At 55.1% G+C, this 226,435-nt stretch carries 230 protein-coding genes, 4 tRNA genes, 1 other RNA gene and 2 riboswitches (1 of these 237 only partly in view); of the genes, 48 read left to right on the top strand and 187 right to left on the bottom strand.

What is annotated here, in order from left to right; translation table 11 throughout:
• Window positions 1–202 precede the first annotated feature (202 nt).
• Window positions 203–685 carry a TlpA family protein disulfide reductase gene (locus ACPT9Q_RS10390; protein ID WP_427365787.1) on the bottom strand — a complete coding sequence of 161 codons (483 nt, stop codon included), beginning with the start codon at window positions 683–685 and terminating at the stop codon, window positions 203–205.
• 162 nt (window positions 686–847) lie between these two features.
• Here ACPT9Q_RS10390 and ACPT9Q_RS10385 point away from each other — a divergent pair, with 162 nt between their 5' ends.
• Window positions 848–1,822, top strand: a complete 975-nt coding sequence (locus ACPT9Q_RS10385) for a hypothetical protein (RefSeq protein WP_427365786.1) — start codon at window positions 848–850, stop codon at window positions 1,820–1,822.
• Here the strand turns inward: ACPT9Q_RS10385 and ACPT9Q_RS10380 are convergent.
• The gene (locus tag ACPT9Q_RS10380) at window positions 1,773–2,273 is read right to left on the bottom strand and encodes a ribonuclease H-like YkuK family protein (protein ID WP_017873235.1); all 501 of its coding nucleotides are present in this window, start codon (window positions 2,271–2,273) and stop codon (window positions 1,773–1,775) included. The two genes, ACPT9Q_RS10385 and ACPT9Q_RS10380, sit on opposite strands and share 50 nt — an antisense overlap.
• A gap of 40 nt (window positions 2,274–2,313) precedes the next feature.
• Here ACPT9Q_RS10380 and ACPT9Q_RS10375 point away from each other — a divergent pair, with 40 nt between their 5' ends.
• Window positions 2,314–3,018, top strand: coding sequence for a protein-L-isoaspartate(D-aspartate) O-methyltransferase (locus ACPT9Q_RS10375; protein WP_427365785.1), 705 nt, complete (start codon window positions 2,314–2,316; stop codon window positions 3,016–3,018).
• Here ACPT9Q_RS10375 and ACPT9Q_RS10370 read toward each other — a convergent pair.
• Window positions 2,968–5,253 (bottom strand): hypothetical protein, encoded by a 2,286-nt coding sequence (locus tag ACPT9Q_RS10370; RefSeq protein WP_017873237.1) that lies wholly within the window; start codon window positions 5,251–5,253, stop codon window positions 2,968–2,970. The two genes, ACPT9Q_RS10375 and ACPT9Q_RS10370, sit on opposite strands and share 51 nt — an antisense overlap.
• Window positions 5,254–5,296: 43 nt before the next feature.
• Between ACPT9Q_RS10370 and dut the strand changes: the two genes are divergently transcribed.
• Complete coding sequence (gene dut, locus ACPT9Q_RS10365) at window positions 5,297–5,731, top strand: dUTP diphosphatase (protein WP_017873238.1); 435 nt, start codon at window positions 5,297–5,299, stop codon at window positions 5,729–5,731.
• Between the two features lie 16 nt (window positions 5,732–5,747).
• Window positions 5,748–7,475: an alpha-glucan family phosphorylase gene (glgP, locus tag ACPT9Q_RS10360; RefSeq protein ID WP_427365784.1), complete on the top strand. Its 1,728-nt coding sequence runs from the start codon at window positions 5,748–5,750 to the stop codon at window positions 7,473–7,475.
• Window positions 7,476–7,522: 47 nt separating this feature from the next.
• On the opposite strand, the gene ACPT9Q_RS10355 is transcribed toward glgP, so the two are convergent.
• Window positions 7,523–7,723, bottom strand: a complete 201-nt coding sequence (locus tag ACPT9Q_RS10355) for a cold shock domain-containing protein (RefSeq protein WP_017873240.1) — start codon at window positions 7,721–7,723, stop codon at window positions 7,523–7,525.
• A gap of 82 nt (window positions 7,724–7,805) precedes the next feature.
• Here ACPT9Q_RS10355 and rpmB point away from each other — a divergent pair, with 82 nt between their 5' ends.
• Entirely contained in the window at window positions 7,806–8,108 is a 303-nt protein-coding gene (gene rpmB / locus ACPT9Q_RS10350; protein ID WP_017874030.1) for a 50S ribosomal protein L28, read from the top strand.
• Window positions 8,109–8,132: 24 nt separating this feature from the next.
• Here the strand turns inward: rpmB and rpe are convergent, their stop codons facing one another.
• The 11 genes from rpe to ACPT9Q_RS10295 are packed head-to-tail and all read right to left on the bottom strand — an operon-like array spanning window position 8,133 to window position 18,169.
• Window positions 8,133–8,795 (bottom strand): ribulose-phosphate 3-epimerase, encoded by a 663-nt coding sequence (gene rpe, locus ACPT9Q_RS10345; protein WP_427365783.1) that lies wholly within the window; start codon window positions 8,793–8,795, stop codon window positions 8,133–8,135.
• A 14-nt stretch (window positions 8,796–8,809) separates the two neighbouring features.
• Window positions 8,810–9,850 carry a PASTA domain-containing protein gene (locus ACPT9Q_RS10340; RefSeq protein ID WP_427365782.1) on the bottom strand — a complete coding sequence of 347 codons (1,041 nt, stop codon included), beginning with the start codon at window positions 9,848–9,850 and terminating at the stop codon, window positions 8,810–8,812.
• Window positions 9,847–11,154, bottom strand: a complete 1,308-nt coding sequence (locus ACPT9Q_RS10335; protein ID WP_427365781.1) for an RsmB/NOP family class I SAM-dependent RNA methyltransferase — start codon at window positions 11,152–11,154, stop codon at window positions 9,847–9,849. The genes ACPT9Q_RS10340 and ACPT9Q_RS10335 overlap by 4 nt, the downstream gene beginning before the upstream one ends.
• Window positions 11,155–11,157: 3 nt before the next feature.
• Window positions 11,158–11,835: a zinc metallopeptidase gene (locus ACPT9Q_RS10330; RefSeq protein WP_427365779.1), complete on the bottom strand. Its 678-nt coding sequence runs from the start codon at window positions 11,833–11,835 to the stop codon at window positions 11,158–11,160.
• Between the two features lies 1 nt (window position 11,836).
• The gene (gene fmt, locus ACPT9Q_RS10325; RefSeq protein ID WP_427365778.1) at window positions 11,837–12,784 is read right to left on the bottom strand and encodes a methionyl-tRNA formyltransferase; all 948 of its coding nucleotides are present in this window, start codon (window positions 12,782–12,784) and stop codon (window positions 11,837–11,839) included.
• Window positions 12,785–12,786: 2 nt separating this feature from the next.
• Window positions 12,787–13,293 carry a peptide deformylase gene (gene def / locus ACPT9Q_RS10320; RefSeq protein WP_017872717.1) on the bottom strand — a complete coding sequence of 169 codons (507 nt, stop codon included), beginning with the start codon at window positions 13,291–13,293 and terminating at the stop codon, window positions 12,787–12,789.
• A gap of 13 nt (window positions 13,294–13,306) precedes the next feature.
• Window positions 13,307–15,310: a hypothetical protein gene (locus ACPT9Q_RS10315; protein WP_427365777.1), complete on the bottom strand. Its 2,004-nt coding sequence runs from the start codon at window positions 15,308–15,310 to the stop codon at window positions 13,307–13,309.
• A complete protein-coding gene (gene coaBC, locus ACPT9Q_RS10310) occupies window positions 15,307–16,518 on the bottom strand; it encodes a bifunctional phosphopantothenoylcysteine decarboxylase/phosphopantothenate--cysteine ligase CoaBC (RefSeq protein ID WP_017872719.1) in 1,212 nt (403 codons plus the stop codon). The genes ACPT9Q_RS10315 and coaBC overlap by 4 nt, the downstream gene beginning before the upstream one ends.
• Entirely contained in the window at window positions 16,515–16,709 is a 195-nt protein-coding gene (gene rpoZ / locus ACPT9Q_RS10305; RefSeq protein ID WP_017872720.1) for a DNA-directed RNA polymerase subunit omega, read from the bottom strand. The genes coaBC and rpoZ overlap by 4 nt, the downstream gene beginning before the upstream one ends.
• 9 nt (window positions 16,710–16,718) lie before the next feature.
• On the bottom strand, window positions 16,719–17,291 hold the full coding sequence (gmk, locus tag ACPT9Q_RS10300; RefSeq protein WP_017872721.1) for a guanylate kinase: 573 nt from the start codon (window positions 17,289–17,291) through the stop codon (window positions 16,719–16,721).
• Window positions 17,292–17,296: 5 nt separating this feature from the next.
• Window positions 17,297–18,169, bottom strand: coding sequence for a YicC/YloC family endoribonuclease (locus tag ACPT9Q_RS10295; protein WP_017872722.1), 873 nt, complete (start codon window positions 18,167–18,169; stop codon window positions 17,297–17,299).
• A 75-nt stretch (window positions 18,170–18,244) separates the two neighbouring features.
• Here ACPT9Q_RS10295 and ACPT9Q_RS10290 point away from each other — a divergent pair, with 75 nt between their 5' ends.
• Window positions 18,245–19,900: an Rqc2 family fibronectin-binding protein gene (locus ACPT9Q_RS10290; RefSeq protein ID WP_427365776.1), complete on the top strand. Its 1,656-nt coding sequence runs from the start codon at window positions 18,245–18,247 to the stop codon at window positions 19,898–19,900.
• On the opposite strand, the gene ACPT9Q_RS10285 is transcribed toward ACPT9Q_RS10290, so the two are convergent.
• The 42 genes from ACPT9Q_RS10285 to fabZ form a co-directional block, all read right to left on the bottom strand.
• Window positions 19,887–20,804 (bottom strand): RluA family pseudouridine synthase, encoded by a 918-nt coding sequence (locus ACPT9Q_RS10285; protein ID WP_017872724.1) that lies wholly within the window; start codon window positions 20,802–20,804, stop codon window positions 19,887–19,889. The two genes, ACPT9Q_RS10290 and ACPT9Q_RS10285, sit on opposite strands and share 14 nt — an antisense overlap.
• The gene (gene lspA / locus ACPT9Q_RS10280) at window positions 20,776–21,237 is read right to left on the bottom strand and encodes a signal peptidase II (RefSeq protein ID WP_017872725.1); all 462 of its coding nucleotides are present in this window, start codon (window positions 21,235–21,237) and stop codon (window positions 20,776–20,778) included. The genes ACPT9Q_RS10285 and lspA overlap by 29 nt, the downstream gene beginning before the upstream one ends.
• Window positions 21,238–21,241: 4 nt before the next feature.
• Window positions 21,242–21,808: a DivIVA domain-containing protein gene (locus ACPT9Q_RS10275; RefSeq protein ID WP_427365775.1), complete on the bottom strand. Its 567-nt coding sequence runs from the start codon at window positions 21,806–21,808 to the stop codon at window positions 21,242–21,244.
• A 1-nt stretch (window position 21,809) separates the two neighbouring features.
• Complete coding sequence (gene proC, locus ACPT9Q_RS10270) at window positions 21,810–22,607, bottom strand: pyrroline-5-carboxylate reductase (RefSeq protein ID WP_017872727.1); 798 nt, start codon at window positions 22,605–22,607, stop codon at window positions 21,810–21,812.
• Window positions 22,608–23,309 (bottom strand): YggS family pyridoxal phosphate-dependent enzyme, encoded by a 702-nt coding sequence (locus ACPT9Q_RS10265; protein ID WP_017872728.1) that lies wholly within the window; start codon window positions 23,307–23,309, stop codon window positions 22,608–22,610. It lies immediately after the preceding gene.
• Window positions 23,248–24,927 (bottom strand): radical SAM protein, encoded by a 1,680-nt coding sequence (locus ACPT9Q_RS10260; protein WP_427365774.1) that lies wholly within the window; start codon window positions 24,925–24,927, stop codon window positions 23,248–23,250. The genes ACPT9Q_RS10265 and ACPT9Q_RS10260 overlap by 62 nt, the downstream gene beginning before the upstream one ends.
• Window positions 24,890–25,945 (bottom strand): cell division protein FtsZ, encoded by a 1,056-nt coding sequence (ftsZ, locus tag ACPT9Q_RS10255; RefSeq protein WP_026137245.1) that lies wholly within the window; start codon window positions 25,943–25,945, stop codon window positions 24,890–24,892. Before ftsZ ends, ACPT9Q_RS10260 begins: the two co-directional genes overlap by 38 nt.
• A 23-nt stretch (window positions 25,946–25,968) precedes the next feature.
• Complete coding sequence (gene ftsA, locus ACPT9Q_RS10250) at window positions 25,969–27,192, bottom strand: cell division protein FtsA (RefSeq protein ID WP_017872731.1); 1,224 nt, start codon at window positions 27,190–27,192, stop codon at window positions 25,969–25,971.
• Between the two features lie 35 nt (window positions 27,193–27,227).
• The gene (locus ACPT9Q_RS10245) at window positions 27,228–27,836 is read right to left on the bottom strand and encodes an FtsQ-type POTRA domain-containing protein (protein WP_017872732.1); all 609 of its coding nucleotides are present in this window, start codon (window positions 27,834–27,836) and stop codon (window positions 27,228–27,230) included.
• Window positions 27,837–27,939: 103 nt separating this feature from the next.
• Complete coding sequence (gene murB / locus ACPT9Q_RS10240; protein ID WP_427365773.1) at window positions 27,940–28,833, bottom strand: UDP-N-acetylmuramate dehydrogenase; 894 nt, start codon at window positions 28,831–28,833, stop codon at window positions 27,940–27,942.
• An 8-nt stretch (window positions 28,834–28,841) separates the two neighbouring features.
• On the bottom strand, window positions 28,842–30,155 hold the full coding sequence (gene murC / locus ACPT9Q_RS10235; RefSeq protein ID WP_427365772.1) for a UDP-N-acetylmuramate--L-alanine ligase: 1,314 nt from the start codon (window positions 30,153–30,155) through the stop codon (window positions 28,842–28,844).
• An 80-nt stretch (window positions 30,156–30,235) separates the two neighbouring features.
• Window positions 30,236–31,333, bottom strand: a complete 1,098-nt coding sequence (murG, locus tag ACPT9Q_RS10230; RefSeq protein ID WP_017872736.1) for an undecaprenyldiphospho-muramoylpentapeptide beta-N-acetylglucosaminyltransferase — start codon at window positions 31,331–31,333, stop codon at window positions 30,236–30,238.
• A complete protein-coding gene (gene ftsW / locus ACPT9Q_RS10225) occupies window positions 31,334–32,506 on the bottom strand; it encodes a putative lipid II flippase FtsW (protein ID WP_017872737.1) in 1,173 nt (390 codons plus the stop codon).
• On the bottom strand, window positions 32,469–33,824 hold the full coding sequence (murD, locus tag ACPT9Q_RS10220; protein WP_017872738.1) for a UDP-N-acetylmuramoyl-L-alanine--D-glutamate ligase: 1,356 nt from the start codon (window positions 33,822–33,824) through the stop codon (window positions 32,469–32,471). Before murD ends, ftsW begins: the two co-directional genes overlap by 38 nt.
• Window positions 33,825–33,829: 5 nt before the next feature.
• Window positions 33,830–34,792, bottom strand: coding sequence for a phospho-N-acetylmuramoyl-pentapeptide-transferase (gene mraY / locus ACPT9Q_RS10215; protein WP_427365771.1), 963 nt, complete (start codon window positions 34,790–34,792; stop codon window positions 33,830–33,832).
• On the bottom strand, window positions 34,785–36,179 hold the full coding sequence (locus tag ACPT9Q_RS10210; RefSeq protein WP_427366764.1) for a UDP-N-acetylmuramoyl-tripeptide--D-alanyl-D-alanine ligase: 1,395 nt from the start codon (window positions 36,177–36,179) through the stop codon (window positions 34,785–34,787). The genes mraY and ACPT9Q_RS10210 overlap by 8 nt, the downstream gene beginning before the upstream one ends.
• The gene (locus tag ACPT9Q_RS10205; protein WP_427365770.1) at window positions 36,163–37,683 is read right to left on the bottom strand and encodes a UDP-N-acetylmuramoyl-L-alanyl-D-glutamate--2,6-diaminopimelate ligase; all 1,521 of its coding nucleotides are present in this window, start codon (window positions 37,681–37,683) and stop codon (window positions 36,163–36,165) included. Before ACPT9Q_RS10205 ends, ACPT9Q_RS10210 begins: the two co-directional genes overlap by 17 nt.
• Window positions 37,680–39,371, bottom strand: a complete 1,692-nt coding sequence (locus ACPT9Q_RS10200; RefSeq protein ID WP_427365769.1) for a peptidoglycan D,D-transpeptidase FtsI family protein — start codon at window positions 39,369–39,371, stop codon at window positions 37,680–37,682. Before ACPT9Q_RS10200 ends, ACPT9Q_RS10205 begins: the two co-directional genes overlap by 4 nt.
• 2 nt (window positions 39,372–39,373) lie before the next feature.
• The gene (locus tag ACPT9Q_RS10195) at window positions 39,374–39,712 is read right to left on the bottom strand and encodes a hypothetical protein (RefSeq protein WP_017873619.1); all 339 of its coding nucleotides are present in this window, start codon (window positions 39,710–39,712) and stop codon (window positions 39,374–39,376) included.
• Window positions 39,709–40,599 (bottom strand): 16S rRNA (cytosine(1402)-N(4))-methyltransferase RsmH, encoded by an 891-nt coding sequence (rsmH, locus tag ACPT9Q_RS10190; protein ID WP_017873620.1) that lies wholly within the window; start codon window positions 40,597–40,599, stop codon window positions 39,709–39,711. The genes ACPT9Q_RS10195 and rsmH overlap by 4 nt, the downstream gene beginning before the upstream one ends.
• On the bottom strand, window positions 40,596–41,027 hold the full coding sequence (gene mraZ, locus ACPT9Q_RS10185; RefSeq protein WP_017873621.1) for a division/cell wall cluster transcriptional repressor MraZ: 432 nt from the start codon (window positions 41,025–41,027) through the stop codon (window positions 40,596–40,598). Before mraZ ends, rsmH begins: the two co-directional genes overlap by 4 nt.
• 80 nt (window positions 41,028–41,107) lie before the next feature.
• Window positions 41,108–41,869 carry a PHP-associated domain-containing protein gene (locus ACPT9Q_RS10180; RefSeq protein WP_017873622.1) on the bottom strand — a complete coding sequence of 254 codons (762 nt, stop codon included), beginning with the start codon at window positions 41,867–41,869 and terminating at the stop codon, window positions 41,108–41,110.
• On the bottom strand, window positions 41,859–42,218 hold the full coding sequence (locus tag ACPT9Q_RS10175; RefSeq protein ID WP_427365768.1) for a DRTGG domain-containing protein: 360 nt from the start codon (window positions 42,216–42,218) through the stop codon (window positions 41,859–41,861). Before ACPT9Q_RS10175 ends, ACPT9Q_RS10180 begins: the two co-directional genes overlap by 11 nt.
• Window positions 42,181–43,542: a [Fe-Fe] hydrogenase large subunit C-terminal domain-containing protein gene (locus ACPT9Q_RS10170; protein WP_427365767.1), complete on the bottom strand. Its 1,362-nt coding sequence runs from the start codon at window positions 43,540–43,542 to the stop codon at window positions 42,181–42,183. The genes ACPT9Q_RS10175 and ACPT9Q_RS10170 overlap by 38 nt, the downstream gene beginning before the upstream one ends.
• 9 nt (window positions 43,543–43,551) lie before the next feature.
• Window positions 43,552–43,995 (bottom strand): ATP-binding protein, encoded by a 444-nt coding sequence (locus tag ACPT9Q_RS10165; RefSeq protein WP_017873554.1) that lies wholly within the window; start codon window positions 43,993–43,995, stop codon window positions 43,552–43,554.
• Window positions 43,992–44,345, bottom strand: coding sequence for a DRTGG domain-containing protein (locus tag ACPT9Q_RS10160; protein WP_017873555.1), 354 nt, complete (start codon window positions 44,343–44,345; stop codon window positions 43,992–43,994). Before ACPT9Q_RS10160 ends, ACPT9Q_RS10165 begins: the two co-directional genes overlap by 4 nt.
• Before the next feature lie 13 nt (window positions 44,346–44,358).
• Window positions 44,359–44,937, bottom strand: a complete 579-nt coding sequence (locus ACPT9Q_RS10155) for an SPOR domain-containing protein (protein WP_017873556.1) — start codon at window positions 44,935–44,937, stop codon at window positions 44,359–44,361.
• Window positions 44,934–47,582 carry a valine--tRNA ligase gene (locus ACPT9Q_RS10150; RefSeq protein WP_427365766.1) on the bottom strand — a complete coding sequence of 883 codons (2,649 nt, stop codon included), beginning with the start codon at window positions 47,580–47,582 and terminating at the stop codon, window positions 44,934–44,936. Before ACPT9Q_RS10150 ends, ACPT9Q_RS10155 begins: the two co-directional genes overlap by 4 nt.
• 6 nt (window positions 47,583–47,588) lie before the next feature.
• Window positions 47,589–48,839 (bottom strand): ATP-dependent Clp protease ATP-binding subunit ClpX, encoded by a 1,251-nt coding sequence (gene clpX, locus ACPT9Q_RS10145; protein ID WP_017873558.1) that lies wholly within the window; start codon window positions 48,837–48,839, stop codon window positions 47,589–47,591.
• Window positions 48,826–49,464, bottom strand: coding sequence for an ATP-dependent Clp endopeptidase proteolytic subunit ClpP (gene clpP / locus ACPT9Q_RS10140; RefSeq protein ID WP_017873559.1), 639 nt, complete (start codon window positions 49,462–49,464; stop codon window positions 48,826–48,828). Before clpP ends, clpX begins: the two co-directional genes overlap by 14 nt.
• Window positions 49,461–51,104, bottom strand: coding sequence for a trigger factor (gene tig, locus ACPT9Q_RS10135; protein ID WP_017873560.1), 1,644 nt, complete (start codon window positions 51,102–51,104; stop codon window positions 49,461–49,463). Before tig ends, clpP begins: the two co-directional genes overlap by 4 nt.
• A gap of 155 nt (window positions 51,105–51,259) precedes the next feature.
• Window positions 51,260–51,688 carry a PCC domain-containing protein gene (locus tag ACPT9Q_RS10130; RefSeq protein ID WP_017873561.1) on the bottom strand — a complete coding sequence of 143 codons (429 nt, stop codon included), beginning with the start codon at window positions 51,686–51,688 and terminating at the stop codon, window positions 51,260–51,262.
• 14 nt (window positions 51,689–51,702) lie between these two features.
• Window positions 51,703–52,680 carry an NAD-dependent epimerase/dehydratase family protein gene (locus ACPT9Q_RS10125; protein ID WP_427365764.1) on the bottom strand — a complete coding sequence of 326 codons (978 nt, stop codon included), beginning with the start codon at window positions 52,678–52,680 and terminating at the stop codon, window positions 51,703–51,705.
• Between the two features lie 12 nt (window positions 52,681–52,692).
• Window positions 52,693–53,658, bottom strand: coding sequence for an L-threonylcarbamoyladenylate synthase (locus ACPT9Q_RS10120; protein WP_427365762.1), 966 nt, complete (start codon window positions 53,656–53,658; stop codon window positions 52,693–52,695).
• Between the two features lie 2 nt (window positions 53,659–53,660).
• Entirely contained in the window at window positions 53,661–54,731 is a 1,071-nt protein-coding gene (locus ACPT9Q_RS10115) for a sugar phosphate nucleotidyltransferase (RefSeq protein ID WP_017872849.1), read from the bottom strand.
• A 326-nt stretch (window positions 54,732–55,057) separates the two neighbouring features.
• A complete protein-coding gene (locus ACPT9Q_RS10110) occupies window positions 55,058–56,131 on the bottom strand; it encodes a Clp1/GlmU family protein (RefSeq protein WP_427365760.1) in 1,074 nt (357 codons plus the stop codon).
• Window positions 56,101–56,787 carry a polysaccharide deacetylase family protein gene (locus tag ACPT9Q_RS10105; RefSeq protein WP_427365759.1) on the bottom strand — a complete coding sequence of 229 codons (687 nt, stop codon included), beginning with the start codon at window positions 56,785–56,787 and terminating at the stop codon, window positions 56,101–56,103. The genes ACPT9Q_RS10110 and ACPT9Q_RS10105 overlap by 31 nt, the downstream gene beginning before the upstream one ends.
• A 10-nt stretch (window positions 56,788–56,797) precedes the next feature.
• Window positions 56,798–57,133, bottom strand: coding sequence for a thioredoxin (trxA, locus tag ACPT9Q_RS10100; RefSeq protein WP_017872844.1), 336 nt, complete (start codon window positions 57,131–57,133; stop codon window positions 56,798–56,800).
• Window positions 57,093–57,731, bottom strand: coding sequence for a glycerol-3-phosphate 1-O-acyltransferase PlsY (gene plsY, locus ACPT9Q_RS10095; protein ID WP_038304549.1), 639 nt, complete (start codon window positions 57,729–57,731; stop codon window positions 57,093–57,095). The genes trxA and plsY overlap by 41 nt, the downstream gene beginning before the upstream one ends.
• A 5-nt stretch (window positions 57,732–57,736) precedes the next feature.
• Complete coding sequence (gene fabF, locus ACPT9Q_RS10090; RefSeq protein WP_017872842.1) at window positions 57,737–58,978, bottom strand: beta-ketoacyl-ACP synthase II; 1,242 nt, start codon at window positions 58,976–58,978, stop codon at window positions 57,737–57,739.
• A 14-nt stretch (window positions 58,979–58,992) separates the two neighbouring features.
• A complete protein-coding gene (locus ACPT9Q_RS10085) occupies window positions 58,993–59,970 on the bottom strand; it encodes a beta-ketoacyl-ACP synthase III (protein ID WP_427366763.1) in 978 nt (325 codons plus the stop codon).
• 2 nt (window positions 59,971–59,972) lie between these two features.
• Entirely contained in the window at window positions 59,973–60,422 is a 450-nt protein-coding gene (fabZ, locus tag ACPT9Q_RS10080; protein WP_427365758.1) for a 3-hydroxyacyl-ACP dehydratase FabZ, read from the bottom strand.
• A gap of 136 nt (window positions 60,423–60,558) precedes the next feature.
• Between fabZ and ACPT9Q_RS10075 the strand changes: the two genes are divergently transcribed.
• Both ACPT9Q_RS10075 and ACPT9Q_RS10070 read left to right on the top strand, forming a co-directional pair.
• Window positions 60,559–61,608, top strand: a complete 1,050-nt coding sequence (locus ACPT9Q_RS10075) for a SurA N-terminal domain-containing protein (RefSeq protein WP_427365756.1) — start codon at window positions 60,559–60,561, stop codon at window positions 61,606–61,608.
• Window positions 61,605–62,792: a VanW family protein gene (locus ACPT9Q_RS10070; protein WP_427365755.1), complete on the top strand. Its 1,188-nt coding sequence runs from the start codon at window positions 61,605–61,607 to the stop codon at window positions 62,790–62,792. The genes ACPT9Q_RS10075 and ACPT9Q_RS10070 overlap by 4 nt, the downstream gene beginning before the upstream one ends.
• On the opposite strand, the gene ACPT9Q_RS10065 is transcribed toward ACPT9Q_RS10070, so the two are convergent.
• Both ACPT9Q_RS10065 and ACPT9Q_RS10060 read right to left on the bottom strand, forming a co-directional pair.
• Window positions 62,740–63,780 (bottom strand): uroporphyrinogen decarboxylase family protein, encoded by a 1,041-nt coding sequence (locus ACPT9Q_RS10065; protein WP_427365754.1) that lies wholly within the window; start codon window positions 63,778–63,780, stop codon window positions 62,740–62,742. The genes ACPT9Q_RS10070 and ACPT9Q_RS10065 overlap by 53 nt on opposite strands.
• Window positions 63,777–64,391: a hypothetical protein gene (locus ACPT9Q_RS10060; protein ID WP_427365753.1), complete on the bottom strand. Its 615-nt coding sequence runs from the start codon at window positions 64,389–64,391 to the stop codon at window positions 63,777–63,779. Before ACPT9Q_RS10060 ends, ACPT9Q_RS10065 begins: the two co-directional genes overlap by 4 nt.
• A 78-nt stretch (window positions 64,392–64,469) precedes the next feature.
• On the opposite strand from ACPT9Q_RS10060, the gene ACPT9Q_RS10055 reads away from it, so the two are divergent.
• The gene (locus ACPT9Q_RS10055) at window positions 64,470–64,862 is read left to right on the top strand and encodes an OsmC family protein (RefSeq protein WP_017872836.1); all 393 of its coding nucleotides are present in this window, start codon (window positions 64,470–64,472) and stop codon (window positions 64,860–64,862) included.
• Here the strand turns inward: ACPT9Q_RS10055 and ACPT9Q_RS10050 are convergent.
• The 11 genes from ACPT9Q_RS10050 to ACPT9Q_RS10000 all read right to left on the bottom strand — a co-directional run bounded on the left by ACPT9Q_RS10050 (window position 64,859) and on the right by ACPT9Q_RS10000 (window position 73,948).
• Window positions 64,859–65,584, bottom strand: coding sequence for a DUF72 domain-containing protein (locus tag ACPT9Q_RS10050; RefSeq protein WP_427365752.1), 726 nt, complete (start codon window positions 65,582–65,584; stop codon window positions 64,859–64,861). The two genes, ACPT9Q_RS10055 and ACPT9Q_RS10050, sit on opposite strands and share 4 nt — an antisense overlap.
• Entirely contained in the window at window positions 65,575–66,402 is an 828-nt protein-coding gene (thiD, locus tag ACPT9Q_RS10045) for a bifunctional hydroxymethylpyrimidine kinase/phosphomethylpyrimidine kinase (protein ID WP_017872834.1), read from the bottom strand. Before thiD ends, ACPT9Q_RS10050 begins: the two co-directional genes overlap by 10 nt.
• A gap of 6 nt (window positions 66,403–66,408) precedes the next feature.
• The gene (thiL, locus tag ACPT9Q_RS10040) at window positions 66,409–67,407 is read right to left on the bottom strand and encodes a thiamine-phosphate kinase (RefSeq protein WP_427365751.1); all 999 of its coding nucleotides are present in this window, start codon (window positions 67,405–67,407) and stop codon (window positions 66,409–66,411) included.
• Window positions 67,394–68,035 (bottom strand): thiamine phosphate synthase, encoded by a 642-nt coding sequence (gene thiE / locus ACPT9Q_RS10035; protein ID WP_017872832.1) that lies wholly within the window; start codon window positions 68,033–68,035, stop codon window positions 67,394–67,396. Before thiE ends, thiL begins: the two co-directional genes overlap by 14 nt.
• On the bottom strand, window positions 68,032–68,838 hold the full coding sequence (thiM, locus tag ACPT9Q_RS10030) for a hydroxyethylthiazole kinase (protein WP_427365750.1): 807 nt from the start codon (window positions 68,836–68,838) through the stop codon (window positions 68,032–68,034). Before thiM ends, thiE begins: the two co-directional genes overlap by 4 nt.
• Window positions 68,835–70,076, bottom strand: coding sequence for a putative hydroxymethylpyrimidine transporter CytX (cytX, locus tag ACPT9Q_RS10025; protein WP_427365749.1), 1,242 nt, complete (start codon window positions 70,074–70,076; stop codon window positions 68,835–68,837). The genes thiM and cytX overlap by 4 nt, the downstream gene beginning before the upstream one ends.
• Window positions 70,070–70,582 (bottom strand): energy coupling factor transporter S component ThiW, encoded by a 513-nt coding sequence (gene thiW, locus ACPT9Q_RS10020; RefSeq protein ID WP_051040754.1) that lies wholly within the window; start codon window positions 70,580–70,582, stop codon window positions 70,070–70,072. The genes cytX and thiW overlap by 7 nt, the downstream gene beginning before the upstream one ends.
• Before the next feature lie 44 nt (window positions 70,583–70,626).
• A riboswitch (TPP riboswitch) is annotated at window positions 70,627–70,737 on the bottom strand.
• Between the two features lie 38 nt (window positions 70,738–70,775).
• Window positions 70,776–71,825: an NAD(P)-dependent alcohol dehydrogenase gene (locus ACPT9Q_RS10015; RefSeq protein WP_427365748.1), complete on the bottom strand. Its 1,050-nt coding sequence runs from the start codon at window positions 71,823–71,825 to the stop codon at window positions 70,776–70,778.
• Window positions 71,826–71,839: 14 nt separating this feature from the next.
• Window positions 71,840–72,484, bottom strand: coding sequence for a protein disulfide oxidoreductase (gene pdo / locus ACPT9Q_RS10010; protein ID WP_017872275.1), 645 nt, complete (start codon window positions 72,482–72,484; stop codon window positions 71,840–71,842).
• 10 nt (window positions 72,485–72,494) lie between these two features.
• Window positions 72,495–73,463 (bottom strand): DJ-1/PfpI/YhbO family deglycase/protease, encoded by a 969-nt coding sequence (locus tag ACPT9Q_RS10005; protein WP_427365747.1) that lies wholly within the window; start codon window positions 73,461–73,463, stop codon window positions 72,495–72,497.
• A 2-nt stretch (window positions 73,464–73,465) separates the two neighbouring features.
• Window positions 73,466–73,948 carry a ferritin family protein gene (locus ACPT9Q_RS10000; RefSeq protein ID WP_427365746.1) on the bottom strand — a complete coding sequence of 161 codons (483 nt, stop codon included), beginning with the start codon at window positions 73,946–73,948 and terminating at the stop codon, window positions 73,466–73,468.
• 67 nt (window positions 73,949–74,015) lie between these two features.
• On the opposite strand from ACPT9Q_RS10000, the gene ACPT9Q_RS09995 reads away from it, so the two are divergent.
• Window positions 74,016–74,570 carry a DUF4416 family protein gene (locus ACPT9Q_RS09995; protein WP_427365745.1) on the top strand — a complete coding sequence of 185 codons (555 nt, stop codon included), beginning with the start codon at window positions 74,016–74,018 and terminating at the stop codon, window positions 74,568–74,570.
• On the opposite strand, the gene ACPT9Q_RS09990 is transcribed toward ACPT9Q_RS09995, so the two are convergent.
• Genes ACPT9Q_RS09990 through ACPT9Q_RS09905 form a run of 18 tightly spaced genes read right to left on the bottom strand, consistent with a single transcriptional unit; the run spans window position 74,522 to window position 97,419 of the window.
• Window positions 74,522–76,267, bottom strand: a complete 1,746-nt coding sequence (locus ACPT9Q_RS09990; RefSeq protein WP_427365744.1) for an ABC transporter ATP-binding protein — start codon at window positions 76,265–76,267, stop codon at window positions 74,522–74,524. The genes ACPT9Q_RS09995 and ACPT9Q_RS09990 overlap by 49 nt on opposite strands.
• Complete coding sequence (locus ACPT9Q_RS09985) at window positions 76,260–77,369, bottom strand: hypothetical protein (RefSeq protein ID WP_017872280.1); 1,110 nt, start codon at window positions 77,367–77,369, stop codon at window positions 76,260–76,262. The genes ACPT9Q_RS09990 and ACPT9Q_RS09985 overlap by 8 nt, the downstream gene beginning before the upstream one ends.
• Window positions 77,362–78,465: a lipid-A-disaccharide synthase gene (locus ACPT9Q_RS09980; protein ID WP_427365743.1), complete on the bottom strand. Its 1,104-nt coding sequence runs from the start codon at window positions 78,463–78,465 to the stop codon at window positions 77,362–77,364. The genes ACPT9Q_RS09985 and ACPT9Q_RS09980 overlap by 8 nt, the downstream gene beginning before the upstream one ends.
• Window positions 78,462–79,250 (bottom strand): UDP-2,3-diacylglucosamine diphosphatase LpxI domain-containing protein, encoded by a 789-nt coding sequence (locus tag ACPT9Q_RS09975; RefSeq protein ID WP_017872282.1) that lies wholly within the window; start codon window positions 79,248–79,250, stop codon window positions 78,462–78,464. The genes ACPT9Q_RS09980 and ACPT9Q_RS09975 overlap by 4 nt, the downstream gene beginning before the upstream one ends.
• Window positions 79,225–80,043 carry an acyl-ACP--UDP-N-acetylglucosamine O-acyltransferase gene (gene lpxA, locus ACPT9Q_RS09970; RefSeq protein ID WP_017872283.1) on the bottom strand — a complete coding sequence of 273 codons (819 nt, stop codon included), beginning with the start codon at window positions 80,041–80,043 and terminating at the stop codon, window positions 79,225–79,227. The genes ACPT9Q_RS09975 and lpxA overlap by 26 nt, the downstream gene beginning before the upstream one ends.
• Entirely contained in the window at window positions 80,033–80,866 is an 834-nt protein-coding gene (locus tag ACPT9Q_RS09965) for a UDP-3-O-acyl-N-acetylglucosamine deacetylase (RefSeq protein WP_427365742.1), read from the bottom strand. The genes lpxA and ACPT9Q_RS09965 overlap by 11 nt, the downstream gene beginning before the upstream one ends.
• A 2-nt stretch (window positions 80,867–80,868) precedes the next feature.
• Entirely contained in the window at window positions 80,869–81,900 is a 1,032-nt protein-coding gene (gene lpxD, locus ACPT9Q_RS09960) for a UDP-3-O-(3-hydroxymyristoyl)glucosamine N-acyltransferase (protein ID WP_017872285.1), read from the bottom strand.
• Window positions 81,897–82,466 carry an OmpH family outer membrane protein gene (locus ACPT9Q_RS09955; protein WP_017872286.1) on the bottom strand — a complete coding sequence of 190 codons (570 nt, stop codon included), beginning with the start codon at window positions 82,464–82,466 and terminating at the stop codon, window positions 81,897–81,899. Before ACPT9Q_RS09955 ends, lpxD begins: the two co-directional genes overlap by 4 nt.
• Window positions 82,467–82,490: 24 nt before the next feature.
• The gene (locus ACPT9Q_RS09950) at window positions 82,491–84,167 is read right to left on the bottom strand and encodes a BamA/TamA family outer membrane protein (RefSeq protein ID WP_017872287.1); all 1,677 of its coding nucleotides are present in this window, start codon (window positions 84,165–84,167) and stop codon (window positions 82,491–82,493) included.
• Window positions 84,168–84,189: 22 nt separating this feature from the next.
• Window positions 84,190–87,684 (bottom strand): translocation/assembly module TamB domain-containing protein, encoded by a 3,495-nt coding sequence (locus ACPT9Q_RS09945; RefSeq protein ID WP_427365740.1) that lies wholly within the window; start codon window positions 87,682–87,684, stop codon window positions 84,190–84,192.
• Window positions 87,685–87,707: 23 nt separating this feature from the next.
• Window positions 87,708–89,291 carry a SpoIVB peptidase S55 domain-containing protein gene (locus tag ACPT9Q_RS09940; protein WP_427365739.1) on the bottom strand — a complete coding sequence of 528 codons (1,584 nt, stop codon included), beginning with the start codon at window positions 89,289–89,291 and terminating at the stop codon, window positions 87,708–87,710.
• A 3-nt stretch (window positions 89,292–89,294) separates the two neighbouring features.
• Window positions 89,295–90,311 (bottom strand): rod shape-determining protein, encoded by a 1,017-nt coding sequence (locus tag ACPT9Q_RS09935; RefSeq protein ID WP_427365738.1) that lies wholly within the window; start codon window positions 90,309–90,311, stop codon window positions 89,295–89,297.
• A gap of 16 nt (window positions 90,312–90,327) precedes the next feature.
• On the bottom strand, window positions 90,328–91,617 hold the full coding sequence (gene murA / locus ACPT9Q_RS09930) for a UDP-N-acetylglucosamine 1-carboxyvinyltransferase (RefSeq protein ID WP_051040741.1): 1,290 nt from the start codon (window positions 91,615–91,617) through the stop codon (window positions 90,328–90,330).
• Between the two features lie 17 nt (window positions 91,618–91,634).
• Window positions 91,635–93,779, bottom strand: a complete 2,145-nt coding sequence (locus ACPT9Q_RS09925) for a DNA topoisomerase 3 (RefSeq protein WP_427365737.1) — start codon at window positions 93,777–93,779, stop codon at window positions 91,635–91,637.
• A 13-nt stretch (window positions 93,780–93,792) separates the two neighbouring features.
• Entirely contained in the window at window positions 93,793–94,635 is an 843-nt protein-coding gene (locus tag ACPT9Q_RS09920; protein WP_017872294.1) for an SDH family Clp fold serine proteinase, read from the bottom strand.
• Between the two features lie 2 nt (window positions 94,636–94,637).
• Complete coding sequence (locus tag ACPT9Q_RS09915) at window positions 94,638–95,246, bottom strand: FumA C-terminus/TtdB family hydratase beta subunit (protein ID WP_017872295.1); 609 nt, start codon at window positions 95,244–95,246, stop codon at window positions 94,638–94,640.
• Window positions 95,240–96,082 carry a fumarate hydratase gene (locus tag ACPT9Q_RS09910; RefSeq protein WP_017872296.1) on the bottom strand — a complete coding sequence of 281 codons (843 nt, stop codon included), beginning with the start codon at window positions 96,080–96,082 and terminating at the stop codon, window positions 95,240–95,242. The genes ACPT9Q_RS09915 and ACPT9Q_RS09910 overlap by 7 nt, the downstream gene beginning before the upstream one ends.
• On the bottom strand, window positions 96,079–97,419 hold the full coding sequence (locus ACPT9Q_RS09905; protein ID WP_427365736.1) for an NAD(P)-dependent malic enzyme: 1,341 nt from the start codon (window positions 97,417–97,419) through the stop codon (window positions 96,079–96,081). Before ACPT9Q_RS09905 ends, ACPT9Q_RS09910 begins: the two co-directional genes overlap by 4 nt.
• A 96-nt stretch (window positions 97,420–97,515) precedes the next feature.
• On the opposite strand from ACPT9Q_RS09905, the gene ACPT9Q_RS09900 reads away from it, so the two are divergent.
• The gene (locus tag ACPT9Q_RS09900; RefSeq protein WP_038304320.1) at window positions 97,516–98,730 is read left to right on the top strand and encodes a TIGR04013 family B12-binding domain/radical SAM domain-containing protein; all 1,215 of its coding nucleotides are present in this window, start codon (window positions 97,516–97,518) and stop codon (window positions 98,728–98,730) included.
• Here ACPT9Q_RS09900 and ychF read toward each other — a convergent pair.
• From ychF to ACPT9Q_RS09820, 16 genes are all read right to left on the bottom strand, one after another.
• A complete protein-coding gene (gene ychF, locus ACPT9Q_RS09895) occupies window positions 98,714–99,811 on the bottom strand; it encodes a redox-regulated ATPase YchF (RefSeq protein ID WP_017872299.1) in 1,098 nt (365 codons plus the stop codon). The genes ACPT9Q_RS09900 and ychF overlap by 17 nt on opposite strands.
• Window position 99,812: 1 nt before the next feature.
• Window positions 99,813–100,034 (bottom strand): DUF951 domain-containing protein, encoded by a 222-nt coding sequence (locus ACPT9Q_RS09890; RefSeq protein WP_427366761.1) that lies wholly within the window; start codon window positions 100,032–100,034, stop codon window positions 99,813–99,815.
• An 18-nt stretch (window positions 100,035–100,052) separates the two neighbouring features.
• A complete protein-coding gene (locus ACPT9Q_RS09885; RefSeq protein ID WP_017872301.1) occupies window positions 100,053–100,568 on the bottom strand; it encodes a nitroreductase family protein in 516 nt (171 codons plus the stop codon).
• A 30-nt stretch (window positions 100,569–100,598) separates the two neighbouring features.
• Window positions 100,599–103,097, bottom strand: a complete 2,499-nt coding sequence (locus ACPT9Q_RS09880; protein WP_427365735.1) for a hypothetical protein — start codon at window positions 103,095–103,097, stop codon at window positions 100,599–100,601.
• 200 nt (window positions 103,098–103,297) lie between these two features.
• A complete protein-coding gene (locus tag ACPT9Q_RS09875; protein WP_427365734.1) occupies window positions 103,298–104,122 on the bottom strand; it encodes a hypothetical protein in 825 nt (274 codons plus the stop codon).
• Window positions 104,123–104,133: 11 nt separating this feature from the next.
• Window positions 104,134–104,655 carry a DUF2148 domain-containing protein gene (locus tag ACPT9Q_RS09870; protein ID WP_017872304.1) on the bottom strand — a complete coding sequence of 174 codons (522 nt, stop codon included), beginning with the start codon at window positions 104,653–104,655 and terminating at the stop codon, window positions 104,134–104,136.
• Window positions 104,656–104,671: 16 nt separating this feature from the next.
• The gene (locus ACPT9Q_RS09865) at window positions 104,672–105,544 is read right to left on the bottom strand and encodes a radical SAM protein (protein ID WP_017872305.1); all 873 of its coding nucleotides are present in this window, start codon (window positions 105,542–105,544) and stop codon (window positions 104,672–104,674) included.
• On the bottom strand, window positions 105,538–105,870 hold the full coding sequence (locus tag ACPT9Q_RS09860; protein ID WP_427365733.1) for a cupin domain-containing protein: 333 nt from the start codon (window positions 105,868–105,870) through the stop codon (window positions 105,538–105,540). The genes ACPT9Q_RS09865 and ACPT9Q_RS09860 overlap by 7 nt, the downstream gene beginning before the upstream one ends.
• A gap of 11 nt (window positions 105,871–105,881) precedes the next feature.
• Window positions 105,882–107,030, bottom strand: a complete 1,149-nt coding sequence (locus ACPT9Q_RS09855) for an iron-containing alcohol dehydrogenase (protein ID WP_017872307.1) — start codon at window positions 107,028–107,030, stop codon at window positions 105,882–105,884.
• Window positions 107,030–107,425: a secondary thiamine-phosphate synthase enzyme YjbQ gene (locus ACPT9Q_RS09850; protein WP_017872308.1), complete on the bottom strand. Its 396-nt coding sequence runs from the start codon at window positions 107,423–107,425 to the stop codon at window positions 107,030–107,032. The genes ACPT9Q_RS09855 and ACPT9Q_RS09850 overlap by 1 nt, the downstream gene beginning before the upstream one ends.
• A gap of 39 nt (window positions 107,426–107,464) precedes the next feature.
• On the bottom strand, window positions 107,465–108,040 hold the full coding sequence (locus ACPT9Q_RS09845; protein ID WP_427365732.1) for a LexA family protein: 576 nt from the start codon (window positions 108,038–108,040) through the stop codon (window positions 107,465–107,467).
• A gap of 5 nt (window positions 108,041–108,045) precedes the next feature.
• On the bottom strand, window positions 108,046–108,279 hold the full coding sequence (locus ACPT9Q_RS09840; protein ID WP_017872310.1) for an Lrp/AsnC ligand binding domain-containing protein: 234 nt from the start codon (window positions 108,277–108,279) through the stop codon (window positions 108,046–108,048).
• Between the two features lie 12 nt (window positions 108,280–108,291).
• Complete coding sequence (locus tag ACPT9Q_RS09835) at window positions 108,292–109,536, bottom strand: SufB/SufD family protein (protein ID WP_427365731.1); 1,245 nt, start codon at window positions 109,534–109,536, stop codon at window positions 108,292–108,294.
• A complete protein-coding gene (locus ACPT9Q_RS09830) occupies window positions 109,533–110,264 on the bottom strand; it encodes an ATP-binding cassette domain-containing protein (protein ID WP_017872312.1) in 732 nt (243 codons plus the stop codon). The genes ACPT9Q_RS09835 and ACPT9Q_RS09830 overlap by 4 nt, the downstream gene beginning before the upstream one ends.
• Window positions 110,265–110,295: 31 nt before the next feature.
• Window positions 110,296–111,450: a type III PLP-dependent enzyme gene (locus ACPT9Q_RS09825; protein WP_427365730.1), complete on the bottom strand. Its 1,155-nt coding sequence runs from the start codon at window positions 111,448–111,450 to the stop codon at window positions 110,296–110,298.
• Window positions 111,451–111,560: 110 nt separating this feature from the next.
• Window positions 111,561–112,817 carry a hypothetical protein gene (locus tag ACPT9Q_RS09820; RefSeq protein WP_017872314.1) on the bottom strand — a complete coding sequence of 419 codons (1,257 nt, stop codon included), beginning with the start codon at window positions 112,815–112,817 and terminating at the stop codon, window positions 111,561–111,563.
• A gap of 60 nt (window positions 112,818–112,877) precedes the next feature.
• Between ACPT9Q_RS09820 and ACPT9Q_RS09815 the strand changes: the two genes are divergently transcribed.
• A complete protein-coding gene (locus ACPT9Q_RS09815) occupies window positions 112,878–113,111 on the top strand; it encodes a hypothetical protein (protein ID WP_427365729.1) in 234 nt (77 codons plus the stop codon).
• Between the two features lie 88 nt (window positions 113,112–113,199).
• Here ACPT9Q_RS09815 and ACPT9Q_RS09810 read toward each other — a convergent pair whose 3' ends face one another.
• Genes ACPT9Q_RS09810 through ACPT9Q_RS09800 form a run of 3 tightly spaced genes read right to left on the bottom strand, consistent with a single transcriptional unit; the run spans window position 113,200 to window position 114,063 of the window.
• The gene (locus tag ACPT9Q_RS09810; protein ID WP_017872316.1) at window positions 113,200–113,430 is read right to left on the bottom strand and encodes a hypothetical protein; all 231 of its coding nucleotides are present in this window, start codon (window positions 113,428–113,430) and stop codon (window positions 113,200–113,202) included.
• Entirely contained in the window at window positions 113,403–113,918 is a 516-nt protein-coding gene (locus ACPT9Q_RS09805; protein WP_427365728.1) for a hypothetical protein, read from the bottom strand. Before ACPT9Q_RS09805 ends, ACPT9Q_RS09810 begins: the two co-directional genes overlap by 28 nt.
• A 40-nt stretch (window positions 113,919–113,958) precedes the next feature.
• Window positions 113,959–114,063, bottom strand: a complete 105-nt coding sequence (locus ACPT9Q_RS09800; protein WP_427365727.1) for a 30S ribosomal protein THX — start codon at window positions 114,061–114,063, stop codon at window positions 113,959–113,961.
• A gap of 109 nt (window positions 114,064–114,172) precedes the next feature.
• Here ACPT9Q_RS09800 and xseA point away from each other — a divergent pair, with 109 nt between their 5' ends.
• Together xseA and xseB are read left to right on the top strand one after the other, a co-directional pair.
• Complete coding sequence (gene xseA / locus ACPT9Q_RS09795) at window positions 114,173–115,483, top strand: exodeoxyribonuclease VII large subunit (RefSeq protein ID WP_427365726.1); 1,311 nt, start codon at window positions 114,173–114,175, stop codon at window positions 115,481–115,483.
• On the top strand, window positions 115,470–115,688 hold the full coding sequence (gene xseB / locus ACPT9Q_RS09790) for an exodeoxyribonuclease VII small subunit (RefSeq protein ID WP_017872320.1): 219 nt from the start codon (window positions 115,470–115,472) through the stop codon (window positions 115,686–115,688). The genes xseA and xseB overlap by 14 nt, the downstream gene beginning before the upstream one ends.
• Here xseB and ACPT9Q_RS09785 read toward each other — a convergent pair.
• The 3 genes from ACPT9Q_RS09785 to ACPT9Q_RS09775 are packed head-to-tail and all read right to left on the bottom strand — an operon-like array spanning window position 115,672 to window position 117,507.
• Complete coding sequence (locus tag ACPT9Q_RS09785) at window positions 115,672–116,610, bottom strand: cation diffusion facilitator family transporter (protein WP_427365725.1); 939 nt, start codon at window positions 116,608–116,610, stop codon at window positions 115,672–115,674. The two genes, xseB and ACPT9Q_RS09785, sit on opposite strands and share 17 nt — an antisense overlap.
• A complete protein-coding gene (locus ACPT9Q_RS09780) occupies window positions 116,607–116,999 on the bottom strand; it encodes a class II SORL domain-containing protein (protein ID WP_427365724.1) in 393 nt (130 codons plus the stop codon). The genes ACPT9Q_RS09785 and ACPT9Q_RS09780 overlap by 4 nt, the downstream gene beginning before the upstream one ends.
• Window positions 117,000–117,012: 13 nt before the next feature.
• On the bottom strand, window positions 117,013–117,507 hold the full coding sequence (locus ACPT9Q_RS09775; protein ID WP_026137188.1) for a ferritin family protein: 495 nt from the start codon (window positions 117,505–117,507) through the stop codon (window positions 117,013–117,015).
• A gap of 141 nt (window positions 117,508–117,648) precedes the next feature.
• Here ACPT9Q_RS09775 and ACPT9Q_RS09770 point away from each other — a divergent pair, with 141 nt between their 5' ends.
• Genes ACPT9Q_RS09770 through ACPT9Q_RS09750 form a run of 5 tightly spaced genes read left to right on the top strand, consistent with a single transcriptional unit; the run spans window position 117,649 to window position 123,681 of the window.
• Window positions 117,649–117,804 carry a hypothetical protein gene (locus tag ACPT9Q_RS09770; RefSeq protein ID WP_017872325.1) on the top strand — a complete coding sequence of 52 codons (156 nt, stop codon included), beginning with the start codon at window positions 117,649–117,651 and terminating at the stop codon, window positions 117,802–117,804.
• Between the two features lie 39 nt (window positions 117,805–117,843).
• Window positions 117,844–118,644, top strand: coding sequence for an aldo/keto reductase (locus tag ACPT9Q_RS09765; protein WP_427365723.1), 801 nt, complete (start codon window positions 117,844–117,846; stop codon window positions 118,642–118,644).
• Window positions 118,644–119,945, top strand: a complete 1,302-nt coding sequence (locus tag ACPT9Q_RS09760; protein ID WP_427365722.1) for an alkaline phosphatase — start codon at window positions 118,644–118,646, stop codon at window positions 119,943–119,945. Before ACPT9Q_RS09765 ends, ACPT9Q_RS09760 begins: the two co-directional genes overlap by 1 nt.
• A gap of 21 nt (window positions 119,946–119,966) precedes the next feature.
• Window positions 119,967–120,437: a SoxR reducing system RseC family protein gene (locus ACPT9Q_RS09755; RefSeq protein ID WP_427365721.1), complete on the top strand. Its 471-nt coding sequence runs from the start codon at window positions 119,967–119,969 to the stop codon at window positions 120,435–120,437.
• Complete coding sequence (locus ACPT9Q_RS09750) at window positions 120,421–123,681, top strand: PAS domain S-box protein (RefSeq protein ID WP_427365719.1); 3,261 nt, start codon at window positions 120,421–120,423, stop codon at window positions 123,679–123,681. Before ACPT9Q_RS09755 ends, ACPT9Q_RS09750 begins: the two co-directional genes overlap by 17 nt.
• On the opposite strand, the gene ACPT9Q_RS09745 is transcribed toward ACPT9Q_RS09750, so the two are convergent.
• From ACPT9Q_RS09745 to ACPT9Q_RS09715, 7 genes are read right to left on the bottom strand one after another with little or no spacing between them, the layout of a single operon-like run.
• Window positions 123,662–124,960, bottom strand: a complete 1,299-nt coding sequence (locus ACPT9Q_RS09745; protein ID WP_427365718.1) for a radical SAM protein — start codon at window positions 124,958–124,960, stop codon at window positions 123,662–123,664. The genes ACPT9Q_RS09750 and ACPT9Q_RS09745 overlap by 20 nt on opposite strands.
• Window positions 124,961–124,965: 5 nt before the next feature.
• A complete protein-coding gene (locus ACPT9Q_RS09740; RefSeq protein WP_017873495.1) occupies window positions 124,966–125,208 on the bottom strand; it encodes a hydrogenase/urease maturation nickel metallochaperone HypA in 243 nt (80 codons plus the stop codon).
• Window positions 125,201–125,644: a hydrogenase 3 maturation endopeptidase HyCI gene (locus ACPT9Q_RS09735; protein ID WP_427365717.1), complete on the bottom strand. Its 444-nt coding sequence runs from the start codon at window positions 125,642–125,644 to the stop codon at window positions 125,201–125,203. Before ACPT9Q_RS09735 ends, ACPT9Q_RS09740 begins: the two co-directional genes overlap by 8 nt.
• A gap of 7 nt (window positions 125,645–125,651) precedes the next feature.
• A complete protein-coding gene (locus ACPT9Q_RS09730) occupies window positions 125,652–126,995 on the bottom strand; it encodes a nickel-dependent hydrogenase large subunit (protein WP_017873497.1) in 1,344 nt (447 codons plus the stop codon).
• On the bottom strand, window positions 126,973–127,752 hold the full coding sequence (locus tag ACPT9Q_RS09725; RefSeq protein WP_427365716.1) for a cytochrome B: 780 nt from the start codon (window positions 127,750–127,752) through the stop codon (window positions 126,973–126,975). The genes ACPT9Q_RS09730 and ACPT9Q_RS09725 overlap by 23 nt, the downstream gene beginning before the upstream one ends.
• Window positions 127,749–128,585 carry an FAD/NAD(P)-binding protein gene (locus ACPT9Q_RS09720; RefSeq protein ID WP_427365715.1) on the bottom strand — a complete coding sequence of 279 codons (837 nt, stop codon included), beginning with the start codon at window positions 128,583–128,585 and terminating at the stop codon, window positions 127,749–127,751. The genes ACPT9Q_RS09725 and ACPT9Q_RS09720 overlap by 4 nt, the downstream gene beginning before the upstream one ends.
• Window positions 128,586–128,596: 11 nt before the next feature.
• A complete protein-coding gene (locus ACPT9Q_RS09715) occupies window positions 128,597–129,643 on the bottom strand; it encodes a 4Fe-4S dicluster domain-containing protein (RefSeq protein WP_427365714.1) in 1,047 nt (348 codons plus the stop codon).
• A 127-nt stretch (window positions 129,644–129,770) separates the two neighbouring features.
• On the opposite strand from ACPT9Q_RS09715, the gene ACPT9Q_RS09710 reads away from it, so the two are divergent.
• Window positions 129,771–129,848 (top strand) — tRNA-Pro (locus ACPT9Q_RS09710).
• Between the two features lie 260 nt (window positions 129,849–130,108).
• Here the strand turns inward: ACPT9Q_RS09710 and ACPT9Q_RS09705 are convergent.
• The 25 genes from ACPT9Q_RS09705 to ACPT9Q_RS09585 form a co-directional block, all read right to left on the bottom strand.
• Window positions 130,109–131,404: an RNA-guided endonuclease InsQ/TnpB family protein gene (locus tag ACPT9Q_RS09705; RefSeq protein ID WP_427365713.1), complete on the bottom strand. Its 1,296-nt coding sequence runs from the start codon at window positions 131,402–131,404 to the stop codon at window positions 130,109–130,111.
• Between the two features lie 47 nt (window positions 131,405–131,451).
• Window positions 131,452–131,640: a hypothetical protein gene (locus ACPT9Q_RS09700; RefSeq protein WP_427365711.1), complete on the bottom strand. Its 189-nt coding sequence runs from the start codon at window positions 131,638–131,640 to the stop codon at window positions 131,452–131,454.
• A 151-nt stretch (window positions 131,641–131,791) separates the two neighbouring features.
• On the bottom strand, window positions 131,792–132,007 hold the full coding sequence (locus tag ACPT9Q_RS09695) for a hypothetical protein (RefSeq protein WP_427365710.1): 216 nt from the start codon (window positions 132,005–132,007) through the stop codon (window positions 131,792–131,794).
• 1,573 nt (window positions 132,008–133,580) lie between these two features.
• Entirely contained in the window at window positions 133,581–133,865 is a 285-nt protein-coding gene (cas2, locus tag ACPT9Q_RS09690; RefSeq protein WP_427365709.1) for a CRISPR-associated endonuclease Cas2, read from the bottom strand.
• Window positions 133,859–136,144 (bottom strand): CRISPR-associated endonuclease Cas1, encoded by a 2,286-nt coding sequence (cas1, locus tag ACPT9Q_RS09685; RefSeq protein ID WP_427365708.1) that lies wholly within the window; start codon window positions 136,142–136,144, stop codon window positions 133,859–133,861. The genes cas2 and cas1 overlap by 7 nt, the downstream gene beginning before the upstream one ends.
• A gap of 9 nt (window positions 136,145–136,153) precedes the next feature.
• The gene (gene cas6 / locus ACPT9Q_RS09680; protein WP_427365707.1) at window positions 136,154–137,104 is read right to left on the bottom strand and encodes a CRISPR system precrRNA processing endoribonuclease RAMP protein Cas6; all 951 of its coding nucleotides are present in this window, start codon (window positions 137,102–137,104) and stop codon (window positions 136,154–136,156) included.
• 157 nt (window positions 137,105–137,261) lie between these two features.
• Entirely contained in the window at window positions 137,262–137,501 is a 240-nt protein-coding gene (locus tag ACPT9Q_RS09675) for a CRISPR-associated protein Csx3 (protein ID WP_427365706.1), read from the bottom strand.
• A 12-nt stretch (window positions 137,502–137,513) separates the two neighbouring features.
• Entirely contained in the window at window positions 137,514–138,335 is an 822-nt protein-coding gene (locus tag ACPT9Q_RS09670; RefSeq protein WP_427365705.1) for a hypothetical protein, read from the bottom strand.
• A gap of 42 nt (window positions 138,336–138,377) precedes the next feature.
• Window positions 138,378–139,028, bottom strand: coding sequence for an HD domain-containing protein (locus ACPT9Q_RS09665; protein ID WP_427365704.1), 651 nt, complete (start codon window positions 139,026–139,028; stop codon window positions 138,378–138,380).
• Between the two features lie 21 nt (window positions 139,029–139,049).
• Window positions 139,050–142,268: a tubulin-like doman-containing protein gene (locus ACPT9Q_RS09660; RefSeq protein WP_427365703.1), complete on the bottom strand. Its 3,219-nt coding sequence runs from the start codon at window positions 142,266–142,268 to the stop codon at window positions 139,050–139,052.
• 13 nt (window positions 142,269–142,281) lie between these two features.
• A complete protein-coding gene (locus ACPT9Q_RS09655; RefSeq protein ID WP_427365702.1) occupies window positions 142,282–144,354 on the bottom strand; it encodes a vWA domain-containing protein in 2,073 nt (690 codons plus the stop codon).
• Between the two features lie 1,443 nt (window positions 144,355–145,797).
• Window positions 145,798–146,775, bottom strand: a complete 978-nt coding sequence (gene cmr6 / locus ACPT9Q_RS09650; protein WP_427365701.1) for a type III-B CRISPR module RAMP protein Cmr6 — start codon at window positions 146,773–146,775, stop codon at window positions 145,798–145,800.
• A gap of 2 nt (window positions 146,776–146,777) precedes the next feature.
• Window positions 146,778–147,203: a type III-B CRISPR module-associated protein Cmr5 gene (gene cmr5 / locus ACPT9Q_RS09645; protein WP_427366760.1), complete on the bottom strand. Its 426-nt coding sequence runs from the start codon at window positions 147,201–147,203 to the stop codon at window positions 146,778–146,780.
• Complete coding sequence (gene cmr4, locus ACPT9Q_RS09640; protein ID WP_427365700.1) at window positions 147,184–148,143, bottom strand: type III-B CRISPR module RAMP protein Cmr4; 960 nt, start codon at window positions 148,141–148,143, stop codon at window positions 147,184–147,186. Before cmr4 ends, cmr5 begins: the two co-directional genes overlap by 20 nt.
• Window positions 148,136–149,347 carry a putative CRISPR-associated protein gene (locus ACPT9Q_RS09635; protein WP_427365699.1) on the bottom strand — a complete coding sequence of 404 codons (1,212 nt, stop codon included), beginning with the start codon at window positions 149,345–149,347 and terminating at the stop codon, window positions 148,136–148,138. Before ACPT9Q_RS09635 ends, cmr4 begins: the two co-directional genes overlap by 8 nt.
• 5 nt (window positions 149,348–149,352) lie before the next feature.
• A complete protein-coding gene (gene cmr3, locus ACPT9Q_RS09630; RefSeq protein WP_427365698.1) occupies window positions 149,353–150,450 on the bottom strand; it encodes a type III-B CRISPR module-associated protein Cmr3 in 1,098 nt (365 codons plus the stop codon).
• Window positions 150,451–153,132, bottom strand: a complete 2,682-nt coding sequence (gene cas10, locus ACPT9Q_RS09625) for a type III-B CRISPR-associated protein Cas10/Cmr2 (RefSeq protein ID WP_427365697.1) — start codon at window positions 153,130–153,132, stop codon at window positions 150,451–150,453.
• A gap of 11 nt (window positions 153,133–153,143) precedes the next feature.
• Window positions 153,144–154,205 carry a type III-B CRISPR module RAMP protein Cmr1 gene (gene cmr1, locus ACPT9Q_RS09620; RefSeq protein WP_427365696.1) on the bottom strand — a complete coding sequence of 354 codons (1,062 nt, stop codon included), beginning with the start codon at window positions 154,203–154,205 and terminating at the stop codon, window positions 153,144–153,146.
• A gap of 87 nt (window positions 154,206–154,292) precedes the next feature.
• Window positions 154,293–154,952 (bottom strand): hypothetical protein, encoded by a 660-nt coding sequence (locus ACPT9Q_RS09615; RefSeq protein WP_427365695.1) that lies wholly within the window; start codon window positions 154,950–154,952, stop codon window positions 154,293–154,295.
• A gap of 18 nt (window positions 154,953–154,970) precedes the next feature.
• Window positions 154,971–157,829, bottom strand: coding sequence for a protein kinase domain-containing protein (locus tag ACPT9Q_RS09610; protein WP_427365694.1), 2,859 nt, complete (start codon window positions 157,827–157,829; stop codon window positions 154,971–154,973).
• A gap of 46 nt (window positions 157,830–157,875) precedes the next feature.
• Window positions 157,876–159,486: a hypothetical protein gene (locus tag ACPT9Q_RS09605; RefSeq protein WP_427365693.1), complete on the bottom strand. Its 1,611-nt coding sequence runs from the start codon at window positions 159,484–159,486 to the stop codon at window positions 157,876–157,878.
• Window positions 159,483–160,001, bottom strand: a complete 519-nt coding sequence (locus ACPT9Q_RS09600) for an FHA domain-containing protein (protein ID WP_427365692.1) — start codon at window positions 159,999–160,001, stop codon at window positions 159,483–159,485. The genes ACPT9Q_RS09605 and ACPT9Q_RS09600 overlap by 4 nt, the downstream gene beginning before the upstream one ends.
• Entirely contained in the window at window positions 160,001–160,615 is a 615-nt protein-coding gene (locus ACPT9Q_RS09595; RefSeq protein WP_427365691.1) for a 4Fe-4S single cluster domain-containing protein, read from the bottom strand. Before ACPT9Q_RS09595 ends, ACPT9Q_RS09600 begins: the two co-directional genes overlap by 1 nt.
• Complete coding sequence (locus tag ACPT9Q_RS09590; RefSeq protein WP_427365690.1) at window positions 160,582–162,432, bottom strand: AAA family ATPase; 1,851 nt, start codon at window positions 162,430–162,432, stop codon at window positions 160,582–160,584. Before ACPT9Q_RS09590 ends, ACPT9Q_RS09595 begins: the two co-directional genes overlap by 34 nt.
• 18 nt (window positions 162,433–162,450) lie before the next feature.
• On the bottom strand, window positions 162,451–163,194 hold the full coding sequence (locus ACPT9Q_RS09585) for a PP2C family protein-serine/threonine phosphatase (RefSeq protein ID WP_427365689.1): 744 nt from the start codon (window positions 163,192–163,194) through the stop codon (window positions 162,451–162,453).
• A 27-nt stretch (window positions 163,195–163,221) separates the two neighbouring features.
• On the opposite strand from ACPT9Q_RS09585, the gene ACPT9Q_RS09580 reads away from it, so the two are divergent.
• Complete coding sequence (locus tag ACPT9Q_RS09580) at window positions 163,222–163,602, top strand: hypothetical protein (protein ID WP_427365688.1); 381 nt, start codon at window positions 163,222–163,224, stop codon at window positions 163,600–163,602.
• Window positions 163,603–163,620: 18 nt separating this feature from the next.
• Here ACPT9Q_RS09580 and ACPT9Q_RS09575 read toward each other — a convergent pair whose 3' ends face one another.
• From ACPT9Q_RS09575 to ACPT9Q_RS09565, 3 genes are all read right to left on the bottom strand, one after another.
• Window positions 163,621–163,809 carry a tetratricopeptide repeat protein gene (locus tag ACPT9Q_RS09575; RefSeq protein ID WP_427365687.1) on the bottom strand — a complete coding sequence of 63 codons (189 nt, stop codon included), beginning with the start codon at window positions 163,807–163,809 and terminating at the stop codon, window positions 163,621–163,623.
• 1,246 nt (window positions 163,810–165,055) lie between these two features.
• Window positions 165,056–165,265 (bottom strand): hypothetical protein, encoded by a 210-nt coding sequence (locus ACPT9Q_RS09570; RefSeq protein WP_427365686.1) that lies wholly within the window; start codon window positions 165,263–165,265, stop codon window positions 165,056–165,058.
• Complete coding sequence (locus ACPT9Q_RS09565) at window positions 165,223–166,449, bottom strand: AAA family ATPase (RefSeq protein WP_427365685.1); 1,227 nt, start codon at window positions 166,447–166,449, stop codon at window positions 165,223–165,225. Before ACPT9Q_RS09565 ends, ACPT9Q_RS09570 begins: the two co-directional genes overlap by 43 nt.
• A 391-nt stretch (window positions 166,450–166,840) precedes the next feature.
• Between ACPT9Q_RS09565 and ACPT9Q_RS09560 the strand changes: the two genes are divergently transcribed.
• From ACPT9Q_RS09560 to ACPT9Q_RS09540, 5 genes are all read left to right on the top strand, one after another.
• Window positions 166,841–167,083 carry a hypothetical protein gene (locus ACPT9Q_RS09560; RefSeq protein WP_427365684.1) on the top strand — a complete coding sequence of 81 codons (243 nt, stop codon included), beginning with the start codon at window positions 166,841–166,843 and terminating at the stop codon, window positions 167,081–167,083.
• Between the two features lie 50 nt (window positions 167,084–167,133).
• The gene (locus ACPT9Q_RS09555) at window positions 167,134–167,352 is read left to right on the top strand and encodes a hypothetical protein (protein ID WP_427365683.1); all 219 of its coding nucleotides are present in this window, start codon (window positions 167,134–167,136) and stop codon (window positions 167,350–167,352) included.
• Complete coding sequence (locus ACPT9Q_RS09550) at window positions 167,337–167,522, top strand: hypothetical protein (protein WP_427365682.1); 186 nt, start codon at window positions 167,337–167,339, stop codon at window positions 167,520–167,522. The genes ACPT9Q_RS09555 and ACPT9Q_RS09550 overlap by 16 nt, the downstream gene beginning before the upstream one ends.
• A 99-nt stretch (window positions 167,523–167,621) precedes the next feature.
• A complete protein-coding gene (locus tag ACPT9Q_RS09545; RefSeq protein WP_427365681.1) occupies window positions 167,622–167,852 on the top strand; it encodes a hypothetical protein in 231 nt (76 codons plus the stop codon).
• 193 nt (window positions 167,853–168,045) lie between these two features.
• The gene (locus ACPT9Q_RS09540; protein WP_427365680.1) at window positions 168,046–168,750 is read left to right on the top strand and encodes a hypothetical protein; all 705 of its coding nucleotides are present in this window, start codon (window positions 168,046–168,048) and stop codon (window positions 168,748–168,750) included.
• 933 nt (window positions 168,751–169,683) lie between these two features.
• Here ACPT9Q_RS09540 and ACPT9Q_RS09535 read toward each other — a convergent pair.
• A tRNA-Glu gene (locus ACPT9Q_RS09535) sits at window positions 169,684–169,760 on the bottom strand.
• 66 nt (window positions 169,761–169,826) lie between these two features.
• Window positions 169,827–170,009: a 4Fe-4S domain-containing protein gene (locus tag ACPT9Q_RS09530; RefSeq protein WP_017873501.1), complete on the bottom strand. Its 183-nt coding sequence runs from the start codon at window positions 170,007–170,009 to the stop codon at window positions 169,827–169,829.
• A gap of 70 nt (window positions 170,010–170,079) precedes the next feature.
• On the opposite strand from ACPT9Q_RS09530, the gene ACPT9Q_RS09525 reads away from it, so the two are divergent.
• Window positions 170,080–170,373 (top strand): hypothetical protein, encoded by a 294-nt coding sequence (locus ACPT9Q_RS09525; protein WP_427365679.1) that lies wholly within the window; start codon window positions 170,080–170,082, stop codon window positions 170,371–170,373.
• A gap of 75 nt (window positions 170,374–170,448) precedes the next feature.
• On the opposite strand, the gene ACPT9Q_RS09520 is transcribed toward ACPT9Q_RS09525, so the two are convergent.
• On the bottom strand, window positions 170,449–170,799 hold the full coding sequence (locus ACPT9Q_RS09520) for a metallopeptidase family protein (protein ID WP_026137325.1): 351 nt from the start codon (window positions 170,797–170,799) through the stop codon (window positions 170,449–170,451).
• A gap of 974 nt (window positions 170,800–171,773) precedes the next feature.
• A complete protein-coding gene (locus tag ACPT9Q_RS09515; RefSeq protein WP_427365678.1) occupies window positions 171,774–172,781 on the bottom strand; it encodes a CGNR zinc finger domain-containing protein in 1,008 nt (335 codons plus the stop codon).
• A 63-nt stretch (window positions 172,782–172,844) separates the two neighbouring features.
• On the opposite strand from ACPT9Q_RS09515, the gene ACPT9Q_RS09510 reads away from it, so the two are divergent.
• From ACPT9Q_RS09510 to ACPT9Q_RS09485, 6 genes are all read left to right on the top strand, one after another.
• Window positions 172,845–173,048 (top strand): helix-turn-helix domain-containing protein, encoded by a 204-nt coding sequence (locus ACPT9Q_RS09510; protein ID WP_427365677.1) that lies wholly within the window; start codon window positions 172,845–172,847, stop codon window positions 173,046–173,048.
• 46 nt (window positions 173,049–173,094) lie between these two features.
• The gene (locus ACPT9Q_RS09505; RefSeq protein WP_427365676.1) at window positions 173,095–173,454 is read left to right on the top strand and encodes a hypothetical protein; all 360 of its coding nucleotides are present in this window, start codon (window positions 173,095–173,097) and stop codon (window positions 173,452–173,454) included.
• Entirely contained in the window at window positions 173,432–176,224 is a 2,793-nt protein-coding gene (locus ACPT9Q_RS09500; RefSeq protein ID WP_427365675.1) for a phage/plasmid primase, P4 family, read from the top strand. Before ACPT9Q_RS09505 ends, ACPT9Q_RS09500 begins: the two co-directional genes overlap by 23 nt.
• A 110-nt stretch (window positions 176,225–176,334) precedes the next feature.
• A complete protein-coding gene (locus tag ACPT9Q_RS09495; protein ID WP_427365665.1) occupies window positions 176,335–176,577 on the top strand; it encodes a hypothetical protein in 243 nt (80 codons plus the stop codon).
• Window positions 176,578–176,627: 50 nt separating this feature from the next.
• Window positions 176,628–177,017: a hypothetical protein gene (locus ACPT9Q_RS09490; protein WP_427365664.1), complete on the top strand. Its 390-nt coding sequence runs from the start codon at window positions 176,628–176,630 to the stop codon at window positions 177,015–177,017.
• 102 nt (window positions 177,018–177,119) lie between these two features.
• On the top strand, window positions 177,120–177,350 hold the full coding sequence (locus tag ACPT9Q_RS09485) for a hypothetical protein (protein WP_427365663.1): 231 nt from the start codon (window positions 177,120–177,122) through the stop codon (window positions 177,348–177,350).
• A gap of 50 nt (window positions 177,351–177,400) precedes the next feature.
• Here ACPT9Q_RS09485 and ACPT9Q_RS09480 read toward each other — a convergent pair whose 3' ends face one another.
• From ACPT9Q_RS09480 to ACPT9Q_RS09455, 6 genes are all read right to left on the bottom strand, one after another.
• Entirely contained in the window at window positions 177,401–177,697 is a 297-nt protein-coding gene (locus ACPT9Q_RS09480) for a hypothetical protein (RefSeq protein ID WP_427365662.1), read from the bottom strand.
• Between the two features lie 21 nt (window positions 177,698–177,718).
• Window positions 177,719–177,979 (bottom strand): hypothetical protein, encoded by a 261-nt coding sequence (locus tag ACPT9Q_RS09475; protein WP_427365674.1) that lies wholly within the window; start codon window positions 177,977–177,979, stop codon window positions 177,719–177,721.
• 139 nt (window positions 177,980–178,118) lie between these two features.
• Window positions 178,119–179,051 carry a tyrosine-type recombinase/integrase gene (locus ACPT9Q_RS09470; protein WP_427365673.1) on the bottom strand — a complete coding sequence of 311 codons (933 nt, stop codon included), beginning with the start codon at window positions 179,049–179,051 and terminating at the stop codon, window positions 178,119–178,121.
• A gap of 98 nt (window positions 179,052–179,149) precedes the next feature.
• A tRNA-Arg gene (locus ACPT9Q_RS09465) sits at window positions 179,150–179,226 on the bottom strand.
• Window positions 179,227–179,284: 58 nt separating this feature from the next.
• Complete coding sequence (gene thiC / locus ACPT9Q_RS09460; RefSeq protein WP_017874145.1) at window positions 179,285–180,580, bottom strand: phosphomethylpyrimidine synthase ThiC; 1,296 nt, start codon at window positions 180,578–180,580, stop codon at window positions 179,285–179,287.
• Window positions 180,577–181,371, bottom strand: coding sequence for a sulfide-dependent adenosine diphosphate thiazole synthase (locus tag ACPT9Q_RS09455; protein ID WP_026137406.1), 795 nt, complete (start codon window positions 181,369–181,371; stop codon window positions 180,577–180,579). Before ACPT9Q_RS09455 ends, thiC begins: the two co-directional genes overlap by 4 nt.
• Before the next feature lie 58 nt (window positions 181,372–181,429).
• Window positions 181,430–181,540: riboswitch (TPP riboswitch) on the bottom strand.
• 106 nt (window positions 181,541–181,646) lie between these two features.
• Here ACPT9Q_RS09455 and ACPT9Q_RS09450 point away from each other — a divergent pair.
• Window positions 181,647–181,723: transfer RNA gene (locus ACPT9Q_RS09450), tRNA-Lys, on the top strand.
• Between the two features lie 81 nt (window positions 181,724–181,804).
• Here ACPT9Q_RS09450 and ACPT9Q_RS09445 read toward each other — a convergent pair.
• Both ACPT9Q_RS09445 and ACPT9Q_RS09440 read right to left on the bottom strand, forming a co-directional pair.
• A complete protein-coding gene (locus ACPT9Q_RS09445; RefSeq protein ID WP_427365672.1) occupies window positions 181,805–182,944 on the bottom strand; it encodes a tyrosine-type recombinase/integrase in 1,140 nt (379 codons plus the stop codon).
• Window positions 182,922–184,370, bottom strand: coding sequence for a hypothetical protein (locus tag ACPT9Q_RS09440; protein WP_427365671.1), 1,449 nt, complete (start codon window positions 184,368–184,370; stop codon window positions 182,922–182,924). The genes ACPT9Q_RS09445 and ACPT9Q_RS09440 overlap by 23 nt, the downstream gene beginning before the upstream one ends.
• A gap of 156 nt (window positions 184,371–184,526) precedes the next feature.
• On the opposite strand from ACPT9Q_RS09440, the gene ACPT9Q_RS09435 reads away from it, so the two are divergent.
• From ACPT9Q_RS09435 to ACPT9Q_RS09395, 9 genes are all read left to right on the top strand, one after another.
• Window positions 184,527–184,661, top strand: coding sequence for a helix-turn-helix domain-containing protein (locus ACPT9Q_RS09435; RefSeq protein ID WP_427366758.1), 135 nt, complete (start codon window positions 184,527–184,529; stop codon window positions 184,659–184,661).
• A complete protein-coding gene (locus tag ACPT9Q_RS09430; protein ID WP_427365670.1) occupies window positions 184,648–185,130 on the top strand; it encodes a virulence-associated protein E in 483 nt (160 codons plus the stop codon). Before ACPT9Q_RS09435 ends, ACPT9Q_RS09430 begins: the two co-directional genes overlap by 14 nt.
• Window positions 185,109–186,839, top strand: a complete 1,731-nt coding sequence (locus tag ACPT9Q_RS09425; protein WP_427365669.1) for a hypothetical protein — start codon at window positions 185,109–185,111, stop codon at window positions 186,837–186,839. The genes ACPT9Q_RS09430 and ACPT9Q_RS09425 overlap by 22 nt, the downstream gene beginning before the upstream one ends.
• Complete coding sequence (locus ACPT9Q_RS09420) at window positions 186,820–187,242, top strand: hypothetical protein (RefSeq protein WP_427365668.1); 423 nt, start codon at window positions 186,820–186,822, stop codon at window positions 187,240–187,242. Before ACPT9Q_RS09425 ends, ACPT9Q_RS09420 begins: the two co-directional genes overlap by 20 nt.
• Window positions 187,220–187,645: a hypothetical protein gene (locus tag ACPT9Q_RS09415; protein ID WP_427365667.1), complete on the top strand. Its 426-nt coding sequence runs from the start codon at window positions 187,220–187,222 to the stop codon at window positions 187,643–187,645. The genes ACPT9Q_RS09420 and ACPT9Q_RS09415 overlap by 23 nt, the downstream gene beginning before the upstream one ends.
• A 3-nt stretch (window positions 187,646–187,648) precedes the next feature.
• Window positions 187,649–187,918 (top strand): hypothetical protein, encoded by a 270-nt coding sequence (locus ACPT9Q_RS09410; protein WP_427365666.1) that lies wholly within the window; start codon window positions 187,649–187,651, stop codon window positions 187,916–187,918.
• 84 nt (window positions 187,919–188,002) lie between these two features.
• A complete protein-coding gene (locus ACPT9Q_RS09405; protein WP_427365665.1) occupies window positions 188,003–188,245 on the top strand; it encodes a hypothetical protein in 243 nt (80 codons plus the stop codon).
• Between the two features lie 50 nt (window positions 188,246–188,295).
• On the top strand, window positions 188,296–188,685 hold the full coding sequence (locus ACPT9Q_RS09400; protein ID WP_427365664.1) for a hypothetical protein: 390 nt from the start codon (window positions 188,296–188,298) through the stop codon (window positions 188,683–188,685).
• Window positions 188,686–188,787: 102 nt separating this feature from the next.
• Window positions 188,788–189,018, top strand: a complete 231-nt coding sequence (locus ACPT9Q_RS09395; RefSeq protein WP_427365663.1) for a hypothetical protein — start codon at window positions 188,788–188,790, stop codon at window positions 189,016–189,018.
• A 50-nt stretch (window positions 189,019–189,068) separates the two neighbouring features.
• Here the strand turns inward: ACPT9Q_RS09395 and ACPT9Q_RS09390 are convergent, their stop codons facing one another.
• The 3 genes from ACPT9Q_RS09390 to ACPT9Q_RS09380 all read right to left on the bottom strand — a co-directional run bounded on the left by ACPT9Q_RS09390 (window position 189,069) and on the right by ACPT9Q_RS09380 (window position 191,601).
• Entirely contained in the window at window positions 189,069–189,365 is a 297-nt protein-coding gene (locus ACPT9Q_RS09390) for a hypothetical protein (RefSeq protein ID WP_427365662.1), read from the bottom strand.
• A gap of 21 nt (window positions 189,366–189,386) precedes the next feature.
• A complete protein-coding gene (locus ACPT9Q_RS09385) occupies window positions 189,387–189,521 on the bottom strand; it encodes a hypothetical protein (RefSeq protein ID WP_427365661.1) in 135 nt (44 codons plus the stop codon).
• 628 nt (window positions 189,522–190,149) lie between these two features.
• Complete coding sequence (locus ACPT9Q_RS09380; protein ID WP_427365660.1) at window positions 190,150–191,601, bottom strand: glucuronate isomerase; 1,452 nt, start codon at window positions 191,599–191,601, stop codon at window positions 190,150–190,152.
• A gap of 269 nt (window positions 191,602–191,870) precedes the next feature.
• On the opposite strand from ACPT9Q_RS09380, the gene ACPT9Q_RS09375 reads away from it, so the two are divergent.
• Window positions 191,871–192,419 (top strand): NAD(P)H-dependent oxidoreductase, encoded by a 549-nt coding sequence (locus tag ACPT9Q_RS09375; RefSeq protein ID WP_026137381.1) that lies wholly within the window; start codon window positions 191,871–191,873, stop codon window positions 192,417–192,419.
• A gap of 110 nt (window positions 192,420–192,529) precedes the next feature.
• Here ACPT9Q_RS09375 and ACPT9Q_RS09370 read toward each other — a convergent pair whose 3' ends face one another.
• On the bottom strand, window positions 192,530–193,486 hold the full coding sequence (locus ACPT9Q_RS09370) for a WD40 repeat domain-containing protein (RefSeq protein WP_427365659.1): 957 nt from the start codon (window positions 193,484–193,486) through the stop codon (window positions 192,530–192,532).
• 1,032 nt (window positions 193,487–194,518) lie between these two features.
• Here ACPT9Q_RS09370 and ACPT9Q_RS09365 point away from each other — a divergent pair.
• Entirely contained in the window at window positions 194,519–194,722 is a 204-nt protein-coding gene (locus tag ACPT9Q_RS09365) for a hypothetical protein (RefSeq protein ID WP_427365658.1), read from the top strand.
• Window positions 194,723–194,763: 41 nt separating this feature from the next.
• Here ACPT9Q_RS09365 and ACPT9Q_RS09360 read toward each other — a convergent pair whose 3' ends face one another.
• From ACPT9Q_RS09360 to rbsK, 17 genes are all read right to left on the bottom strand, one after another.
• The gene (locus ACPT9Q_RS09360) at window positions 194,764–195,222 is read right to left on the bottom strand and encodes a prepilin peptidase (RefSeq protein WP_427365657.1); all 459 of its coding nucleotides are present in this window, start codon (window positions 195,220–195,222) and stop codon (window positions 194,764–194,766) included.
• A gap of 382 nt (window positions 195,223–195,604) precedes the next feature.
• Window positions 195,605–196,120 carry a type II secretion system protein gene (locus tag ACPT9Q_RS09355; protein ID WP_427365656.1) on the bottom strand — a complete coding sequence of 172 codons (516 nt, stop codon included), beginning with the start codon at window positions 196,118–196,120 and terminating at the stop codon, window positions 195,605–195,607.
• A 72-nt stretch (window positions 196,121–196,192) separates the two neighbouring features.
• On the bottom strand, window positions 196,193–197,434 hold the full coding sequence (locus ACPT9Q_RS09350; RefSeq protein WP_427365655.1) for a type II secretion system F family protein: 1,242 nt from the start codon (window positions 197,432–197,434) through the stop codon (window positions 196,193–196,195).
• Window positions 197,434–198,501 (bottom strand): type IV pilus twitching motility protein PilT, encoded by a 1,068-nt coding sequence (locus ACPT9Q_RS09345; RefSeq protein WP_427365654.1) that lies wholly within the window; start codon window positions 198,499–198,501, stop codon window positions 197,434–197,436. Before ACPT9Q_RS09345 ends, ACPT9Q_RS09350 begins: the two co-directional genes overlap by 1 nt.
• Before the next feature lie 61 nt (window positions 198,502–198,562).
• The gene (gene pilB, locus ACPT9Q_RS09340) at window positions 198,563–200,269 is read right to left on the bottom strand and encodes a type IV-A pilus assembly ATPase PilB (RefSeq protein WP_017872502.1); all 1,707 of its coding nucleotides are present in this window, start codon (window positions 200,267–200,269) and stop codon (window positions 198,563–198,565) included.
• Window positions 200,270–200,271: 2 nt separating this feature from the next.
• Window positions 200,272–201,126: a shikimate dehydrogenase gene (gene aroE / locus ACPT9Q_RS09335; protein WP_427365653.1), complete on the bottom strand. Its 855-nt coding sequence runs from the start codon at window positions 201,124–201,126 to the stop codon at window positions 200,272–200,274.
• A complete protein-coding gene (locus ACPT9Q_RS09330) occupies window positions 201,119–201,625 on the bottom strand; it encodes a YqeG family HAD IIIA-type phosphatase (protein WP_017872500.1) in 507 nt (168 codons plus the stop codon). Before ACPT9Q_RS09330 ends, aroE begins: the two co-directional genes overlap by 8 nt.
• Window positions 201,622–202,587: an endolytic transglycosylase MltG gene (gene mltG / locus ACPT9Q_RS09325; protein ID WP_427365652.1), complete on the bottom strand. Its 966-nt coding sequence runs from the start codon at window positions 202,585–202,587 to the stop codon at window positions 201,622–201,624. Before mltG ends, ACPT9Q_RS09330 begins: the two co-directional genes overlap by 4 nt.
• Window positions 202,584–202,994 (bottom strand): Holliday junction resolvase RuvX, encoded by a 411-nt coding sequence (ruvX, locus tag ACPT9Q_RS09320; RefSeq protein WP_026137211.1) that lies wholly within the window; start codon window positions 202,992–202,994, stop codon window positions 202,584–202,586. The genes mltG and ruvX overlap by 4 nt, the downstream gene beginning before the upstream one ends.
• Window positions 202,972–205,605: an alanine--tRNA ligase gene (alaS, locus tag ACPT9Q_RS09315; RefSeq protein WP_427365651.1), complete on the bottom strand. Its 2,634-nt coding sequence runs from the start codon at window positions 205,603–205,605 to the stop codon at window positions 202,972–202,974. Before alaS ends, ruvX begins: the two co-directional genes overlap by 23 nt.
• Window positions 205,602–206,594, bottom strand: a complete 993-nt coding sequence (locus ACPT9Q_RS09310) for a hypothetical protein (RefSeq protein ID WP_017872496.1) — start codon at window positions 206,592–206,594, stop codon at window positions 205,602–205,604. Before ACPT9Q_RS09310 ends, alaS begins: the two co-directional genes overlap by 4 nt.
• Window positions 206,591–208,537 carry a S1 RNA-binding domain-containing protein gene (locus tag ACPT9Q_RS09305; RefSeq protein WP_427365650.1) on the bottom strand — a complete coding sequence of 649 codons (1,947 nt, stop codon included), beginning with the start codon at window positions 208,535–208,537 and terminating at the stop codon, window positions 206,591–206,593. Before ACPT9Q_RS09305 ends, ACPT9Q_RS09310 begins: the two co-directional genes overlap by 4 nt.
• Window positions 208,538–208,552: 15 nt before the next feature.
• Window positions 208,553–208,710: non-coding RNA, 6S RNA (ssrS, locus tag ACPT9Q_RS09300), on the bottom strand.
• Window positions 208,711–208,800: 90 nt separating this feature from the next.
• A complete protein-coding gene (gene aspS, locus ACPT9Q_RS09295; protein WP_017872494.1) occupies window positions 208,801–210,552 on the bottom strand; it encodes an aspartate--tRNA ligase in 1,752 nt (583 codons plus the stop codon).
• Window positions 210,546–211,814 carry a histidine--tRNA ligase gene (gene hisS / locus ACPT9Q_RS09290; protein WP_017872493.1) on the bottom strand — a complete coding sequence of 423 codons (1,269 nt, stop codon included), beginning with the start codon at window positions 211,812–211,814 and terminating at the stop codon, window positions 210,546–210,548. The genes aspS and hisS overlap by 7 nt, the downstream gene beginning before the upstream one ends.
• Window positions 211,815–211,829: 15 nt before the next feature.
• Window positions 211,830–212,480, bottom strand: a complete 651-nt coding sequence (locus ACPT9Q_RS09285) for an MgtC/SapB family protein (protein ID WP_038304417.1) — start codon at window positions 212,478–212,480, stop codon at window positions 211,830–211,832.
• A 7-nt stretch (window positions 212,481–212,487) separates the two neighbouring features.
• Window positions 212,488–213,453, bottom strand: a complete 966-nt coding sequence (gene rbsK, locus ACPT9Q_RS09280) for a ribokinase (protein WP_017872491.1) — start codon at window positions 213,451–213,453, stop codon at window positions 212,488–212,490.
• Window positions 213,454–213,565: 112 nt separating this feature from the next.
• Between rbsK and purH the strand changes: the two genes are divergently transcribed.
• From purH to hydF, 3 genes are read left to right on the top strand one after another with little or no spacing between them, the layout of a single operon-like run.
• Window positions 213,566–215,119 (top strand): bifunctional phosphoribosylaminoimidazolecarboxamide formyltransferase/IMP cyclohydrolase, encoded by a 1,554-nt coding sequence (gene purH, locus ACPT9Q_RS09275; RefSeq protein WP_017872490.1) that lies wholly within the window; start codon window positions 213,566–213,568, stop codon window positions 215,117–215,119.
• A 6-nt stretch (window positions 215,120–215,125) separates the two neighbouring features.
• A complete protein-coding gene (locus tag ACPT9Q_RS09270; RefSeq protein ID WP_017872489.1) occupies window positions 215,126–216,553 on the top strand; it encodes an aspartate ammonia-lyase in 1,428 nt (475 codons plus the stop codon).
• Window positions 216,534–217,796, top strand: coding sequence for a [FeFe] hydrogenase H-cluster maturation GTPase HydF (hydF, locus tag ACPT9Q_RS09265; RefSeq protein ID WP_427365649.1), 1,263 nt, complete (start codon window positions 216,534–216,536; stop codon window positions 217,794–217,796). The genes ACPT9Q_RS09270 and hydF overlap by 20 nt, the downstream gene beginning before the upstream one ends.
• 2 nt (window positions 217,797–217,798) lie before the next feature.
• Here hydF and ACPT9Q_RS09260 read toward each other — a convergent pair whose 3' ends face one another.
• The 9 genes in view from ACPT9Q_RS09260 to ACPT9Q_RS09220 are tightly spaced (at most 13 nt apart) and all read right to left on the bottom strand, a layout consistent with a single transcriptional unit that may run on beyond the window.
• Complete coding sequence (locus ACPT9Q_RS09260) at window positions 217,799–218,620, bottom strand: hypothetical protein (protein ID WP_017872487.1); 822 nt, start codon at window positions 218,618–218,620, stop codon at window positions 217,799–217,801.
• Window positions 218,621–218,633: 13 nt separating this feature from the next.
• The gene (locus ACPT9Q_RS09255; RefSeq protein WP_017872486.1) at window positions 218,634–219,485 is read right to left on the bottom strand and encodes a hypothetical protein; all 852 of its coding nucleotides are present in this window, start codon (window positions 219,483–219,485) and stop codon (window positions 218,634–218,636) included.
• Between the two features lie 12 nt (window positions 219,486–219,497).
• Window positions 219,498–220,298: a dihydropteroate synthase gene (locus ACPT9Q_RS09250; RefSeq protein ID WP_017872485.1), complete on the bottom strand. Its 801-nt coding sequence runs from the start codon at window positions 220,296–220,298 to the stop codon at window positions 219,498–219,500.
• Window positions 220,292–221,629, bottom strand: coding sequence for a bifunctional folylpolyglutamate synthase/dihydrofolate synthase (locus tag ACPT9Q_RS09245; RefSeq protein ID WP_427365647.1), 1,338 nt, complete (start codon window positions 221,627–221,629; stop codon window positions 220,292–220,294). Before ACPT9Q_RS09245 ends, ACPT9Q_RS09250 begins: the two co-directional genes overlap by 7 nt.
• A gap of 2 nt (window positions 221,630–221,631) precedes the next feature.
• Window positions 221,632–222,459, bottom strand: a complete 828-nt coding sequence (locus tag ACPT9Q_RS09240) for an FAD/NAD(P)-binding protein (RefSeq protein ID WP_427365646.1) — start codon at window positions 222,457–222,459, stop codon at window positions 221,632–221,634.
• Entirely contained in the window at window positions 222,449–223,405 is a 957-nt protein-coding gene (locus ACPT9Q_RS09235; protein WP_427365645.1) for a 4Fe-4S dicluster domain-containing protein, read from the bottom strand. Before ACPT9Q_RS09235 ends, ACPT9Q_RS09240 begins: the two co-directional genes overlap by 11 nt.
• A complete protein-coding gene (locus tag ACPT9Q_RS09230; RefSeq protein ID WP_427365644.1) occupies window positions 223,389–224,312 on the bottom strand; it encodes a 4Fe-4S dicluster domain-containing protein in 924 nt (307 codons plus the stop codon). Before ACPT9Q_RS09230 ends, ACPT9Q_RS09235 begins: the two co-directional genes overlap by 17 nt.
• Window positions 224,299–224,733 (bottom strand): hydrogenase iron-sulfur subunit, encoded by a 435-nt coding sequence (locus ACPT9Q_RS09225; RefSeq protein WP_017872480.1) that lies wholly within the window; start codon window positions 224,731–224,733, stop codon window positions 224,299–224,301. Before ACPT9Q_RS09225 ends, ACPT9Q_RS09230 begins: the two co-directional genes overlap by 14 nt.
• On the bottom strand, window positions 224,711–226,435 hold the 3' portion of the coding sequence (locus ACPT9Q_RS09220; protein WP_427365643.1) for an FAD-dependent oxidoreductase. The gene runs 2,733 nt beyond the window's last position; 1,725 of the gene's 4,458 nt are visible here — the last part of the coding sequence; the start codon falls outside the window, past its right edge; the stop codon is at window positions 224,711–224,713. Before ACPT9Q_RS09220 ends, ACPT9Q_RS09225 begins: the two co-directional genes overlap by 23 nt.

Genomic DNA, 226,435 nt, shown 5'->3' with positions numbered 1-226,435 from the left:
CCAGCACCACACCACCAAAGAGCCGTTTCACAACTACACCCCCCCTAAAAGTGTTTTAGTGTTTTTAAACCCCATTTGCAACGGGGTTCACACTGAAAATAATAGGAGAAAAATTTCCAGAAGTCAACGAGGTCTTATAAAAAGTTTTCCAAAAGTGGGGAAGCTTCTGAGAGGAAGAGAAACAACTGTTTCCGTCTCAACCTCAAAGAATGGATTCAAGGTATTCCCTAAGCTTTTCAGGAGAGACTTTTCCTGTCGCTGCGGAAACAATTTTCCCCTGCCGGTTGAAGAAAACCAGGTGAGGAAGGAAAAAGACCCCAAAGTCCCTGCTCACGGAGAGATCCTGATCCACCACCACAGGATACCGGATGCCCTGGCGCTCGGCGAACTCGCGTACTTCCTCGGGGTACTTGACACCAACACCGACGATAACAAGGCCTTCCTCCCTGTAGGCTTCGTAGAGCTCGTTAAGGAGTGGAGCTTCTTCTTTACAGTCCTTACAGCGAGGAGAAAAGAAATACACAATAAGAGGGCGGCCGGAAAAACGGCTCAGACGAATACGGCGATTGTTGAGGTCGTAAAGGGAGAAATCTTTCTCAAGATGAGGCCGGGAAAGGGAGAAAAACGCATACACCCCTGCGAAAATCGCAATTCCGGCAAGAACCCAGAAAACGCGACGCCCCACTCTTCTCACTCCATTTCCTACCATGATGATAAGTCCAGTAAGAATTATTTCAGGGCTTCCTCTTCTCGTCAAGACCAAGAAGGAAAGAAAAAGAAACCCTCCAGAAGACTTGCCCCACAGGGGGCACAATGGCTATAGTTGTTCTGGAAAGGAGGACAGCCTATGGTCACCATAGAACGTGTTGCTCTCTGGGGATGGAAGAACAACATCCGCATCACCAATGGCACCGTGGAGGTTGTGGTCACTACAGATATCGGTCCCCGAATTCTCGTACTTCGTTTTGTCAACGAAAAGAATCTCTTCAGGGTTCTCGAAGAGGAGTGCGGAATTTGTGGAGGGAACGAATGGCACCTTTTCGGAGGACATCGTCTCTGGCACGCCCCGGAAGCTCGCCCTCGCTCGTATTCTCCTGACAATGACCCAGTCGCTTTCACCCCTAAGGAGCGGGGAGGAATCTTCACCCAAAGGGTTGAAGCGCTCACTGGAATTGAGAAGGAAATCGAGGTGGTCATGGATGACGAGGGGAACCACCTCACGGTCATACACCGCCTCACCAATCGAGGGGTCTGGCCTGTGGAACTTGCCCCCTGGGCTCTTTCGGTCATGGAACGGGGAGGAATAGCTATCATCCCTCAGGAACCCTATCAGAGCTGGTCGGAAAACCTTCTGCCTGTACGGTCATTAGCCCTCTGGGGGTATACCGATATGTCTGACCCCCGCTGGCTCTGGGGAAAAAGATATGTCACCCTGCGGCAGGATCCCGAAAAGACCTCTCCACAAAAAGCAGGCTTTGGCAACCGGTTCGGGTGGGGAGCATACTTCCTCGAGGGGTACCTCTTCGTCAAATATACACCGTACCTCCGGGGCGCCCTCTACCCCGACATGGGTTCTTCCTTTGAAATATACACAGACCACCGCTTTCTTGAACTCGAAACCCTAGGACCTCTTGTCCGTCTTGAGCCTGGGGAAACAGTGGAGCATCAAGAAGACTGGTTCCTGTTCAGGGGCGTCACCTGCGAAGACACCGAGGAGAGTATTGCCGAAAACATCCAACCCCTGGTGGAAGAAGCCCTTAAGGAAGGAAGCTTTATGTGTGACGGTGGGCAATATGAGAGGCACCAAAGGATTCGGGTTTGACCTTGGCCACAAAACCCATGCTCTCAATCATACCCACAACCTCACGAATCAGATTCCGGGTAGGACCATTCTGGCCAACGTCGATGTGGATTTCCACATTGTAGTTTGAAAGGTGGTTCCCGGGGAAGCGGTGGAGAAAGTCCACAAGCTTCTGAGACACCTGGAGCGAGAGGTAAGCTTCATGGTAGATGATGTCACGAATGGTCCGCACGTCTTTCAGATACACTCTCCTCCAAAAGTACCGCCCTCCAAAACCCACCCGGTGGATAATGAGGGCGGTAACGAATGCCCGAACAGGGGGAGTTTCCTGAACATCCTTCGAATCGGTGCCAATGATAATCCGATACTGGCGCTCCGGTTCTTCCCGGATGAACTCGAAGAGAGAAGAAACAACAGCCTCAAAGTCAAGCACCCCATATGTTGGACTGTGAAAAAGCAACTCCTGCATCATGGTCTTATTCTACCACGCTTCAGGAAAGGAGGTTGAGGAAGTGAAAAAATTTCTCTGTCTTTTCTTCCTTGCCTTTTTCACTCTTCCTGCCTTCTCCCAAGAAGATCCCTTCGCCCAGGCGCGGGAGAAAATGCTTGAGCAAGATATCATCGCACGGGGTATTACTGACTCCCGAGTCATTGAAGCCCTGCGCCGCGTTCCTCGCCACCTCTTCGTCCCCAAAGAACTGGAGAAGCTGGCCTACGAAGACACCCCACTTCCTATCGGACACGGACAAACCATCTCCCAGCCTTACATTGTGGCCCTCATGACTGAAAGCCTCAGGGTACGGCCAGGTGAGAGAATTCTTGAAGTGGGCACTGGCTCCGGGTACCAGGCAGCAATCCTCAGCGAAATAGGATGCGAGGTGTACACAGTGGAAATCATCAAGACTCTGGCTGACGAGGCACGGGAACGCCTTCTTCGACTTGGGTACAGGAACGTTTTGGTGCTCTGGGGTGATGGGTACCTTGGCTGGGAAGAAAAGGCCCCTTTTGACGGCATCATCGTCACCTGCGCTGTGGACCATCTCCCTCCTCCACTCCTTCAACAGCTCAAAGAGGGCGGAAGGATGGTTATCCCTGTCGGCCCACCCTGGAGCATTCAAAGCCTCCTTGTTGTGGAAAAACGCAAGGACGGCATCGTCACTGAGGACTTAGGAGCGGTTCGCTTTGTTCCCCTCACCAGGGAAAAAAGGATAGAGTAATAGGGAAAAAGCCAGATAGGCGAGAATGGCGAAAAACAGGGCTATCCAGAGCCCCCAGAAAAGCGAAACGAGGTGGGCGAGGAGAGAGGAAAATACCGAGAAGAATCCGTTCCAGGCAAAGACTTCTCCAAAAAGGTGAGGCGCAGTATGCTGGATGCCCTGGGAAAGGAGGGGGAAGGGAAAGCCGAGGAACCACCCCACAAGAGCAAGAATCGGCAACACAACACAGAGACTCCCCAGGGACGAGAAACCAAGCAATGTCTCCCGAAGACCAAAAAGACCAAGGAAACACCCGAGAAGAACAGCAGCATGGCTCAAAAGGAGGAATCGAGGGAAAGCCGTCCCTTTACAAAAGACGAAAAAGCTGCCAAGACCGGAAAAGAGAAGAAGCGCACCAAGAAGCAGGGAAAAGGCGTACAGAGGGAATCCCAGAAGCATGTGGAGGTAAACGATGAGAGGAATTTCCACAAACATGAAACCCACACCTGTGAGCACTCCTCCCAGGGAAAGCCGGAACCGGTACCTGGAGGGTGGGCGTTTCCTGAAAAAACAGGGAAGGAGGATGAAGAACCCTGAGAATCCACCCATCACAGCGAGTGTAAAGAGGACAACGAGAAACCCTGCTCCTCCAAAGGGGAGCCAGCGCTTTCCCACCTCCTTTAAGGCTTCCGCAAGGGCTGAAAGACGTAAGAAATTCCCGAAATACGGTCGGCTGTCCTGGGGAGGCCGAAGGTCAAAGAGCTTGCTACCTTTTCCTTCTAAAGCCGCACATACGGCACGGTAATACCGCTTTCCAGTGTGGAACACCTTCTCCATTTCTTCCTCGTTCCACGGACCATACACAAAGTCAAAAGCGTATTTTCGAACCAGAGAAAAAACGTTTTCAAGGTCGTCCCGAGTCCAGGGAGTCTTTTTCACAAGAAGGAGAGCAAAGTCAAGGCTCTTCACCACAAGGAGGCGTTCCCGTAGCTCTTCTCCCAGGACCTCTCTTAAAAGAAGAACGAGTTTGGGAAGAACAGAAGGAGGATTCTGGAGGAAAAACGAGAAAACCACGACTCCCCGGGCATCCAGAGCCTGAAAGAGATCCCTGACTCCTTCAACGGTCAGAAGGAAATTCTCCTCGAAAGAAAACCCTCCTGGAAATACCGTGGCTCTTCCCACAGGAACCCGAAGGACCACCATGTCCCAGAAAGCACGCCTTGCAGCGATGAACTTCCGGGGAAGACCCACATGAACACGGGCAGGAAAGAAAGGAACATGCTCCTTGAGAAAGGTGGAAAACAGAGAGGACTTCGTAATAAAGTCAACGGCCTGTACTCCTGCTGCCCATGCGGCATACACCGCAAGGCCATCTCGCTCTTCCACCACCAGGGCGCGACCTGGTCGAAACGCCTGAAAAGGAAGGGACATGAGGAGGTGTTCGAGAAAGTCGGAGTCCACCCTCTGGGGGAAATAAGCGGTGGTTACGTGATCGTGTATCAGGATGAAACTTTCGGGAGGAAGCCTCTGAAAAAGCGGACTCAGCCCCAAACCAAAACGCGCATGAGGAGAAGCAAATACCTCGAGATACTCTGCAGGATTCCGGTAAACCCCAAGGAGATAGGTATCGGGCAAAGCGGTGATCGCCCGGGAAGGGGCATAGGGGGAAAGGAAAGGCTGTAAGGGAAGAAACAGAAAGGGAAGGAAACACAGAGCAAAAAGCCTCTTCTTCCCCCGGTTTCCTGCAAAGGTAAGAAGGACAAGCAACGCAAAAAGCGCACGGAGCTCGTCAAGCACAAAAAGGAGCAGGAAGGCCCCACCCACCCCGAGTGCAGACCCGACGAAATTCAAGGCATAGAGAGAAGGGAAAAATTCTGGGAAAAGTTCAAAAGCAGTGACCTGAAGTAGGCCGTGGAAGAAAAAGGGAAAGAAGACAACGAAAAGGAGTCCCCCGAGATACACCCACTGCAGTGGGTGTACAAAGAACTGGTATACGTCAAGGGGGAGAAAAAGAAAGACTGCAGCAGAGGCAAGGAGGGAAAGTCCAAAAAGAGGAAAGATAAAACGCCGGAAGCGCTCTGAAAGCAAGGGATAAAGGGTTCCCGATGCCCCGTATCCCAGGGTGGCTAAAGCCACAGGAAGCGAAACGAAATGGTGCCCAAAAAGGAAAGCAAGAAGCCGAAAAAGGACCATTTCTCCTGCCAGGCAGATGAAAGCCACGAGAAAAACACGCTGTGCCAGGACTTTCCTCTCCATCTTCCCTCCCCTCCGGTATAATATTACCAGAGGACCGAAGCACATGAGGAAAGAAGTCGTCATACGATTCAAGCGGCTTACAGAACGAGCACGCCTTCCTCAGTTCGCTTACGAGGATGATGCCTGCTTTGACCTTTTCAGTCCCTGCGACCTCACCATCCCTCCGGGAGAAAGCGCGGTTGTCGACCTTGAAATCGCCTCCGAATTCCCCACAGGTTACGAGGTCGTCATTCGCCCCCGAAGCGGCATGGGAATCCGTCATGGCATCATGATTCATCCGGGGACCATTGATGCTGGGTACCGGGGAAGCTGGGTTGTGCGTCTTTTTAACTTCGGCACTGCTCCATACCGCATCTGCCAGGGGGACCGCATCGCTCAGGGAGCTCTCCGGGAAGTTCCAAGAGTACGGATCGTTGAAACCTCTACCCTCTCCCCTACCCAGAGAGGAGAACGGGGCCTTGGATCAACAGGAAGATGAGGAAGGAGGACACCTTATGGAGATTCTGGAAAGCCTCAGGAGAGAGCCAATTATTGCTTATCTCTCGATGGAAATCGCTCTTTTCAATGACATCCCAACCTACAGCGGTGGCCTTGGCGTCCTTGCCGGAGATACGGTACGGTCTGCGGCTGATCTCTCTTTGCCCTTTGTAGCGGTAACCCTTGTGAGCCGCAAGGGATATTTCCGGCAGGAAATCACCCCCGAGGGGTGGCAGGTCGAGCATCCGATGGAATGGGATGTGGAAAAAATCCTCACTCCCCTTCCTCAAAAGGTCACGGTCACCATAGAGGGCCGAAAGGTTATGGTAGGAGCCTGGGTGTATTTCTGGCGAAGCTTTATCGGAAGCATCGTTCCGGTCGTTTTCCTTGATACGGACCTTCCGGAGAACAACCCTGAGGACCGGACCATTACGGACTTTCTCTATGGCGGCGATCGGCGATACCGGCTGAAACAGGAGATTGTCCTTGGTGTCGGAGGGGCCCGCATGCTCAAAGCCTTAGGATTTGAGGTGCGAAAGTACCACATCAATGAAGGCCACGCAGCCCTCATCACGCTGGAGCTCCTCCGACAGAGCCCCCAATTTGACCCAGAGTTCGTGCGAGCCCGCTGTGTCTTCACCACCCACACCCCTGTGGAGGCAGGACACGACAAGTTCGCCTACGACCTCGTTCGCGAGGTCCTTGAGGAGCTTGTTCCCTTCCCTGTACTCCAGAAATACGGAGGAGAGGACCACCTCAACATGACCCTTCTTGCCCTCAACCTCAGCGGCTATGTAAACGGGGTTGCCCGTCGCCACAGCGAGGCCTCCCGTCACATGTTCCCTGGGTACGCCATCCACTCTATCACCAACGGTGTCCACAGCTTCGCCTGGACGAGCGAGAGCTTCCGCGTGCTCTTTGATCGGTATATCCCTGGATGGGCATATGAGCCGAGCTTCCTCTCCCGGGCGGACATCATTCCCGACGAGGAAATCTGGAGGGCACATCAGGAGGAAAAGCGGAAACTCCTTCAGTTCGTGAAAGAAAAAACTGGTGTCGAAATGGATGAGAATGTCCTGACCATCGGTTTTGCCCGGCGGATGACAGCTTACAAGCGACCGCTCTTCATTTTTTCCGACCTCACACGTCTTCGAAGGATCAAGCGAAAAGGGCCATTCCAGATTATTTTCGCCGGGAAAGCGCATCCTCAGGACTGGGAGGGGAAACGGTGCATTCAGGAAATCATTCGTCTTTCTCGGGAACTTGCCGCGGACATTAAAATCGCTTTTCTCGAGAACTATGACCTTGACACCGCCAAAAAAATGGTGGCGGGGGTTGATGTGTGGCTCAACACCCCCATGCGGCCCCTTGAGGCTTCAGGAACAAGCGGCATGAAAGCCGCCCACAATGGCGTGCTCCACTTCAGCGTTCTCGATGGATGGTGGATTGAAGGGCACGTTGAGGGAGTGACAGGCTGGTCTATAGGGCCAGAGAGTGAGGCAGGGAAAACCCCCCAGGAACTCCTTGAGGAGGAAGTGGACGACTTCTACAACAAACTGGAGTACCTCATCATTCCCCTGTACTACACACAGAAAGACCACTGGCGACAGCTTATGAAAAATGCCATTGGAAAAGTCGCCCCGTACTTCAACGCCCACCGCATGATGCGCCGCTATGTGACCGAAGCCTATTTCCACCAACCCCTCCTTGCGAATCACCTTGTCCAGGAGGAAACGGCAAGCTGAAACAAAAAAGCCCCGGCGCATGCGCCGGGGCTCCTCTTTTCGAGGACTCAGAGTTTTCTCACCCGCACTGCCTGAGGACCCTTGGTACCCTGCTGGACTTCGAACTCCACTGCCTGTCCCTGTTCCAGGGTCTTGAAGCCACTCCCCTCAATAGCCGTGTAGTGAACAAAAACGTCTCCACCTTCGTCAGACTCGATGAACCCGTACCCTTTCGTCGCACTGAACCACTTCACCTTACCGGTTGGCATTGAAACTGAAACCTCCTAAAAAGAAAATTCAGGGTTTGCGCAAACCCAAAAGCATGGTAGCACGGTGCGCTGTCGCCTGTCAATGGAAGTTGGAAAATTTTGTCTCCTCAGGAGCAATTTGCAGGGGCTTGAAGCTTCTCAAGAAAGCTGGTATATTTGTGGGCAGTTCACCAAAAGAAAGCGGGGATTGGACATGGCAAAGTGCGAGATCTGTGGGAAAAAGAGCTCTTTCGGGAATCAAATCAGTCACTCCCATCGGGTGAGTCGCAGGCTCTGGCGACCGAACGTGCAACGGGTACGAGCCATAGTGGAAGGAAGGGTTCAGCGCCTCTACGTGTGCACTTCGTGCCTTAAAGCAGGAAAAGTACAGAAAGCAGCCCGATAGGGGAGTCTCTATCGGGCTTTTCCTTCAGTAAGCCCGTATTCTCTCCGAGAGACGACGCACCGTTCCCCGAATGTCTTGTGCTGAAAAAACGAGAGACCCCGCCACGATAATGGAAGCACCGCAGGAGGCAAGGAACTCGATGTTCTCCTCCTTTACTCCTCCATCGATTGCAATCTCTACTCTGAGCCCTTTTTCCTGAATTCTTCGTCGAAGGGCGCGAATCTTCTCCTCCATCCCGGAAATGAACTTCTGGCCTCCAAATCCCGGGTTCACCGTGAGGAGAAGAACAAGGGAGAGCTTTCCAAGGACATGATCAAGGATTGTGAGGGGTGTTCCAGGACAGAGGGCAAGGCCACTCTTTTTCCCCACCCTGGCAATGTCCTGGAGTACGGCGTCGAAATCCTGAACCGCCTCGGCGTGGAAACTGATGAGGTCAGCTCCAGCCTGAGCAAAATCCCGAACAAAGGCCCGGGGATTGTCCATCATAAGGTGAACGTCGATGAAAGCTTCGGGAAGCACCTTCCGGACAGCCTCAACGATAAGAGGACCAAAGGTGAGGTTGGGAACGAAATGTCCGTCCATCACGTCGACGTGGATGATCTCTGCTCCCCCCTCCCAGGCTTCAAGGAGCTGTTCTCGAAGCCGGGAAAAGTCACAGGACAGAATCGATGGAGCAAGCTTCGCCATAAGTCTCTCCCCCGTTAGTCAATCTTCTTCTCCCAGTAGTAGTATCCGTTCAGGAAAATGGTGACCTTTCCTCGCCCCTTGGTGAGCGCAGAAACCTCCACAAGGTCTTCGCCTCTGTGTTCCCGCTCGTACACTACCCGTTCTCCCAGCTCGTCCTGCACCACCACCTGAACAGTGATGGGATTCTGGGAAGAGGGCAGGACAAAACGGAGGTTGAGGGTTTTCCTCCCATCGGCTTCCGCTTGCGGACGTTCCTGGGCCCTGGTGACCTGAAGGCGAAGGCTCTCCCCCCGGGGAACAAGCTCCCCCGCTTGTGGGTTCTGCCCCACCACGATTCCTCCAGGACGTCCCTCCGAGGAGACCTCCTCAACGCTCCCCACCACAAGGCCATTCCGGGCAAGGACCTCCTGAGCTTCCTCAAGCCGGAGTCCAACGACATCGGGGACCTCGACTTCCCCAGTCCCTCCTCCCTTTCCCGCAGAGATAAGAAGGTGCACAAGGCTTCCCGGAGCCACTTCCGTTTGAGAAGCAGGATTCTGGGAAATGACGTATCCCCGGGGGAGCGTGTCATGGCTCACCTCCACAACCCTCCCCACCCGCAGGCCGCTCCCCTCAAGGATGCTCTGCGCCTCTTCAAGACTCTTCCCCCGAACGTCAGGGAGAGATACCTGACCTTTTTGAGGAGTCACCGGCACGCCTTCTGAGAGCGTTCCGTTCACCACCACCTGGAGGCGGGTGTTCCTCTTGGCCCGGGCCCCAGGAGGCGGATTCTGATCAAGGACGGCAAGAGGAGGAGCACCGGGGTCAGAGGTAACCCTCTCCACTTCAAGGCGCAGGCCAAGGCGGGTTGCCTTATTGATGGCTTCAAGAAGCGTCATGTTTCGCACATCGGGAACAGGAACGCTTCCGCTGCCGACATATCCCTCAAAAAGCACAAAACCCACAAAAAAGCTCACAAAAAGGCCAAGGCCAAAAAGCAGTGCTGCCCCAAACACCCTTCCCAGGAACTCAAGAAGTCGTGACTTTTTCTGGTCCTCCCTGCGCTCCTGCCTCACGCCTTCTTCCTCCAGATAGCCACGAAAAACCCGTCACAGAAAAGATCATGGGGCCAGAGGAAAACAAAACCATCTCTGACCCTTCCCGGAACCTCCCCCTCAGGCTCCACCCGCACCAGTGCAGGCCCCTTCTCCTGCTCAAAAGCTTCTGCAACCCCAACGGTTTCCTCCCAGGTTAAAGTGCACACAGAGTATACCATGAGCCCCTGGGGTCTGACCACCTGAAAGGCTTCGCGGAGAAGCTCAAGCTGCAGCGAGGCACACTGCCTGACGCTCTCCGGTGTGGCTTTTAAAAGGGCTTCCGGATTGCGGCGAACAGTCCCCAGGTTCGAGCAGGGCGCATCAAGGAGAAGACGGTCCGCCACGAACCAGAACCTTTCGGGAATCCGGAGACAATTGAGAACCTCAGGCTGGACGATTAAAACGCCACTTCGCCGCATAAGCCCTTTCAGAACTTCAATCCGCCGCTTTTTCTTATCCCAGGCAAAGAGCTTTCCTTCATTCCCCATAAGCTGAGCCAGAAGGAGAGTCTTCCCTCCCACCCCACAACAGGCGTCGACCACAACCTCGCCGCTTTTTGGTGCTACGAGGTGCCCGACAACCTGGGAACCGAGATCCTGGGGATAGAAAAGACCCTGGGCGTACTCCGGAGTACGCACGAGTGCAGAATAACTGGAAACCACTTCCAGTGCCCCACTGATGCGGCTTCTCCTGCTGGGAATACCTCGCTGAGCAAGGAGCTTTTGGAGTTCCTCCTCTCCTATTCGCAGCGTGTTGACCCGAATGTAAAGGGGCGGTGGAAGAGCAAGAGACCTCAGGAGAACGTGTAATTCCTCCTCAGGCAAAACCCTCCTCCACTCTGCTTCAAGCCAGGCAGGGAGGTCAATACCCCACTTTTCAGCCTGAGCACGATGGGCCGCAAGATCCCGTTCCACATTCCGCAGAACTGCATTGACGAGGGGGACAAAGGCGACCTGGCCAAAGGACCGCACCACTTCGACCCATTCGTGAACAACAGCGAAGGGAGGAACACGGGTGTGGAAAAGAAGCTGGAACATCCCTAACCGAAGGGCATTCTGAATCACAGGGGGAAGTCGTTCCCATTTTGGAAGGTACGTCCTGGCCAGGGTATCGAGCTTTTCCCGAAACTTCACCACTCCCCGCACAAGGCTCACCAGCAAATCTCGCTCGTGGGGGGAATACCTCAAAGAGCAGGCCGTGTAGGCCTGATCCAGGAAAGCAATCCGTCCCTCGTAGAGACGGATGAGAATGGACAGCGCGTCACGACGGTACCTGTCGACCAACCCTTACTCCCTGCTCTCCCGGAGAAGCAAGAGCCTCACAAGCTGTAAGGCAGCTATGGCAGTTGCAGCAACATAGGTCAGAGCTGCAGCGCTGAGCATCTGTCGTACCAGGGGTTTCTCCTCGGGGGCAATGAAGCCCAGGCGATCCAGAACTCCATAGGCCCTCCGGCTGGCGTCGAACTCCACGGGAAGGGTCACAAGCTGGAAAAGTACCGCAAGGCTGAAGAAAAGAATACCAAGATCCATCAGAGGCCGAAGGGCAAAGAGAAAGCCGAGGAAAAAGAGAGGAAGCGCGAGTTGGGACCCAAACCCGGCAACGGGGACAAGGACACTCCGAAGGGCAAAGGCAGAATACCCTTCACGCTTCTGCAGGACATGCCCCACTTCGTGGGCAACGATGGCAAGGTCAGCCACCGAGGTTCCCCGGGCAACAGACCGGGAAAGTCGCAGGGCCTCCCGGGAGGGATCGTAGTGGTCCGTCAAAGCCCCAGGGATTTCCTCAATCTTCACCCGAAGCCCAAGATGCTGCACGAGTTCCTCCGCAACCTGAAGACCGGAAAGACCCACCCGGGCTCTCTTCCGGGAAAGGAGAGCATAGGTCTGCGTCACCTTGGTGTGAGCATACAGGGCAAGAAGAAGCGCTGGAATGAGTATCAAAAAGGTCGGGTCAAGGAAGAACACTTCACCTCACCTCCTCACCCATTCTCTGACCCACGGACAAGCGATACCCGCACACGAATTCCCATGAAGACATGACTCGCCTCCCCTCAGGCTGGAGCCTGCGAATGACCACTAAACCTTCTCCAGCGCACACCACAATACCTTTTTCTTTCTCTATACGATGAATAGTTCCGGGAGGACAAGGAGTTCCATTGTTCTCTTCCCAAAAGGCCTCAAGAATTTTCAGGCGTTTCCCGGCAAAAAAAGTATACGCCCCGGGAGAGGGGAAGAAGGCCCGAACCTGACGGACGATATACCATGCGGGACTTTCCCAGTTAATACGGGCTTTCTCCTTTTCCACCACCGGAGCATACGACGGCTCTCCTTCCTGGGGACAAGGCGTAATGCGCCCCTCCTTCCAGGCCGGGAGGACTTCCCGGAGGAGCTTCCCGCCCAGAGTTCCGAGCTTCTCAGTCAGGGAAGCATAGGTGTCCTTGGGCAGGACAGGGAGTGACTTCTGAGCAAGGATGGGTCCTGTATCAACGCCCTCGTCCATAAGCATGATGGTCACCCCTGTTACCTCTTCACCGTTGAGGAGCGCCCAGCGGATGGGGTCCGGACCCCGGTATTGAGGGAGGAGCGAGGCGTGGACATTGATGCACCCAAGAGGTGGCAGGGAAAGGAGGTCTTTCTTCAGAATCTGCCCATACGCAGCAACCACGATAACGTCACATCGCAATGACCGCAAAAACTCCACAAAGTCGGGACGGTTAACCCGCTCAGGTTGCCATACTGGAAGTCCCAGGCGTTTCGCTTCGCAGCACACCGGAGGGGACACAGGGCGCAATCCACGCCCGGCCCTCCGGTCCGGGCGGGTGACAACCCCAAGGATTTCCAACTCTCCATCTCCAACGAGTTCCGTCAGCACCCTGACCGCAAAAGAAGACGTTCCCATGAAGACAACTCTCAACTTCAGGAGGCTCCCTCCCGGGCAATCCTTTTCAGTTTGCTGCTCAAAAGCAATCTCTTTGCCGGGTGCAAACGATCCACAAAAAGAACACCATCGAGGTGGTCAATCTCGTGCTGGAAGATACGGGCAAGAAGACCACCGGCCTCGATTTCCACATCCTTTCCCCCAAGGTCAATCCCCCGCACCAGGACACGGGAAGCCCGCTCAACCTTTCCGTAGACCTCAGGAATGCTCAGACACCCTTCCTCGCCGACTTCCCGCTCCGCACTCATTGCGACAATTTCAGGATTGAGAACCACAAGGTCCTGTCTGGTTTCCGGGTGGAGGACAACGATGATGCGCAGAAGCGCCCCAACCTGGTTCCCGGCAAGGCCTATACCCGAAAACGCATGCATGGTTTCCCGCATGTCCTGTGCCAGAGCCACAATGTTCCCATCTATGCTGGTTACAGGCTGTGCTTTTTTACGAAGCAGAGGGCTTCCATACCTCTCAAGAACCCGAAGCGCCACTGGCCATTCCTCCTCAGGACAGAACAAACTCAAAAGACCACTGCATCCCCGACAAAGGGAAAATCTCCACACACACGTCAAAGGCTTCTGCAACGTCTTCCTCGGGATATCGAGCGACGAGTTCTGCGCTTTTTGCCCGTTCCCGCCGAGGCCGCACACTCGGGAAAGGCCCGAGGACCTGAATCCCCCGTGCTTCAAAGAGCTCCTTTGCATGGAAAAGAACCCGAAAGACGGCTTCCTTATTCCGGGAACGAACAACGAACCGAACAAGCCGCACGAAAGGAGGATACCGAAGAGACCTCCTTTTTTCAAGAGCATCGGCATAGAAAAGGGACCAGGGTTTCAGGAACTCTGGAAACCGTCTCAAGCTTTCCCGGCTCCCCTGAACAAGAACCTGAGCGTCCGGGGGGAGGAGACGCAATACCTTTTGCAGGCGGATGTACAGCTGTTCCCAGGCACCGATTTCCGGCAGAGATAGCCACTCATCGAGAGAATGCACCACGAAAAGGGAAACCCGGGGGAGAAGGTCTTCCCTCAAAAGAGCACTGGTGCCCACAAGAATTGAAGGGGCTGCAACCTTCCCCATCCATCCTTCCTCTTCGATTTCGGGGTCTACTCGCTCAGAAGGTACACCAGGAAAGGTTCGCTGTACCTCCTCAAAAACCCTCTCCACTCCCTGCCCCCACTCTCCCCACTGGATTCCCCCACACGACGGGCAGGTACTCTCAGGAGTCAGGCGGAAGTGACAGAGGGGGCAGACAAGCAGCGCAAGATCCTTGTGATACCGCAGAGCAATACCACAGGAAGGGCAGGTATAGTAGAAACCACATTCCCGGCAACCCAGGGCCGTGGCGTACCCGGTTTTCTGCACCCATATGAGCACAATCCCCTTCCTTTCCACCACCGAGACAATAGCCCGTCGAACAGGCGGGAAAAGGGCGAAATTCCTCCACAAGCCTCTGGCGACAACTCCCTGAACGTTCCTTGTACCAGAAGACGGGATAACCCCTCCGGGTTTCACCTTTCCCTCCCTCCACCGGAAGTACACCCGCAGAGAAGGAAGAGCACACACGATGTGCAGGCATTCCCCAAAGTGATGTGCCCGCTCTTCCATAACCTCTCCAATATCGTAATGGGGTGCTCGATCGGCAACGTATCCCTTCTCCTCAGGATCAAAGAGCACAGAAAGGCCAAGACTCTGGCAGGGAAACACGAAGGCCGAAAGCCGAGTTCCCACCACAGCGTCGAAATCACCCTCGAGAATTCGCCAGAAAGCAACGACTCTCTCCTTGGGACGCAGACGACTGTCATAGCGGATGAGCGACATGGAGGGGAAGTGCTCTCTAAGGAAAGCGCAAAAAGCATCCACCTTTTGCAAATCGGGGAGAAGGAGAAGGGCCTTTTTCCCCTCTTCCCAGGCTTTCACTAAGATATCCCGAAGGAAGGCCTTCCGTTCCTCAAGACGAGGGATTTCCCAGAAAAAGCACTCCCCAGGGGTACGAGGAGAGTCTCCAATTTTCAGAAATTCTCTTTCCAGACGGAGAATGCCATCCTTGAGGAATCGCTCGAGGTCCTTAGCGGAGACACGGAATCGCTCGAGGAAAAGGAAGAGATTCATTCCCTGGGGCGGCAATACACCAAACCTTTTGCAGCACTCCTGGACGTTCTCCCCCGCAAAAACTCGAAATCCCAAGTACTTCCTGGCGGATTTCCCAAGGGGGGGAAAGAACGATGCCAGTACTTCCCCCAAGGGAGAGAGGTACAGGAGAGAAAGCCTTCGGGAAAACCCAAGAAGGGTAGAGGGAAAGGGAGGAAAAGGAAGCACCTCGCGAATTTCCTTGAGGCCCGGGAGTTCCTCGCCCCCCTCCTCCACCACCCATCCGGTCAGGATCTGACCGTGGAAATCCACTTCCACGGTGCTTCCAGGAAAGACCTTGTCCTGGAGATCCAGGGGAACAGCATAGGAGAAGGTCCGAAAAAGAGGTAGAGGAAGAGCGACTTGGACAATACGCCTCATGAGAGGAAGTGGGATACCAAGTGCTCAACAATCTTCTCCGCAACATCTACCTTCTCAAGAAGCGGAAACGCTACCTCATTCCCCTTCCGATCAACAATCCACACCCTGTTCGTTGAGGTAGCAAACCCGCTCTTCTGACCAACGAGGTTGGCAACAATCATGTCCAGGTTTTTCGCCACAAGTTTCCGCCTTGCTTCTTCAAGGACGTGGTCTGTCTCAGCACAAAACCCCACAAGAACCTTGTTCCCCTTCTCCTTCCCAACTTCTCCAAGAATATCGGGATTCGGAACAAGGGGAAGCACCAGGGGTTCATGACCTCGCTTGATTTTCGTAGGAGCGAAAGAGGCGGGGCGGAAATCGGAAACTGCGGCGCTCATCATAAGCACATCGCACCAGTCAAAAGACGCCAAAACTGCTTCCCGCAGCTCCAGCGCACTTTCCACCCTGGTGAGTTCTATTCCCGAGGGGGGACGAACGGAAAGTGCCCCGGAGATAAGCCTGACCTCTGCTCCCCATGCTCGACACGTGCTGGCCAGAGCACATCCCATAAGCCCGGTTGAGGGGTTAGAGAGAAAACGTACTGGGTCAATCCACTCCCGGGTGGCCCCTGCGGTGACCAGGACCCTCTTTCCCGCAAGAGACCGGGGAACATGGAGGGCACAGAAAACCTCTTCAACGAGCTCCTCAACTTCCGGTAACCGCCCTTCCCCTTCCTCCCCACAGGCCAGCCTTCCCGAAGCGGGAGGGACAATCCGTACACCCCGCTCCTGCAGAATCCTCAGGTTCTCCTGAACCACCGGGTTTCTCCACATACTGACATTCATTGCCGGCGCCAGAAGGACCTTTCTCGGTTCCACAAGGAGCAGCGTACTCAGGAGGTCATCAGCGATCCCGTGGGCCATCTTTCCAATGATATTGGCTGTTGCAGGGGCCACAAGAATCAGGTCATGGTTTCGAGGAAGGACAATATGCGCAAGGGATGCTCCTTCCTCAAAAGAATCCACGTATACCCTCTGGCCCGTTACTGCCTCAAAGGGCGCCTTGCCGACTATCTGGAGAGCATGCCGCGTCATACAGACGGTAACCAGAGCTCCTTTCTCTGCCAGATATCTTGCAAGACTCACAACCTTATAGGCCGCAATGCCCCCGGTGACCCCAAGAAGGATTCTCTTCCCCTGGAAGAAGGAGGAGGGATGGTAGGCGATCATTCTTCGGCAAACTCGAATTGAATTTTGTCCTCAAGGAATTCCTGGAGAGCAATAAAAAGCGGCTTATGAGGTTCTTTGAGCTCCACAAGGGGATGGGCACCCTCGTTCAGCTGTCGGATACGTCGTGCCACAACCAGCGAGAGAATATAAGCATTCCCTGCCTTCTTCACCAGGTCATCGATGGAGAACATCACATGCCTTCACCTCTCTCGAATCCGGCAACGCTCGGCAATGATGATGGCGCAGAGTCGCTGTACAGCCTCCTCAAAGTCATCATTCACCACGAGGTAATTGTAATCCTTTATGTGCGCCATCTCAAGATTGGCATTGGTCATCCGGAGAAGGATTTCGTCCTCAGGATCTGTATTCCGCTTACGGAGCCGTTCCTCGAGCGCCCGAAGTGACGGGGGAGCGATGAAGATGAAAATCCCTTCCGGGCAACTCTTCTTTACCTGGAGCGCTCCTTGAACATCGATTTCCAGGATAACGTCAAACCCTTCCCGCCACCACTCCTCAATAGGACGGCGAGGAGTTCCGTAGTAGTTCCCGTGGACTTTCGCCCACTCAATGAACTCCCCCCGCTCTTTCATCTCTTCGAAGGCTTCAGGAGTCACAAAGTAATAGTCAACCCCCTCCACTTCTCCCGGACGGGGAGGGCGCGTGGTGCATGAGACAGAGTATTTCAGGCCACTGCAGCGGTTCATGACCTCCTTTCGAAGGGTGCTCTTCCCCACTCCTGAAGGCCCAGAGATAACAAAGAGGAGACCCGCCATCGCACCTACTCCACGTTGTGGACTTGTTCCCACATGCGCTCAAGAATTGCCTTGACATCCACCACAAGAGAGGAAATCTCCGCACAGGGAGACTTCGAGCCTATGGTGTTGATCTCACGATGCATTTCCTGAAGAAGGAACTCGAGTTCCCTCCCCAGAGGCCTGTCCTGGTGAAGGAGGCTTTTTGCCCTCTCCATATGGGCTTTTAGCCGAACAATTTCTTCATGGATATCGCTTCTTGTGACGTAGAAAAGAACCTCCTGGAGCAGGAGCTGCTGGTCCACTTTCTCCTGGGGAACGACCTCCTGAACCCGTCTGAGGAGCTTCTCATAGTAGTAATCCCGAACCGCGTTCGACTTATCCTCAATGGCAAGGACCTTTTCCTCTGCTTCGGCAAGCCGTCGCTCAAGATCTTCGCGGAGTCTCTCACCCTCCTGCTTTCGGTGTGCCAGAAAGGCCTGCAGAGCCTTTTCAAGAGTGGGGAGAAAGCGATCCCACTCCTCAACCCAAACTCCCGTGTCCTGCTTAAGCTCCACAAGGTCCCCAAGCTCGAGAAACCATTCCACCTTGGGCTCAAAAGGTAGGGCCAGGGTCTCCGAGAGCTTTCGAAGTGCCGCAAGGTAAGCCTGCGCCAGAGGAATGTTAACCTCGACCATCGAAGCCTCATCACGGGGCTCAAAATCAACCCGGAGCTCGACTTTCCCCCGGGACACATGCTGCCGAACAAGGGTGCTGATTTTTTCTTCCCAGAGCACGAGCTCTCTGGGGAGCCGCAAGGCCACTTCGAGAAACCGGTGGTTCACGCTCTTCACGTACACCCGGTAGGCGCCTAGAGCGCCCTCTCCTTCAGCATATCCGAACCCCGTCATGCTGCGCATTGGAGAAACTCCTTTACAAAAAGACAACTTGCCACTATATTATGGGAAACCACAATGCTCTGTCAATGAGAAACCATGAGGACCTTAGAAGGTCTTGCCCTGCGGAGACTCGTCCAAGAAGTCAAAGCTACTGCGAGTGGAGGGAAAATCCAGAGGGTAACCTTTCCCAGTGACTGGGAAATCAGTATTGACCTTGCCACATCCTGGGGACCGCGAGGGCTCCTCGTGAGTGCCCATCCAGAGCTCAGCGTTTTCGCCCTTTGCCCTTCCTTCGAAAAAGGGGAACCCCCAAAGACTGCCTGGCAGAAACTCCTCCACAAGTACCTCGTGGGAGGGAAAATCCTCTCCTTTGCCCAAGTTGGGTGGGACCGGGTGGTGGAGGTACTCATCTACAACCCCACCCTGTGGGAGAAGGAAACCGAATTCGTCCTTTTTCTTGAGCTCACCGGTCGGAATGTTAACCTGATTCTTGCCCGGAACGATCCGGAAAGGACGATTCTCGGAGCCCTTCGGCAGGTGACACCTGAAGAAAACCGCTGGCGGAGTATTCTCCCTGGAATTCCCTATACCCCTCCTCCAAGACAGAACAAACTCGACCCCCTCGAGTTTGCCAGAAATCCTTCCCTTCCCAGAGTGAATGACGTCGCTCACTGGTGCCTGCGCAACCTCGACGGCTTTGGCCCCTTTCTCTCCAGTGCGGTGGCCGAGCTCTCCGAACGCTTAGAAGGCGGATTTCAGGAGGCCTTGAGGCAAGTCCTCAAACCCCTTGAGGAAGAAACGGGGACTTTTCTGGTTTTCCTCTCCGAAGAGGGGCAGCCCCTGGGTGTCTTCTGGGAAAATACCTCTCTCCTCTCTTCCCCCCACGTGTACTCCTTCTCCTCTCTCAACGAGGCCACCGCCTTTCTGCTTTTCACCTTCCGGGAGTATATTCTCGAGGAGACAGCAAGAAGACAGCAGAAAAAAAACCTCCGGGAAGACCTGGAATTCATCACCAGGGAAATCCAGAAAATTGACGCTCTCCTTCCCAGAGAAGAGGATATTGAACTCCTCCGCCTCAAAGGCGAACTCCTCAAAATCCTGCCACATCTTGAGGTCCTTGAGAGAACCAGCGAGGGCATACGAGTCCGAAATCCCCTTACCTCCTCTCCAGTCGAGGTTTTCATTGCCCTTTCTCCTGCCCTCTCCCCTGGGGAGAACATGCAGGAGTACTTTAAAAAATATCGAAAAATGAGAGAGCGGCTGGCAAGACTTCAAAAGAAACGGCAAGAGCTTGAGGCAAGGAAAGAGAGGATACTCGCCCTCCTTGAAAACCCTCAGGCTCTCGAGAGTACTGCGCAACCAAAGGAAGACCGGAAAGTTGCCACTGGTATCATCCGTTTCCGCACACCCTCGGGAAACGAAATATGGGTGGGGAAAAACGCATGGGCAAACCGCCTCCTCGTGCGCATGGCATCGCGGAACGATTACTGGTTCCATGTCCGGGACCTGCCGGGAGCCCATGTCATCCTCAAAGCTTTCCATCCCGAGACACTCCACGAGGACATCCTCAGAGCAGCCCAGGTAGCTGCGCACTTCTCGGCAGGGAAATTCGAGGGAAAGGTTGAAGTGGCCTGTACCCAGGTAAAGTACCTCCGGGCCCTTCCAGAAAAGGCCGGGGGGAAAATCCTCTATGAGCGAGAAGAAACCTTCCTTGTCGCCCCTTCCTGTCCCCAGGAACTCACAAGAGTCTAAGCAATTGGAAATAGGAGCTCAAAAACCCCCTCATATCCTCGGGAAGAGCAGCAGCAAACACCATCCGCTTGCCTGAGACAGGATGCCGGAAAGCAAGGGTAAAGGCGTGAAGTGCGGGACGAGTGAAAAACTCTCCTGAGCGCTGACTCCCATACAGCACGTCTCCAGCAATAGGAGTACCCAGGGCGCTGAGATGTACCCGGATTTGATGCGTCCTACCGGTTCTGGGCTGCACAAGAAGGAGGGAAAAGCCTTCTCCTGAGACCAGGGGGATAATACGAGTTATGGCACTCTTTCCCCCGCTCTGCACCGCCATTCGCAGCGGGTTTCGTGTGTCCCGCCCGATGGGGAGGTGAATGGTGCATCCCTCTCTAAACTCCCCTTCTACAACGGCGAGATACGTTTTTTCGACTTCCCGGTTTTTAAAGGCCCGCACAAGCTCCACATAGGCCAGATCCGATTTTGCCACCACCATAACTCCTGAGGTATCCTTGTCCAGACGATGCACGATACCCGGGCGCAGCGGAGCACCATACCGAGCAAGAGGTACGCGAAGATACACCAGAGCGTTCACCAGGGTTCCTCGCTGGAAAGGAGAGACCGGATGCACAGTTACTCCGGGTCTTTTATTGAGCACAAGGATATGGTCGTCCTCGTAAAGGAAGTCAAGAGGGAGCTCCTCGGGAAGGACGAGAAGTTCACCCCCCTGGGGCCAGGTGATTTCCAGAAGGTCCCCGGGGCGCACCAGGGCACTGGGCTTTCTCAGAGGGGTTCTGTTACAGGAAACGTACCCTTCTTTCACCATGCGGGCGAGAAAGGCCCGGGAGAGGTGGGGAAAGTGCTCTCGAAGCCACACATCAACTCGTTTAAAGCCCTCATAAACCAGGATCTTTTCTTTCCTCACGATGGAGAAAACTCCAGACAATCCCTATAACGCCAGCAACAATAAAGATGTCAGCCACGTTGAACGTCGCCCAGAAAGATGGTTCGATGAAATCCACAACATACCCGCGCCACAGACGATCAATGAGGTTTCCCCAAGCCCCTGCGAGGTACAGAGACCCCCCAAGGAAGAACGGCAATGAACGAGAATGTCTTCTGGAAAAAAGGGCAAGGAGCAGGAAAACCGTAACGCCCACCGTCACCACAACGTGCTGGGGACGGTCCAAGAACTGCAGCCCAAAAGCACTGGCAAAATTTTTTCGAAGACGCAACTCAAGGACCCGGGAAATGACCGGAACGCTCACCCCTTGAAGACGCTCTTCAGCCCACCACTTCGTTATCTGATCGCAGAACACGCCCAAGAACCAGAGAAGAAAGAACGCTATCTTTCCCACTGCCCTACTTGCTCATCCTTCCTTCATCGTGCAAATCCTTTAGGGAGAAACGGACCACTTCAGGTGCCTCGTCTTTTTCCTGAGGCTCTTCCCTCTTCTCCTCTCGGAATTCCTCACTCAGGCTTTCTTTCTCAATACTCTCAATAAAGGTCTGCAAGAGGGACTTGAAACGAATCTGGAAAAGACGGTACCTCTCAAAGAGACCCCGGTATGCGGCTTCGATTTCCCGTTTCCGTTCCAGGGCTTCGTCGACAATCCTTTGTGCCCGGAGTTGAGCTTCTTTGACAATCATCTGCGACTCACGCTTGGCCAGTTCTTTTTCCACTTCGACCTGCTTTTTCCATTCCTCAAGCTGGAGTTGCATTTTCCGCAGGTACTCTTCTTGTTCGGAAAGCTTCCGACGAAGCTCGCGGTTCTCTTGAAGCATCTTTTCCTTCTCTTCAAGAAGGAGAGCAACCTGTGTCGCCACCTCTTCCAGAAATTCCCGGACTTCCTCCTCGTTGTATCCCCGGAAAGACCGGCTGAACTCCACTTCCACAATATCCTCAGGTCGTAGCGCCAATGCCCTCACCTCACCCCAAGGAAAGCTCCTGAGCCCTCTGATACGCCGCCTTTACTCCCTCCATAAGAATCCCACGAAAACCCGCTCGTTCAAGAACGGAAAGGCTGGCTATTGTCGTTCCCCCGGGAGACGCCACGAGATTCTTCAAAACTCCGGGGTGAAAACCCTTCTCCTTGAGAAGGAGTGCTGTCCCGAGAACCACCTGCGTGACAAGACGCAAACTCTTTTCCCAGGAAAGACCAGCCTGTACCCCTCCGTCCATCAATCCTTCAACAAAGAGCGCCACAATACCGGGACCGCTCCCACTCAAAGCGGTAAGCAGGTTTATTTCCTCCTCGTTTGTCTCAAAGACCCACCCCAGTGAAGCAAAGAGAAAAAGAAGCTCCTCCCGGTATGACTCGGGGATCTCAGGAGAAAAGACAACAGGAACAACTCCCTCTCCCACCTCCACACAGAGGTTTGGCATGATCCGGACAACGCCCACAGAGGGCGCGAGGTACTCCCGCAAATTCTGAAGAGGAACTCCAGCAACAACCGATACCAGAACTCCTTCCTGCCACGAAGAGAGAAGTCGAGCCGCTTCGGGAACATCTTTGGGCTTCACCGCAAAGAAGACGAATTTTGGGGAATAGAGAAGAGGGTGTTCCACCCACTCAACACCGCAGGAGGCTGCAAGGTTTTGAGCTCGTTCCGGCACGCGATCAAAGAGGAGAAAACGGTATTTCGTATGCCACTTGTCCCGGACAAGACCTCGAACAAGAGCACTCCCCATATTGCCACATCCAATAAACAGGATATTTTCCCTCATTCATGTCCTCCTCTCGCCGAAAATTGCCCTTCCCAGACGAATCATCGTTGCTCCTTCAAGAATGGCCAGATGGTAATCGTCGCTCATCCCCATGGAGAGTTCTGTCAGGAAGACCCCAGGGATATTCAGGGCGTTCACCATGTCTTTGAGCTCCCGGAGGCGTCGGAACACCCGACGGATGCTCTCCTCACTCTCCCCCAGGGGTCCGATGGTCATCAGCCCCACAATGCGCAGTTCTGACAAAGTGGCGATTGCCCTCACAAGTCCAGGGAGCTCTTCCTCTCGCACTCCCCCCTGGGTTTCCTTTCCTGTGAGATTTACCTCAAGAAGCACCGGATATCCACCCCGTCCAGCACTTCTCAGGCGATGACTCATCTCCTTCCCGAAATCTTCCCGGTCCAAGGAATGGACGCAGTGGAAGTGCTCGAGAATCTTTTTAATTTTATTCCGCTGAATACGACCAATGAAATGCCACTCCACATCCATCCCCGCAAAAACAGGCATCTTCTTCATTGCCTCCTGGACGCGGTTCTCACCGAAAATGCGTATCCCGCATGCCAGGGCTTCTGCCATGCACTCCGTATCCACACCCTTGGTCACGGCAACAATCTTCACTTCCTGAGGGTCTCTCCCAGCCTTTTCACAGGCGGCAGCAATGGTTTCCCGCACCCGTTCGATGTTCCGGCCCACAGAGTCCTTCATGTGACCGTCCCTCCCCATCCCTAAGAGCCCAAAGACGTACAACGCTCCAGGGTTTCAACCCTTCTCTCCAGGGAAGCCTCGGCCACTCATGCTCATCCCGCCCCAAGGCAGAAAGGATTCTCCGCCAGGAGGGAAGGGAAAGGAATCGTTCACCCTCAAGGAGTTCAGGAAGGCATCTTGCAAGCGCTCGATCCCCCCGGGCAAGGATGAGCTCCACCCATGCCCTGCGAGGGCTTTCTCCAGAAAAAGCAACCCGCATTTTTCGAAGCCCACGTTCGAAAACCTCCTTTTCCCTCTTCCAGCGCCCAAAGGACTCGGCCCTGCAATCCTCCAAAAACGTGTGGGGCTTGGGGATGAGGAAACTGTAGGAAACCCAGAGCCGAGAAGGAGAAGGAATAAGGCGAACAAGACGGGCCAGGAATTCAAGGTCGGCTTCAATGGATGTTGCATCAGGCTTCCCAAGCATAAAGTAGAGCTTCACCCTGGCAAAACCTACCCTGAGGCATTCGAGAATCAGTTCCAGCCAGTCATCGTTGGAAAGCCCCTTCCCCAGAAAAAGTCGGAATGAAACGTCCCCAGTCTCTGGAGCAAGGGTGATGGTCTCAAGTCCTCCTTTGCGAAGGAGCTCCAGAAGGTCACTTCGCCCATAAAGGTCCTTCCCCACAAGGGACGAAAGCGTAAGCTTTTTCCCAGAACTCCGGAGGAAATGCACCACTTCAGGGAAAGCGGGATACCCCAGAACATCAGAACCCACAAATCCGACTTTCTCCGGTTGCCACTCCAGGACCTTACGAATCATGCTGAGGACGAGCTCCAAAGACCTCTGGCGGAAGGGTGCGTAAATGCAGCTTCCAGCGCAGAAACGACAGCGGTACCGGCAACCCCTGTTGAGTTCCACAAGAGCTGTGTTCCGGAAATACGCAAGGGGAGTGTAAATAAAGGTCCGCGTCTCGAAATCCTCGAGGTTCGCCCACTGACGGCACACAGGGAAAGGCACTCCATGGGACGTCTCGAAGGCCCGAAGGACACCTCCCTCATACACAGGGGTGTAGAACTCCGGGACATAAACCCCGGGAATACGGCTCAGGGCAAGCTTCACTTCCTTCCGAGTCGCTCCCCTTGCTCTCCAGAAAGCCCACACCGCGAGAATCTGAGGAAGAATGACTTCTGCCTCTCCAACAACTGCGACATCCACAAAGGGAGCCACAATCTCTGGATTCAGCATAACCAGTGGACCACCGACGAGGACAAGAGGGTCTTCTTCCTGTCGCTTCTCGACAAAGAGGGGAATGTGTGCCTGCTGCAGCATGAGAAGGAAAGGAAAGACATCGAGCTCAAAGGAAAGGGAAAAAGCAGCAAGATGAAACTCCCTCAGAGGCAAATGTGCAACAAGGGACCGGGAACCGGTGTCGCTGAAAAACCGATCCCCCCACCACCCTGAAGCCTCAGAAAGAATACGAAAAAGCGACTGGAAACCAAGATGTGCCATTCCGAGACTGTAAGCCCCAGGAAAACAGAGGGCAAGACCGTACTGTCCGCTTCGCGGAAGGGGAAGGCCCCGCTCATTTACCACAGCAATTCTACGGCTTTCTGGTTTTACGGAGAAAAGCTGGTGCATCAAGGTCCTCAGGAGGAAATGCCTCGGAGAATTCCGGGGGCTGGGTTTCTTCCATCTCCTGGGCATGGTCAAATCCCGTGGCAATAACCGTGATTTCGAGCTCGTCCTTGAGGTGGTCATCGATCACCGCGCCAAAGATGATATTCGCCCCTTCCGAAGCAGCACCGCTTATGACTTCAGCGACCTGACTCACTTCCCAGAGCGTGAGATTCGCTCCCCCCGTCACGTTGAAAAGAACCCCCTTGGCTCCACGGAAGGGAATCTCAAGAAGAGGGCTTTCCACAGCCATGCGGGCGGCTTCTCTCGCTTTGTGCTCCCCCGACGCTCTCCCCACTCCCATGAGGGACATCCCAGCGTTTTCAAGAACTGCCCGCACGTCAGCGAAGTCCAGGTTGATGATTCCCGGAACCGTGATGAGGTCAGCAATGCCCTTCACACCCTGAAGCAGAACATTATCCACAATGCGGAATGCCTCCTTAAGGGAGACCGAACTATCCACAACCTGGAGTAACCGGTCATTGGGAACAACAATAAGGGCATCGACGTTCTGCCGCAAAAGAGCAATACCCTCCTCAGCCTGACGCATCCTCTTCGGGCCCTCGAAAGAGAAAGGTTTTGTCACCACAGCAACGGTGAGAATGCCCAGCTCCTTGGCAATTCTCGCAACAACCGGTGCACCTCCTGTACCTGTTCCCCCTCCCATGCCTGCGGTGATAAAAACCATGTCGGCTCCCTCGAGAACTTCAAAAATTTTGTCCCGGTCTTCCTCTGCGGCCTTCCGTCCGATTTCAGGATTGGCCCCCGCCCCAAGCCCCCGGGTGAGCTTTGCCCCAATTTGGAGCTTCACATCCGCCAGGGAACGGCGCAGCACCTGCACATCGGTATTCACGGCTACAAAGGTCACACCTTTGAGCCCGGCCTCAACCATCCGGTTCACCGCGTTTCCGCCGCCCCCACCGACACCGATGACCTCTATCCTTACCTCTCCATTGGTCGATTGACTCCGCCGTAACGCCATTTTCCCCAACCCCCGTCCATTCCTCACTCCATCATAAAGTAGTCTCTGAGGCGTTCCACAAACCAGAATCTCGCACGATGCAAACCCTCAAAAAGGTTTGATCGCCTCTTCTGCACGGCTTCAAGAACAGCAAGCTGCAGAAGTCCACAGGCGGTGGAAAATATCGGGCTGGTGATGGCCTGCACCATGCCAACGTAATTCGTGCTTTCGGGATACCCCAGTCGAACAGGAACTTTCAAGAAGGACGAAGCAAATTCCGCAATACCATCAAGGAGCGCCGTGCCTCCGGTGAGCACTATGCCCCCCTGAAGGAATTTCCCCCATCCTGACGAGCGAAGTTCCTGGGCAAGAAGGGCAAAAATCTCCCGGACTCTCGCCTCGATGATCTCACAGGCATATTTCCGGCGCACCGCCTGGAGTGCCGCTCCTCCAAGGTTCCGCACTTCCACAACCTCGTCATCAGGAATGTGTCGGCTGAAAGCACAGCCATAGTGAACCTTTATCCGTTCCGCCTCATCCCGTGATGTGCGCAGACCAACGGCAAGGTCAGAGGTAATGTGTTCTCCCCCAACAGGGAGTACTTTGGAGAAGCGCGGGCTCCCTCCGTAGAACACTGTGACGTCCGTTGTCCCACCCCCAATGTCCACCAGAGCAACACCGATTTCCTTCTCAGTGGAGGAGAGCACGGCCAAGGCAGACGCGAGAGGCTGGAAAGCAATCCTCGTCACATCAATGCCCGCCTGCTGAAAGCTTTTCATGAAGTTGTGGAAGTGGTTTTCTTGAGCAAGAACGAGGTGGGTACGTACCCGAAGCTGCGTCGCCACCATGCCTACAGGATCAGCAACACCTTTCTGGTCGTCCACAATGAACTCCTGCGGGAGGAGATGCAGGACTTTTTGCGCTTTCAGGTCGACCTTGGTCTTGGTGCTTTCAATGACGTTCTCTGTATCCCTTTCAGTAATTTCCCGCCCTCCTCGCCCCAGAAAGAGTTCACCTTCGAGATTCAGAGAAACCACACAATCACCGGCCATACCGGCATAGACAACGTCAGGGGGAACCTGGGCAACTTCCAGGGCTGCAAAGAACGAGTCCCGGAGGGCCCGTGCCACTTTCCCGATATCGACGATGCGACCCTTCCGGATTCCCTGAGAGCTACTCAAACCGACCCCCAGAATTTCAAGAGCAGAGCCTCGCTTTCTCCCAATGAGTGTACAGATCTTGCTCGTGCCGACATCCACAGCCCCCACGGTAAGAGAGCTTCCTTGAGTCTTTGACCAAGCCTTCAAAAGCCCTCACCTTCACCCGGTGCAATCACCATGTCCTCCCCTGGACGGAGATCAAATCCCCGGACTCTCAGGGATTTTATCCGCACGTCCCGCAAGTAAGACCGGAGGAGTACGGCTTTTTTTCGAACGTTCGAGGCCCCCTCGCATTTTATAACTATACCATTTTGGAGCCGCAAAATAAACAGCCTCTCATTTACCGCCTCGATTTCACGAAGCGCCACGTCGAATTCCTTCTGCCACACTTCAACAAGGTCCAGAACCTCAGAGAGCAGTCCTCCCTCCTGGGAACGAAGCACCACCCGTATGAGCTCGTCCTCAGCAACCCCCACACAGGGCACCTTGACCCCTTCCCGATCAAGACAGAAGGGTGCTCCCTTCCCCTCAACCAGGATTTCAGGCCTGCGCTCCTCGATAACCACTCGAAGTTTGTGGGGGAAAACCCTTTCTACTCGAACCCACCGAATCTGGGGAATCTGTTGCAACCGCCGCTCGATTTCCCAGGATCGGACGGCGAAGATGTTCGTCCTTCCTTCTTCAATCTGGAGGAGTTTTCGAATACTTTCCTCCTTGAGGAACTGACACCCCACAACTTCCACAACATTCACGCGGAAAAGAGCACTTCTGAAAAGAAGCGCAAAAACCCCGAAAGAGATGCAGCCCACAAGGAGGTAAAAAAAAAGATTTCAAAGAAGGCAAAGGTTCTTCTGGTCATCGCCAGAGTTCCACCTCGTTCTCAAGCCATATTCCCGTCCGGCGATAGACTTCCCTCCGAACCCACTCCATAAGGTACTCAACCTGCCAGGCTCGAGCTCCCCCAAGGTTCACGATGAAATTCGAATGCTTTGGAGATACCTGGGCCTGGCCAAGGCGAAGCCCTTTACAGCCGGCCTGCTCAATGAGACGGGCAGCGTACTCCCCAGGAGGGTTGCGGAAAACGCTTCCTGCCGAGGGCAACTCAAGAGGCTGGGAATTCTTCCGCAGAAGAGAGAAATATCGGACCTTTTCCTCGGCCTGCTTTCTCTCTTCCGGAAATAGCTGGAACACTACCTTAACAACAACCATGAACCCTTCTCTGAGATTCGACCCCCGGTAGGAAAAGGAAAGCTCGTCTCTCCCCCACCAGCGCATTTTCCCATTCCTCTCTCGCACAAGCACCCGCTCAACGAGCTCCCCCACCTCTTTTCCAAAACATCCCGCGTTGAGGACGACCGCACCCCCAACGGTTCCTGGAATTCCTGCAAGGAACTCACAGCCCCCAAGACCATGCTCCATGGCAAACTGCACCAAATGGCCCAGAATCACCCCTCCACCCGCCTCTACCTGTCCCCCAGAAAGAAGCGAGCACTCGGCAAGGCGGCCTCCAAGGCGGACCACAATCCCTCGAAAACCTCGATCGCTCACCAGGATGTTCGACCCTCTCCCCAGAACCCGCCAGGGAATCTCAAGCCGGTCACAATGGTCAAGAACCGTGGTGAGTTCTTCTTCACTCCTCGCCTCAACAAGGGCGAGGGCTTTTCCCCCAATACGCCAGGTCGTCAGTGCCCACATCTCGGGGCCTTTCAGCCACCAGATTCCAGAAAAAGAACGCAGTAACTCCTCCACTCTCTCCTCTATGCTGTGAGCATTGTTCCAACCTTCCATACGTCTCCCGCACCTATGGTGAGGATTGTGTCGCCCTCCCGAGCCATCCGGAGGCATACTGCTGCAGCTTCTTCAAAGGTTGAAGCAAGATGAACGTGGGGGAAACCTGAGTTCACAAGTACCCGAGCAACGAGCTCCGTCGAAACCCCCGGGATGGCTGGTTCTCCCGCAGAGTAAATTGGGAGCAGCACTACATAATCCGCGAGTTCCAGGGCTCTGGCCATCTCTCGATACAGCCTCTTCGTTCGGGTATACCGGTGAGGCTGAAAAACCACCACAACTCTCCCTGAGGTTTGCTCCCGGGCCGTCTGGAGAACCACTCTGATTTCCGTAGGGTGGTGGGCGTAGTCATCCACCACCATGGCACCGTTCACCGTCCCCAGGCGCTCGAACCTCCGCTTGACCCCTCGGAAAGCCTCCAAAGACCTGGCGATAACCCTTACTCCAATACCAAGTTCCATCCCCACAGCAATACAGGCCAGGGCGTTGCTCACATTGTGGCTTCCAGGAACGCGGAGCGAGAAAACAGCTACACGCCGGTTGTGACGAAAAACTTCAAAAGAGGATCCTCCCTCTCCCCTGGCAATGACGTTCCCCCGATACTGCACTCTGGGGTTCTCCATGCCATAGGTGATCAGGGAGGGGAAGCTCTGTGCTCCAAGGACATCCTGGATACCGGGATGGTCTCCACAGACTACCCGGAACCCGCCTTCCTTCACGTTCCCCAGAAAACGGGCAAAAGCCCTTTTCTCCTCCTCCATGCTCCCGTAGAACTCCACATGGTCATCCTCGATATTCGTCACTACCGCACAGAAGGGGCGAAGCTTGAGAAAGGAGCCATCACTTTCATCGGTCTCGGCAACGAAGAATTCTCCCTGTCCTGATTTCGCGTTCCCCCCAATGTCCTCAAGTTCTCCCCCCACAAGGACGGTGGGACTGAAACCTGCAACCTCAAGGAGAAGGGAAATCATGGACGTTGTGGTTGTCTTCCCGTGGGTTCCAGCCACGGCGATACCCTTTTTCGGGTTAAATAGGAGGGCCAGTATGTCCCCCCGGTGGAGCACCGGAAGTCCCCTCTCCCGGGCTGCCACAAGCTCCTCGTTCGAGAGAGGGATAGCTGAAGATACCACCACTGCCTCCACACCCTCAATCTGTTCCGGTCGATGACCAACAAAAACCTGTACACCTCGAGCCCGGAGGCGGCGCACGGCTTCATTCTCCACAAGGTCTGACCCGCTGACAATGTGTCCCCGTTCGTGGGCCAGAAGGGCAAGCCCACTCATGCCTGTTCCCCCAATGCCGATAAAATGCAGCCGCCGGGGGAGAACACTCCAACTTTCAGAACTCTCAGAAAAAACCCCGCTCAACATCCTTCCTCCCCTGGTAGATCAAGGATTTCCCGAGCAATGCAGGCAGCACTCTTTCGAAATTGCACACGTCGACTTTCGCTTTCCGGAAAACCCGAGGGCCTGTTGAGCAATCGCAGGAGCTCCCGTGCCAGAAGAGGCCCCCGGAGCTCTTCCTCAGAAAAGACCACGGCAAGGCCCTGTTTCACGAGCCACTGGGCATTATACCACTGGTGATTTTCCGTCGCCTCCCGGTAAGGCACAAGAATGCTGGGGATACCAAAGAAAAAAAGCTCCGTGACGGTGTTGGCCCCGGCCCGGCAAAAAGCAACATCTGCGGCAGCATAGGCCATTCCCATGGCATCCAAAAACGGAAACACGCGATAAGGAAAGGGCTGTTTTTCAGCGTATTCTGCGATCGGGGCAAAGTCTTCTACTCCGGTGATATGGACCACTTGGATCATCTCTTTGGGAAGAAAGTCAAGGGCTTCAAGGAAGACTCGATTCAGGAAGCTCGAACCCCGGCTCCCTCCAGCAACAAGAAGAGTTTTTCTCGATTTGGAAAGACCAAGAAGAGCACAGGCCTCCTCTTTTTTTCCTTCCCAGGCCACAACTTCCTCCCGAAGAGGATTCCCTGTCACTTCGACCCTCCCCCGAGTCCTCAGGTACTCCTTCGTCTCCTCAAAGGAGAGGAAAACCTTCCTCGCCCATCGAGCAACAACACGATTGGCAAGACCAGGATAGACATTCTGTTCGTGAAGGTAAATAGGAACACGAAGAATTTTTGCCCAAAGTCCTCCCAGAAGAGAGAGGTAGCTCCCCATGGCAAAGAACGCCTGGGGACGATACCAGAGAAAATACCAGCCCATGGCACAGAATCCCAGAAAGTTCTCTCCGAGCATTCGGAACATTTGCAGTCCAATGCGCCTGTTCCAACCCCGTGCCGAAACGTAGAGAACCGGAAAACCACGGGAAGCAACAACCCCGGCCTCAAGACCTCTCCGGGTACCGAGGAAGAATACCTTGTGGTCTCCAAGCTCTCTAAGCTTTTCCGCCACGCAAAGAGACGGGAACACATGGCCTCCCGTTCCCCCTGCAGCAATGAAAATCCTCACCTACTCCACCTTCCGCTTTCTCCTTCGAGCAACGTTGAAGAGAATCCCAATTTCTCCAAGTGTCACAAAAAGCGAAGAGCTCCCGTAACTCACAAGGGGTAGGGTAATGCCCGTCACCGGGAGAAATTTGAGCACTGCTCCCATGTTGATCAGCGCCTGGAAGAGAATGCTCGCCACAATTCCCATGCTGAGAAGCGCTTCGAATTCATTGTCGCTCTGCAGAGCGATACGCCATCCTCGCCAGAGGATGACGCCAAAGAGGACCACCACAAGCGCCGTTCCTACGAAACCAAGCTCTTCTCCAATGATAGCGTAAATAAAGTCAGTGTGCCGGTCGGGCAGAAAGAAAAACTTCTGGCGACTCTCCCCCAATCCCCTCCCCCACAGTCCCCCGGACCCCAAAGCAACAAGGGACTGGAGAATATGGAATCCCTTTCCCCGGGGGTCGCTCCAGGGGTTGAAGAAGGCTATAATGCGGTCCATCCAGTAATCCTTTCCGAAGAAGAGGAGGAAAAGCCCCAGGGGGGTAAGCACAGCGGCGACAAGGAAGAGATGGGTGATATTCCCCCCACCGAGGAAAATCATAACCAGAGCCAGAAAAAGCAGGAATAAAGCTGTACCGAGGTCCGGTTCAAGAAGAACGAGAAGACACATCGTCCCGACGAGGATGAGGAAAGGCACCACACCCCTCCAGAAGTCCCGCACCCTTTCCCTGTAGGTCACAAGCGCATCTGCCATGTAGAGGATAATGGCGAACTTCGCAAGCTCTGAAGGTTGAAAGTTCAGCGGTCCAAGGTCAATCCAGCGGTAGGCACCGCCTCCAGCCCGTCCTATTCCAGGAACAAAGACGAGAAGAAGCAGCAGGAAGACGAAAAGGAGGAATTTTTCGCTCATCTTCCGGAGGCGTTCCAGAGAAAGAAAAGTCGTCCCAAAGCATCCCAGCATCCCAAGGCCAAGGGCAAGGAGATGGCGTTTGAGGAAGAAAAAGACGTCTCCATAGGCGTAGAGCGCAGTAGTCATGCTGGCACTGAACACCATAAGGGACCCAAAAAGAGAAAGGATGAGAACGGCCCAGAAAAGCACCGGATCGACTTCCCACCACCACTGCACTTTCCAGAGCCGAGCCTCATACGCCTCAAGAAGGCTCCGGAAATGGACCTTCCTCCAGAGCATGGACAAGGGCTTTGAAATGTTCCCCTCGAACTTCAAAGTTCTCATAGGCATCCCAGCTCGTGCAGGCCGGAGAAAGCAACACGGTATCGCCCGGTTTTGCTTCCCGGCAGGCAATCTTCACCGCTTCTTCAAGAGACTCCACAGAAAACGACCGTACCCTGGGTGGCAAGAAGGCCTCAATGGTCTTCCGGGAAGCCCCATACACCACAACACATCTGATCTTTTCCAGAGCAAGGACCCCAGTGAGCTCGCTGAAATCGGCAAGCTTTGCTTTCCCCCCCAGGATAACGATTAAGGGACCAGGAAGTGCCTCAATAGCAACCCGCGTCGAGGAAGGCGTCGTGGACTTTGAATCATTGTAGTAGGTAACCCCATTCCACTCACCAACCCGCTCAAGACGGTGAGGTAGACCCTGGAAGGACCGTAATACCTCCTCAATGGTTTCCGGCTCCACTCCCAGGATTCTTGCCACCGCCACCGCCATGAGGATGTTCTCCCGGTTGTGATGTCCAGGAAGAGAACACCCTTCAAGAGAGAGAATCTTTCGGGGAGGTACGCCACCCTCAAAGACTGCGTCTCCCACAGCGCACAGACCTTCAAAGAGACGGACCCCAACCCCAAGCGGCATTACCCGGCCCCTTGCTGTGCGACACCACCGCGCCTGCCACAGGGGGCGGGACAACGGAAAAAGCGCCCAGTCCTGAGGGCGCTGGTTGAGGAATATGCGGCCTTTTGCCTGGAAGTATTCTTCCATGCTGGAGTGGTAGTCAAGGTGATTTGGATAGAGGTTGAGAATCCCCGCGATGGAGAAGCGAGCAGTGTACACCCGCTCAAGCTGGAAGCTGCTGAGCTCTACAACCCCAATCTCCGGGGGTTTTGAGAGAAGGACACTCTCAATGAGAGGAGTTCCAAGATTCCCCCCCACAAAGACATCCCACCCGGCTCTTCGAAGGATCTCCCCGACAAGGGAGACAGTGGTGCTCTTGCCACAGGAACCGGTAATCCCCACAAGAGGGAAGGAGATATACCGGGAAGCAAGCTCGATCTCGCTGATAACTGGAACTCTCTCCTCCTCAAAGCGACGAACCACAGGATGATCAGGGTGGACACCGGGACTCACCACGCATTCCTCCACCAAGGGGAGGATACTCTCGACTTCCCGGAGGGTGATGGGGGTTACCAGAGGGCTTCCGGAAAGCCAGTCAGGAAGATCCTTTTCCTTGAGCTTATCGTCAAACACAAAGACCCTCTCCCCCTGACTGAGGAAGAAACGAACCACCGCAAGTCCCGTCTTCCCAAGACCAATGACGCAATGCACCAAACTCACCTCCAAAAACCGATGGAGGCAAGAAGAACCCCCAGCGCCTGGACCATCCACAAACGAACAGTAACCCGTGCTTCTTTTTCTCCCCGCAGCTCAAAATGGTGGTGGAGTGGGCTCATGAGAAAAACCCTTCTCCCCAATACCCGGAAGCTCAGGACCTGAAGAATGACCGAGAGCGTGTCTATGACGAAAACGATTCCGGAAAAGACAAGAAGCAGCGAATGTCCGGAAGCCAGTGCCAGAATCCCCATGAGGGCCCCGATAGGCAAAGACCCCGAGTCCCCCAGAAAGATTTCAGCCGGCCAGCAGTTGAACCAGAGAAAGGCACAAAGTCCACCCACAAAAGCAAAAGCAAGTGCGGCGAAGGAAGGTCGGTGCAAAAGCTCCAGGAGAATTCCCCAGAAAAGAAGCGTGAGAATACCGCAACCTGCTGCAAGACCGTCCAGTCCATCAGCAATGTTAAAGGCATTACAGGACGCCACAATGAGCAGCACGCCGTAGAGGAAAAAAGAAGCCGGTGTGAGAGTAATCACCTTATTCGTGAAAGGAACAACCAAAGTAGGGGGAAAGAAAGCCCTTCCCCACCATACCACCCCACAGGCAAGGAGCACTTCAAGGACGAAGCGATATCGTGCCTTCCAGCCCCAGGGTTGCCCGAGAACGCTCTTCCAGTAATCGTCAAGGAACCCAAGGAGGAAAAAGCCAAAGAGCAGGAGAATATAGGGGAAGAGATCCGGTACCGGAGGCCAGAGAAACGCCGCAAGGAAGGCCACAGAGACCACAATGACCCCACCCATACTCGGCGTGTTTTCCTTGTGGAGGTGCATTGCCGGCCCCTCTTTCTTAATTTTCTGGCCAAGGGATTTTCGCCGTTGCCAGCGGATGAATACAGGGAAAAGAACCATCCCCAGAAGCCAGGAGAGAGCGATCCTCAACCCTCCGTGCACGACAGGCTCAATCACCAGGAGCACTCCTCCATTCCTCCGGCATCATCGCCTCAAGCTCCATGCCTCGGGAACCCTTGAGAAGGACCACCCATTGTTCCTGGGCAATCGCCAGAGATTCAAGAAAGGCCCTGCCTTCTTCAAAAGAAGCAAGAACCACGAACCGTCCCCGTTCGACCTCGCGGGCAAATTCCTTCTGGGCAATGCCCACAAAGTGAGGACCAAAAAGCAGGACCTGCCTGATTGGTGAAGCCTGAATACGTTCAAGAATTTCCCGGTGAGCTTCCTCAGCGAAATCCCCGAGTTCCAGCATGTCTCCCAAAACGAGATACGTCGAATACCCTTCCTGAGCAAATCGCGAAAGGAGATGCACCGCTTTCTGCATCGAGGGGGGATTGGCGTTGTAGGTATCATCGATCACCACGCCATTCCCCCATCGGAAGAACCCTCCTCTCCCAGGAAGCTCTCGAAAAGTTCTCAAGCTCTCCCGAAGTTCCTCGAAAGGCACACCCATCTCAAGGGCAAAATGAATAGCAGGAAGACTCACCACAGCCACCTCAGGAGCAAGAATCGGGGCTTCGAAGGAAAGACTTGTCCCTTCCCACGCCACGGTGAACCTCGAGAGCAAGTGGGAGACGTCCAGCTCAAAAGAGACCAGACGAAGACGAGCTCTCTGACTTGCTCCAAAGGAGAAAACCTCTGCCTGAGGAACACGGTCTCTGACCCGGCGTTCCTCAGGAATCCCCCGGTCCACATTCAGGTACACCCTTTGCGTCTTCTCCCCCAGAAGCTTCAGCTTTTCCTCAACAACCTCCAGAACCGATCCTAAACCCTCAAGGTGACCCTCGCCAAAGGCGGTAAAGACCGCCACCTCAGGACGAATGAGCCCGGAGAGAACCTCCATCTCGCCCTTTTCGCTTATGCCCGCCTCAACAACAACAAAGGCTACGTGCTCGTCAAAGTTTGCAAAACTCGAAGACACTCCCACCACGGTATTGAAGCTCTGGGGAGTCAGGGCCACAGAAAACCTCTGACCGAGACAATGGGCAAAAAGGTGCTTGCAGGTAGTTTTCCCCACCGTTCCGGTGATGCCAATCCTTACTCCTCTCAGACGAGAGGAAGCATGCTTGCCAAGGGCCAGGAGCGCCTCTTCTGTACTGGGGACTACAAAAACCGTTGTCTCAGCATCCCCCTCCCACCGCTCCACCAGAACTCCTGAAGCGCCCCGCTTTAGGGCATCACCAATGAACGCATGGCCATCGACCCTCTTTCCCCGAAGGGCCACAAAAAGCTGCTCTTTTTGACACTTACGGGAGTCAATTGCCACTCCCTCGAAACTCGTACCCAGGACTCTAAGAACCTCTGCTTGGGTAACCCCTCTGATTTCCTCAAGGGTGAACCACATCACGCCTTCCCTCCGGAAAGAGTAGCTGCCGGGCTACCTCATAGTCGTTGTGGGGAACGCTTCCTGTAGCGTACACCTGGAAACGTTCGGGGCCCTTGCCGGCGAGGAAAACCACATCCCCCTCCCGGGCAAGGGAAAGGGCAAGACGAATGGCCTCAACCCGATCAAGTATCACAAACCACTCCACAGGCTTTTCCCTGGCTATTTCCTCAATCCCCCAAACCGCGTCCTGTGCAGTCTGCAGGGGGTCCTCTCCCCGAGGGTTATCTGTGGTCACTATGCAGACATCGCTGAAAGCTGCCACCACTCTCCCCATCTGAGGACGTTTGCTCCTATCCCGTTCTCCACCACACCCAAAGACGGTGATGAGACGGCGGGGCTTCAGCGCCTTTGCTGTCCTGAGAGCATGTTCCAGACCATGCCAGTTATGGGCAAAGTCGACAATGACCTTGAAACCCTGGGGAGCTTCAATGACCTCCCACCTTCCCGGAACCCTCCGGGGATGACGAAGACCTTCCTGAATTGCTTCCCGACAGACCCCAAGGGCAAGACCTACAGCAATTGCTCCGAGGGCATTGTACACGTTGTGCTTGCCCGGAAGAGGAAGGAAAACCTCAAAGTGTCCCCAAGGCGTCAGTGCCTGAAAGATGGAAGAAGAGTGATCCCACTGCACACAAGCCGCCTGGACCTCAAGCCCTTTCAGGAAGCCGAAACGCAAAAGGGGAACCCCTAAGGAACGAACCATGGCAAGAATGTGCTCGTCTTCTCCATTGGCAACGATGACCCTCGGGAAGGGCTTGGAAAGGTTCTCTTCTACCATTTCCGCAAGCCTCTTTTTGCTCCGCCAGTAATGCTCAAAGGTCCTGTGGAACTCAAGATGCTCCGGAACGATGTTGGTGAAGACAGCAACATCGAAAAGGATGCCTTCCACCCTCCAAAGTGCAAGGCCATGAGAGGAAACCTCAAGAACCGCGTGGTGAATCCCCAAGGTCTCCATCCTCCGGAGCGATTGAGCAAGAAAAAGGGACTCCATAGTGGTATTGGGAGGTTCCCACTCAAAAGGACCGACAATGTTCCGGGCCGTGGTCAGAAGGCCGCAGGGCACTCCACTCTTTTCGAGAATACTCTGGATCAGAAAGCAGGTCGTGGTTTTCCCGTTCGTCCCCGTAACTCCAACAACGTGCATTCTCTGAGAGGGGAAGCCGAAGAAAGCATGGGAAGCCAGAGCCAGGGCCCTCCGGCTCTGTTCCACACAGACCCAGGAGATGTCTTCCCCCAGGGTAAGGAAAGGTTCCTCCCTCTCCCCCACAAGGAGTCGAGCTCCTCGATCAACGGCCTCCCAGAGAAAAGCATGCCCATCACAAGAGCTCCCCACAAGGGCAAAAAAGGCATATCCCGGACGGACGTCTTTTGAATTCTGCGCTATACCCACGATCTCCTCTTCCCAATCTCTGATATGGGCCTTCACGTAAGAGAAACTTGAGAGGAACTCTCGAATCCTCAAAACGCTTCGACCTCCGCCCGCTCAGGAATAACCCCTCGATACCGGAGAATGCGCTCTGCCACTTCCTGGAAGACCGGTGCCGCAATATCTCCACCGTAGTACTCTCCTTGGGGTTCATCAAGAACCACAAGAACTCCAAAGCGAGGGTCAGGAAGGGGGAAAAACCCCACGAAAGAAGAATAGTATGCCCCCGGAACATACCGCCCACCCTGACCGGCCTTCTGTCCTGTTCCGGTCTTTCCTGCAATGCGGTACCCCACAACCTGCGCCTTTTTCCCCGTCCCCTCAGTCACTACTTTCTCCATCATGGAGAGCACAAGACGTGCCGTTTTTTCCGACACAACCCTTCGAACCGGGGAAGGGGGGAATGCTTCAAGGGTGTTGCCCAGTGCGTCCGTCACCCTCTGCACAAGGCGCGGTCGCATGAGCATTCCCCCATTGGCAATGCTCGAAAGAGCTACAAGGAGCTGCAGGGGTGTGATCATCATTTCCTGTCCTATAGCTACGGCACCAATGGAAAGCAAAGACCATTGCTCTGGCTGACGCAAAAGGCCCTCTTCTTCTCCTGGAAGAGGGACACCTGTTCGTTCTCCCAAACCGAAACCCTTGAGATATCTGTAGAGTCGTTCTTTCCCCAGCCTCTGGGCTACGGAGATAATACCAACGTTACAGGAATTTATCAACACGTCTTCAAGTTTTTCTTGACCGTGAGCCTTGATGCACCGCACCCGGTGATTGTGCACACGCGTTGCCCCGGAACAATAGAAGGTATCTCCCAGAGTAACCACTTTCTCTTCAAGGGCGGCCGCAAGCACCAGGGGCTTCACCGTTGAACCGGGCTCAATCACCATGTTGATGGCGTAGTTCCTCCAGGCTTCGGGAGGAAATTCCTGGAAACGGCGATTGTCAAAACCCGGACGGGAAGCCAGTGCAAGGATATCCCCGGTCTTCGGATCATTCACGATGATGACCCCTCGCTTGGCCTTCGTTCTCTCCATTGCCCGATCAAGTGCCTCTTCGACGAAGAACTGTATTGTGGTATCAATGGTAAGATGCAGATTCTTCCCCTTTTCAGGGGGATGCAGGGTAACCGTTGTGGGGATTTCGTGCCCCAGAGCATCGCGCTCAAAAGTCACGTACCCGTCTCTCCCCCGAAGGAGGTTGTCGAACACGTACTCCAGGCCCTCCAGGCCTTTGCGGTCTTTTCCCACAAATCCAAGCACGGCACTCAAAAGGGGGGCTTTCGGGTAGAAACGCCGGGTTTCCCGGACCCAGTACACTCCGTCCACCCGAGCCTCCCTTAGTGCGTTCCCCACCGATGACGGGACTCCTGCCCGGAGAACAACAAACGAGGTATGAGCAGACAGCCGCTCGCGCAGCTTTTCTTCGTCCTCCGCAAGGAGGGGTGCCAGCCGGGCTGCAGCTTGAGAGGGGTCAGGAACAACCCGGGGACAGGCATACACCGTCAGCGCCTCAACATCCCTGGCCAGCACCTCCCCATTCTGGTCAAAAATTTCTCCCCGGAGGGCAAGGAGTTCATCAAGGGTGAAACGACGAAGAACTTCCTCACGGTACAGGTGATGGTTGAGAATCTGGAGATAGAAGAGGCGAAAAACCACTCCGCCCAGGAGGAAAAAAAGCAGGGAACTCAACAATGCAGCCCGCCGGATGAAACTCTGGGAAAGCATCGTCATTCTTTCCCGTGCTTTGACCCCGGATGGTAGGCAACGTGAGCTTCGCCCTCTTCTTTCCCCAGGATTTCCTTCCCCACCACTGCATACACAACGCGCTCTGGAGGCACCATGCCCAAGCGCTGCTCGGCAATGGAGCGGATACGTTCAAGGGATGAAAGGGTGGCCACCTCAGACTCAAGGCGTTCTTTCTCCGCAGCAAGGTCTTCAAGTACTACCCTCTTCTGAGCCACAAGGAAACTTTTTTCAAGGACCAGAGCCTGCATGCCAAGATACAGCATGGCCACTGAAAAGAAAAATAGCAATGCCCCTCCCCAAAGCCATCGCATTCGCCTCATGCCTTCCCCTCCAGAAAACTCACCTTCTCTGCAGCACGCAACCTGGCACTCCGGGCTCGGGGATTCCGCCGAACCTCTTCCGGTGATGGAAACACAGGTTTTCTGGTCACCTCCTGAAGGGAAGAGCTCTGCCGAAAGTAGCGTTTCACAAGACGGTCCTCAAGGGAGTGGTAGCTCAAAACCACCACCCGTCCCCCCTCTTCAAGAAGCTCGGGAAGCTGGGCAAGAGCTCGCTCAAGTTCTCCAAGCTCGTCATTGACCGCGATACGAAGGGCCAAAAACACCCGGGTTGCTGGATGAATTCTCCTCCGCGGGACAATACGAGCAACAAGCTCTGAGAGTTCCGTTGTGGTTGCAACTGGCTTCTTTTTGCGGTAACGGACAATGGCCCGGGCAATACGGCGAGCGTATCGCTCTTCCCCAAAACGGAAGAAAAGTTCTGCAAGCTCATCCTCTGAGAGGGTACGGAGAAGGTCAAAGGCCGTTTTCCCCCACGACGTATCCATCCTCATGTCCAGAGGTCCCTCCCTGAGGAAACTGAACCCGCGCTCGCTCCGTTCAAGCTGCCATGAGGAAACCCCCAAGTCAAACAGGATTCCCCGTACCTTCTGTATCCCAAAAAGGGCAAGAATGTCTCTGAGGCGAGAAAACCGTTCGTGAACGAGGCGTACTCGTGAGGCAAAGGGCGCAAGGGTCTTGTGTGCCACATCCAGAGCTTCTCTGTCGCGATCAATCCCCACAAGCATCGACGACGGTCCCAGACGCTCAAGGATAGCCCTGGCATGTCCACCTCCGCCTACAGTAGCATCCACGTAGACTCCCTCTCCCCGGAGGAGAAAGTGGCACACCTCTTCCACCATGACCGGCTCGTGGAAGAACACCGTCATATTCCCGTATCCACAATGTGTTCGGAAATCTCAGCAAAACGTTCCTCAACCGTGCTCACGTACTCTCGCCACAGTTCTTCTCCCCAGATCTCAACCCGTGTTCCCACACCGATAAGCATTACCTTGCGCCCAATACGGGCATACTCACGAAGATACGCCGGCAGTGCTATACGACCCTGAGCGTCCAAGGTGGTTATGGCGACTGTGGAAAGAAAGAGGCGGGCAAAATCCCGAGTTTCCTTCCTGGTAAGGGAAAGAGAGGAAATTTTCGCATAGAGATTACCCCAGGAGTCTTCAGGATAGAGGAAGATGCAGTGCTCGATGCCCCGGGAAAGATACACTTTGCCTCCAAGCTTTTCCCGGAAAGCACTGGGAATGATAACGCGCCCCTTTTCGTCGACCCCATGGGCGTACTGCCCGACGAACACACCCCTCCCCCTTCCTCCACTTTGCTCCCCTAAAAACCACTCTACTATACACCTCGGGGAGGGGAAATTGAACACCTGTTTTACAAACGTTCGTCACTACCGGAGAGAGCGATCCCACGTCCCCCTTCCCCCGAAAGGGCAAGAAGTAACTCCTCCCACCGGGGAGAGGCCATCCGAAACAGTGTCACCCTCTGGCCGATTTCCGAGAGTCCGTGGGCATCAGAGAAAGAGAGAAGAGGATATCCGGAAAGGGCGAAACGTTCCTGAGCTTCTTCCAGGGAAAGCGCGGGAGAGATCTCAAGGGCCCTGACTGGAAGTGCAGGGGGAAGGAAACCAAGCTGGGAAAAGACGCTGTACGCTTTCCGGTCAACGTGGGCAAGCACCGCCACACCCTGATGGCGCTCCACCTCCTCCACCGCATCCTCGAGGGAAAGAGCCACAGGGACAGCGAGGAGGGAGGTCTTTCTGGCAACGATATTGCCCTCCTCACCGATAACCCATTCCTCTCCCCATACCCCTGTGTCAAGCGGAAAAGTGAAGAGGTGCTCCTCTACGAGGCGGTTGAAAGCCAGGAGATGCTCAAGAGTAGGGAAATAGGCGAGGAGATGCACCTCCTCCTTAGTCTCTATCTCTATACCGGGGATGACCCAGAGCCCAAATCTTTCTCCAAGGGAGAGTGTCACCGCAACATTGTCGCAGGCATTGTGGTCGGTCACCGCAATACAGTCAAGACCCTTCTCCAGGGCTTCAAGAATAATACAGTGCGGAAGCATGTCTCGCTGGGCACAGGGGGATAGGACGGTGTGGATATGGAGGTCTGCGGTAAATACCCTAATGCTCACGGCGCCTTTTCCCCGGTATTCCCAGAGCTGAAAGGCGGGACACCGCCTCAAAAGCACTCAAAGGAGTCCGGAGCACCGTGATGCCCTCTTTCTGAGCACGGTCAAGGGTTTCCTTGTCCACATCGTAGTTGTTGACCACCACCACACAGGGAATGCCGACGAGAATGGCAACAGCGATAACATTGGGGTGGGACTGTACAGTTACCCAGACGCTGTCCTCAACTGCGTGGGCAATGCAATCACTGAGAAGGTCCCCACAGTATCCTCCCTTAATCTCTCTTTCCATATCTCCAGCCACAAGCACCGTTGCCTCAAGGGGCTCCACGAGATCTCGAACCTTGATCGCCAATGTCCTCCCTCCTCTTCCCCGCCATGGTTTGTGGTACCCGGCTTGCCAAGGCATAGATTTCTTGAGCCAGCTCGAGCATATTGTCGCGAAGGAGAAATGGGCAGTCCACTTCTTCGGCTTTTCCCTGAACGACATCCTCTGCCAGAGCCCGGCACGTCGGTGAACCACAGGCACCACAGTCCAGTCCGGGCAAGAGCTCAAGGAGTTTCTCGATCTGCTGGTACTTCTCCATGGCTCGCTGGAAATTCTGATCGAGCTTCAGGACCTCCTTGGCCTCATAGGCCCGTTCTCGGACGAAAACACCCGCTTTCCGCCACGTCTCCATTTCCTCTTCGCTCCACGGGCGAAACACGCTGTATTTCTTCAGGAGATGGTTCACGTTGACTTTGGCGATAAAGGGATTCTGTACCGCCAGGACCCCTCCCACACATCCACCAACACAGGCCTGTGCCTCACGGTACACCACTTCCCTGAGTTCTCCCATTTCGATTTTCTCAAAGACCGAAATCACATTGTGAATGCCATCAACAGCCATATATTCCCCTTCGCCAAGAGATTCCTGCTCTCCTCCAGACCGGGCCCATCCGATACCTCGGAATCCAGCAATCTGAAGTTCTGGTCTGTCCTCCACAAGGTGGAGTTCATTTACAAGCCGGGTGTAGACACTGGCCATGGAGATAGCCCCATCGATTCTCCCCAGGGCTTCTCCGCTTTGGCGAACCTCCGTTACTTTTGCCGGGCAGGGAGTGATGAAGAAGACCCCCACTTCCTCTGGACGGTACCCCCTCTCGAGAGCCCGAAGACGGGCAATTTTCGCCGCCACACCAAGAGGTGAATCAAGGGGGAGGAGATTATCAAGAAGAGAAGGAAACTTGACCTCCACGAGACGAACGACAGCCGGACACGCTGAGGATATCACCGGCAAGACCAGGTCCTTTTTTTTCAGAAACCTCGCAATTTCTGCCGAGAGGATTTCCGCTCCCCGGGCAACTTCGAAGACCTCATGGAATCCCAGGCGCAAAAGGCCGTTGAGAACTTTTCCCAGAGGAATGGTGAACTTGAATTGAGCGTAGAAGGCCGGCGCGGGGAGTGCAACCCGGTAGCGGAATCTCTGAATAGCCTCGAGAGGGTCTGCCTGGGCGTACTTGGCATGATTCGGACAGGTCCGTATACATTCTCCACAGTCAATGCACCGTTCTTCATCAATGCGAGCCTTCCCACCCTTGACCCGAATCGCCTCCGTGGGGCAGCGCCGGATGCAGTGCGTGCATCCCTTACATTTCTCTTCATCGAGAACTACCGAATGGTAAATCTCCACGCGCACCCATCTACCTCAAGAATCAGGATTCAAGAAAAAGTCCATAATCACTTTTGTCCCCTCACCAACACGGGTATCAATCTCAAGGCGGTCAGAACATTTCCTCATATTCGAGAGGCCGTATCCTGCTCCAAAGCCCATCTCGCGAATATGAGGAGGCGCAGTGGAGTACCCTTCCTGGAAGGCGAGCTCAAGATCGGGGATTCCCGGACCTTCGTCGTCCACTTCGATGTGAATGCGCTGCGGGAAAATCCAGGCTCGAAAAACCCCCCGGAAAGCATGAATCACCACGTTCATCTCTGCCTCGTAGGCGGCGATCACCACCCGGCGGCTGAAGGCCGCCGGGAAGCCAATCTGCTGGAGAATCCTCTTGAGCTCACTGGACACATCTCCAGCACTCTGGAAATCCCCTCCTGTGATTCTGCGCTCGATTTCGATAAGGGGTTTCTCATCGGTCATTCCACTTCGCTGCAACCCCGAAGTCCTCGCATGTACAATCTTCCACAGGCCTCATACATGGGGAGCCTCGTGGCCAAGAGGGGAATCTTTTTCATGACTGCAAGCTCAATAGTCGCCGGTTCAGGGCGCTTCCCGCGCACAAACACCACGCCGATGAGATCACTCATCTCCGCGGTACGGATCACCTGAGGGTTCGTGAGACCTGTGAGGAGAAGGGAGTTCTCCTTTGTGAAGGCCAGAACATCACTCAAAAGGTCACTCCCGCAGGCTGATCTCGGTTCCCGATCAAGAAGGTCCTCACACGCCAGGACTTCAGCTTCAAGAATCTCTTTGACCTCCCGAAGTGTCATGGTGGTTCCCCTTTCACTTCCCTGCAAAACACTCAATGCCCTGAGATCGAAGTCGAGCTGCTGCTTTTCTGGCTTCCTCAAGAGAAGAAAAGCCGTACACCCTCACCCGGTACATCCCCGAAACACGCTCGATTGTGGCAGTGTACCCAAACCGCCGGAGCGTCTCCACCATTGCTCGAGCGTTTTTCTCTTGGGAAAACGCCCCCGCCTGAAGAAAGGCCTGACCCCCCACAGGAGGAGGGGTTTCCTTGCGGGTTTCTTGAGGCGGCTGTGGTTTTTCCTGTACTTCCCCAGACTTTCTACTCTCCTCCTGCGCCAGAGGAATTGGAGAGGGAACTTCTTCCACAATCCCGACGGGGGAGGACTGGGAGAATTCCTGCGCCCACTGCTCAAGAGGTGAAACGGGAACAACCTCCTCCATTTCCACAACCTCAACAAGGGAGGGAAGCTCCTGAGCCACAAGAAGTTCCGCGTAACGGTCGAGATCCCCGCGGGCCATAAAGAAGGCAAAGACCACCACCAGAACCGCGCCCAGAAGGACAATGAGCGTCTCCACCGGGTCTTTCCGCCGCAAAGGCATCGGCAGCTTCATCGGATACCCCCAAGGAGTCGCTTAAGACGCTCAGTTTCTTCCCGCACCTCTCTGTACCGTTCCTTTTCCTGCCCCACGACCTCTTGAGGAGCGCGGGCAAGGAAATTCTCATTCTGGAGCTTCTTCTCCAGCCGCTCCAGATCCTCCTCAAGATCGGCAAGCTTTTTCAAAAGGCGCTGGGTCTCTTTCTCGAGATCCACAACACCCTCCACAAGGAAGAACACATCTACACCCCGCACCCGACCCAAGGCCACCTGGGTTGGTCGAGAGAGGTGTTTCCCAACTCGTTCCACACGGCATTTCGCAAGCTGCTCAACATATCGCTTCGTGGAAGACAGAAGACGCACAGTATCGTCCTCTTCGCAGCTCAACCATACCACGCCTTCCACCGAAGGAGAAATGTTGAGCTCCGCCCGCAAGTACCGGATTTCACGGATGAGCTCCTGGAGAAAGGCAACGTCACGCTCTGCGTCCTCGCTGATCCAGCGGGTATCCTCTTGCGGCCAGGGAGCGATCATAATGCTCTCTGCTGCTTTATAGGGGGTGGGGAGGTACTGCCAGATTTCCTCAGCCACAAAGGGGATAACAGGATGGAGGAGGCGCAGGAGGCCGCTCAAAACCGAGAGGAGAACGTTCTGCGTGGCCTTTCGCTTGCTCTCTCCTCCCCGGTAGAGGTCTTCTTTGCTCCACTCCACATACCAGTCGCAGTACTCACTCCAGACAAAATCATAGAGGAGCTGAACAAAATCCCCAAATTCCAGGGCCTCAAGCTGTTCCGTGGCCGAACGGAGCACCTTCTGAAAGCGAGAGAGAATCCACCGGTCTTTGAGGTCGAGTTCTCCCGCCTCAAGAGGCAAGAAAGAATATCCTTCGAGGTTCATCAGAACAAAGCGGGAAGCGTTCCAGAGCTTGTTCACAAAGGTTCGCGCTGCTTCTATCCTCTTCAGGGAAAGGTGAATGTCCCGTCCCTGAACCGTAAGCCAGGCCAGCGCAAAACGCAGCGCATCACTACCGTATTTTTCGACAACTTCCAGAGGATCAATAGCATTCCCCAGGGATTTGCTCATCTTCCGCCCGGCTTCGTCTCGCACAAGAGGCGTGATATATACCTTGCGGAAAGGGACCTCTCCCATGAACTTGAGGCCCATCATAATCATCCGAGCCACCCAGAAGAAAATAATATCAAAACCCGTAACCAGAAGCGAGGTAGGATAGAAGCGGTCCAGGTCCTCAGTTTTCTCAGGCCAACCCAATGTTGAGAAAGGCCAGAGGGCGGAACTGAACCAGGTGTCGAGAACATCTTCATCCTGCACCACCACGCCATTACATTTGGGACAGCTCAACGGGGCTTCCCGATGGGCAAAAACATACCCGCAGGACTGACAGTAAAACACCGGAATCCGGTGGCCCCACCAGATTTGCCGGGAAATGCACCAGTCCCTGATGTTTTCCATCCATTCGAAGTAGATCCTGGTCCAGCGCTCCGGAACAAAGACAACTCGCCCCTCCAGAACCGCCTGGATTGCAGGACGGGCAAGTTCTTTCATCCGGACGAACCACTGCCGGGACACGAGAGGCTCAATTACCACTCCGCAACGGTAACAGTGCCCAACGGCGTGACGATGCTCTTCAACTTTCTCCAGAAGCCCCTTTTCCTCAAGGGCTCGAAGTACCGCTTCCCGAGCCGCCTCCCGGGGAAGCCCTGCGAATGGTCCTGCGTCCTCGGTCATCACACCCCGGGTGTCAATAACCCGAATAACCGATAGATTGTGCCGTCGCCCCAGCTCAAAATCGTGAGGGTCATGACCTGGGGTAACCTTAAGGACACCAGTGCCAAACTCTCGGTCCACGTACTCGTCAGCAATAACAGGAATTTCCCGGTCCAAAAGTGGGAGGCGAACCCTTCTCCCAACAACCTGCTGGTACCTCAGGTCCTCAGGATGGACCGCCAAGGCCACGTCCCCAAGAAGGGTTTCAGGACGTGTGGTGGCCACAACCAGAAAACCTGCCCCATCAACGAAGGGGTAGCGGATGTAGTAGAGTCTCCCGGGGATTTCCCGATACTCCACCTCGATATCGGCAAGGGCCGTCTCACAGCGGGGACACCAGTTGACAATGTACTCACCCTGGTAAATCAAGCCCTCTTCAAAAAGCCGCACAAAGACTTCTCGCACTGCTCGGGAAAGACCAGCGTCCATCGTGAATCGTTCCCGAGTCCAGTCACACGAAGCTCCCATACGCTTGAGCTGTTGTACGATTCTTGCATGGTACGTCTCTTTCCACTCCCAGACCCGTTCCAGGAATTTCTCCCGACCCAGATCGTGGCGGCTGAGACCTTCTTTGGCAAGCTGCCGCTCAACAACGTTCTGTGTGGCAATTCCCGCATGGTCCGTGCCAGGAAGCCAGAGGACTGCGTACCCCTGCATGCGCTTTGCCCGGATAACAATATCCTGAAGGGTAAGGTTCAGGGCGTGGCCCATATGAAGGTGTCCCGTCACATTTGGAGGAGGAATAACGATGGAAAAGGGAGGTTTTTGAGGGTCTGGAGAAGGGATGAAGTAACCATTCTTTTCCCAGAACTCATACCACTTTTCTTCTACCGCCTGAGCCTCAAAGACTGGTGGAAGGGCAACGGACTTCTCCATGGTACCTCACGCGAGCTTCTCTTCCCGAGCTTCTCTGAGGAAGAGGAGATTCTCACCCTTTACAAAGGCCTCGTTGATGACGACCTTCTTGATATCCCTCCGCGAGGGGATTTCGAACATAAGGTCGGTCATGAGCCGCTCCATAATCGCCCGAAGCCCCCGGGCACCAGTACCTTTGGCCAGGGCCTCACGGGCAATGAGTCGTAAGGCTCCCTCGGTGAAGATGAGTTCCACACCCTCCATTTCGAAAAGCTTCTGATACTGCCGGACAAGGCTATTCCTGGGCTCGGTGAGGATGCGTACCAGGTCGTCTTCGGTGAGGGGGTCAAGGGCACAGATAATCGGTACTCTGCCGATGAACTCGGGAATCATGCCGAACTTCAGGAGGTCTTCTGGTTGCACTTCGTGGAGAATATTCCGGGAGAGTTCCTTCTCGGAAAGGCTCTCACGGGCACCAAAACCAATTTTCCGATCCTTCAAACGATTCTCGATGATGCGCTCAAGACCCACAAAGGCGCCACCACAGATGAAGAGGATATTCTCAGTGTTCACCTGAATGAATTCCTGGTGCGGGTGTTTCCGACCACCCTGAGGAGGAACATTCGCAATGGTCCCCTCAAGAATCTTCAGAAGCGCCTGTTGCACGCCTTCCCCGGAAACGTCCCGGGTGATGGAGGGATTCTCCCCTTTGCGAGCAATTTTGTCGATTTCATCGATGTAAACAATGCCCTTCTCTGCTCTTTTAACATCAAAGTTTGCATTCTGAAGAAGGCGGAGAAGGATATTCTCAACGTCTTCTCCCACATACCCAGCCTCGGTGAGCGTCGTGGCATCCGCAATGGCAAAGGGAACGTTCAGGAAGCGTGCCAGGGTTTTGGCAAGGAGCGTCTTCCCCGATCCAGTCGGGCCAAGAAGCAGAATGTTGCTCTTTTCAATCTCCACGTCCTGAGAGTCTCTGGGCTGCATAATCCGTTTGTAGTGGTTGTATACGGCAACGGAAAGGATAACCTTGGCCCGTTCCTGACCAATAACGTACTGGTCAAGGAAAGCCTTAATCTCGCGAGGCGAGGGGAGCTCTTCAAGGACGAACTCTTTCCTGCTTTTCCGGGAGTCCTCTTTCAGAATCTCGTTGCAGAGCTCCACGCACTCGTCACAGATGTACACTCCTGGACCCGCAATGAGCTTTCGCACTTCCTGCTGTGTTTTACCACAGAAGGAACACCGCAACTTAATCTTCTCCTCCTCAAATTTCGGCATCCTCTCTGGTCTCCTTCTCGCCCTTCTCTTCCGGATACAGAACCCGATCTATAAGCCCGTATTCCCGTGCCTCCTCGGGGGACATGAAAAAGTCCCGCTCCGTGTCCTTGCGAATTTTCTCAATGGACTGGCCAGTATGGCGAGCGAGGATTTCATTGAGCTTCTCCCGGATCTTCACCATTTCCCGGGCATGGATTTCGATGTCTGTCACCTGTCCCTGTGCACCCCCAAGGGGCTGATGGATCATAATCCGGGAATTGGGGAGCGCCATCCGCTTGCCCTTGGCCCCAGCGGCGAGAATAACTGCCGCTCCACTTGCAGCCTGCCCAATACAGATGGTCGCAACATCAGGCTTGATGTACTGGATGGTGTCGTAAATGGCCAGCGTCGCCGAAACCGAACCTCCAGGACTGTTGATGTAGAGGTTGATATCCTTTTCCTTGTTCATCGCTTCAAGGAAAAGGAGCTGGGCAATGACAAGGTTGGCAACGGTGTCATCGATTTCCGTTCCCAGAAAGACGATGCGGTCTTGCAGGAGCCGGGAGTAAATATCGTAAGCTCGCTCACCCCTTGGGGTCTGCTCCACCACAATGGGCACAAGGTAACTCAAACGGGGTTCTTTCATCCCTGAACCATCTCCTCTTCAGGATCTCCCAAAGCTTGCCACTGATCAAAATTCAAGGGTTCTGCGATTTCTTGTATTTTCACTCTCGAGAGGAGGTCTTCAACAAGCTTGCTCGAGAGGAGGCGGTTCGCAGCCTCCACCAGAGCATTGCTCCGAACAAGGCGTTCTGCCACCTTTTCAAGCGGCTTTCCAGTGCGTTGTGCAACACTCTCCACAAGGCGATGGAGCTCTTCTTCAGTCACTTCAAGACCATATTCTCTAGCGTATTTCTGAAGAACGAAGTGTTTCTTCAACCTCCAGCGAGCAATGTTGCGCATTTTCTCAGTAAACGTGGCGAAATCATACCCCATAAGTTCAAGGTACCGCTCGAGGGTAGTTCCACTTTCTCGCAATCGCCCCTCAAAAAGCTGGATGACCCTCCGGGTTTCCTCCTCAAGAAGGGGCTCAGGAATGTAGACCTGCGACTTTTGGCAGAGGGCAACCACAGCCTCCTCCTGCAGGCGTTCCTGCACCATCTCCTGGGCTTGCCCCTCAAGGATCTTCCGAACGTCCTCTCGAAAGGCCTCCACCGATGCGTAATCTTCCCCAAAATGCTTGACAAACTCTTCATTCACTTCGGGGAGTCGCTTTCGGAAAACAGTACGAACCTCCAGTTCTTTTTCCTCACCCTCGAGAGTAACCGTCCGTCGCTCTCCCCGTCGCATACCAAGAACCTCTTGAGCCAGGGGATGCTGTTCACCTCCTGCCTGCACCGTATACTGCTTGTCCCCTACAGCGACAATCACCATATCCCCCGATACCACCGGCCCCTCCTGTTCCTCCCATTGCCCAAAGCGCCTGCGGAGTTCCTCAATGTACGCGTCGATGTCGCTTTCCCGAACCTCAAGGCGGTACTTTCGCACTTCGAGCTCTTCAGGACGGGCCAGAAGAACTTCAGGATTCTCAATGACCTTCAAACGGAAACGGAGAGGCTCTCCTTCCTCCACGTGAAGGATTTCCACATCAGGTTCTCCCACCACATCAATGCCTTCCTTCTCCAAGACCTCCTTTGCCGCTTCCGGAACGAGACGATGCACCAGCTCATCCAGGAAGGCCTCCTTTCCCAGACGAGCACGAAGAATGGCTCGAGGAACCCGACCCTTGCGGAAGCCTGGCACCGTAACTCGAAAGTTGAAGTCCCGGTAAATGCTCTCGAGAACCTGGTCAACCCGCTCTTTTGTTACCTCTACTTCGAGCTCAAAGACGTGCTTCTCTTTTTCCTCTTTTTTTGTCACCTCTACCATCGAAACAGTGCCACCTTTCCCTTCCAGCTTTCCAGCATCGGAAGAATTATATGTTTCCCAAGGGGGCGTGTCAACCTTGGAAGCCATGCCCGCTCCCCCTTTCCCTCTATACACTTCAGGAAGGGCCAGGCCGAGAATCTGTTTCTGTGCTTCGGTAATCCACCATCGATCACCAGTTCTCTCCACAGGAAGGAGTACCTTCCTCCTTTGCTCCTCGCCAGGAACGCTTGTCACCTCCACCTCTCCAAAAACAACGTACCTTCCCTTGTCCTCCCCGATGTATCCCCGGATCTTGATTCTGTCCGGCCACGGACTGGAACCGTACCTCCCCAGAGCCTGCCGGGGTTCTGGAACCATTGTTTGAGAAGCCCCGAAGCCACAACTTCCTCTCCCGTACCACAGGCAGATGCCCAAAAGGTAACACCCAGAACAATGAGTCCAACCCAGCACGCACAAAAGGAGAAGCTCCGAAAAAGCTCTCCTGTCCTCCGGACCCTCATACACTGCATCCCTTATTTATCAAAGCGTAGCTGCCTGATGCCATCAGGCGTTCGCTCTCGCCTCATCGCCACCCCAGTGAGAACCCCAATGGCCACTTCGCAAAGGTAGAGGACTTTGTTGCCGCGCTCAAGATGCCCCCCATAGGCTCCCTGAGGATTTGAAACCACCGCATGGACGTGGGGTTCCCCACCAACGATAACACCGCTTAGGGAAAGGAGCTCAAAGGGTCCCTCGTACTTTTCAAAACGCTCCACGGGTGGCAGGCCTGTTGTTGTCACCCAGTGGAAATGAACCTCGCTCAGGGTCCCAAAGCCGGAGAGAATGACCCCGTGTTCGATGCACTCCCTGCGAATGACCTCCTCAAGGGTTTCAAGAACGTACTCTCCTGGGAAAATGCTCACCACCACAACCCGTTCGAGCTTCCCGACGCCATATTCCACAGAATCTCACCCCCTCAGCGTTCGTACTCCTGCACGGTCCTCTTCCGATTTCTCCTCTGCAATTCCCTTTTCACCCAGCGAGCGTACTCTGCCACAGCCTCCTCCATCCGGTAGCGAGGCTCAAACCCCAGCTCTTCCCGAGCCAGAGTGATATCAAGCGTTTCCCCGCGAGGAAAAAGCTTGCCAGGACCAAGGATGACCTCCCGGGGGTGGTCGCTGTATTTTTGCGCAAGGCGGGCAAGATCGGGAAAGCTCGTCACCTCAGAAGTAGCGATGTTGAAGATACGGTGCCTTAAGTGTTCCTTCTCGTAAGCCAGCACCGTCCCCCAGGCCGTGTCCTTCACGTAGGTGAAGCCAAGTCTCTGATCCCTCCCGCTTTCAAGAACAAGCTCCTCAAGGCCTTCAAGGGATCCAAGAAGAACCCGAAAAACGGGGGTCATTTCTGAAGGCAGAAGACCCGGACCGAAAAAGAAGTAAGGACGGACAATGCGGACGTCAATACCATAGTGGTGACCGTACTGGAGCGCGAGGTACTCCGCACTGGCCTTACTTGCTCCATAGAGATCTGAGGGATTCACAGGATGAGTGAGTTCTCCGGGATTGTCTCTGGTCTCTCCATAAACAGCGCCAGAACTCACGTAGAGAAACTTTGGAATCTTAAAAAGACGAGCACATTCCAGGAGGTTGAGGGTACCAACAACGTTGAGAAAAGTAGCAGCGTAAGGGTCGTTCCAGTACCGTGGAGAGGCCATCACCGCGGGGGTATGAATGATGCCTTCAATGTCGGGAAAGTTAGAAAAAAGTTGTACCAGATGAGACCACTCCAGAACGCTTCCCCGGAAAAAAACGATGGCACTCCTCCGATCCTCGAGGTAATCCTGGTTGGCCTCCCGAAGGTCAAAGGAGATCACCTTTTTCCCTCGATCCACAAGATAGTACGTCACCCAGGATCCCAAAAGACCACTGCCACCGGTAATGAGAACCAGAGCCATATTACATCCACCTCACTGAAGGGTTTTTGCCTCAGCCTTACGCAAACGATCCATGATGGCCCTTCCCAGACCAACTTCGGGCACCGGTTCGGCGAAAATAAGGTCAAGGCCAGCCTCCTCCAGGCGGTGAAGACAGGCAAAGAAGTTGGTCGCTGCTTCCCGGAGATCTCCGTTTGACGAAAGGATTTCAACTTTCACAAACCACTCTGGATGTCGTACCACCTGAAAGGCCAGCAACCCCACCCGGAATCCCGGAGGAGGAGGGGTTCCCTGAGGGACAATGCGCAGGGGAATACGGGGAGCATAGTGGAAAGGGAGCTGCCCCGGAGCACGAGGACCGTCTTTCAGAGAACCTATCCGAATCTTCCCTATGACCCCTTCGAGATCCTCAAGGGGAATTCCTCCAGGCCTGAGGAGCACCGGTTCCTCGAGAAGCTCAAGAACCGTCGACTCCACCCCAATGGGACACTGACCACCATCAAGAATAAGGTCGATCCGGTCCCCAATTTGCTTGACAACGTGAGTAGCTGTCGTCGGACTCAGGTGCCCGAAGAGATTCGCACTTGGTGCGGCAACGGGAATCCCAGCTTCTCCGATGAGCTCAAGGGCCACAGGATGGGCAGGCATTCGTACCCCCACGGTTGGTAACCCTGCAGTAACGATGTCAGGAATAACAGGTCTTTTGGGGAGAACAAGGGTGAGTGGTCCAGGCCAGAAACGCTCGACAAGGAGCAAAGCCCGCGGATCCAGAAATTCACAGACTTCCATAGCCATCTCAAGAGTAGCTACGTGAACAATCAGGGGGTCGAAGAAGGGGCGCTCCTTCACCTCGAAAATTCGGGCCACAGCCTGAGGATTCAGTGCACAGGCACCAAGACCGTAAACCGTTTCGGTAGGAAAGGCAACGAGTTTCCCCTCCCGGAGAAAAGACGCTGCCCTCTGAATGGCCTTTCTGTCTGCCTGGAGTACTTCAGCCATGGCTACAGGTACTCTGTCCTGCCAGTCTCCCGGAGGTAGGCGAGAAGCCGGCGAATGTCCTGGTCTCTGTTCTTCGGCGCAAGGAAGAGCAGGTCTTCTTCCTCCACCAGGACCACATCCTCCATCCCGAAGGTCACCACGGGCTTTCTGGTCCAGAGAATGCATCCCCGGCTTTCGAGGGCAATGTGTTCTCCCAGGGCGACGTTGCCACCGGCGTCTTTTGGCAGAATTTCCCCCAGGCTTTTCCAGGACCCCACGTCACTCCATCCAAAGGAAGCGGAAACGACCAGAATTCTGGAGGCCCGTTCCATGACAGCGTAGTCGATGGAAATCGAAGGAAAAGCAGAAAAGACCTCCACAAGCACCTCTTCCTCCTCTGGGGTTCCCAAGCTTTCTGCGATTCGTTCCAACCCCCAGCTGATCTCTGGAGCCCATGTCTTGAAGGCTGAGAGGATGGCACCGATAGTCCACACAAACATTCCGCTGTTCCAGAGGTACTTTCCGGAGCGAAGGTACTCTTCGGCCTTGCTGAGATCCGGCTTTTCGGTAAAACCTTCCCCCCGGTACACACAGCCCCTAGAATCCCTAAAGAAGAGCTCTCCGCAGCGGATATACCCGTACCCGGTATGGGGATAGGTTGGGGGGATGCCGAAGGTCACCAGCCACTCACCGCTTTGAGCAACCTCCACCGCAAGGCTCACCGCTTCCTGGAATTTCTCCTCTTCGAAGACCATGTGGTCCGCCGGAAGAACGACCATAACCTCGTCGGGTGAGAAAATCCGTGCAAAATGCACCGCCGAAAGCCCAATACAGGGAGCAGTGTTTTTTCCCACCGGTTCAAGGATCAGGTGCGAAGGGGGAAGAAAAGGGAGCTCTCGAAGCGTCGCTTCAAGGTGTTCCTTCTGGGTGACCACATAGAGGCGGTCAACCCCCACAAGGGGCAGGATGCGCTCCACCGTGTGGCGAAGAAGGGTCTTCCCAAAGAGACTGATGAATTGTTTCGGTCGATGACTCCGGCTCGCTGGCCAGAGCCGCTCTCCTTTCCCTCCTGCCATGACCAGTGCAACAGGCACGGCAATCACCCCCTTTCGGGTATTATAGCGAACTGGTACAACCCCTGGAAAAGGGAGCGAATACCGTGGTGTACAACCTTCTTCTTGCGGAGATCGCCCACCGAATCCACTGCCATTTCAGGGGGTTCAGAGAATCCTCACGGAGTCTGGACAAACCATAAGAAACACGCCTTGGTCTCCACAAGACCTCCTCTGAAGGACACCGTGCTGAGGATGATCTTGCCATCCTTGAGCTTCAGGGTGGAGAGGAAACCACCAGAGCCCTTGCGGAAACCCTCTCGCGCACCCCCAGGGTTACGGTTTGCGCCGTGCACATTGAAAAAACCTCAGGGTTTCCATATTTTCCGCTCCAGGCGAAGGGGAGAAAAACACACGGAGAAACGACCTCTTTCCTCTCCTTCTCTGGTCAGACGAATTGTTCCAGGGACAATGGCCTCGACTTTCCCGGGGACACACTGAACTCCCCAGAGAAGAAGCACGCGATCCTCCCAGAAAACCCGTTCAATAATGCCAATTCCCAGATCCTTTCCATCCTTCCCAAAAAGCCCGCAGATGAGCCCCTCCAGGACATCAGCTGGAGTAACCCGTGACGCAGATCCCTCCTCCTCAACCCCCCCTCCGGCAGGAACGAGAAGGACTTCTTCTCCAGGACTCTTGAAGCGCACTTCGCTCTCTTCTTCCACCATTTCCCAGAGGAAAAAGGAGGGGTACCAGGGAAGAGAAAACCGGAGAGAGGCCAGCGGAAACCTCATCTCTTTTCCCGCGGAGAAATAGAGGGCAAAAAGTTTCTGACGGTGGTCACGACGATGCAGGTAATCCTTCTTTGAGGCTTCCAAAGGCACGGGAAGCGGGAGGAAACGGTCCTTGAGAAAAGGGGCAAAAGGGAGAAACTCTTCCTTTTCTCCCAGAGCGAGCACTATTTCCGGTTCAATGAGTCGTATTTTGAGCATTTTGAGAAGATACCCCACAGGGGAATGGAAAAGCCCACAGGTGTCGAGGACAACCACATCACTTCGCCGCCTCACCAAACGCACAAGGTCAAAGGTGGCAAGGGCAAAAGCCACAACGTCCCGTTCAGGCGTTGTGTCCCCGATAAAGTGGAAAAATGGGGTGAATAACCGCTCCGATAAACCTGCTTCCTGCAGGAGGACGGAGGCCCCAATGGTTGTCGGTGGACCAATCTGCGACTGGCCAGGGTCGGCATCCACCCAGCCAACCCTTTTCCCTCTTTCAAGGAAGAATCGAACGATAAGGCGCACAAGGGTGGTTTTCCCACGGTCTGGAGGCGCAATGACCATGATGGTTCCCCGGAAGTCACGGAGAACCTCCTCAAGGAAAGCCCATTCCCTGGGCCAGGAAAAGCCCCCTGTCACTCGAGGAGGGAAGAAAGGGGAACACACGTGTATCCTGCCTCCAGAAGGGCGCAAAGAATACGGGGAAGAGCGCGAACAGTGCGGGGGAGGGAATGGAAAAGCACAATGGCTCCAGGATGGATATCCCGAAGAACACGCTCAACGATTTCATCCTCTGTTTGTGCCCTCCAGTCCTCCGAATCCAGCGACCAGGTGACAAGACTGTACCCTGTCATGCCACAGGCTCTCTCAATCGCCGGAGTCACAAGGCCTTCAGGAGGACGGAAGTACAGGGGAAGTCGTCCGGTGGAATTGACGATGGCCTTCTCGGCGCGCTCTATATCCTCTTTTATGCTCTCTGCCGGGCATTCTCGGGTGAATGCATGAGAGAAGGAATGGTTTCCTATTTCGTGCCCTGCCGCAACAATGCGCTGGACAAGGTCTGGATGCCTAAGCACTTGAGCACCTATGAGGAAGAATGTCGCCTTTACCTGGAAACGGTCAAGAATGGCCAGGATTTCCGCTGTGTGCCCGTTGGGAGCATCATCAAAGGTCAGGGCAACCCTCTTCTCCACCTGGGGTCCATTTCGGATACAACGCAGAGTATTCATGGCGAACACTCTCTCGCCACGGAGCTCAATGGCTTCTGCCTTTCCAATCCCCAGAACCCCAGAAAGTGCTCCGAGAATGACGATTCCCAACAACGCGAAAGCTTTACGCCTCGCCCAGAATCCTTTTGAGTTTTTCCTCAAGAACCCGCCTGGGAACATAACCCACGACTCGCTCGACCTCTCTCCCATCTTGGAAGAAAATCAGCGTGGGAATTGCATGGACACCGTACTGCAGGGCCAGAGAAGGAGCCTCGTCGGTGTTTACCTTCCCCACTTTGATCCGGCCAGAGAAGCTCCTTGCAATGTCCTCCACAACCGGTGCCATCATGCGGCAGGGCATGCACCAGGTTGCCCAGAAATCCACAAGCACCGGTTCCCGAGCACGCAGCACCTCTTCCTCAAAGTTCGTCTCGTTCAGCTCCAGGACATTCCCTCCCATGTCCTTCACTCCTTCTCTCGCCAATTTTGAGCTCCTGCCTGTGCACAAGCCGGCGAATGTTGTCCTTGTGCCTCAAAAACACCAGGACTGCTGCGAATATTCCCCACCACACGAAAGCCTGGGGGCGGCGGAAGAGGAAAAGGAGAATCGGCATCACCAGGGCACCGCTTAAGGAACCAAGCGAAGAATACCTGGTGATGGCCACCATCACAACCCAGGTCAGAAAACACAGAAGTGCCGCCTGCCACGAAAGGCAAAACAGCACCCCCAGAGTTGTAGCCACTCCCTTCCCTCCCCTGAATCTCAAAAAAAGTGACCAGTCGTGCCCCACAACGACCAGAGAAGTGGCAAGGAAAAAGAGCACAGGAGACGAACCCAGAAAGCGAAGAGCAAGGTACGCACCGAAGAACCCTTTGAGGGCATCCCCTACTCCAGCAAGAAGAGCAGGGAAGAACCCCGCGACCCGGGAAACGTTGGTCGCTCCGATATTTCCACTCCCGTACTTTCGGAGATCCACACCCCTGAAGAGCCAGGTGACCACAAGCCCACAGGGCAGGGATCCCAAAAGGTAATTCACCGGAAGTACCCAGACCACCATAACCCTCACCTCTGGTATCTCCCAAACACTAAGGTCCCGTTGTGTCCTCCAAAACCAAAGGAGTTCGAGAGAGCATTGCGAATCTCCAGAGGACAGGCCTTCCAGGGGGTGTAATCGAGGTCACATTCCGGATCGGGTTCTTCGAGGTTAATCGTTGGATGGACAATCCCGTGGTAAATAGAGAGAACCGTGGCTGCTGCCTCAATGGCTCCCGCTGCTCCGAGGAGGTGCCCTACCATGGACTTCGTGGAACTGATTTTGATTTTGTATGCCCGGTCACCAAAGACTTTCTTAATCGCCAGGGTCTCCGTACGATCGTTGAGGGGAGTTGAAGTTCCGTGGGCATTGATATAGTCGACTTCCTCCGGGAGAACACCGCTGTCCTCAAGGGCAAGACGCATCGCCCGAGCCGCACCCTCGCCCTCCGGGTCCGGAGCCGTGATGTGGTAAGCATCACAGGTTGAGGCGTAACCCTTAAGCTCTGCGTAAATTCGCGCTCCCCTCTTGAGGGCCACCTCCTCCGCCTCAAGAACCAGTGCGCAGGCACCCTCAGCCATGACAAAACCATCGCGATTCCGGTCGAAGGGACGAGAGGCCTTCTGGGGTTCGTCGTTACGAGTTGAGAGGGCTTTCATGGCACAGAAACCTGCTACCGCAAGAGGCGTGATGGAAGCCTCAGCACCGACGGCAATCATAAGGTCGGCTTCTCCCCGCTGGATAATGCGTAACGCCTCACCCAGAGCATGGGTTGATGCTTCGCAGGCTGTTGAAACACAACTATTCGGTCCCTTCAGGCCAAGTTGAATGGCTACATTGGCCGCCCCCATGTTGACAATCATCATGGGGATGAAGAAGGCGCTGACCTTCTGAGGGCCCCGTTCAAGAAGTACCCGGTACTGCTCCTCAAAGGTGTGAATACCTCCAATGCCTGACCCCAGGATGACTCCTGCCCGTTCCCGGTCCATCCGCTCAAGGTTCACCCCGGCATCTTCCAGAGCCATAAGTGATGCACAAACAGCAAACTGCGAAAAGCGGTCCATTCGCCGGGCTTCCCTTCGAGGAAGGAAATCTTCCGGATTGAAATCCCGGACCTCCCCGGCGATTTTCGTCTCAAAAGGCGTTGGATCAAAGCTCTGAATGATGTCAATGCCGGACCTTCCTTCAAGAAGCGACTGCCAGAATTTCTCCTTGCCAGTCCCCACTGGACTGATAACACCAATACCGGTGACAACGACTCTTCGCGCCAACTGGTCAACCTCCTTTACCACTGAATGAGCGCAGCCCCCCAGGTGAGGCCCGCACCGAAGCCCACAAGGAGCACAATGTCCCCCTCTTTGATGCGACCAGACCTTGAGGCCTCGTCGAGGGCAATGGGGATGGAGGCTGAAGAGGTATTCCCGTATCTCTCCACGTTGACGAAAACCCTTTCTTCCGGTATCCCAAGCCGCTTAGCTGCTGACTGGATAATACGGATGTTTGCCTGGTGAGGTATGAAGAGCTTCACGTCATCAACGCTTTTCTGAGCCCTCTTCAGAACCTCAAGAGACGCCTCCTCCACTATGCGCACCGCGAATTTAAATACCTCGTTCCCATTCATTTTGATGTAGTGAAGCCGCTTCTCTACAGTTTCAAAAGAAGCAGGCATTCGAGAACAGCCAGCAGGAAGTTCCAGAAGGTGCGCCCCGCTCCCATCAGCCCCAAGATACGTTGCCAGAATTCCTGGTCGGTCCCCCAGGCCCACTACAGCTGCTCCTGCCCCGTCACCAAAAAGAACACACGTGGCCCGGTCCTGCCAGTCTACAATCTTTGAGAGGGTTTCAGCTCCCACGACCAGGGCCTTTCCCTTCCCCTCGGCAAGGAGGTACTTCTCAGCTACAGCGAGGGCGTAGACGAACCCCGTGCACCCTGCCTCGAGGTCAAAAGCAAAAGCCCTTTTTGCCCCCAGAGCATGCTGCAGGAGGCATGCCGTGGAAGGAAAGAGCATATCCGGGGTAACCGTTCCCACGATGATGCAGTCGATTTCCTCAGGGGCAACTCGAGCAGCCTCCAGGGCCCTCCACGCTGCTTCGAGGGCCAGCTTCGAGGTCGTTTCGGAGGGCGTAGCAATTCGCCGCTCTTTAATCCCTGTCCGGGTAGTGATCCACTCGTCACTTGTGTCCACCATGCGTTCCAGGTCGAAGTTGGTGAGCACTTTCTCCGGAACACTGGAGCCCGTTCCCAGAACACGAACCCACTGCATCCTCAAGACACTTCCTCCCTTGCCTCTTCCCGTACCAGAGAGAAGCCCAGCTCTGCTTCAGCCACAATCTGGTCTTTTACCCTTGCCACACCTTTGAGCTTACCCACCCGGCCTTTCATCCTGAGGAGCGTGACCTCCATGACCAGCTGGTCCCCGGGGACAACAGGACGCCGGAAACGGACATTGTCAAGGGAGGCGAAATATGGAATGCAGCCCCGGAACTCTTCCATGTACATCATCATGGTGGCTCCAACCTGCGCCATACTCTCAAGAATGAGAACTCCGGGCATGATGGGCCTTCCCGGGAAATGACCCTGGAAGAACCACTCGTTCGCCGTAACGTTCTTTACGCCCACAACCCTTCCTTCCTCCAGGGCAACGATCCGATCCACAAGGAGGAAGGGAAAGCGGTGGGGGAGAATTTCCTGGATTTTGCGTATATCCATTTCCATGGCGTCACAACCCCCATTGAGCACCTTGGTGTTTCTAATACTCTACCGGAACTCCCTAAAATTGACAAGGATAAGTCGCTGAAGTAGTATTGTAGCAAGAGGGAACTCCAAAACGGACGCACGAGGTGGACAAAAGATGATGAGAGCGCTGCGCAAAAACCTGGACATCATTCTTATCATCGTTGTTGTTGCTTTTGCCGTCACCATCTACTACGGCTACGGATCGTACCGCCGTTCCGGTCGTACCGGACAGGCTGTGGCCGCAACGGTAAACCACACAGCCATCAGTTTCTACACCCTCGACCAGGCCTTTCGGAATTTCCTGAGTCAGTACGACTCAAAGACCCTGAGTTCCTGGGACGAAAAGACCTTTGACCTCCTTCGACGCCTGGTCCTTGAAAACCTCATCAACAACGAGCTTCTGTACCAGGAAGCCCAAACAAGGAGAATACGGGTTTCTTCAAAGGAAATAGAGACCGAGCTCGAGAAACTCCGGGCACAGTTCTCTTCAGAAAGCGAATTCCGCCGGTACCTCGAGTACCAGGGACTCACACTTTCGGCGCTTCGCGAATCCCTTCGCCGGGAACTCATGATCCAGAAACTCACAGAGAGCCTCGTTGCTGACCTCCCTATCCCTGATGAAGAGGTACAGAAGTACTATGAGGAACACCAAGACCTCTTCACTACCCCGGCTCAGTACCACCTCCTGAGGATGACCTTTCTCTCTAAAGAAGATGCAGAAAAGGCGCTGCGCCGGTTGTACCTTGGGGAAGAGTTTGCCAAAGTCGCCCAGGAAGTTTCCCTCGACGAAGCTGCAAAAAAGGGTGGAGACATAGGCTGGGTTTCGGAAGTCGGGCTTCCCCAGGAAGTTCGGGAAGTTCTGGAGAAAGTCAAGGATGACCCCCGCAATGTGACTCCTCCCCTCAAGGTGGGGGACACCTACGTCATTTACCGGGTACTGGAGTGGAAACCCCGGGAGGTCAAGGCCTTCGAGGATGTCAAGGAGAACATTCGCCAGTACCTCCTTGAAGAGCAGAAACGGGTTAGAACGGAGCACCTCCTTGCAGAACTCAGGAAAAAGAGCACCATCACCATCTCCGAAGCGCTCATGAGAACAACCTCTCCGGAAACCCTGGTTTCCTCAGAAACTCCCCCAGCCGCAGGTCCTGAGGGGGAGGCGGAGTGAGAAAGGGCATCATCCCTGGGGTTGGGGTCTTTGTCCTTTTCTTGATATACCTCCTTGCGGGTAATCGAGGGACAGTCTCCTGTATTCTTAAAGAAGAAAGGGTCACGCTGGCAAGAAGAGATATTGTGCCTTTTCTTGAAACCCTCGAAGCCCGCTGGAAGAGAACCCCCCTTCGCCTTGTGATTGCTGGCAAAGCCTTTGAGGTCCCCAAGGATGCCCTCCGAATACGCTGGAATATCAAAGCCATGAAGAAGAAGGTCGCTCAGGGCAAGCGCGTCCCACTTCTTGTAGAGTGGGACGAAGAGAAGGCCAAAGCCCTTCTTGAGTCGCTTGCAACAAAAACTCTCCTTCCGCCACAAGACGCCTTCTGGGAAGGTAATCGGGTGCAGCAGGCCAGAGCAGGGCGAAGACTAAACGTGGAGAAGGCCCTGCATGCCCTAAAGCAATCTCTTGAGGACTGGAGCGACACCGTTACCCTCGAGACCTTCGACGTCCTTCCCCCCAGAGTGGATACATCGGAGGTCCTCAAGAGCCGGGGAATTACAACACTTCTTGCCTCCTTTGCGACGTCCCTCAAAGACCGAGAAGAGGACGTCGTCTTCAACATTGAAAAAGCCGCCGCCTCTCTCTCTGGGTACCTCCTGAAGAAAGGAGAGGTCTTCTCCTTTAATGCTGTGGTTGGCCGGGCGGAGAAAGAAGATGGGTACCGGAAGACCCGAATTCTCGCCAACGGCCGTCTTGTTCCGGGATATGGAGGAGGAGTGTGTCAGGTGGCCTCAACACTCTACAACGCCCTTCTCAGAACCGAAGCGGAAATCCTGGAACGCCATCCTCACTCTGGATATGCCTCAATCACTGCCTATGTTCCCCCAGGCCTCGATGCTGCGGTAAGCTACGGGAGCAAGGACCTTCGTTTTCGATTTCCTTCCCAGGATGTGGTGATTCTCGCATACCTCAGGGAGCAGGAGCTCGTGTGCGAAATCTGGGGGGAACGGGAAAACCCCGTCACCACAACCGTCACTCAAAAGCTCCTGAAGCTTGCGAAAACCGGTGAAGCTGAGGGCACACTGACTGTGGAAACAGTGGTACAGCGCACCAGGTCAAAGGACCTGCGCTTCGTCGACACGTACCTCATTCCCTGGGACTTTGCCTCAGAAATCGCCCGTTGCCTTTCTGGTTCATGAGCACTTCAAGCAACGCTGCAATGTTCTCACAGGGAATGTCTCGAGGAAGCGCATGAGACGGGGCAGCGATGTACCCTCCTCCATCTCCAAGTCTTGCCAGAATCTGACAGGTTTCCCTCCGGACTTCCTCAGGAGTTCCGAAAGGAAGGAGCCTCTGAATGCTTATGCCACCCCAAAAAGCGAGCTTTCCCTGGTACTTTTCTTTAAGGGCAAAGACGTCCATCACCTCTGGCTGGAAGGGATTGAAAACGTGAAGTCCAATTTCCACAAGGTCAGGAAAGATTTCCTGAACTTTCCCACAACAGTGAAGAAAGGTTTTCTTTCCTTTTTTCCGGACAAGAGCAATCATCTCAGCCATGCGAGGTTTGATGTACTTCCGCCAGAGTTTTGGCCCCATGATGAGTCCCCCCTGCCACCCCCAGTCATCCCCAAAGAGAACCCCATCGAGTCCAAGGTCCAGAGCCCGATCGATCACTTCAAGATGAAAAGAGGTAATGGCATCGAGCAAATCCTCAACAAAGTCCTGGTGCATTATCATATCGCTCAAGAATTCCTCCATTCCCCTGAGACTCCAGGCCCGCTCAAAAAGCGTATACGTCTCCCGCAAAAGCTTAAAAGTGTCCTGGTGACGCTCAACGAACCCGGGGATATGGGCGTACCGTAGAGGATCGGTGGGATCCGGAAAGCGGTACCCCGAAAGGCTTGGGCGCGAGAGCACCGGTATGGGATTCCCAATATCCGGGTCAATGGTACGATTCCACACCACCCCCCATTCGTCCTGGACAAATCCGGGAGCCACTTCCTGAAGACCCGAAGGGGGAATGGCTTTCACATAGGCAAGATGGTTTCCAAGCTTTTCCAGAAAGCCTGGATCCGAAAGGTACGCTGACATTTTCTCCCGCGCCGGTATGGTAAAGTCAACCTGGTAAGGGACAATGTCTGTGTCTGCAAAGGCCAGAGCGCAGAGAACCCGTTCTTTTGGTGTCACAGAGAACCTCCTCCTCGGGCAACAACCTCGATATCAATGGTGGGCTTCTCCTGGTATACCTGGCCAAGGTTGAGCTCCTGCTTCCATACCGTATCCTTCTCTAAGGTCCCATCGACGTAACTGAGGATTTCTCCGGGCATATAAGCTTTGAGCGTCAGCACTATGGACCCAAGGAAAGGCTTGACCTTGGAAGCCCCAAGAGCGTTCAGCGCACTCTCGAGGTCTTCTCCTTTGAGATGAGCTTCAAGAACCACCAGGTCCTGGTCCCTGTACAGCCGGGCCGATTTCCCAAGGAACTGCTCAGTGAACTCTCTTGCCTTTTCTTCATTGGGAAAACGCCACTCCCAGGCCACCACATAGGGAGGGGCATCCTCTCGAGTCTGCAGAATGATGTATTTTTGCTCCTCAGGAGGGAGCTTTCTGTACTCTCCCGAGGCTGCCTGTTTCAGCTGGGCAAAGACCGTGTAATCTTTAACGTACACCGCGATGCGAGCCCGAGGAATAGTCGCATCCTGAGCCACCTGGACGGCCAGCTCCACCTGAGCACAACCTCCAAGGATTCCCGCAAGGAGAACAAGAACGAGTACCGCAAAAATCTTTCTTGAGCGCATTGCCACGACCTCCCGGAATAATTGCTTCATGCACCATGTTACAGTACCTCAAAGAAATCCTCAAGCGGGGTGAAGCACATGGCCAGAGTAGAACTCACTGCCCAGCGCGGAAAAATCGAAGCCCGTATCGGAGAGGATACCGTCCTCTTCAAAAGTAGCGGTGCCGAAAGCGAAGTTGGCCACTGGCCCACAGAGTACATCCTCGCCGCTCTGGGAAGTTGCTTCTCCGGAACGGTCTTCTCCTACGCCAGAACCAAGGGACTCCCTTTAGAGAAAGTCATGGTTGCCCTTGAAGGGGAGGTGGTTTCAGGACCTTCGCGAATAGCCTCCATCACCATGGAGGTGGAATTCCTTGGGAATCTCACCAGAGCCGAAAAAGAACAGCTCCTTGCTGTGGGAGAGCGGGCCTGCACAGTGATGAACACCTTGAAAAGAGGGGTCGAAACCATCGTCACCCGTCTCAGGGACTAAGACCCGAGTATCTTTAGGAGTTCTCGGGCATTCTGCACGGCGAAACCCTGATAGTCGTTGTCAAAGTAACAGTAGACCTCCCCCATCCTGCTGAAGGAGCGGATTTTCTCCGCCCAGGATTCGAGTTCTTCTCTGTCGTAACAGTGGGTGTAAAGACTTCGAGAACCGTGGAGACGGAGATAAACAAAGGAGGCTGTGACCACCTCCGCATAGGGGAAAAAGGGAGTATCGGCAAAGCAAAGGGCAATGTTGTGCCTGCGGAGGAGGTCGTACACTTCTTTGCAGAAGAAGCTCGGGTGACGGAATTCAAAAACATACCGGAAATGCGAAGCAAGGCGGGCCACAAAAGCTACAAGAATTTCCCTGTGGAAGGTAAAGCGAGGAGGAAACTGGAAAAGGAGAGGACCACATTTTTCCTTGAGAAGCTCAACCCGCCGGAAGAACAGGGCAAGGGGTTCTTCAACATCTCTGAGTTTCTTCACATGGGTGATGTACCGGCTGGCCTTCACTGCAAAGAGGAACGAGGGTGGGGTCTCGGCATACCACCTTGTGAGGGCCGTCTCCTTAGGCAGGTGGTAAAACGAGGTATTAATTTCCACGGTATCAAAAAGGGTGGCGTAAAAGGCAAGCCATGCCCTTTTGGGGAGATTTTCGGGGTACACCACACCCTTCCAGTGGTCGTATATCCATCCCGAGGTCCCAATGCGAACAGTCACCAGCACCGCCCACCTTCCTGAGGGTCAAGACCAGCCCGAAGAAAAAGCGGAGCGAGGTGATTCGTGGGACCAAATCCTCCCCCAAGGGGCAGGGCATGGGTAATCACGAGCTCCATGTACCGCCGGGCCTCGGCAACAGCCTCTTCCACCGCATACCCCAGGGCAAGGAGCGCACAGATAGCAGCCGAGTACGTGCACCCTGTACCATGGGTATTGGGGGTCTCGATGCGAGGACCTGAAAAGTATGTGAAATCCTTCCCATCAAAAAGTACATCGGTAACCTCATTTCCCGGAAGATGCCCTCCCTTAACAAGGACGTACCGCGGACCCTTTTCCCTGATACGCCGGGCGGCATCCTCCATATCCCTGAGGTTCTGTACCGGGAATCCAGCAAGGACCGAAGCTTCTTCAAGATTCGGCGTGACCACATGGGCAAGGGGAAGGAGTTCCTGAACCAGTGTCCGGATGGCTCGTTCTTCAAGGAGCACTGCTTTACTTTTGGCTACCATGACGGGATCAACAACAAGGTACTCAACAGGCCACCTGCAGAGCGCCTGCGCCACAGCCCTGATAATGTCCTCACTAAAGAGCATGCCGGTTTTCACCGCATCGACCCCAATATCCTCCATGATGCTCTCGATTTGCCGCGCAACCATCGATGGGGGCAAGGGGAAAATAGCGTCCACCCCTTTCGTATTCTGAGCCGTCACGGCAGTAATGGCGGTCATCCCGTAAACGCCAAAGGCACAGAAGGTCTTCAAGTCAGCCTGAATGCCCGCTCCTCCACCCGAATCGGACCCGGCAATGGTCAGTACCCGTCGCATGTTCCTTTACTCCTTCCTGCTGAAATGATTGAAACCCTGGGAAGCGAGGGGAACCAGGGTATCCTTCTTCCTCAAATACACACCTGCCCCCTCAACGATCTCCCCCACCCGGTGAACTGGAAGACCAAACCTTCGGGGAATTTCCTCCTGAATTTCCTCTCCCCGGTGGGGAGGAACGGTAAAAAGGAGCTCGAAGTCCTCTCCTCCCCGGAGGACAAATTCCTGGGGATCGCAACCCTCCTTTTCGCAGAACTGAGCAAGAAGGGGCGACACAGGAAGCGCGTCCTCGTAAAGAATGGCCCCCACGTGGCTCTCTTCAAGAATATGCCCGAGATCCTGGAGTAAACCGTCGGAGACATCGATAAGAGCAATCCGTTCCCCAAGCGCTCCAAGAAACCTTCCAACGTCAAGGCGAGGCGAAGCAGCAAAAAACCGTTGCCAGAGACCACGGTATTGCTCCTCAAGCACTTTTCTCCCTGCAAGGATGAGCCCTGCTTTTGCCTCCCCAGGGTACCCGGTGACAAAAATCCAGTCTCCTGGGCGGGCGTTGCCCCGCAGAAGAAGTGGCCGATCTCGCTCCACCTCCCCAAGAAGCACAAGGTCGAGCACTGCTGGTCCATCAATCCGGGCAAGATTCCCTCCGACCACCTCGACCCCATGCCGGGAGGCTTCTTCCTGAACACCCTGAAGGACCTCGTTGAGCCAGACGAAAGAGACGTCCTCCCGAAGGGCAAAGGAGAGCAGGGCATACCGGGGAATACCACCCATGGCCGCAATATCGCTGAGATTTGCCACAAGGAGGCGCCGACCGACAAAAAACGGAGGAATGAGTGATGCCTGGAAATGCACACCCTCAATCTGGCTATCCACAGTTGCAAGGAACCAGAACCCCTCCCTCCCCGGGAGGACAGCGCAGTCATCGCCAATACCCAGGGGAACGGTGGAAGAGAAAACGTTACGGATACGGGCAATCAAGCCGAACTCTCCAAGGTCACGGAGCTCCATGGTACCGCCTCCGAAAAGCATCGATTTTCTCGCGAAAGGCAAAGGCAGCATCCCGCACTGAGGGTGCCCCAACAATAGCCGACACCACCGCCACCCCATCAACACCCGTAGTTAGGACCGCTTCAAGGTTCTCCAGAGTAATGCCCCCAATGGCCACCACGGGGATTCTTACGGCTTTCTTGATTTCCCGAAGGCGCTCAAGGCCAATGGGTGCCCCCGCATCTTTCTTCGTCGTTGTAGGAAAGACCGTTCCTACTCCCAGGTAATGGGCTCCAAGGCGTTCCGCCCGCTGCGCTTCTTCTACGGTGTCACAGGAGTACCCCAGGATGAGATGAGGCGCAATACGCCGGGCGTACTCAAGAGGCATGTCGTCTGGTCCAAGGTGCACCCCGTCAGCGTCGCTAGCCAAAGCGATGTCCAGCCGGTCATTCACGATGAAGAGGACTCCGTGGCGTCGTGTGCAGTCCCGAAGGAGCAGAGCTTCCTCAAGGAATTCTCTCGTGGAAACCTCTTTCTCCCGAAGCTGTATGACAGAAGCCCCTCCCGCAATGGCCTCCTCAACCACCTCGAGATTCCTGCGCTTTTGAATCCTCCGATCCGTAATGACGTACAGTGAGAAATCCCTCACTGGAGCACCTCAAAAGAGAGATTCCTGGCAAAATCGTCCTCTGAGAGCGAGTACATCACATCGAAAAGCCGCATACGGAAACTCCCAGGACCCTGAGAATCACGAATTGCCCTTTCCGCACAGACTCCCAAAAATCCTAAAGCCCCAAGCGAAGCCAAAAGCGCATCACTCTCTACCGCCGCAAATGCCCCACACAGAGAGGTTGCCATACACCCGGTCCCCGTCACCCGGGTCAACAGGGGATGGCCATTGTGGACGGCAACAATCCTCTTCCCATCGCTTACGTAATCCACAGCACCGGTGATTGCCGCGGTGACTCCAAATTTCAAGGCCACTTCCCGAGCCAGAAGTGCCTGGTTCTCTGCTTCTGCTTTGGACTCCACTCCACGCTCGCGGGAGGGACGACCAAGGAGAGCGCATGCCTCGGCGGCATTTCCCCGCACAATGGTCACACGAACGCGCTCAAGGAGAAGAAGCGCGGCCTCTTTTCGGAAGCGTGTGGCCCCCGCCCCTACTGGATCAAGGATAACAGGAATACCCAGGGCGTTGGCCTTCTTCCCTGCAAGGAGCGCGCTTTTGATAATGTCCTCTGTAGGGGTTCCGAGGTTCAGCACCAGTGCCTCTGCACCCGTAACCATTTCCTCGACTTCTTCCCGGGCGTAGGCCATAACCGGTAAAGCTCCCAGGGCGAGCATCGTATTCGCATTGTCATTGGCCACAACGATATTGGTGATATGGTGTACCAGAGGCCGCTTCTGGCGAATCCGTACCAGGATTTCCGCGCATTTCTCTCCTAATGTCATGTACCTTTCCTCCTCCGCCAGGCCCAGTAGAGCCCTCCTGCAGCAAGAAAGCTCGGAACAGAGGCACCGAAACCGGGAAAAACCTTCAGGAAAAGGGCATAAACCCCCACACCCAGAATCCAGGAGACCAGGGCCTCCCAGACAATCGGTGGGCACCTGTCGTAGAGTTCTTCGGGTTGTACCTTTCGTCTGCGGATCACGAAATAATCCACAAGGACAACGCCAAAAAGGGGGATAAATACCGCACCAATGAGGAAGAGGAAACTCTCATACCGTTCCATGGGGAAGACAAGGGCAAGAAGTGTCCCCAGCGCCCCGAAAAGGGCCACCGCTATTTTCTGCCGAAAGCGAGGAAGTACGTTGAGCAGAGACACCGCAGCCGAGTAAATGTCCAGAAACGTTGTGGTGAAGGTAGAGAAGAGTACGATTGCAAGGGCTATGGAGCCAAGACCAAGCATCACCATAGCCGGGAGAGGGTCAGTCCGTCCCGTAGTCAGAGCGCTCACAAGTCCCACAGTGTACATCCAGGAACTCGCCACAAAGTACCCCCACCAGGTGCCCCAGAAAGCCCCCCGGGTATTGCGAGCAAAGCGGGTGTAGTCGGCCACAAGGGGGAGCCAGGAAATCGGCATAGCCACCACCAGGTCAAACCCTGCTCCCCAGGGTAAAGACCCTTCCCCCCGGAGTCGCAAGAGTTCGCCGAAGGAAACCTGCCGCAATGCCACGAACGTCATAACTCCGGAAAGCCCGGCCAGGGCAATCACGGCCACACGTTCCATCCACTTCCACCAGGGGGTTTCAAGAAAGGCCCAGAACGTGCTCACGAGACCAGCAATAAAGAGCAAAAGCCGGGGGAAGGAAAACCCAAAGATCGCCCGGAGAATCTCGTCTCCCGCCCGGGCACAGATAATCACCATAATGGCAGTCCAGCCGATGAGCTGAAGAATGTTGAGGAAAGACGCCAGATACGATCCCCACTTCCCGAAGGCAAGCCGCACCGAGACCATGGCAGGAACCCCAAGTTCACTCCCCAGGATTCCTCCAAGGGCAAAAGGCGTGTTCCCCACCACATGCCCCAGAAGAATGGCCAGCATCCCACCCACAAAACCCAGAGGAGCGAGAATACCTCCTGCCCAGACTTCCGATATCGCCACTGCTGCCCCTGCCCAGAGGAGGAAGAGGTCAAACCCTAAGAGGTGCCGTTTTTCCCTGGGGATGGGTTGCACATCGTTTAGCATCGCCTTGAAACCTCCTCACAAAAGAGTGCGTCGTGGACAGTTCTTCGCAGAACCCGGAGAACCACAACGCCCAGGATGCTTCCCGGAATACTGCTCGCAAAGAAAGCAGCCTGGAAAAAGAGAAGCGTCCCCGTCTTCCCCACAAGCGGAGCCACCAGGTACGCGCTGAGGAAAGCACCAACAATTCCCGTTCCTATGGGCTCGAAAAACCCTGCAATATCTCTGCGCCAGAGGCGATACACGAGACCAACCACAAGGGCTCCGGGAATACCTCCCGGGAGGGCGAAAATCGTCCCCGTTCCAAGGAGTATGCGAATGATCCCGGCTATTCCCGCCGCCAGTGCTCCGTACCAGGGCCCAATGGTAACGCCCGCCAGGACGTTAATGGCGTGCTGGAAAGGGAAGACCTTCGCAGGACCGACGGGAATGTGGAAGCCTGACGCCGCAACAGCCAAAGCGGCAAAGAGCCCCGCATACAGGAGTTTTCGTAAATGTCCTCCCCGCATGTCCCCCACCTCCAAAAAAAAGCCACCTGCCAGGTCGGCAAGTGGCTCGAAATCCACCAACTCCCTCCGCTGGCATTACCCAGATCAGGTTCAAAGGGTCGAGAGCTTGCGCTCTCCTCTCAGCCCCGCGTTATGGAGCTCCCCCGGTTCCGTATTGAACTTTTTTAAACCTTTTTCTATTATACCTTATCCGTCAACTCCCAACGTTCACCACGACTTTGATAGATTCAGCCTTGTGCTCATGGGCGAAAAGCAAAGCCTCCTGGGTTTTTTCCAGGGGAAAGCGATGGGTGATGAGCGTTGCAAGATTCACCCGACGGGCGTTGAGAAGGTCCACACAGCCCTTGTACATGTTGGCGTACCGGAAAACCCCCAGGACATCGAGCTCTTTATCGAGAATCCTGATGACACCGAAATCAAAATGCGTCTTCGAGGGTAAACCCACAAGGACGACTTTCCCGCCCCGTTTTGCCACCTCTACAGAAAGCTGCGCTGTTTGGACGCTTCCGGCAGTTTCAAAAACAAGATCAGCACCTCTCCCCTGAGTAAAGGCACGAACCTCTTCCTCCACATTGTCTTTTGCAGCGTTCAAGACAAGTCGTGCTCCGAGCTCCCGGGCCTTCTCGAGTCGCTTCTCCACAACGTCCACCGCGATAATCTCGGTAACGCCTCTTGAGAGCAACGCTTGTAAAGTCACAAGACCAATCGGACCGCTCCCAAGAACGAGTGCCACATCCCCCGGCTTTGCCTGCGCCCGGTGCACGGCGTACATACCCACTGCCAGGGGCTCCACAAGTGCTGCCTCCTCGAAACTCACCGAGGGATCCACGGGATAGGTGAAGTTCGCAGGGTGCACGACGTATTCACAGAAAGTCCCGTTCACCGGTGGTGTAGCCCAAAAAACCACCTCGGGACAGAGGTTATACCTCCCCTGGCGGCAAAAATCGCACCTGCCACAGGGGATACCCGGCTCCATGGTCACCCGGTCCCCAGGCTTAAGATGCGTTACTCCTTTCCCTACCTCCACAACCTCTCCCGAACACTCATGACCCAGGATGAACGGGGTTTGGACCACGAAATCGCCAATACGACCTTCCACAAAGTAGTGAACATCCGAACCGCACACCCCAACACTCCGGATGCGAACGAGAACTTCCCCCTCCTTCGGGACAGGGATGGGGAGCTCTTCGATCTCAATATGCCGTATATCCTTCATCACCGCAGCCTTCATCGCTTGTCCCATAGAGAAAACCCCCTTTACGATGCAACTTCTATGATTTTCTGCACCAGAAAAGCCTCCGGGACAGCCCCCTCTAAAGCAACGGTCTCGTTCAGGACGATTTTCGGGACCGCTCGCACGCCATAGCGGTATGCCAGGTGGGGGAACTCGAGGATTTCCACCATGCTGGAGGAAACCCGATCGCTCTCGAAGGCCATTTTGTGAGCCAGGACAACCGCCTGAGGACAGAAGGGACAGGTTGGTGTCACAAACACCTGAAGGGTGACGTCCTTCGTCAGCGCCTTCAGGAAGGCCCTGGTGTCTTCCGAGAGGTCTGTAGTCCTTTGCGAGACAAAGACCAGGGTTTCGATAAACCCTGAAAACTCGTAACCTGAAGGAATACCGAAGAACCGGATACCGTAGTCCTTCTCCCCTTCAACGGTGAAGGCCGGAATTTTGTCGATACGGAAAGCCGCTGCAACTTCCCGATCCAGAACAAAGTTGTGCACCTCAAGGCGCAGAAGCGGCGAAAGACGGACAACTTCCTCAAGGAGCATCCGCACCTCGCGGCATGTCTCACACTCAAGTTCCTGCGTGAAGAAGCGGAGCGTGACCGGATGGAGAAGGTGCTCCGCAAGGTACGTCTCAAGCGTCCTGCGATCTTTGTCCTCAAGCAATGCCATGTTCTCCCCCCTACCCAAAAAGGCTTTCAAATTTCCGCTGAAAACCGGGGAGGTTTTCAATATCTCCCCCGGGACAGCGCTCCGCAAAGCGGAGAACACCATGCGCATCGATGAGCACCACTGCCCATTCCGCAAGGCCACTGGCCCCCAGAACCCCAAAGGCCTTGGTGACCTCGAGAAAGACATCACTGTAGAGAGGAAAGGTCAAGTGGAGACGGCGCTGGAGTTCCTGATGGGTAAAAATGCTTTCAGTACTGATACCTATAAAGAGTCCCCCCTTCTCTTCCACCCTTTCTGCCCACTCGTTGTACCGGGGCAGGAAAGTCATCCCCCGGGGGCTAAAACCAGAATCGAAAAAGAGTACTAAAGCCGGTTTTCCCCGAAGGAGCTGAGCAAGGGAGAGCACGTTTCCCGTCCCATCGATAAGCCACCCATCAGGATGGGGCTCATTCAGGCGGGGCCGGCTCCGCCAGAGGAAAGTCAGAACCTCACGCATGAAAAGTGGAAGTTCATTCGGTCCACGAGCGGTAATAATGTTCCCATCCACCACCACCGGTACGTCAACGAACTCCCCACCGGCGTTGTTGATGTCATCCCGGAGTGAAACGAGCCCTGCAATCCTTTTCCCCCGGATGATGTCCGCCGAGATGAGGACCCAGGGTCCCCGGGAAAGCGCCCCAATCAGCTTCCCCTGCTGGTACATCTCCCGCACCAGGTTTGTGACCACCGGAAGCCGACGAAGGTAATCAGGAGCAAACCCTCCAGGAATAATGATACCGTCAAAATCCCTTGGGGACACGGAAGAAGTCACCATCTCGGCTTTGGCAGGAAAACCATGACGCCCAAGAAAGGTTTCCTCAATCCCAGGTCCTACAAGCTTTGCCTCCACTCCTTCTTCCCGAAGCCGCAAGAGAGGATACCAGAGCTCCAGCTCCTGGTACTGATTTTCAACGAGGATAACAACGCGTCGATGCGCCATGGTCACACTGCCTCCCCGGTAAGCTCCTCCTTAAGCCCGACCAGACGGAGGAAATGCCGCTTCTCCTCGGCGATGACTTCCTCAACCCAGGCCTGTTTCTCCCGGGGGACAAAAGGCAAAAACCCCTGGTAGAAAAGAATGCTTTCTTTCTCCACCTGAATACCAGCGCTGAGGGCTTCAGAAAGGCCCATGTTCTCTGCCGAAACTTCCCCCCTGAGAACTTTGGAAAGCACTCCAGTCTCCACGATGGACCCCAGGTACTGGGAGACCTCACCACTCGCATCGATAAGGGTCTCTCCAGTCTCTTCAAGGAGCCTGGTGAAGGTCTCAAGGTGCCGTCGTTCCTCATCGGCGAGGAACTGGAACATTCTTTTCCCATCCTCCCGGGTTGCTCTGGATTTCAGGTCCTCGTAAAAGGCTATACCCTTTCGCTCAAGCTCTACGGCCATATTGAGGATTTCCGAAGGGGCAAATCGGAATGCCACTGGTATCACCTCCTCTTGTGTGCTTCCTATTGTACCAGATTTTTTCTCAAGTATAATGAAAGTGGTGATGGCAGTGGGCGAAGTGCGGCCTCCTCAACCGGTTAAGCTTTTCATTGCCACGCTCTACGAGGACCCTGAGGTACTTGTGCGTCTTCTCCCCCGCTTGACCGATCGCCTCGGGGACATCGAATGGCAGAGCGATCCCATCCCCTTCACGTACACCGACTACTACCGCAACATCGGGGAACGGCTCCTCCGGGTTTTCCTTGTTTTTCGGGAACTTGTGGATCCAGGAATTCTCCCTGAAGTCAAACTTTTCACCAACGAGCTTGAAAAATCTACGGCAGATACCACACATCCCCGTCGCATCAACCTCGACCCTGGGTATTTTGATGGGGGGAAGATTGTCCTAGCCACGACCAAAAACTTCTCCCACCGGGTGTACATTGGGCGAGGCATCTACGCCGAGGCCACCATCAAATGGGAAAAGGGCGATTTCCGTCCTTTCCCCTACACATACCCCGACTACCAGAGTGAGGCTTACCGACCAATCCTGCGAAAGATCCGCGAACTTTACCGGGCCTCCCTCAGCGCTCTGTCTTCAAAGCCAAAGAGCGCCTGATAGAGCGGATGGGACCGAAGAAGCGCTTCGTGAGTTCCTTCCCCCTGGACTTCCCCATCGGCTACAAGGACAATACGGTCAAGGTCTTTCACCATCCGCAGAGAATGCGCAACAATGATGACGGTCTTGTCCTCCTCAATTTGAGCAATGGTTTCAAGGATGTACCGTTCTGACTCGGGATCGAGGTTCGACGTTGCCTCATCGAAAACCAAAATAGGGGAATTCTTGAGGAAGGCTCGGGCAATGGCGATCCGTTGCCTCTGTCCTCCCGATAAGCGGCATCCTCCTTCCCCTACGTCGGTATCGTACCCGTGTTCAAGTTGCATGATGAACTCATGAGCCCGGGCTTTCCGGGAAGCCCTCTGGATATCCTCTTCGGAAGCATTGAGATTCCCGTAGAGGATATTCTCCCGGACTGTCCCGCCAAGAACCAGGGCATCCTGGAGCACCACGCCAATAAGGCTCCGGAGTGACGAGAGCTTGATTTTCCGGATATCTATTCCGTCAATCTCGATGCAACCCTCGTCAGGGTCGTAGAAACGCAAAAGGAGGTTGATGATAGTGGTTTTCCCAGCGCCACTTGGGCCAACGATGCCCACTCTCTCCCCTTTGCGGATGTCTAAAGAGAAGTTCTTAAGGATTTTCTCACCCTTGTAGGAGAAAGAAACGTTACGGAAAGAAATGCGTTCTCTGAACTCCCGGAGTTCTACGCCCTCGTCGTTCTCGGTGACAAAGGGTGCGGTGTCAAGGAACTCAAAAATCCGCTCCAGCGAAGCGAGACCCTGCTGGAAAAGCTGGAAACCTGAAGAGAAACGAGAGAGCGGAGAAGAAGCAATAACGAGATATCCCAAAAAGGCGATGAGCTGCCCAGGAGTGAGGAAGCCCCTAATAACCTCACGCCCTCCATACCAGATGACCGCTGTAACACCGCAGGAAGCCACAAGCTCAACAAGAGGATTGAAGAGGGCTCTGGCTTTTGCCTGCTTCATGGCAAGGTAGAAATTCATCTCATTTTCCCGCTCGAACTTCTCCACCTCGTAGTGGCCACTGACATAGGACTGAATGACCTTGATGCCTGTCACCGTCCGCTCCACAAGGGAGGTCAGAGCAGCTACCCTGCTTTGGAGAAGATGGGAAAACCCCCGGATGCGCTTCCCCAGAATATCCACGCAAAGACCAACCAGAGGAAAGACAATGATCGAAAGCAGTGCTAGTTTCCAGTGGATGAAAAAGAGGAACACCACAGAACCCAAAAAGAGCAAAAGGTCCATGAGCATCGTCACAAGGGCGCTGGAGAAAAAGTTCTGCAAAACGGCAATATCGCTGGTCATCCGGGAGATAATCTCCCCTGGTGGGTTCTCCTGGAAAAAAGCCACGGAGAGATGATGCAGGTGCTGGTAGAGCTCAGAGCGAAGCCGGGTGATGACTCGAAAGCCGGCAAGAGAAACCCAGAAGCTCTGAACATAGGACGCCACGCCCTTGACAAAGAAGATTCCCACAATCCCCAGGGCAATGAACACTAAAAGTCGCAGATTCTTCTCAAGGAGAGCCCGGTCGATAGTTTTCTCCACAAGCCAGGGCAGAGCAAGGTTGAGCAAGGCACCAAGAACCGCCAGAAGGAGAGCGCCAAAGATATACTTCCAGTACGGCGTAAGGTAACGGAAAAGCCTGACCAGATGTCCCTTGCGTTCAGCCATAGAGCTCCTCCACAACGAGCCCCACGAGTTTCTCCACTGCTTTGGCTGGAAAGACCTCTTCCGGAAAATCCGGTACCTCCTGCCTAAGAAGCCGAAGGGCTTCCTGAACAACTCCCTCCACAGTGATCTCTCCCCGAAGTTCCGGGAATACCGCTTTCCCCAAAATTTGGTTCGGCAAGCTCAGGAATCCCGAAGAATGAATCATTCTTTTCAGAATCCACCGCTTCACTATTTTACCCCAAAGGGGCATTCTCCCCAAGAACTCCCCAGCACCCATCACCGGAACCCTGGTCGCCGCCTCCTGGAAGAAGGGCACAAGGACGAGACCCCGTTTCCTCCGATACAGCACTTCAAGGTTACTCGATCCAGGAACCATAAAGACCAGGTCCGAGGCAGCAATGAGGTCTGAAGTTTTGCCGAAAAAGGGGAGGAAACGTTTCAAAAGCTCCTGGAAGAAAGGAACATCCCTGGGAGAATAGTAGGGAGGAAAGGCCATAAGGAAAAGACTCTTCGGGAAGAAAGAGGAGAGGGCCTCCGCGCAACGGAGAAAGAAAGGCACGAGATACTGGTAGGCGAAGGAACGACTTCCCGGAAGGAAAAGGAAACGCGGGGATCCCGGAGGCAGGGTCAGGGTCTCCACAGAACGTTCTACAAAAGACCGCAGGAGATCCCCAACAAAAACCTTCTTCGTGAAGGACACCTGGTGGAAATCCTTCTGGAAACGAGCAAGGTAGACATCAACACCAAAGGACCGACGAGGGTATCCATCATACACCCAGAGAGGGTAGCGACTCCGGAACTTAAGAAGGCGCGCATAGAAGAGGTCCCCTCCAAGGAAAAGCACAAGACCCCGGGGTGGGAAGGTAACCCCACCTCCTCCAAAGCAGAACCGCACCGTCTTTGGGGGGTTGAAAACCCTCTCAACCAGAGGAAGGCTCTGAATCACCACTTCTTCTTTCCCAGAGCGGAACTGACATGGAGGGGTGAAAACCCAGACACGAGGAGGGACAGTGATTTTCTCCAGCTCTCTAAGGAGAGGGGAAAGCCAGAAGGCAACCTCTCCAGGGCTGTTCACGGTGACAAGAAGGAGTGGCCTATTCAAGGTACTGCGCCACCACCTCAGCAACCCGCTCAAAAGTCCGCCCATCTCCGAGTTGAAGGGCAATCTCTTCAGCCCACCTTCTCGCCCTCTGGGGCAGAGAGGAATCGGCGAGTAACCTCTCCATGGTTCTGAAAAGCTCCGCGGGGGTAAACCTCCCCTGAACGAGTTCTGGGGCAATTTCCCACCCGAGGAGGATGTTCGGAAGACCAATAAAGGGAGCCTGAAACAGGAGGCGTCCCAGAAGGAACGTCACCCATGAAGTCCGGTACACAACAATCTGGGGAATGCCTCCCAAAGCGACCTCGAGCGTTACGGTTCCGGATGAAGACACCGCAAGCACCGTATCCTCAAAAAGCGGGTACAAATCCCTTCGGTCCACAATCTGAACGGGAAAAGGGCCTCGTCCTGCCTCAAGAAGTGGACGAAGCAAAGGAGAGGCGGCAACAAGCACCAGACGGTATCTTAAGAAACGTCCGCCGTATTCAGAGAGAAGCCCCCGCAAAACGGGAAGGAACGACAAAACCTCGTTCCGGCGACTCCCGGGGAGAAAGAGAATGGTCCGAGGATTCGGGCCCCTCTGAGGGATTTTCCCCCACCATGCCCCGAGAGGATGCCCCACCCAGCTGACACGGGCCCTGCCTCCGAGAAAATACTTTCCCTCCCAGGGGAAAAGATGCAGAATATGATCAGCACACCGTGCAAGGAATCTCCCCCGCCATCTCCCCCAGGCCCACACCTGTGGTGGAGCAAAGTACACAACCGGTATACCTTCCCTGGCACAGAGGCGTACCAGGCGGAGGTTAAAACCCGGATTATCGATGGCTAAAAGTACCGAAGGCTTCTCCTTCCTCAAAAACGCAGAGGCCTCACGCCAGGTTTTCCTCCAGAAAGAGAGTGCCCGGAGGACCTCTGAAAGTCCCACCGTTGAGTGGGAAACCGTATCGACGAGAAGACGAGCACCTGCTCTCCTGCTCTCCTCTCCTCCCAGGGCCACAACTTCTACCTCTGGTCTGCGTTCTCGAAGGAGAAGGATAATCTGCGATGCCCAGAGGTCTCCAGATAGATCACCACAGGACAGCAAAAGACTCCTCTTCACAGGGTAATTCCCAAGACAGTCACCCCAGACTGCTTCGAGAGTTCCCGGATCTCTTCCTGGTCCACAAGGAGCGTCCGGCCGCTTTCCAGGGCGAGAACCCTCCCCCCACCCTCAACCAGAAGGCGAACAGTTTCAGCACCAACCGTGGGAATGTCAATGAAAAAGTCCTGGTTACTTCGCGCCACCTTCACCACCACTCCCCCCCGAGCCAGTGCCAGCCCCCTCCGGATGGTCTCATCGGTACCTTCTGCACCCTCAAGGGCCACAATTGTTCTCCGCCTCACCACCACTGTCTGGCCAATTTCCTCATCAGCCAGGAACCGGGCAATCCTAAAACCATAACGGATGTCATGCCATTCTTCCTCAGTAGGCGGAGGCCCACAGAACACTCCTTCCCGGGTGATCCACTTCTTGAGAAAATCCGCAGGAGAAAGCACCTGCACGTGTTGCTTCCGGAAAAACTCCAGGAATTTCCCGAGAATATCCCGGTCCTGAAGGCTCCGACATGCGGCGAAAAACTCTGCTCCGGAGGCATCCGTCACCCCAAGAGCAAAAACGTGGGCCTTGGGGACCTTCCCTACACAGCACACTGCATGAGGCCGCTCCTTCGCAAGGACCTGTGCCAGCTCATCCAGAGACAGGCGCTCTAAGAGGTATTCCGGAACGAGCCGAGGGTGCAACCGCAAAAGGCGGCAGGACACCGTGGTAACCTGAAAGGCGCAAGAGGCTTCCTCCTTCACCAGAACTGGCAGAATCCCCTCACCAGCCAGAAGGAGTATCCTCAAAGTCGCAGGCCTCCTCCCTCACCCAACGGGTGATGCCCCGCCTGGTCTTTACGAGGAAAGCAAGAATCTCCTCCACAACCTCCGGATCAAAACCTTTTCCCCGAATCTCCTCCATGGCCTTTCGAAGAGGCAGACCGCTACGAAAGAGGAAACGGTACACCTGAGCAATACTCTCTCGTTTCTTCTGGGGAATTCCTCTCCGCCGCATGCCAACCCTGTTGAGCCCAAAAATCCTCGCCGGATGACCATCAGCAAGTACATACGGAGGAATATCCATAACGACTTTGGAAAGTCCCCCAATCATGGCGAGTTTGCCAATCCGCACGAACTGATGAACCCCTACAAAGCCACTGAGAGTTGCCCAGTCTTCAACGGTGACATATCCGGCAAGGCTTGCTCCATTGGCCATCGTCACCCCGTTACCCACAAAGCAGTTGTGGGCAATGTGACAGTACGCCATAATGAAGCAGGACTTTCCGATGTGCGTAACCTTTCCTTCGCCGGTTGCCCGGTGCACCGTCACAAACTCCCGAAGCACAGTCCCCTCACCGATGATGACTCCGCTCTCCTCTCCCTGGAAGGCCACATCCTGAGGGGGTGTACCGATGATGGCGTGATGCCCAATCACACAGGAGGGACCAATCTCCACCCAGCCCTCAAGAACTGCAAAGGGCTCAATCCTGGTTCCATCCCCCACCTGGACCTTCCCCCGGATAATGACGTAGGGACCGATTTCAACGTTTGCCCCGATTTGAGCTTCCGGGTCTATCCGTGCTGTCCTGTCAATCCCCATCCTCCACGGCCTCCCAGAGCAGTTTCACCATGGCCTGATTCAAGGCGTGTCCCGACCGCAACCCCAGAAATCCTCCTCGAATTCTCCTCCCAAGGAGCATCAAATCACCAAGGAGGTCGAGGATCTTGTGGGCACAGGCCTCAGAGGGCAACCGGAAGGGTTTGTTCCCCACCCCCAGAGCGTTCAGAAGCACCGCTTCATCCTGTACTCCCTTACCAAGACCCAGTTTCCTAAGTTCTTCTCCTTCCCAGAGAAAGGCAAACGTCCGGGCTCCCAGGATACCCCCTGGTTCTTCTCCCTCCTGAAATGTCAGACCCTGGAGGAACTCCCCTTCTTCCGTACAGTCAAGGATATACGTGGCCACAAAATGCTGTGCCGGAAAGGCAAAGAGGTGTTTTGCACCCTGCTGCACGTGGAACACCCGATCAATCACCAGCATCTTCCGGGGAGCTTCCTGTTCTTTTATTCCGGCCCTCTCAAAGGCCTGAAACCAGAGAAGGGCACTCCCGTCTCCCCCAGGGAGTTCCTCACCTTCCACCACTACCTCGAGGTTATCCACTCCCGCACCCCAGCATGCCCCAAGAAGGTGCTCCACCGTGGCTACGATGAGCTCTCCGTTTTTAAGGAGCGTTGAGCGGCACCCCAAAGCTGCATACGGGAAAAGAGCCGGGATAACACCCTTTCTTTCCCCGCAAAGGACCCGAAAGACTATCCCCTGATTCACTTTCCCGGGAGAAAGGGTAACCCGGACCTCCTTTCCGCTGTGGAGACCCTGTCCTTCAACCACCACAGAGCAACCGATGGTACGTTGCAACGGAAGCATTTTCACTCTCTGAGGAGCTTTCGAACAAGCTCTTCAAGTTCCTCTATTTTCTGCCACATCTTTGGAAGTTTTCGAATCAGGGCTCGTTCCCTCAATTCCTTATGGTGCTCCTGAGCAGGAAATCCGGAAACCATCTCTCCTGGTGGCACCTTTGCCGTAACTCCTGCCCGGGCAGCAATCCTTGCTCCCTTCCCAATCCAGCAATGGTCCGTTACCCCTGCCTGCCCACCCATCACCACGCCATCCTCAAGGATACTGCTTCCAGCGACTCCCGACTGGGCAACGATAATGACGTGGTCCCCAATACGGACGTTGTGGGCCACCATAACCAGATTGTCAATTTTTGTCCCCCGGCCAATACGAGTACATCCAAGAGTTCCCCGGTCCACAGTGGTATTCGCTCCAATTTCCACGTCGTCTTCAATGACTACTGTCCCGATGTGAGGGATTTTCTCGTACCTCTCCCCGGTCCACTCATACCCGAAACCGTCTGCCCCCACCACAACACCGCTGTGCAGGATGACCCTGTTCCCCACGGTGCAGTACTCCCGCACAACCACCTGGGGATAGATGAGGCAATCGGCGCCAATCTGAACTCCCTTCCCGATGTACACCTGGGGGAAAATACACGTTCTGTCCCCTATAGAGGCGTCTTCCTCAATAACCGAGAAAGCCCCCACCGAAACCCCGACGCCAAGCCTTGCCCTGGGGTGAACAAAGGCCAGGGGATGGACGCCAGAGGGTGGACGGAAAGGGGAAGCAAAACGGGCAAGAACCCGGGCAAAGGCAATCCGGGGATGGTCAACCTCGATCACGTATTTTCCAGGCAGACACTCTCTGCACCCTCTTCCCGCAACAACTGCCTTTGCCCGGGACGAGAGCACCTCAGAAAGGGCACGGGCATCGAAAAGGAAAATCAGGTCCTCTTCTTCGGCTCTCTGGGGCTCTTGAACACCCCTGACGACGAAATCAGGGTCACCAAAAAGGTGACCCCCAATGATTTCTGCCAGCTCACTGAGGCGGAAAAAGCTCACTTCTTCTCCTTCGCGGCCACAATGTTCTGGAGTTCCTGAATCACCTGGTCGGTAATGTCTACACCGCCGTAGAGCACAAGGGGCATTTCCAGAACTTCTTTCTGGTTGACCGGAATGCGCAGAGCACTGCGGACAACCAGGGCGAGTTTCATGGATTCGGCCACTTTCCGGATGGCGCTGATCACATCGCCGTAACGCTCCTCAATGAGCGCCTGGCGCTCTTTCAGCATTTCATCGCGCACCGGTGCCCAGGCAGCGTTCATTTCTTCTTCAAGCTTCTGAACTTCCTCACGGGTCTTTCCTTTCCCCTTTTCGTTCAGCTCCTGCTGCCTTTTCTGAAACTCCTCGGCAATCTTTCTCTCAAGTTCGGCAATCTTTGCCGTATTGGGATGGGCGTCGAAAATCTTGTTGATGTCCACCACACCAATGGCCACCGTTCCTGAGGATGACGCAGAACTCGTCTGCCCCTGAGCAGGTTTCTTGGTCTGCGTCTGTGCCAAAACCAGCGTGCTCCCCAGAAGGACCACAAGAATTCCGACCATTGTGGAGATGACGAACTTCCTCATGGGCACTCTCCTTCCCTAGAACATTCAGAACGTTTGCCCAATGCTCACATAGGTTTGGCTTCCCGTTTCACCAATACCGTAATCAAGGCGAATCGGCCCAATAGGCGTATCAAAACGGAGCCCAACCCCGTAGCCTATCTTCACATCCCCAAGGTCGATGGGCTCTTGAAGGTCCCAGGCATAGCCGGCGTCTCCAAAAACCACAAGCTGGGTATTCTTGGCTACCTCAAAACGATACTCGAGATTCGCCACAAGCATTTTGTCTCCCTGGAACTCATAAAGGTCATACCCTCGAAGGGTATTCACCCCACCCACTGAGAACTTCTCGAAACTCGGGAGCTCTCGATCGGCAATGCCCCCAAGGACCCTCAGGGCCAGCACCGAATTCTCTCCGGTGTTCATGTAGTTCCGGGCATCAAGGATATACTTCGTGTAGTCGTAATCACCTCCCAGGAATCCTCCCGCAAATTCAACCTGAAGCGTGCAGTACCACCCCTCGTGGGGATTGAAAACATCATCCCGAGTGTCATAGATGATGGTTGGTGTGAGGGAATTCGTTTTCCCATCCGCTTGAGGCGGTTCTCCAGAGAGAGGCGTGATGGTGATATCCTCCGACTTGTACTGAATGCGCCAGTGCCATGCGTCACCGAAACGACCACCAAGGGCAACCTGGCCCCCGAGGCGTTCCTCTTCGTACTCTCCGACGACTTCCTGCTCCACCCAGTGTTTCTTTTTCTCCACCCTGTCATAGAGGGCAACCCCGAAGAAAATGGGTTCGCCAAAAAGCCAGGGCTCCTCAAACGAGATACGGTAGAGTGTTCGAGCTCCAAATTCGTAACGGAGTTCGAGTTTCTGGGCATTTCCACCGAAGTTGGATTCCTGATACCGGACAAACCCCAGCCATCCCTTCTCGCTGTTGTAGCCCACCCCGATTCCGGCTTCCCCCGTGGGCTTTTCCACAACCTTCACCTTGACCACCACGTGGTCCCGATCGCTTCCCGGCTCGAGCTTCATGCTGATATCCTCAAAAAACCCCAGGTTATAGATGGCCCGCATGCTCTCTTTGATTTTAGCGAAGTCAAAGACGACAGGAGGGGTGAACTTCAGCTCCCGCCGCAGGACGTATTCCTTCGTCTTCTGCAGACCTTCAAAATCCACCCGCTCCACAATACCCTCCCGGATGGTGAAATGGAGGACACCCGATGCATCGAAACGGATGTCCTCGACCGCAGTCATGAGAAAACCCCTGTTGCTGTACAGCGCCTTAATGCGCTCAAGATCCCGCTGAAAAATCTTCCAGTTCATGACCTGCCCGGGGGCAACGATCATGGCCTGACGGATCTCCCCCGTGGAGAGCACGGTATTTCCCTGAATGTCTATAGCCTGGATGACCGGCAACTCCTGAACCTTGTAAATGACCTCGATACCGTCAGGGTAACGCTTTGTTTCCACCCAGACCTTTGCAAAGTACCCGAGGTCGTAAATACTCTTGACGTCCTGCTCAACCTTCTGGGGATTGAAAGGCTCTTTAAGACCCAGGGAAATGGCCGAAAGGATGAGCTGGGTATGCACGTGCTCATTCCCTTCCACCCGCACGGCAACGACAGGGAGTACAGCTTCCTGGGCAAAAGCCTGAGAGCTCCAGACAATCACCACTGCTACGGCAATCACGACAAGCCACCAAGAGGACCGCTCGGCCACCGGCTCTTCTCCCCCTTTCAAATCAGAACTTCGTGGAGAACTGAAGCATCCATTCCGTTTCACCGCTCTCGGTCCGCTCAAGCTTCAGGGACCATTCTTTTCCAAAGTCGATGTTCATCTCAATCGCCGACCCTCCATCGCTCAAGTTCTGAGTATACCCGAAAGCCACGTTCTTACCAAGCTTTTTCTCAAAAGTAATCCGGGAAAAACTCTCGGAATCGAAGGTTATTCCGTCAAAGAGCGGTCTAAGGCTTGGAGAGAAATCCTTCTCAAGCAGGAATCGAGCAATCTTCAGGAAGAACGGCGCAAGGTTCACCCGGTTGAGCGCAACATAGGCATCTTTGTCACCCAGAAACAGTAGGGATAGGATTTCCTCCCGCGAGAGGGGAGGCTCGGAAGAGAAGCCTACTGCGTAGCTATCAAGCGGTCCGGTGATGGACACGCTGAGATCATACCCTCTGAGGCTCTTTCGGCCTTCAAGGTAAAGCCTCGGAGTAAATCCGTCAAGTTCCGTGAACACGATGTATCCCTCAAGAGGGATGCTGCAGGCAATAAGGTCATACGTCCCCTGAAGGACATCCAGGCGTCCAGAGAGCACCAGACCTTCACCTTCCCGATGAACCAGCACGCTCCCGGAAAGCACAAGTTGCAAGAAATCCGTCTTTACCGTGAGAGTATCCTGAAAAGAAAGGCGGAGTTTCAAAGGAAAAGGCATTTTTGCCACTACCTGAGACAGGGAATCGAGACGCAAAGATCCTCCGGCCCTTCCTCCCCGCGTATCCAGGACGGCTTCCCGTACCACGAGATCCCCTTCAAGGGTGTACTGCCCCTCTTTTCCTGTCACCACAAGCTCACCATTCCACTGTCCTCGAAATATTCCTTCAAGCCCAGGGAAAGCCCCATTTCCCTGAACCGTCCCATGAAGGACGAGGCCCTCTTGGGAAACCTCACCCCTCACCACAAGCTCTCCCCCGAGGAATGTTCCCTTCCCCCCGGAAAACCGCCACTTCCCCCCTGCGAGATTCCCCTGAAGACCCCGCAGGGAAAGGTATTCTCTCCCACCAGCAAGAACCCGAAACCGCTGGAGTGTCACCGAGCCCTCCGCAACAGGCGACACGTAATCCCCAAAGAGGTGTAGCGTTCCCGATCCTCCAAGCTCAACCACAAATTCCTCAAAGGGGAAAGAAAGCTCCCCTCCAAAGGAACACTGAAGGTCCAGCGTCTTTGCCAGAGTATCCACGGTTCCCTTTCCGGAAAGGCGTATACCCTGGGAACCGGAAAACTCAAGCGTCTCAACTACAAAACGCCTGCCATCATACACCCCTTCTACCTTTCCCCGGAAATCTCCGTAAGGAGGGAAGGAGAGCGCAACCTCACCGGAACGGAAACGCCACAGGCGATTCCCAGGGTCGAGCACAAAAGAAAAATCCACAGGATCCACAGCCTTTGCGAGGAAGCTTCCTCCAAGAAGGGCGAGATTTGCTCTCTCCACTATAATAGTCCCCTCGCTGAGCGTCTCTGGGTTCAGGATGTCGGCAAAAGCAACTTGCCCTCCAAGGAATGAAGAAAGGGGAAGAACTCCGGCAAACTTCAGCACAACGCGCTCCCCCAGGGACTCGTTCAGGATTCGAAGGGACGACCCTTCTCCTTCAAACTTCCAGAAAACCCTCTCCCACGGCCCAGAAACAGCGAAACGGGCTCTGTGAATCGTCCCGCTGAGCCGAAAATCGTTGTCCGGAAGACGGAGGTTTTCGATTTCTCCAGAAAGGTCCACTTCCTGGTCAAGCACCATCCTCCCCCGAGTGTTGAAATACCCCCCATCCCACTGCAGAGTCAGACAGTCCAGGGTGATTTCCTTCCCCCTGATGGCGCCAGAGAGGGAAAGATCTCGACCCTGAAGATCCCCGAAAAACCACGAGGGCGATGAAAGACAAAGTCCAAGATAATGTTCCTTCCCCCACTCCAGGGTCACAGAGCCCCAGAGGGTGAACCTGGCCATCTTTCCCTTCCAGGAAACCTCAAGAGGATATCCTTCAAACTCTCCCTTCCCCCGAATACCCGAAGCGTCCCTTACCATATTGCCAGAGAGCTTCCCACTGCCCCGGGTCACAAGGATATTCCGGACCTCCACGCGCTCTCCCTCAAGCAGAACTTCCCCTCCCGCAATGCTACCAAGGTCCATGCCCTGCCAGGATAAAGACCCATCGGTGAGCTGGAGAACAATACGAAAATCCCCTGCTTCCCCCGTGCAGGAAAGGTTCCCTGAGAAAATTCCGGAAAGGGGAACGTCACTCTGCTCCAGAATGCCCTCAAGGGTGATCCCCTGCACCCTTCCTGAGGCCTGAATCACACCCGACTCATAGCTTCCAGAAAGCTCAAGATTTCCCCCAAACATGTGCCCGGATCCTGAAAACGTTACCCGTCCCCCATCCAGAGCAACCCGTGCGGACACCTCTTTAAGCTCCAGACGATCGACGAGGATTTCAGGGCTCGAGAACGCGATCTCCCCCTGCCACAGTTCCCCCTTTTTCTTCACCTCTCCCTGGATTCTGCCACTCCCTCGCACAGGAAAGAGGGTGCATTCCTCTTCAGGGGACACAAAGAAGTCGCGGAAATTGAGACGGAGACCATCATCTACCGAACCTTCGAGGCGACCTGAAAGACGAACACCCTGCCATACCGACTGGGGAGTAAACTCCAGGACGAAAGAAGAACTCCAGAGATCGGCGCGGAAACGGCCCAAAAGAGTGGAGGTTACGCTTTTCCCCTCGAAGTTCCCTTCAAAAGAAGTCTGGGTATTTCTCCCCTGAAGGGAAACGTCGATATCCTCCTCCAGAACACGCACTCTCCCCGAGAGCGTGGAAAGACCATCATCTCCCCAGAAGAGCTGGCCGGAAAAGAGGAGTTCTCCATAGTCCACTCTCAAAGGAGAAAGCTCCCACCCCCGGGCCTTTCGGGAGAGGATGCCTTCAAGGTGAACTCTCCGGGAACCTTCACCAAGTTCTCCTTCGAAACGACCCTCTGCAGGAACAAAGGACCCCCGAAAGGGCAGGGTACGGTACTTCCCCTCAAGAACCGCTTTTCCTTCCTCCACGGTCCCCCTCGCCTCAAGGTCGCCTGCGGCAATCCCAAAACGGAGTACAGTGCCACTTTTCTCCAGCCATCCATCCCAGGGAGGAAGATTCTGCCCGCTGAGGCGAGCCCTGCGAACCTCAACAAAGAGAGGAGGAAGAGACTCCAGAGCAGACCATGGCAAACCCGAGGAGAAAGTGAATTCGCCGTCCTCAATAACGACGGAAATCCCCCGGCTCCAGCTCAAACGGACCGAAACTTCCGGAGCTTGGAAAGCGAACTCCTCACCCGAGACCCGAACTCCCCGAAGGGAAAACCCCAGAAAAAGAGGAACAGTGCTCTCAACGCGAACAACGATGCGATGGGTTTCTTCGAGTTCCCGAAGGGCCTGCCGAAGGCCATACCTTCCCCCTTCCCACAGGAGAAAGGCGAAAAAAAACACCATACTACCCCAGAAAATTTTTCTCCTCAGTTTACCCATACCTTGCTCGAAGCATCTCCCTCAAGCACAAATGGAAGGAACACATGGGTCCTGGTATAGGTGGTCTTTTGGGGAACACTACCCTTGGCGAGGATCTCAAGGTCCACACCGTCGTTCCGAAGCTCGTCAAGCTTCTGATTGAGGTACTCCTGAAAATCTGCGGTAAATGTCCCCTCCCGAGGCTCCCCGCTACTTCCTCCTCTTCCCCGAACCACGATCTCCGCCTCACCCGGGGCAAAGTCAGAAGGCACAGTCACTTGGAGGGAAACATCCCGTATGCCCTGGCGATACAGGAACACCGTGACCTTCCCTGCGGCAATTTCGCCCCGCTTCACGATTCGGGGGAAATCGCAGGAGAGAATCCATCCCCGCTGGATTTCAGGAAATACCTCAACCTCAAGAGCAATGTTCTCCACGTTTACCGGCTGATAGGGATTTTTCAGGAATGCCTCAAGTATCCGGCGAAACGTGTTCGAGGTAAAAGTCGCGATATCCGGTTCGCTGACCCAGAAAAACTCATCCTCAAGGTTGAGATTTTCTCCCGTTATACGAAACTTTAGATCAACACTTCCTGGAGACTGGCGGTCGATGGTCCGATCAATGGCGTCAAGGAGAAGCTCAGGGAGGAAATCCACGAGAATGTCCTCTTCCTGAACCGCTGAGAAGTGAAAATCTCGTCTTCTTGTCCCCTCCTTCACCCCTATGGTGACCTCCGTTGTTTTCGGGAAAACTCCAAACCGTCCTGCTATACCGACGCTACGATCCTCTTCCACCACACCCACAATTTCGATGGGCGTTCCCACCTTGAAAGGGAATTCATCCCCTTTCAGACTGAAATTCACGTATACCAAGGAGAGAAAATACTGCGCCTTCCCCCGGTGGAGAAAGGGATGCCCGAGTGCCAGGAACCGGTCCCCATCCCGCAGGGTCAGAGTCCCGACACTCACAATTTCCGCGTCTCCGGTCACAAGCTGCACCCCTATGGCACTCCCGGGCTCAAGAGAAGCCGCCTGCTTCTCGGACTTCCCCGGAAAAAGGCGTGGAAAAGCAAGCACCTTTCTCAAAGCGTACGTTTCTCCAAGGCGCTCTCTCAAGCGAGACCATGCCCGATTGCCCATTCCAAAACAGAATACCACTGACGTCTCTTTCCCAAGGGGAGCAAGCACTTCCTCCTCTTTCCATATTTTGAGCATGGCCTCAATGGGCGTAACGACACCCACAAGGTGATCCTGCGTCTCGAAGCTGTGGGAGAGCGCTCCCGCAATCTTCCCCCGAATGTACACTGGGCTTCCGCTCATCCCGGCGAGGATACCCCCCAGACTACGAATTTTCTCGTCGGTGACGAGGACAACAAAGTAGCTGTCTGTGATGTCCTTCGTCTGTACAACATCGATGACCTCGAGGGAAAACTCCTGCACCTCTGTTCCGAGAAGAACTGTCTTTCCGATGGCCTTCATGCCCTTACGGATTGCCGAAAAAGGGAAGATGGAAATCTCTCCACTCCAGACCGGAAGAGCGTAGAGGACAAGGCCCAGAACCCAGAAAATCAAAAGGACTCTACGCCGCCACAAAAGCTATGCATTCCTCCCCTTGGTATAGAGAAAGCCGTTTCGGAGAAATTTCAGGTAATCGAGAACCTTTCCTGCCCCGAGAGCAACACAGGACACCGGATCCTCGGCAACGTACACAGGGGTTCCCAAAGCCTTCGCCAGCATCTCATCAATGCCCCGAAGGAGCGATCCTCCCCCGGTGAGGCAGATACCCTTTTCTCCAATATCAGCAGCAAGCTCAGGGGGCGTATGCTCAAGCACCATCCGTGCCGCCTCGACAATGTATGAGAGGGGTTCGGTGAGGCATTTGTAGACCTCTGAAGCGCTGAGGAGAATCTCTTTGGGAAGTCCCGAGACAAGGTCCCGCCCCTTGACGCGGATTACCTTATCCTCCGGAGGAGGTACAGCCCACCCAATCTCAATCTTAATCATCTCCGCGGTCTTCTCACCAATGAGGAGGTTGAACTTTTTCCTAAGGTGACGGATAATGGCCTCGTCCATTTTATCCCCTGCCACCCGCACAGATTGGCTGACCACAATCCCCCCCAGGGAGAGTACAGCAACGTCCGTGGTCCCTCCTCCAATATCAATCACCATACTCCCTGAGGAACCTGTGATGTCGAGGCCAGCCCCCAGAGCCGCTGCCATAGGCTCCTCAATGAGGTACGCCTTACGGGCCCCTGCGTGGTACGCTGCATCGAGCACTGCTCGCTTTTCAACCTCGGTACCTCCCGAGGGAACGCAAACCACGACATCAGGCTTGAAAAGGCTTCGCCCGCATACCCGCTGGATGAAGTAGGCCAGCATCTTCCGGGTAACCTCGTAATCGCTGATCACTCCATCGCGCAGGGGACGGTGGGCCACAATGTGTTCCGGGGTCTTTCCGATCATCTCCCAGGCTTCTTTCCCTACCGCAAGAATCTGATTGGAGTCTCTGGCAATGGCCACAACCGAAGGTTCGTTGAGTACAATTCCCCGCCCATGAAGGTAAATGAGTGTCGTCGCCGTGCCAAGGTCAATCCCCAACCGTTTATTCCACATACAGGATTCCTCCCGTTCACCCTCGCACTCGTTCGATAAACGCTCCCAGGGACTGGAGCTTCACCTCGAGGTCCTCATAGCCCCGGTCAATATGGTGAATCCCATTGACTTCGGTCACACCTTCTGCAGCAAGGCCTGCAAGAACAAGAGCCGCTCCTGCTCGAAGGTCCGTGGCCGTCACCCGGGCACCGGTGAGCTTCTCCACTCCCACCACTACCGCGCTCCGTCCCTCCACCTGGACCTTAGCTCCCATGCGTTCCAGTTCCCCAACATGGGCAAAGCGGCTCTCAAAAACCGTTTCGGTGATGACGCTCACCCCGTCAGCAAGGCACAGAAGGGACATGAACTGTGCCTGCATGTCCGTTGGAAAACCCGGATAGGGCATGGTCTTGATATTCGTGGGTCTGGGGCGTTCAGACATCGCCACCCGAACAGCGTCCTCACCAACCTTCTCAACCTGCGCACCAACTTCCTCAAGCTTCGTGAGAACAGACCTGAGAAGAGAGGTTTCCACACCGTGCACCGTAACGTCTCCCCGGGTGATAGCAGCAGCAACACAGAACGTTCCAGCCTCGATACGGTCGTTCATGATGGTGTACTCGCACCCCTGAAGGTCTTTTCTTCCCCTGATAACAATGGTATCCGTTCCCACTCCCTCAATGGAGGCTCCCATCAACGTGAGAAAACGGGCAAGATCCACCACCTCAGGTTCCCGGGCAGCATTGGCAATGATTGTCTCATCCTCAATGGTTGCCGCAAGCATCATCACGTTTTCTGTGGCTCCGACGCTTGGAAAATCAAAGTATACCTCGCCCCCACGGAGCTTCTGAGCCCATGTCTCGATATACCCGGAACGCATGGAAACGTCTACCCCAAGATGGGCAAATCCCTTAAGGTGCAGGTCGATGGGACGGGACCCAATGGCGCATCCTCCAGGAAGCGGAACTCGTGCTCTGCTCAGCCGGGAAATCAGGGGTCCAGTGACGAGAAACGACGCTCGCATTTTCCGGATGAGCTCATAAGGAGGCTCAAAGCGGGAAATGGTGGCCGGGGAAATGCGATAGGAATGTTTTCCTATGCGCTCAACGCCGGCCCCAAGGCTCTCGAGGACCATCACCATGGTACGAACGTCAAGGAGGTCCGGGACATTGTGAATAACAGAGGGAGTGCTGCTCAAAAGCGTTGCGGCAAGGATAGGCAGTGCTGCGTTCTTCGAACCTCCAACGGTTACACTCCCCCTGAGAGGCTGAGGACCGCGAATACGGAAGTACTCTCTCACTTCAGTCTGGTCTTTTTGCTCGTCCATACTCACGCTAATTATACTCAATCTCCCTCATCCCCGCCATCTCCTCTTTCAGCTCGTACCTTGGAGGGCGTATGAGGAAACGCAAATTCCACCTTGCCGTCTTCGGAAAGAACAAGCACTGCAGAGAACCTTTTCCCTTTCCGGGAACGGAAACCCGAAAGCCTGTCCGTTCGACCGCTTGCCAGGAGTTTCTGAACCTGCTGGCGGGAGATTTTCTTCCCCGAAATGGTCTTCCACACCGCGAAAGTACAGCCTTCCTTCCACCGGGAGCAACTGAAAGCGACTTTACTCTCATACACCGGGGCACCGCAAAGTGGGCAGGAACCCAGGGGGTACCTCGAGGCTATCATGCGGCTCTTTGCTTCTCGAACATCCTCCAGATTCTGGGCCTTGACCTTAGCGACAATTTCCCGGGTCAAATGCTTAATACCCTCCATGAAGAGTTCCCGGGTGAACTGTCCTTTCTGGATGAGATTGAGTTTCTTCTCCCACTCACCCGTAAGCTGAGGCGAGGCAAGTTCCGGAATGGGAATGCTTTCCACAAGACTTACAAGCTCCATGCCCTTGGGAGTGGGGATGAGGGTCTTTCCCTCCCGCTCCACATACCCGACTTCGATGAGACGTTCAATAATGGCGGCCCGAGTCGCTGGCGTTCCAATACCGCTTTCCTTCAGCACTTCCCGAAGCTCCTCGTCTTCAACAAAACGTCCAGCCCCCTCCATGGCTGCAAGAAGTGTGGCCTCGGTATACCTTGGAGGCGCCTTGGTCTCCTTTTCCTCACTCCAGGCCTCCACAACATCCACCTCTTCTCCTCGGGGAACAACGGGAAGGAACCCTTCCTCTTCCCTGGGATAGAGCACTCGCCACCCTGGCTCGGCGAGAACCCTGGTCTTGCTCAGGAAGACCTCTCCCTCCACTCTGGTCCTGATCGTCCGGTGCACCCAGACCGCCGGGGGGTAGAAAACCGCCAGGAAACGACGCACGATGAGGTCCAGAACCTTCCGCTCCCCTTCCTTCAACACTTCCCAGCGGATTTCCTCTCCCGTGGGGATGATGGCGTGGTGATCCGTGACCTTACTCCGGTCAAAAACACGCCGGTCTTTGAGGGCCTCCCGGAGCGGAAGATCTCTGGCAAACTCGGCAAACCCACACCGGGCAAGCATGGCGACGCTTTTCTCCACCTGGCTCAGAAGGTCCTCGGAAAGGTAACGAGAATCCGTCCGGGGATACGTGATAAGCTTGTAATGCTCATAGAGCCTCTGGGCAATATCCAGGGTTTTCTGAGCCGAATACCCGAAGAGCTTGTTGGCATCCCGCTGGAGTTCGGTGAGGTCGTACAGCAGGGGATGGGCTTCCTGGGTTTTATGCTCGGAGAATTCCTCAACCTTCCCCTGTTTCCCCAAAACCCTGGCTACAACCTTTTCCGCCTCGCCTCTGTCGAAAAGACGGTCGTCCTCGCCTCCCCGCCACTTCCCCACATACGTGAGGTCCCCATACCGGAAACGGGCAAAGACCTCAAAGTAGGGGGTGGGGCGGAAGTTCTGAATCTCCCGCTCCCGGTGGACCAGGATGGCCAGAGTCGGTGTCTGGACCCTTCCAACGGAAAGTAGAATCCTGTAGCGGCTTGTGAAAGCCCGGCTTCCATTGATACCCACAAGCCAGTCTCCTTCAGAGCGGCACTTGGCTGCCTGCGCGAGAAGCTCATATTCTGAGGCTGGCCTGAGCCGGGCAAAGGCTTCCCGAATCGCCTCTTTCGTCATCGAGGAGAGCCAGAGACGGAACACTGGTTTCTTCAGGCCGAGGAATTCGTAAATATAACGGAAAATCAGTTCCCCTTCCCGTCCCGCATCACAGGCATTCACCAGCGCATCGGTGTCCTCTCTCTCGGAGAGCATTTTGATAACCTCAAGGCGCTTTTCCGTTTTCTCAAGAGGCTTCAGCTTAAAAACCTCCGGGATAATGGGCAAAAGCTCAAGGTCCCACTTTCTGAAACGGTCGTCGTAGTCCTCAGGCTCGGCAAGACCAACGAGGTGTCCCACCGCCCAGGTGATAATGTACTCCGCATTCTCGAGGTACTCCTTGTGGTCTGTGAACTTCCCCAGCGCTCTGGCGATATCCTGTGCCACGCTGGGTTTTTCCGTAATGATGAGCTTCTTCCCCATATATGCACTCCCTTCACTCTTTGACTGCCGGTCGACGGTATGGCCGGTAAGGTAGAGGAACGTATTCAACCGTGGGGCGTTGCTGGGGCGGCTGCGGGTAAAGCTCCATAAGCTCGTAAATTTCCTCCGGAAGGCCCTCCTGCACCGGAAGGCCCAGATTCTTCGCTATCTCAGGAGTGATGGGGAAATCGTGAGTCCACCTTCCCTCAGAAAGCGTCTGGGCAAGTTCTCTTGCTCTCTCCTCAGGCATTTTGTCCCGCACGAGGTCGAAGACTACCTGGTACACCTGATGGATGGCTTTCCGGGCGATGTCGCCAAGAATAAGCGTTTCATCATCCCGATTCGGATTGGGTTCCTCCAGCGCCCGAAGAATCGACGCCGCAGGATACTGCCCACGGGCAGTGGTGATTTGGGGATCCACAGGACCCAGAACGGCGTTGGGATCCATGACGATTTCGTCTGCCGCAAGGGCAATAAGCGTTCCTCCAGACATGGCATAGTGCGGAACGAAAACCGTGACCTTCGCGGGATGCCGTTTGATAGCCCAGGCAATCTGTTCAGCCGCAAGCACTAGCCCCCCAGGGGTGTGGAGGATGAGGTCAATGGGCATGTCAGGAGGCGTCATACGGATAGCCCGAAGTACTCGCTCTGAGTCCTCAATGCTGATATAGCGGGCAATGGGAAGGCCCAAAAAGCTCACCGATTCCTGGCGGTGGATGAGCACGATGACCCGTGAGCGACGTTTTCTCTCAAATTCCCGTATCATGATGATACGTCGTTGCTCGAGAATTTTCTGCTGAAGTGCCGGAAAGTACACGCTGAGAAAAAGGATGAGAAAAAGGATTTCCCAAAACATATTCATTCCCCCTTATCCGAACTTTCCCAGTGATACAGAAGGATCCGCCGGTACCGGATTTTTCCCTCCTCAAAGAGGTCGCCGCCAAAGGCATCATAGGCCACCATGAGGGGAAAGTCCTTTACCAGAAGGCGAAACAGCGCCTGAGCTCCCAGGTCCTCGTAGGCCAGAACCTCCTGGGACACCACAAAGGTCGAAAGATAGGCACCGGCACCACCACAGGCGATGAAGTACACCGCCTTGTATTTTTCGAGGAGCTTCTTCACCTCTTCTCCCCGCTCACCTTTCCCAATAGTAGCCCGCAAACCCCGCTCAAGAAAGAATGCAAGATAGGGATCCATCCGTCGGCTCGTCGTTGGCCCGATGGACCCCACGGGCTCATGGGGTGGCGGTGGTGTGGGTCCGGCATAGTAGAGAACGGCTCCATGAACGGGAAAGGGGAGCTCCTTGCCCCGAGCAACCTCGCTGAGCATTCTCCGGTGAGTTGCATCCCGGGCGACGTAGAGTTCTCCACTCAAGAAAACCCGGTCGCCAACACGAAGCGCGAGAATGTCCTCAATACCCAGAGGAGTTTTCAGAATGAACTCTCGCCCTGCCATGTTCCTCACCATCTCAGGGTCTTTCTGCGGAAAACATGACAGCTGCACACCAGTCCCACAGGAAAGCTGGCGATATGGCAGGGATACGTCTCAATGCGAACCTCAAGACAAGTCACTCTTCCTCCCACTCCCTGGGGGCCGATACCCAGGCGATTAATGTCCTCACACCACCTTTTTTCCAGCTCCCGATACCGGGGGTCTGGATGCGAAGACCCCAGAGGACGGCTCAGAGCCCGAGAAGCCAGGAAGAGAGCATAAGCTCCGTTCCCACCAATACCCACACCCACCACAAGCGGTGGGCAGGCCAGGGCGGCTTTTCTGTCAAGCTCCCGCAGGATGAATCGTTCCACGTCATCAGGAGTACTCCCCGGCTCAAGCATCCCCAAAGTGGTGATGTTGTCGCATCCCCCTCCTTTTACCAGAAGGTCGATTTCGAGGTGATCCCCCTCCACCCATTCGAAGAAATACACTCCCGGAGTATTATCCTGGGTGTTTTTCCCAAAGAAAGGGTCGGCAATAATGGATTTTCGGAAATACCCCTCCCGGTAAGCCAGCCGGATAGCCTCATCAAGAGCCTGTCGCAGGCTTCCCCCGCGAACGCAAACCTCACTCCCCACCCGGATTTCAGCCATAACCATCCCCGTGTCCTGACAGAGAGGGAGCCTCCGTTCCTCGGCTACCACGTAGTTTTCAAGAATCTGGGTCAACATCTCTTTCCCCGCCTCGCTCTCCTCCGCAACCAGAGCGTCGAGCATCTTCTGGCGGAGTACAACATCGCTTCTCACGTTGATCTCCAAAAGGGCGTTTTTCACTTCTTCAATGATGTCGAAAACCCAGATTTCCTTCACGCTCCCTCACCCTCAGGGGGGAGAGGAATGGTCCCGTTCCGAACCCCCTCGGCCACCATCCTCCGGGCCCGGAGAATGAGACTCCGGGCTTCCTCTTCCACCTCTTCAGGACGGCGTGGCCTTCGGGCAAGACCCTGCTCCACCGCAACAGAAGCTACAGCCTTCGCCTCCTCCACGTAAACCTCCCAATCGTCCATAGTTGGAATGACGTACTCCTCGTGGAGACCTCGCCTCTTCGCAAAATGGTACAGCGCGAAAGCAGCAGCAAGGCACATTTCATCGGTAATCTTTCGGGCCTGGACACTCAGAACGCCCCGGAAAAGACCCGGAAAGCCAAGAGAGTTGTTGATTTGATTCGGGAAATCTGATCGCCCGGTAGCCACAACTCTCGCCCCATGCTCCTTGGCTTCCCAGGGCCAGATCTCCGGCACGGGATTTGCACAGGCGAAAACTATCGGATCTCTGTTCATTCGGGAAACCCACTCAGGTTCAATGACTCCAGGACCCGGACTTGAAAGCGCAATGAGCACATCTCGGCCCTCAATCGCTTCTTTTTTCCCCCCTCTGAGATTCTCTCCATTAGTCACAAGACAGAACTGCCACTTCCAGGGATTGCTCCTTGCGAGATCCTCCCGATCTCGATGGAGGATACCCTTTGTGTCACAGAGGACAATGTTCTCCCCCCGTACCCCTGCCTTCATGAGGAGTGAAGCAATACGGAGATTCGATGCTCCTGCTCCAATAAGAGCAACCCGGATATCCTCTCTTTTCTTCCCCACAACGTCCAAGGCCCCTAAAAGCCCCGCGAGCACCACCAGGGCCGTGCCCTGCTGGTCATCGTGCCACACCGGAATCTCCAGCTCCTCCTGAAGCCTCTCAAGAATAGAAAAGCACGCAGGCTGAGCAATGTCCTCAAGGTTCACCCCGCCAAAACTCGGTTCGAGCATCTTCACCACCTTTACCAGTTCCTCGGGGCTTGAAGCTCGCAGACACAGAGGAACGGCATCCACGCCTCCGAGGTAGCGGAAAAGGAGCGCCTTCCCTTCCATAACGGGTAGAGCAGCTTCAGGACCAATGTTCCCAAGACCGAGTACCCGCGAACCGTCGGAAACCACAGCCACGGTGTTCCAGCGGTTCGTATAGGCAAAGGAGAGACCAGGGTCTTGCTCAATGTGGCGACAGACCTCGGCCACTCCTGGAGTGTACCAGAGGGCGAAATCCTCGTAACTCCTTATCGGACACTTCAGGTGCGTTTCGATTTTCCCCCGGTAAAAGGCATGGAGACGAAGAGATTCTTCAAAGGGTCGCCGGAGTTCCCTCTCGCTCTTTCTTTCCACGAACACCCTGTCCTCCTTTGTTCTCCCGGTTCTCCCCATTGTATCACAACTTCAAAAAGCCTTTGCTTTTCTCTTCCCAGGATTTACAATAAAAGCGTGATAGGAAAAACACTACTCTTTCTCTACAGCCCCAAAAACAAGCTGAGTATCAATGCCCTTCTGGGAGCGCTGTCCTCTTCTCCTCTGTGGTCCAGAGTACGTGTGGTACTGTGCACCACCGAGGAAGAAATACTTGCCTTTGCTCTGCGTCAGTCTGGGGTGTCTCTTCTTGTTCTCTCCAGCATGACGCCCGAAAAGGACCGCCGTCAGCGTCTTCTGCAGGATTTCCTGCGCTATCCTGATGTCTTCACCTGCTGTGGCGGTCCCCATGCGACAGCCCTCCCCCAGGACTTTGCCCCCTGGAGCACTTTCCTCGTTCAGGGAGAAGGAGAAGTAGCCTTTCTCACCATTGTCCAGGCGTTCCTTGAGGGTACCCTCCCCTCCTCACCCCAGACCATGAGAGGTGAGAGGGTGCACCTTGATTGTTTCCCCTCGTTTCCATACCACCTGGGATTCCTGGGGCCAATCGAAATCAGCCGGGGATGCCCGTTCGGGTGCGCCTTCTGCCAGACACCCCTTATTTTTGGGCGAACCATGCGGCATCGAAGCCTTGAGTCCGTTCTCGAGCATGTTCGCGGTATGATGCGTCACCGCGAGAGAATCGATCTTCGCTTCGTAACCCCTAACGCCTTCGCCTACGGGTCCCCGGATGGGCGAAGGCCGAATATCAAAGCCCTGGAAAACCTTCTTGGAGGCCTTCGCAAACTCCTCGGCCGAAAAGGGAGAATGTTTTTCGGTTCCTTCCCGTCCGAAGTCCGTCCAGAGTTTGTCTCAGAAGAAACTCTACATCTTGTTCGCCAGTACGCAGACAACCGGAGCATCGTCATCGGGGCACAGTCAGGAAGCCAGAGACTTCTGAACCTCATGGGTCGGGGGCACACCCTTGAAGACGTTCTCTCAGCGTGCGAGACGAGCATTCGCCTGGGATTCCAGGTTTACGTGGATTTCATTTTCGGATGTCCCGAAGAGACCGAGGAAGACCTTCGCGCAACCGCGGAGTTCATTGAGAAGCTCGTCCGTCTTGGGGCTATTGTTCACGCCCACACCTTCCTGCCCCTTCCTGGAACTCCCTGGGGAGGAAAAACTGGCACCCCTATTCCTCGATGGATGAGGCAATTCCTGGGGAAACTCGCCCAGGAGGGGAAACTCAGAGGACAGTGGCAAACCCAGGAACGGATGGCCCGGGAATTCCGCCTCAGCGAGGGGAGGTGAACCGGAAATACACGATATCCCCATCCTGAATCTCGTATTCCCTCCCTTCAAGGCGGATACGTCCTTCCTGACGGGCCCGCTCGAAAGACCCACAGGCCACAAGGTCCTCAAAATGAATGACTTCGGCCTTGATGAATCCCCGTTCCATGTCCGTGTGGACCTTCCCAGCAGCCTGGGGAGCCCTGGTACCCCGGGGGAGCTCCCGTGCCCGGAGTTCTTTCTCACCGTACGTGTAGAAAGTGATAAGGCCGAGTAGTCGATACGCTTCCTCCACAAGACGGATAAATCCCGGACCAGGGATGCCAAATGCTGCGAAAAAGGCTTTCTGTTCTTCTTCTTCAAACTCGGAAAGCTCTGTCTCGAGTTTGGTCCAGACCGGGAGGAGTGGAAGCCCTTCCTCTTCGAAACGTTTTCGTACCTCTTCGAAAAGGCGACGAGAGGACTCCTCTTCATCGAGATTGGCCACATAAAGCAAGGGTTTGGCCGTGATCAGCTGATAGGGCTTCAAGATTTCCCACGCACCAGGCGGGAAATCCACCGCCCGCACAGGAATACCCTGAGAGAGCGCTACAAAGCACTGTTCCAGAATCTCTTTCTCTTCTCTCAGGCGCTCATCCTTCGTTTTCCGCAAAAGTTCCCGAAGCTTCTCAAGGCGTCGTTCCACAACCTCGAGATCTGCAAGAAGGAGTTCCGTATCCACGATATCCCGGTCTCGAAGCGGGTTGATATCCCCTGCGACATGGGGAATGCTCCTGTCTTGGAAGAAACGGAGCACCTCGACCACAGCATCCACTGCCCGTATATGACTGAGGAACTGGTTCCCCAGTCCTTCTCCTTTGCTTGCTCCCTCCACAAGCCCTGCCACGTCAACGAATTCTATGGTTGCCGGAACAACCTGGGGCGGATGGAGAAGACGAGCCAGTATCTCGAGCCGCCTGTCAGGGACCGCCACCACACCCCGGTTAGGGGAGACGGTGGAAAAGGGATGTCCTGCAACTTCTGCATGACCCCCCGTGAGGAGGTTGAAGAGCGTCGTTTTCCCCGAGTTCGGGAGCCCAACAATCCCAACCTGAAGCCCCATCTCACACCTCAATGATGCACTCTTTTGGCTTGAGACAGCGGCCCTGGCGGTAAATTTCCCTGATTTTCCCCTCGAGTTTCCTCCGGGGAATCATCACAAAGCGCCCGCAACCCAGGCACTTTATACCAATATCCACCCCAAGGCGCACAATGCGCCACTTTTGGCTTCCACAGGGATGGGTCTTCTTCAGGGTCACGATGTCATCAATCTCAAGGTGCAACACACCCAAAATCCATCACCATCACTCGACAAAGATGTCTTCACAGTAAATCTTCTCGAGAGGTCGGCGAGTCGTCGCCTGGGGGATTTTCACCGGATACCCCAGAGGGGTCACGGCAACAACCCGAACCTCAGGAGGAATCTGGCAAATCTCCTTGATGCGGTCTTCGTCAAAGGCTCCAATCCAGCAGGTACCCAGCCCTTTTGCCCAGGCTGCAAGCACAAGATGCGTCATCGCAATGGCTACGTCAACAGGCCAGCTCTCCATATACCCGCCGATGCACCCTCCCCTTCCTGTGGCACAGGCCACAATCACCACCGGGGCCTCTCCAATGAACTCCTGCCCAAAGCAGGCCTGCGCGATGAGGCGGCGCTTTTTTTCATTCCGCACCACGATGAATTTCCACGGTTGCAGATTGTTGGCCGAGGGCGCAAGACGAGCAGCATTGAGAATCTCTTTCACATCTTCGTCGGCAACGTCTTCCGCTCGAAACTTTCGAATGCTCCTGCGCGTGGCAATGACTTCAGAAAGGTCCATAGGCACTCCCCCTTCGGCTTGTCCTTTTCCTCAGGAATTTTCAGGAACACGAGGGATGCGAATTTCGACATAAGGCTGGAGTTTCTGGGGATCGGGAATCTTCTCCCGGTTGGCTTCCCAGATAATTGTCCATTTCCGACCATCCTGGTAGTACCGACGAGCAATCTTCCAGAGACTGTCCCAGGGCAGGATGACGTAAGAGGTGAACTTTTTTGCCTCCTCAAGCTGAGCAGACAGCTCCTCATTCCTCCGCTGCAGGGCTTCAATCTGGTCTTCTTTGTCTTTGAGCTCTTGCTGGAGCCTGCCGATTTCCTCTTTGGCCTTTTCTCGCTCCTTCTCAAGCTCCTGGATACGTTCTGCCGAACCCTTTTGAGCCCGCAAAACCTCAAGTTCCCGGTCAATACGGGCAAGCTCCTCCTTTTTGCGACCAAGCTCTCCTTCAAGGTCCATTCGCTCCTGGGCAAGACGCTTGATTTCTCCCTGCAGAGTGTCCTTTTCCCTGAGTAACGACTCGACATCCTTCTCGATTTCCTCGCGCCTTTTACCACTTTCAAGGAGACTATAGAGTTCCTCGATGCGTTGCTCAAGAGAAACCTTGTTCTTCTCAAGGTTTTCGAGAAGTCTTCGAATGGCTTGCAACTCCGGAACGGAGGCTCGTGACTCTTCGGCAATCTTCCCCAGTTCCCCCTGCAGAGTCGCAATTTCATCCTCTATGGCTTTGACCCTGGTTTTCAGGTCCTCTCTGAGCATCTCTCTACTGAACTTCTCGATTTCCGCAAGACGACCATCGAGAAGTTCAAGAGTCCTCTGAATCTCGGCAAGGTCCTCCCGAACTGGGGAAAGCGCCTGTCCCTGCGCATGAATCTCCTCAAGGCGTCGCCCAAAAGACTCCAGGCCCTGGGAGAGGTTCTGAACTTGAGCAAAGAGCCTCTCAAGAGTCCTGGCAACTTCCTCATCCTTCGCTCGCAAAGATGCCTCAAGAGCCCGCATGTTTTCTTCGGTCTTCTTGAGAGCGTTCTCGAGGTTACTCTGGACATCCAAAAGCGTTGCAAGCTGAGCCCTCAGATTTGCCACCTCTTCTTTCTCCGAGAGCGTGGCGATTTTCTCTTTTAAGGCAAGAATATCTTTTCCTTTCCCCTCCAGTTCCTGAACGATATTCGCCTGCTCTGCTACAAGTTCCTGGAAACGCGCTCTGAGAGACTCGCGCTCTTCAAGGAGCGTGACAACATCGGCACGGATTTTCTCAAGGTCCTGAGACGAAGGCAAAGCAGTGGCCAATGCCTCGACTTCCTCCCGGAGAGACTGCAGGGTGGTTTCTCTCCAGGTATCCATACCGCTCTCAAGGCCAGAGAGTTTCTCCTGGAGATTGCTGAGTCTCTGGGAGAATTCCTGGAACGTCACCTGGACCTTCTCGAAGTCTCTCCCAAAAGACGTCACCGACTGTGAGAGACCCTGGAGTTCTTCTTCAAAAGCGGTGATTTTCTGTGAGAAGGTCAGGAGGCTTTCTTCAAGCCTCCTGCCGTAGTCCTCCTGGGCGAGCTGAACCTCTCCAAGCAGCTCGCGAAGATTCTCCATGCTCTCCTCAATCCTTTTTTTGTACTCGGTGAACTCTTGCTCTAGAAACTGGAGTTTCTCCTCAAGGGTCCGCAGCGCCTTTTCAAAAATCTCAAGGGAAACCGTCTTTTCTTTCCAGGCGGTCACCTCTTGCTGAAGCGCAGCAAGGGCATCCCACACTTCCTGAATTTTCCCCTCGGAGTACTGAAGAAGTGCAGAGAAGCGCTCATCGACACTCAGGGTAGCAACACTCTGCTCCATAGCACGCACTTTCTCTTCAAGGGTGGTTATTGCCTTTCCTGCCTCCTCCTGAAGCGCTCTGGTCTTCTCCTCAAGGAACTCACGCATTTCTCCCTGGAGGCGCTGGACATCACCCTGAATGGATACAAGGGTGCTCCTGAGCTCTTCCACCTCCTGAGAGAGCGCCGCAGAGGTTTCCAGCCTCCCCGAAAGGTCCGCTACCGTCTGCTTAAGCTCTCGAACTTTCCCCTCAAAGTACTGAAGAAGTGCGGAGAAGCGCTCATCGATACTCAGAGCGGCAATACTCTGCTCCAGATTCTTCAGAGACTCCTGAAGAACCTCCAGTTCTTTCGCCGTCTCCTCAAGGGCTGTGACTTTTGTGACCCACGCGTTCAGATTCTCCTCAAGACGAGCCAGAGAGAATTCCATGGCCTTTCTTGCCCCGGAAAGGTCCTCAAGGGTCTGGCTTTTCTCAGCCAGGATAGCAGAGAGGGCGCGAATTTCCTCTTCAAGGTTTTTCACCGTTTTGAGCTGTCCCTCAAGATCGGCAATCCTCTGCTCCATCTCGGCCATACTCTGGGGAACTGTACGAGTTTCCTCCAGACCTTTTTCCACTGCTGCCATTCTTCCGGCGATGTCCCGGATGTCTCGAGAAACACCAGTGAGAGAAACAATCACAACCAGCGAGACACCAAGAGCAAGAAGAGCAATGATAAGAGCAAGCCAGTTCTTCAAGGTGACACCCCCTCCATTCTTGGGCTTCCCTTGAATTATAGCACACTCAGGGGGAGAAGCACGTCAGAGAGAGGAAAAAGGAGGCCAAGGAGGAGGAAGAGCAGGAAAAGAGCACACAAGAGGACAAAAACTAGAATGCACCACCTTCGCCCTCTCCGATGCCGGAAGGAGAACCGAGGTAGAACAGGGTGCCTCACGTCTCAGTCTTCGTCCATGATTCGGGCATAGACCATTCGGGCAAAGTCCTTTTTAGTCGCCCGGTCCACAAACTTCAATGCTTTCAGGAGTTCATACTCGTCCTCTCGGAGATTCCCCTGGCGGAAGTGGCGGTCAAGCTCCGGAACCTGGAAGTGGGTAAGGCTCATCGTGGCGATGAGGTAATCTCGACCTTCCCTGGTCTTCACCCGGGCCTCGAGCTTCTCGACCACTGAGACATCCCCGGAGCGGTATCGCTCGACGACTTCATCGGCAGAGTACCCGGGGAGACTCCGAAAAACAGTGTGGATTACAATGTCGCCAAGCTCTCTACCCGATTTCACCTCCTCTTTCACTTCCCACAAAAGAGGTGAAAAGTGAATGGTATCCTCGCTGAAGACCGGCTTCAGTGTGCCAAAATCCAGACCCAAGTCTTCGAGTTTTCGCAGTGCCCGCTCGAGCACAACCTGTTTAGGTTCTTCCTTCGGTTCTTCCTTTCGGATTTCCTCCAAAGGGACAGTCTCAACCGTCTCCTGAGGCTCCAGGGACTCAACGCCTTCCGCCACCACTTCCTCTCCTTTCTGCGTTTTGTGCTGAGCAGCAAAACGTGGCCTCCTCAAAACGTGCTCAGGCTCTTCCCCTTTCCGGGAGGATACCGCTCGCCGCAAGCGCAGTTTCTCCGGTTCCTCTTCCTCGTACTCTTCCTCCCGCCAGAGCCTTCGCTCCCGGGCGTTTTCCCGGAGGATGAGGATAATACTGATGAGGATGGCCACAATGAGCACGGCAAGGACAAGGCCAATGATATCCTGGATGCGTAACCCAAACTGCATATCCCCACCCCTTATTCTTTCCGGTCAAAATAGATGTTCTTCCCCCACGCCGAAAGGGGAATGCCCATGACCACGTCATCGGACACCAACCCCTCCCGTCTTGCCACAACACCAATACGGTACATGATACGGTTGTCCACGTTCAGAAGGGAGGCCATCTTCACCGCCGAACCAAGGGCAATTCCCAGGTCCAAGAGTCGCATGACGCACTGAGGTCCCTTGAATTCCCTCCGTTCCTTAGGAACAAGGTCCGCACACCGCTCGAAACCACACGCTCCACAGTTGAGCCCCGCAGGTTGAGCATCTTTTAGACCCACAAGCACCACTGCCTGGGAGTCAAGGACGTTTTTTCCATCACGGATAAAGCCCCGGATCCCGTTTTCCTCCCCGTACCGGATCATGGCCTCTCCGAGTTTCTGCACCGCCTCCCCCTCAAGAATGGTCACGGTCACAAAATCTCTTCCCACTGCCTTCGGCGCCGTTTTTGCTGCAATCACCATGAGTCGTGCTACTTCCAGGATGGCTTCCCTCATGTTCCCGTCCTCCCTTCTACTGGAGAATGAAGTTATGGAGTCCCAGGGATCTACCGTACTCCAGAATCTCCCGATAGGTCCGGTCACTCACAAGATGGGCAATCTCCGGAAAGCCCTGCGCCCGATAGAGAGGGCGGTACTGCCGAAGAAGCGTAACAAAAACGTCTCGGGAAATCTCCGTGGCAAGGAAACGGAGGTTTTCTTTGGCCTCCTCTTCAAGAGAGGGGATGATGAGAATACGGACGATAAGCCCCCGACGCGCGACACCTTCTTCGTCGAGCACCACGTTGCCCACCTGCAGGAACATCTCCCGGATGGCTTCTCGGCACACCTCAGGGTAGCGGGGTGCCTGGGAATACCGTACCGCACTTTCCTCCCGGGCGTACCGCATATCAGGAAGATAGATATCCACAAGACCCCGCAGGAGCCGGAGAACCCCGAGATCCTCGTAACCACTGGTGTTATAGACGATGGGGATGCGGAGACCTTCCTGGCGAGCACGGTCAACGGCCTCGAAAATCTGTGGAACAAAGTGTGTTGGCGTGACGAGATTGATGTTGTGACACCCTTGCCGTTCCAGAGACTGCATCATGGCAGCAAGGGCAAGGGGGGTAACCTCAACCCCTTCGCGAAAATGGCTGATCGTGTAGTTCTGGCAGTACACGCAGGCCATATTGCACCCTGAAAAGAAAATGGTTCCCGAACCCCGGTACCCACTGAGGATCTCCTCCTCCCCAAAGTGGGGATGAAAACTCGCCACCCGGGGAAGCATCCCACCACCACAGAATCCCCGCTCTCCCTTCGTGCGGTCAACGCCACACCGCCGGGGACAGAGGGAACAGGACTTCAGGCACTCGGAGAGCTCCTGCAGAACTTCCCGAGCTAACACGATACCTTATCCTCCGGAAGATACGGAACCTTCACGAAAATTCCCCGCAAAGGCACATCCAAAGCCAGAAGGTCATGTCGTTCCCCTGGTTCCACTCGAAGGGCCATCCCTGCCACAACAGGAACATCCTGGCCATTGACCCTGAGGATTCCCTGACCCTCGAGAATGAAGAAAGTTTCCTCAACTTCCCGGTGGTAATGGGCACCCATGCTGGTTCCCGGCTTCAGGTACACCACACCGCAGTCCAGACGGGGCCCCCGAAAAAGGTACTTTATTCCCCAGTCACCCTCGCGAAAAGCCCTGTCTTTCTCGTGAACGACTTCCACACTCTCCCTCCTCACCATACTTCTTCAAGGAGCGCCTGAAGGTCTTCCGGAGCCATCGGGCGGGGATTCTCAAGGATGCTCCGCCCAATACGTTCCTCCCGCACCACCCTACCCAGCGCTTCGCGAGGAACACTGAAATCTCGCAGTCTCGTCCGGAGTCCCACCCTCCGCACAAAGTCCTCGAAGGCCCGGGCCAGAAGCTCTCCCCAATCCTCGTACTCGCCACCCTGAAGGCCCACACAAAGGGCAATATCCCGGTATCGCTCTCGAAGCACCTCCCTGTTGAAGCGGATGACGGGGGGAAGGAGCAGACCACAAGCCTCCCCGTGGGGAATGGCAAATTCCGGCCCCACCATGTGGGCAAGACCATGGCAAGCCCCAGAGGAGGCATTGGCAAATGCCATGGCACTCAACATGCTGCCCTTGGCCACCTGTTTTCGGAAAAAGGCATTCTCCCCCTCCCGGACTGCCTGGGGCAGGTACTCCCAGAGAAGACGTATGGCTTCAAGAGCAAGCACATCGGTTACAGCGTTTGCCCGGGGGCTGGTGTAAGCTTCGATAGCCTGAACCAGCGCATCAACCCCGCTTGCCGCAGTGCGATAGGGAGAGAGGGAATGGGTGAAGGTGGGGTCGATAATGGCCACCCGAGCAACCAGAAAAGGACTCCGCAGACTCTTTTTGAGCTTTCTCGTGGCATCGGTCAGAACGGCATTATTGGTCATCTCTGAACCCGTTCCCGCAGTAGTGGGTAGAGCAATCCAGGGAAGTCCGGGACGGGTAAGAGGTGCTCCTTCAAAGTATGGGACAACGCTTTCCCCGTTTGGCAGGACTCCCGCAACGGCCTTGCCGCAGTCCAGGACACTCCCCCCTCCCAGAGCCACAACACTGTCGCATTGAGCTTCCCTTGCCATCCTTATCCCCTCATCGACCACCTCAAGGGTGGGCTCGGGGGGGACTCCGCTGAAAACCACTGGCTCAAGACCGTACCGGGCCAGGGAGCCGAGGACGTCCTCGAGGATTCCCGATTCCCGGGCAAAACGCTGCCCCACAACCACAAGAGGGCGCTTTCCGAAGCGCTCAAGGTGTTCCCCAACCCGCCTTCCTTCACCTGGACCAAAGTAAATCTCCTGAGGTAGGCGAAAGGCAAAGGACTCCTGCATCAGGATTCCCCCACAATCTGGACGATGATGGTTCGCCGGCGGGGACGGTTGTCGAAATCCACAAGGACAATATCCTGCCACGTTCCAAGGAGGAGCTTCCCATCCACAAAAGGTAAGACGAGAGATGGACCAGAAGACTGAGCTCGCACATGGGCGTACCCATTCCCATCCTGCCAGCGGGCGTTGTGCTCGTAGAAATGGGAAACTGGTGCAACTCGTTCCCAGAAATCCCTGATATCCTTAACGAGCCCCGGCTCGAACTCGGTCGTCGTGAGAGTTGCCGTCGTTCCGGGAACGAAAAGACAGAGAATCCCCGCACGAAGACCAGACCGCTCAAGGACTTTTGCCACCTCTTCCGTCAACGGAACGATATCAGTATGACCTTTCGTTTCCACCTGTATCTCTTCGGTGACGACCAGGATCCACCACTCCCTTCAGAGCTTTCGCCACACTCCAACGACTCTTCCGATGACGTTCCCCGAACCCCCTCCTTCCCAGAGATCACCCCGCTCCAGGAACACCCTCCCCTGGCTCACAAGAAAAAGCAACGTTCCATTCTCAAAGGTTTCTCCCCGCTCCACAAGAAGGTAATCCCCTTCGAGGATGTGCCAGCGGCTGAACGCGCCATTCTGCACCCGAAAGACAAAGTATTCTCCCTCATTGATGAAGCGTTTGGGGAAAGGAAAAAAGGCGCGGGTGTACTCAAGACACACACCTTCCCGGCCCTGGGTTACCCCACGGAGAAGGGGTACGAAGACAACTTCCTCTGAAGGAAGACTCTCTTCACTCGAGGAGACCAGCTCAATGGCCCGGGGCTTTGCCGGTTTCCGACGAATGAAACCCTTGGCTTCGAGCTTCCGAAGATGGTAATGGACACTGCACGATGACTGCAACCCCACTGCCTTTCCAATTTCCCGAACCGTAGGAGGATAGCCCCGCTCCTGGCAGTAACGGGTGATAAAGGACAGAATTTCCTCTTCTCGAGGAGAAATAGGACCTTTCGGTTTCATGGCCTTCAGGGAATAACCGGGCACGTCAGGGTTCTTTTGACCCCGTTCATGGATTGAATTTCCTTGAGCACAACCTCCCCAATTTCCCGATTGCTCTCCACTTCCACAAGGGCAATAAGGTCAAAAGGCCCCATGATACGGTCAACCCGGAGGAAATACGGAAGCTGACTCAGCTCCTTTTTGATTCCCTGAGCCTTTCCAGCCTGGACCTGGATGAGGATGTACGCCTGAACCGCCAAACACCTGCACCCCTATAACACATCCCGGGATGTCACCCGGATGATTTCCTCAATGTACCGCCTGAGCGCTTCGGGAAGACCGGGAAGATCAAGGCTCAGAAACCCCTGGGTGAGTAGTGACAGGGCTTCCTCCCGCTTCAGTCCCCTCGCCCTGAGGTAATTTACCGCTTCCTCTTCAAAAGGACCCACCGCTGCTTCATGGGACAGTCGGGCTCTGGGAGCTCCATGTACCTCAAGCTCCGGCACAGAGACAATCTGGGCTCGAGGAGAAAAGAGCATACCCTTGCACTCCAGGTGAGCCTGAACCTCATCGTGGTAGGCAATGAGCCGGCCACGGGCGAACACCTGCGCTTCGTCTGTTGCGCACACCCGAGAAATAGAGCTTCCCCGACAACCCTTATTCTTCAGAACGAGGGTGGACCCAAGATCAATATAGGAGTTTCCCTTGGCAAAGACGATGTTCTGGAATGTCGCCTGCGCTCCCTCGCCCTCAAGGAAAACCTGAGGGAAAGCCTGAATGGAAGCCAGAGGCTTCAAAAGTACGTAAGTACTGCTGAAAAAGGCGTTCTTCCCCAGTCTTGCCGCAGTTCGGGGACGGACGTGGAAGGCCTCTCCCCAGTTGTGCACCATGGTGAAGGTGAGGCGAGCGTTATCTCCAAGGTAGAACTCACTAACCCCGACATGCACCCCGCTCTCATTTCCCCGTACCGAAGCACACCCGGTAATGAGATTCGCTTCGGCTCCCTCCTCAAGAATGACGATGTTGTGGACACTCTGTATCCGTGCCCTTTCTGACATCAAAAGGCAAGCCTGAAGGGGGATTTCCACCTTCGTGTGGGCAAATACCCTGATGAAATACCCCTCTGTCGGGCAGAGCTCAGCAAAGGCCGTATATTTATCGGCATCGACGGGAACAAGACCCCACCAGTATTCCAAAAGTTCCGGGTACCTCTTCAGGGCTTCCTGAGAACTCATAATCTCAAGCTTTCCCTGAAACGCCCGCTGCACCCGCTCGTACACTGCTGAGCGGTCCACCTGGAGGTACGTGGCAGCCTTCTCTCCCTCAAGCTCCACTCCTGCGTAGAGCGCTGCTTCTTTCAGCTGGTCCTCAATCTCCCGAACATCCTCAACCCGTTCCCGGGGAGAACAGAGGTAGAACTGGGAGAGGTCGATATCCGGTCCCAGAGGGGCTCTTTTCATAAGCGCCTTCTCTGCACGCTCTTTGAGGTCCCGCAGGTATTCTTCCTGAACCTTCATCGCTCACACCTCGCGCATTCCTGGTACCCTCGTTCCCTGATGTCAGCGAAAAGGTCTCGGGGATTGCCGCTGCAAACAATCCGGCCATTCATGAGCACGTGTCCCCGATCGGCGTTGAGGTACTCAAGAATATACCCCGTGTGGGTGATGATGAGACCAGACCGTTTTTTCGTCCGCACATGATCCCGCTCGAAAAGCTCTCGGAGAGCCCGACCCACAAGAGCAATGCTGTCCAGGTCAACCCCCGATTCCGGCTCGTCCACCATGGAGAAGAGAGGGCGCTGCAGAAGGAGCTGGAAAAGCTCAGCCCTTTTCATCTCTCCACCAGAAAAGCCCTTGCCTACTTCCCGGTCGAGGAGGTGGAGGCAATTCACCCGTGACGCTGTCTCCTCAAGAGCATCAGTTAGTCCCCGCTTCTCAAGCACCAGGCGACCAAGTGTCCGCAACGTAATGCCGCTTATGGTTGGCATTTTCTGAAAGGCCATGCCGATACCCATTCTGGCCCGCTCTTCCACATCGAGGTTTGTGATGTCCTTCCCCTGGAAGAAGATTTGTCCTCCGACAATTCTGTATCCTGGCATCCCCATGATGGCCATAAGGAGCGTCGTCTTCCCAGCTCCATTAGGACCAAGGAGGACATGGACTTCCCCTTCCTGGATCTCAAGGTTCACGCCATCAAGGATCAGAGCATCACCAACAGCTACCTTGAGTTGCTCGATGTAGAGCATGCCTTTGCCCTCCCCTTCCCATTATAGCACACTACACCATGACCACCTGGGGCTTGTCGAAACCGTTGAACGTTGTCGCCGAAGCCCAGGAGTACGCCCCGATATCCGGGACCACCACAAGGTCGTCAACCTCAAGAGGAGGAAGCACGACGTCCTCGGCCACAACATCCAGCGAGTCACAGGTCGGTCCGGCAAGGGTGCAGAGGACTTCCTGGTCACTCTCTCTCAGAGCGTAGAAGGAAAAGCGAGCCTTATCGAAGGGAATGGCCGAGAAGGTTCCGTACAGCCCGTCATCCAGGTAGTACCAGATTTTTCCCGAACGTACCGCCTTTCCAATCACCCGGGTGACGAGTATTCCCGCATTCCCTACAATGCTCCGTCCCGGTTCTGCAATAACCCGAAAACCCCGGGAAAGGAAAGGCTCAAGAAGCGGATACACAACTTCGCTCACAATTTCAAGACTCGCCGGTCCTCCCTCGTTCGAATAGGTGTGGAGAGGGAATCCTCCACCAATATCGATAAGGGTGAGGAAAAGGCCCCGTGCCCGGGCCTTCAAAAGGACATCCTCCACGATATGGAGTGCCGTGGCATACGTTTTGGGATTGTGGCAGGGCGACCCCACGTGGAAGCTCAGGCCCACAGGGACAAGCCCCATGTCCTGAGCTCTCAAAAGGAGCTCCAGAGCTTCCTCCGGCTCGGCACCGAACTTGTACGAGAGGTCGATGCGGCTCCCATTGGAAGGGGTTTTCAGGCGAAGAACGAGTTTCGCCTCAGGGTAGTACCGCTGAATCTTTTTCAGTTCCTCCTCGTTATCGTATGTCATAAGGGAAACTCCAACCCTTCGGGCGTAGAGAATGCCCTCCCGGCGCTTAATGGTGTTAGCGAAAATCATTCGTTCCGGAGCGACGCCAAAGCTCGTTACCAGAGCAATTTCCTGCTGCGAAGCCACATCAAAAGAAGCACCCAAAGAAGCCAGAAGGCCAACCACTGAAGGATGAGGATTGGCCTTCACTGCGTAGAAAACCTCCACCCCGGGAAGGAAACGCTGAAACGCCCGGTAATTCCTGACGACGCGTTCCCTCAAAAGAATGAGAAGGGGAGTACCAAACTGGCTGGTCAGCTCTTCAATCCGCTCTTTGCTCAGTGGAAGCACCCACTCTTCGAGAACCCGCAATCTCTTTCCCATGTACGCACAGTCACCCGATTCCCAGGAAGTACCTCTCTGCGAGGTCCGCATGAAGTATAGTCATTTCCCACCCCCTTTGCAATATACTCCTGCGAATTTCTTCCAAGCCCTCACCGGGCAAGAAGCCACCAGAGCAGCACCGCCGAGAGGAGGTACATTACCGGGTGCATTCCCCGACCCCTTTTCAAGAGAAGCCCAAGGAGGGCAAGACCCGGCATCCCAAAAGCCATCCCCCCTGTGAAAGACAAAGTCCCCAGGGTCATCGCAAGGAGCAAAGCAGCAGGAATACCCTCAGACGCATCCACAAAATCCACGCGACTTAAGGGTTCCAAAGCGAAAATCCCTCCAAGAAAAAGGGCCGGAACAGCAAAGAAAGAGGGAAGACCGGAACAATACGGCACCGCGAAAAGGCTCAGAAGCAGCAAGGCCCCGCACACTATCCCGGCAAGCCCTCGTCGCCCCCGTTCTGCCATCCCGATGACGCTTTCCGGTGCCGGAGAAAGCCCGGGGACCCCAAAGAGAAGTCCAAAAACGGCCATCAGGGTACCCAGAAGAAGCCCCCGGGAGAACCTGGTAACATTCCCCTGCACTCCAAGGGTACTCAAACGCATGAGGTACCCACCCAAAGACCCAAAGACCTCAAAGAAGACAAGCACGGAAACCACACCGGCAAGGCCAACAGTCCCATACTGCAGTGCTCTGGGAACATCCAGGGCAAACAGCAGGGAAGGAGAAAGTGCAGGAGGATTTCCCCTCATCCCGAAGGACCACAAACCCCTCCACAGGGAAAAACCCAGCGTGGCAAGCACTCCAAAGCATGTAGCCCCCTTCAGGCGGATACCGTATCCCACCGAGACCACGAAAAGGCCGAGGAACACCGCCAGGGCCCGGGGATGGGTGAGGTCCCCAAACCCGAACCACCCGGATTCCTGGGGAGCGAGAATCCTTGATTCCAGAAGCCCCCGGAAAAGGAGCAGAAGACCAAGGCTTCCTGAAAGAGCAAAGCGAAAGTTGGGGGAGAGCCTGTGGAAGAAGCGGTTCCATTCTGGAATGGAAGCAGCAAGAAACGCCACAAGGCTTCCAAGAAAAAATGTCCCCAGGGCCACCCTCCAGGGGAGCCGCAGTTCCCCACACAGGACAAGATAGAACGCCACAAGATTGAGTCTTGGAATCACCACAAAAGGGAGATCCATGACGAGGCTGAAACAGAGTGTCCCACAAGCAGACACAAGGATCACCGCAAAAAGAGGGGAAGGTACTCCCGCACCTTCAAGAAGCCCCGAAACTGCAAAGAGAAGAGGGAAAATCCCCAAAAAGAGGGCAACTCCTGCGAGCACTTCCTGACCCCACCGGAAATTCCCCCTCACCGGTCTTTCCTTCCTCCTTCCTTTCCTCTACAATACCGGCAAAAAGGAGAGAAAAGCCCTGTGAGCGCGACAAAAAACCGATTAGCTCTCCTTCTTTTTGGCCATGCCTGCATTGTTCTGGGGTGCTTGCTCATCACCTGGGGGGTGTACCTCCTCCCCTTTTCTCGCCCCACCCTCTCCCATATTCTTGCCCGCCCGCTTTTCTGGGGTCTCTTTTCCCTTATGGGCGGGGTGTGCGCCAACTTCCACGGTTTCTGCCGTTGCGTGCGCGGAGAGTGGGGACAGCAACGCTGAGGGGAGGTAAACACCTCCCCAGAAAGTCACGGCGCAACTGTACCCGAAACTACTGTTGGGCTCACGCAGGCACTCCCCACCTCATCGGTCACCACAGCGGACCTGCGGGGGCAAAGTCCGTGATAACGCTATTCCCGGCAACGAGCTGAGAAACGGCATTCCCGGTGATGGTCACGGTCTTTCTGTCAGCAGCAAGTTGAATACTCGTGGGAACGAACACCGACGACCCGGTGACACTTACCGTCCAACCGTCCAGAACCCCCCAGAGGAAGGGTGAAAGGGCCATGTCGTTCACCACAATGGGTTCGCTGAAGACCACAGTAATCCTGGGTGGGATACCATCAGAAGGAGCACTGGCCCGGGCGGTGATGCCAGACAGCTCAGGTGGGGTGCCGTCGACCACCAGGCTGAAGGAACTCTGAGGCTTTCCGCCAGTTCCGGGTCCTTGGCAGCAAACTCAAGGAGGAACGTCCCTTCCGTGGATCCCGAATTCCAGGTAAAGGTGAACTCTCCTGTAGCGCTGGTTGAAGTGGTGTCCAGAAGACTTCCTTCCTGGTACACCCGAATCTGGACATTGGCTGGTCCACGACCAGTAAAAACGACGTCCTGGTTGGGTTGCACAGCACCACCGCTTGAGGGCACCCGTACCCCCACGATCTCCGCCTCGAGAATTTCCGGCGCCTGGGTCTGTCCCGGTTCTAACGACGGAGAAGGAGAAGTTGCCGGTCCACCGGAAGGACCACACCCGAAAAATCCCAGAACCAGAGTCGCGAGAAGATCCCCCACCGCAACCCCTCGAAGTCGCATCTTCCACTCCCCTTCCTCTCGGGATATATTATACCGCTTTTCAGGCGGCCTCCTTCTCTCTCTTTTTCTTCTTCCGGGGCCGCGCCTTCCCGTAGGTCCCCATGAAAATTTTCCCCCGTCGCGTCCGGTGGTCACCCTTGCCCATACCCATACAACCTCCTTTGGTGATTTTTTCCCTTTAGTATACCGGAGGATTCCTCTATCGAGAAGAGGAACGTCCTTCTCCTTCTGGTACAATGGAAGGGGGGGTATGCATGGAACGGGGTGTAGTCTTCTCACTCTCAGAGCTCCTGGAGACAATTGGCGAAACCCTGGAGGTGTGTTTTGCCGCCCCTCTCTGGGTTGTGGCAGAAATCGCCGACCTTCGATTTGACCAGTCTGGCCACTGTTACCTGGAGCTTGTGGAAAAGCAAAATCAGGAACTCCGGGCTCGGGTGCGGGGAACCATCTGGGCCTCTTTCTCTTCGGTGCTCTCCTCGTTCTCCGCCGTCACTGGCAGAACCCTGGCAAAGGGCATGGAAATTCTCGCTCTTGTCAGGATTCGTTTCCACCCAGTGTACGGTCTCTCACTGGACATCCGGGACATTGACCCCCAGTACTCCTTAGGAGCGATGATGCGCCACAAAAAGGAGGTACTCTCTCGCCTTGCCCGGGAAGGGTATCTGGAGAGGAACCGTTCCCTCCCCTTTCCTCCCGTCCCCCAGCGTCTGGCTGTTCTTTCCTCCCCCCATGCCGCAGGCTTCGGGGACTTCCTTGCCCACCTTCAGGAAAACCCCTACGGCTTCCGGTTCCAGGTTGAGCTCTTCCCCGTTTTCGTTCAGGGAGAAGAAACCGAACTCACCTTCCTTTCGGCCCTTGAGGAAGTTCAAAGACGAGCGAAGGACTTTGACGTACTCGTCATTCTCCGGGGCGGTGGAGCCCAGTCAGACCTTCACTGGTTCGATAGCTACACCCTGGGGAAGGCCGTTGCTACTTTCCCCCTTCCTGTTCTTGTGGGTATCGGGCACCAGAGAGACGAGACTGTACTCGACGCCGTGGCGTACCATTCTCTGAAAACCCCAACAGCTGTTGCGGATTTCCTCATCGAGCGTATGCGAGCATTCGACGAACTTGTCTTTGGATCATACCTTACGCTCAAGGGCGCTGTCGAGCACCTCTTACAGGATCAGAAAATCACACTCACTATGCTCTCTGCGCACCTTGAGCAACGTAGCCGGAATGCTCTTAAAGATGTACAGGAAACGACCATGCAGCTTCGATGGAGGCTCAAAGAGTGCGCACGTCGTACCTTAGAGAAAAACGGCAACGCGTTTTCGGGAATCTGGCAGAAGCTGGGTGGTGCCCTGAAGGCGACATTTTCTGCCCACACCGCCTCTTTAGAACACATCACCCGGGCCGTGGCGCTTCTTGACCCTTACAGTACCCTCCGACGAGGATACACCCTGACTTTAAGACAGGGGAAAATCGTGAAGAGCGCAAAAGAGTGCACCCCTGGAGACGTTTTAGAAACGAGGTTCTGCGATGGATGGATACAAAGCGAGGTGACAACCCGTGAGTTCTTTTGAGAACCTCACCTACCGGGAGGCTCTGGCAGAACTCCAGGCCATCGTCCAGGAACTCGAAGACGGCATGGTCGATATTGATCTTCTTGTGGAGAAGGTGAGGCGAGCCTCGTTCCTTTGTCAGTTCCTGCGACAGAAACTTCGAACGACCGAAGAGGAGGTACAGAAGATTCTGCAGGAAACCGAGCACCTCACTCCTGAACAATGAGATCTCCGTTGTCGCACAGTTGGCACTCAAACTGAATAGTGCTGTGGTGGATGTCGAATTCCTTCCGGAGGATTGCAGCGATTTCCTGCCGAAGCACATCCACCTCTTGCAAGGTTGTGCAGGTCGTCACCACGTGGAATTCCGCATAGTGTTCTCTTTCGTTCAACGACCAGAGGTGGAGGTGATGGATATTCTCCACCCCCGCAACGGTTTCAAGGCGTCTTTTGAGGATCTCCGGCTGAACATGCGGTGGAGTCCCCTGCATGAGGATGTGGATGGTCTTCCCAAAAAGCGGAAAGGCCTCCCACAGAACAAAGACCACCACCCCCAGGCCCACAAGGGGGTCAAGCCACATCCACCCCAGATACCCAGCCATCCCAATCCCTAAAACCACCGCGCAGGAGGAAAGAGTATCGGCCACAAGGTGCACAAAGGCACTCCGGATGCTGAGGCTCTCTCGGGAAGCAGAAAAAAGGAGAGCAGCAGAACCAAAGTTGCCCAGAAGTCCCACAACGGCAACCGGGAGGGCCAGCTGGAGCCAAAGAGGTGAAGGATAGAAGAAACGCTCCGCAGCCTCCCACACAAGATACGCTGCTACCCCAAAAAGGAGTAGTGTATTCACAAACGCTGCGAGAACCTCTGCCCTCCGGTAACCGTACGTCTTCCTGGGCGTTCGAGTCCGCAGGGCAAGACGTAGAGCAAAGAAGGCGGTGAGAAGGGAAAAGGTATCCGTGAGATTGTGCAGAGCATCCGAAAGGAGGGCCAGACTTCCCGAGAGGAGTCCTCCCACAACCTCGGCCATGAAGATCCCGGTGTTCAGGGCAACACTGAGGGAAAGCAACGACACGGTGCGGTGGGGATTGCTCTTCCCGGGGGTCATGGGAATTCCAAAGCCCCGGATTGCTCCGGGGCTTTGTCTCACTCAACAGTTACTGCTTTTTCGCTTCTCCAGAGGCCATGAATGTTGCAGTACGACGTGGCATAGAGCGTCCCCGGACGGTCGAGTTTCACAGCAAAGAGTGCCCGGGGCTCAGTGTACGCAGGACCCTGGTTGGCCCCTGCAACGCTTTCCCCGTGAGCAGTGAATTCTACCCTCCCCAGCTGGTACGGGAACTTCTCTCCCTCCGGGGCAAAGTAGAGTTCAATCCACCGGATGTGATGCTCGGTAGTGTTGGGGTGGGGAATCTCCTTACCCACAGTCACCTGGAAGACCGCAACTTCTCCTCTCTTCACCACATCCGGTCCCTCGAGGACCGGGACGTGTTTTTCTTGCTTCCAGTCTGCCGACTGAAAGAGGTTCTCAAAGGCCATGGACGCCACCTCCTCAGAAGCTCTTAAATGACGCCTTAGGTGCACCACAAACAGGGCAGAACTCTGGAACCTCTCCTTCCACCGTATGGCCGCAGACAGGACAGATAGACACTACACCGAGTTCCATATCCTTCCCCTGCAGCGCTGCTTCCTTGGCCCTCTGGTACATCCTGGCGTGGATTTTCTCTGCTTCCAGGGCATAACGCGTGCTTTTCTCAGATTCCTTCTCCCCCTGGAATTTCGCCACCTCATGGTACACCGGGTACATCTCTTCCACCTCAAAAGTCTCTCCGGCAATGGCCATGTCGAGGTTTGCCACCGTGTCGTTGACGTTGCCCAGGGCCCGGTAGTGGTTTGTGGCGTGGACCTGCTCCGCATAGGCTATAGCCCGGAAGAGGCGAGCAATGTTGGGCTTCCCTTCTTTTTCCGCCACCTCGGCGAAAATGAGGTACCGCATGTGGGCCTGGGACTCCCCGGCATAGGCATTCTCCATATTGGCCTGGGTCATCTTGTGGGGAATCTTGCTCACCTGGACATCCTCCCTTCTTTGGGCTTTTTAGCCAAAAACCACGGCCTGCTTTTTTCTATTCCCACCCTCTAAACTTTTCTTTGCTTCTGCCGAACATTAGGGATGGAAGGGAGGAAGACCATGGCCATTCGAATCCGGGAAAACCACCTCAGCGGGAGTCAATACCGGGCCATCATCGCCTGCACCCTTGTGGAGGAAAAGCCAACCCTCTCCCAAAAAGAGGCAGAGAATACTTCCGAGAATACTCCAGAGCCTGCTCTGCACCGGGAAAAATGAGGTACAATGGAAGGCAGAAGCGGCTCTGGAGGTGAAACCATGCGGTACATCGAACTCCATGGGGCAAAAGTCCCGGTTATTGGCCTTGGTACCTGGGACCTGCGGGGCGATGAAGGATATCGGGCGGTCCTGAGTGCTCTCTCTTTGGGATACCGGCACATCGACACCGCCGAATTCTACGATAACGAAAGAGAGGTTGGGCGGGCCATCCGGGATTCGGGAGTTCCCCGGGGGGACGTTTTCCTCACCACCAAAGTCTGGTACACCCACCTGCGTTTCCAGGACCTCGTCCACTCCTGCGAGGAGAGCTTGCGAAAGCTCAGCACCGACTACGTTGACCTCTACCTCATCCACTGGCCCAGCGAGGCCGTCCCTCTTGAGGAGAGCCTCAGAGCCATGGAGAAGCTGCACGAAGAGGGGAAGGTTCGTTTCATCGGAGTGAGCAACTTCGATGTTGCCTTTCTTGAGAAAGCCCGGATGCTCACCACCCTCCCCATCCTCACTGACCAGGTGGAGTACCATCCCTACCTCTCCCAGAAACCCCTCCTTGAATACTGCCAGAAACACCGTATCATTCTCACCGCATATTCCCCCCTTGCCAGGGGCCGGCTCTTCGGGGATCCTCTTCTCCAGGACATCGCCAGAAAGTACGGAAAGACCGTCTCTCAGGTCGTCCTCCGCTGGCTCATCGAGCAGGATATGGTGGTGGCCATTCCCAAGGCGAAAGATGCAAAACACCAGCGGGAAAACCTCGACATCTTTGATTTCTCCCTCACCCAAGAAGAGCACGAAGCCATCGCCCGTCTGGATCGGGGAGAAAAGGTGGCCTCACGGCTTTGATGGGGCGGTACATTCTCCTGTTCTTGTTCTTCCTGGCCCTTTTTCCGCCTTCTTTAGGGGACGCGTTACCACGGTACGTCTTCCTCTTCATCGCCGACGGACTGGGCCAGGAAGAAATCGACCTGTATATGGCTCTGGCCGCAGCCAAAGGACGTATCCTTGCCTTTGCGGATTTCCCCATTCGGGTCTTTCTGGACAACCGGACCGCACAGGGCGGCATCCCAGACTCGGCCTCCGCAGCCACAAGCATCGCCTGCGGAGTGAAGGTTCCCCAGGGCATGCTGGGCGTGGACGGTCAGGGCCGTCCCCTTGAGAGTGTTGCCAAAGTGGCGAAAAACCTGGGATTCCGGGTTGGCATCGTCACCAATGTCGCCGTAAACGACGCTACTCCCGCAGCCTTCTACGCCCACGTTCCATCCCGAAAGTCCTACGACGACATTGCCCGGCAACTCGTGGAGTCCGGCTTTGACCTTTTTGTGGGGAGCGGCATCACAAGCTCAGGTGACGCAGCACGGGAAAGGATTCTTGCTTTAGCCCGAAAGAAGGGGTACAAGGTCATCCAGGACCCCGCTGCTTTCTCTTCGCTTGGACCCGCCTCCCTTCCGGTCATTGCCCTTCTCCCTTTCACCTTCGCCATTGACCGGAGGGACCCTGCACCGAGCCTTGCCTCTTCCGTCCGGAAGGCCATAGAGCTCCTGCAGGATTCTTCCGGATTTTTCCTTGTGGTGGAGGGTGGACGCATCGACTGGTGCAACCACGTAAACGACGTTGTTTCATCCCTTGCTGAGGTTGAGGATTTCGAAGCTGCCGTCCGCGTTGCCCTTTCCTTCGGGAAAGCACACCAAGACGAAACCCTGATTCTTGTGACCGCCGACCATGATACCGGTGGCCTCACATTCAGGGAAAACCCCCTCCCCAGGATTCCTCCACAGGCCTTCTCATACGAGCGATTCCTGGCAAGACTCAGAACCACTCCCAAGAAAGAAGAGGCCCTCTTTGCGCTTTTTGTCTCCACCTGGGGTGAGGAAACCCTGCAGGGTCTTGAAGAGGAACTTGCCAGAGCTTCTTTGGAGTTCCTCGTCCATGGAAACGGCAATGCCCTCTGGATGAGGCTGGTTCGGCTCCTTGCTGAGCGAGAAGGCCTTTTCTGGTCCACTGCGGGACACACTGCTTGCCCTGTGCCGCTTTACGCCTGGGGAGAGGGTTCCCGGGTTTTCCAGAACGCCTCAAGCAACACGGATATTGCAAAGCTTCTGAAAGCCCTCCTCAGAGAGCAGGTTGTCCCTGAAGAAGTGTTTTGATATAAATGGAAGGGGAGACTCATGAGACAGGTGGGGAAGGTTCTACGCACCGAAGGTGAATACGCTCTGGTTCACGTGGAAAAACGGTCGGGATGTGGAGGGGAAAGATGCCCCTTAAGTTCCTCCCTCATCGATGACTCTGGAAGCGACTTCTACACGGTACGGGCCCGAAACGATGTCCACGCCCGCCCGGGGGATACGGTTTTCGTCGAAGTGCGGGATACTGTGGCACTTGCCGTTGCCTTCTTCCTGTACCTTTTCCCCATTCTCCTTGCCCTGGGTGTGTACCTGCTTTTTCTGGCGCTTTTTGCCCGGCAGGTCCTTGCGCTTTTTGGGCTTTTTGGAAGTCTGGGAGGATCGTTCCTCTTCCTTCGCTGGCTCAACACGCGATTCGTGATAGACTACCGGGTGAGCGCCTTCGCCCACTCTGAAGCGTGCACCCAGTGCCCCCTGCAACCGGGGAAAATCCCCCAGGGTGAGAACCGTGGTTGAGATGCTCAGGGTCTTTCTTGGGAGGAAAGGACGGGGATACGGGGCGCTGGCTTTTGGGTTCCTCCTCCTTGGCGTTGCCGTGTTCCTCCATGCAAGGCTTATGGAAACCTTCCCATCCCTCTTCCTCCTGCTCCTTCTTGGGGGAATCGCCATGCTCTTTTTTGGGGTTATGTTCCTCTTTTTCGAGGAACGCATTCTTGCTCAGAGGGCACAAATGCAGGAACGCCTCCTCGAGTTCCTCATGGAGTACATCCCGGACCACCTCTACTTCAAGGACCGGCAAAGTCGCTTCATCGGAGGGAGCAAATCCCTGGCGAGATACTTTGGCCTTGAGCGAGTAGAGGACCTTCTGGGCAAAACCGATTTCGACTTTTTCTCCCCACCCCACGCCCAGGAAGCCTATGCCGATGAGCAGCGTGTCATGGAAACTGGCGAACCCATCGTGGGAAAGGTGGAACTTGAAACCTGGCCCGATGGCCGGACAAGCTGGGTCCTCACCACTAAAATTCCTCTCCGGAACGAAAAGGGGGAAATCACCGGTATTGTGGGGATTTCCAGGGATATTACCGAAATCAAGTTGAAAGAGGAAGCTCTGGAACGGGAACGACAGTTCCTGAATGACATCTTTGAAAGCATCCAGGACGGTCTCTCCGTCCTTGACCGGAACTTCACCATCCTCCGGGTGAACTCCTTTATAGAGCGGCTTTATGAACACGCGATGCCCCTTGTGGGGAAAAAGTGCTACGAGGCATACCATGGCCGCACCTCCCCCTGCTTTTTCTGCCCCACCATTCCCGCCATGGAGAGCGGGAAAAGGGTGACCCACGTCGTCCCCTACACGAAAGAAGGAGAGATCAAAGGGTGGCTTGAGCTCACCGCTTACCCTTACCGGGACAGAGATGGCACCATTCTTGGAGTTATCGAGTACGTGAAGGATGTCACCGAGAGAATTCAGGCTGAAGACGCCCTGCGGGAAAGCGAACGCAAGTTCCGGACCCTCACCCGCCTTGCTCCGGCAGCCATCATCATCTACCAGGATGGCCGTTACGTCTGGTGCAACGAGGAAACCGAAAGAATCACGGGGTACTCCCAGGAGGAGCTCCTGACGCTTCCTGTTGAAGCCCTCGTTCATCCTGACTTTGTGGAGCGGGTACGGGCAAACGTCGCCAGAAGACAGCGCGGAGAGGAAGGGGAGGCCCAGTATGAGATCAAAATCCTCCGCAAAGACGGAGAAGAACGATGGATCCTGGTCCGTGGCTCCACCATCCGCTACCGAGGTCGGTTCGCTGGCCTTGCAGTATGCCTTGACATCACGGAAGAAAAGCGTCGGGAGGCCCGCCTCTTCCACCTGAACCGGGTGTTGAAAGCTGTCCGGAACGTGAACCAGCTCATCGTCCGGGAGAAGAACCGGGAACGCCTCGTCCAAGGAATATGCCGGGAACTCGTCGAAGGGTGTGGGTATACTGGAGCGGGTGTGGTGCTTTTCGGCACCGAGAAACCCTCCGTCACCGCTTTGGGGTTTTCTGAGGAACACCTCACTGCATTCGGCACTGTCTTAGAGCAAGCCCTGAAAAACCCTGGATATCCACGGGACAGGGTTGAAAAGATTACCCCCACCGATGCTGCCGCTTCTTCCCTTCCCCGTCCAGGTGAGGGGCTTTTCGTCGCCCCCCTCAGGTGGGGGGAACACCTCTACGGGGGAATTGTCGCAGCTCTTCCCCTGCCCTTTCTGAACGATGAGGAAGAGGAAATGCTTTTCCTCGAGCTCTCCCAGGATCTCTCTTTCGCCCTCTACAGCATCGACCTTGAGGCCATCCGCGAAGAGGCCCAGCAAGCTCTGCAGGAAAGCGAAGAACAGTTCCGGACTCTTGCCGAGTCCCTCCCTGTGGCCACCCTCATCCGCACGCACACCGAGTGGGTTTACGTCAACCCCTTCTTCGAGGCCCTCACTGGATATCGGGCCATGGAGCTCAATGATGAACTCTGGTTGCGGATCTCCCCCGAGGGTGCCACCTTGCTTTCACGGTGGCACAAAAAGACAGAGATGCTTCCCTTTGAAGCGGAATTCACCCTGACGACAAAGGGTGGGCAAACCAGGTGGGTTCTGGCCCGTTTCACACCCATACGGTACCGCGAGGAAGAGGCGCTCCTTGTGCTCCTTCTGGACCTCACGGAACGAAAACTCGCCGAAGACCGTATTCGTTACCTCACCTTCCACGATACCCTTACGGGTCTTTATAACCGGACGTTCTTTGAGCAGGAAATGAACCGCCTCGATACTCCCGAGAACCTCCCCTTAAGCGTCATCATGGGGGACCTGAACGGTTTGAAGCTCGTGAACGATACCTTCGGCCATGCCATGGGGGATGAGTTCCTGCGCCAGGCAGCACGCATTCTCAAGGAGGTCTGTAGTGGCCGGGGTGTGGTGGCTCGTCTGGGAGGAGACGAATTCGTGGTGCTCCTTCCCCGTACCTCAAGTACTGAAGTTCAGGCGCTTGGGGAAAGCATCCAGGAAGAGTTCAAAAGGACTGCAGTGGCATCCATCCCGCTGAGTATCTCCCTGGGTTACGGCACTAAAACCGACCCGAACCAGCCCCTTGATGAGGTCCTGCGTATTGCCGAGAACTGGATGTACCAGCGCAAGCTCACCGAAAGCCTGAGCTTCCACAACCAGGTTCTCCAGGCCTTTCGGGCATCACTCCGGGCGGTAACCCAGGAAACCGAGGAACACTCCCAGCGCATTCGGGAACTGGCCCTTCGCCTTGGAAAGGCCCTCGGTCTTTCCCAGAGAGAACTCGATGAGCTGAGTCTCCTTGCCGAATTCCACGATATCGGGAAAATTGCCATTCCCCAGAATATTCTGGAAAAACCTGGTCCACTGGATGAGGAGGAATGGGCCATCGTCAAAAAGCATCCGGAGGTGGGCTTCCGTATCACCCAGTCCATCTGGGAGCTTTCTTCCATTGCTAACTACATCCTCTTCCACCACGAACGCTTTGATGGCACCGGATACCCCCGGGGACTTCGAGGAGAGGACATTCCCCTTCTCTCGCGTATCATCGCCATCTGTGATGCGTACGACGTGATGGTGACCGGCCGCCCCTACCGGAAAGCAAGGACCAAGAAAGAAGCCATTGAGGAACTCCGGCGCTGTAGTGGCACACAGTTTGACCCCCGGATTGTTGAAGCCTTCATCGATATCCTCGAAGAAGAGCACCAGGATCCTAAACCCCAAGGTCCATAGGTGCTCGCCCAAGAGACCGGAGAAGGTGAAGCGTCTGTTCAACCTGTTCCCGTATGGTTTCCCCTTCGTGAGCCCTTCCAGGATACAGGGTGTAGTATGGCCGGAACTTGAGAGGTGTGACGTTCAGCATCAGCGAGCTTGCCCCAGAAAGAAGGCCCATCCTGCGAGCCTGAGGATCCAGAGTCTCAAAGGCCGTGGTGATGAGGATTTTGGCGTTTTTAGGGTCCACAAGCCGGGCCACCGCCAGGGTGTTGAGCACAAGAGATGGGGAAGGAGGAGCAGAAAACGCCAGGGGAGTTGCCGGATGAGGCAGGAACGGTCCAAAGCTGTACATTTCTGCCGAAAGTGCCCTTGTGAGGAGAATATCCTCAAGGATGTCGGAGAGCTTCTGCCCTGGAAGACCGATGAGTCCCCCCGTAGCCACGAGGTACCCGAGCTCCAAGGCCCTCTCAAGGTGGGTGAGGCGGTGTGAAAGTCTGTACCCTGGGTGCAGCTTCTCATAAAGCTCTGCGTTACTCGTCTCAAAGCGGAGCAAAATCCCCCTCGCCCCGGCTTCGTAGAGCGCCTCAAGCCCTTCAAGACCCACTTCTCCAAAACTCACGAATATAAGGACGGCATGACGCTTCTTAATTTCTCGCACAAGTTCTGCAAGTTCTCTAACCGAACGCCCCGGATCTTCCCCGCTCTGGAGCACAAGTGCCTGGAACCCGTAGACCTCCACAGCCTCGCGTACTGCCTCAAGAACCTCCTCATCGCTCATGCGATACCGCAAAAGAGCACCGTTGTGGGTCGAAAGACCGCAGTAGGCGCAGTTGCGAGAGCAGAAGTTCGAGATTTCGAGAATTCCGTGAACGCACGTGGCGTTGCCGTGGTACTTCCTCCGGAGGAAATTGGCCACTTTGTAGAGCAACTCCTGCTCTTTTGGGGACTGAAGCCCAAGGAGGGCGAGGAGTTCTTCCTTTGAAAGCGAACGCTCCTCAAGGGCCTTATCGAGCATACGGAGAATTCGCCGTTCTACTCCTTCCCTTTCCACCTCAAGCCGTGCAAGACGGAGGTCCACTTCCTGGAGCTCGAAAAAGGTTTCTTTCCAGGTAGCAAGGATTTCCTGTGCCTCTTCAGGCGGAACAACCTTGATCACAAATCCTCCCTGGGCGTAGACAAAATCCCCCACTCTGAGGGAGGGAAACTCATTGTACGCCTTCCTTCGCTCACCGAAGTACTCCACCGTGGCGATCCGCCCACAAAGGGCGACAACCTGTCCTGGAATGGCGTAGCACAAAGCGACTATTCCCCCTCAAAGGAGAGGAGACGCAGCTCCCTCAACGGACTGTGTTCTATAACGAGCTCAGCCCCCTCAAGGATGGTCCCCCGGGATTCCTCGGTAAAGAAATACCTGAGGACCTCCGGGTCGATCTCGGTGAAGTCCCCCATCCGAAGGTACACTCGGGTAATCCTTTGCAGGCCCTCCGCCTCTCCCCGACGGAGGAGATCCTCGAAAACCTCGCGGACCAGTCGGAGTTCATGCATCACGCAACCCTCCAAGGTATTCCACAATGGCAGAGGCAGCACGTTCCACCGCCTCACTCAATCCTTCCCCAAAGGAAACGTCCTCAGGCTGAATCCCCACAAAGACAACCTCACATCCTGTTTCATCGGCCACAATCCTTGCAATCACCGGGAGGGGAAACGTATGGGTGCTGAGCGTGACCGAAACGACCTCCTCCTCCGTCAGCACCCGGATTTCCCCCGGAATACCGCCAAAGGAGGCAGCGTCGATGAAGATAACCTTTGCCGGTCGTTCGCTCAGAATATCGTCGATGAACCGCTCCGGGGAAAAACCTGCCTGAATCAGACGAAAACAGGGAGGGAGAATCGGGGCAAGCTTCTCCCCGATATATACCCCTACCCCATCGTCCCTCCGGAGAGGGTTCCCAACGGTAACGACAACCGTTTTTCCATTCAAGGCAGGCTCAAGAGCCCTCCGGATTTTCTCGTCCAACAAAGGTAACATTGAGGAAATGGGTAGAACAGGAAATACAGGGGTCATACGCCCGCACAAGCATCTCAAGGGCAAGCTGGATTTCTTCTTCGCTTCGGTCAAGGATTTCCGGAACAAGCTTCCGCATATCGTACTCGATGTTCCGGAGGTTCTGTCCGGTGGGGATGACGCAGTTAGCATGCACAATGCGACCGTGGTCATCAACCTCGTAGTGGTGGTAGAGCGTCCCCCGGGGTGCTTCCACCGCCCCAACACCGCTTCCTGCCCGAACGGGGATGCGCTGTTTCTCATTCAGCCCTACCACAATCTCTTCGTCATAGTTGAGGCCCGTTTCGAGAAACTCCTCCACAACATCCACCGCGTGGTAGAGACAGTGGAAGCACTCCACAAGCTGGGCGACGGTGTTCAGATAGGGGTTCGTGACCTTCCGATTCATGCCAAAAAGGTCCGCTATTTCCTTCGCTCTGGGATGGAGTTTGGAGTAGTTCAGGTTCAGACGGGCCAGGGCTCCAACCATGTAGGAATCGCGACTCAGGCGGGTATGCTTTGCCGTCGAGTGGGGAACCACGAACTCGTTGGTGATTTTTCTGTAGTCTCTCTTGGGAAGGCGAACCCCATCGGTTGAACCTATATCCCCCATAAGGAGCGGGTACTCGTCGTCATCGGACACCAGGGCCACGTACTCCGTTTCCCGCTCAAATTCAGGAAAGCGAAATCCTCGAACGAGGTCGACCGTAGCCTCAAGGTCGGGAATCATCCCAAGGAGGAGGTTCCGCATTTTCTCGAGGTCCCCAGGACGAGGAAGCTTCGTGAATCCCCCCACCGTACAGCTTATGGGGTGGACATGTCGGCCCACAAGGATATCGCAGACATCGTTACAGGTTTTTTTAAGGCGCAGCGCTCTTCGGACCACTGTATTGTGGGTCTCCACAAGGGGGACGAAACTCTTCACGCCAAAAAGGTCTGGAGCAACGAGGAAGTAGATGTGGAGAATGTGGCTATCGAGAATTTCAATATCAAGAAGGAATTTCCGCAGCTTCACCGTTTGTTCACTGGGTACAAAACCGATGGCCTCTTCCGCTGCCTGAATGGAGGCCAGGGAATGGGCACAGGCACAGATACCGCAGATTCGAGAGGTGATGTGCTGAGCCTCAAAAATAGACCGTCCCCGGAGCATTCCCTCAAAGAATCTCGGCGATTCGATAATCTCCAGACGACATTCCCTGAGCGTTCCGTCCCGAACATCCACCACGATGTTCCCATGCCCCTCAACCCGGGTGAGATATTCAACATCAACGCGTATGCTCTTCCCCATGCCTTTTCTCCGCTCCCTTCAGGATTCGACAGGCGTTGTACATGTCCATCCGCCGGACCAGAAACTCCACACGGACACCGTAGCGTTCAAGCACCTCGAGGAATCCCCGTTCATTGGGATTGGAAACCATCCCCCGGCAGCCGTAGCAGATGTTGCCATTGTTGATGCACCAGGAGTTGCACCCCGCCCGGGTGATGGGACCAAGACAGGTGAGACCTCGCTCGTAGAAACAGACGTTCTCGTTGAACTTGCACTCTACACATACAGCCACATCCGGCACATGATAGGGAATCCCAAGGAGAGCACACTTAAGGACTTCGAGGAACTCAGGCTGGTACACAGGGCATCCGTGGACGAAGTACTCCACAGGAACGACTTCATGCACTGGGTGGGTGGGAAGGGTGGTGAAAAACCTTGCCCCCTCCCCGTAGACATACTGGAGAATCTCTTCAAGGTCGAAGGCGTTCTTCATGCCGTTGACCCCGCCGATTGTGGCACAGGACCCATAGGCAATGAGCGTTCTGGAGCGCTGGCGAATCCGTTTGATTCGTTCAACATCGTGAGGAGTTGTGATGCTCCCTTCAATGACGGCAATATCGTAGATCCCGTCCCACCGCTCGCTCATGGTTTCCCGAAATTCCACAAGATCAAGAAACTTGAGGAGCTCGAGGAGTTCCTCCCCGAGATTGGTCACCTGGAGCTGACATCCTTCGCAGCAGGTGAAATCGAAAAAAGCAATCTTCGGCGCCTTCATCATATCGCCCCTTTGAGATCCTTGATTTTCTCGTAAAAGAAGACCGGGCCATCCTGGCAGCAGTAGATATCGTGAATCTGACAGTGCCCGCACTTCCCAAGGCCACACTTCATATGGCGCTCAAGAGAAAGAACAATCTGATCCTCGGGAATACCCTTCTTGAGGAGTTCGGCGATCACAAAACGGTACATCACCGGCGGACCCACCATAACCGCAAAGGTTTCCTCGGGATTGATATCCACTCCGGGGATAAGGGCCGTCACCATGCCCACGTTACCTTTCCAGTCGGGGTCTGCACGGTCCACCGTACACTGGAAACCCACGTCCATCCGCCGCTGCCACAGTTCAATCTCGTCCCGGAAGAGGAGATTCTGAGGGTCTTTGCAGCCAAAAAGCACATGAACTCTGCCAAAATCGCGCCGGTTGTCCATAACGTAGTTGATGAGGGAACGAAGGGGAGCAAGACCTATACCTCCAGCAATGAGCAAAAGGTCGTGCCCGATGAGCCTGGTGATAGGGAATCCAACCCCAAAAGGGCCCCGGATACCCACTATATCCCCTGCCTCAAGACGATGCAAGGCAGTGGTCAACCGGCCCACCGCTCGGACACAGAGTTCAAAGCTCTGGCGCCTTGTGGGCGAAGAGCAAATGGATATCGGAGCCTCGCCCACGCCAAGGAGCGAAACTTCCACAAACTGCCCTGGCTCAAAATCGAGAATCTCTCCATCGACTAGGGAAAGCTCAAAGAGCTTATCCTTCTCGGTGAGGCGAGAAGTCCTGAGAATCCGGGCCTCTTTTACCTCGTATCCAGTGTGACTCAAAAGGAGTTTCTCCACAGTCCCACCCCTCATGTCCTGAGATACCCGGTTTCCTGAGCAAGCTGGGTAATGGTTTCTTTGAGATCAATCTTTGCCATACAGACCCGGCTGCACCGCCCGCAACCGGTACAGAAGAATCGGTTGTACCGCTTCACAGGATACGAAAACTTCCGGTTGAACCGATGTCGCTTCCGGTCAGATCGTTCTGCCCGGAAACTCTCTCCACTGGCAATTTTCGCAAAGGGCTCATTCTGGCAGGAATCCCAGACCCTGATACGCCTTCCGGTCACGAGGTTCACATCGGGAACATCCCGAACGTCAAAGCAATAGCAGGTGGGGCAGACGTTGGTGCAGTTGGCGCAGGAGAGGCACCGACCACCAATCTCCTCCCACACTCCCGCCTCAAAACCCTCCCTGAACATCCGGGGAAGAAAAGCGCGGTCCACAGGGACCTCGGGGCGGAAAATCTGGGCCTTCCTGGCCCGGAGCGCCTCGAGCTCGGCAAGATGCTGCGATTGTGCTCGCTCGAGAAAAGGAATATCCCGCACGAGGTCCTCACCTTTCTGGGTGCCCACCTGGATGAGAAAATACTCTCCAAGATCCGTGAAGAAGAGGTCATATCCTCCCTGGGGAAGGAACGTCCCCATGAGCCCACAGGAGGCATAGGTATCGCAGTAGTCGTTGCACTCGAGTCCGATGACGGTGATGTACTCTCTGCGGACGAGATAGTTCAGGTCCTTGGGCCGGTCGCTGAAGACCACATCAAGACACTGAATGCCTGCGAGATCGCAGGTGTGTACCCCAAAGAGGATGAGGGACTCAACCTCTACCACTGGCTGGAGTTTCTGTCCTCTGCGGGTGTCGTACTCCGCAAGAGTCTCATACTGGGGCATGAAGTACTTCTTTGGGGGGAGAATGGTCGGAATGTACCGGAGGGCGATGTCGCTGCCTTTTTGAACCTCGGAGAACACGAATTGCCCATTACCCTTTGCGACAGGCGCAACCACCTTTCCGCGGCGGACCAGGGACTCCACAAAAAGGTCGAAAGAACTCCTGGGAAGGATGAGATGCTCCACGCATTTCCTCCTTTCCTGCTTTTTGGGGAATAACCCTCCTGTATTCTTCCATATTCCTCCCAGCGTTTCTCCCAAGACACCGTGCATTTCTTGAAAAGCGCAGAGACTCTGGTATAATTCTCTCTGTCGGGGCGTGGCGCAGCCTGGCAAGCGCACCTGCCTTGGGAGCAGGGGGTCGGCCGTTCAAGTCGGCTCGCCCCGACCAGTTCTTTCAAGGCTTCCAGCCACCTGGCCATCCCGCAAAACCCCACTTTGACAACAGTTTGACAACAACGGGAAATCAAACGTTCTTCAAACCGGCACAGGGGCTTTGCTATAGCGATCGTAAGTTGTCCTCACGGTTTCCCCGACGCTTCATGGCTTACACACCTTGCACGGCCTTCTTCCACTCCTGAGGGCCTCTTCTCGGGTGCAGAATTGACTTCCTCCCCAGGGCTAAAGCCCGGGGATTCCTTCAGGCGGTTCTTAAGCCGCCATCCGGCTACCGCTTGCCGCATACAGCGTACCAGCGGCAGATTCGAAGCGGCTTACCCACCGGTGGCGGTTCCACCGGAGGGCGAGCGGCTTCAGGGGCGTGGCCTCCGCCCCGTGCCCCTTCGAGGAGCCCAAAAACAGTATGTTGATCGCCGCGTTGGCGTCGGCGTGCCAAACACAGCCGCATTTGCTGCAGGATACCTTGTGCCGGACGAAACGCTCGAGCGGGGATCCGCAGACGGCACAACGGGAAGAGGTTCCGCGCGGTTCGACAGGAATGACTTCTATCCCGGCCCGGACGCAGGCAGCCTCTATGAGGTTCCTGAGCATTCTGAAAGCCCAGAAGTTGTGCACCAGGAGGTTCCCCGGCCCGAAGTCCATGTCCTCGCGGATGCCCGTTAGGTCTTCGAAAAACAGCGTGGTCACACGGTGTCGCTTGAGGATACGTGTGGTCTCTGCGGCCAAGGCAACAAAGGCATGTTTGAGCCTTCGGGTACGGACCTGGTAGAGCCTCCTCAGTTGCCGGGAAGTTCTCCGTCCGGCCCTGGAGAGCCTTGCCTGCTCTTCTGCAATTCGCTTCGTCCAGTACAGGAAGTCCTTCCAGACTCCACGACCGGAAAAGAGGATTTGGCGGTGGAATCCTTCGATAGCCAGTGCAGCAAGCGTTCTGGCACCTAAATCTAAGGCGGCGCGCTTTTCAGGCCGGGTTCTTCTCACTGGTTCTGGCACTTCCACCACCTGGTGGGCGTACCAGCGCTTTTTCACCCGGTCGTACTTGAGTTCCAGGGTTTTTGGGGTACCGTGGAAGCGCAGGACACCCTTCGTGTGCAGGACCAGGCGATCTCCCTGCCCCTTCCGGAGGTCCTGCGGTAGTGTGAGGGAGAGACAACGAGCATTCAGGGAGTAGGACGTGGGCGCCTTGACGGGGATGATGCAGAATATGCGCCTTCTCGTGCGGCGGTCCTTCCAGTAGCGGGGTATGCGCGGCGGCCTCTCCATCTCGCCCTTGCGGTACAGCCGCAAGAGCGCGAAGAACGAATCCCACGCCTTCCTTGCTTTTTTGATGACCTCCTGCCCGATGTGAGCGGGCAGGGCTTTGTATGCCGGGTGCTCCTTGAACTCGGAGCACAGGGTTTCGTAGGAAGGCACGGGTTCACCCTCGAAGAAGGCCTGTCTGCACCTGTACTGGATGGTGTTCCAGAGGGCAGCACAGCGGTCCCCAATGATTTCCAAGACTTGCTTCTGCCGTTTATCTGGAAGAACCCGGACGACGTTGGTGTATTTCATACTTCCTTCCCTTATAACACAATCTAAAGCCGCTTTCATCCCCAGGCTTAAAAGCCGGAGCCTTCAGTGACGGATTTTTGGTCAATGAGAATTACTTCGCCCGCGGAGGAGATAACAAGCGAAGCGTCGCCCTGGCCAACGTCGAGGAAGTAGATTCTCAGCGTCTCGGCGAGAGCAAGCCCAGCAAGAACAAAGAGAAAGAGAACAACAAAAGTAACCAGTAGAAACTTCTTCATCAAGACGCTGCGACGCGGAGACCCCTACCTTTAGGTATGGGGAGGAGCGTCGCTTCACCTCCTTCCTTGACGTCAGGTCGGTTTCCCTCCACCCTTCTCTGACCCTGTCAGACCCTGAGTGAAGGTTCCTGCAAGGTTTCTGCTGGAGTACCTATGCGAACCCTAACATCCTGCAGTCCACCTCGTCCTTTACCTTTTTTCTGATTTCCGGAACTCCCAGAACCACCCGGTACGCTATTGCTACCTTCACCATTTTTAACCCCAAAGGCTCATTAAATCCACCGACGGACTTCCCCGTCACCACCCAGCCACAGAGTTCCATAACTACCCGATTACGCTCAACATACCTGGACTTTTGTTGATTCATGAAAACGCTCCAAGTCCCGTTTCGAAGGAGTAAGAAATCCCCACTCGAGTCTGAAATCTTTTCCTGAGGGTTTCAGAGAAAATTCTCCGAGGGATTCAATGGTGAAGGGGGTTTCTCCAAGGGCAAGGATGGGATGCCGTAGCATTCCGGGAGGGGCTTTGCGAATTTCCACGAGTTCAAGAGGCGGGGGAGTTTGAGAAGAGTCAAGACTTCTTGAGTTTGAGGATGCCGGAAAAAGGAAAGATCTTGAGATTCCCAAGGACACCTGTACAGGCTCAAGAAGTCCTGAGGTTTGAGTAAATTAAAGAGGCGTTGAGTTTGGGAGAACAAGAGGGACTGGCCGTCGGGAATCTGGGAAATTCCCGGGAAAGTGCGGAAAATCTACGCTCCAAGCTTACACCCTCACCTCGAATACTGGCACCTTTACAGGGGTTCGAACAACCACCGCCAGTAAAGCCAATGAATTGCCTGTAATACTTCCGACTCCTGGGCTCCAGGACCAGTTGACGGGAGCCCACCGCACGGAGTCACAAGACTCAAACAGGGGTTTCCTGTACCCACAGGCTTCCTACATTCTGCCGCTTTTTGCTGCACTTCCGGAGTGCTACCTTGTGCCAGCAGATCCTCGAAAACGCCTTATGGTTGAAGCCGGTGATAGGAGTAACTCGTGCAGACAGTAACGTTTTCGAGTTCCACCATTGCCATGGCCCTGCTTTCGGTGACGTTCGTGCCTTACTGAAAGCCTTCCTCCGACGCCGCCTGGCGTCAATCCCGCGAACGATCTATGAGGATGTCAAAGTTCAGGATGTTAGTGATAAGGTAGCAAAAACAGTTTTGTTTCAATCCCGCGAACGGTCTATGGAGATGTCAAAGATCCCCCCCTTATAACCCTTACCCAGGGAAAACTTTTTGTTTCAATCCCGCGAACGGTCTATGGAGATGCCAAAGGTCCCAGGGCATGTAGGGCCCAAGGCCGATGAGGTGTTTCAATCCCGCGAACGGTCTATGGAGATGCCAAAGAAGTAGTATGTGGCTGGCTCAAGTCTTGTCTCATCGTTTCAATCCCGCGAACGGTCTATGGAGATGTCAAAGAGCACATCTTTCCTGAAGTTTGAGGCAATTATACCCCAGTTTTCCCTCTCCTGCAAGGGGGCCTTTTCCCTCGTGGGAAGGGACAAGGGAGACAGTGGGAGGGGAATCTTCGAAAATCGAGGGAGTTTTCTTCTCCAGATCCTCTCTGCGCAACGTATGGAGGGGAAGAAAGCCTTAATTGTCAAGGAAAACCGAAGGAGAAGAACTTCGCAAATCCTTTTCCTTCCTCCTTCCCAAAATCGATTTTCGAAAATTCCTGCCTCTTTCTCCTTTTCCACCCCTTCTCTGACCGCTTCATTCCTGGTTTCCTCCTCCGGAGAATTTCGCATTTTCGCAAATCTCCCTCCAGAGAGAACCGGAAAGGGGGATTTGCGAAAAAATCGATCGTCTTTTCCTCCACTCTCTCCTCCCTCTGAAATCCTCAAAAACCCCTGTACGGTGGGCATTTTCCCAAAAGAAATCCCCTTTCGCAAATTCCAAGCTAAATCAACTCCACCGTTTGAGGCCCAGAAGGGTGTTTCCCAACCCTTTCGATCTTCCTTATGCAATCCCTGCACAGGTAATAGTACAGCACTATGTCTTCGTTTTTCTTAATCTGGCTTGCGATGTTTTTCTTCAGTTCCTCTATATCGCTATCCTTGAGAAAACACTCAAAGACACTTTTGTTCACCCTCCAACCATACATGGCAAGGATGCCCGATACCCTGTTCCTCCTTTCATCATCAGCTATATCATATGCGACAACAACGTATCTTTTCGTCACCATTTACCCACATAAGGACGATAAGAGTGTGTTTTCCCCTCAAGAAACTCTGCAACCGTTCTGGCCTGTTCTTCCATTATTTGGAAAAGTCTCTTTTCCCTGCCACGAAAAACCTCCACAGTGTTTATCCTCTCGAGAACCTTTCGCGCTACTTTCCCCTTCGTCTCGTCGCTCAAAAGACCTCTCTCCACTTCCAACGTTTCACCTTTCGTTATAAGCGCATAAACAGCCCTATCAACGGCTTGCTGTCTGAATTCTTCAACAAGGTCGAAGACAAGAGTCGGTTTTCCCTCTTGCGGTTTGTGTAAATAGCTTATGTAGACGTTTAAACCTGCCTTGATGGCGGCCTCCCACACCCTCGAGTAAAGGATGCCATAACCGTAGTTTAAAAGGACGTTCACGAGATCTGTGGCTCCGTGACGTACTCTCCCCTCAAAATCGACGTAGTCATTGAGCATTCTCTTAACGAGTTCCCAGTAACAGCTTGATGCCAGGCCTTCCAGGGCAAAAAGTTCACCCCTGAGAGCTTCGACGTCCTGGCCCTGGAGACTGCTTACGCGTTTTGCCAGCGATTCCATCATCGACAACTTGTCATCAAGAACCTCGGTAAAATCTACGTCCTTATCCCTCCTGTATTTGGAGTAGTACTTTACAAGATTGATCTGATTCCGTATCTTGCCTAACACAAAGCTCTTTGCCAAAACGACCCCCTTTCCATTCTTCAACGCCTCCAGCTGGGCAATGCCGAGCGAGGCCGACGGGAACCGCAAGGGATAGACCTTCGCATATGGCTCCCCACCAGCACCGTAGAAGTCGACAGGCACACCATGTTCAGCACAGTAAGCGATAACATTTGACGAGATGGCAACGCCACTGCAGAGGATGGAGATGTTCTTGAGGTTGAGTAGAGGCACTTCGTACTTTTTGATCCCCCGCTCTTTCACAGAAATACTCCTTTTCGTTTTACCCACGAATACCCCAGGGGTACTGATAACCAGCTCAAAACCTCCGGACTCAAGTTTCTGGTACTCTCTCTTCTTCCGTTTGATAAAGTCTTTCTCGGATGGCCTGGGAACGGGGACCTTTGCAGGACCATTTGTCTTCCTTCGGCAATAAGCAACGATATCTCTCGTCACCCTTTGCCTGAAAAGCCGGTATTTTTGGGAAAGAAAGCCTACGCGGGAGAGAATCTCCCGAATCTCGCTCTTCTTTTCAAAGAGTCCATCCCGATAGGCCTCGCTCAAGTGCCTTTTCAAGCAGCCTGTTACCCATTCATCGAGTTCCTCAAGAACAGCCTGCGAGAGAATTCTTCCGTAATAGTTACCAATTCCATCAAGCGTTTCAATAAGCCCCCTAAGGTCCCTGTCCTTCCTGAAGTCTATAGCATCGCTAATTTTGTTCTTGAGCTCAGCCCTTTTTTCATCACTTATAGTCTTCCCTGAAGCCAGAAACATCACACCCAGAAACTCAAAACCATCCTGAACTCTTCTCACGCCTCCTTCTGGATTAAGCTTCAGCTTGAGCCTCTGTCTAAGGAACCGCTTTGCCTCTTCAAACGCCCTGTAGGCTTCGCCTTCTGAGTAACTCAGGACGACAAAATCGTCAGCATACCTTACGTAGCCAAACCTCCTCTCCACCATCATTCTATCGAAAGGGTGCAGATAGAGGTTGGCCAGGAGCGGGGATATAATACTTCCTTGAGGGATTCCCCTGGCGGCATCCCGCCACCTTAGCCTTCTGTCAACTTTTCCCATCTTCACCCACAGCCTGATGAGTACCAGCAGTTTTTCATCTTTAATCCTCTCCGAGAGCATGTGGAAGAGCAAATCGTGGTCAACACTATCGAAGTAGTCGTCAATATCACAGATAGTTACCCATCCTCTCTTCTCGTTCTCTATCAGATGGGTAACCCTGTTGATAGCCTTCAGTGGGCCCTTACGTTCTCTGTAGGCATAACTGACGTCCAGAAATTCTCTCTCAAGTATCGGCTCTATAAGATCTTTGACGACCTGTTGGACAATTTTATCTCTAACGGTGGGTAAGCTGAGAGAACGAAATTCACCCTCGCCCTTGGGAATTTTAACCTCGTAGTACGGCTCCGGAATATAGCGATACAGCCTCAGTTCTTCCGCAAGTGCTTCAAGATTCTGCTCAAGATGAGCTGCAAAGTCATCAATTGTCACCCTGTCCACGCCACCAGCTGAGTCCTTTTCTCTAACTTTACACCACGCGGAAAACAGGTTTTCTACCTTACACACTTCCTGATAGAGCGACCCTTCCATAAAGCAGCCCTACCCTCCCATCACCACGCGATACTTCCCAAGACCAAAGGTTGCGGCCTTTCCCACATGGATATGTTCTCCAAGGCGCAGGAGGGGGAGGTACTTCCTGAAGTCCCCTCTGTAAGTGATACTCCCCACGATTCCTCCCAGCCGCATTCGGGTCTTCTGCCGCGAGGAGTACCTTTCCCAGTCCACCCACCGAACCTGGCTTTCCAGGGTTTCAACCTTTCTGGCGTCTCGGGAAAACTCCTGGAAATCCTCCATCGTGGCACCACAGTAAAAATGCGAGAGGAGAAAGGCCCTCTCTGAAAGCCTCTCTACCAGGAGGTGAAAGGAGACGTTCCGGGAAAGCCGTTCGCTTTCTTTAATCCTCAAAGGCGTTTCCAGGGCGATGGTAACAGTGTCATTTCTGGCCTCTTCCCCAAGGAAAAAATGATATTCTATCTTCCTACCAGAGGCCCTGATAGACTCATCGTTTCTGTTGAAAATCAGCGCAACTTCCTTCCCTTCAACGTCCAGGGCACCGACAGAAAGAACTTCAAACATATTCCTATCAGCACCGCGCCTGCCCATCTCCAGGAAAGCATGAACGAAGTAGGGGAGATACTCACTGGCCACGCCGATAAGCACGATCTCAAAACTCAGGAGGCTACTGGGGTTGAAGTATCGTTCCTCGGTGAGAGGCGGTTCGATGACGTACGGGCGGGGTGGATACCGGTATTTCCCCGCATGGGGATGGTCTTTGGGAACCGGTGTAGCCATGAGGAGGGAGTAAGCGCATACGCATCTTGCTTCACAGTCATCGCAGGAAAAACCTTTTCGAGGGCATATGACCCTTTTCAGTGCGTGTCCAAAAAGCCCCCGCAGCAGGGAACCTTTATATTGAGGGAGGATCAGTTCCCTTTCCGGCCTGACAGTGACCCGATACTTGTAGAAATACAGATGACTGAGAGGATCCACCGCCAACGCTCCTGAAAGCAACGAAAAACCGCAACACAAAAGGTAACCAGTAACACGCCCACAGGGCAAACCGGACCATACCAGTCCCAAAGACTCCAGGAAAACCAGGTAGCCACGACAACATCCCCAGGGATACCCATCCAGTAACCACCCGTGGTCAGTAAGGAGTGTGGTCAAAAATCACTATATCCCCTGTGACAGGGGAACGGTAAATAAGCTTTTTCGCCCTACCATGAAGGGCATGGGCAACCGCGAGATAGAGCCAGACCGGGGCAGCACCGGTGAGCACAACGTCATTACCCTCCCCCGCCAGTTCCTTCACCTGCTCGATGTACCTATCGAGATCAGAGATCCTGGCCCTTTCGCCAAAAAGCACCGAGAGATCCACAACCACCACAGCGCATTCTCCTTACAGAGAAATTGGAGACTCCAGGGTTACGTCGTATGCTCGCACCTTGCGAGGATCGGTTGTGCTCACGTACTGGAAAGTCACCCTGGTATTCAGGGTGACCATGGCACCTGCTATGCTCGCAGTCTTCTGCCCCCCGGTAACGTCGATGACGATATCCTTTTCGTGTATCCTGTACTCCCACTGGATTTCCTGAACGCACTGATTCAAGCAATCCACCAGCCCTTCGAAGTCTCCTTCAAAATCCACAGGCCTGCCAAACCGCCTCACGGAAACCTCCGGCAAATACTGTTTGATGAGCTCTTCGGCATCGTCCAGATACCGGAAAGATCCACTCCCTGAACCGTCCGAACCGAGAAGGTAGACAACTCGAAGGGTTCCGACGTGCGGAAGGATTCCCCTCATGAGCTGCTGCCAGTTCCACCGCAGCTTCTCCAGATTTGGGTCGTTCGCTTCGTTCTCAAGGGACTCGCCCTTCAGGATGACCTTAGTATCACCTTTTTCGAGAACCCACGGAAAAGAGCCGTTTGTTTTCTGGGGAATAATGTTGGGGAGCGTGAGCAAAACGATCAAGGCCCTGTGCGGATCGACCTCATGCCAGTATAACCTTGTGGCAAGGAAGGTTCTCCTTTCCCGGTAAAGCCACCAGAAAGCGAGGAGAAAAACCGCAAAGAAGAGCACAGCCACTGGAGTATCGAAAAATGCTTCACCCTTGAGAGCGCTGGCTATGGCTTCCGTAGAGAGCCCACCGGATATTGCCGCAGCCACTGCAGCCATAATGGCCCGTAAAACTCGCCAGTCTACCTTCCTTGTCCTTCGCATTCACCCTTCCTCTCCAGAGCACTATTCCCACGCTTTTTGGACTTACAACTCCAGGTGTTCACCAGTCCCAAACCTGTTGACCAGAGCCCTTATGTCCTCCAGCACTTCTCTTGCCCGATCGGCAAGACAGAGATAAGGGTATTTTCCCTCCCCGTCCTTCTCGTAGAAGATGTTGATCTCCTGCTGCCAGTGCTCGAGCTTCTTTCCTATGTCCTTTACATTGAAGATCTCCAGGGCTTTAACCCCCTCTCTCTGCAGAGTTTGCCAGAACTCCAGGATATTCGCCCACATGTCAGCGCAGGCAATAGCCCTCACCTCAGGAGACAGGGAAGACAGTCTTTCTCTGTATCTCAACTTTCGTTCTTCCCAGGTCCTTTCTTTTTCCTCTCTGGTCATATTCGGGTCCTTAGGCTCCGTAACGCCCTGAATGAGTTCCACCACTCTCGCCTCAAAATTCTTCTGGAGTGCCTCCACAACCTCCTCCCGAGGAAGCCCGGGGAAACCATCCTCAAGCGTGTCATGAAGGATTCCGGCGATCACCGTATCCTCATCACAACCAGCTCTCAAAAGCTCAAGACCTACAAAAAAGGGGTGACAGATGTAGGGGGAAGGGTTTTCACCCTTCCTCTTTTCCCCCTCGTGGGCTCTGGCAGCAAATGCGATGGCCTGGAACAACCTCTCAGGGTTTACCATAGTGGCTTCCTCCTTTTCCTTTCACCCCTCTGTCCCCAACCCATACTTCCTTATAAAGGTCACTATCCGATCCCTCTCCTTCTGGTAGAGAGGCAACGTCTCAGGGTCCACGTCCGGGTTCTCCTTCTTTAAGGTCTCTTTAAAGTTATTCAGGTGTTCGCGAAGGATGCGAACGAAATTCTGCTTCTCCTCCGAAGAAGCACTCTTTATCTTAGCATCTATGGCCTGTTCCACCTCCCGGAGGAGTGCGGAATCAAAGGCAAGCCGGATGCCAATACTCTGCACTGTCCCGCCAATGGGAATCATCTCAAACTCCCCTGGTAGCTCTGGTATTTCTCGCCGGTAGGCATACATCTGGATTGTCCTCCCGCAACCATCAGGATGAGGAAAATCAGCCAGAACGATAAATCCCAGAGGAATGCCCACACTCTGGATAGTAAGAGCGCTCTGAAGGTCGTTTTCTCTCGGAGGGATGAGGTCAGGATATCGCTCGGCCATTTCATCCCGGACGATGTGGAGCGGTAGGCCCCCTTCTTTCCGGCAATGCTCATACACCTGTTTCATTTCTTCGATTCCCTGAAGGGCCCTGAGGGGAAATCCGCCACATTCCTGGAAGAAAATGATTTGACTGGTGTCATCAATGGATCTGATTTCATCGGCAGGACGCCATCCCGCGCTCCGTTTGATGCTTTCAATGATTCGCGCCCTTTCCCGATCCGGGTCATTGGGATTATACCCACCGTGAATACCTGCTCCCCTGATGACGAGGAGCCCTCCCCAGGGACCACCAGGTGGGTTGGGATTCAGGAGCACAAACGGTGCGCCACTTTTTATGGCCCGGCTGACAACCTGATCCAGGGTTGAGCTGTCACCAATCTGGTCAGAGAGGAGATCGTACACCGCAAAACGAGTTTCCTGGAGCGTGCTTTCGCTGAGGTCACCAATAGCCTCTCTGGCTGCATCGAGAAGGGCATGCAAAAATGCCTCGACTTTCTCTTCGCGTAGTTCCCGAAGACCTATCCCAACTCGCTGCAGGGCCCTTTCGGCAACAACGTCCGGATGATACCGGTCGCCCACTCCTGCAGCGATCTTTGCCTCAAGCGCCTTTATGACAATGTCATCGCACACCAGCTCACCAACGTTTTCGGTGCGGCTGGCTTTTTGCGCCCACTCGATGGCAAGTTTGGAGAGCTCTGCCTGAAGGCGGGCAAGTACTCGAGCCCTTTCCAAAAGCTCTCTCTCAAGGTCCTGAAGCATGCGGACCAGGTCTTCCGCAAGTTCCGCCGCCAGCCGCCGGGCCCGTTCTTCTACTCGGGCCCGACACCAGTGGGCACACCGGAGCAAATACTCATAAGCTTGCCGGTCAACACGTTCCCTCTTTCCGAAAGGCCAGTGGCTCCGAATAGCTTCGTCGACTTCCCTAAACCTCTCGCTGGCGTTGGCCTCAATAATGGCAGATAGAGAAGGACCCTTCCCCTCTGCCACCTTTTTTATAAGGTAGACATCGCCAAGCACCTGTGCAATGGTCTGCGGATCGTTAGCCTCTCGCACAAACCTCTCTCTCAGAGCAAGCAAAGCCTCCCGGAGAAGGCGGACAAAACACAGTGCCCAGGCGGGGCCGTACTGTGCCGTATTCTCAAACATTTCAAAAACTCTTTCATAGATTTTTTGACGGTATTCTTTTCCCACCTTCTCCTTATGAGCCCAAAGCTTCCTTATCTGCTCGCCCCATTTCACAGGTTCAGGTCCTTCATCGGTAAAGTCCCTTTTCAGGCGTCGCCATGAGTCACTGAGACTACCCAGGAATTTGTCAAGGGGCCATTCTTCGGCAATCCACCGTTTCCGTTCCGCCTCCACCAGGGCATAGGGGATATCGCTCAGGCGCTCTTTTGCCTCAACGAGAATGGCACTCAAAACGTCCTCACGCCTCAATCCTGCATCCGGTATGAATTGCCTGATTATATACCCGCGGACAGCTTCCTTCAGCGTATCCTCCTCCGCCTCTTTCGTGAGCGAAAGGATTACGTTCTCTACGTTTTCCTGGGAGTCGGTAACTCCCGTGCCCCTCGCGAATACCTCTACCGGTTCCGCCTGCCTGCTGATCCATCGCTGCACCGCCCGGAGAGCGAGCTGGTGTCTGAGAGCTTGCTCAATCTCTCTCCGGGGGAAGAAAATTGCAGACTGCCCGAAGCTCATAAATCCCGCAGGGCAGTCCCTTCTATCGTTCCTTACAATGCGGTTCTTGATATTGGTGCGGAGCGAGCGCTTAAAAGTAGCAAAATCCAGGGTAAATTCGTGAAAGAGCGAACGGGCAATCATGGCAAAGATATCGTTGCGGTGAAGCTGTACGTGTTCGTTACGAGCATCCAGAAGGTAACAGTAGTCAAAGGGTGCCTGGCAAACAAAACGTACCTCCCCACCCGGCTCTCCTGTGTAATTCACGACCCACTCTGGCCGACCGAACAAAGCTGCCATCTCATTATCCGGACTGTACATGTAACTGTAGTAGTTGAGTTCCTTGAGGGCAGCATAACCGTTTGGCAAGGCATTCGTCCCGCCCAGGTCCCGAAAAGCCCCGGGAAGAATCAAATAGCCGACCACCAGGTTGGAACCCTGAATCCCCATCTGTCCCAGAACGCCTCTCGCCAAATATGCTACATCCAGAAACATGCCGGAACCAGTCCCTCCGGCCAACCCGGCAATAACATAGACGTTAATTCCTGGATCGACGACAACCCGATACCTGTCCTCCATAAACCGGGCATTCTCATCGGCATTCAGATCAGCAATCAACGCTTCCATTTTATCTCTGATATTCCTGTAGTGGTGCCAGAAACACAAACGGCCCAGCTGGCGAATGGTTCCAGCCCCTTCTACAATCCTCGTGTGGTGCTGGAGCTTTTCCAGAGAGAACCAGGAATAGTTAGGGAGATGTCCGTCACGGATATTGCGGTATATTCCGGAAGCATCTGGAATCTGAGCATCGAAGCGCTCAGGTTCCGGGAGGCGAATGTCTTCTTCAACCTCCGTGGCCATTGTTTGAAGCCAGTTCTGGTCGGTATCGATATAGAAAAATTTGACAATCGGTATATCCTCAAACCTCCCAAAGCGATCCACGAGAAGACGCCGCAACCTTTTGATGACCTCAGCACCACACCCTCCGACTCCGACAACAAGGGCACGCTGGAGATTGACTCGCTGGATTACATGCTCAACTTCCTGCTCTTCCACAGGGGGCATACAAACACCACCTCTACAGATACTTTTCCCAATCGAACTCCTCTTTTTTCGCTCCCCCTTCTCCTAACCCCTCTTCAGGTGGGAGTCCTTCCTCCTCGCCGCCTAAAGGACAGGGAGAGGTGAGTTCATCCCTGTTCAGACCAACATTCAGGACTCTTCTTTCCCCATCCTCAGACTCCACAACTATGCTAAGCGTAGTAGACTGGTCAATCCAAACTTCAGGCATCTCCCTCTTATCCCGAGTCAGAATTTTCGCCCCTTTCATCGGCATAAGGCGGATACTCTTTGATTTACCCTCCCTCACAGCCTGAACCGGGATGTCAGAGGATATCAGATCCTTCAACTCACCTGGCCGCTCAAACACCACCGACTGGACGACCGATGAGTTATCTGCCCAGTAGTACAGATAGACCCTCAAGCGACGTCGATACAGGGAATAGAGGTACAAAAATACAATCAGTCCGATTACCGCCACCGGAACCATTACCGGAGCCCGGTGTTTCAGCCATCTCATCCAGAGGGGAGCAGGGGGTTCCTGCACGGTAAACTCTACAGCGGCTTGGTCTCCTGCAAAACCTTTTGCTTCCCCTCCTGGAGCAAGCCTTACAGCAAGCACGTACTGCCCTTCCCTGACCCGCTCTTTCCCTCCAGGCACCGGCACAGAACCCTCAAAAATCCCCTCCTCCTTCCTATACGAAAGCCATACCGCCGGTCCTCGTTCTCCGCCAGGGGCCTGAATAATCTGTGCCAGGACGAGATAATCGGGGTGACCGGAGATCTCTCCTTCGGGAGCAAGTGGGTGACCCGCCTTGAGAATCCGGACCCTCACCTTAACCTCTGAAGACGGCTTAACAACGATACCTTCCTGAGGTTCTTCCACAGAAAGGTAGGGAACGGGTTGCACCTTGACGGTGACGGGAAATTCGTTCTGGTATTTGTCCCCGCCGACCACTTTGAGCACAACCCCGTACTCGCCGGAAACCTCTGCAGGCACCTTCGGTTCACCGAGATAAACCCCTTCCTGTCCCTCCCTGGGGAAGAACTTCAGAGGGATACGTTCACCGGAAGGCTTTATTACGGTAGCAAAAAGTCCCAGAGGATAATCTGGATGAGGTTTCACGGCCTTTCCGTCAGCTCTCCTGAACTCGACAAGAAATTGCATGGTTTTACCCTGGGGATGAATGGGAAGAGGGTTGATAAGCCGCATCTGGAAGGGGATGAAATTCCGAACAATGCGCACCTCTGCACCCACTGCCTCATACTGATATATTCCAGGCTCAGGCTCCTGCATAACGATAAGGTCACAGGTCCTGAGATGCTGCACCGGCAGAGTGTCGGGGTCAACACCTGGTTGCACAATTTTGCCATCGGGACGAAAAATGCGCACCGTGGCATCCGGTTGACCGGAAAAAATGAAGAATTCGAGTGAAGCAAGATAGGGAGGTACGTCGAATTCTTCCCGGACTCCAGGGCGGAGTAGAATGGGTTTCTGGGGAGGGAGTTTATAAATTCTCTGGACTATTTCGCTGAATCTCTCCGGTAGCGACGCAAGGTCGGCAACAGTCACAACATAATCTTCACCGAGCAACCTTCGCCAGTGCGGCACCGTGGCACTCCATGCCTTTCCAACCGCATCGATGCCAATAACGAACACCGTTATGTCGTTCGGCTTTATCTCTTCCTCGAGAAAGGCAGAAAGTTCGGCAAAATACTGCTCAAGCCCCAGCTTCCGCGGGTCATCAGGTTCCCCATCAGTAAAGACGACAATTGCCCGGTTCCTCTGATACTGGAAGGAATTTCCTTCCCGAAAGAGTTGCACAGCAAGTCGGAAGGCCTTGATAAAGCTTGTGTCTCCAAGGTCCAGAGGCTTCAAACGGTTCTGAATCACACCGACGTTTGGGTCATCAATGGAAGCAATAGGCGTCAGGGGTATAGCATGATCCCGCGGTGCATCAGTCCCAAAATTGACGATTCCCAACCTGTCAGGGTTTTCCCGGTTGGAGCGTCGGGCGATAAACTCCACGAAAGCAAGGCTTGATTTTATCCGCAGGTTACCGGGATCGGTTGGGGCTTTCCCCCGACTCATGCTTCCAGATTGGTCGATGATCAGGATAATGTCGGCAGGGAGTTCTAACCACGAAGCAAAATAAATATCTTCTTGCGCAGGAGCAGAAGGGCGAAGCATAACCTGGGGAGACCTTTCGACAACCCCTCCTCTGCTGCACCCGCTCAGGAAAAACCCAAGGAACAAGAGCCAAAATACCTTACGCAAGGAGAACGCTATCATTCCGAAACCCTGATATGTAACTCCATGACGCCTTCGAGGGGTTACTTTGGGTTCCCTGCAGAATACTTAAAGAGTGCGGAGTAACTGGAAAAATCTCTAACTGAATCCCTTAAGAAACAAAAATCCCCTCCTTGGGAATCATATCAAGCTTTACGGGAAAAATCAACAACCATCTAACTTGTGGAAGAAGAATCCCAACAGTAGCCCTAAAACAGAGAATATGCAGCCCAAGATCGACCATGGATCGAACGAAGGCGCCATCTTTTTAGAACGCCACCCATTTCCACAACCCTCCATAAGGAAAAGATATCCGCTCCCAGGAGGACGCAAGAAAACTTTCCCCGCGAATATCTATAAGGATGCCAAAGATCGATGGAGAAGAATTGAGGGACCAATTCAAGTTTGGTTTTTCAATCCCGCGAACGGTCTATGGAGATGTCAAAGGATCAACCTTACGAAGTGAGCAGGGTAAGACAGGAAGTTTCAATCCCGCGAACGGTCTATGAGGATGTCAAAGAGCAATACAGCACCGATTTTTTTCCCACCCGAAGATGTTTCAATCCCGCGAACGGTCTATGAGGATGTCAAAGCTATAGAACAAACAAATTATTACCTTTTGGTAAACATTTGTTTCAATCCCGCGAACGGTCTATGAGGATGTCAAAGTTATCAAAAGGAGGTATCAAAAATGTGGTGGAAATTAGCTCGTTTCAATCCCGCGAACGGTCTATGGAGATGTCAAAGAGCACATCTTTCCTGAAGTTTGAGGCAATTATACCCCAGTTTTCCCTCTCCTGCAAGGGGGCCTTTTCCCTCGTGGGAAGGGACAAGGGAGACAGTGGGAGGGGAATCTTCGAAAATCGAGGGAGTTTTCTTCTCCAGATCCTCTCTGCGCAACGTATGGAGGGGAAGAAAGCCTTAATTGTCAAGGAAAACCGAAGGAGAAGAACTTCGCAAATCCTTTTCCTTCCTCCTTCCCAAAATCGATTTTCGAAAATTCCTGCCTCTTTCTCCTTTTCCACCCCTTCTCTGACCGCTTCATTCCTGGTTTCCTCCTCCGGAGAATTTCGCGTTTTCGCAAATCTCCCTCCAGGAAAAGCTGAAAAAGGGGATTTGCGAAAAAATCTCCTTCACAAAAGCTCCTCCGAAAAACTATCGATACCCCAGAAACCGGGTTACGACGTACTTTCCTCAGAATTCCCTCCTTTTTCGCAAATCGCAGAAAGGGCTTCAGAAGAGGCCTCAGGGCTTACGAGAACTCAGGATGCGGAACCTTCCATAACCAAGACTCCCCTTTGCCCCTAAACCCTCCTTTTCAAGGGCTTCTTTCAGCCAACTGCACGCAGTATCGAGAAGGTCCATAGCATCGAAGAGTTCTGAGTCCCTGCTCAAGAGGAAAAACAGAAACTCTGTTCCACTATCGACGGTGAGAAAAGGGATGGGAACGGGAGAAAGCCAGTCCCCCGGAATCTCTGGGTTATTCTCGTCCTCGTAGTACTTTGCGTAGTGGGGATTCATGATATCGAGTTTGCATCTGAGGTTACGGACAGGGTAGGCGTCAAGGAAGATAACCCCTCCTTCGTGTTCCTGAGTTCCAAATACTGCAACCGCTTTTTTAAACTCCTTTTGAGTTTCTTCGCCGATTTCCCACCCTTCCCGTTCCTCCAGCACACCCCTTTCGAGGGAACTCACAAGATACTCCAGGATGTCATCCCACTCCACATCCCGGTTTTTCTGCCATACCTCTTCTCCCATCCGCCGTACCGCCCATTGCCTTGTGACGCCCTTGACAGCGCTCCCGGGAATATAAGGAATTCCGTACACGTGATGGAAAATCATCGAAGTCTCCTCAGGGTGAACTCCTCCAAGCCCGACCACCAGTCTGAAAACAGTTTCTGCCGGTATTTCACAGCTTTTATATCCCACCTCTCCGAGTTCTCCAACAAGGGTTCTCACCTTCTTCTCCAGATGCCTAAGAATGTCTCCCCTCAGCGCATGTTCCAGCTCTCTCTGAACAACTCCAAGATGTTTCGCTTTGTTTCCCTTCTCTTCGCTCACAGGGATAAGCTTTGAGAAAATCAGGGCCACATTTTTTGGGAACGTGTCACGAAACCGAAAACCCTCCTCGTCAAAGAGTCCTCTTAAAATCTCCCGGGTATCCGAAGGGTTCAAGAAAGTCACCGCTCGCTGACCTCTTCTCTGCTGACCTGCGGGTCTCATGTTTACTCACCCTCTATGAGTGCCTCGGTAAATCTCCCCAACCAGCTCAGGAATGCCAGGGCTTCGTTCGTCACCTGCCGGTAGTCCTGGGAGTCAAGAGAAATAACCCACTCGCAGAGGTCCCTCCCCTCTGGCATTTTTATCGAGAGACATTCCTTTGAGAAGTAATCGCTGAGCTGCTTGTAGACCAGATCATAGGCATTCTTCTCTTTCCCCTCCTCCTTCTGTCTCTTTGAAGCAATGAAGGCCAGTGTCTGGCCCAGACCGTTGACGAGCACCATGGAAGGAAGCTTCCTGACCCTCGACCTGTAATCTCCGTCCCTGTACTTTTTCCCATCGATCTCTCTACCAGCAGCTATATCTCTTCCCTCTTTAGCACATTTGAAAGCGTATTCCGCTCTTCCAGCCTCAAGCTTTCTCACGCTCATCTCCACGAATCTCTCCCTCCTTGTAGAGCACCAGCCTCACAAAACCCTTTCCAACCGTTTGATTCCCACCGACCTGGATGAAACGGGGGAGATTGTCGCTAAAAAATTGAGCCATTTTCTCAGCCCCCATCTCCTGAGCCTTCACTCCCCCAGCTTCCTGGGCACCATCTGCAACCCTTGCCCTGGTAAACGCCGCCACGGCGTACATAACGGTGTCCTGGGGGAGGTACTCTTCCGTCCACAGGCCACCCTTTTGCACCGTCCCTTTAACCGAGTCAATTTTCGTTCGCGTCACAATCTCGGTGGAGGTTTTGACGAATTCGCAGAAATCCCCGTCGGGCAAAACGACAAGGCTTCTGGATAGCTTCTCCTTCCAGAAGGCGTAAGAGGAATCCCCGAAAACAGCGTTGGCGAAAAGATTTGCCATCTTGCTCGTGCCTGCATGCTCTCGAACTTCGAAAGCAAACTCTTCAAGGATAACTTTCGACGAAACAAAGAGCTCGGATTTTTCAGGCACCGTCCCCACCAGGGACGAAAAGCTACTGATTTCGTTCGGAAACGGGAATGATATCGCAAATGCAAGAATGTCTCTTTTGAACCGCTCAAGCACCATAGGGCAGGTGACCCAGGCAAAGACCCCTTTCAGGGACTTTACCGGGAAAAACAGGAGCCTCGCATCGGTAATAATCATGGCCCCTGCGTGCTCTGCGCTCTCCTCAGGGCCAAAGAGGAGCGAAATCTTTGTCCTGTAATCACCGTCGTTTTTTCTGGAGTCAAAACTCTCTCGAATACACCCCTTGAGGCTTGACCCCTCAATCTTTGGGTACCCCGTGTGCCTCTCCCTCTGAATCGGGAGGTCCACCACCCCGATTTCGCTCCCACTCCCGGGATGAAGCGGAGACTCTGCAACAAGAAAAAGCAACCTCGACACCTCAAACATGCATGACACCCCCCTCGAAAGTTTTCCTGTCAATCCTGTAGGTCAGGTCACACTTCGGCGGACATTCGCTAAGCCCCTTAAACCTTTCCACGTACTCACTGGCTCCACCGGCGTTGTGGACCTCGTTGCCGATGGCTATGTCCGCCACCCGGATAACTTCGTCCACATTGCCGTACTTTCCTTCCCTTTTCACAACCTGATACAGTACCCTCACCTGCAGACCGTTCTGGGTGTGCTTGAAGACCTGGTAACCCTGGGGTAGCTGGATGGTCAGGGAGTGGTGCAGATCCGGGTGACAAGGGGTTTCACGGTACCGCCTCTTTAGCTCAAGGAGAGTCCTGTCCACAATCTCCCTGTTTTTTTCCACCTGCTTTGCGACGCTTTCGGAGACACAAAAAATCTCAAATCTTTCCCGATACTTTCCCCAGAGAACCTCCCCCAGAGGATTCAGAGCCACCAGGTTGTCAACCTCCTCGAGGAGCGAGGCGATATCCGGGTTCACCTCCCCCTTTCTCACCTCCATTAACCCCTCCCTCTCCAGCCTGAAGAAAAACTCCTCGTGCTTCTCAAAAACCTCCCAGTCCACGCTGAGAGGGCAAGAGGGGATCCTGATGAGTGTCTCGGCGTCTTCGAAGATGTAGTAAACAGGACACCTGTTGACCTGTCCCAGCATGGAGAGGTAAGGAATGGTTGACTTGAAACCACCAGTAATGTTGATAACCACGTTCCCCCAGTACCCCTCACCAATCCGGTAAATTTCCCTGATGAGGTTCCTCACGCCCATGATGAACCTTTTCCTATCGGCAACCTGAAGGTCCTTAACGATTACCGGTAGCCGCGGAGTTATACTTTTTAAGGGTTTCGCTTCTTTCAGCTTCTCCCACAGGATTTCTCCGGCAAGTCTGCCCAGAATGGTGTCGGAGCACAGGAGGTACACTTCCAGGTCGTCTTTGAGCTCTGACTGAAGCTTGATAAGACTCTTGACCTCCGCGCAGGTATGCTCTTCCCTGGAAAGCCTGAACTCTCTTTCCAGCCAACCTATAACGGCGTCCTTAACCCTTTTGACCCGTTCCTCCTCCCCTTCATAACTTCCACCGGCAGAGCCTAAATCCCCCAGTGCTTTGTAGTGGGTTTCTATTGCTTTCGTTTCAGCCACACAGTTCTCCAGGAGGGAAATCCCCACGGTGGTGATGACCTTCTTCATCGCCCCTACACTCTCCCCACAAGACTTAACCCAAACCCCTCCTCCGGATTGATGTCTGAGATGTTCTGGAAATGAAAGGTCTGTATCACCTCATCCCATCTGCCGCCAAGAAGCCTGAAGTAGTACACCGACCCCGCCGGTACTGCTCTGTGGACTTCCTTAGGGGTATTCCTAGACATATCCCATCCTCCAACAGGGAGAGGTTTGCCGACCACCGCCCCCAGAAGCTGGAGCTCTAACCCCTCCTTCTTTCCCCTGAAATCGTCGCCTATCCACTCAGGAAAGTATCCTCTCCTGAACATCGCCGGGGTAACCAGGTAGAGCTTGAAGATTTCGGAATCCTGACATTCCCCCGAATTCCAAAAAGACCCGAGCCTTTCCCTCAGGCTCCCTTGCACGCTTTCCAGAAAAACCACCTTCCCTTCTCCTCCAAGCCGCAGGATACCTCTTTCCGGAAAATCCTGAACCCCCTCAACCTCAAGGAGCAACGCCACACCCTCCTCCAGCCTCACCATCGGTATCCTGTAGAGATAGCCTTCTCTGGCGGTGAGGGTCTGCCGGTCCCTGGCGATACCAATCTTGGGCTCTTCCCTGAAGAGCTCCCTTCCATCCCTGAGTTCAAGGCCTTTGATACCGGTGCCGCCCTGCAGGTACTTTCGAAGCGAACATTCCTCGAGCCACCCCTCTGCCTCCTCGGCTATTCCCTCTTCTCTATACACCAGCACACACTCCGTCCCCCAGTCAGAAACGAAGGCCTCCCGTTTCAGCTCCTGGAGAGCCAGCGGAACGAGCTCTTTCTTCCCCCCTTTCAAAACCACCAGGTCCCGGGGGACGGGGAAGTACAGGTTCTCCTCCCGGGAGAGCAGAGGACCACGAATGACCATTGTACCTTTCTTCTCAGAAGTTCCAAGGTCCTCCTCGTACTTTCCCTTGTAGAATTCCTCCAGAGTCCCCCTTTGAAAAATCAGGAAAGTCCTGAGGGCACCGTACAGCGTCCTCGGGAAGGGGGGAAAGAGGTAGTCTGCCCAGCTCTCGCTCCCCATGGTGAAGGGTCGTCCCGTCCGAAAAAACAGCGTATCAGAAGGTGTTAGCCTGATAACCATTCACTCACCCTCCTTGACGGTGAAAACCACAACGGCCAGGAAGTTCACAAAGGTATCGATATTCTCCTCGAGATCCCAGAAGAGAGGATTCAGTATCCCAAAGACTTCGTCCACGAACCCTTCCTTCTCCTGCTCCTGCGTTCCCGGAGGGAATTCACAGGACCTTCTGAGAAGCCTCTTCAACAGAGACTCAAAGAGTTCTTGGCTCAGCACAAGGGTACCATTCTTTTCCTTCAGACGAGAGAATTCAGCAGCAACCTTTTGAACAAAGCGGGCTGAGAGCACTCCCTTGCCGTTTCCCCGAAACACTGTTTGCAGTTTTTCCAGGGCCTCTATAACATCAGGGACTCCTTGCCCCCTCCAATGGGCTTTTGCCACCCTCTCCTCTCCAGAACGTCTCATGAAACAGATGGCAAAGGCGTCCTTCCCCTGAAGACCCTTCGCCTGTCTCTCCATTGCAAAGGCCTTCCGGATGACAAGCTGGAGAGGGGTTTTGTAGTGAGCAATGACCACTCCCATGGACCCTGTGGCTTTTGGACCCATGGTGAGGAGGTATCTACCATCCTTCTCCACAAATCCTGAAGCATTATCCCGGTCGACCTCAATTCTGCCGTTCTTAACCCTGATATGTCCGGAGAAAGCAGCCCGTAGCTTCCGCATGATGCTGAAAAGGTCCGTCAGATTCACAAAGGCCAGAACGTCGTCTCCTCCGGAATAGACCAGCTTCCCGAGGTGTTCCTCTTCGACAATCTTTCCCACGAATTCGAGCGCAAAGTTTCTCAGCGCGCGGGACATCGAGACGTGCACCATCGGGGTGAGCAGTCCTCTGGTGAAGCCATCGACATTTCGGGGGAAATTCTCTCGAATCCAGTCCTTCAAGGGCTCTGGGAACCTCTCCCAGATGCCAGAAGCGTAGGTTGACTCAATGCTTGGAAGGAGAGCCCCAGAAAGCCACCTTCCCATGTCGTCCCCGTCAAAGGTGATGACGGCATAGTAGGAACTGGGTCTAGTCGTCTCGTAAAGGGCTTTCAACGCCTCTCTCAGGGTCTTCAGACGTTCTTCGTCCACCGATATCCCAAGCTCCTTTTCAATGTATGCTTTCCGCAGGTTCTCCTCGTAAAACCACTCTCCCCCAAGGTTTTCCAGACCCCGAAAGTCCGCCTTGAGTTTGGGAAGAGGCTCAACCTCCTGAAAAGCCTCTCCAAAAAGGTCCTTTGCCTTTTTGAGATACTCTTGCAGTTCCTTCCGCTTCTGGGACAGCACCTGCCTTTTAAAATCAGCACAGGCAACCTCCGCCGTTGAGGGAAAGGTCAGTTTATCAAAAACCGACCTGCTCACGCTCTCCCTCAAATACACCTCGAAGGCACGCTTCACAAAACATACAGCGCAAAGACCTTCTCCATCGGCAAGGAACTTCAAAGAGACCTCCTTTCGACCGGTAAGGTCAAGGAGAGGGACACCATAGCGGGTAAACTTCCCCTTGTTCCGGCCCTCACGGAAGAAAACGACGTCCCTTTCGCCACAGACGGAACACTTTCTCCCCTTCTCCAGGACCTCTGGCTGGGTAAATTCTCTCAGATTCTTCCTCGCCCCCATAGACCGCTCAAGGGCGGAGTACAGGAGTTCGTATGGAAGGCCTCCTATGCCTCCGGCAATTTCCCTGTAAGGTTTAAGGTTTGCAAAGAAGGGCTCAAACTCATCTATCCCCACCACGTCTTTCCCGTCAGACCTCCAGGGGATAGCTACCCAGTGGAAGTAAGGGAATTCCTGAAGCTGAGAATTCAGCTTTTCCCAGACATCAGGGTCAGGCTGGATGGCAAATGCTTTGAGGATTGCCGAAGCAGCATCCTCCCAGGATTTCCTTACCTTCTCCATAAGGAGCTTTGCGAGTTCCTTGAGCTTGTCGCTCTCGACTGTGGGGATGATGGCCACAAAACGGTTAGGAATGGTTGGAACAAGAAGCATCGAATCTTTAAAGGATCCCACCGCTATTCTCTTCTTCTGCAGGAACCAGTCCATGAGGGGTTGCCGGTGGAGATCCGGGTAGACTATCGAAACAGGTCCATAACGGTTAACAACCTCCTCAATAGCCATAAACGTCAAATAGGAGAGGATGTAGCTCCCGAGATAGAAGTCCTGGGTTTTTCTTGCCTGGGCGATGAAGGACTGCACCGGGCCTATACTGAAGAGAAACAGAGAACAGTTATCCTCCAGGGCGCTCAGTATCCTGAGCCGCTCCCATATAGCATAGTTTGGCGCCCTTGTATCGGCAGGGAAAAGCGGGAGGTATTTTCCCCAGGTTGTACCCGGAGATTTCTCCGCGATGACCTCCTCGAGGTTCCTCCAGAGGTAAAGAAATCCCTGTTCCTCGCTGAGCCCTTTGAACCTCTCGCCAAGCTCCTTGTAGGCATCCTCAAATACTTTCAAAATCTTCTCTTTCTCCTCGTCAATATGGATTTCGAGTCTTCCTCCACTCAGCGGGTGCCTGAGCTCCTTGAAAGGCGATGGGCAAATTTCCGGAGGGAAAGGGGTCTCTTCCACAGGAGGAATCCATGCTTCCCATCCCCGAACACCCAGGAGCTCCCTGTAGCGCTTTGCCCTTTCCATATACCCCTCAGGGTCAATACACCTATCAACAGGTTCGTAGAGGAAGGTGAATAGTTTCTTCCCCCAATCGCCCATAACAATCCCCCCTATGGTACAGAGCTCCCCAAACCGTGTCTCCCCAGCTCCTTCCAGAAATCGTCAAGCATCTGCCATTTCACCGTACCCTTCCAATCCCCCATCTTTACCCTTCCACCGTCAGGGAGAAAAACCCCGGAAAACCTGAGGGCCATCCAGAAAAACCCTTTCCCGGGAACTTCCAGTACCTTGAAAACCAGGGGAGAAGCCCGCCTTCCGTAGTTCTGGTTCTCCGGTTTCACAACACCACTTCTGTGGACTACCGGAAGGCCGAAGATGGCACTCTCGAAGAACTTATCCCTGTGTCTTTCACGAAAGGATTTGTAGAGCTTGCCCAACTCGTTCAGGGCTTCAAACCAGCAACGGCAGGAGTTTTTGGAAACGAGGAATTCACACCCTGAGAGGTGAGAATACTTTGCGGCTGTGGCACCCTGAGCACCAAGCTTCTCTCGAGCCATCCTGAGGTTCTGACAGAGCCACTGAAAAGGGTCTCCTCCTGAAAGGCGGAAATCGGGAATTCCGGTCAATTCCTCTGGCTTTCTCAATTCAACAACCTGAATGTTGCCACCACCTCTCCTCGAACGCAAACCAAATCCCCCAAGGTACAGGGCAGCCCAGAGGGTAGTGGTTGCCTGCTCGAGGGCACTTCGATCTCTACTACTGAGGGTAATGGCAAAGGACGATCCTGCGTCGACGTATTCTTTCCCCGTCACCACCGAGTAGAGAAGGTAGGCTATGCCTTCGTGGGGACCACTTACGGTGCGCTTGCTCTGGTCGAAGTTCCAGGAAAGCCGACAGGCGGACCTAAGATCTTTCTTGATGACCACATTTTTTGCAGAGATGTGCAAACAAACCTTGCTCTTCCCCTCCCCTTCCCCTACTCCGCCAAAAATCTCGGCCTCCTCTTTCCTCAACCGCCTGGTGTCAGGATCCGCCTTCAAGGCCCTCCACCAGAAGCGCATCATGCCCTTGAATGCAGAGGGACGGAGCTCCGGATGGAGCTCCTGAGTGTCCCCTGAACCGTACATGAAAAGAGGAGTCACTACCTTGCAGGTGAGCTGAAGCTCAAACAACTCATTATCACCTCCTTCGGAGTTTTCATAAGTTCATGAAAATGCCCAAAACAGGAGTTCGAGAGCATACCCTTACTGGTCTTCCGGCTAACTTCCACCTTCCCTGGGAGGGGAAAAGGCTCCATAGACCATGAGGTAAAGCCCCTCCACCATGAGAAAAAGCGCTACCAGGGCAATCACCACCGCAAAGGTCTCCCGGGCACTCATCTTGCTGCTCAGGATGACCAGAAAGACTGCCAGGGTAAAAAACGGGGCTGCAAGGGAGAAAATGGTGTGGTAGACAAACACGCTTCCTATATTGAGCCCTACCGCCCGGCAGATCACAAGGAGTACTATGAAGAGAACAACCAGCGAGGGAGGGAGGTATCCCTTCCCGAGGAGTTTAAGGATATTCACTATGACCGTCTCGAAACCGGTCAGCCACAGCCGCAAAATGACCGGTACGATTGCCCGCCACTGACCCTGGAGTACCTCCTTCCATCCCACTCTGAGGATGATGAAAACAGCCAGAGAGAGGTAGAAGGGGACCATAAAGAGGTAATACACAAGCTTGGTTACACCCCCGATGGCCCTGCCAACGGCCCTGAAGAGGACAAAGGCAATCAGTGCCAGGGAAGCAACTCTCTCAGAAAGCAATCCCTCCGTAACCAGGCCTCCGATAAAGAGCACGATGGCAAAATGAGTAAGAGCATCCCGGAAAAGCCAGGTGCTCTCTCCCTGGCCTCTTTGTCCTATCGCAGGAACCACCCCCCTCCCTCTGAGGACCTATTTGTTCCTGGAAGAAGCCCAGAATTCTCCATCGTCCATAGCGAGGATCTCCAAAACTGCCCGGGTAATTTCTGCCCTTACCTTTTCTCCAAAATGCCCATCTATTGCCTGTAACGACTCTGAGAGCCTGGCCGATTCCTCGAAAGTCAGACAAGACCGCTGCTCTACTATCTCTTTCTTTTTCCGCCAGTAGAGGATACCGACAACAGCAGATATAATTGAGAAGACCATTGGAATATAGGGTACTGCTGCAGAGACTGCCCCCAGAATTGCTCCACCAATTGCCCCCAAAATAATGCCGCCTAAGATTGCCCAACCTCCCTCCCCTGCTAAAGCTTCTAAAATCCCCCAACCAAAACCAATAATCCCGCCTATGACGGCAAAAACTGCTGCCATATCACCCGGGCGAGTCCCCGAGAATCCCACCAGGGATACCAAAAAGCTGAGAGCACAGCTGGTAAACCAGGCTATCGAATGAGCCCTGTGGTACCGATAGTCCTCACTTCTTCGTGCTTCATCCCGCCGCTGTTCAAGAATCGCATCGTATGAACGTTGTACCTTCTGTTTTTCCCAGTCTCTGTCCCTCTCAATCTCTGCTCGAATTTCCCTTACCCTGGCTTCCCTAAGGGCCTTTTCTCTTCTGTACCGCTCGGCAAGAGAGGAGTCCGGATGCTTAGCAACCCACTTCTCCATGAACATGTCGTACCTCCTGATGGTCGTGGAGGCATCCCATGTGCTGTCTTCCTGGTTCCTGAGGGCAAAGGAGAGAAGGGCCCGGACGTTTTCCTCGTCTACCTCCGAACTCTCCAAAAGGGAAAAGATGAGCTCGTTCAGGGAAGCCTCCATGTAGTATCTCAGCCAGTAGTTTGCCTCTTTTAAGTCGAGGCCCTTTGCCTGCCTTCTCAGGAGTCCCCGGAACTCGTCAACGTTCCTTGCTACCTCTCCTCCAGACTCAAACCCCTGCCCCAGGGCGTAGCGGAGCGTCTGGGGGTCCAGTCGTTTGAGAGAGCGCCACCGTTCCACGCTTTTCTGAAGCTCGGGAAAGCTGTTCGCTATCCAGAGGGAAAGCTTGCTATACGGTCTCTGGAGTTCCTCTAAAAGCCGGGATTTTGCACTGCCATCGCATTTCAGGAGTTCCTCCGGATTTTGAAACCTCTGACCCTGGAAGACAAAATAGGGTGACTGCAGGGCGAGGATAATGCGGTTGAGAGCACCCTCAGGAGGAAGTCCTCCCTCGAAGAAAGCTCGAAAGGCCTCGGCTTCTTGTCCGAAACCCCTGGCCTCAAGGAAGAGGTAGAAGGAAGCGCTGGGGTCCTGGAGTTCCTTCGAATAGTGCTCGAAATTCCTTCCCAGACACTCGGCAAGTTCCTCTTTTGTGGTGCAGCGGCTACCGTCCACACCCTGGAAGGGCTTTTCGGAATCGATGATGTAGAAGAACCGCAGTAACTTCGTCGTATCCTGGCTTTTCCCCACAAGTTTTGCGTACTCCTCAAGGTACTTTTCCAGTTCTTCCTCCTTCCTCCCCGTCAACTCCTCGTAGACCGTCAGAATTCTCTGCAACCGGCCGTCGTCCAGGAGGGTTATGATTTTTTCCTCTCCCCCCGTGAGCCCTCCGGTGAGCTTCTTTCCAAGGATTTCCGAGAGCCTCTGCGGGGTGATGGTTTCCCCATAGAGCGCAAAGGGCAGGGACCTGTGCAGAGTATAGACAACCCTCACCACCATTTCCTCCGGACTCCTGGAGGCTGCCACGACATCGTCAAGCCAGATAGCCCTTGCAAGATCGTTGTTCTGGGAGCACCAAGTTTTGATATGCTCTTTTACCAGATGCCTCGCAGCGTGCTCAAAACTTTCGGCACTTTCCATGAAAGCCAGGGTAAGCTCCTCGAGGCTACTGTATGATCCCCCCATAAACGGGTAAGGAGTACCATACCGTGCTTCCTTTTCTCCATAAAAGACCGGAATATCTCGCTCTCCCTGGCACCATCGTCGCACTTCCTCATATCCCCAGCGCTTCCGGGGGTTGCGGGTGAGGAGGCCCTGAAGCAAAGGTCGGTACTCTTCGGAAACCTCAGGAATGGGGACGTCCTCGGTGGTTAGACGATACATGATGGTTCGCATATCCAATCCGGCAAAGGGATTGGCACCGGCAAGAATTTCATAGAGAATCATCCCCAGAGACCAGTAATCCACCTCTCTCCCCATCACCCCGGTGAAGGACTCTGGAGCACTGTAGAGAGGGGTTCCCTTCACAGAGGTCTGCTTTTTTGAAACTTCAGGGTCGATGACCGAGGAAATACCAAAATCTCCAAAAACAAGGTCGGGAGGCATATCCCGCCGTACCAGAATGTTAGTGGGTTTCAGGTCCCGATGGATGATCCCGTGCTCATGGAGAATTTTGAGACCTTCGTTGATTTCACCGATAAGTTCCCGAAGGAGAGCATCGTTGAGGGTTTTCCCCTGGAGGAAACTCCGGAGGTTTCCGAAAGGGGCGTACTCGAGGAGCTCATACCATCTCCCCGTCTCTTCGTCAAAACCGTACTCAAGGAGCTGGATGACGTGTTCTGGAAACCGTTCGGAAATCTCCTTAACCTTGGACAGAACCGTCTCCCTGGGTTCCATGCCCTTACGGTAGAGCTTGAGGACAAAACGCTGGTCACTCCGGGAGACCACAAAGATGTCGGCTTCTCCTCCCAAAGCGGAGAGTTCCTCCACAACGGCATAGTCGCGCCAGATTCGACGTCCCAGGGGCACAGGGCGAGACTCCGGAATCTCGCGGACAGTCCTCTCAGTCTCAGCGAGTGTTTTATCGACCTCCGATACGGTTTTCTCCTCAGAACCATTCTTGTCTTGCAACATGGAACAACCCCTCCTTTAAGGAGATGAGAGCCAGAACAATTCTGCCCTACGGGTGCTCTCTCTCCTGGGCTCTCCCCGTCTTCCCCTTCAGGCGATCCTTCACCCTCCATCTTTTTGGCTCCTTGGTGACCTGGAGGTAGTCAATTCGGTCAACCTCGTCCGGCTCTAAGAGGCGCTCAATGCGAAGGGGTATCTTTTGGCTAACCTCTGCCACAATCTCTTTGTAGACTGCACACCAGGACCGGGCGACGGCTTTGTCCCGTTCCGGGTCTGCTTCTCCGGCGTCCTCGATTTCCCTGACGAACCTGGTTATCACTGCCCCGTTTTGGTCCACCTTCAGGAGCACCAGGTAATCCTCCTCCGGGAGGATCTGCACCCTCACCGGCTGCCCCCTCTCCAGAACCTCTTCAGGATTCCCCCCTTCAAGGAGGAAACGGTAACCCCGTTCCTGGAGTTTGGCCGTGAGCCTCTCAATGACTCCCTTCCGCACCTCCCGCAGTATCGCCTCTGCCTCTTCCCCCCGTACCACGGCCTCAGCCTTTTCAATGAAAGCCCGGTATACCTGGGGAGAGGCAGACTCTGCACCCAGCAGGGCCTCTCCCTCGGACTGGAGATCAGGGGGAAGCTTTCCCTCCTGGAGAAGCTCGGATATCCTCCTTCGGTACGCCTGCATGCTGAGGAAACGCTCCTTGAGCTTACCGTACTCGATTCGTAGCTGCTCGTAGATGTTGGCAAGGGCGAAATCGTCGCTGATGCTCTCAAGAGGGGGGAATCTCCGGACGAGAGCATTTGCCACATTATGGTCGAGGTTGCGAATTCTGGCAAGAACCTCGTCAATACGCTCTCTGAGACCCGCCACCTTCTTCTCTCTTTTCTCTCTTTCAAGAGATTTCCTCAACTCCTCGATTTTCTCCCTGAGAGGATTCTGCCCTTCAGAGGACACCGTTGTTTTCAGACTCTCATGTGTAGTCTGTAACTGCAGGACGGTCGACCTGAGTCGATTGAGTTCCCGAACCTTTTCCACCATTGCCATGTCGCTTTGGGCGATTTCCCCAGCAAGCTGGGAAAGCTCACGGATGTGCTCTGCCAGATCTCCCCCGGTATCCACCCTGCACCGGGCGATTTCCTGCTGCAAAGAAAGGATAAACTCCTCTATCTGACGTTTCATGTCCCTATCAAGCTCTTCCAGCGCTTTTCTGGAAAGCTGCTCGAGATTTTCACAGTCCTTCTGCAACATCTGGGACTCGTTGTCAGCATGCAAAGCAAGAGTTCTGGAGTTTTCCCGTATCCTCTCGATGAGCCGTTTCCTTAAATCCTCAAGGCTGGATTCCGCCCTCTCCAGTTGACCGAAAACCCGGTGGAATTCCTCCCTGATGGCAGCAACCCTCCCGTTGAGCCACCAGGTGTAGTGGTCAACAGGCATGGAGTGCACCTTCTCAAAGGTGTGCTCTCCAAGCAAGTACTCCATATCCTTTTCCAGCTTCCTCAAGGCCAATGCGATGTCCTCATAACTCCCGGTACCATCACGCTCGCAGAGGGCTCTGTGCCTTCTCCACAGGTCCTCAAGAGACGCCTTGATTTTGGCGAGCACATCCCGCAGTTGCCTGTCACAGAGTTGATAGAACCCCACCGGAACGACAATCATCTGGCTACTCATCCTGACACCCCCTTCCGGGTCCTCACTTCGGCCCTGACCCGGGAAGAGAGATAGACCACACTGCCATCAGCAATCCGGTACCTGGTGTTTGGGGGGATCTTGACACCATTTATCAGGACCCCATTGGTGCTCTCCAGGTCAACAATGTACACATTTTCTCCTTCGATGAAAATCTGAGCATGGGCACGGGAAACGGTCATGTAATCTTTGAGAACCTCTTTCCCTTTGTGGTGCCTGCCAATGATGTCCCCATTACGGACGGGAATCTCCTGCCCGTTGACGATCAGGGTAACGCTTACCCCTCCATCTACCAAGGTCTTCTCCCCAGGACAAACCTGCTCGTGCCTTTCGGCCTCTCCAGCTGTGGAGAGAGCAATCGCTGGCTCAGGGGCCTCCTCCCGAAACTCTACAGGCCTCACCCTGGAGAGATCGGCAAGGCAATCAGGATTGGTACAGATCATCTCCGAAGGCGCATTCTTCGTCCCACAGGAAGGACAGATTTTGTACAACGGCATCACTTCGTTACCCCTTCACAGCTCATTGCGCCAACATCCTTTTGGTAGGGAATACCAATGATGTGTATCACGGCACCGCGTTCCACTATCTGCAGTCTCCGATCCTTTTTCTTCCTCGCGTACAGCCGGTATTCCTTAACCATCTGGGGGTCCTCTGTGAGAATAACCATACGCTGGTTCGCTGAACCCCTCCAGATGAGTTCGCTCTCAAGGCCCTCCTGAAAGGGCCCGTCCACAAGCACATCGACGTGCCGGAGAATATGGGGGTATTTTTGGGCGAGGAGCTCGTAAGTATACCCCGTATACACAAGGATATCCTCAAAGTGGTGCTTCCGGGCTAAGATCAGAAGCTGTAGCAGCCCTTCTGGCTGATCAAAGGGCTCACCTCCCGACACCGTAAGAGCCCTGGTGTCACAGCCTGCAAGGTACTGCTCGATCTCCTCAAAGGACATAGCCGATTTGGGGTCGAACTCCCAGGTATGAGGAGCCATACAGCCTTTGCAGCGGATGGAACAGCCCTGGACCCAGATTCCCAGCCGTTTTCCCGGTCCAAGGGTGTAGACGGGGTAGTGAATGAGGTTTACGAGGAGGCCTTCTCGGCAACAACCCTCCATCCCCATCGCTCCTCAACGAGGTCCAGAATTCGTACCTTCTCCCCCTCTCTGACGCCAAGTTCCAGGAGAACCACAGAGAGGGGATTCACGAAAACCTCCTCGAGCCGGTTCCCAATCCCTCTCCCTCCCATGGAGAGGTCGGAGCAGGTGAGGGCCACAAGCTTCTGCTCGAAGTCCTCATTCCACAGAAGCTCGACTTTCTGTTCGTCCTTGAGCTTTTCGCAGACGTTCCGGAGCATTTTCCTGAAGATTCCCAGGGCATTCTCCGGTCGAATAAAGTCAAAGACCACGATGTTCTTCCCAATGCGGTTGAGGATTTCCGGGCGGGAGAGCCGGAACCTGAAGTAATCCTCGATGGCTGCAAGAATTTCCCGCTCAACATCTTCATAGCTCATGGTCTCTCTAACTCGCTGAATCCTCTGGCCATCAGGGGTGGTCTCGTAAATGCCAAGGTTTGAGGTGAAGATGATGATGCTCTCAGAGAAGTAGACCGTCTCTCCCCTTCCGGAGGTGAGGCGCCCGTCGTCAAGAATCTGGAGGAAGAGGTCGAGGATTCTGGGATGGGCCTTCTCTATCTCGTCGAAGAGAATGACGGAGAAAGGGTTGCTCTTCACGGCATTGGTGAGCTCACCCCCTGCGTCATACCCCACGTACCCTGGAGGTGCTCCGATGAGGCGCTGGTCGGAGTGCTCCTGGCGGAACTCAGACATGTCAAAGCGCACATAGGCCGTTTCGCTCCCGAAAATAAGCTCGGCAATGGCCTTGGCCAGTTCGGTCTTCCCCACCCCGGTGGGACCGGCGAGGAAGAGCACCCCCTTGGGGCGCTGAGTGTAGCGGGAGAACTGGGCTCCCGAGAGGTTAAAGAAGGCCCTTCGGAGGATATCGGCTGCTTTCTTTACCGCCTTCTCCTGACCCATGACCCGGCGGGAGAGGATTTCCTCCGCCCGGAGGATCTTCTCCCGATCGATTTTCGCCCAGGGGTTTTCCGTCACTCCAATTTTGTAAAACCGGATGGCTTCGCCTATCTGCGTCAGGGGGAGTTTCTCCCGCATCGCCAGGGAGAAAATGGAAATCAGTTCGGTTCCGAACATGCCACTTGTCTGGTCGACAAAGAGGGAGACGACCTCCTTCTGCTTTGGCTCTTCGAGTTCCTGAATTTTCCCCCGCAGAATTGAGTGGATAATGAACCTGCGGACCTCGTTATCGGGCTTCGGGATGGCAACGCTTTTCACCTTAGGATTGGAGAGCATGTACCATGCCGGAAGGTCGTTTTCCTTTTCAAGGACAATGAAGATGAGATTGTTCTTTGGGTAAGCACTCCCCTTGAGCTTTCTGGGCTGAACGAGAAAGCTCAGGCGAAAGAGCCGGTAGAGGAAATGGTTTAAATCGTCGAATTCGATATCGTTGAGCCGGGAGGCGAAGTTGAGGAGCGCCGCGGTATAGAAATGCTCGTTCATCACAATCCGCTCAATAAGGGGATAATCCTGGGTAATGGTAGTTATCGGGCCTTTCCTGTCACCATCTCTCCGGGAGCATTCTGCATCGCTCAGGTTGGGAACGTTGAGCTCTTGAGCTCTTTCCGGAGCCCCGGAGATGATTCTCAGCCCGTATAGCGGCTCATAGGTTATGACGAAATCATAACCTTCTTCCTGGCGCAGGAGTGTGGCCAGAGCTTCGTCCAGCGGGACGACGGTGGTTACTTCCTCGTTCCCACTTTTCAGCGTTACGGGGAAAACGTCATAGACGTTCCCAAAAAGGATGAACTGAGTCTTTACGGAAAGGAACTTTAGTATTTCCCTGGCCCACTTCTGGAGCATGCAGCACCTCCCAGCGCTTCAACCCAGAACCCTCACAAGGACGATACTGATATTGTCCGTCCCGCCCCTTTCCATGGCCCGCTCAAAATAAGAGGAGAGCGGCTCTTCACTCCTCAGGCATGCTTCCATTTCCTCCTCAGAGAGCATCTCCCACAGTCCATCGGAACAGATAAGGAAACGGTCCCCCATGGAAACAGGTATTTCCCTGACGAAGATTTCGAAGTCCCCATCCTCAACCCCTATGGCCGAAGTAATAATGTGTCTCTGGGGATGGTTTCTGGTTTCTTCAGGGCTGATGACACCTGCCTCCACAAGACGTTCCACCACGGAGTGGTCCTTGGAAATTCGAACGAGATAGCCAAAGCGTTCCTGATACACTCTGCTATCCCCGACATTGAAGACGATTCCCTTCCCCTCCTGGAAAACGATTCCTGCTACCGTAGAAGCCATCTGCACCTTCTCCAGGAAACTCCGGGCGTGGACCTCGAGCTCCTTTTGACATGCCCTCAGAACTTCGATGACTTCTTCCGCTGATCTTGCCGACATTTCGGCAAGCGTCTTTAGAACAAACTCCGAGGCAACTTCACCGGCCTCGGCACCACCAACACCATCAGCCACAGCAATAGTAACCGGCGAGTTACCAACCTCGATCTCCTCGCCTCCCCTTTCATCGCGAATAAACCGCAGGTGAACAAGAATACCATCCTCGTTGTGCTCTCTCGCTTTCCCGGGATGGCAGAGATATTCAACTTTCAAGCGCATCTTGTGCGACCTCCAAAGGGCGCAGGAATGAAGAAGGCTGTAAAATGTCTGCTTCCACAAATCCACAAAAAAGTGAGCAGGCAGCTACTTCAGTGGTTTTCCACAAAGAGGACAGTGTGTCTTAACGGTTCCAAAGCCAAGAAAACCAACATCTGCATATACGCAGTCCTTGCAGATAAAATGACCGTTCTCGCAGGTTTTGCCACCTTCCACATCTTTTTCCTTGCCGCAGCAATCACAAATTCTTCTCAACTGTTCACCCCCTCCTTTTTTCACATCCCCATAGGGAAAGATCCTTTAAAATCACTCAGTAGGAGCCTCGACCCTACCGGGATTCAGTTTTCAACACTTTTAAGAGCGCCACTACATTGGCTAAATATTCTGCATGCTCAGGTTGAGCATGTTTGACGAAATTCTCAAAGGGCTCTATTGCCTCCCGAAGTCGGCCGAGCTTAGCCAAGACAACACCCTTGTTATTCCAGGCTGCGCAAGCCCTGGATCCATCTTGAGGGTCCTGTCAAAGCAAGTGATTGCCTCCCGGAGTTGACCGAGATCACGTAAGACATTACCTTTGTTATACCAGGCCACCGCGCCTTCAAGACCCACACTATTCATCCCCCTTACCGTTATCCCCAGAACTTCTGCGTGAAAAACCCACAAGATAACCGCACATTTCCACCCCTTCCGAGGGTGTCCCGCTGAGCTTCAATCCCGCGAACGGTCTATGAGGATGTCAAAGAAAATATTCAAGGCAATATCTACGTTTTTGATGAGAAATTCTGTTTCAATCCCGCGAACGGTCTATGAGGATGTCAAAGAGCACATCTTTCCTGAAGTTTGAGGCAATTATACCCCAGTTTTCCCTCTCCTGCAAGGGGGCCTTTTCCCTCGTGGGAAGGGACAAGGGAGACAGTGGGAGGGGAATCTTCGAAAATCGAGGGAGTTTTCTTCTCCAGATCCTCTCTGCGCAACGTATGGAGGGGAAGAAAGCCTTAATTGTCAAGGAAAACCGAAGGAGAAGAACTTCGCAAATCCTTTTCCTTCCTCCTTCCCAAAATCGATTTTCGAAAATTCCTGCCTCTTTCTCCTTTTCCACCCCTTCTCTGACCGCTTCATTCCTGGTTTCCTCCTCCGGAGAATTTCGCATTTTCGCAAATCTCCCTCCAGGAAAAGCTGGAAAGGGGGATTTGCGAAAAAATCAATTGTCTTTTCCTCCCCTTTTCTCCCTCTGAAATCCTCAAAAACCCCTGTATGGTGGGCATTTTCCCAAAAGAAATCCCCTTTCGCAAATTCCCCTTCCCAGGGGAGCCTCGGCGCCACCTTTCCATTTGGGAAAAACCCCACCGCTTTTCCTTTCCTGCCGGTGGATTGTTCAGCTTGGGTATTCTACGGCACTGGTCGTACACAAGCGATGTCTTGTCGATTCTGGCAGAACCATTCCACTCAGGAGCATTCCCCTTCAAGAGCAGCCCAGCCATACCTAACTAACCCCGTGCGCCAGCACGCTGCCACCATGCTCCGGATGAAGCATGTCTAACAACGCTTCCGGAGGTAGCCTCCAGGAAATGGACCTCGATCGCCTTGACCAGACCCTTACGGTCATCGGGGGAAGACCAGATCTGCTCACCTTAATGACAGGCCTTGAGCCAACCGAGAGTTCCGACCAGCTCGCCTCCGATTCGTCCCCGCCAAGGAGGAGGCCTGAACCTCTTGGGTTAACCTTGGCTCATTCCAGCAGCGACAAATGTGATTAGCCAATCTAATCCCTGAAATCTTCAACGACTTACTGTTTCAGCGCTGGTATTTCGGTGTACGTGTTAATCTCCAAGACTAAGGAGTTGAAGGTGGGAGAAGCCACAGCCTACTCGCGCTTCTTAGGTGGTACCTCAGGCGTCGCTTCTGGAGGGTTCATAAGTTCTTCCAGTGGTACGGTGGTCTCTCGAAGCCCCAGGATTTCCTCTGGAGGAACAACGATCTTGTAGTAGTGGGGATAGAACCTCTTTCCGACCTCGTAGAGCATCTCGTAGGTTATAGGCCTCTTCTTTTCTTTGGCTTTCTTTCTTCTGCCCATAAGCTCCTCCGCCTTCCTTCCTCAAAAAGCTCAATGGCCTGCTGCACAACGTCATCGGTGATCTCCCGCTGTCCCCTATCGAGGGCAATTCTCAGAGCGTTGGAACAGATGAGGACAGCATGCCTCGGGATGCCAAGGCTATGAAGGAAGATGTTCTCAAGCTGTGACTCGGTGAAAATGCGCTCGTCGCACCCAGCAAGGTTTAGGCGGAACCCGATCATTTGTCTCATGTCCTGGAAGTCAAGGGGCGAAAGCGACGTGGGGAAGACCAGACGGTCCCGGAAGGCCGGAATGCGGTCGAACTTGCGGAAGACCTCCTCACTCCCCAGGAGGATGAACTGGATGAGCTTCGTTGAAGGGGTCTCGATGTTCGAGATGGTCCTGAGTGCTTTGAGGGCCTGGAACGGCGCCTCCTGAAGCTCATCGATGATGAAGACCGGGCGGATGTTCTGCTCGGCCTTGCGGAAGAGGACCTCTTTGAGCGTCCGGTCGTTCTCCGCCATGTTCCGGTGGGCTTCCTTCCCAAAGGCGGCGATGATCCTCCGGTACACATCAAGGAACGACCCGAACGACCCGGCGCTCTCGATGAAGTGCACCTCCCAGTGGGGACGGATCTCGGGGATGTTGTGGATGAGGTAGTAAGCTAGAGACGTCTTCCCAAGCCCCATGGAACCCCAGATGGCCGCAAAGGCACTTCCGGAATCGATGCTGTAGATCGCCCTCCGGTAGGCCGTCTGGTGCTGTTCCGTGAAGTACAGGTACCGTGGGTCAGGTAAAACACGGAATGGATATTCGGTAAAGCCGAAAAACCTACAACACCGGGCGTAGTAATCCTTTCCTAAACTGGCAAGAGTCGTCTTGTTACGATCCAACAAAGTTCCCTCCTTCGAGCTTCGGTACAATTTTCTTCTATTGTACACCTCCTCTGTCCACCTTTCGAGGTGGAACCTCATGGTTTCAAGGTCCACCTCATCCCCACAGTACGCCCAGAACTCCTCCCGGAAGGTTCGGTTGAGCCGTTCCACCACTCCGTTGAGCTTTGGAGACCTTGGAGGAAGGACGAAGAGCTTGATACCGTATTCCTTACAGGCCTCCTCAAATTCCCCATAGAATTCACTTCCTCCATCTACCTGAATGGCCCGTACTGGAAAGGGACACTTCCTGAGGAGTTCCTCGAGGAACACCCTGTGTATAGGTCCACATCATGTGGGACACTCAACAAGTCCAGTGTCTCTCAGGTACTCCCAGGGACTCCTGTACCCCAAGCTCCAGCGTGTTCTTTTCCTATTGTACATCTCTTCAGTCCACTTTCGAGGCGAATGATTTCCGCAAATCCCTTGAGCCTTCACCTCCCCATACCTCGTTCAGGCAACCCAAAATCAAGCACAGGAGCTTTCCTAACGCCTCCTCCCTACAGAATACCCCCACCACCTTTGTTCTTTGCTCTACCTCCCCCGTTTGCCTGCTGTTTTTTTCTTTTTCTGCATAGAAAGAGCATACCTAATCCCCCTTGACGTACCTCCATTCTTAGGGTACAATTATAAGCGAAATGTACCCTAAGTGGGAGAGGGAACCATGAGGGAAGAGGTGCGCAGAATCCTGAACGGAATGACCCGGGAGGAACTCATCGAGGTGTGGGAGTACGTTGCTGAGCTCATTGACGAGAAGGAAGAAGAAACCCCAGAGAACCAGAGAGGTCATGTTGAACTCAAGTGGATTCCCGGGAAGGGCGGGAAGCTCTATGGACCCTATGCCTACCTCAGATGGTGGGAGGATGGGAAGCACAAGGCGAAGTACCTGGGCAAGGTGGTGGTGTAGCCCGGGGAGAACTCCGGGCTTTGCAATCTATGGAAGGAGGATGAAAACCCTTGGGACGCTCAAAGCTGGGTAGAAAGAAGGAGCTGGCCCTGGTGGCCCTCCTGGAGAGCCGGGACCTCAAAGAGGCGGCAGAGAAAGTGGGGGTTTCCGAGGTAACCCTCTGGCGGTGGCTACGGCGGGAGGACTTCCGCAATGCCTTCCGGGAGGCCAAGAAGGAAGCGGTCTCCCCGGCCATTACAAAGGTCCAGCAGGTATGTGGGAAGCGGTGAAGACCTTGCGGGAAATCATGGTTTCAGGGAAAGGTGAGATCCCGAGGGTCCAGGCGGCTAAGGCAATTCTCGAGCTTGCTCTCAAAGCCCTGGAGGTTGAGGAGCTTGAAGAGCGAATTGAGGCGCTGGAGAAACGGGTGAGCAAAGGGGGTGATGGCGGATGGGATTGAGAGAAAGGCTCAAGAGGCTTGAGGCGCTTTTGGCGCCCAGGAAGGAGCGGGTTTTTGAGGTAATCCTCGAGGACGATGTGCCGCCGGAGGGAAAAGAGGATGAGGGAGCTAAAGAAGAGAATCAAGAGACTGGAGAAGGCCCTCAATCCTGAACCCTCCTTCCGCCCCGGGGTGGTGTTCCCGGAATCCTTAGATGGCGGGTACCGTGCGAAAGGCACCAGGGAAGAGCGGGTTTTTGCCACCCTCGAGGAGGCTAAGGGTTTCCTGCGAGCCCGAGGATGTAGACCCATCATTGTTGTGGAGCTTGTAAGCGCTAAAAGAGAGGCATGAGCAACAGGAAGTGCTCCAAACTTCTCCTTACAAAAGCGGTTTTTTCGATTCTTGTGGCAGCAGAATGTAAAGAGGGTTAAGGATGACTACATATCTTACCCACAACCCACAAGATTGTTGACATTGTTCTTTTTAAGGGCAACAATAAAGTTAAAAACCAAGAATGCCCTACATTAGAGGGGGGATTAGGGCAATGCTTGGCAGAAGACAAACGCCCTCCACAGACTCTGGACCAGTTTATACCCCACACGGCTTGAAACTCAGACTTACGGTCAAAGATGCATTTTCGATGATAGGACAACTTTATCCTCGAGTTCGGCCCAAAGAGGTATTTCTTGCCACAGAGGCGATATCCAACATTCCAACAGTGCTATCTCATGTCATCTTTTTAGTTGCCCTGAGTGCTGGAGCCAATCCTTGGGTGACTATCGTAGCTACAGCGATTGGTACCCTGTGGGGATTATTTGTTGTGTGGTGTGGTGCGTTCTTTTTAGCCCCTGGTGCTCTTATGGTTGCGAAAGTGTTTAGCATACCATTTGCAGCCTACTTGCGCTACATCATAATGCCCGTGCTCGCTTATAGCTTGCGAGGATGGAATGGTGTGTTTATCTGGTTAGGGGCTTGGATTGTGGCTTCACTTATTGGATGGGTTGTAGAGTTTTGCTTAATTCGTCGTCTTTACTCCAAGACGAGTTTGCCAACGACTATGTCTGAAGTAGCGTTTTTACAGGCCTGTCGCCTTCATGCTCTAGCTCTTGGTATGGACTGGAAGCAGCTTGGACAAGACAGCGATGAAATTGACTGGCTTTCTCCAGCCACGGAGTATGCATTTGAGTATCCGAACCATCTACCCTATTCATTTGTTGCCTCTATCTTTTCTTCCGGCGAAGAGCCATAGCCTGCTAAAAATCGAACAAGGGAATATCAGTTACCAGTTTCGAACTGGGCTATACAGAACCTTCATCGACAAAATCTCTGTCTCTGATACGCTTTTCATGTTCTTTTTGCGAATCTTCCTGGGTTAGAGCCAAATACCCTTTAGTCATGGGTAAATCGTTATGTCCCAAGATTCTTTGTAAGGCAAAAAACATTCATTTCTTCCCGAAGAGAATACAAAGCAAAGCTGTGCCTGAGGCCGTAAAGCGTAACCCGGTGGCCTAACCTCTTTGAACAGTCCCTCGAGCGGTGGCACCAGGAAGAAACCAGCATGGGTTTTCCAAATTCATTGCAGGACACCGGGGCGAGAAAAGTCCTTGGGCAGAGACTTGCCACCGGGGTAGTACTTCTCCCTTCCCCACCGGAGAAAAAGTGCTCTACGAGCTTCCTGAGTGCATTCTCACCCCCCTCCCTCGGGAAATTTCTGACAACAATTTGACAACAACGCAGAGAAAAAACGAGGAGATGGCAAAATAAAAAATCCAGATTTTAAGCGCCTTCGAGTGATGTGGGGAGACACCAAAATACCCATGCCTAAGACTTGGGAGCAGGGGGTCGGCCGTTCAAGTCGGCTCGCCCCGACCATTTTTCCTCCGGGTTCGATACGCTCAGAGAACACTCCTCCTTATAGAAGAAGTGCTTCTTCAAAAAGCAGTATAGGAGTACTTCTTTCCTTCTGTCAACGGTCGACAAAAAGACACAGGCTTTTTCTCTGGAGAACTCTTGAGGGCATCTGGGGGTAATGAACCTGCGGGTCGCAGAACTCGAGAGACTCTCGGAATGGACTTACGCAAACGGCAACTGGAAAGCAGAAGTCAGAGCGTAAAACTGCGAAGGCAACAACATCAAAAAGGGCAAAAGCACCAGGCAGAAAAAACGAGATTTACAAAGCCCCTGGCGCCCCCAAGCGGATTTGAACCGCTGCCGTCGCCTTGAAAGGGCGATGTCCTAACCTGGCTAGACGATGGGGGCGCAGGCAAGCCCTATTTTACCGAAAGGTTTCCAAAAAAGCAAGCGATGTGGAGCACCCTCCACAAATTACTCCCGGATGATGGCACTCGTGGGACAGGAATCGATGGCCTCGTCAACACAGCTTGCGCTTGTGTCTGCGCCGTCTTTTACCACACTTTTCCCGTTGGCGTTCATTTCAAAGACATCAGGGCAAATCTGCACGCAGAGCTCGCAACCGATGCAGAGTTCTTCATCAACTCGAAGAGCCATGGCGTATCTCCTCCCTTAGATGGAATTCGAAAACCAGGACACATTATAACAAACCGGGAGCTTCTTTTCTATGCGTCAAGGAATTCCCGGGCCAATCTTTTACAGGAGTTATGAAAACCCGATCCACCAGGACGGTAAAATCTCCTCGACTCACCGTCCCCTCATTTGCGTTGACGGGAAGATCGGCCTCGACAAGAATCTGAAAATCCATCCCATTGACTGCCACAAGGTCATGGCAATGCCTGATGATGCACAAATCCCGTTCAGTTACTTCGCTCTCCTCCCCAGCCTCTTCCAGAATCTTTCTGGCTACGGGAGAACTTTCAAGGTGCTGGTACTTTCCTTCCCGGGAACTGTATTCTGAGCCGCAACAATTTCCATGTCACGCAAAAGGGCCGAAAGCTCAATAATCCTTTGTTCTCTCCCGGGGATTGCCATTTCACCCTCCCTCCCCAAGCAAGCGCTGCAGGTCTTCTTCGCCAAAGCCAAAGTAGTGCCCGATCTCGTGAAGGAGCACCTCCCTGACCTTCCTGCGGAATTCCTCCTCCCGGGGTGCTATTCTCCGGATGTTTCCGAGGTAGAGGACAATCCGATCCGGGAGCACAAAGGTGTACCCCAGGCCTCTTCTGGGAAGCGGAACCCCCTGGTAGAGCCCAAGGACAAATCCCAGTCCCCTTTCTGCCTCATCCCGGACAACAAACTCTACGTTCTCCAGCTTTTCCCGCAAAGGAGGTGGAAGGGCATCAAGAACCTCCTGCAGAACTGAGGCAACGATCTCCCGCTCTTCCACGGAACTCCCCCAAAGCTCAGACCTTCCCACAGGCCCAACGGAACCCTCCCTGAAGATACCATGAGCGGTCAGAGAAGTCAAAAAGGCCTTGCAGTACCTCTCCTCCAGGTCGGAATTCTGGTATACGCTCTTCCGGGAGGGGTGGAAGACGACCCGAAGAAGAAACTCCCTCAAAACATTCAGGTCCTTCCTCTATACGTTTGCGAGGCCCCTTGGTAACGTCGAGACCACAACAGGAGGTCCCAGGGTCCTGGGGAGGAGAGCCCTCCGGAGGACCTTCGGGAAAGCAATGCCGAAATTCTTCCGGTAGCAGCAGGTAGCGCACCGTGGTGGGGAAAGGTCCTGGACCAGTAGCCCGGTGAAGCAATCCGGAAAAAACACGTTGAACTGGGGAAGAGCCGCAGCATCAGAGCACGTACCCGTAAGCAGGCAACATAGGAAGTGTCTTCCCGTGAATACTCTGGGCAAGCTTCAGAAAGACCTGGAACAAAGAGGCTCAGGTGAGGGGATATGAACCCTGCAGTATCTGCCATCCACCGGGCTTGCCCATCCCTTCATCGGTGGACCTACCGGCACCACTTCCTCCTCTCCAAGCGTAGGGCATTGGGGGAAGCGGTGGAAGAGAGCGAAAGACGTGTTCCTTGTAGTAGTCCCGGATAGTGCGGAGCACGTCTTTGGCTTTTTCCAAAGAGGAAGAACTCGAGCAGAGCTTCAGAACTTCGAGTATGGTGGAGCTAAACAACCTTGTATTACGGCCACCGGAGTCAGAAGCAACGCAGGGAGAAAAGCAGATAGCGTAGAGCTTCGGAAGAAGCGGCGCACAACCCCTGGCGCGCCCGGCGGGAATCGAACCCACAACCTACGGATTAGAAGTCCGTTGGAGCTGCCAGAGGCTTTATGAACCCCAACTTTCGCCCTCTCCCTTTTCTTACCACTCTGCAAAACCCCTCCCACCAATAACGGATTCCCTCTTTTTATTTGAGGATTCCTCGCTTTCGCTCAAGGTACCGTCGTTTCTTTGCCCTCCGGTAACATCGCATGGAGCAGTACTTCGCCCGTGGGTCAAGAACCGGAGCATTGCACCCCGGAGCTTCGCAGGTTCTGGCCATCAAGGGGGCAAGCTCCTGGAAGTACCACTGTAAGAAGGCGGCATCTAAGGCGCAATAAGCCCGGAAGTACCAGACCACCGGGGGAAGGCCTTTGGTTTGTTGCTGGTGTACCGGGACAAGCTCTATGGTCCCAAGCTTTACCCCGACTACCTCAGCGAGGAAGTTCCAGGCGTAGCCTGTAAGCTCATGGTCTCTCAGGGTAGAGGCTTTGGGTAACCTCTGCCTCAAATCCCTACCAAGCAGGTTTGGGTTTGCGCTCTCCTGGATTGCCGCTATGATGGCATTGGAAAGCGCAAAGGTGGGTTGGATTGCCTTCCAAAGGCGGTTGCCCATCTCTTCCTGAGGCAGAGAAGACTCCAGGGGTTTGACCCGGGAAAGACCACAGGACAGGACCCGGAAAAACTCGTGCCCTTCTTCAGCAAAAAACTCCCGCAAAGGAGCAAGCTTCCCGTTCTTTGCCCACTCTGCGATGTTGGTGAGGTAGCGGAACCAGATTAACCCCTGTCGGGTGGTGGCCGAGAAATCAACCCCTCCGGTAGTGCTCAGCACCAGAGGTTTCACCAGACCATAACGGGCATAAAATTCCTGGATTTTGCCCCATTCTCCACGCTCGAAAGCGAAACTCAGTTGCCTGACCTTCTCCCAGAAGCGTGGGTCACCGTCGATTTCCCAGGTGTCCGAGCGGGAGGAAGGATTGTGGGCAGTAAAGACTACCGGTGTTCCCTCCACGGTGATGGTGCGCTCTTTACCGTTTGGTGTGTCGACATCCCGGAAGCACACCCTCCCCCGCAGAGCGTGGAACTCCATGGAGGCTAAAAATGGAGCAAGGGGAATCCCGCTTTGTTCAGTCATTTCCTCCAATCCTTCCACCAAAATTCTACCCCCATTGTAACATGGGAACAGAAATAGTGTCAAGTTCAGGAGGTACAAAAGGAAATGTTCACAAAGGCGAGGTTTAAAACACTGGCCTTGGGTGTCAAAGTCAAAGAGTTGGCCAGGCGAATCGATGTTTCGGAATCCTATTTAACCAATATTCTCAATGGCAGGGTAAGGCCATCTCAGGAGGTACTGAGGCGGATTGCCGAAGCTCTGGGGTTGGAACCCGACGAGGTGCAGGAAGAAGTCAAAGGTGAAGAATAGCCACCTGGTGCCGGCACACCGGTGGCCAAAGAAAGGAGGAAATGAAATGACCACCACAATTGTCCCACACCACCGCTTGCGCCGTCAAGGGGGGTTTTTGATTGCTACCCGTTACGCCAAACCCAACCATCTCCTGCAGAAACCCCCAGCGTGGAGCTACAACGTCGAAGTCATCGAGGCCATGAAGGAAGCCGGTGTTAATATTTTAGAAGTGGTCTTCGGTGACAAAGTCTTCTCCTGTCCCCTGGAACGCTTTTGGCGCCACGCAAGGCGCCACAACAGGGGGTGGGGAGACCAGTTATTTCTCCCCCTCCAGTACTGGGATGTGCGCACCGCGGGTGAGCCCGAACTCCCGCAGGAGTCACGGGAAGGAGGTTCCCTCATTGCTCAGCTTGCCCTCTTCTGAGATTCCCACCTTAGAGGTTGCGAAGGAATACCTTGAGCGGGGATGGCAGGTCATTCCCATCCCCGCAAGGGGGAAAGCCCCCCGAATTCCTGAGTGGCAGAAATTGCGTTTGCCCCCTGAAGAGTTACCCCGCTATTTTGGCAATGGGGGGAATGTGGGTGTCCTGCTTGGCGAACCCTCCCAATGGCTTTGCGATGTAGACCTTGATTGTCCCGAAGCCCCGAGGATTGCCGACCACTTCTTGCCCAAAACCAACGCCGTCTTTGGTCGAGCGTCAAAGCCCAAATCCCACCGGCTCTACCTTTGCCCTGAAGCCAAAACCATCCGCTTCGAATGGCAGGGTGAAGTCATCGCCGAAATCCGCTCAACAGGTGCTCAGACTGTCTTCCCGCCCTCAGTCCATCCCAGCGGCGAACAAGTCCGTTGGGTTGAGGACGGCGACCCAGCACCTGTGGATTTTGCGACCCTGAGGCATGCTGTAGCAAAACTTGCGGCGTGCGTTTTGCTTTCCCGCTATTACCCCGCAAAGGGGAGCCGACAGTTCGCTGTGATGGCGCTTTCTGGTTGGCTTCTCCGCTGTGGCTGGACCGATGACGAGGTGCGGGAATTCCTTGAGGCTCTTTGTACCCTTGCCGAGGACGAGGAAACCCGCATGAGGTTGGCGCAAATTCGTAATACAGCAACAAAAGTGGAACATAACCTTCCCGCCACCGGACGTCCAACGCTTGCGCAGTACTTTCCCGAAGAGATTTTGCAAAAGGCCGCTGATTGGCTCGAGCTGGGAACAGAGAAAACCAGAGTGAAGCAATTCGTGGTCCTGGACAAATTTTACCCCCGTCCATTCACTGAGCGGCTCATTGCCCGCTACCAGTTCTGGTGGCCCGGGGGGAAGGAACCGCTGTACTGGTACGACCCAGAAGAAGGTGTTTGGCGAGACGACGGGGAAGAACTCATTACACATGAACTCAGGACCGCCGTTGAAGAACTGCCCGATGTACAGAAGCGTAGGTACGTCGTTGATGAGGTTATAGCTGATGTCAAGGGGGTGTGCTGGAAGGGAAAGCCACTTCCCGAGCCGTCCCTCCTCCTCATCCCCTTGAAGAATGCGGTATTCGACTTGGAGAGCGGAGAACTGCGGGAGTACAGGCCGGAAGACTTCTTCACCACAAAGCTCCCTTGGAGGTACAATCCTGAAGCTCAAAGCAACTTCATCATCCCGCTTCTTGAGAGCATTCTACCCCCAGAGGAGACCATCACCCTCTACGAGCTCATGGCGTACTGCCTGCTTCGGGCCTACCCCTACCAGAAGTTTTTCATCCTCTACGGAAGAAGCGCCAACGGGAAGAGCGTCTTCACCGGAATCCTCCAGCACCTCCTGGGAGAGGAGAATGTGGCCAATGTGAGCCTCCACGAGCTACAGCACGACCGCTTTGCAGCAGCAAGGCTCTACCGGAAACTGGCCAATGTGAGTGGTGAGGTTGAATACGAGGACGTGAAGCGCACCGGACTTCTGAAACAACTTTGCGGTGGAGACATGATTGAAGCGGACCGCAAATTCCGGGACCCGGTCAAGTTCAAAAACCACGCAAAGCTTATTTTTCTCACCAATGAGGTCCCCCGGAGTGCAGACACCACCGACGCCTTCTACCGCAGGTTGTTCCTCATCGAGTTTTCCCAGCAGTTTCTGGAGGACCCAAAGCTTGACGTCAAAATAGCCACAGCAGGAGAAGAGGAGTATGAAGCTCTGCTCGTCAAGGTCCTGGAGACCCTCAAAGCGTTGAAAGCAAGGGGGTTTGTGTTCACCAGACACAGACCAAAGGAGGAGGTCAAGGAGCTCTACCTTAAGTTAGCTTCGCCTTTGAACACCTTCATCAAAGAACACTGTGAGGTGACCTACAGAGGTGATGATTTCATCTACAAATTTGAGTTCAAGGAGAGGTTTGGCCTGTGGCTCCAGAAAAAAGGTAGGACTGCCTACACGGATGCAAGACTCAAGGAAGAGATGTTGAGTTTAGGACTGGATGAAGCTCGCAAAGGCAAGGACGGGTGGTGGGCTTGGGTGGGAATCAAATGGAGACTGTCAGGACTGTCAGAACTGTCACACTTTTACAACCGTTTTAAGTCAGGGGAAAATCAATATAAAAACCATGACAGTCCTGACAGTCTTGACAGTAACCTTGAGGAAACCACCCTTGAGGAACCCCCCGATTGGGTCCAAGAAGGGGATTCCGGTCCAGAGCTTCCATCACCTGAAGACCATACTTCCTCAAGCGGTAACCTTCAAAGTCAGGAAGGAACCACTCAAGGTGTTACCGATGTTACTGATGTTACCGATTTTCCTACATATAATTTCCACTCTCCCGTATATAAGAGTTTATACCGGAAAGTCGGTAACATCGGTAACACGAGTAACACACCCTTTGAAGAAACCCCACTCACCCACGACTTTGAAGAAATCACCATCCCTGATGACGATTCGCCTTCAGATGCTTCCCTTTGTACTACAGAGCAAGGCGCACCTGCTGAAGAGCTTCCTGACTGGCTCACAGAAAGCTTTGAAGAGCAACCCCCTCCACCTCTGGATGAGCCACAGAAAGCCCCTGTACTCCATCCTCCCTGCCCTGTTTGTGCTCACCCTCAGCGTGACGAAATCGAATACCTCTATGACTGTCTCATCTCCCCCAAACGGTTAGGTGAGCGTTACGGTCTTGACCCCGGGACCATCACGGTCCACATGGAGCAACACCGGGGAGCACCACGGGGGCCTTGATGCAAGGGTGCAAGGGAATGCAAGCAAGGGTTTTTTCTCAGGGCTTGACGTCCTCCCGTTCTTAGGGTACAATAAAACCAGAGATGTACCCTAAGAGAGGAGGGGGAGCCATGAAGGAGGAAATCCGCAAGGTCCTGGAGGGAATGACCCGGGAGGAACTCATCGAGGTGTGGGAGTACGTTGCTGAGCTCATTGACGAGAAGGAAGAAGAAACCCCAGAGAACCAGAGAGGTCATGTTGAACTCAAGTGGATTCCCGGGAAGGGCGGGAAGCTCTATGGACCCTATGCCTACCTCAGATGGTGGGAGGATGGGAAGCACAAGGCGAAGTACCTGGGCAAGGTGGTGGTGTAGCCCGGGGAGAACTCCGGGCTTTGCAATCTATGGAAGGAGGATGAAAACCCTTGGGACGCTCAAAGCTGGGTAGAAAGAAGGAGCTGGCCCTGGTGGCCCTCCTGGAGAGCCGGGACCTCAAAGAGGCGGCAGAGAAAGTGGGGGTTTCCGAGGTAACCCTCTGGCGGTGGCTACGGCGGGAGGACTTCCGCAACGCCTTCCGGGAGCTCAAGAAGGAAGCGGTTTCCCTGGCCATCTCGAGGATTCAACAGGTGTGCGGGGAAGCGGTGGAAACCCTGCGGGAGGTTATGACCCTGGGGAAAGGTGAGGCTCCCAGAGTCCAGGCGGCGAAGGCCATTCTCGAGCTTGCCCTCAAAGCCCTGGAGATTGAGGAGCTCGAAGAGCGGATTGAAGCCCTGGAGAAACGGGTGAACGAAGGGAGGGATGGTGGATGGGATTGAGAGAGCGAATCAGGGAGCTTGAGAGAAGAATTTTGAAGCGGGAGAAGCCGAAGGTCTTTGATGTCATCCTCGAGGACGACGTACCCCCGGAGGAAAAAGAGGATGAGGGAGCTAAAGAAGAGAATCGAGCAACCGGAGAAGGCCCTCAATCCTGAACCCTCCTTCCGCCCCGGGGTGGTGTTCCCGGAATCCTTAGATGGCGGGTACCGTGCGAAAGGCGCCAGGGAAGAGCGGGTTTTTGCCACCCTCGAGGAGGCTAAGGGTTTCCTGCGAGCCCGAGGATGTAGACCCATCATTGTTGTGGAGCTTGTAAGCGCTAAAAGAGAGGCATGAGCAACAGGTCGACACAGGTCCCCGGGGGCCAAGCGACCCCCGGGTTTGGTCTAAAGGTAATGGAGAATGGGACCCCAGTTTCTAAGTTCTTTTTCGTCATCGACATAAGTGATGTCCCCTTCGACGTCCACAATTTTTCCCTTCTTCACGTAGAATCTTCCCACGACGTCTCCATCAGCGTGCCAGTAGCCGTGAGGACCAAAGGGGAAATGTAGTCCTTCGGTTCTGTCGCACAGGTCGTTCGTAACTTCATTGATGTAGTGCTCCTCATGGCAGAACGGACAGTAGAACGAGAAAGCAATCCCTCCCCCCTGCATGGTCCACTTGTAAACGTTGAATCCCTTCATCCTCGCTTCCTCCTTTCGGGATTACGCTTCCTCCGGGACCTCCCCAAACACTTCTTCGTACCCAAGGTGTTTCTCAGGAAGCTGCTCATACCATTCCTTTGCTTCCTCTCTGGAGATGGGCTCAATGGAGCTTCGTTCTCCCTGCCATTGTGTAGTGCGGAAGAGGAAGAACTGTCCCTTTGGGGTTCTGTAGAGGTAGGTGTTCCGCCCTCTGCGGTCCCAGTTACGCCCATCCCAGTAGCGGTCATCGGCCACCAGGGTAGCCTTCTCCGTGTCGTACACCTCCCGTTGATGATTTCCCGCATTTCCTCTCCTCCTTCCCTCTCGTTTAAACGCCCTACAGGACCACTTCCACACGAGGGGAATACATTTCCCCTTCCCCGAAGACTAAAGGTGCTCTACGGGCTTTTTGGTGCACTCCTCACCTCCCTTTGATTTTCCTCACCCTCTTTGAGACCAGGGTATGTAAGGGAGTGCTCTTCCCATGCTCCTCCCGCAAATCCCTTTGAGTTAAAGCAAGGTAGCGCTTGGTCATGGTTAAATCCGTGTGCCCAAGGATTCGCTGTAGAGCAAAGACGTTCCCCCCATTGCGCAGAAAGAGGATGGCAAAGGAGTGCCTGAGGTCGTAAGGGGTGATTCGGTACCCCAGTTTCCTGCCATAGTCCCTCAAAATGTAGTTCCATGAAGTTTCTAAAAGGGGCTTTCCCCATTCACTGCAGAACACCGGGACCTCATCCCCCCACTCTCTGGGGCGCACGCTCAGGAGCTTTCTCACCCACTGAACGACGACGGGGGAGAGGGGCAAGGTTCTTGAGGCTTTAGTTTTGGCCACCCCCGGAGGAATGGTGACTTCCATCCCCCCAAGGTTGAAGTCCCGGGGAAGGAGGTGTAAAGCTTCCGATGGGCGAATCCCCGTGTCGATTTGGAGTAGGATGAGGACGTAGTTCCGGAGCCCGGCAAAGGTTCTCCTGTCCGGGAGCTCCAGGAGCTTCTGCAGGACCTCAAGGGGGATGGCCCGGGGTTTCCCATCATCCTTGCGGCGCTTCATACCCTTTAGGGGGTTTTGGGCAAGCACCCCCTGAGAAACGAGGTAGTTGAAGAAGCTACTCAAGTAGGCCCGGCGGATGTTGTAGGTGGCCGGGGCAATCTCTCCCCCTAAGTACTCCAGACACCTTTTGTGCAGGGCTTCAAAGTCCTCCAGGTCTCCCTCATACCCCTGGAAGAAGCGGGTCAGGTGGTAGCGGTAATCCTCAATGGTCCTCTCCCGGCACCCGTTTACTTCCTTCTCGAGAAGGAATTCCTCAAGGTGTTCCTTCCACCCCCGGGGTTGCGCCAGCTTCAAAACCTTTCCCATCTCTACCCCCCCCTTTTTTCACCAGCAACGGATTCGCAGTATTCAGGGAGGGCTTTGCAGGCAGGAGGAAGGAGCAGAAACCCAGGATTTACAACCCCTGGCGCGCCCGGCGGGAATCGAACCCACAACCTACGGATTAGAAGTCCGTTGCTCTGTCCTGTTGAGCTACGGGCGCTCAACTGTAATTTTACTCGCCTTCAAAGCGTCACGCAATAGGTCCAAAAACACTTCTCTCAGCACCTCACACCGGTTTTTCCCAGATACCTCTCCACAAGACGCATGGCACAGAAGCTCCCGCACATAGAACAGGTTTCCTCAAAGGCCACGTTGCGTTCCCTCCGGTATCGTTCTGCCTTCACAGGATCCAGAGCCAGGGCAATCTGTTTCTCCCAGTCCAGGGCCTTTCGGGCCTCGCTCATTGCCCTGTCCCACTCCCAGGCTCCAGGAATCCCCTTGACGAGGTCTGCCACGTGAGCCGCAAGACGGGCGGCAATAACTCCTTCCCGCACATCCTCTACAGTGGGTAATCCCAGATGCTCAGCAGGGGTAACGACACAGATGAAATCGGCTCCGGAAGATGCCGCCAGCGCCCCTCCTATGGCCGCCGCAATATGGTCGTAACCTGGCGCCACGTCGGTCACGATGGGCCCCAGAACATAGAAAGGAGCACCATGACACAGACGCTTCTCAAGGAGCACATTAGCCTCTACGGCTTCAAGGGGCACATGACCGGGACCTTCAACCATGACCTGCACTCCTGCCTCCCGGGCCCGGTCAACAAGCTCCCCAAGGATGAGGAGTTCCTGAATTTGCGCCCGATCGGTGGCATCAGAGAGGCAGCCGGGCCGCAAACCATCGCCAAGGCTCAGAGTGACGTCGAAGCGCCGGGCGATTTCCAGCAGGCGATCGTACTCAGCGTAGAGAGGATTCTCCTTCTCGTGGTAGAGCATCCATCCGAGGAGGATTGACCCTCCCCGGCTCACGATATCGGCAATCCGCCCTTCCCGTTTCAAGCGCTCCACCACTTCCAGGGTCACACCACAGTGCACGGTCATGAAATCAACACCATCTGCAGCCTGCTCCTCAATGACCCGGAAAAGGTCGGAGACCGTAAACTCCACAATGCTTCCGTGCTCATCCTGGGCCTCCGAAGCAACCTGGTACACGGGCACCGTCCCGACCGGTACCGGCGAAGCGGAGAGGATACGGCGCCGACACTCCCGAACCCCAACGGTGCTTAAGTCCATAACGGTGTCCGCACCAGCCTCAAGAGCCGCTCTCAGTTTCTCCAGTTCTGCTTCAATACTGGGACGGGAAGGGGAAGTACCGATGTTGGCATTGACCTTGGTCCTCAGGCCCCGGCCGATACCGCAGGGGTTGAGGTGAGGACGGTGGTTGTTCGCGGGAATCACCACAGTTCCTTCGGCTATCCGCTCCCGGAGAACTTCAGGATCCACCCCTTCTTTTTTGGCCACAAGCACCATCTCAGGGGTTATCTCTCCCCGACGAGCTGCCTCAAGCTGAGTCATCCCGACACCTCCTTTGCCACTCCCTTAAGGTACTCATCGATGAGGTAAGCGGCTTTTTTGCCCGAAAGGAGCATCCCTCCAAAAATCGGTCCCATGCGGCATCCTCCTGCCACGTTGTTTGCCGCCATCCCCGCCACAAAAAGACCCGGAGCAACCATGCGGGTGTTTGCCACAACGTCTTCTTCGCCTCTCTCCGCGTTCATGAAGGACTCCCTGACAAGGCTCAGGCCTGTGCGTCGGCTGTAGAGGGTAACGAGCACCGCTTCGTGCCCCGTGGCATCAAGGACGGCTAAAGCCCTAAGGACCATGGGGTCCACATGGAGCCCTTCCATTTCGATAGCACTCTGGTTCACCACCACCCCTGTGACGCGCTCTCCCGTCACATGGAGGTCAACGGCAGTCACGAGGTTCAGTAGCTTCACCCGGGGATGGGCAGAGGCCCGAGCAATGAGTTTGCTGGCAAAAAGCGGCGCAGAGACCACAAGAGCATCCTCGTCCTCCTCAAAGGGAATCCCGGATTCTTCAAGAATTCCCACAACATCTTTCTGAAGAACAACTTTGTTGAAGCCCATGGCACCGCCCCATATGCCGCCCCCGGGGGCGAGTCTGCGGTCAAGCACTGTCACCCGGTATCCCTCATCGGCCAGGGTAAAGGCACAGACAAGGCCCGAAGGACCGGCGCCAACCACAATGACGTCAGAGTTCACCGCCTCGCTGAGGTCTCGGAAATAGTGTTTCAAGATGAGTCTACTCACCTTCTCATCGGGAACGGGATTCGAAAACGCCCGCACGGCAACCACCTCCAGAAGACTCCAGTACAAAAAAAGCCACCTGCCAGGTCGGCAAGTGGCCCAAAATCCACCAACTCCCTCCGCTGGCATTACCCAGATCAGGTTCAAAGGGTCGAGAGCTTGCGCTCTCCTCTCAGCCCCGCGTTATGGAGCTCCCCCGGTTCCGTATTCACTTTGAGAGCATTATACCAGAAAAGAGCTGGGGATTTCCACCGGGCTTTCCGAAAACCCCTTGACACTTCGTATTCCTCATAGTATATTCTACCTTGCCTGGTGGGCCGTTAGCTCAATTTGGCAGAGCAACTGACTCTTAATCAGTGGGTTGCAGGTTCAAGTCCTGCACGGCCTACCAGAAACCCTCTAAAATCAAGGCTTCCGGCGACCGCTATTTCGGGGGAAACACCCTTTTGACAACAGTTTGACAACAACGCCATCAGAAGACCTCCTTGAAGAGGTCCCGGAGCTTCTCCACGGCCATCTCCTTCAGCCCGGGGATGAGCTTGCTGTAGGTGTCCATGGTGATGGTGATGCTGGAGTGGCCCAGCACCTCGGAGACAACCTTGGGATGCACCCCTTTGGCCAGAAGGTAGGAGGCAAAGGAATGCCTGAGCCCGTGAATGGTGAAGTTCTCAATCCCCGCTTCTCGGCAGATGGCATGGAAAACCCGGGTGAAGTTGCGGGGGAGAATTGCAGTATGGACCTCCGAGGGGAAGACAAGGTCGGTTTCCGGCCAATCGGGACCCAGTCTCATTCTTTCCGCAAGCCACCTCTTTCGCCAGGCCTTGAGTTCCTCCGTTACCTCGGGGAGCAAGGGGATGGTCCTCCGGCTCTGTTTGGTCTTGGGTTCCTCAAAAGTCACCCCCTGGATTAAGGGTACAAGGACCTGACTCACGCTGACCGTACCCTCCTCAAGGTTCACATCCTGCCATCGCAGGCCTAAAACTTCGGACCTTCTCATCCCCGTGGTGGCCAGAAGCAAAAAGGCGGGAAACAGACGATGTGTTTTTGCACAGGAGAGGAAGCGCTGCATCTCTTCCGGAGACAGGATTCGGATTTCCTTTTGTTTCCTCTTGGGAAGGCTCACGCAGTCGGCGGGGTTGCGGGGGAGGTAACCGAGCTCCACGGCCTTCTCCAGGGAGGAGTGGAGGATGACGTAGATGAACTTGATGGTGTTTGGAGCCAATCCTTCCTTCTCTTTCTCGGCAAAGAAGCGTTGCAGGATTTCGGGTCTCAAGCGCTCGAGGAGCATTTTCCCTAAGGAAGGGAGGATGTGGTTCTGCGCAAAGCGGGCATACCGCTCACAGGTGCTCTTCCGCAACATCGGTCGCTTATAATACTCAAGCCACAGGGCAAACCAGTCCCCAAAGGTATACCTCTCAGGAGAGACAAGGCCAGCGTTGACCTGGGGAAGGAGCTTGGCAAGTTTCTCGGCGACTTCCTGTCTTGTCTTCCCGTAGAAGAACTTCCGGACGGGCTTCCCCGTCTTTGGGTCATAGCCCAGGGTTACCGCCCCGCACCATCTTCCGTCCTTGCGCCTGCAGATGGTCCCCTCACGGTTCCCGCGCCTTCCCATGGTCACCCCTCCCAAGCTCCTCCCAGATTTCTTTTAAACTCTTTCCCGCCTGTAGCCTTCTCTGCAGGAAGCGCTCTGCGGCCCGGCGTCCGACCTTCCGGAGTTCCATATACCTCTGGACGATGAGCCCTTTGAACTCGGTCTCCAGGAGAAGACGCTTTGCTTCCTGCAGTTGCTCTTTGGTAAGGAAATGCCTTTGTTTGCGCACCAGAAGACCCTCTGGGGTGAGCTGCTCGAAAGACTCAGTAAGGGCTGGCAGTTTCCCGGCGAGAATTGCCCGCAAAAGACGCTGGTAGAGGGCTTTGTGTTTGAGGGGAATTTGCGTTTCTTCAAGGAGGTAGGTCACGGCTTCCTTGAGGGGGAGGGGGAAGGTGTGTTCTCGGTGGAATTTCCTTGGCATTTCGTGCACCTCTTCCACGGGAATTTCCTCCTTCGGGGGCTCTTCGCTTATGTGGTGGTCCAGTTTCTTGATGTAGCTCTGAAAACTGTACTGGCTCACCGGAGTGCGCCAGTGCTCTAAGAGATGCGCCACCACATCGGTAACCTCCTCTTTCTTGAGCACGCTGCGCACGTAGCCCAGCAAATAGCGGCAGTACGCTTCTTCTCTGGTCTGGCGGTAGGCCCACAGGCACATCTGGGCAATGGTCTCCGGGGTCTCCAGTTCTTCCCCCACCAGGATGACAGGGAGACGCTCCTCCTGGAGTACTCCAGGAAGAAGGGAGAGGAATCCCTGGAGCGCTTCCAGGAACTCCCGAAGGCCAGGAACTACATCTCTGAAGCGCTGCAGAAGCTTCACCTGGCCCTGGAAATCCTCGGGGTTTGGTGCTCCCCCGTGGTGCTCGAGGTGAGCAAGGGCTTCCTCTATGGCGTCGACGTCCTCAAGGTTGATCCCCAGGCGAAGGAGCGAATCCCCCTTGCGTGCATAGTCCTCTTTGCCCTCTCGTGCGGCAAGCCAGAAGAGATGGATGCCGCAGACCACAAGCCAGACCCGGAGGCGAAGCACGGCCAACCAGTCCAGGCGAGTGGGTGCGTTGTGCACCAGGGAGAAGAGCGAGGCGGCCTGGGCAATCTCCAGCCAGGACCGATGGGCGAAGAAGAAACGCAGTTTACCTTTGCGGAGAACGAAGCCATCGAAAAACCCCTGGGTAAAAACGCCATACACCGGGATTACCTCCCATCCGCTCTCTGCTCGAACTGGAGCGGTGAGGAAGCGGTTCACCGCTGCCCGCTCCTCTGGGGTGAGCCTGGCCATGAACTCGGACCACTGCCGCCATCCCTCCCGGTAATCCCCGGTGGACACCGAGGGGATGAGGTCCAGGCGGTTGTGGTCCATGGCGTAGTCCCACAGGCGGCCGCCCCTGTTGAGGTCCCCCGTGTAGAGGCAGGCGTCCACAAAGGCCTGCCGAGCCACCATCGTTTTTTTCAAAAAAGCCAATCCCTGGAGCAAATTCTCCACTTGTTCGTTTTTGTTCCTATTATAAGGTGAAAACCAGAGCTCAGCAAGGCCTTTGGGAGAGGTGATGGAGTTGTGAGTGAAAAAATCACCCAAAAAGTGCTCCTGCGGCCCAAGGACGTCCAAGAGATGACAGGGCTCGGGAAGAATCAGACCTACCGTCTCTTTCGAAGGGCAGACTTTCCAGCGAAACGCCTGGGGCGCTCGTGGTTCGTGAGCCGTGCCGCTTTTGAAAGGTGGTTGGAGCAGCGTGGTGATCACTGAGCGACTTTTGCAACTACTCAACGGCGTGCGGCAAGTAGGCCCGGGGCGGTGGATGGCCCGCTGCCCAGCACACGATGATCATACGCCGTCTCTTTCCATCCGGGAGGCGGAGGATGGGCGAATCCTTATGCACTGCTTCGCTGGGTGCAGAACTTCAGACGTTCTCCAGGCTCTGGGGCTCACCTTCCGGGACCTCTTCCCCAATGGTGCACCACAAACCCCCGGGGTTTCCCCAAAAGTCATACGGCGGCGGGCGGAACGCATCATCGATGAAGCGGCGGAAGTGCTGTGCTTCTTTGAGCAGGCGAAGAGGAACTTAGGCTCGTTGATCGAAGAAGAACCGTGGGCGGCGATGCTCCATCGGGAGCTACTTTTTGAGTACCTCTGGGACTCCTGCAGGCGCGGGGACTTCGAGAATCTTCAACAACTCAAGGAGGAAGTTCGGTTATGGAAGGAAACTATCCTTTAGCCTCTGAGGGAATCCTCGCCCTCTTGAACGGTGAAGTCTCTTCTGAGAGCCGTCAGAAAAAGAGCCAGGCGCAGGAACTTCTTGCTCTTGCAATTGAGCATGGGGATTTCTGGACAAGCCCCGACGGCGTTGAGTTCGTCACCTTCGCACAAAGCGGCCCCAGTGAGCACTGGCCGCTCGACTCACGCCGTGCCCGGCAGTGGCTTGCTGGCCTGTACTACGAAGCTCACGGGAAGCCGCTTTCTTCGCAGACTATTAGCGACGTTGTCGAGCTTCTCAAGTGGCGGGCTGTAAGAAGCAATAAACGCATCCAGGTGCATTTACGAATCGCAAAACTTCACGACATCCTCTTCTTGGACCTCTGTGACGATTCCTGGCAAGCAGTCGAGATAACAAAGCACGGCTGGCGTGTTTGCGCACCTTACGTTGCCTTTCGGCGTAGCAGAGGCATGCTCCCGCTACCACATCCTGAGGAGGGAAGTATCGAGCTTCTGCGGAACTTCCTAAATGTTGACGACGAAAGCTTCGTGCTTGTTATTTCATGGCTTCTGGCGGCAATGAGGGAAGAGGGGCCTTTCCCAATCCTGCTACTTGAGGGAGAGCAGGGCTCGGGGAAGTCCACGGCGGCCAGGGTACTGCGCTCGCTCGTTGACCCCAATGCCTGCCCTCTTCGTTCCACCCCCCGGGAAGAGCGAGATTTAATGATTGCGGCCCGGAATGCCTGGGTTCTCGCATTCGACAACTTGAGCGGCATTCCGCCGTGGTTCTCTGATGCGCTCTGTCGGCTTGCTACAGGCGGGGGCTTCGCCATTCGTAAGCTTTACACTGACGCCGATGAGGAACTTTTCGAGGCCACACGGCCGATTGTCTGCACAGGCATCGACGACATCGTTTCTCGACACGACTTCCTGGACCGCTGCATCCGGGTGACGCTTCCGCCAATCCCCGATGAAAAGCGCAGGGATGAGACAATGTTCTGGAATGAATTCGAAAAGGCGCGACCAAAAATCCTCGGTGGCCTGCTCAATGCAGTGTGCACAGGACTTCAGAACTGGGAGAGCACGAAGCTTGACCGACTCCCGCGCATGGCCGATTTTGCCCGATGGGTGGTGGCCTGCGAGGAAGCTCTGCCGTGGAGACCCGGGACGTTTCTTGAGGTCTACAGCGAAAATCGTCAGGAAACGATTCTCCAGGCGACAGAGCTCGACCCCTTCATCTGCGCTTTGCGGAACTTAGTGAGTGAAGGTGACTGGGAAGGAACGCCTACCGAGCTTCTGGCGGCGCTCTCGAGCTCGGTTTCCGAAGCGGTGAAGCGGTCAAGTAGCTGGCCATCGACCCCTGAGCGATTGGGCAGGAAAATTAAGCGCTCCATGAGCTTTCTGCGGGCACTCGGGATTGCAGTCGAGAGCTACCGCAAGTCAGGGGGGTCACGTACTCGGGTCTACAGAATCTTTAGAGAAAGTCCGGATAAAACCGTCCCTACTGTCCCTACTGTCCCGAACCAGGAAAAAGACCAGGAAAATCAAGGTTTTCAGGGTGGGACAGTAAGTAGGGACAGTAATGGCGGTGGGACGGATTTACTGTCCCGGCCAAAACCCGCACCAGAAGCGGGTTGGGACGGTAGGGACGGTAGGGACAGTAATATCCCCACTTTTTCAAAAAAACCCCACGAACGGGGGGATGGTTGGGATGAAATCGTCCTTGGGTGAGGTCCTGCGGGACCTCAGGAACCAGGGGATTGTGCTCTCTCTCGATGAGAGCGGTAAACTCAGGCTCAGGGGTCCAAAAGGGTCCCTGAGCCCTGAACTCCTTGAAAGGACAAGGCCCTACAAGGAGGCCCTGAAGCTCATCGCCGAGAAAGGGATAGTGGTCGAACCCTGCTGGGGGAGCTGTGGGGGCAGGGAAGCAGAGTTCATCCCCACCCTCGAGGTAATGGAAAAATCTCCCTTCCGGAAGTGGGTGTGTCTTGAGTGCGGATGGGAAATCTGGAGGAGGGAATCCGGGGAATTCCCCTCCGGGATCCTCCAGGCCACCCTCCGGATTTTCCCCAAAAGCTCCGTGGTCCAGTTCATCCCCCGGGAGGTGAAGGATGAGGCGCCTTCCCTGTTATAAGAGGATCCGTCAGGCCCTGGCTTACCTCATCAGCCAGGGAATCTTTCTGGTCTACGACCCTGAGCAGGGGGTGACGGCCTTCTATGACAGCAAGCCCTCAGAGCACGCCGAGGCGGTCCTCCTCGACCTCCGGGAATATAAGGAGGAGCTCACGGCGTTCCTGCGGGATTGGGAGTACTACCCGGCAGTGGTCGGCGGTTCCCTCCTTCTCTTCTCCCGGGAGGTGGACCGGATGCTCTATGAGACCCTCACGAAGCTTGGTGTCCGCTTCTCCCTCGAGGATGGAGAGCTCCGCTGGTCTCACGTGGCGGATCCGCTCCTGAATCAGTTCATCGCCGAACACGCCTTTCGGATTCGGGATTACCTCGAGTGCACAATGACGCCTTCTTGGGTGCGGAGGTGACGCATGGAAATCCCGGAACTCTTGGCCTTTCTGGACACAGGAGGATGGAATTGCAACCTGTGGCGGGTATGGTGTCCCTTCTGTCGTCGCTGGCACGTTCACGGTGCAGGGGGTAAGGACGAGGACCCTATGAAGACCCTGGGCCACCGGGTAGCCCACTGCAAACCCGGGGGGCCCTTTGAGATCACCGGGTACCGCTTGGTTTACGGTGGTCTATGGCAGGATCTACCCCAGGAGGTGCGACGACGGGGTGCTCCCAAGCCCCGGAGATGAATTTTTACTCTCCAGGGCTTGACGTCCTCCCGTTCTTAGGGTACAATAAAACCAGAGATGTACCCTAAGAGAGGAGGGGGAGCCATGAAGGAGGAAATCCGCAAGGTCCTGGAGGGAATGACCCGGGAGGAACTCATCGAGGTGTGGGAGTACGTTGCTGAGCTCATTGACGAGAAGGAAGAAGAAACCCCAGAGAACCAGAGAGGTCATGTTGAACTCAAGTGGATTCCCGGGAAGGGCGGGAAGCTCTATGGACCCTATGCCTACCTCAGATGGTGGGAGGATGGGAAGCACAAGGCGAAGTACCTGGGCAAGGTGGTGGTGTAGCCCGGGGAGAACTCCGGGCTTTGCAATCTATGGAAGGAGGATGAAAACCCTTGGGACGCTCAAAGCTGGGTAGAAAGAAGGAGCTGGCCCTGGTGGCCCTCCTGGAGAGCCGGGACCTCAAAGAGGCGGCAGAGAAAGTGGGGGTTTCCGAGGTAACCCTCTGGCGGTGGCTACGGCGGGAGGACTTCCGCAACGCCTTCCGGGAGCTCAAGAAGGAAGCGGTTTCCCTGGCCATCTCGAGGATTCAACAGGTGTGCGGGGAAGCGGTGGAAACCCTGCGGGAGGTTATGACCCTGGGGAAAGGTGAGGCTCCCAGAGTCCAGGCGGCGAAGGCCATTCTCGAGCTTGCCCTCAAAGCCCTGGAGATTGAGGAGCTCGAAGAGCGGATTGAAGCCCTGGAGAAACGGGTGAACGAAGGGAGGGATGGTGGATGGGATTGAGAGAGCGAATCAGGGAGCTTGAGAGAAGAATTTTGAAGCGGGAGAAGCCGAAGGTCTTTGATGTCATCCTCGAGGACGACGTACCCCCGGAGGAAAAAGAGGATGAGGGAGCTAAAGAAGAGAATCGAGCAACCGGAGAAGGCCCTCAATCCTGAACCCTCCTTCCGCCCCGGGGTGGTGTTCCCGGAATCCTTAGATGGCGGGTACCGTGCGAAAGGCGCCAGGGAAGAGCGGGTTTTTGCCACCCTCGAGGAGGCTAAGGGTTTCCTGCGAGCCCGAGGATGTAGACCCATCATTGTTGTGGAGCTTGTAAGCGCTAAAAGAGAGGCATGAGCAACAGGTCGACACAGGTCCCCGGGGGCCAAGCGACCCCCGGGTTTGGTCTAAAGGTAATGGAGAATGGGACCCCAGTTTCTAAGTTCTTTTTCGTCATCGACATAAGTGATGTCCCCTTCGACGTCCACAATTTTTCCCTTCTTCACGTAGAATCTTCCCACGACGTCTCCATCAGCGTGCCAGTAGCCGTGAGGACCAAAGGGGAAATGTAGTCCTTCGGTTCTGTCGCACAGGTCGTTCGTAACTTCATTGATGTAGTGCTCCTCATGGCAGAACGGACAGTAGAACGAGAAAGCAATCCCTCCCCCCTGCATGGTCCACTTGTAAACGTTGAATCCCTTCATCCTCGCTTCCTCCTTTCGGGATTACGCTTCCTCTGGGACCTCCCCAAACACTTCTTCGTACCCAAGGTGTTTCTCAGGAAGCTGCTCATACCATTCCTTTGCTTCCTCTCTGGAGATGGGCTCAATGGAGCTCCGTTCTCCCTGCCATTTTCTCATTGTACCTCCTGAGACTGTCAAAACGTGTCACTCCACGTTTTCCAGGCCATTAACCCACAAAACGGGTCCTCGTACCCAACTTCCCGGATTTCGATTCCCACATTCCCTAAAAGTTCCTTCGTCTCCGTTGAGCATCACCTCCTCCCTTTAGTTAGCCATCTAATTTGACAACAATTTGACAACAACGCAGAGAAAAAATGGGGGGATGCCAAAATACAGAATCCAGATTTTAAGCGCCTTCGAGTGATGTGGGGGGACACCAAAATACCCGTGCCTGCGACAGTGGGTTGCAGGTTCAAGTCCTGCACGGCCTACCAGAAACTCCCTGAAATCAAGCTTTTTGGCTACCTGCTTACTCAAGGAGCCCTGCTTTGACAGCAGTTTGACGGCAACGCCATCAGAGAACCCCCTTGATGATGTCCCGAGGCTTCTCTGTGTTCACCTTGCCGAGCTTAGGGATAACCCTGCCGCAAGTATTCACGGCGGTGCCCGGGCACCTCTCTTCCACCACCCTGGCAGAGAAAGAGGAACACAGGAGAAAAGGCGAGAACACAGGTAAAGCGGATGTTTTTCCGATCTCGCAACCTTCAGGAAAACAGGTCGGACATTCCCCAAAAAAGGCCCAGGGCTACTGCGAAAGCATCTCTTCCAGGCCAAAAATCCGGACCGAGTTGCGATACATGAGGGATTCCACGAGGAACACGGCACCCTGGCGGGAAATCTGGCCCTCGGCGAGGAGTTTCCCCACCACCCGGCAAATCATCCGGTCAAAGACCTCGAACCTGCTTCCTTCTGAGAGAATCTTTCGCCCATCGGCCACCGGTCCTCCCATGGAGGCAAGGAGCGAGGAATTCGCCACTTCCAGGAGGGCCTGTTCAATGAGGTGAGGAGCGTCGTTGAACCACCAGGGGAAACCCGTGTGCACCCTGGGAAAAGCCCGCTCCAAAGCGATGTTCACGTGGAGGCACTCGTGGTTCATGGCGTAGAGCACCAGGTGAGACTCGTCCTTGCTTTTCCCACTGAAAAATCGGGAAAGAAGGGGTCGGAGGTTCTCCACAACCTGGATACCATCAAGCGTCACATCGCCTCCGGTGTCGCTCCCCCACCGGGTGTAGAGGTAATCATTGGCGTTCCTGAGCACTCCATAGTGAATCTGAGTCACCATGCGGTGTTCCCGGTTCATTTCACAGAAACGGTGCATCATGTAGGAGATGAAATCCCGTACCTCCGGAGAGCGAGGGGCAAAGCGTTCGCCCCTCTCATATGCCCGGATGAAGATTTCCTCCGCCCTCTTTTCCTCCACCTCAAGCCCAAAGGGCTCAAGAAGCCCGTGGTCGCTTGCGCGGGCCCCCAGAGAGGCAAAATACGCGTGGCGTTTGCGCAGGGCCTCCACAAGACCCCGGAGGGTGGTATCTTCACCGGTAAGCGCGCAGAGTCGCTCAACGTTTTCCTTCCACTTCTCGTCGAAAATGTTGCAGTATGCATCGGGACGAAAAGTGGGGAGAAAGATTATATCGGGAATCATCTTCTTCGCTATCCTGTGGTGCACAAGGTCATCGGCAGGGTCGTCGGTGGTGCAAAAGAGTCTGCCACCCATTCGCCGAAGGAGTTCCTGTGGAAGCATCTCCTCCCGCTGCAGGGCTTCTTCCGTTACCCTGAAGATATGCTCTGCTGTATCCGGACCAAGGCACTCCTCAAGGCCAAAGACCCTCCTGAGGTCAAGGTGCAACCACTGGTGCACATGGTTCCCCTCAAGATAGGGAAAGACCCTCCCCAGAGCCATCCACTTCTCAAAATCAGAGAGAGCAGGGTCGTAGGCCAGGTCATGGGAGAAAGGCGGGAACTTCGCTGCAAGCTGTAGCAGGTAGTGGTCACGATTCCCGTAGCGCTCATCCACCACCTCTGCTTTCCAGATGTTCACCAAAGACCGGTTCTCACAAATCTGCTGGAGGCTCAGATGGGTGTGGACATCGACAATCCCACAGGTCCTCCGAAAAGGCAAAGCAACCTCGTGGTAGAGCCACACGGCCTCTTTCGTGGTGAGCAACCACTCCGGTCCCAGGAAATCCCTATCAGCCAAAAGAGCGAGACCTCCTTTCAGGACTTTCTGGAGGACATTCTACCACGACTCTCCTCCAGTCCTCTCTTCATCGTTCTAGCCCGTATGCTGGATTCGCTACCCAAGACTCACCCGGACTATCCGATTCTGGAAAGAATACGTCGCGATTCCACCCTGCAAGCTCTTCAAAGGAAGGGGCAAAGGAGGTATACTCGTTCCTGGTTTCTGGCATTCTCTGTGAAGTTCGCCATTTCAGGGAAAATCACCAAGAATTCCGGGAGGTTGAGCATGTGCTTATCGCAGGCTTTGTAGGAAGCCCAAGGCGGGGTGGAAACACAGAAATCCTGGTGCGGAAAGTCCTCGAAGGCGCAGCCTCGCAGGGAGCGGAAACGGCAATCTATTTCCTCAACGAGCTCACCATCCATGGGTGCCAGGCCTGCAACTTCTGCAAGGAACACGCAGGGTGCCGCCAGGAGGACGACATGACCCTCCTTTACGAGGTCCTGAAAAGGGCCGACGGCTTTGTCCTTGGCTCACCCATTTACATGGATTACCTGACCGCTCAGACCAAGCTCTTCCTGGACCGGCTCTTTGCTTTCTTCGGCCCCAATCTCGAATGTACCCTCCCTCGGGGGAAGAGAGCCGTCCTTGTGTACTCTCAGGGTGGAGGAAACAATCCCGAGGTGATGGAGTCTCTGGCAAGGTTCCTCCGGGAGGCTCTGCATGTGGAGGTCGTGGGGATTGTGGGCGGGAGTGGATGCAACGTTCCCGGCGCGGTGAGGGAGCGCAAAGATCTTCTCAGTCGGGCTTTCGAGCTTGGGAAAAGCCTCGTGGAGTAGAAACTACGTGAGGATTCTTCGGTACTCAAGGCCCAGGCCACCGTCAACACACCGTAGAATAGCACCCAAGAGGCAACGAGCACCTTCCGCCGGAACCCTACAGGGATCCTCTAAGGCCTCAGCCATACCCCATCGGGAATACTGTACAGAAGCACCGTGCCATCCTCGGCACCGGTGGCCAGGAATTCCCCGCCGGGGGAGAAGCACACCGCCGTGACCGTACCGGAATGGTCGGAGAGACTCACCACTCCTTCCCCTCGAAGTGCCTGCAGCTGCACCTGGCCATCCCGTGAGCCTGAGGCAAGGGCTGCTCCATCAGGAGAAAAGGCTATTGACGTCACCCATTCACGGTGACTTTCAAGAACCCTGCAGGAACCGGCAACTCCAGTTTCCCAGAGCCACAGCGACCCGTCATCAAGTCCTGCCGCAAAATGCTCTCCATCCGGTGCAAAGGCTACCGCCGTTACTCCGGCATCGTTAGAGAAGACAACCACCGGGTTCCCTTGCGTCCAGTCCCAGAGCACTGCCGTTGTATCGAGGCTGCCGGAGAGGAGAAACTTCCCATCGGTGGTAAAGGCCAGAGCCATCACCCAGTTGTGGTGACCTTCAAGGGTTCTCACGAGCTTCCCCGTTTCCACTTCCCAGAGCCGCACCGTGGTATCATCAGAACCCGAGGCCAGAAATGCTCCACCAGGGGCAAAGGCCAGGAACCGCACCCAGTTTGTGTGTCCCCTGAGCACCCGAAGGAGCTCCCCCGTTGCCACGTTCCAGAGCTCCACGCACCTCTCCGACCCCAGGGCAAGAAGCGCTCCATCGGGAGAAAGGGCCATGCAGTTCACGAAACCGGTTTGCGCCCGAACGAAACGCACCTCCCTGAGGGTGGGAACCTCAAAAAAGCGCACACCGAGCACCACACCCACCGCAAGCTTGCCTTCTGAGGTAAACCCAAGCCCCTTGACGTACCCCACATCGACCTGAGAGACCGGTGCTTTTGCGCTGGCTCCACCGGTTGTAGCCACGAGGAGCAGAAAAAGCAGTAGAACCGTGCCGCCCTTTCGGGACACCATATTCTCCCCTCCTCACGATGTGTTTGGCTCATTCTATCAAAAGCACACCGGGGTGTCATCCTGAATGCGCCGGAGCCGTCACCCCCGGCGTGCAACAGGCCTTTCAGCGAATTCGAAACGATGCCCCACCACAGGGTTCTCCGCCACGGTAAGGCCCTGGTGTTTTTGCCAGGGCAATTTTGCCCTCTGGGGACCTTATTTTGCGCCCAAAATACCGGCTCGCCACTCCGTTCTTTGCCTCTACAAGGTTGCCGTTTCGTCTCCAAAGCAGTCTCACCTCTCAGGGGTCATCGTAAGCCTCGTTTTTTGCCTGCGAAGCAATCTCGTGAGACTGCTTCGCTTCGCTCGCAGTGACAAAAAGAGGGACTGCTTCCGGCTACGCTCTTCGCAGTGACCTCTCCTTTGTCACTGCGAGGTCGTAGTATCGCCTCCGAAGCAGTCTCCTTTCCTACCCTGTGGGAATACGAGACTGCTTCGCTGCGCTCGCAGTGACAAGAAAAGGGCTTGCAGCGACAAGAAAAGGGTTCGCAGTGATAGCAAAAGGAGTTTGCAGTGACAGGAAAAAGGCTCGCATTGGCAGAGAAAAGACCCGCGGTGACGGAAAAGAAATCCCCGCAGTGGCAAACGAAGGGATTCTCGAGTGACAGAAAAGGGGCTCGTGGTGACGGCAGATGGAGCTTGCGGTGACGGAGAAAGGATTCAGGGGAACAGTAAAAGAAACCCCAAGGACCGAAGGACCCTGGTGGTGGAAAAGGTTCAGGGTCTTAAGAAAAGGCTTACAAAGACAGGGAAAAGAACTCTCCACAGCGACAAAAACCGGCCTCTCACGGGACAGAGACCGGCCCATCGCGATGAAAAAAACCGGTTCCTCTCAGGGAAGAAGTGTTTCCCACAAAAGACAGAGAAAAAGAATTGCCGGAAAGGCGAAAGGAACAGGGCAACCGCACCACCTGAGTTACTCCGGGGGTCCTGTAGCCTCCTTTAAGAGGCGTGAATACCAGAGACGACCAGGTCTTGCGGCAGGGAGGCTCTGTGGCGGAAGGTCTTGCAGTGGCAGGAGAGAATCCCCAGGGGAAAGTACTTCGGGGTTTCTGGAAGACTCAAGGAACCCCGCAAGAGACGCCGGGAAAACCGCTCCTTTTGAAGGCTCCACCGGTCATTTCGAGGAAAGGGCTCATCCCGGGTTCAGGTTCCCGGAGAGGGAGGCGCCTGTGCGGATACCGGGGCTGGGGATAACCCCTCTATCCACATTCTTCTTTTGAAAGGGCAGGAGGAGGTCACGGGAAGAACATCCCGAAGTACCAGGAGAGTATCCGTTCACCGAAAAAGAGGCCGAGCAGAGCCCCCAGGGCTAAAAAGGGGCCAAAGGGCAGGGGGTCTTTGAGGGTTTTTTTGCGCAAAACTACAAGCACCACCCCCACAAGGCCACCGGAAATAAAGGCCAGAAAGGCGGAAAGAACACCAAGCCAGAGCCCCAGGAAAAGCCCAATGCTCCCAGCAAGCTTCACGTCCCCAAAGCCCATGCCTTTAGGGAAGAAGAGGTGGAGGAGAAAGAAAAACCCGAAAAGGGCAAGGAACCCGGAGAGGGAGGACGCGTAACTCCCCTCAAGGACCATCTTTAGCGCCCCAAGCCCAAAAAGCACAACAACCAGAGGGTCGGGAATGCGGAAGCTCCGGAGGTCAATGAAGGCGATGATGGAGAGGATGATAAGGAAAGGGAGAAAGAGAAATGCCATGGAATCCTCCTCGTCTTCGGAGATTTCTCCCTGAATATACCACGGATGGCCGTGCACCTTCCAGGGGCTTTCCTCCCGATACCGACCTGGATAGCCAACGCCCTGCTTCAGGGAAATTCCCAAAAGCCTGCAGATACTGAATCCTGAAACTCACGGGGTGACGTTCCACCTTGCGCCAAAGATCCCCAATGAGGCCTGCGGAGGCGAGCTTCTGGGATAGCAAAAACTCTGGGCTTCAAGAGAAGCGCTTCCTTCCCAAGCCCAAAGACAAGCGGCAAGGAAACCCCAGGAATGACAAAAGGGCGCAGTAAACACGGGTCATGCTCTCGTGGAAAACCCAGGATAAAAACAGCCCCGGCGCCCGAGGCGCCGGGGAAGGAGATTACCAGTTGAGAGAAACGCCAGCCGGCAAATCCTGAAGGCCCAAACCTGTAGCCTTGTTGATTGCTTCCAATTCGCTATCACCATCCCCAATCGCCCCTCCGGGACCAGCGGCAAAGTACTTACCACCGTAAGCCTTGGGATCCCAGATGACATAGGATTCATAACCGTTGCTAGGATCATCATCCGTATCAATAGCGTAATACCGATAGTTCGCACCTCCTGGTGAAGTTGGCGCCTTGGGGATGTAGGCCGAAAGCCAGTCAATAACATCATCCCCTTCATTGCTACTCCCAGGAGGATACGTATCTCCCACCTCCGGATGCTCCGTCATATAAAGCTCCATGACGCTTGCCAGCTGGTGGAGGTTGGCCTTGGTGGCTGCCTGGGCCGCCGTGGTTCGGGCGGTGAGGTACCTCGGAATGGCGATAGAGAGGAGGAACCCTAAAATCGCCACGACCACGATGAGCTCAACCAGCGTGAATCCTTCCTCTTTTCTCCGCTTTCTTGCGTACATCACGTTCACCTCCTCAGGAATTCATTCTTTCAAGATAAATTATAATGCTAAAAATCCGTCTTCTTTTTCCCTCTACATCCCCCCTCCCGCAGCGGCCATCCCCTGGGAGGCCATCTCGAAAATGGGTAGGAAAAACGCTAAAGCCACGAAGAAAACCCCAGCACCAATCAGGAGGGTGAGGATGGGCTCGATGGTTGCGGAAAGCCTCCCCACGAAGATGGCGATTTCCTTGTCGTAGAGTTCAGTGACCTTGGAGAGGGTGAGCTCCAGGTTCCCCGACTCCTCGCCTACGCTCACCATCTGGAGCACAAAGGGTGGGAAGAACGGGTGCTCAGAAAGGCTCTGGGTGAGGTTTTTCCCCCGGCGGATGCTCTCGGCGACTTTTCCGAGAATCTCCTGAAGGTACGTATCCCCCACGGCACTTCCCGTAACCTCCAGGGCCTGGACGACGGGCATGCCACTCCGGACAAGAGAGTTGAATACCCAGGCAAAACGGGAGAGGATGAGCTTGCGGAAGAGCTGCCCGAAGAGGGGCAGGCGGTGCCGCCGCTCGTCCCAGAACCTCCGGCCCTTCGGGGAGTTCACGTAGAGGACAAAGAGGAGTAGCCCGCCGAGAAGCCCCCCGTAAATAAGGTACCAGTTGGCGTTCACAAAACGGATGAGGGAGAGCATGATTTGCGTGGGCAAGGGCAGGGCGATGTTGAAGCCCTCAAAAAGGAGCAGAAACTGAGGGAAGACGAAGTACACGAGGAAGAAGGAGGCGGCAATCATGGCCACAACAAGGATTATGGGGTAGTACAGGGCCGACTGGATTTTGTCCCGCAGGTCCTTCTCCCACTCAAGGTAGTCCGCAAGCCGCCCCAGGGTCCAGTCGAGGTTCCCTCCCGCTTCCCCGGACTGGACCATACCGAGGATCACCCGGTTGAAGACCCTGGGGTATTCGGCAAGGGCCCGGGAGAGCGAAAACCCCCGTTCCACAAGACTTGCCACCTCGGCAATGACCCGGGAAAAGTACGGGTTTTCCGTCTGCTGGGAAAGGCTCCTCAGAGCCGAAAGGAGCGGAACCCCGGCCTCAAGCATCACCGAAAGCCCCCGCACAAAGGCGGCCATCTCCTGGAGCTTCACCCGTTTCGTTTCAAAAAGAGAACGGGAGGCTTCTTTCCTTGGCGCAGAGAGCCTCTCCTCCTCAATGGAGGTCACGAAAAGCCCCCGCTCCCTGAGGCTCAGGACCGCTTCCCGGATTCCCGGAGCCTCCACTCTTCCTGAAAAGACGCTGCCGTTTCTGTCACGGGCTTTGTACACATAGGCCGGCATCAGAACCGATTCCTCCAGTTCGCGAATTCCTTCTGGTCAATGGCCCGGGAGTAGGCCTCCTCCCAGGTAACAAAACCCTTCCTGTAGAGCTCAAAGAGGGCCCGGTCCATGGTGACCATCCCTTCGCCAAACGAAGCCTGCATGATGGTATACAGCTGGTGGCTTTTGCCTTCCCGGATGAGGTTGCGGATGGCGGTGTTCGCTATCATCACCTCCACCGCAGGAATCCTCCCCTTCCCGTCAGCGCGGGGGAGGAGCTGCTGGGCGACGATGCCCTGGATGCATCCGGCAAGCTGTACCCGGACCTGGGTCTGCTGGTGCGGGGGGAAAACGTCGACAATCCGGTCGACGGTCTGGGGAGCGTTGTTGGTGTGGAGGGTGGCAAGAACGAGGTGCCCTGTTTCGGCCGCCTGGAGGGCAATGGCGATGGTCTCGAGACTGCGCATCTCCCCCACGAGAATCACATCGGGGTCTTCCCGCAGAGCGTGGATGAGGGCGCTCTCAAAGGAGGGGGTGTCGGTCCCCACTTCCCGCTGGTTGATGATGCTCTTTTTGTGGGTGTGGAGGTACTCGATGGGGTCTTCAATAGTCACGATGTGGCAGGAGCGGGTGGTGTTGATGTACTCGATCATGGAGGCTAAGGTCGTGGATTTGCCGCTTCCTGTGGGTCCGGTCACAAGCACAAGCCCCCGGGGAAGAGCAGCAAGGCGCTCCAAGGCGTCCTTGGGGAGATGCAGCTCGTCCATCGTGGGGATGCGGTAGCTCAGCGCCCGGATGGCAAGACCACAGGACCCCCGCTGGCGGTAGACGTTCACCCGGAAGCGGCCAAGGTCCGGAATGCCCACCGAGAAATCGAGCTCGAGGTTCTGCAAAAACTCCGCCCACCGCTTTTCTCCCGCAAGCGTCCGGGCAAAGCACTCAGTATCCTGGGGTTTTAAGGACGGACCCTCAAGGGGGATGAGGGACCCGTGAATGCGAAGGGTTGGGGGAATCCCCACGGTGAGATGGAGGTCCGAGGCACCACGCTCAACCGTTTCTCGAAGGAGTTCAAGGATATCCCAGGCCATAGCCACTCCCCTCATGCAGGAATATCGGCAAAAGGTTCGACAACTTTAGCCCCTCTTTCCTTCACACCCTTGCCGTGACCCGGTACATCTCTTCAAGCGTCGTCACGCCCCGGAGGACCTTGCGGATGGCGTTTTCCCGAAGCGTCCTCATCCCCTTCTCACAGGCCTTTTCGGTGATTTCTCTCTCCGTAGCATTCCGGAGCACCAGCGCCCGGAGGTCATCGTCCATGACGAGGACCTCGCTCACGGCGATTCGTCCCCGGTACCCCGTCCTGTTGCACTCCGGGCACCCCTTCCCCCGGAAAAGGACGAGGTGGTCCTCTCTCCCTTCTGTGAGCTCCCGGGCAATGGGCCCCCGCACCTCAAACTCCACCTTGCAGCGTTCGCAGATTTTCCGTACCAGGCGCTGGGCCACAACCCCAACGAGGGCCGAGGCAATGAGGTAGGAGGGAATCCCCATCTCCTGGAGCCGCACCAGGGCCCCTGCGGCGGTGTTCGTGTGGAGGGTGGAGAAAACGAGGTGTCCGGTCAAAGCAGCGTGAATGGCAATTTCCGCCGTTTCGTAGTCCCGGATTTCCCCCACCATGATGACGTCGGGGTCCTGGCGCATGATGGCCCGGAGGGTATTGGCGAAGGTGAGGCCGATTTTGGGGCGGACCTGGACCTGGTTGATGCCCGGCAGGCGGTACTCCACCGGGTCCTCGATGGTGATGATGTTGAGGTCGGGTTTATTAATGAAGTTGAGGGCGGAATAGAGCGTCGTGGTTTTGCCGCTTCCTGTCGGGCCAGTGAGGAGAATCATCCCGTAGGGGTGCTGGATGAGGCGGTAGAACTTCTCGAGGTCCTCCTCCTCAAACCCCAGACGGTCAAGGTCAAGAAGAAGCGTGGATTTATCGAGAATCCGCATGACGATTTTCTCACCGAAAATGGTGGGAAGGGACGAAACCCGGAAATCCACGGTCCGGTTGTCGACGGTCACCTGGAAGCGGCCGTCCTGGGGGAGACGGCGCTCGGCGATGTTCATCCGGGAGAGAATCTTGATGCGAGAGACAAGCGCCGGATGCACCTGAATGGAGGTGGAGGTGATATCGTGGAGAATCCCGTCAATCCGGAAACGGATACGCACCTGGTCTTCCTGGGGTTCGATGTGGATGTCGCTTGCCCCAGAGCGAATGGCCTGGAGAATGAGCATGTTGACCACCCGGATGATGGGGGCCTCTTCCCCCAGGGCCTTGAGCTGGTCAATCTTGAGCTCTTCCTCTTCCTCAGGAAGGACCAGACTCTCCCGGGTCTCCGCCTCCCTGATGAGTTCCTCCACCGACTCCCCCATGCCGTAGTAGGCGTTGAGGACCTTTTCGATGTCCTGGGGAGAGGCCATCACCGGTTTCACTTCTTTTTTCGTCATGAGCCGCACCCGGTCAATGGCTACAACATCCACGGGGTTAGCCATGGCAAGAATCAGGGTGTTTTTCTCCTCTCCGACAGGGACAACCTGGTGCTGGCGGCAGAATTTCTCAGGAAGGAGGGTCACCACCCGGGGGTCAATGACGTAGCTGTCAAGATCCACGTAGGGGATGCCCAGCTGCTCCGCCAGGGCCTCGTACACTTCCTTGCTCTCCACAAGGCCCATCTTCTGGAGGACTTCCCCGAGTTTCTCTCCGGTTTTTCTCTGCTCCTCAAGGGCTCTCTCAAGCTGCTCTGGGGTAATCGTGTACTTTGCCAAGAGAATCTCCCCAAGCCTTCTGGGGCGAAAAGCGCGGTCCTCCATACTCACCCCCCAGAAAGTGCCTCTTCCATAATCGAAAAAGGAGCCGGAACCCCCGTGAAGAGGAAGAAACTCCGGGCCCCCTGGTGGAGGAGCATACGCTTGCCGTCAAAGCCTTTGAGGCCCCGCTTTCTCGCCTCCTGCACAAGAGGCGTCCCTTCCCTGTGGTACACCACGTCACAGACCACCTCAAGAGACAGAAGAAACTCCCAGGGAACTGGAAGCATCTCCCCGGAAAGCCCAAGAGCAGTCGCATTTATTATACCACTCACGGACCGTAACCTCAGGACCGCATCCCCGCAAAGACCCTGGTCCCCCATCCACTCAAGGACTTCACAGGAAAGTCCGAGGGCTTCTTTTCCCCAGTGGGCCAAAGCTTCAGCCCGGCTCTTTGTGCGGTTCGTGATGAGGACTTTTCCGGCGCCTCTCTTAGCAAGGACAAAAAGGACGGAGCGGGCTGTTCCCCCAGCCCCAAAAAGCAGAAAGGTCCTCCCCCGAACCTCAACCTTTTCTTCTTCGAGGCTCTTCTCAAAACCGTAGACGTCGGTGTTGTAGCCCAGGAATTTCCCTTGCCGCGCCACCACGGTATTCACCGAGCGGAGGAGCTTCGCCTCCCCCTCAAGGGCATCAAGGAGGGGACAGATGGTCTCCTTGTGGGGAACGGTGACATTGAACCCAGAAACCCCAAGAACCCGGAAGGCCCGGACGGCCTCTTCAAGCCGATCTTCCGGGATATCAAAGGCAAGGTACACGAAAGGGAGGCGGAGATACTGCAGCGCGGCATTCTGGAACACGGGGGACAGGGAATGGGCCACGGGATGTCCGATGAGGGCAAGGAGCTTTGTCGAGGCGCTAATCATGGGGATTGAACCTCCGGAGAATCCACCGCTCAACGATTCTTCCAAGGCGCGTCGTAACAAACTCGCGCCGGGAAATCGGCCGAACAAGAATAGTATAGAGTCCCAGGCGGTTTCCCCCAAGGACATCGGTGAATACCTGGTCCCCAATGACAGCGACTTCGCTCTGGGAAAGACCGAGTTCCTGTAGTGCAGCCCGGAAAGCTCCCCGGCGGGGCTTCTGGGCTTTTGAAATTCCGGGAATGGCAAGGAGCTTCGAGAAATAGGTCACCCGCTCCTTGAGGGCGTTGGATACGATGCAGATGGCAAATCCCTGGGATTTCGCCTCTTCCACCCACTGGAGGACGCGTTCCTCAAGGTCATAGGCATTCCAGGCCACGAGAGTGTTGTCAAGGTCCACGATGAGCCCGCGAATACCCAGACCCTTGAGTTCCTCAAGGTTAATTTCCCAGAGGTCATTCACGAAGAGCCTGGGGAAAAACCACTGCCAGAGACTCCTCACGGGGCACCTCGTTTGTTCCTCAGGTGTTCCTCGTACGTCCGGGCAAAGGCGTGCTTTCCGTCCTCCTGGAGGACAAAGTAGAGATAATCTGTCTGCGCTGGCTCAAGGACCGCCCGGATAGCATCAAGACCAGGGTTGCAGATGGCATGGGGCGGAAGCCCCTCATGGAGGTAGGTGTTGAAGGGCGATGGGAAGATGAGGTCCCTTTCCCGAAGCGACGTAACGCTCACGCCCTTCTCCTTTTTGAGGGCATACACCACCGTTGCGCAGGACTGCAGGCGCATATTCTTCCGCAGACGGTTCAGGAAGACCGAGGCCACGAGGGGCTTTTCCTCCCGCAGACGCGTCTCCTTCTCCACGATGGAGGCAAGGACGATGCTCTCAAGGAACGAAGCCTCCTTCCCGGAAAAGAGGGGGAGGACGAGCTCCTCAAAGCGGTCAAGCTGCACCGCTATGACTTCCTCAGGAGGTGTGGGAACCTGGAGGAAGTAGGTGTCGGGGAAGAGGAAACCCTCAAGGCTCTTTACCCCAGAAAGCCAGGGTCGGGCAAAGTGCTCAGGGTGTGCCACGAACGCAAGGTACTCCTCCTTCCCGCACACCCCGAGGCGCTCGAGGACCTCGGCCATCTGCTCTGCGGTGAAGCCCTCGGGAAAGGTCACCCGGACCCGTGGCGGACCCTGGGAAAGGAGGCGTACAATCGAAGCCACCGGCATACCCGGCCACAGGCGGTACTGCCCGGCGATGGGAGTGGTCTTTCGGGAAAGCAGGGCGAAGACCAGGAAGCGAAAGGACGAGGTGATGCCCTCCTCTTCAAGAAGACGGGCAACACCAGAAAGCGACATACCCTTCGGGATGACAACGTCCTTCGGTGCCCCAAGGGAGTGGTCGAAGAAAAAGGTAAAATCCACGAACACCCACCCAAGGAGTACCAAAGCCACAAAGAGGACAACCCAGGACTTCATACCCTCTCCCTCGCAAGGTACGTCTCGAGGATGAGGCAGGCGGCAATCTTATCAACGAGGCGTTTCCTCTTTGCCCGGCTCGTATCAAGGTCGAGGAGGTGGCGTTCGGCTTCTTTTGTGGAGAAACGCTCATCGACGAGAACCACTTCCCCAGGGAAGTGCCGCCGGAGTTCTGCGGCAAACTCCTCTAAGGCTTCAGCCTCCTTTCCCTTTGTGCCGTTGGTGCGAATGGGAAGGCCAAGAACGATGGTATCGATACAGCATTCCCGGGCAAGGGCAAGGATACGGGCAACGTCGTCTTTCCCCTTTCGGGGGAGAATCCGATAGGGGAAGGCAAGTCCTGTCCCCCAGTTCATGGCAATGCCAATGCGCTTTTCCCCCACATCAAGGGCCATGACCCGCTTCATGGGCTTTCAGGAACTCTTCAAGATACCTCAGAAACTCTCCCCAGCGGGATTTCGGGATTCCCCCGAACTGGGCGAAATGGGGTTTCCCTCCTCCCCCTCCTCCAATGGTCCGGGAGACTTCCCGCAGAAACGCTCCGAGATTCGTTCCTCCCCCAAGCCCCACTCCGGCGATGATGCCCTTCACCTTCTCTCCCTCGGCCGTCCCCAGGGCGATGGCACCCCGGGAGAGTGCACCGCGCAGGACATCGGCAACTTCCCGCAAAAGCTCAAGGTCCAGGCCATCCTCAAAAAGGTAGGCGAAAACCAGTGACCCCCGGGGCATTTCCTCAAGCTTTTCCCGAAGCTCCCGGAGGATACGCTCCTTCCTTTCCCGGGCAAGGAGTTTCCGGAGATTTCTGTTCTCTTCAAGGAGTTCCTCAAGCGTCCTCAGAAGGTGAGCTTCCTCGACATTGAGAAGCTCCCGCACCTCCTGCAAGACCTTCCGGGAAGTACGGAGCATCTCAAGCGCCCTCCACCCTGCGACAGCCTCAATGCGCCGGATACCGGCGCCAATGCTTGACTCTGAGAGAATCACAAATACCAGGGCTTCGCTCGTTCGCCTGAGGTGTGTCCCTCCACAGAGCTCTGCGGTGTAGTCCCCTACCCGGACAATCCGCACCGGAAACTCGTACTTCTCCCCAAAGAGGGCCACTACACCGCGTTTCTGGGCTTCCTCAAGGGAACTGAAGCTCACGTACACCGGGAGGTCCTCGGCGATTTTCTCGTTGACCCTTCTCTCCACTGCTTCAAGCTCCTCGTCACTCAGAGGAGCAAAATGGGTGAAGTCGAAGCGAAGGCTCTCCTCCCCCACAAAGGACCCCGCCTGCTTCACCTGCTCCCCAAGAACCTCCCGCAGGGCCCGGTGGAGAAGGTGTGTGACCGTGTGGTGGGTTTCAAGACCCCGGCGACGTTTCCCGTTGACGAGCGCCTTCCCCCGCTCACCTACCTTGACCCTCCCCTCCCGGACGATTCCCCGGTGCACGGAAAGGGCTGCCGAGGGACCACTGACCTGGAGGACCTCCACTTTTCCTGAAGGTGTCACAAACCACCCGGTATCCCATTCCTGCCCGCCCTTCTCTGCATAGAAAGGCGTGACATCGAGCACAAAGAGCACCTCCGCACCCTGGGAAGCCTCAGGGATGAGCTCATTGCCATCAGAGAGAGCAAGGAGCACGCTCTCTGCAGAAAGATGATCATACCCCACGAAGGTCGAGCGAAAGCCAGAAAAGAGCTCTTCTTCCTTTTTTTGCCCTTTAAGGCCAGAGAGTTTTTCTTCCTGGGCTTTCCGGGCACGGGCTCTCTGGTGCTCCATCTCTTCCTCGAACTCCTCCTGAGAGAAGGAAAACCCCTCTTCCCTCAGCACCTCCTGGGTAAAGTCAAGGGGCAGGCCATAGGTATCGTAGAGCTTGAAGATTTCCCGGCCCGGGATCGTTCTTGCGTTTTTTGCCCTGGCCTCTTCAAGGAGCTCTTCAAGGCGGGCAAACCCAAGGGCAAGGGTATCCTCAAAACGCTTCTCCTCCTGGAAGACGACCTGGGCAATGGTCGTTTCATTCCTTCGAAGCTCCGGATACACATCGCCCATGAGCTCCACAACCCGGAAGGCGAGCTCATGCAGGAAAGGTTTCGCAAGGCCAAGCTTTTTCCCGAAACGGTGGGCTCGACGGATGAGCCGCCGCAGAACGTATCCCCGCCCCTCATTGGCCGGGTACACTCCATCGGCAATGAGGAAAGCCACCGCACGGGAGTGGTCGGCAATGAGGCGGAAGGCAGGTTTTTCCTTCTCGTAAGGAATCCCACTCAATCCCTCAAGCGACCGGATAAGAGGGAGGAAAAGGTCTGTCTCAAAGTTGGATTCCACATTTTGCACCACGGCGCTCACGCGCTCAAGACCCATGCCGGTATCGATGTTCTTGCTTGGGAGTTCCCGCAAAGTCCCATCGGACTGGCGGTCGAACTCCATGAAGACGAGATTCCAGACCTCGAGGAACCGGTCGCAGTCGCACCCTGGGCGGCAATCCTCCCTCCCGCAACCCCGCTCTTTCCCGGTGTCGTAGTAAATCTCCGAGCAGTACCCGCAGGGCCCCACCGGTCCTGAAGCCCAGAAGTTGTCCTCATCTCCGAGATAAACGATTTTCTCCTCCGGAAGCCCAACAACATCCCTCCAGATGCGAAAGGCCTCCTCGTCCTTTTCGTGCACCGAAACCGAAAGACGCTCCACCGGAAGGTGGAGTTCTTCCGTGAGGAACTCCCAGGCCCACTGACAGGCCTCCTTTTTGAAGTAGTCTCCGAAGGAGAAGTTGCCGAGCATCTCGAAGAAGGTATGGTGCCTTGGGGTATAGCCGACCTTCTCAAGGTCGCTCACCCGGACGCACTTCTGGACCGTGCAGACCCGCCGGAAACTCGGCTTCACCTGCCCGAGGAAGATGGGCTTAAAAGGCACCATGCCGGCAATGGTGAGAAGGAGCGTCGGGTCTTGAGGGACAAGTGAAGCGCTGGGCAGAACCTCATGACCCCGGTTCCTGAAGAAGGCAAGGAAGAGATTCCGGATGTCCCTGCTTGAGTACACGGTCATCGCTCCTTTATGACGTCCACAACGTGAAAGGTTCGCAACCGCCGGTTGGTGGAAGGGAGGAAAACACACTGCACAGGGAAGGCGAATTCCGGCTGTATCCTCCCCCGCGCAAGCCAGAACTGAGAGAGCTCATTGTGGTAAATGCCGGGATTGACCCGGACCACAAGCCGCAGGGGCCCATCCACAAGGACCACCCGGGAAAGAGAAGGAAGAGCCGAAAGGCCCTCAAGAATCCTGGTCCTCAGAGGCTCTCCAGGCAGAGGAGACACATTTACCAGGGCGATGTTCTCCCGCAAGGGGCCCACGACGGCGACGTTGGCGAGGTCTCTTGCATACCCTGCCTCATCGAGCATCCCAAGGAGGAGTTCATTGGCCTCCACCACCGCCTGACCGTGGAAGGAGGGAGAGGCCAGGGGTTTCAAGAGGTGCTTGAGGAAACACCCTTCCCGAACGGCGTGTTCTCCAACCCGGCGGATGGGGATATCGAGGAACGCCGCTAAAGCGGCAATTTCTTCCTTCCCCAGGTCAAAAAGCGGCGAAAACGTATCCCTGAGGAACTTCACCCCCCGGTTGCCCCAGCTGTCGCTTTTGTTGGCCCCACCAAGAATGAGCGAACCCTCCCCGAAATACTCCCGAATGCGGGCGAGTTTTGCTTTTTTTGTGCAGAGGTTACAGGAGGGACCACCCCTTGCCACCTCTTCAAGCACACTCTGGCCGGGGAGCACAACGTGCTCCACTCCGAAGTACTCCACGAGAAAGCAAATGTTCTCGCGGGCTTTTCGGGGAAGATACGGCCCCCAGTCAACGGTGCAGGAAACGACGTTTCTCCGCCCCAGAGCCTCACAGGCCAAAAAAAGCGTAACGGTGCTGTCCATCCCTCCCGAGAAGGCCACAACGGTTTGTCGAAAGCAAGAAGCCACTTCCCGGATTTCCTCAACGATGGCGCGGGCAAGGACAGACAGAGCCGGTTTTTCCAACGGGACGTTCATTTTTTCAGGTTGTTCAGAATGGTCGCCAGTTTCTCCCCGATGACGTCCCCGAGGGTGACTCGTCCTTCTTGAGCCTGTTCTTTGCGGACTTTCTCCTCTTCCTCCCGCAGCGCCTGCTTGATGCTCAGGCCAATCTTTCGCTCGGCATCGTCGAGCTTGATGACCTTGACCTTGACGATATCACCCTCTTTGAGGACCTCCTGGGGAGAACTGATGCGCTCTTCGGCGATTTCCGAGATGTGAACGAGACCGTCCCAGCCCTCCTCAAGCTCCACGAAGGCACCAAAATCCACCAGCCGGACAACCTTCCCCTCGTGGATACTCCCCAGAGGATACCGGGTTTTGATGATTTCCCAGGGATCCGGGAGGAGTGCCTTGCGGCTCACCACAATGCGCTGCTCTTCCGGTTTGAACTCAAGAATCTTCAGCGAAACCGTCTGTCCCTTTTTGAAGACCTGACTGGGGTGCTTGACCGGTTCCCAGGCAATTTCAGAAAGGGGGAGCAGGGCTTCAATCTCAGGGGCAAGCTCCACGAAAGCACCGAAGTTCATGAGGCGCTGGATTTTCCCCTCAACGATATCCCCAACCTGCCACTTCGCCTGTACCTCCTCCCAGGGATTGGGACGGAGTGCCCGCAAGCTCAGGGTGAGCTGCCGGTTCTCCCGGTCAATGGCGAGAACCTTAGCTTCTACAAGCTGGTTCCGCCGCACCACGTCGTTCACCCGGGTGACCCGCTTCCAGGAGAGCTCCTCAAGAGGAATACGACCTTCAACGCCCTCCTCCACCTCAACCAGCGCTCCCCTGGTGCTCACTTTGTTCACCCGGACGCGGACGGTGCTCCCCACAGGGTACTTCTCCTCGATGTTCTCCCAGGGGTCAGGGAAAATCTGCTTGAGGCCAAGGGAAATGCGACGCCGCTCAGGGTCAATTTCGAGAATCTTGGCCTCCACAATATCGCCAACCTTCACCACTTCCCGGGGATGTTTCACATACCCCCAGGAGAGGTCCGAAATGTGGATGAGCCCCTCCACGCCTTCTTCAATCTCCACAAACACCCCGAACTCCTTCAGGGAGACGACCTTTCCCTTGACGATATCGCCAACCTTCACTTCCTGGACGAAGCGTTCCCACGGATCAGGCGTGAGGCGTTTCAGGCTGAGGCTGATTTCCTCTTTCTCCGGATCCCAGGCAATGACCTTAACCTCGATTTCGTCGCCCTTTTTGAAGAGGTCCTCGAGTTTGCCGACTTTGCCCCAGGAGACCTCGGAAATATGTAGAAGCCCGTCAACGCCCCCGAGGTCCACAAAGACACCGAAACTGGTGATGTTCTTCACCACACCCTTTCGAACCTGACCGACTTCAAGCGAGGCAATGGTCTCCTGGCGGCGGCGGGCGAGCTCCTCCTCAATCACCGCCCGGCGGGAAACGATGACGTTGCGGGTCTTGCGGTCGGCCTCGATGACCTTCACCGGAATCGACTGGTCGATGAACTCATCGAGATTCCGGGGAACGACGTCAACACAGGAAGCAGGAAGGAAAGCGTTCACCCCAACATCCACAATGAGTCCACCCTTGACCTTTCGCTTGACCTTTGCCGTGAGGACCTTCCCCTGGTCTCTGCTCTCCTCTATGTCAATCCAGGCTCCCTGGTAACGGGCCTGTTCCCGGGACAGCCACACATACCCCTGCTCGTCGATGCGGGTCACCATGACCCAGATTTCCTCTCCCTCTTCGAGATCGTGCTCCACCTCACCTTCTCTCCCCTGAGCCCGTTCCCGGAGAGGGAGAATGCCCTCGGCTTTATAGTTGATGTTTACGAAGTAACCCTCATCACCCTTTTTGATGACCTTTCCCTTGATGAGGTCTCCGGGTCGCACCATGCGGATCTGTTCGAGGTTTTCGTGGAGCAGCTCCATCGCCTTCTCGTTTTCCACACCCAACACACTCCTTCCTCACAGTGTGACCCCGCTTTTGCCGTGTGTCAACCGCTTTGATCCTCGTCCTCCAAAAGGTGGGTGCCCTCCCGGAAGAACCACGGCTCTTCCGGAGTCCAGGCTCCCTGGACAAGGGTGTTGGGTCAAAGCCTCATTTGACATCACGCGCAAAGCAGGGTCACAAACCGACTTCTGCCAAGATAATAGCACAAGCCCTCGCCTTTTGCAATGACGCTCAAAAAGCCCGGACAACCGGGGGTCAAACGCCCCGGCTACCGCTTTTCCTCCTTGAGGGCAATGCCGAGGATATCGAGCTGCTCCTTCTCTACCGGAGACGGAGCACCAGTGAGCAGGCACACACCCCTTTGCGTTTTAGGAAAGGCGATGACCTCCCGGATGGAATCTGCACCGCAAAGGAGCATTACCAGCCGGTCAAAGCCTAAGGCAATTCCTCCATGGGGAGGACAGCCAAACTGCAGCGCCTCCACGAAGAAACCGAATTTCTCCCGGACTTCCTGTTCCGTCAGGTTGAGGCGGGAGAAGATTTTCTCCTGAAGGTCTCTCCGGTGAATCCGGATACTGCCCCCACCAATCTCGTACCCGTTGAGGACGAGGTCATAAGCCTTAGCCCGAACACGCTCTGGATGCTCGTCAAGGAGGGGAATGTCCTCATCAAAGGGAGCCGTGAAAGGATGGTGAACCGAAACCCAGCGCTTTTCTTCCTCGCTCCACTCAAGAAGGGGGAAGTCCACAACCCACACAAAGGCGAAACGTTCTTTCTCGGGCATCTCTCTCCCAAGTTGCACCCGGAGATTCCCCAGAAACTCCTGGAGAGCCTCTTCCTCCCCCCAGGACACAAGGAGCACCGAACCCTCACCAAAGGGGTACCTCGCCACAAGACGCTGGAAGAGCGTTTCGGGAACCTTCCCTTTGAGAGGAGAAGAGAAATCCTCCTGGACCTTTCGAACCCAGGAGAGGGCAAGGTGCCTTTCCCTTGCCTCCGCCGCAAAGAGGTCAAGCTTTTTCCGGGAGAGGGAATGGTCCTGGGGCACGAAAAGCCCCCGGAAAACAACACAGCCCTCCTTCTGGGACAGAACGCCTCCTCCCTCCTCAAGGAAAAGCGGCGTGAGGTCATCAATGGTGAGGGAAAAGCGAAGGTCCGGCTTGTCCGTGCCGTACTTTTTCAGAGCTTCCTCATACGTCAGGCGCGGGAAAGGAATCTCCAGGGTCACCTCAAGCACCTCGGCAAAGACGTGCTGCATGAGTTCCTCTACAAGCTGCAACACGTCCTCCCGGTCCACAAAGGACATCTCGATGTCCACCTGGGTGAACTCGGGTTGCCGGTCGGCCCGGAGGTCCTCGTCACGGAAACACCGGACAATCTGGAAGTACCGGTCAAAGCCAGCCACCATGAGGAGCTGCTTGAAGAGCTGGGGCGACTGGGGCAGGGCGTAAAAGGTGCCGGGATTCAGGCGACTGGGCACAAGGAAATCCCGGGCACCTTCAGGCGTACTCTTCGTAAGAAAAGGAGTTTCGACCTCGACAAAACCGCGCTCGGTAAGGAACCGGCGGATGCTCTGTGCCGCTTTATGGCGCAGCATGAGGTTTTCCTGCATTCTGGATCGCCGAAGGTCCAGGTATCTGTAGCGGAGGCGGAGGGCTTCGTCAATCTCCTTTCTCCCCTCAATCTCAAAGGGTGGGAGCTCAGAAGGCGAGAGTACCACGAATGTCAGCGCATGGACCTCGATGTCCCCGGTGGCCAGGCGGGGATTGGCCAGACCCTCAGGCCGCTCTCTGACAATACCTCTCACCTGCACAACGTACTCGGGGCGGACGGATGCGGCAACCTCATAGGCCTTTTCGTTCTCCGAACTCACCACGACCTGGGTGATACCGAAGCGATCCCGGAGGTCCAGGAAAATGATACCCCCATGGTCCCGAACCCGGTGCACCCAGCCTGCCAGGGTAACCTCCTTACCCACATCGGTTTTGCGAAGCTCGCCACAGGTATGGGTCCTCAGCATGTCTCCCGCTCCTTTCGCAGTCGCCCGAGAAGTTCTTCCTGAGAAAGGAGTATCTGTTCCCCCGAAACAAGGTCCTTGAGGGAAAAGCCACTGTTTTTCCGCTCCTCTTCCCCAGCAATGACCACAAAACGCACGCCCATTTTCTGCGCCCGTTTCAGGTGGTACCTGAGGTTCTTGCTGGCAAAGTCAAGGGAGAAGGGGATACCCACCTCATGAAGAGCCTGGCTCAGTATAAGGAGGTCCTTCTCCCCCTCTTCATCCAAAGGTGCAAGGTACACCCGAAAGGCGTCCTTCCTGGTAAAGCCACTCCGTTCAAGGAGAAGGACAATGCGTTCCATGCCCGCTGCAAACCCGACCCCCGGAACCTCAGGACCCCCAAGGGCTCGTGCCAGGCCATCGTACCTTCCGCCGCCACCAATGGCATCCTGGGCTCCTAAGGTGTGAACCTTGACTTCAAATACCGTGCGGGTGTAGTAATCAAGGCCCCGGACCAGACGGGGGTTGACCACAAAGGGGATACCAAGGTGCTGCAAAAGGAGAAAGAGCCGTTCCTCATGCCTGCGGCACTCGGCACAGAGGAAATCCTGAATGTTCGGAAAAGACGCCTCACGGAACACCGCCTGGCACGCCTCTTTCTTGCAATCGAGCACCCGGAGCGGATTCTCCACAAGGCGCCTCTTGCAGTCCTCGCAGAGCAGGTCTTTGTGGTTCTCCAGGTGCTCCCGAAGCCGCTGCACGTAGTGGGGCTTGCAGAGGGGACAGCCAATACTGTTGAGCTCAAGGGAAAGGCCAGAAAGACCAAGTTCCCGGTAAATCGTCCAGGCAAGAAGGACGATTTCGGCATCACAGGCCGGGTCCTGGAACCCTAAAGCCTCAAAACCGAACTGGTGGAACTGGCGCATGCGCCCCGCCTGGGGACGCTCATACCGGAACATAGGACCAAGGTAATACCACCGGACGCGGGGGTTCCGGACGAAGAACCCGTGCTCAAGGTACGCCCGCACTGCGGGAGCCGTTCCTTCCGGCCGAAGGGTGATGCTCCTTCCCCCTTTATCGGTGAAGGTGTACATCTCCTTCTGCACGATGTCGGTTTCCTCTCCCACCCCGCGGGTGAAGAGTTCCGTGTGCTCGAAAACAGGGGTTCGGATTTCTTCATATCCGAAAAGGTGGGCATTCCGGCGCACAACTTCCTCAAGGTGTTGCCAGAGCGCCACCTCTTCGCCGAGGATATCCCGTGTTCCTCGAGGCGCCTTTATCTCCATACACCCATCCCTTCCTCACCGAATCTCAAGGTTTTCCACCACAGAAAGCCCACGCAGAGCCGAGGCAATCTCCACAACATCGGCGCCTCTGGGGGCATGGGTGAAGAGCAGACAGAGCACCCTCCCCTCACGCTCTCTCTGAACCCTGGCGGCGGCGATATTCACCCCGAGTTCACCAAGGATCGTCCCCACCTTTCCCAAGGCTCCAGGTTCGTCACGGAGAATGAGTTCAATAGAGAGACCTCCCTTGGTTTTGAGGAAATGCCCTTCGAAGTACTCAAGAAGCCACAGGACAAGAAGGATGAACCCCACCCCAGCAAACCCCAGGGTGAACATCCCCACTCCCATGGCGATACCCACCCCACAGGTGGCCCAGAGGCTCGCCGCCGTGGTGAGTCCGGTAATAGTCGAACCGTACCGAAAGATGGTGCCTGCTCCCAGAAACCCGATGCCGCTCACAATCTGGGCCGTGATGCGGGCAGGATCAGAACCAATTCTCCCAAAAAAGAAGACAGAAACCAGAGTCATCAGAGCAGAACCAAGGCACACGAGGATATGGGTTCTGAGACCCGCAGGTTTCTCTGCCCGTTCCCTCTGCCAGCCGATAACCCCGCCCGCCACAAAGGCCGCGAAAAGGCGCAGGAGAATGGTTACTGTGTCACCCATGGACACCTCAGACACTTAGGAACTCAACCTCTCCTTCACCGTGTTCTTCAAGGAACCGCTCAAGGTCCCGCATGGAGGGCAGAGCACTCTGCGCGCCAACCCTCGTGCAGGCAATGGCTCCGGCGGTGTTGGCAAGCTTCAGGGCACTCACCCAGTCCTTCCTTTGAGCAATACCCACCAAAAGCCCGGCATTGAAGGCATCGCCTGCAGCGGTGGTGTCCTCAACCTGGACTTTCCGGGGAGGGAGGTACACGCATGTCGTATCGTCCACGCTGGCGATGGCCCCCTGGTCCCCCAGGGTGATCACCGTGCGAGCCCGGGTACGCCGGCGAAGAACCCGGAGTGCCCGCACCGCATCCTCGAGGGTCGTGATGGTGACACCGCTCAGAACTTCTGCTTCGTACTTGTTTGGAGTCATTATATCACTGGCCGTCAAGATTTCGATGGGGAATTCCTGAGCCGGGGCGGGGTTCAGGACCACGATCATGCCGAACCGGTGGGCAACCTCAATAGCCCGCCGAACCACCTCGTGAGGGACCTCAAGCTGCAAAAGCAGGAAATCACAGGATTTGAAGAGCTCCAGAGCGTTCTCCACATCCTGCACCGAGAGTTTCATGTTCGCCCCTGGGGCAACGAGAATCCGGTTCTCCCCCCGCTCGTCGATAAAGATAAAGGCCAGCCCCGTGTGGGTGAGCGGTTGCTTGGTCACAAAGGCATAATCCACGTTCTCCTGCTCGAGGTTCAGGAGGAGGCGGGCACCGAAATCATCGTCGCCCACCTTGCCAATCATGCTCACCAGTGCTCCCAGGCGGGCACAGGCAATGGCCTGGTTGTTCCCTTTGCCTCCTGGAAACATGGAGAACTCTCGAACGAAAAGGTTTTCTCCCACCTCTGGCATGCGTTCGATCCTGAGTACCATGTCCATATTGAGGCTGCCAATGACAAGGACTTTCGCTCTCTCCACAGGCCCCACTCCCTCTCCTCCCATTCTACTACAAGGTGCTCTGGTATTGTACCATAGCCATTCTTTTCAACGCTCCTCCTCTCCGGTACAATGGAGAAAAGGACACAGGAGGGTGTTGTTCATGATTCAGGTGACCACAGCGCTTCTCAGTGTTTCCGACAAAGCAGGCCTTGGGGAACTCGCACAGCGCCTCAGTGCCCTGGGGGTGCGCCTTTTCGCCACGGGGGGAACAGCGAGATTCTTGAGAGAACTCCATCTTGAGGTCCTTGAGGTTTCGGAGGTCACGGGCTTTCCGGAGATCCTCGGAGGAAGGGTGAAGACGCTCCACCCCCGGATTGAGGGGGGAATTCTTGCACGGCGGGATCTCCCTGAGGACATGGAAGACCTGAAACGCCATGGTATCGACCCCATTGACCTGGTCGTTTGTAACCTCTACCCCTTCGAAAAGAAGGTGAAGGAGGGAGAGCAAAACCTCGATGTTCTTGTCGAGGAAATCGACATCGGCGGGGTGACACTCCTTCGAGCAGCGGCGAAAAACTGGAAGCACGTCGTCTGTGTCTCCTCCCCTTCCCAGTACCCGGAGCTCCTTGAAGAACTCGAAAAGCACAACGGATATTTCCCCGAAGAGAAATCCCTCCAGTGGGCCATTGAGGCTTTTATGCGAACCTCGCAGTACGATAGCACCATCGCCACCTATCTCAGCACAGTGAGCGCCCAAAACGAAGATACCCTTCCTTTGTATCTTGCCATCCACCTCAGGAAGGCCTCACCCCTCCGGTACGGTGAAAACCCTCACCAGAAAGGAGCGCTCTACGAGGATCTCTCTCTTGACCCGGAGGGATTCTGGAGGCACCTTGAGGTTCTTGCCGAAGGGAAAGAGCTCTCGTTCAACAACATCTACGATGTCCAAGCAGCCTACAGCCTCGTCCGGGAATTCCAGGAACCTGCTGTCGTCATTGTGAAGCACAATAATCCCTGCGGCGTTGCCGTGCACGAGGATCTTGCCGAGGCAGCCCGCTTTGCCCTTGAGTCGGACCCCGTCTCGGCCTTTGGCGGGATTGTGGCCATGAACCGGACAGTCACAAGATCAAGTGTTGAGGTCTTTGGCAACCTCTTCCTTGAGGTCTTCATCGCTCCTGCTTATGAGGAGGAAGCCCTGGAACTCTTGCGTCGACGGAAGAACCTCCGTATCCTCGCCGCACCTCTTCTCCCTCCAGCTCTCTGGGACCTCAAGAAAATCGATGGGGGGTTCCTCCTCCAGGAAAACGACGTCGGAACAGTCAGCCGGGAGAACCTCCGGGTGGTCACCGAGGTGAAACCGAAGGAAAACGACCTTGAAGACCTGCTCTTTGCCTTCACCGTGGCCAAATACGTCAAGTCCAACGCCATAGTTCTGGCGAAAGACCGAAAGACCGTAGGGATTGGTGCAGGGCAAATGAGCCGGATCGACGCCCTCCGCATAGCCATTGCCAAAGCCCAGGGGAGAGAGCAGGGGGCTGTCTTGGCTTCCGATGCCTTCTTCCCCTTTTCTGACGTTGTGGAGGAAGCTGGAAAGCACGGTATTCGTGCCATCATCCAGCCCGGAGGCTCCATCCGGGATGAGGAGTCCATTGCCGCCTGCAATCGCCTGGGCATCCCCATGGTCTTCACTGGAGTGCGGCACTTCCGGCACTGATGGAACATGCGGAGAGAGCAGGATTTCCTGGGGGAAAAGGAAATCCCGGAAGACCGGTACTTTGGGATTCATGCCCTGCGGGCAAGGGAGAACTTCCCGCTTTTGCTTCCTGTGCCCCGGCCGCTCATCCGGGCATTTTTTGCCGTGAAGTGGGCCTGCACCAGGGCCAATCTCGAGATTGGACTTTTAGAGGAACCCGTTGCCTCGGCCATCCTCAAGGCCTGTGAAGAGGGCATGGCAGGGCGGTGGGATGGGGAAATCATCGTTCCCATTTTCCAGGGTGGGGCGGGAACCTCCCTGAACATGAACGTGAACGAGGTCATCGCCAACCGTGCCCTGGAGATTCTCGGATACGACAAGGGACGCTACGACATCGTGAACCCCTTCGATACCGTAAACCTCAGTCAGTCCACCAACGACGTCTTCCCCACGGCTTTGCGGGTTGCCGCTCTGTGGGAGATGGAGGAGCTGGAAAAGGCCATCGTGGCCCTTCAGGATGCCCTCCAGCAGAAAGAAAGGGAGTTTGCGGGAATCCTCAAGGTCGGTCGCACCGAGCTCCAGGACGCCGTTCCCGTGACTCTGGGGATGGAATTCGGTGCCTGGGCAGAGGCCATTGGGAGGGACCGCTGGCGCCTGTGGAAGGTGAAGGAGAGACTCAAAGAGGTGAACCTGGGAGGAACCGCCGTGGGGACCGGACTCAACGCTCACCCTCGCTACATCGCCCGTGCCATCGTCTACCTCAACGAGATTACGGGGCTTCCTGTGGCCCGGGCCATGAATACCTTCGAGAACACCCAGAACCTCGACGTCTTCTCTGAGGTTTCAGGGCTTCTGCGGACCCTTGCCGTGAACCTCCGGAAAATCACGAACGACCTGCGGCTTCTTGCCATGGGTCCCCGGGCGGGCATTGGAGAAATCGTCCTCCCACCCCTCCAGGAGGGGTCCTCCATCATGCCGGGGAAGGTGAATCCGGTTCTCTGTGAGTACGTTGAGGGCATTGCCCTTGACGTTCTGGGCAAAGACGTGGCCCTGAGCTTTGCCGCTTCAAGTGGGCAGCTTGAGCTCAACCACCTCCTGCCCTTTGTGGCGTACTTCCTCCTCACCATGATTGAAGAACTCCGGGTTGCCTGTACAGTGCTTGCGAAAAACTACATTCCTCTCATCAGGGCCGACGAAAGCCGCTGCCGGGAACTCCTCGAGCGAAGCTTTGTTCTCGCCACCTGTGTGGTCCCCTACCTCGGGCATGAAAAGACCTCACTCCTTGTCCTTGAGTGCTTGAAAACCGGCAAGGACTTCCGGACGCTTCTTCTTGAGAAGGGGCTTTTCACCGAAGAGGAACTCGGAATAATCCTCGACCCCACGGAGTTACAGAAACCCGGGATACCGGGAATGGGAAAACTCAAAAGGAGCGACCATGCAGGGAACACCCCGTAGCCTGAGACCACATATCGGGATTTTCGGACGGCGGAATGTGGGGAAGTCCTCGCTCATCAATGCCCTGGTGGGTCAGGAGGTGGCCATTGTTTCGGATGTCCCCGGCACAACCACCGATCCGGTCTTCAAGCCCATAGAACTTCTCCCCTTTGGTCCTGTGGTTCTCATCGACACCGCAGGGCTTGATGACGAAGGATTCCTGGGGGAGCTCCGGAAAAAGAAGTCCCTGGAAATCCTCAACCGCTGCGATGTGGCCCTTCTTGTGTGGGACGGCAAAACCGACTTTACTTTAGAGCGGGAAATTCTGAGGCTCCTCCGGGAACGAAATGTGCTTGTCCTCGGTGTGGCGAACAAAATCGACGAAACCCCAGTACCCCTTGACCCTCCCGAGGACTTCAGTATCCCCGTGTTCCGCACAAGTGCCAGAACGGGAGAAGGTATTGTCCACCTCAAGACTACTCTCATTGAAGTTCTGCGACAGGGGGTTCAGGAAAAGCCCCTTATCCGGGACCTCCTGCGTCCGGGGGATCTCGTGGTTCTTGTGGTGCCTATTGACCTTGGAGCTCCCAAAGGACGGCTCATCCTTCCCCAGGTACAGACCATCCGGGAGATCCTCGACGCAGATGCGGTGAGCCTTGTGGTCAAGGAACGGGAGCTCTCCGAAGCCCTGGAGCGCCTCAAAACTCCACCGCGCCTTGTGGTTACTGACTCTCAGGTGTTCCACAAGGTCGCCGGAGCCATTCCTCCCTCCATCCCCCTCACGAGCTTCTCCATCCTCTTTGCCCGCCACAAGGGGGACCTCAAGACCTTCGTGGAAGGGGTGAAGGCCGTGGAACGGTTGAAGCCCGGCGACCGGGTACTCATCCTCGAGGCCTGCACCCACCACCCTCTTCCCGACGACATCGGGCGGGTGAAAATCCCTCGCTGGCTCAGACAGTACACCGGTGCAGACCTTCACTTTGATGTCGTCGCTGGCCCGGTGGTCTCAGTGCCCCTTGCTGAGTACCAGCTCATCGTCCACTGTGGGGGATGCATGATCAATCCCAGGGAAATGCTTTTTCGGATCCACGAGGCCTCCCGTGCCCGCGTTCCCATCACGAACTACGGTGTGCTCATCGCCTACCTTCACGGCCTTTTCCCTCGGGCCCTGGAGGTCTTCCCGGAAATGGCCTTCCTAAAGGAGGAAGGAGAAGAGAAAACCCTCGCTCTTTTCCGCAGGTCTGGTGGCCGCTGGAACCTGTAGCGTCAGTTGAGCAGGGCCTGGAAGATATCGTACTTGCGGAAAGTCAGATACCGGTCGGTCATGACGTTCAAGGGTTTCTTCGTGAAGCGGAAGTTCTCCGCAATATAGGAGAGGAGTGAATCCAGCTGGTACTCCCGAGCTGTAGAGCTCTCACTGGCCCGCCGGTAGAGTTCCGCACCCTTTTCCTCAAGCTCCTCTCCCCTCCCCCGGAAGCCCCGCAGCCAGGCACGCTTGGCAAAGGAGGCGTGGAGCTCCCCAAAAAGCTGCTCAGGGAAGATGCCACTCACAAAGAGCGCGATGTCTCCTGCCCGCTTGAGGAAGATGAAACGGTACGGCTCGTCCACCCGCTCGCTGAGCTCGGCAAGGAGGTCAAGGTCAAAGTCGGAAAGGGTTTTTTTCAGGTAGATGCCCCGACCCCGGCGAATGTACACCGTGATATGGTTGATCCGGATGAAGGACACAAGAAGCTCCACCAGGTAGTCCCGCAGAGCGTCCCGGGCAAGAACTTCGAGGACCTTCTTTCCATCGAATACGGGAACCACCGTCCGGTACCCGATGCGCTCAAGCGTGTACGACTCTCGTTCAATATCCCGAATGGCCCGCCGGAGTAAAAGCTCAAAGTAGAGATACGGACTGACCTGCACGAAGAGGCGTTCGTCCTGAGCCACTCGCTGGAAGAGGAGGTCGTTCTCCAGAATCTGGTCAAGGGTTTCAGGGTCCTTTTCCACAAGCGAGAGGAATGCCTTTTCTTCCCCTCCCCGACAGAAGACCTCGGAAAGGAAGCGGAAATCTGAGGGGGTAAACTTCTCGAAGATTCTCCGCACTCCCGGTCACTCCCTAAAAGACCACACCGAACTTCTCACTGTAGAATCCCCTGACATCCTGTATCTCTTCGCGCCTCCGTATATTATAAACGTACCGGAGCACCCGCTTCTTCCAGAAGTCGTCAGAACTCAGATACCCCCGACGCCAGATATCGAAATCGTAGGCCTTCACCTGGAAACTCAGAACGTACTCCTTCTCCATGACAAGCTGCACCACAAGCCACGCTGCTTCAGGAAAAACTCGCTTCAGGGCGTCGAAGCCAACCCCAAGTTGATTCCAGAGTGCCTGATCAAGAGCACGGCTTGCCATCTCCATGCGGATATAGGCCTGGTTGTCCTCTTCCGAAAACCCCACATCGAGCACAGTGTACCCGAACTCCTGAAGAAGTGACACAGTTCGTTTGATGGCCTCCTCTCTTGAGGCACTCTCCACGATATTGCTTTCCACGAGGGTAAAGGAGGTCTCAATGAGTTTGTCCTGCGCAGCGTAAAAGCAGGCAACCCACCTCCCCGAAGGAACGGCCCGGGAGCCCAGAGGGAGCTCTCCCTGAACCCCCACGTATGCTTCATCGCTCTCGAGAACAAGGGAACTCTCCACCGGAAGACCTTCGGGAGGAAGAAACTCAAAGCGGAATTCGTCCCCCTTTTTCACCCCTTCAAGGAAAACCCAGAAGATGACCGCTTTATCCTCGGTGCTGAACTTATCGGTCCGATCCAGGGGAAGGCCGTCTTTGTCCAGGCCCCGGCAGAGGGCATAGTCAAGGACGGTTGCAGCCAGCGAGGTTCCAAGAAATAACACAAGGAAAACGCCCAGAGCCAACCCGGAAAGGTTTCTGCCCACCACGTCTTCACCCACATCCATCATACTGCAAGAGCCTCAGGAACACAACTTCCCGGAACGATAGGCCGCAATGTAATTCATGCAGAACTCATCCTGCCCGGTGAGGGCAAGAGCAGCAAAGAGCACAGCCATGAGCTCCTGGTCGAGCGGATCAACAATTGCCGCATCAAGACCATACCCGATACAGAGGGCCAGAAAGGTGCGGTTCAAAAGACGACGATTGGGCATGCCGAAAGAGATGTTACTCAGCCCGCAGATCGTTCGCACCCCGGGAAACTCCTGCTTGAGGGCTTGCAGGGTCTCGAGGAATACTCTGCCCTGTCTCTGGTCCGTTCCGATGGGCACCACAAGGGGGTCGATGAAGAGCCGCTCCCTGGGAATACCGTAATCTTCAGTTGCCTGCACCAGGCGCTCCACAAGCTTCAGACGATCGGCCACGGTCTCCGGAATCCCCCCATCCCCCATGGCCAGCCCCACCACGTACGCTTTGTGCTCTTGAGCAAGGGGTAGCACGGCTTCAATCCGTCGAGCCTCAGCGGTGAAGGAATTAATCATGACCTCCCCCTTCCGGTACACCCGCAGGGCCCGGGCAAGAGCCTCATCATTTGCGGTGTCAAGGCAAAGCGGAATGTTCACCGCATCCTGCAGGAGTTCCACAAGCCAGGGGAGATTCTCAATTTCCTTTTCTGCCTCGGTTCCAGCATTCACGTCCAGGAAATGGGCACCCGCCGCTTCCTGCTTTTTCGCTTCCTCAAGGAGAAACGCCACATCTTTCCGCTCCAGGGCCTCCCGGATAGGTTTCCGGGTCGCATTGATGCGTTCGGCCACAATCAGCACAGTTCCACCTCCTCTTCAAGGATTTCCTCAAAACGCAGGGCTTCTTTAAAGAGTCGGGCAAGGTAGAACGAGCCGGCCACAAGAAGAGGAAGGCCAAGGGTTCTCGCCACGCTTTCCGCCCTTTCCCGAGCCCGGTATGGGTCGGGAACAAGCTCTATGGGAACGCCGAGGGAAGAAAAGAAGGACGACGCCACCTCCACCGGCAGGGCTTTGGGATGGAAGGGTTCGGTGAAGATGCAGTATCCAGGGAAAGTCCGGAGCACCTCGGCAATTCCTGCACAGTCTTTCCCTTCAAGGAACCCCAGAAGGCACACGGCTTTCTTAACGTCGAGGTAGTCCCGAAGGGTTGCAAGGAGCACCTCAAACGACGCCCGGTTGTGGGCGACATCGAAAACGCGAAGAGGCGAAAGAGAGAGTACATCCACCCTCCCGGGCCAGCGGAAAGTGCCCGTAACCTCCTGGAGACGGGAAACCTCACAGGGAAGGCCGAAGAGCTTTACGACAAGAAGGGCAGCGAGGAAGTTCTCCACCTGGTGGTCCCCAAGAAGGGGAAGCATGATCTCCCCCTCTCCCCACCCCTGAACGTGGAAGCGGAATCGAGAACCCTGAAAACCACGGAAGGTGATGTCGGCATGGCATTCTTCTGTGACTTCAAATACCGGCACCTCTTTCTCCTCCGCCTCCCGGAGAATGACCCTTCGGGCTTCTTTCCTCTGGGGAGCAAGTACAAGAGGGATGTTGCTTCGGAGAATCCCGGCCTTCTCCCAGGCGATTTGCTCGAGAGTATTCCCCAAAACCTCCATGTGGTCGAAGCTTACCGGAGTGATGACCGTCACCTGAGGCTCGGTGACGTTGGTGGCATCAAGTCGCCCTCCAAGACCAACCTCCACCACGGCCACATCGACGTCCTTTTCGAGGAAATAGAGAAGTGCCAGACCCACGGCAACTTCAAAGTACGTGGGCTGTCCCCAAGGGGATTCCCGCTCCATTGCCTCCACTATGGGGCGAACCCGGTCCACAAGGCGGGCAAGCTCCTTGGGGCTTATGAGCCGGTCGTCAATGCGGATGCGTTCCCGGAAAGTCAGAAGGTGGGGCTTGGAGAAGAGGCCGCAGCGCAGGCCAAAAGCGCCGAAAAGCCGGTGCAGCATGTAGGAGGTGCTGCCTTTCCCCTTTGTTCCGGCGACAAGGACCGTGGGGATGGTTTTCTGGGGGTTCCCCAGACGCTCCATAAACTCCCGCATGCGTTCGAGCTTTAAGTCCGTGTAGGGAACCCGGGCCTTTTCGTAATTGATGAGCCCATAAAGGTACTCCAGAGCTTCCCGGTACTCCATGGTCAGTACTCCTCTGGCATCTTCAAAAGGGTTTCATACGAAAACACCGGTCCGTCCTGACACACGTAATACGGGCCGATATTGCAGCGCCCGCACTTCCCAAGACCACACTTCATTTTCATCTCGAGGGTCGTGATGATATCCCCCGGTGCAAAGCCAAGCTCCCGGAGTGCTTTGATGGTGAACTTTATCATAATCGGGGGGCCGCAGACAATACTCACCCACTTGGTGCACGGGAAGGAGAAAACCTCCCGGAGGACGTTCGGCACAAGCCCCACCCTGCCCTCCCAGGACGCATCGCCTTCATCGACTGTAAGACACAGCGTCAAGTCGTCTCGCTCTTCCCAGCGCTTGAGCTCCCACCGGAAGACAAGGTCCTGAGGTGTGCGGGCACCGTAGAGAATGAAGACATCCCCGAAAGACGAGCGGTGCTCCGGAGAGAGCACGTAGTTGATGAGGGAACGCAGGGGCGCAAGGCCAATCCCCCCACCCACAAAGAGGAGGTGCTTCCCGAGGAGTTCCTCAATCGGAAACCCGTTCCCGTAGGGTCCCCGCAGGCCAACCATATCCCCAGGATTTAAGCGGTGTAGCGCTTGAGTCACCGAGCCGATGCGCTTGATGCTGAACTCAAGGAAAGCCCCCTCGGTGGGGGAGGAGGAGATGGAAAAGGGTGCCTCTCCCACTCCGGGCACGAAAATTCCGGCAAACTGCCCCGGACGGTACACGAAGTGCTCGGGACGTGGAATCCGGAAGGTCTTGATATCCCGGGTCTCCTCGACAATCTCCGCTATGGGGAGAAGGCACGGCGTGTATATTCCTTCACAGGGCACAGGACACCACCCTCTCGACCGCTTCCCGAATATCCCAGTTGACCGGACACAGCGCCACACATCGCCCGCACCCCACACAGCCAAATACACCTTTCCGGAGGGGATGGTACGAGAACTTGTGGAGGATTCTCTGGCGAACCCGCTGCATGGGGTGAGATCTCGGGTTGTGGGAAGAAGCGTGGAGCGTGAACTTCGGGAACATGCAGCTATCCCAGGTCCGGATCATCGCCCCCCGGAGCCTCCCTTCAAGCGCCAGGTCAAAGCAGAAGCACGTCGGGCACAGAAACGTACAGGCCCCGCAGTTCAGGCACCCCCAGGCAATATCCTCCCAGATGTCACGTCCAAAGGCCTCGTAGAGGTACTCCGGGGTCTTTTCGGGGAAGGGTGGGGGAGCGGTCTTCCCAAGGTCTGCCACAAGTGCTTCGAGTTCCTCCTTCTCGCTGGATGCAAGGGGCCGCCCTGACAGTCCCTCACCCTCAAAGTACACCCCAGAGGACAGCGGCAGGGCGAAGAAATCCGCACCTTCCCGGGAAAGTGGATGCCCCCCGACTCTTGTGCAGAAACAGGTGGCCTCAAAAAAGGTGCACCCCAAAGCGCCGAGGAAGAGGTTCTTGCGCCGTGTTGCATAGTGCGGGTCCTGAGGAGCATTCCCGAGAAAAACGGCGTCAAGAACATCGGTAACGGCTTTCACTTCACAGGGAGCGGCAAGAAGGAGAACAGGTGTACCCTCCGGGGGGAGGGGATGCACGTTCCACGTCCTCTTTGCCCAGAAGAACCGGTACAGCGCTTCCCGCTGGGGAAGGAGAATGGTCTTAGGGGTGGGAACAGCGGGAAAGGGAAGGCGAAAACGCCTGGCCACCACCTCCGTCACAAAAGTCTTCCCACGACTCAACCACTCAAGGAAAGCCTCACGGGTGACTACCACACCGTTACCGGATAAACGCATTGGGGTCATCCTCCCGGTACGTCACAAAAGGTGCCGGGGCTGCGACGTCCACCCCAGCCTCAAAGGCAAAGTGCTCCCGCACGGTGTCGGAAACAGCAAGGAACATCGTGGCAATCGGTATCCCGAGGGGGCATGCCCGCTCGCAGGCTCCGCACTCGACACAGCGCCCGGCAAGGTGCATCGCCCGTCCCAGGTGGAAGACGAAGTTATCCCGGAGCGTTGGGGAAGGATGGAGGAACGAGGGTTTGTGGCTTTCGGCAAAGCACTCCTTGCAGTAGCACATGGGACAGGCGTTGCGGCAGGCGTAGCAGCGGATGCACCGGGAGAGTTCCTTCCGGAAGAATTCCCACCGCTTTTCTTCGGGGAGACTCCGGAGTTCTCTCAGGGTATCCTCCTGGGGAAGCGACGGCACCTCACTGTCTTCAATGAGGATATCGTACACAAGAGGACTGCGATAGCGGCAGCGCCGGCATGAAGCGTCAAGGAACGATCCAAGGGGGTACGCCACACCCCGAATCACGATTTCCTCGCCCCTGAAGCTCACCTCGTGTTCCTGAAGGTCCTCCCATTCAGCGAGTTTCCTCGTATCCACCATGCCCGGACAGGGCACACCGAGGATGAGAAGGTTCTCCCGGCGCAGCCGGTTCTCCCTCACAAGCGCCACACAGGCCCGGCCATCACACCCCTTGGCCACGATGGCAACGCGCTCAATCCCTCGCGGAAGACAAAGGAGGTACCGCGCCAGGTTCAGGCCGCAGAAGGGGGTGAAGATGAGCTCCTCAACCTCACAGGGGTCCCGAAAAAGATACGGTCGGGTGCGGAAGGGGAGCGAGCCCTTCCGGTACCCGAGAACCCCCTGGACTTTATTCTCCTCAAGGAGCTTGCGGGCAGTGTCACGGAGCGTCACAGGTGCTTTCCCCCTCACGCAGTGGATTTGGACCAAGGCTTCGCACTGCCTCAGTAACTGCTTTGACCACATCGGCAAAGCGCTGTCCTTCGGACGCTGAGACCCAGGAAAAATGCACCCGGTCCCTGAGACCAAGAAAGACCAGAAGCTCATGGAGCACGAGGAACTTCCTCCGGGCAAAGTAGTTCCCGCTCAGGTAGTGGCAGTCCCCGGGATGGCATCCGGAGACGAGCACCCCATCGGCCCCTTCCCGGAGGGCCTTCAGAATGTACAGAGGGTCAACACTCCCTGAACACGGTACTCGCACAACCCGGATATTCGGGGGGTACTGAATCCGGCTCACTCCGGCAAGGTCTGCCCCTGCGTAACTGCACCAGTGACAGAGAAAGGCCACAATTTTAGGTTCCCATGGAGAGTTCATAGAGGTACTCCACCTCGGAGAGAATCGCCTCTTGAGTGAAACCATACACTCTGATTGCTCCGCTGCGGCAGGTCGCACTGCACAGCCCGCATCCTTTGCACAGGGCCTGATTGACCCGTGCCACACCCTTTTCCCAATCCACGGCAATTGCCCGGTACTGGCATACCCGCTCACAGTCCCCACAGGCCACGCACTTCTTCTCATCCACCGAGGCAATCTGGGCCTCGGCAAGGAGAACGTCTTTACTGAGGACGGTCATGAGGCGGGCGACCGCAGCCTTTGCCTGAAGGATGCTCTCTTCGGCGAGCTTCGGCCCATGGGCGAGCCCGCAGACGTAAATGCCCTCCGTTGCAAAGTCCACCGGGCGGAGCTTCACGTGGGCCTCGAGGAAAAACCCGTCCTGGGTGAGGGGAACCTTGAGGAGCCTGGCAAGAGCCGGGGCATCCTCATGGGGCACGATGCCTGTACTGAGGACCACAAGGTCCGCACAGAGGGTGACGCCTTTCCCAAGGAGAGGGTCGACAAAGCGCACAAGAAGCCCCTCGTCCCCCTCCTCCACCGCAGGCATTGCCTCATCCCCAAACCGCACGAAGAGAACGCCCTTTTCCCGGGCTTTCGTGTAGTACCGCTCATAGAGGCCGTACGTCCGCATATCTCTGTAGAGCACCACGACTTCCGTGCCCGGGGAAATCTCCTTGAGGCGCAGGGCGTTTTTCACCGCCTGGATGCAGCACACCCGGCTGCAGTAAGGATGCTCTGCATTCCGGGAACCCACGCACTGGATCATGACCACCCGCCCCGGGGGCGAGAAGGTCCCTGCGTGGATACCGGCTTCAAGCTCCCTCTGGGTGAGGACCCTCGGGTCCCTGCCATAGAGGAACGCTCCATCCGGGGGACGGTACTCCCTACCGCCCGTGGCAACGATGATGCCCCCGTGCTTCAGGGTGTGGAGGGTTCCTCTCTCGCACACAACGCTCTCGAAGTTCCCCACAAAGCCGTTGACCTCAAGGACGCTGCTCTCAAGGAAAACCGTAATCCTCGGGTTTTCGGCAATCTCTCTTTTGAGTTTCTCCCGAAGCTTCTCAAGGTCTTTCCCTTCAACGGTGTACGGGGGGCTCTGTCCTCCAAGGTCCTTTTCCCGTTCCACAAGGTACACTGAAACACCCTGCCGCGCCGCCTCCAGGGCAGCGGTCATCCCCGAAAGCCCCCCGCCGATGACCAGAACCCCTTTCTCCACAGGAACGGGAATAGGGGCAAGGGGCTCAAGGAGAGCGGCCTTCGCCACTGCCATCGCCACGAGGTCTTTCGCCTTCTCGGTGGCCTCTTCCTTCTTCTCCTGGTGGACCCAGGAACACTGGTCACGGATATTGGCCATCACGAAAAGGTAAGGGTTGAGACCCGCTTCCTTCAGGGTTTCCCGGAAGAGGGGCTCGTGTGTTCTTGGAGAGCAGGAAGCCACCACGACCCGGTTGAGCCCAAGTTCCTGAATCTTCGCCTTGATGCGCTCCTGAGTGTCCTGGGAACAGGTGTACAGGTTCTCCTCAGCGAACACCACTCCGGGGAGGTTCTGTGCCCACTCCACCACCGCTTTTGTGTCCACAACTCCGGCGATGTTGATCCCGCAGCGGCACACGAAGACCCCGATTCGAAGCGGCGAAGCGGTGACATCCCGCTCCGGAGGATAGGTCTTTTCCCGAACAAG

Source organism: Candidatus Caldatribacterium saccharofermentans, assembly GCF_050267035.1.
Classification (GTDB): Bacteria; Atribacterota; Atribacteria; order Atribacterales; family Caldatribacteriaceae; genus Caldatribacterium; species Caldatribacterium saccharofermentans.
This window is presented reverse-complemented; position numbering and strand designations above follow the sequence as displayed.

What these genes read in the sequence shown, in the direction of transcription:
- murC (WP_427365772.1), bottom strand. Translation starts at nt 30,155, where the DNA reads ATGAGTGGGCTTGCCCTTCTGGCCCACGAACGGGGACACATTGTCAGC.
- rpe (WP_427365783.1), bottom strand. Translation starts at nt 8,795, where the DNA reads ATGGCGAAGCTTGCTCCATCGATTCTGTCCTGTGACTTTTCCCGGCTT.
- ACPT9Q_RS09805 (WP_427365728.1), bottom strand. Translation starts at nt 113,918, where the DNA reads ATGCGACTTCGAGGGGTTGCGGTGGGGGATCTTCTCGCGACTCTGGTT.
- ACPT9Q_RS09415 (WP_427365667.1), top strand. Translation starts at nt 187,220, where the DNA reads ATGAGGCGCCTTCCCTGTTATAAGAGGATCCGTCAGGCCCTGGCTTAC.
- ACPT9Q_RS09725 (WP_427365716.1), bottom strand. Translation starts at nt 127,752, where the DNA reads ATGATGAAGGCGCCGAAGATTGCTTTTTTCGATTTCACCTGCTGCGAA.
- ftsW (WP_017872737.1), bottom strand. Translation starts at nt 32,506, where the DNA reads ATGCTCTGGAGGAAGGTCCATTTCCGGAGCCTTCTTGAGGCGTATGAG.
- ACPT9Q_RS09530 (WP_017873501.1), bottom strand. Translation starts at nt 170,009, where the DNA reads ATGGCTCTTCGAGTTGATGAAGAACTCTGCATCGGTTGCGAGCTCTGC.
- cmr3 (WP_427365698.1), bottom strand. Translation starts at nt 150,450, where the DNA reads ATGGTTATCAGGCTAACACCTTCTGATACGCTGTTTTTTCGGACGGGA.
- ACPT9Q_RS09915 (WP_017872295.1), bottom strand. Translation starts at nt 95,246, where the DNA reads ATGGTGAGGAACATGGCAGGGCGAGAGTTCATTCTGAAAACTCCTCTG.
- cmr4 (WP_427365700.1), bottom strand. Translation starts at nt 148,143, where the DNA reads ATGTTTGAGGTGTCGAGGTTGCTTTTTCTTGTTGCAGAGTCTCCGCTT.
- ACPT9Q_RS10355 (WP_017873240.1), bottom strand. Translation starts at nt 7,723, where the DNA reads ATGCCAACCGGTAAGGTGAAGTGGTTCAGTGCGACGAAAGGGTACGGG.
- ACPT9Q_RS09395 (WP_427365663.1), top strand. Translation starts at nt 188,788, where the DNA reads ATGAGGGAGCTAAAGAAGAGAATCGAGCAACCGGAGAAGGCCCTCAAT.
- ACPT9Q_RS10075 (WP_427365756.1), top strand. Translation starts at nt 60,559, where the DNA reads ATGATGAGAGCGCTGCGCAAAAACCTGGACATCATTCTTATCATCGTT.
- ACPT9Q_RS10385 (WP_427365786.1), top strand. Translation starts at nt 848, where the DNA reads ATGGTCACCATAGAACGTGTTGCTCTCTGGGGATGGAAGAACAACATC.
- ACPT9Q_RS09740 (WP_017873495.1), bottom strand. Translation starts at nt 125,208, where the DNA reads ATGCATGAACTCCGACTGGTCCGCGAGGTTTTCGAGGATCTCCTCCGT.
- ACPT9Q_RS09575 (WP_427365687.1), bottom strand. Translation starts at nt 163,809, where the DNA reads ATGAATAGTGTGGGTCTTGAAGGCGCGGTGGCCTGGTATAACAAAGGT.
- ACPT9Q_RS10315 (WP_427365777.1), bottom strand. Translation starts at nt 15,310, where the DNA reads ATGAGGCGTATTGTCCAAGTCGCTCTTCCTCTACCTCTTTTTCGGACC.
- ACPT9Q_RS10370 (WP_017873237.1), bottom strand. Translation starts at nt 5,253, where the DNA reads ATGGAGAGGAAAGTCCTGGCACAGCGTGTTTTTCTCGTGGCTTTCATC.
- trxA (WP_017872844.1), bottom strand. Translation starts at nt 57,133, where the DNA reads ATGGGAGGGAATGTCCTGGAGCTGAACGAGACGAACTTTGAGGAAGAG.
- thiM (WP_427365750.1), bottom strand. Translation starts at nt 68,838, where the DNA reads ATGACATTAGGAGAGAAATGCGCGGAAATCCTGGTACGGATTCGCCAG.
- ACPT9Q_RS09755 (WP_427365721.1), top strand. Translation starts at nt 119,967, where the DNA reads ATGAGACAGGTGGGGAAGGTTCTACGCACCGAAGGTGAATACGCTCTG.
- ACPT9Q_RS09590 (WP_427365690.1), bottom strand. Translation starts at nt 162,432, where the DNA reads ATGCTCCAGAAGTGGGCCAGGGAAATACTAAAGTTCCTTTCCGTAAAG.
- ACPT9Q_RS09780 (WP_427365724.1), bottom strand. Translation starts at nt 116,999, where the DNA reads ATGGCCTTTGAGAACCTCTTTCAGTCGGCAGACTGGAAGCAAGAAAAA.
- ACPT9Q_RS09825 (WP_427365730.1), bottom strand. Translation starts at nt 111,450, where the DNA reads ATGGGAAAGAGATTGCGGGTTCTCGAAGAGTGGGTGCTTCCACTGAGC.
- ACPT9Q_RS09480 (WP_427365662.1), bottom strand. Translation starts at nt 177,697, where the DNA reads ATGAAGGGATTCAACGTTTACAAGTGGACCATGCAGGGGGGAGGGATT.
- rsmH (WP_017873620.1), bottom strand. Translation starts at nt 40,599, where the DNA reads ATGACGGTGTTCTTCCACGAGCCGGTCATGGTGGAAGAGGTGTGCCAC.
- ACPT9Q_RS10085 (WP_427366763.1), bottom strand. Translation starts at nt 59,970, where the DNA reads ATGCAGTGGGTTCGTGTTCTGGGAACGGGCTCCAGTGTTCCGGAGAAA.
- ACPT9Q_RS10125 (WP_427365764.1), bottom strand. Translation starts at nt 52,680, where the DNA reads ATGGCTCTGGTTCTCATTACCGGTGGCAGTGGTCTTTTGGGATCCTGG.
- ACPT9Q_RS09570 (WP_427365686.1), bottom strand. Translation starts at nt 165,265, where the DNA reads ATGGGCAGAAGAAAGAAAGCCAAAGAAAAGAAGAGGCCTATAACCTAC.
- ACPT9Q_RS10015 (WP_427365748.1), bottom strand. Translation starts at nt 71,825, where the DNA reads ATGGGACAAGCGATGAAGGCTGCGGTGATGAAGGATATACGGCATATT.
- ACPT9Q_RS09410 (WP_427365666.1), top strand. Translation starts at nt 187,649, where the DNA reads ATGGAAATCCCGGAACTCTTGGCCTTTCTGGACACAGGAGGATGGAAT.
- cas1 (WP_427365708.1), bottom strand. Translation starts at nt 136,144, where the DNA reads ATGGAAGGGTCGCTCTATCAGGAAGTGTGTAAGGTAGAAAACCTGTTT.
- dut (WP_017873238.1), top strand. Translation starts at nt 5,297, where the DNA reads ATGAGGAAAGAAGTCGTCATACGATTCAAGCGGCTTACAGAACGAGCA.
- ACPT9Q_RS09920 (WP_017872294.1), bottom strand. Translation starts at nt 94,635, where the DNA reads ATGTTTTGGGAAATCCTTTTTCTCATCCTTTTTCTCAGCGTGTACTTT.
- ACPT9Q_RS09875 (WP_427365734.1), bottom strand. Translation starts at nt 104,122, where the DNA reads ATGCAGTTTGGGTTACGCATCCAGGATATCATTGGCCTTGTCCTTGCC.
- clpP (WP_017873559.1), bottom strand. Translation starts at nt 49,464, where the DNA reads ATGAAAGAACCCCGTTTGAGTTACCTTGTGCCCATTGTGGTGGAGCAG.
- ACPT9Q_RS09350 (WP_427365655.1), bottom strand. Translation starts at nt 197,434, where the DNA reads ATGCCGGCCTATGTGTACAAAGCCCGTGACAGAAACGGCAGCGTCTTT.
- ACPT9Q_RS10210 (WP_427366764.1), bottom strand. Translation starts at nt 36,179, where the DNA reads ATGTGGTTCACCCTTGAGGAAATCAGAGGGGTTACCCAAGCAGAGGTT.
- ACPT9Q_RS09605 (WP_427365693.1), bottom strand. Translation starts at nt 159,486, where the DNA reads ATGAGTAGCCAGATGATTGTCGTTCCGGTGGGGTTCTATCAACTCTGT.
- cas2 (WP_427365709.1), bottom strand. Translation starts at nt 133,865, where the DNA reads ATGGTGACGAAAAGATACGTTGTTGTCGCATATGATATAGCTGATGAT.
- ACPT9Q_RS10265 (WP_017872728.1), bottom strand. Translation starts at nt 23,309, where the DNA reads ATGAAGGACTCTGTGGGCCGGAACATCGAACGGGTGCGGGAAACCATT.
- ACPT9Q_RS09505 (WP_427365676.1), top strand. Translation starts at nt 173,095, where the DNA reads ATGACCACCACAATTGTCCCACACCACCGCTTGCGCCGTCAAGGGGGG.
- ACPT9Q_RS09935 (WP_427365738.1), bottom strand. Translation starts at nt 90,311, where the DNA reads ATGTGGAATAAACGGTTGGGGATTGACCTTGGCACGGCGACGACACTC.
- thiL (WP_427365751.1), bottom strand. Translation starts at nt 67,407, where the DNA reads ATGGAGCTCCGTGACCTTGGAGAGTTCGGCTTGATTGCCCGTATCCGT.
- ACPT9Q_RS09660 (WP_427365703.1), bottom strand. Translation starts at nt 142,268, where the DNA reads ATGCCCCCTGTGGAAGAGCAGGAAGTTGAGCATGTAATCCAGCGAGTC.
- ACPT9Q_RS09585 (WP_427365689.1), bottom strand. Translation starts at nt 163,194, where the DNA reads ATGCGCTTGAAAGTTGAATATCTCTGCCATCCCGGGAAAGCGAGAGAG.
- ACPT9Q_RS09560 (WP_427365684.1), top strand. Translation starts at nt 166,841, where the DNA reads ATGAGGGAAGAGGTGCGCAGAATCCTGAACGGAATGACCCGGGAGGAA.
- ACPT9Q_RS09830 (WP_017872312.1), bottom strand. Translation starts at nt 110,264, where the DNA reads ATGCTCTACATCGAGCAACTCAAGGTAGCTGTTGGTGATGCTCTGATC.
- ruvX (WP_026137211.1), bottom strand. Translation starts at nt 202,994, where the DNA reads ATGAAGCGGGTCATGGCCCTTGATGTGGGGGAAAAGCGCATTGGCATT.
- ACPT9Q_RS09370 (WP_427365659.1), bottom strand. Translation starts at nt 193,486, where the DNA reads ATGGTGTCCCGAAAGGGCGGCACGGTTCTACTGCTTTTTCTGCTCCTC.
- ACPT9Q_RS10290 (WP_427365776.1), top strand. Translation starts at nt 18,245, where the DNA reads ATGAGGACCTTAGAAGGTCTTGCCCTGCGGAGACTCGTCCAAGAAGTC.
- hisS (WP_017872493.1), bottom strand. Translation starts at nt 211,814, where the DNA reads ATGGAGATAAAGGCGCCTCGAGGAACACGGGATATCCTCGGCGAAGAG.
- thiD (WP_017872834.1), bottom strand. Translation starts at nt 66,402, where the DNA reads ATGCGACGGGTACTGACCATTGCCGGGTCCGATTCGGGTGGAGGAGCG.
- ACPT9Q_RS09670 (WP_427365705.1), bottom strand. Translation starts at nt 138,335, where the DNA reads ATGCGAAGGACAAGGAAGGTAGACTGGCGAGTTTTACGGGCCATTATG.
- ACPT9Q_RS09665 (WP_427365704.1), bottom strand. Translation starts at nt 139,028, where the DNA reads ATGGTAAACCCTGAGAGGTTGTTCCAGGCCATCGCATTTGCTGCCAGA.
- plsY (WP_038304549.1), bottom strand. Translation starts at nt 57,731, where the DNA reads ATGGTGGTCTGGGTACTTCCGGTGAATTACCTTTTGGGATCCCTGCCC.
- glgP (WP_427365784.1), top strand. Translation starts at nt 5,748, where the DNA reads ATGGAGATTCTGGAAAGCCTCAGGAGAGAGCCAATTATTGCTTATCTC.
- ACPT9Q_RS10120 (WP_427365762.1), bottom strand. Translation starts at nt 53,658, where the DNA reads ATGGCTGAAGTACTCCAGGCAGACAGAAAGGCCATTCAGAGGGCAGCG.
- clpX (WP_017873558.1), bottom strand. Translation starts at nt 48,839, where the DNA reads ATGCCGAAATTTGAGGAGGAGAAGATTAAGTTGCGGTGTTCCTTCTGT.
- ACPT9Q_RS09360 (WP_427365657.1), bottom strand. Translation starts at nt 195,222, where the DNA reads ATGGCATTTCTCTTTCTCCCTTTCCTTATCATCCTCTCCATCATCGCC.
- ACPT9Q_RS10260 (WP_427365774.1), bottom strand. Translation starts at nt 24,927, where the DNA reads ATGCACCAGCTTTTCTCCGTAAAACCAGAAAGCCGTAGAATTGCTGTG.
- ACPT9Q_RS09655 (WP_427365702.1), bottom strand. Translation starts at nt 144,354, where the DNA reads ATGAGTCGGGGGAAAGCCCCAACCGATCCCGGTAACCTGCGGATAAAA.
- proC (WP_017872727.1), bottom strand. Translation starts at nt 22,607, where the DNA reads ATGAGGGAAAATATCCTGTTTATTGGATGTGGCAATATGGGGAGTGCT.
- ACPT9Q_RS09835 (WP_427365731.1), bottom strand. Translation starts at nt 109,536, where the DNA reads ATGAAGGTTCAGGAAGAATACCTGCGGGACCTCAAAGAGCGTGCAGAG.
- ACPT9Q_RS09355 (WP_427365656.1), bottom strand. Translation starts at nt 196,120, where the DNA reads ATGTACGCAAGAAAGCGGAGAAAAGAGGAAGGATTCACGCTGGTTGAG.
- mltG (WP_427365652.1), bottom strand. Translation starts at nt 202,587, where the DNA reads ATGAAGTCCTGGGTTGTCCTCTTTGTGGCTTTGGTACTCCTTGGGTGG.
- cas10 (WP_427365697.1), bottom strand. Translation starts at nt 153,132, where the DNA reads ATGGGCGATTGGGGGAAGAAACTATTCACCTTCCTCTACGAACCTGTT.
- rpmB (WP_017874030.1), top strand. Translation starts at nt 7,806, where the DNA reads ATGGAAGTTGGAAAATTTTGTCTCCTCAGGAGCAATTTGCAGGGGCTT.
- aroE (WP_427365653.1), bottom strand. Translation starts at nt 201,126, where the DNA reads ATGATTAGCGCCTCGACAAAGCTCCTTGCCCTCATCGGACATCCCGTG.
- ychF (WP_017872299.1), bottom strand. Translation starts at nt 99,811, where the DNA reads ATGGGGCTTCAGGTTGGGATTGTTGGGCTCCCGAACTCGGGGAAAACG.
- thiC (WP_017874145.1), bottom strand. Translation starts at nt 180,580, where the DNA reads ATGACTCAGCTTGAGGCAGCTCGTCGGGGAGAGATAACCCCTGAGATG.
- tig (WP_017873560.1), bottom strand. Translation starts at nt 51,104, where the DNA reads ATGGTTCCAGAACCCCGGCAGGCTCTGGGGAGGTACGGTTCCAGTCCG.
- ACPT9Q_RS09800 (WP_427365727.1), bottom strand. Translation starts at nt 114,063, where the DNA reads ATGGGCAAGGGTGACCACCGGACGCGACGGGGGAAAATTTTCATGGGG.
- ACPT9Q_RS10150 (WP_427365766.1), bottom strand. Translation starts at nt 47,582, where the DNA reads ATGGAGAAGTCCGTTGCCCTTCCACCAGTCTTTGAGGCTCAGGCGGTA.
- pdo (WP_017872275.1), bottom strand. Translation starts at nt 72,484, where the DNA reads ATGGCATTGCTTGAGGACAAAGATCGCAGGACGCTTGAGACGTACCTT.
- pilB (WP_017872502.1), bottom strand. Translation starts at nt 200,269, where the DNA reads ATGGAGGACCGCGCTTTTCGCCCCAGAAGGCTTGGGGAGATTCTCTTG.
- alaS (WP_427365651.1), bottom strand. Translation starts at nt 205,605, where the DNA reads ATGACCGTGTACTCAAGCAGGGACATCCGGAATCTCTTCCTTGCCTTC.
- ACPT9Q_RS09540 (WP_427365680.1), top strand. Translation starts at nt 168,046, where the DNA reads ATGCTTGGCAGAAGACAAACGCCCTCCACAGACTCTGGACCAGTTTAT.
- ACPT9Q_RS10060 (WP_427365753.1), bottom strand. Translation starts at nt 64,391, where the DNA reads ATGCGCTCAAGAAAGATTTTTGCGGTACTCGTTCTTGTTCTCCTTGCG.
- hydF (WP_427365649.1), top strand. Translation starts at nt 216,534, where the DNA reads ATGCAGGGAACACCCCGTAGCCTGAGACCACATATCGGGATTTTCGGA.
- coaBC (WP_017872719.1), bottom strand. Translation starts at nt 16,518, where the DNA reads ATGATCGCCTACCATCCCTCCTCCTTCTTCCAGGGGAAGAGAATCCTT.
- ACPT9Q_RS09345 (WP_427365654.1), bottom strand. Translation starts at nt 198,501, where the DNA reads ATGGCCTGGGATATCCTTGAACTCCTTCGAGAAACGGTTGAGCGTGGT.
- ACPT9Q_RS09495 (WP_427365665.1), top strand. Translation starts at nt 176,335, where the DNA reads ATGAAGGAGGAAATCCGCAAGGTCCTGGAGGGAATGACCCGGGAGGAA.
- gmk (WP_017872721.1), bottom strand. Translation starts at nt 17,291, where the DNA reads ATGGCGGGTCTCCTCTTTGTTATCTCTGGGCCTTCAGGAGTGGGGAAG.
- ACPT9Q_RS09485 (WP_427365663.1), top strand. Translation starts at nt 177,120, where the DNA reads ATGAGGGAGCTAAAGAAGAGAATCGAGCAACCGGAGAAGGCCCTCAAT.
- ACPT9Q_RS09285 (WP_038304417.1), bottom strand. Translation starts at nt 212,480, where the DNA reads ATGGGTGACACAGTAACCATTCTCCTGCGCCTTTTCGCGGCCTTTGTG.
- lpxA (WP_017872283.1), bottom strand. Translation starts at nt 80,043, where the DNA reads ATGGGGATTGACAGGACAGCACGGATAGACCCGGAAGCTCAAATCGGG.
- ACPT9Q_RS09445 (WP_427365672.1), bottom strand. Translation starts at nt 182,944, where the DNA reads ATGGGAAGGCGCGGGAACCGTGAGGGGACCATCTGCAGGCGCAAGGAC.
- ACPT9Q_RS09705 (WP_427365713.1), bottom strand. Translation starts at nt 131,404, where the DNA reads ATGAAATACACCAACGTCGTCCGGGTTCTTCCAGATAAACGGCAGAAG.
- ACPT9Q_RS09550 (WP_427365682.1), top strand. Translation starts at nt 167,337, where the DNA reads ATGTGGGAAGCGGTGAAGACCTTGCGGGAAATCATGGTTTCAGGGAAA.
- ACPT9Q_RS09855 (WP_017872307.1), bottom strand. Translation starts at nt 107,030, where the DNA reads ATGCAGGAGTCCTTTGCCTTTCGCCTACCTCAGGAGATTTACTTTGGT.
- ACPT9Q_RS10005 (WP_427365747.1), bottom strand. Translation starts at nt 73,463, where the DNA reads ATGGCGCATCGACGCGTTGTTATCCTCGTTGAAAATCAGTACCAGGAG.
- ACPT9Q_RS09730 (WP_017873497.1), bottom strand. Translation starts at nt 126,995, where the DNA reads ATGGGGAAGAGCATACGCGTTGATGTTGAATATCTCACCCGGGTTGAG.
- ACPT9Q_RS09510 (WP_427365677.1), top strand. Translation starts at nt 172,845, where the DNA reads ATGTTCACAAAGGCGAGGTTTAAAACACTGGCCTTGGGTGTCAAAGTC.
- ACPT9Q_RS09390 (WP_427365662.1), bottom strand. Translation starts at nt 189,365, where the DNA reads ATGAAGGGATTCAACGTTTACAAGTGGACCATGCAGGGGGGAGGGATT.
- cytX (WP_427365749.1), bottom strand. Translation starts at nt 70,076, where the DNA reads ATGCTAAACGATGTGCAACCCATCCCCAGGGAAAAACGGCACCTCTTA.
- ACPT9Q_RS09635 (WP_427365699.1), bottom strand. Translation starts at nt 149,347, where the DNA reads ATGAAGAAGGTCATCACCACCGTGGGGATTTCCCTCCTGGAGAACTGT.
- ACPT9Q_RS09965 (WP_427365742.1), bottom strand. Translation starts at nt 80,866, where the DNA reads ATGCTTCCGTTGCAACGTACCATCGGTTGCTCTGTGGTGGTTGAAGGA.
- ACPT9Q_RS09470 (WP_427365673.1), bottom strand. Translation starts at nt 179,051, where the DNA reads ATGGGAAAGGTTTTGAAGCTGGCGCAACCCCGGGGGTGGAAGGAACAC.
- ACPT9Q_RS09945 (WP_427365740.1), bottom strand. Translation starts at nt 87,684, where the DNA reads ATGGTGTTTTTTTTCGCCTTTCTCCTGTGGGAAGGGGGAAGGTATGGC.
- ACPT9Q_RS09760 (WP_427365722.1), top strand. Translation starts at nt 118,644, where the DNA reads ATGGGGCGGTACATTCTCCTGTTCTTGTTCTTCCTGGCCCTTTTTCCG.
- ACPT9Q_RS09225 (WP_017872480.1), bottom strand. Translation starts at nt 224,733, where the DNA reads ATGAACTCTCCATGGGAACCTAAAATTGTGGCCTTTCTCTGTCACTGG.
- ACPT9Q_RS09600 (WP_427365692.1), bottom strand. Translation starts at nt 160,001, where the DNA reads ATGCCGTTGTACAAAATCTGTCCTTCCTGTGGGACGAAGAATGCGCCT.
- xseA (WP_427365726.1), top strand. Translation starts at nt 114,173, where the DNA reads ATGGAACGGGGTGTAGTCTTCTCACTCTCAGAGCTCCTGGAGACAATT.
- ftsZ (WP_026137245.1), bottom strand. Translation starts at nt 25,945, where the DNA reads ATGGCGTTACGGCGGAGTCAATCGACCAATGGAGAGGTAAGGATAGAG.
- ACPT9Q_RS09995 (WP_427365745.1), top strand. Translation starts at nt 74,016, where the DNA reads ATGGCAGTGGGCGAAGTGCGGCCTCCTCAACCGGTTAAGCTTTTCATT.
- ACPT9Q_RS09420 (WP_427365668.1), top strand. Translation starts at nt 186,820, where the DNA reads ATGAAATCGTCCTTGGGTGAGGTCCTGCGGGACCTCAGGAACCAGGGG.
- ACPT9Q_RS09270 (WP_017872489.1), top strand. Translation starts at nt 215,126, where the DNA reads ATGCGGAGAGAGCAGGATTTCCTGGGGGAAAAGGAAATCCCGGAAGAC.
- ACPT9Q_RS09610 (WP_427365694.1), bottom strand. Translation starts at nt 157,829, where the DNA reads ATGTTGCAAGACAAGAATGGTTCTGAGGAGAAAACCGTATCGGAGGTC.
- ACPT9Q_RS09925 (WP_427365737.1), bottom strand. Translation starts at nt 93,779, where the DNA reads ATGGGGAAGAAGCTCATCATTACGGAAAAACCCAGCGTGGCACAGGAT.
- ACPT9Q_RS09435 (WP_427366758.1), top strand. Translation starts at nt 184,527, where the DNA reads ATGACAGGGCTCGGGAAGAATCAGACCTACCGTCTCTTTCGAAGGGCA.
- cmr6 (WP_427365701.1), bottom strand. Translation starts at nt 146,775, where the DNA reads ATGAGACCCGCAGGTCAGCAGAGAAGAGGTCAGCGAGCGGTGACTTTC.
- ACPT9Q_RS10055 (WP_017872836.1), top strand. Translation starts at nt 64,470, where the DNA reads ATGGCCAGAGTAGAACTCACTGCCCAGCGCGGAAAAATCGAAGCCCGT.
- ACPT9Q_RS10165 (WP_017873554.1), bottom strand. Translation starts at nt 43,995, where the DNA reads ATGACCGATGAGAAACCCCTTATCGAAATCGAGCGCAGAATCACAGGA.
- ACPT9Q_RS10295 (WP_017872722.1), bottom strand. Translation starts at nt 18,169, where the DNA reads ATGCGCAGCATGACGGGGTTCGGATATGCTGAAGGAGAGGGCGCTCTA.
- rpoZ (WP_017872720.1), bottom strand. Translation starts at nt 16,709, where the DNA reads ATGTTCTCCATCGATGACCTGGTGAAGAAGGCAGGGAATGCTTATATT.
- ACPT9Q_RS09885 (WP_017872301.1), bottom strand. Translation starts at nt 100,568, where the DNA reads ATGGACCTTTCTGAAGTCATTGCCACGCGCAGGAGCATTCGAAAGTTT.
- ACPT9Q_RS09695 (WP_427365710.1), bottom strand. Translation starts at nt 132,007, where the DNA reads ATGAATCAACAAAAGTCCAGGTATGTTGAGCGTAATCGGGTAGTTATG.
- ACPT9Q_RS09425 (WP_427365669.1), top strand. Translation starts at nt 185,109, where the DNA reads ATGGAAGGAAACTATCCTTTAGCCTCTGAGGGAATCCTCGCCCTCTTG.
- ACPT9Q_RS09385 (WP_427365661.1), bottom strand. Translation starts at nt 189,521, where the DNA reads ATGAGAAAATGGCAGGGAGAACGGAGCTCCATTGAGCCCATCTCCAGA.
- ACPT9Q_RS09525 (WP_427365679.1), top strand. Translation starts at nt 170,080, where the DNA reads ATGCGTCAAGGAATTCCCGGGCCAATCTTTTACAGGAGTTATGAAAAC.
- cmr5 (WP_427366760.1), bottom strand. Translation starts at nt 147,203, where the DNA reads ATGAGCGTGAGAAAGCTTGAGGCTGGAAGAGCGGAATACGCTTTCAAA.
- fabZ (WP_427365758.1), bottom strand. Translation starts at nt 60,422, where the DNA reads ATGGAAATGGATATACGCAAAATCCAGGAAATTCTCCCCCACCGCTTT.
- ACPT9Q_RS09310 (WP_017872496.1), bottom strand. Translation starts at nt 206,594, where the DNA reads ATGAACGTCCCGTTGGAAAAACCGGCTCTGTCTGTCCTTGCCCGCGCC.
- ACPT9Q_RS09245 (WP_427365647.1), bottom strand. Translation starts at nt 221,629, where the DNA reads ATGGAGTACCGGGAAGCTCTGGAGTACCTTTATGGGCTCATCAATTAC.
- ACPT9Q_RS09595 (WP_427365691.1), bottom strand. Translation starts at nt 160,615, where the DNA reads ATGGAGGGTTGTTGCCGAGAAGGCCTCCTCGTAAACCTCATTCACTAC.
- ACPT9Q_RS09775 (WP_026137188.1), bottom strand. Translation starts at nt 117,507, where the DNA reads ATGACCCAGGCCAATATGGAGAATGCCTATGCCGGGGAGTCCCAGGCC.
- ACPT9Q_RS10160 (WP_017873555.1), bottom strand. Translation starts at nt 44,345, where the DNA reads ATGACACTTCGGGAGGTCAAAGAGATTCTTGAAGCTGAAGTCCTGGCG.
- ACPT9Q_RS09765 (WP_427365723.1), top strand. Translation starts at nt 117,844, where the DNA reads ATGCGGTACATCGAACTCCATGGGGCAAAAGTCCCGGTTATTGGCCTT.
- ACPT9Q_RS09580 (WP_427365688.1), top strand. Translation starts at nt 163,222, where the DNA reads ATGAAGAAGGCTGTAAAATGTCTGCTTCCACAAATCCACAAAAAAGTG.
- ACPT9Q_RS09990 (WP_427365744.1), bottom strand. Translation starts at nt 76,267, where the DNA reads ATGGCTGAACGCAAGGGACATCTGGTCAGGCTTTTCCGTTACCTTACG.
- ACPT9Q_RS09405 (WP_427365665.1), top strand. Translation starts at nt 188,003, where the DNA reads ATGAAGGAGGAAATCCGCAAGGTCCTGGAGGGAATGACCCGGGAGGAA.
- ACPT9Q_RS09870 (WP_017872304.1), bottom strand. Translation starts at nt 104,655, where the DNA reads ATGAGGGAAGCCATCCTGGAAGTAGCACGACTCATGGTGATTGCAGCA.
- ACPT9Q_RS09700 (WP_427365711.1), bottom strand. Translation starts at nt 131,640, where the DNA reads ATGAAGAAGTTTCTACTGGTTACTTTTGTTGTTCTCTTTCTCTTTGTT.
- ACPT9Q_RS10195 (WP_017873619.1), bottom strand. Translation starts at nt 39,712, where the DNA reads ATGAGGCGAATGCGATGGCTTTGGGGAGGGGCATTGCTATTTTTCTTT.
- ACPT9Q_RS09955 (WP_017872286.1), bottom strand. Translation starts at nt 82,466, where the DNA reads ATGAGGAAGTTCGTCATCTCCACAATGGTCGGAATTCTTGTGGTCCTT.
- ACPT9Q_RS09545 (WP_427365681.1), top strand. Translation starts at nt 167,622, where the DNA reads ATGAGGGAGCTAAAGAAGAGAATCAAGAGACTGGAGAAGGCCCTCAAT.
- aspS (WP_017872494.1), bottom strand. Translation starts at nt 210,552, where the DNA reads ATGCTGAGGACCCATACCTGTGGCGAGCTTCGCAAAACCGATGTGGGT.
- thiW (WP_051040754.1), bottom strand. Translation starts at nt 70,582, where the DNA reads ATGCGGGGAGGACATTTACGAAAACTCCTGTATGCGGGGCTCTTTGCC.
- purH (WP_017872490.1), top strand. Translation starts at nt 213,566, where the DNA reads ATGATTCAGGTGACCACAGCGCTTCTCAGTGTTTCCGACAAAGCAGGC.
- ACPT9Q_RS10380 (WP_017873235.1), bottom strand. Translation starts at nt 2,273, where the DNA reads ATGATGCAGGAGTTGCTTTTTCACAGTCCAACATATGGGGTGCTTGAC.
- ACPT9Q_RS09845 (WP_427365732.1), bottom strand. Translation starts at nt 108,040, where the DNA reads ATGAAACCGAAAGGTCCTATTTCTCCTCGAGAAGAGGAAATTCTGTCC.
- murA (WP_051040741.1), bottom strand. Translation starts at nt 91,617, where the DNA reads ATGGACGAGCAAAAAGACCAGACTGAAGTGAGAGAGTACTTCCGTATT.
- ACPT9Q_RS09235 (WP_427365645.1), bottom strand. Translation starts at nt 223,405, where the DNA reads ATGCGTTTATCCGGTAACGGTGTGGTAGTCACCCGTGAGGCTTTCCTT.
- ACPT9Q_RS09255 (WP_017872486.1), bottom strand. Translation starts at nt 219,485, where the DNA reads ATGATGGATGTGGGTGAAGACGTGGTGGGCAGAAACCTTTCCGGGTTG.
- ACPT9Q_RS09770 (WP_017872325.1), top strand. Translation starts at nt 117,649, where the DNA reads ATGGCCATTCGAATCCGGGAAAACCACCTCAGCGGGAGTCAATACCGG.
- ACPT9Q_RS10200 (WP_427365769.1), bottom strand. Translation starts at nt 39,371, where the DNA reads ATGCTTTCCCAGAGTTTCATCCGGCGGGCTGCATTGTTGAGTTCCCTG.
- ACPT9Q_RS10155 (WP_017873556.1), bottom strand. Translation starts at nt 44,937, where the DNA reads ATGAAGCTGCCGATGCCTTTGCGGCGGAAAGACCCGGTGGAGACGCTC.